At 40.7% G+C, this 230686-nt stretch carries 194 protein-coding genes and 2 tRNA genes (2 of these 196 only partly in view); 88 read left to right on the top strand and 108 right to left on the bottom strand.

Annotated features, from left to right (window positions below):
• Positions 1-1371, bottom strand: partial view of a sodium:solute symporter family protein gene (locus R9C00_20500; GenBank protein WPO34083.1) — the 5' portion only. 420 nt of this gene lie to the left of the window's left edge; only the first 1371 of its 1791 coding nucleotides appear in the window; the start codon lies at positions 1369-1371; the stop codon falls past the left edge of the window.
• A 315-nt stretch (positions 1372-1686) separates the two neighbouring features.
• Between R9C00_20500 and R9C00_20505 the strand changes: the two genes are divergently transcribed.
• Positions 1687-2247, top strand: a complete 561-nt coding sequence (locus tag R9C00_20505; GenBank protein ID WPO34084.1) for a macro domain-containing protein — start codon at positions 1687-1689, stop codon at positions 2245-2247.
• 63 nt (positions 2248-2310) lie between these two features.
• On the opposite strand, the gene R9C00_20510 is transcribed toward R9C00_20505, so the two are convergent.
• From R9C00_20510 to R9C00_20530, 5 genes are all read right to left on the bottom strand, one after another.
• Positions 2311-3408 carry an AI-2E family transporter gene (locus tag R9C00_20510; protein WPO34085.1) on the bottom strand — a complete coding sequence of 366 codons (1098 nt, stop codon included), beginning with the start codon at positions 3406-3408 and terminating at the stop codon, positions 2311-2313.
• Positions 3409-3518: 110 nt separating this feature from the next.
• Positions 3519-3758 (bottom strand): hypothetical protein, encoded by a 240-nt coding sequence (locus R9C00_20515; GenBank protein ID WPO34086.1) that lies wholly within the window; start codon positions 3756-3758, stop codon positions 3519-3521.
• A 204-nt stretch (positions 3759-3962) separates the two neighbouring features.
• Complete coding sequence (locus R9C00_20520; protein WPO34087.1) at positions 3963-4655, bottom strand: ABC transporter ATP-binding protein; 693 nt, start codon at positions 4653-4655, stop codon at positions 3963-3965.
• A 137-nt stretch (positions 4656-4792) separates the two neighbouring features.
• On the bottom strand, positions 4793-5191 hold the full coding sequence (locus tag R9C00_20525) for a hypothetical protein (GenBank protein WPO34088.1): 399 nt from the start codon (positions 5189-5191) through the stop codon (positions 4793-4795).
• A 287-nt stretch (positions 5192-5478) separates the two neighbouring features.
• A complete protein-coding gene (locus R9C00_20530; GenBank protein WPO34089.1) occupies positions 5479-7866 on the bottom strand; it encodes a GAF domain-containing protein in 2388 nt (795 codons plus the stop codon).
• 676 nt (positions 7867-8542) lie between these two features.
• Between R9C00_20530 and R9C00_20535 the strand changes: the two genes are divergently transcribed.
• The 6 genes from R9C00_20535 to R9C00_20560 all read left to right on the top strand — a co-directional run bounded on the left by R9C00_20535 (position 8543) and on the right by R9C00_20560 (position 14672).
• Positions 8543-8977: an Hsp20/alpha crystallin family protein gene (locus R9C00_20535; GenBank protein WPO34090.1), complete on the top strand. Its 435-nt coding sequence runs from the start codon at positions 8543-8545 to the stop codon at positions 8975-8977.
• Between the two features lie 490 nt (positions 8978-9467).
• Positions 9468-10940, top strand: coding sequence for a Do family serine endopeptidase (locus R9C00_20540; GenBank protein WPO34091.1), 1473 nt, complete (start codon positions 9468-9470; stop codon positions 10938-10940).
• 165 nt (positions 10941-11105) lie between these two features.
• Positions 11106-11384 carry a hypothetical protein gene (locus R9C00_20545; protein WPO34092.1) on the top strand — a complete coding sequence of 93 codons (279 nt, stop codon included), beginning with the start codon at positions 11106-11108 and terminating at the stop codon, positions 11382-11384.
• 18 nt (positions 11385-11402) lie between these two features.
• Positions 11403-11591, top strand: coding sequence for a hypothetical protein (locus R9C00_20550; GenBank protein WPO34093.1), 189 nt, complete (start codon positions 11403-11405; stop codon positions 11589-11591).
• Between the two features lie 110 nt (positions 11592-11701).
• Positions 11702-12322, top strand: coding sequence for an NUDIX domain-containing protein (locus R9C00_20555; GenBank protein WPO34094.1), 621 nt, complete (start codon positions 11702-11704; stop codon positions 12320-12322).
• Positions 12297-14672, top strand: a complete 2376-nt coding sequence (locus R9C00_20560; GenBank protein ID WPO34095.1) for a WG repeat-containing protein — start codon at positions 12297-12299, stop codon at positions 14670-14672. Before R9C00_20555 ends, R9C00_20560 begins: the two co-directional genes overlap by 26 nt.
• A gap of 78 nt (positions 14673-14750) precedes the next feature.
• On the opposite strand, the gene R9C00_20565 is transcribed toward R9C00_20560, so the two are convergent.
• Entirely contained in the window at positions 14751-15749 is a 999-nt protein-coding gene (locus R9C00_20565) for a type IX secretion system membrane protein PorP/SprF (protein WPO34096.1), read from the bottom strand.
• 439 nt (positions 15750-16188) lie between these two features.
• Between R9C00_20565 and R9C00_20570 the strand changes: the two genes are divergently transcribed.
• Both R9C00_20570 and R9C00_20575 read left to right on the top strand, forming a co-directional pair.
• Positions 16189-16905 (top strand): porin family protein, encoded by a 717-nt coding sequence (locus tag R9C00_20570; GenBank protein WPO34097.1) that lies wholly within the window; start codon positions 16189-16191, stop codon positions 16903-16905.
• A gap of 119 nt (positions 16906-17024) precedes the next feature.
• Positions 17025-17630, top strand: a complete 606-nt coding sequence (locus R9C00_20575) for a DUF445 family protein (protein WPO34098.1) — start codon at positions 17025-17027, stop codon at positions 17628-17630.
• Here R9C00_20575 and R9C00_20580 read toward each other — a convergent pair.
• Complete coding sequence (locus tag R9C00_20580; protein ID WPO34099.1) at positions 17611-18072, bottom strand: hypothetical protein; 462 nt, start codon at positions 18070-18072, stop codon at positions 17611-17613. The two genes, R9C00_20575 and R9C00_20580, sit on opposite strands and share 20 nt — an antisense overlap.
• 189 nt (positions 18073-18261) lie before the next feature.
• On the bottom strand, positions 18262-19977 hold the full coding sequence (locus R9C00_20585; protein ID WPO34100.1) for a peptide MFS transporter: 1716 nt from the start codon (positions 19975-19977) through the stop codon (positions 18262-18264).
• Positions 19978-20757: 780 nt separating this feature from the next.
• Between R9C00_20585 and R9C00_20590 the strand changes: the two genes are divergently transcribed.
• On the top strand, positions 20758-21129 hold the full coding sequence (locus tag R9C00_20590) for a T9SS type A sorting domain-containing protein (protein ID WPO34101.1): 372 nt from the start codon (positions 20758-20760) through the stop codon (positions 21127-21129).
• Between the two features lie 49 nt (positions 21130-21178).
• Here R9C00_20590 and R9C00_20595 read toward each other — a convergent pair whose 3' ends face one another.
• Together R9C00_20595 and R9C00_20600 are read right to left on the bottom strand one after the other, a co-directional pair.
• Complete coding sequence (locus R9C00_20595; protein ID WPO34102.1) at positions 21179-21607, bottom strand: peptidylprolyl isomerase; 429 nt, start codon at positions 21605-21607, stop codon at positions 21179-21181.
• A 75-nt stretch (positions 21608-21682) separates the two neighbouring features.
• A complete protein-coding gene (locus tag R9C00_20600; GenBank protein WPO34103.1) occupies positions 21683-22060 on the bottom strand; it encodes a diacylglycerol kinase family protein in 378 nt (125 codons plus the stop codon).
• Between the two features lie 457 nt (positions 22061-22517).
• On the opposite strand from R9C00_20600, the gene R9C00_20605 reads away from it, so the two are divergent.
• Entirely contained in the window at positions 22518-23540 is a 1023-nt protein-coding gene (locus R9C00_20605; protein WPO34104.1) for a pirin family protein, read from the top strand.
• Positions 23541-23623: 83 nt separating this feature from the next.
• Here the strand turns inward: R9C00_20605 and katG are convergent, their stop codons facing one another.
• A complete protein-coding gene (gene katG / locus R9C00_20610; protein ID WPO34105.1) occupies positions 23624-25888 on the bottom strand; it encodes a catalase/peroxidase HPI in 2265 nt (754 codons plus the stop codon).
• A gap of 520 nt (positions 25889-26408) precedes the next feature.
• Here katG and R9C00_20615 point away from each other — a divergent pair.
• The 4 genes from R9C00_20615 to R9C00_20630 all read left to right on the top strand — a co-directional run bounded on the left by R9C00_20615 (position 26409) and on the right by R9C00_20630 (position 30524).
• Complete coding sequence (locus tag R9C00_20615; GenBank protein ID WPO34106.1) at positions 26409-27746, top strand: vanadium-dependent haloperoxidase; 1338 nt, start codon at positions 26409-26411, stop codon at positions 27744-27746.
• A gap of 145 nt (positions 27747-27891) precedes the next feature.
• Positions 27892-29220 carry a DUF5103 domain-containing protein gene (locus R9C00_20620; protein WPO34107.1) on the top strand — a complete coding sequence of 443 codons (1329 nt, stop codon included), beginning with the start codon at positions 27892-27894 and terminating at the stop codon, positions 29218-29220.
• Positions 29221-29517: 297 nt separating this feature from the next.
• Positions 29518-29844: a hypothetical protein gene (locus R9C00_20625; GenBank protein WPO34108.1), complete on the top strand. Its 327-nt coding sequence runs from the start codon at positions 29518-29520 to the stop codon at positions 29842-29844.
• On the top strand, positions 29826-30524 hold the full coding sequence (locus tag R9C00_20630; GenBank protein WPO34109.1) for a transposase: 699 nt from the start codon (positions 29826-29828) through the stop codon (positions 30522-30524). The genes R9C00_20625 and R9C00_20630 overlap by 19 nt, the downstream gene beginning before the upstream one ends.
• Positions 30525-30543: 19 nt before the next feature.
• On the opposite strand, the gene R9C00_20635 is transcribed toward R9C00_20630, so the two are convergent.
• The 15 genes from R9C00_20635 to R9C00_20705 all read right to left on the bottom strand — a co-directional run bounded on the left by R9C00_20635 (position 30544) and on the right by R9C00_20705 (position 48449).
• Positions 30544-31182: a hypothetical protein gene (locus tag R9C00_20635; protein WPO34110.1), complete on the bottom strand. Its 639-nt coding sequence runs from the start codon at positions 31180-31182 to the stop codon at positions 30544-30546.
• 139 nt (positions 31183-31321) lie between these two features.
• A complete protein-coding gene (locus R9C00_20640; protein WPO34111.1) occupies positions 31322-32152 on the bottom strand; it encodes an alpha/beta hydrolase family protein in 831 nt (276 codons plus the stop codon).
• Between the two features lie 101 nt (positions 32153-32253).
• The gene (locus R9C00_20645) at positions 32254-32553 is read right to left on the bottom strand and encodes a hypothetical protein (GenBank protein WPO34112.1); all 300 of its coding nucleotides are present in this window, start codon (positions 32551-32553) and stop codon (positions 32254-32256) included.
• Positions 32554-32611: 58 nt separating this feature from the next.
• Positions 32612-33091, bottom strand: a complete 480-nt coding sequence (locus tag R9C00_20650) for a hypothetical protein (protein ID WPO34113.1) — start codon at positions 33089-33091, stop codon at positions 32612-32614.
• Between the two features lie 36 nt (positions 33092-33127).
• Positions 33128-34240, bottom strand: a complete 1113-nt coding sequence (locus tag R9C00_20655) for an adenylate/guanylate cyclase domain-containing protein (protein WPO34114.1) — start codon at positions 34238-34240, stop codon at positions 33128-33130.
• Between the two features lie 221 nt (positions 34241-34461).
• Entirely contained in the window at positions 34462-35175 is a 714-nt protein-coding gene (locus tag R9C00_20660; GenBank protein ID WPO34115.1) for a hypothetical protein, read from the bottom strand.
• Positions 35176-35494: 319 nt separating this feature from the next.
• Entirely contained in the window at positions 35495-38866 is a 3372-nt protein-coding gene (locus R9C00_20665) for a fibronectin type III domain-containing protein (protein ID WPO34116.1), read from the bottom strand.
• A 158-nt stretch (positions 38867-39024) separates the two neighbouring features.
• The gene (locus tag R9C00_20670; protein ID WPO34117.1) at positions 39025-41418 is read right to left on the bottom strand and encodes a T9SS type A sorting domain-containing protein; all 2394 of its coding nucleotides are present in this window, start codon (positions 41416-41418) and stop codon (positions 39025-39027) included.
• Positions 41419-41671: 253 nt separating this feature from the next.
• Entirely contained in the window at positions 41672-43099 is a 1428-nt protein-coding gene (locus tag R9C00_20675) for a M56 family metallopeptidase (protein ID WPO34118.1), read from the bottom strand.
• 7 nt (positions 43100-43106) lie between these two features.
• A complete protein-coding gene (locus R9C00_20680; GenBank protein WPO34119.1) occupies positions 43107-43478 on the bottom strand; it encodes a BlaI/MecI/CopY family transcriptional regulator in 372 nt (123 codons plus the stop codon).
• 235 nt (positions 43479-43713) lie between these two features.
• On the bottom strand, positions 43714-44295 hold the full coding sequence (locus R9C00_20685) for a YdeI/OmpD-associated family protein (GenBank protein ID WPO34120.1): 582 nt from the start codon (positions 44293-44295) through the stop codon (positions 43714-43716).
• Complete coding sequence (locus R9C00_20690; GenBank protein WPO38783.1) at positions 44288-45250, bottom strand: alpha/beta hydrolase; 963 nt, start codon at positions 45248-45250, stop codon at positions 44288-44290. Before R9C00_20690 ends, R9C00_20685 begins: the two co-directional genes overlap by 8 nt.
• Positions 45251-45329: 79 nt before the next feature.
• On the bottom strand, positions 45330-46019 hold the full coding sequence (locus tag R9C00_20695) for a YafY family protein (GenBank protein ID WPO34121.1): 690 nt from the start codon (positions 46017-46019) through the stop codon (positions 45330-45332).
• Between the two features lie 423 nt (positions 46020-46442).
• Positions 46443-48137 carry a sodium:solute symporter family protein gene (locus tag R9C00_20700; protein ID WPO34122.1) on the bottom strand — a complete coding sequence of 565 codons (1695 nt, stop codon included), beginning with the start codon at positions 48135-48137 and terminating at the stop codon, positions 46443-46445.
• Between the two features lie 54 nt (positions 48138-48191).
• Positions 48192-48449 (bottom strand): DUF4212 domain-containing protein, encoded by a 258-nt coding sequence (locus R9C00_20705; protein ID WPO34123.1) that lies wholly within the window; start codon positions 48447-48449, stop codon positions 48192-48194.
• Between the two features lie 134 nt (positions 48450-48583).
• Between R9C00_20705 and R9C00_20710 the strand changes: the two genes are divergently transcribed.
• Positions 48584-49036, top strand: coding sequence for a hypothetical protein (locus R9C00_20710; protein WPO34124.1), 453 nt, complete (start codon positions 48584-48586; stop codon positions 49034-49036).
• A 251-nt stretch (positions 49037-49287) separates the two neighbouring features.
• On the opposite strand, the gene R9C00_20715 is transcribed toward R9C00_20710, so the two are convergent.
• Positions 49288-49497, bottom strand: a complete 210-nt coding sequence (locus R9C00_20715) for a hypothetical protein (GenBank protein ID WPO34125.1) — start codon at positions 49495-49497, stop codon at positions 49288-49290.
• 265 nt (positions 49498-49762) lie between these two features.
• Positions 49763-49936, bottom strand: a complete 174-nt coding sequence (locus R9C00_20720) for a hypothetical protein (protein ID WPO34126.1) — start codon at positions 49934-49936, stop codon at positions 49763-49765.
• A 114-nt stretch (positions 49937-50050) separates the two neighbouring features.
• On the opposite strand from R9C00_20720, the gene R9C00_20725 reads away from it, so the two are divergent.
• The 3 genes from R9C00_20725 to R9C00_20735 all read left to right on the top strand — a co-directional run bounded on the left by R9C00_20725 (position 50051) and on the right by R9C00_20735 (position 52988).
• The gene (locus tag R9C00_20725; GenBank protein WPO34127.1) at positions 50051-50200 is read left to right on the top strand and encodes a hypothetical protein; all 150 of its coding nucleotides are present in this window, start codon (positions 50051-50053) and stop codon (positions 50198-50200) included.
• Between the two features lie 160 nt (positions 50201-50360).
• On the top strand, positions 50361-52067 hold the full coding sequence (locus tag R9C00_20730) for a sodium:solute symporter (GenBank protein WPO34128.1): 1707 nt from the start codon (positions 50361-50363) through the stop codon (positions 52065-52067).
• A 120-nt stretch (positions 52068-52187) separates the two neighbouring features.
• Positions 52188-52988: a hypothetical protein gene (locus tag R9C00_20735; GenBank protein ID WPO34129.1), complete on the top strand. Its 801-nt coding sequence runs from the start codon at positions 52188-52190 to the stop codon at positions 52986-52988.
• A 10-nt stretch (positions 52989-52998) separates the two neighbouring features.
• On the opposite strand, the gene R9C00_20740 is transcribed toward R9C00_20735, so the two are convergent.
• Together R9C00_20740 and R9C00_20745 are read right to left on the bottom strand one after the other, a co-directional pair.
• Positions 52999-53550 (bottom strand): GNAT family N-acetyltransferase, encoded by a 552-nt coding sequence (locus R9C00_20740; protein ID WPO34130.1) that lies wholly within the window; start codon positions 53548-53550, stop codon positions 52999-53001.
• A gap of 139 nt (positions 53551-53689) precedes the next feature.
• Positions 53690-55282, bottom strand: coding sequence for a sulfatase (locus R9C00_20745; GenBank protein WPO34131.1), 1593 nt, complete (start codon positions 55280-55282; stop codon positions 53690-53692).
• 465 nt (positions 55283-55747) lie between these two features.
• Here R9C00_20745 and R9C00_20750 point away from each other — a divergent pair, with 465 nt between their 5' ends.
• The 4 genes from R9C00_20750 to R9C00_20765 all read left to right on the top strand — a co-directional run bounded on the left by R9C00_20750 (position 55748) and on the right by R9C00_20765 (position 59864).
• Complete coding sequence (locus R9C00_20750; protein WPO34132.1) at positions 55748-56560, top strand: DUF1080 domain-containing protein; 813 nt, start codon at positions 55748-55750, stop codon at positions 56558-56560.
• A 78-nt stretch (positions 56561-56638) separates the two neighbouring features.
• Positions 56639-57679: a lactonase family protein gene (locus tag R9C00_20755; protein ID WPO34133.1), complete on the top strand. Its 1041-nt coding sequence runs from the start codon at positions 56639-56641 to the stop codon at positions 57677-57679.
• A 60-nt stretch (positions 57680-57739) separates the two neighbouring features.
• A complete protein-coding gene (locus tag R9C00_20760) occupies positions 57740-58594 on the top strand; it encodes a DUF3667 domain-containing protein (GenBank protein ID WPO34134.1) in 855 nt (284 codons plus the stop codon).
• A gap of 67 nt (positions 58595-58661) precedes the next feature.
• Positions 58662-59864, top strand: coding sequence for an Nramp family divalent metal transporter (locus R9C00_20765; protein WPO34135.1), 1203 nt, complete (start codon positions 58662-58664; stop codon positions 59862-59864).
• A 224-nt stretch (positions 59865-60088) separates the two neighbouring features.
• Here R9C00_20765 and R9C00_20770 read toward each other — a convergent pair whose 3' ends face one another.
• The 5 genes from R9C00_20770 to R9C00_20790 all read right to left on the bottom strand — a co-directional run bounded on the left by R9C00_20770 (position 60089) and on the right by R9C00_20790 (position 66526).
• The gene (locus R9C00_20770) at positions 60089-60274 is read right to left on the bottom strand and encodes a UPF0175 family protein (GenBank protein ID WPO34136.1); all 186 of its coding nucleotides are present in this window, start codon (positions 60272-60274) and stop codon (positions 60089-60091) included.
• A 148-nt stretch (positions 60275-60422) separates the two neighbouring features.
• Positions 60423-62312 carry a CocE/NonD family hydrolase gene (locus R9C00_20775; protein ID WPO34137.1) on the bottom strand — a complete coding sequence of 630 codons (1890 nt, stop codon included), beginning with the start codon at positions 62310-62312 and terminating at the stop codon, positions 60423-60425.
• A gap of 321 nt (positions 62313-62633) precedes the next feature.
• Entirely contained in the window at positions 62634-64358 is a 1725-nt protein-coding gene (locus tag R9C00_20780) for a hypothetical protein (protein ID WPO34138.1), read from the bottom strand.
• Between the two features lie 247 nt (positions 64359-64605).
• The gene (locus R9C00_20785) at positions 64606-65763 is read right to left on the bottom strand and encodes a hypothetical protein (protein WPO34139.1); all 1158 of its coding nucleotides are present in this window, start codon (positions 65761-65763) and stop codon (positions 64606-64608) included.
• A complete protein-coding gene (locus R9C00_20790; protein ID WPO34140.1) occupies positions 65750-66526 on the bottom strand; it encodes an SIR2 family protein in 777 nt (258 codons plus the stop codon). The genes R9C00_20785 and R9C00_20790 overlap by 14 nt, the downstream gene beginning before the upstream one ends.
• A gap of 215 nt (positions 66527-66741) precedes the next feature.
• Here R9C00_20790 and R9C00_20795 point away from each other — a divergent pair, with 215 nt between their 5' ends.
• From R9C00_20795 to R9C00_20835, 9 genes are all read left to right on the top strand, one after another.
• Positions 66742-69300, top strand: coding sequence for a M14 family zinc carboxypeptidase (locus R9C00_20795; GenBank protein WPO34141.1), 2559 nt, complete (start codon positions 66742-66744; stop codon positions 69298-69300).
• Between the two features lie 150 nt (positions 69301-69450).
• Positions 69451-70626 carry an App1 family protein gene (locus R9C00_20800; protein WPO34142.1) on the top strand — a complete coding sequence of 392 codons (1176 nt, stop codon included), beginning with the start codon at positions 69451-69453 and terminating at the stop codon, positions 70624-70626.
• A gap of 278 nt (positions 70627-70904) precedes the next feature.
• Positions 70905-72221, top strand: coding sequence for an ATP-dependent 6-phosphofructokinase (locus tag R9C00_20805; protein ID WPO34143.1), 1317 nt, complete (start codon positions 70905-70907; stop codon positions 72219-72221).
• A gap of 454 nt (positions 72222-72675) precedes the next feature.
• Positions 72676-73443, top strand: a complete 768-nt coding sequence (locus tag R9C00_20810) for an alpha/beta hydrolase (protein WPO34144.1) — start codon at positions 72676-72678, stop codon at positions 73441-73443.
• 67 nt (positions 73444-73510) lie between these two features.
• Positions 73511-74176, top strand: coding sequence for a CBS domain-containing protein (locus tag R9C00_20815; GenBank protein ID WPO34145.1), 666 nt, complete (start codon positions 73511-73513; stop codon positions 74174-74176).
• Between the two features lie 142 nt (positions 74177-74318).
• The gene (locus R9C00_20820; protein WPO34146.1) at positions 74319-75197 is read left to right on the top strand and encodes an NAD kinase; all 879 of its coding nucleotides are present in this window, start codon (positions 74319-74321) and stop codon (positions 75195-75197) included.
• 375 nt (positions 75198-75572) lie between these two features.
• A complete protein-coding gene (locus R9C00_20825; GenBank protein WPO34147.1) occupies positions 75573-76454 on the top strand; it encodes a permease-like cell division protein FtsX in 882 nt (293 codons plus the stop codon).
• Positions 76455-76615: 161 nt separating this feature from the next.
• Positions 76616-76852, top strand: coding sequence for a DUF3098 domain-containing protein (locus R9C00_20830; GenBank protein WPO34148.1), 237 nt, complete (start codon positions 76616-76618; stop codon positions 76850-76852).
• A gap of 59 nt (positions 76853-76911) precedes the next feature.
• Entirely contained in the window at positions 76912-77709 is a 798-nt protein-coding gene (locus tag R9C00_20835) for an undecaprenyl-diphosphate phosphatase (protein ID WPO34149.1), read from the top strand.
• Positions 77710-77767: 58 nt separating this feature from the next.
• Here R9C00_20835 and R9C00_20840 read toward each other — a convergent pair whose 3' ends face one another.
• Positions 77768-78160: a VOC family protein gene (locus tag R9C00_20840; GenBank protein ID WPO34150.1), complete on the bottom strand. Its 393-nt coding sequence runs from the start codon at positions 78158-78160 to the stop codon at positions 77768-77770.
• 119 nt (positions 78161-78279) lie between these two features.
• On the opposite strand from R9C00_20840, the gene R9C00_20845 reads away from it, so the two are divergent.
• A complete protein-coding gene (locus tag R9C00_20845) occupies positions 78280-78630 on the top strand; it encodes an MmcQ/YjbR family DNA-binding protein (protein ID WPO34151.1) in 351 nt (116 codons plus the stop codon).
• A 16-nt stretch (positions 78631-78646) separates the two neighbouring features.
• On the opposite strand, the gene feoB is transcribed toward R9C00_20845, so the two are convergent.
• From feoB to R9C00_20870, 5 genes are all read right to left on the bottom strand, one after another.
• Positions 78647-80755 (bottom strand): ferrous iron transport protein B, encoded by a 2109-nt coding sequence (gene feoB, locus R9C00_20850; protein WPO34152.1) that lies wholly within the window; start codon positions 80753-80755, stop codon positions 78647-78649.
• 18 nt (positions 80756-80773) lie between these two features.
• Entirely contained in the window at positions 80774-80995 is a 222-nt protein-coding gene (locus tag R9C00_20855) for a FeoA family protein (protein ID WPO34153.1), read from the bottom strand.
• Positions 80996-81284: 289 nt separating this feature from the next.
• Positions 81285-82274 (bottom strand): L-glyceraldehyde 3-phosphate reductase, encoded by a 990-nt coding sequence (gene mgrA, locus R9C00_20860; protein WPO34154.1) that lies wholly within the window; start codon positions 82272-82274, stop codon positions 81285-81287.
• Positions 82275-82652: 378 nt separating this feature from the next.
• A tRNA-Asn gene (locus R9C00_20865) sits at positions 82653-82726 on the bottom strand.
• 92 nt (positions 82727-82818) lie between these two features.
• Positions 82819-82892: transfer RNA gene (locus R9C00_20870), tRNA-Asn, on the bottom strand.
• 508 nt (positions 82893-83400) lie between these two features.
• Here R9C00_20870 and dprA point away from each other — a divergent pair.
• The gene (gene dprA / locus R9C00_20875; GenBank protein WPO34155.1) at positions 83401-84501 is read left to right on the top strand and encodes a DNA-processing protein DprA; all 1101 of its coding nucleotides are present in this window, start codon (positions 83401-83403) and stop codon (positions 84499-84501) included.
• A 393-nt stretch (positions 84502-84894) separates the two neighbouring features.
• A complete protein-coding gene (locus R9C00_20880) occupies positions 84895-85272 on the top strand; it encodes a hypothetical protein (protein ID WPO34156.1) in 378 nt (125 codons plus the stop codon).
• A gap of 63 nt (positions 85273-85335) precedes the next feature.
• Here R9C00_20880 and R9C00_20885 read toward each other — a convergent pair whose 3' ends face one another.
• Complete coding sequence (locus R9C00_20885; protein WPO34157.1) at positions 85336-87114, bottom strand: M14 family metallopeptidase; 1779 nt, start codon at positions 87112-87114, stop codon at positions 85336-85338.
• A gap of 256 nt (positions 87115-87370) precedes the next feature.
• Here R9C00_20885 and R9C00_20890 point away from each other — a divergent pair, with 256 nt between their 5' ends.
• The 5 genes from R9C00_20890 (at position 87371) to R9C00_20910 (ending at position 92254) form a co-directional block, all read left to right on the top strand.
• Positions 87371-88156: an FKBP-type peptidyl-prolyl cis-trans isomerase gene (locus R9C00_20890; protein WPO34158.1), complete on the top strand. Its 786-nt coding sequence runs from the start codon at positions 87371-87373 to the stop codon at positions 88154-88156.
• 76 nt (positions 88157-88232) lie between these two features.
• Positions 88233-89363 carry a glycosyltransferase gene (locus tag R9C00_20895; protein ID WPO34159.1) on the top strand — a complete coding sequence of 377 codons (1131 nt, stop codon included), beginning with the start codon at positions 88233-88235 and terminating at the stop codon, positions 89361-89363.
• A 40-nt stretch (positions 89364-89403) separates the two neighbouring features.
• A complete protein-coding gene (locus R9C00_20900) occupies positions 89404-89658 on the top strand; it encodes a transporter (GenBank protein ID WPO34160.1) in 255 nt (84 codons plus the stop codon).
• Positions 89659-89818: 160 nt separating this feature from the next.
• A complete protein-coding gene (locus R9C00_20905; GenBank protein ID WPO34161.1) occupies positions 89819-91048 on the top strand; it encodes an ABC transporter permease in 1230 nt (409 codons plus the stop codon).
• A gap of 96 nt (positions 91049-91144) precedes the next feature.
• Positions 91145-92254: a VWA domain-containing protein gene (locus R9C00_20910; protein ID WPO34162.1), complete on the top strand. Its 1110-nt coding sequence runs from the start codon at positions 91145-91147 to the stop codon at positions 92252-92254.
• A 45-nt stretch (positions 92255-92299) separates the two neighbouring features.
• On the opposite strand, the gene R9C00_20915 is transcribed toward R9C00_20910, so the two are convergent.
• Entirely contained in the window at positions 92300-92764 is a 465-nt protein-coding gene (locus R9C00_20915; protein WPO34163.1) for a DUF3592 domain-containing protein, read from the bottom strand.
• Positions 92765-92997: 233 nt separating this feature from the next.
• On the opposite strand from R9C00_20915, the gene R9C00_20920 reads away from it, so the two are divergent.
• From R9C00_20920 to R9C00_20930, 3 genes are all read left to right on the top strand, one after another.
• Positions 92998-94374, top strand: coding sequence for a (Fe-S)-binding protein (locus R9C00_20920; GenBank protein WPO34164.1), 1377 nt, complete (start codon positions 92998-93000; stop codon positions 94372-94374).
• A 16-nt stretch (positions 94375-94390) separates the two neighbouring features.
• Entirely contained in the window at positions 94391-95191 is an 801-nt protein-coding gene (locus tag R9C00_20925; GenBank protein ID WPO34165.1) for a (Fe-S)-binding protein, read from the top strand.
• 200 nt (positions 95192-95391) lie between these two features.
• Positions 95392-95892: a hypothetical protein gene (locus tag R9C00_20930; GenBank protein ID WPO34166.1), complete on the top strand. Its 501-nt coding sequence runs from the start codon at positions 95392-95394 to the stop codon at positions 95890-95892.
• Positions 95893-96009: 117 nt separating this feature from the next.
• Here the strand turns inward: R9C00_20930 and R9C00_20935 are convergent, their stop codons facing one another.
• The 11 genes from R9C00_20935 to R9C00_20985 form a co-directional block, all read right to left on the bottom strand.
• Positions 96010-98169 (bottom strand): glycoside hydrolase family 9 protein, encoded by a 2160-nt coding sequence (locus R9C00_20935; protein ID WPO34167.1) that lies wholly within the window; start codon positions 98167-98169, stop codon positions 96010-96012.
• A gap of 90 nt (positions 98170-98259) precedes the next feature.
• A complete protein-coding gene (locus R9C00_20940) occupies positions 98260-99429 on the bottom strand; it encodes a glycan-binding surface protein (GenBank protein WPO34168.1) in 1170 nt (389 codons plus the stop codon).
• Between the two features lie 42 nt (positions 99430-99471).
• Positions 99472-101061 (bottom strand): RagB/SusD family nutrient uptake outer membrane protein, encoded by a 1590-nt coding sequence (locus R9C00_20945; GenBank protein ID WPO34169.1) that lies wholly within the window; start codon positions 101059-101061, stop codon positions 99472-99474.
• A gap of 38 nt (positions 101062-101099) precedes the next feature.
• The gene (locus R9C00_20950; GenBank protein WPO34170.1) at positions 101100-104615 is read right to left on the bottom strand and encodes a SusC/RagA family TonB-linked outer membrane protein; all 3516 of its coding nucleotides are present in this window, start codon (positions 104613-104615) and stop codon (positions 101100-101102) included.
• Between the two features lie 119 nt (positions 104616-104734).
• Positions 104735-105793, bottom strand: coding sequence for a FecR family protein (locus tag R9C00_20955; protein WPO34171.1), 1059 nt, complete (start codon positions 105791-105793; stop codon positions 104735-104737).
• Positions 105794-105876: 83 nt separating this feature from the next.
• Positions 105877-106542 carry a sigma-70 family RNA polymerase sigma factor gene (locus tag R9C00_20960; protein ID WPO34172.1) on the bottom strand — a complete coding sequence of 222 codons (666 nt, stop codon included), beginning with the start codon at positions 106540-106542 and terminating at the stop codon, positions 105877-105879.
• Between the two features lie 232 nt (positions 106543-106774).
• On the bottom strand, positions 106775-108178 hold the full coding sequence (gene lpdA, locus R9C00_20965; protein ID WPO34173.1) for a dihydrolipoyl dehydrogenase: 1404 nt from the start codon (positions 108176-108178) through the stop codon (positions 106775-106777).
• A 40-nt stretch (positions 108179-108218) separates the two neighbouring features.
• Entirely contained in the window at positions 108219-109751 is a 1533-nt protein-coding gene (odhB, locus tag R9C00_20970) for a 2-oxoglutarate dehydrogenase complex dihydrolipoyllysine-residue succinyltransferase (protein ID WPO34174.1), read from the bottom strand.
• Positions 109752-109837: 86 nt separating this feature from the next.
• Positions 109838-112585: a 2-oxoglutarate dehydrogenase E1 component gene (locus tag R9C00_20975; GenBank protein WPO34175.1), complete on the bottom strand. Its 2748-nt coding sequence runs from the start codon at positions 112583-112585 to the stop codon at positions 109838-109840.
• A gap of 278 nt (positions 112586-112863) precedes the next feature.
• On the bottom strand, positions 112864-113307 hold the full coding sequence (locus R9C00_20980; protein ID WPO34176.1) for a PAS domain S-box protein: 444 nt from the start codon (positions 113305-113307) through the stop codon (positions 112864-112866).
• A 19-nt stretch (positions 113308-113326) separates the two neighbouring features.
• Positions 113327-113488, bottom strand: coding sequence for a hypothetical protein (locus R9C00_20985; GenBank protein WPO34177.1), 162 nt, complete (start codon positions 113486-113488; stop codon positions 113327-113329).
• Positions 113489-114200: 712 nt separating this feature from the next.
• On the opposite strand from R9C00_20985, the gene R9C00_20990 reads away from it, so the two are divergent.
• On the top strand, positions 114201-115409 hold the full coding sequence (locus R9C00_20990; GenBank protein ID WPO34178.1) for a HAMP domain-containing sensor histidine kinase: 1209 nt from the start codon (positions 114201-114203) through the stop codon (positions 115407-115409).
• Between the two features lie 577 nt (positions 115410-115986).
• Complete coding sequence (locus R9C00_20995; protein WPO34179.1) at positions 115987-116457, top strand: NUDIX domain-containing protein; 471 nt, start codon at positions 115987-115989, stop codon at positions 116455-116457.
• On the opposite strand, the gene R9C00_21000 is transcribed toward R9C00_20995, so the two are convergent.
• From R9C00_21000 to topA, 4 genes are all read right to left on the bottom strand, one after another.
• On the bottom strand, positions 116447-117430 hold the full coding sequence (locus tag R9C00_21000) for a DUF368 domain-containing protein (protein WPO34180.1): 984 nt from the start codon (positions 117428-117430) through the stop codon (positions 116447-116449). The genes R9C00_20995 and R9C00_21000 overlap by 11 nt on opposite strands.
• A gap of 130 nt (positions 117431-117560) precedes the next feature.
• The gene (locus tag R9C00_21005) at positions 117561-117785 is read right to left on the bottom strand and encodes a hypothetical protein (GenBank protein ID WPO34181.1); all 225 of its coding nucleotides are present in this window, start codon (positions 117783-117785) and stop codon (positions 117561-117563) included.
• Positions 117786-117942: 157 nt separating this feature from the next.
• The gene (locus R9C00_21010; protein WPO34182.1) at positions 117943-118335 is read right to left on the bottom strand and encodes a hypothetical protein; all 393 of its coding nucleotides are present in this window, start codon (positions 118333-118335) and stop codon (positions 117943-117945) included.
• Between the two features lie 193 nt (positions 118336-118528).
• The gene (gene topA / locus R9C00_21015; GenBank protein ID WPO34183.1) at positions 118529-120937 is read right to left on the bottom strand and encodes a type I DNA topoisomerase; all 2409 of its coding nucleotides are present in this window, start codon (positions 120935-120937) and stop codon (positions 118529-118531) included.
• Between the two features lie 646 nt (positions 120938-121583).
• On the opposite strand from topA, the gene R9C00_21020 reads away from it, so the two are divergent.
• The gene (locus R9C00_21020) at positions 121584-122876 is read left to right on the top strand and encodes a citrate synthase (GenBank protein ID WPO34184.1); all 1293 of its coding nucleotides are present in this window, start codon (positions 121584-121586) and stop codon (positions 122874-122876) included.
• A gap of 35 nt (positions 122877-122911) precedes the next feature.
• Here the strand turns inward: R9C00_21020 and ppk1 are convergent, their stop codons facing one another.
• The gene (gene ppk1 / locus R9C00_21025; GenBank protein WPO34185.1) at positions 122912-124966 is read right to left on the bottom strand and encodes a polyphosphate kinase 1; all 2055 of its coding nucleotides are present in this window, start codon (positions 124964-124966) and stop codon (positions 122912-122914) included.
• A gap of 551 nt (positions 124967-125517) precedes the next feature.
• Here ppk1 and R9C00_21030 point away from each other — a divergent pair.
• The 3 genes from R9C00_21030 (at position 125518) to R9C00_21040 (ending at position 128331) form a co-directional block, all read left to right on the top strand.
• Positions 125518-126765, top strand: coding sequence for a pyridoxal phosphate-dependent aminotransferase family protein (locus tag R9C00_21030; protein WPO34186.1), 1248 nt, complete (start codon positions 125518-125520; stop codon positions 126763-126765).
• Positions 126766-126944: 179 nt separating this feature from the next.
• Entirely contained in the window at positions 126945-127127 is a 183-nt protein-coding gene (locus tag R9C00_21035) for a histone H1 (GenBank protein ID WPO34187.1), read from the top strand.
• Positions 127128-127377: 250 nt separating this feature from the next.
• Positions 127378-128331, top strand: coding sequence for a DUF4178 domain-containing protein (locus R9C00_21040; GenBank protein ID WPO34188.1), 954 nt, complete (start codon positions 127378-127380; stop codon positions 128329-128331).
• A 340-nt stretch (positions 128332-128671) separates the two neighbouring features.
• On the opposite strand, the gene R9C00_21045 is transcribed toward R9C00_21040, so the two are convergent.
• Positions 128672-132841, bottom strand: a complete 4170-nt coding sequence (locus R9C00_21045) for a T9SS type A sorting domain-containing protein (protein ID WPO34189.1) — start codon at positions 132839-132841, stop codon at positions 128672-128674.
• 351 nt (positions 132842-133192) lie between these two features.
• Here R9C00_21045 and R9C00_21050 point away from each other — a divergent pair, with 351 nt between their 5' ends.
• Entirely contained in the window at positions 133193-133750 is a 558-nt protein-coding gene (locus R9C00_21050; protein ID WPO34190.1) for a hypothetical protein, read from the top strand.
• Between the two features lie 219 nt (positions 133751-133969).
• Here R9C00_21050 and R9C00_21055 read toward each other — a convergent pair whose 3' ends face one another.
• The 6 genes from R9C00_21055 to R9C00_21080 all read right to left on the bottom strand — a co-directional run bounded on the left by R9C00_21055 (position 133970) and on the right by R9C00_21080 (position 146247).
• On the bottom strand, positions 133970-135496 hold the full coding sequence (locus R9C00_21055; protein ID WPO34191.1) for an alpha-L-fucosidase: 1527 nt from the start codon (positions 135494-135496) through the stop codon (positions 133970-133972).
• A gap of 43 nt (positions 135497-135539) precedes the next feature.
• On the bottom strand, positions 135540-137399 hold the full coding sequence (locus R9C00_21060; GenBank protein WPO34192.1) for a sulfatase-like hydrolase/transferase: 1860 nt from the start codon (positions 137397-137399) through the stop codon (positions 135540-135542).
• 54 nt (positions 137400-137453) lie between these two features.
• Positions 137454-139979, bottom strand: a complete 2526-nt coding sequence (locus R9C00_21065; GenBank protein WPO34193.1) for a hypothetical protein — start codon at positions 139977-139979, stop codon at positions 137454-137456.
• A 5-nt stretch (positions 139980-139984) separates the two neighbouring features.
• A complete protein-coding gene (locus R9C00_21070; GenBank protein ID WPO34194.1) occupies positions 139985-141253 on the bottom strand; it encodes a family 43 glycosylhydrolase in 1269 nt (422 codons plus the stop codon).
• A gap of 33 nt (positions 141254-141286) precedes the next feature.
• Complete coding sequence (locus R9C00_21075; GenBank protein WPO34195.1) at positions 141287-143302, bottom strand: right-handed parallel beta-helix repeat-containing protein; 2016 nt, start codon at positions 143300-143302, stop codon at positions 141287-141289.
• Between the two features lie 95 nt (positions 143303-143397).
• Positions 143398-146247 (bottom strand): glycoside hydrolase family 2 TIM barrel-domain containing protein, encoded by a 2850-nt coding sequence (locus R9C00_21080; GenBank protein ID WPO34196.1) that lies wholly within the window; start codon positions 146245-146247, stop codon positions 143398-143400.
• Positions 146248-146415: 168 nt separating this feature from the next.
• Here R9C00_21080 and R9C00_21085 point away from each other — a divergent pair, with 168 nt between their 5' ends.
• The 6 genes from R9C00_21085 (at position 146416) to R9C00_21110 (ending at position 152140) form a co-directional block, all read left to right on the top strand.
• Entirely contained in the window at positions 146416-147570 is a 1155-nt protein-coding gene (locus R9C00_21085) for a helix-turn-helix domain-containing protein (GenBank protein WPO34197.1), read from the top strand.
• Positions 147571-147677: 107 nt separating this feature from the next.
• Complete coding sequence (locus tag R9C00_21090; GenBank protein WPO34198.1) at positions 147678-148286, top strand: hypothetical protein; 609 nt, start codon at positions 147678-147680, stop codon at positions 148284-148286.
• A 299-nt stretch (positions 148287-148585) separates the two neighbouring features.
• Positions 148586-149851, top strand: a complete 1266-nt coding sequence (locus R9C00_21095) for a carboxypeptidase-like regulatory domain-containing protein (protein WPO34199.1) — start codon at positions 148586-148588, stop codon at positions 149849-149851.
• Positions 149852-149908: 57 nt separating this feature from the next.
• On the top strand, positions 149909-150688 hold the full coding sequence (locus tag R9C00_21100) for a HipA family kinase (protein ID WPO34200.1): 780 nt from the start codon (positions 149909-149911) through the stop codon (positions 150686-150688).
• On the top strand, positions 150678-151061 hold the full coding sequence (locus tag R9C00_21105) for a DUF3037 domain-containing protein (GenBank protein ID WPO34201.1): 384 nt from the start codon (positions 150678-150680) through the stop codon (positions 151059-151061). The genes R9C00_21100 and R9C00_21105 overlap by 11 nt, the downstream gene beginning before the upstream one ends.
• 41 nt (positions 151062-151102) lie before the next feature.
• Complete coding sequence (locus R9C00_21110; protein ID WPO34202.1) at positions 151103-152140, top strand: MBL fold metallo-hydrolase; 1038 nt, start codon at positions 151103-151105, stop codon at positions 152138-152140.
• Positions 152141-152219: 79 nt separating this feature from the next.
• Here the strand turns inward: R9C00_21110 and R9C00_21115 are convergent, their stop codons facing one another.
• Together R9C00_21115 and R9C00_21120 are read right to left on the bottom strand one after the other, a co-directional pair.
• Positions 152220-155300 (bottom strand): SMC family ATPase, encoded by a 3081-nt coding sequence (locus R9C00_21115; GenBank protein WPO34203.1) that lies wholly within the window; start codon positions 155298-155300, stop codon positions 152220-152222.
• Between the two features lie 499 nt (positions 155301-155799).
• Positions 155800-156603, bottom strand: a complete 804-nt coding sequence (locus R9C00_21120; protein WPO34204.1) for a hypothetical protein — start codon at positions 156601-156603, stop codon at positions 155800-155802.
• A gap of 480 nt (positions 156604-157083) precedes the next feature.
• Here R9C00_21120 and R9C00_21125 point away from each other — a divergent pair, with 480 nt between their 5' ends.
• The 4 genes from R9C00_21125 to R9C00_21140 all read left to right on the top strand — a co-directional run bounded on the left by R9C00_21125 (position 157084) and on the right by R9C00_21140 (position 160606).
• Complete coding sequence (locus tag R9C00_21125; GenBank protein WPO34205.1) at positions 157084-157575, top strand: hypothetical protein; 492 nt, start codon at positions 157084-157086, stop codon at positions 157573-157575.
• A gap of 294 nt (positions 157576-157869) precedes the next feature.
• Positions 157870-158856 carry a phosphotransferase gene (locus tag R9C00_21130; protein ID WPO34206.1) on the top strand — a complete coding sequence of 329 codons (987 nt, stop codon included), beginning with the start codon at positions 157870-157872 and terminating at the stop codon, positions 158854-158856.
• A 106-nt stretch (positions 158857-158962) separates the two neighbouring features.
• Entirely contained in the window at positions 158963-159931 is a 969-nt protein-coding gene (locus tag R9C00_21135; GenBank protein ID WPO34207.1) for a YARHG domain-containing protein, read from the top strand.
• Positions 159932-159940: 9 nt separating this feature from the next.
• A complete protein-coding gene (locus R9C00_21140; protein ID WPO34208.1) occupies positions 159941-160606 on the top strand; it encodes a DUF2306 domain-containing protein in 666 nt (221 codons plus the stop codon).
• Between the two features lie 63 nt (positions 160607-160669).
• On the opposite strand, the gene R9C00_21145 is transcribed toward R9C00_21140, so the two are convergent.
• From R9C00_21145 to R9C00_21155, 3 genes are all read right to left on the bottom strand, one after another.
• Positions 160670-161629 carry a DUF3445 domain-containing protein gene (locus tag R9C00_21145; GenBank protein WPO34209.1) on the bottom strand — a complete coding sequence of 320 codons (960 nt, stop codon included), beginning with the start codon at positions 161627-161629 and terminating at the stop codon, positions 160670-160672.
• Between the two features lie 70 nt (positions 161630-161699).
• Positions 161700-164087, bottom strand: a complete 2388-nt coding sequence (locus R9C00_21150) for an FtsX-like permease family protein (GenBank protein ID WPO34210.1) — start codon at positions 164085-164087, stop codon at positions 161700-161702.
• A 172-nt stretch (positions 164088-164259) separates the two neighbouring features.
• Positions 164260-165018, bottom strand: coding sequence for a LytTR family DNA-binding domain-containing protein (locus tag R9C00_21155; protein WPO34211.1), 759 nt, complete (start codon positions 165016-165018; stop codon positions 164260-164262).
• A 191-nt stretch (positions 165019-165209) separates the two neighbouring features.
• Here R9C00_21155 and R9C00_21160 point away from each other — a divergent pair, with 191 nt between their 5' ends.
• From R9C00_21160 to R9C00_21175, 4 genes are all read left to right on the top strand, one after another.
• Complete coding sequence (locus R9C00_21160; protein ID WPO34212.1) at positions 165210-165569, top strand: nuclear transport factor 2 family protein; 360 nt, start codon at positions 165210-165212, stop codon at positions 165567-165569.
• A 452-nt stretch (positions 165570-166021) separates the two neighbouring features.
• On the top strand, positions 166022-167893 hold the full coding sequence (locus R9C00_21165; protein WPO34213.1) for a tetratricopeptide repeat-containing sensor histidine kinase: 1872 nt from the start codon (positions 166022-166024) through the stop codon (positions 167891-167893).
• A 303-nt stretch (positions 167894-168196) separates the two neighbouring features.
• Positions 168197-168778, top strand: coding sequence for a zeta toxin family protein (locus R9C00_21170; GenBank protein WPO34214.1), 582 nt, complete (start codon positions 168197-168199; stop codon positions 168776-168778).
• Complete coding sequence (locus tag R9C00_21175) at positions 168768-168935, top strand: hypothetical protein (GenBank protein WPO34215.1); 168 nt, start codon at positions 168768-168770, stop codon at positions 168933-168935. Before R9C00_21170 ends, R9C00_21175 begins: the two co-directional genes overlap by 11 nt.
• Before the next feature lie 213 nt (positions 168936-169148).
• On the opposite strand, the gene R9C00_21180 is transcribed toward R9C00_21175, so the two are convergent.
• Positions 169149-169325, bottom strand: a complete 177-nt coding sequence (locus tag R9C00_21180; GenBank protein WPO34216.1) for a hypothetical protein — start codon at positions 169323-169325, stop codon at positions 169149-169151.
• A 73-nt stretch (positions 169326-169398) separates the two neighbouring features.
• Here R9C00_21180 and R9C00_21185 point away from each other — a divergent pair, with 73 nt between their 5' ends.
• Positions 169399-169680: a hypothetical protein gene (locus R9C00_21185; protein ID WPO34217.1), complete on the top strand. Its 282-nt coding sequence runs from the start codon at positions 169399-169401 to the stop codon at positions 169678-169680.
• Positions 169681-169784: 104 nt separating this feature from the next.
• On the opposite strand, the gene R9C00_21190 is transcribed toward R9C00_21185, so the two are convergent.
• The 8 genes from R9C00_21190 to R9C00_21225 all read right to left on the bottom strand — a co-directional run bounded on the left by R9C00_21190 (position 169785) and on the right by R9C00_21225 (position 177617).
• On the bottom strand, positions 169785-172379 hold the full coding sequence (locus R9C00_21190; GenBank protein ID WPO34218.1) for a glycoside hydrolase family 2 protein: 2595 nt from the start codon (positions 172377-172379) through the stop codon (positions 169785-169787).
• Between the two features lie 442 nt (positions 172380-172821).
• A complete protein-coding gene (locus R9C00_21195) occupies positions 172822-173373 on the bottom strand; it encodes an NADAR family protein (protein WPO34219.1) in 552 nt (183 codons plus the stop codon).
• Positions 173374-173748: 375 nt separating this feature from the next.
• Positions 173749-174417, bottom strand: coding sequence for an NAD-dependent epimerase/dehydratase family protein (locus R9C00_21200; GenBank protein ID WPO34220.1), 669 nt, complete (start codon positions 174415-174417; stop codon positions 173749-173751).
• 7 nt (positions 174418-174424) lie between these two features.
• A complete protein-coding gene (locus R9C00_21205; protein ID WPO34221.1) occupies positions 174425-174751 on the bottom strand; it encodes an EthD domain-containing protein in 327 nt (108 codons plus the stop codon).
• 57 nt (positions 174752-174808) lie between these two features.
• Positions 174809-175714, bottom strand: a complete 906-nt coding sequence (locus R9C00_21210; GenBank protein ID WPO34222.1) for a helix-turn-helix transcriptional regulator — start codon at positions 175712-175714, stop codon at positions 174809-174811.
• Positions 175715-175757: 43 nt separating this feature from the next.
• Positions 175758-176162, bottom strand: a complete 405-nt coding sequence (locus R9C00_21215) for a nuclear transport factor 2 family protein (GenBank protein WPO34223.1) — start codon at positions 176160-176162, stop codon at positions 175758-175760.
• Positions 176163-176202: 40 nt separating this feature from the next.
• Entirely contained in the window at positions 176203-177147 is a 945-nt protein-coding gene (locus R9C00_21220; GenBank protein WPO34224.1) for an SDR family NAD(P)-dependent oxidoreductase, read from the bottom strand.
• Between the two features lie 2 nt (positions 177148-177149).
• Positions 177150-177617: a hypothetical protein gene (locus R9C00_21225; GenBank protein ID WPO34225.1), complete on the bottom strand. Its 468-nt coding sequence runs from the start codon at positions 177615-177617 to the stop codon at positions 177150-177152.
• Positions 177618-178233: 616 nt separating this feature from the next.
• Between R9C00_21225 and R9C00_21230 the strand changes: the two genes are divergently transcribed.
• Positions 178234-178641: a hypothetical protein gene (locus tag R9C00_21230; GenBank protein ID WPO34226.1), complete on the top strand. Its 408-nt coding sequence runs from the start codon at positions 178234-178236 to the stop codon at positions 178639-178641.
• A 69-nt stretch (positions 178642-178710) separates the two neighbouring features.
• Here R9C00_21230 and R9C00_21235 read toward each other — a convergent pair whose 3' ends face one another.
• The 6 genes from R9C00_21235 to R9C00_21260 all read right to left on the bottom strand — a co-directional run bounded on the left by R9C00_21235 (position 178711) and on the right by R9C00_21260 (position 184104).
• Positions 178711-179274: an acetate uptake transporter gene (locus R9C00_21235; GenBank protein WPO34227.1), complete on the bottom strand. Its 564-nt coding sequence runs from the start codon at positions 179272-179274 to the stop codon at positions 178711-178713.
• 132 nt (positions 179275-179406) lie between these two features.
• Positions 179407-180126, bottom strand: a complete 720-nt coding sequence (locus R9C00_21240; GenBank protein ID WPO34228.1) for a 3'-5' exonuclease — start codon at positions 180124-180126, stop codon at positions 179407-179409.
• 400 nt (positions 180127-180526) lie between these two features.
• Entirely contained in the window at positions 180527-181300 is a 774-nt protein-coding gene (locus R9C00_21245; GenBank protein ID WPO34229.1) for a HAMP domain-containing sensor histidine kinase, read from the bottom strand.
• Between the two features lie 35 nt (positions 181301-181335).
• Positions 181336-181668: a thioredoxin family protein gene (locus tag R9C00_21250; GenBank protein ID WPO34230.1), complete on the bottom strand. Its 333-nt coding sequence runs from the start codon at positions 181666-181668 to the stop codon at positions 181336-181338.
• Between the two features lie 141 nt (positions 181669-181809).
• Entirely contained in the window at positions 181810-183324 is a 1515-nt protein-coding gene (locus R9C00_21255; GenBank protein ID WPO34231.1) for a sigma 54-interacting transcriptional regulator, read from the bottom strand.
• Between the two features lie 405 nt (positions 183325-183729).
• Positions 183730-184104, bottom strand: coding sequence for a hypothetical protein (locus R9C00_21260; GenBank protein ID WPO34232.1), 375 nt, complete (start codon positions 184102-184104; stop codon positions 183730-183732).
• 309 nt (positions 184105-184413) lie between these two features.
• On the opposite strand from R9C00_21260, the gene R9C00_21265 reads away from it, so the two are divergent.
• Positions 184414-185394, top strand: coding sequence for an NADPH:quinone oxidoreductase family protein (locus R9C00_21265; protein ID WPO34233.1), 981 nt, complete (start codon positions 184414-184416; stop codon positions 185392-185394).
• A gap of 65 nt (positions 185395-185459) precedes the next feature.
• On the opposite strand, the gene R9C00_21270 is transcribed toward R9C00_21265, so the two are convergent.
• On the bottom strand, positions 185460-186116 hold the full coding sequence (locus R9C00_21270; protein ID WPO34234.1) for a class I SAM-dependent methyltransferase: 657 nt from the start codon (positions 186114-186116) through the stop codon (positions 185460-185462).
• 451 nt (positions 186117-186567) lie between these two features.
• On the bottom strand, positions 186568-187251 hold the full coding sequence (gene aqpZ, locus R9C00_21275; GenBank protein ID WPO34235.1) for an aquaporin Z: 684 nt from the start codon (positions 187249-187251) through the stop codon (positions 186568-186570).
• Between the two features lie 1354 nt (positions 187252-188605).
• Here aqpZ and R9C00_21280 point away from each other — a divergent pair.
• Positions 188606-192061, top strand: coding sequence for a two-component regulator propeller domain-containing protein (locus tag R9C00_21280; GenBank protein ID WPO34236.1), 3456 nt, complete (start codon positions 188606-188608; stop codon positions 192059-192061).
• Positions 192062-192145: 84 nt separating this feature from the next.
• Here R9C00_21280 and R9C00_21285 read toward each other — a convergent pair whose 3' ends face one another.
• Entirely contained in the window at positions 192146-193366 is a 1221-nt protein-coding gene (locus tag R9C00_21285; GenBank protein WPO34237.1) for a family 16 glycosylhydrolase, read from the bottom strand.
• A gap of 213 nt (positions 193367-193579) precedes the next feature.
• Between R9C00_21285 and R9C00_21290 the strand changes: the two genes are divergently transcribed.
• Together R9C00_21290 and R9C00_21295 are read left to right on the top strand one after the other, a co-directional pair.
• Positions 193580-196132 (top strand): glycoside hydrolase family 2 TIM barrel-domain containing protein, encoded by a 2553-nt coding sequence (locus R9C00_21290; protein ID WPO34238.1) that lies wholly within the window; start codon positions 193580-193582, stop codon positions 196130-196132.
• Between the two features lie 72 nt (positions 196133-196204).
• Positions 196205-197056 carry a prolyl oligopeptidase family serine peptidase gene (locus R9C00_21295; protein ID WPO34239.1) on the top strand — a complete coding sequence of 284 codons (852 nt, stop codon included), beginning with the start codon at positions 196205-196207 and terminating at the stop codon, positions 197054-197056.
• Between the two features lie 123 nt (positions 197057-197179).
• Here the strand turns inward: R9C00_21295 and rpoB are convergent, their stop codons facing one another.
• Positions 197180-201049 carry a DNA-directed RNA polymerase subunit beta gene (gene rpoB / locus R9C00_21300; protein ID WPO34240.1) on the bottom strand — a complete coding sequence of 1290 codons (3870 nt, stop codon included), beginning with the start codon at positions 201047-201049 and terminating at the stop codon, positions 197180-197182.
• Positions 201050-201326: 277 nt separating this feature from the next.
• Between rpoB and R9C00_21305 the strand changes: the two genes are divergently transcribed.
• Positions 201327-201998 carry a TIGR04282 family arsenosugar biosynthesis glycosyltransferase gene (locus R9C00_21305; GenBank protein ID WPO34241.1) on the top strand — a complete coding sequence of 224 codons (672 nt, stop codon included), beginning with the start codon at positions 201327-201329 and terminating at the stop codon, positions 201996-201998.
• Here the strand turns inward: R9C00_21305 and R9C00_21310 are convergent.
• Positions 201979-202362: a RidA family protein gene (locus R9C00_21310; GenBank protein ID WPO38784.1), complete on the bottom strand. Its 384-nt coding sequence runs from the start codon at positions 202360-202362 to the stop codon at positions 201979-201981. The two genes, R9C00_21305 and R9C00_21310, sit on opposite strands and share 20 nt — an antisense overlap.
• Positions 202363-202563: 201 nt before the next feature.
• On the opposite strand from R9C00_21310, the gene R9C00_21315 reads away from it, so the two are divergent.
• Complete coding sequence (locus R9C00_21315) at positions 202564-202824, top strand: YtxH domain-containing protein (protein WPO34242.1); 261 nt, start codon at positions 202564-202566, stop codon at positions 202822-202824.
• A 55-nt stretch (positions 202825-202879) separates the two neighbouring features.
• Here R9C00_21315 and R9C00_21320 read toward each other — a convergent pair whose 3' ends face one another.
• Positions 202880-203644, bottom strand: a complete 765-nt coding sequence (locus R9C00_21320) for an MBL fold metallo-hydrolase (protein ID WPO34243.1) — start codon at positions 203642-203644, stop codon at positions 202880-202882.
• 234 nt (positions 203645-203878) lie between these two features.
• Between R9C00_21320 and R9C00_21325 the strand changes: the two genes are divergently transcribed.
• The 4 genes from R9C00_21325 (at position 203879) to R9C00_21340 (ending at position 206118) form a co-directional block, all read left to right on the top strand.
• Positions 203879-204346, top strand: coding sequence for a hypothetical protein (locus R9C00_21325; protein WPO34244.1), 468 nt, complete (start codon positions 203879-203881; stop codon positions 204344-204346).
• Entirely contained in the window at positions 204318-204986 is a 669-nt protein-coding gene (locus tag R9C00_21330; GenBank protein WPO34245.1) for a HEAT repeat domain-containing protein, read from the top strand. The genes R9C00_21325 and R9C00_21330 overlap by 29 nt, the downstream gene beginning before the upstream one ends.
• A gap of 46 nt (positions 204987-205032) precedes the next feature.
• Positions 205033-205461 (top strand): hypothetical protein, encoded by a 429-nt coding sequence (locus tag R9C00_21335; protein WPO34246.1) that lies wholly within the window; start codon positions 205033-205035, stop codon positions 205459-205461.
• Positions 205462-205590: 129 nt separating this feature from the next.
• Positions 205591-206118 (top strand): hypothetical protein, encoded by a 528-nt coding sequence (locus R9C00_21340; GenBank protein ID WPO34247.1) that lies wholly within the window; start codon positions 205591-205593, stop codon positions 206116-206118.
• 1 nt (position 206119) lies between these two features.
• On the opposite strand, the gene R9C00_21345 is transcribed toward R9C00_21340, so the two are convergent.
• Positions 206120-206686: a hypothetical protein gene (locus R9C00_21345; GenBank protein WPO34248.1), complete on the bottom strand. Its 567-nt coding sequence runs from the start codon at positions 206684-206686 to the stop codon at positions 206120-206122.
• Positions 206687-206951: 265 nt separating this feature from the next.
• On the opposite strand from R9C00_21345, the gene gatC reads away from it, so the two are divergent.
• The 3 genes from gatC (at position 206952) to R9C00_21360 (ending at position 208984) form a co-directional block, all read left to right on the top strand.
• Entirely contained in the window at positions 206952-207239 is a 288-nt protein-coding gene (gene gatC, locus R9C00_21350) for an Asp-tRNA(Asn)/Glu-tRNA(Gln) amidotransferase subunit GatC (GenBank protein ID WPO38785.1), read from the top strand.
• A 172-nt stretch (positions 207240-207411) separates the two neighbouring features.
• The gene (der, locus tag R9C00_21355; GenBank protein WPO34249.1) at positions 207412-208716 is read left to right on the top strand and encodes a ribosome biogenesis GTPase Der; all 1305 of its coding nucleotides are present in this window, start codon (positions 207412-207414) and stop codon (positions 208714-208716) included.
• A 70-nt stretch (positions 208717-208786) separates the two neighbouring features.
• Entirely contained in the window at positions 208787-208984 is a 198-nt protein-coding gene (locus R9C00_21360) for a hypothetical protein (protein ID WPO34250.1), read from the top strand.
• A gap of 20 nt (positions 208985-209004) precedes the next feature.
• Here the strand turns inward: R9C00_21360 and R9C00_21365 are convergent, their stop codons facing one another.
• On the bottom strand, positions 209005-209778 hold the full coding sequence (locus R9C00_21365) for an adenosylcobinamide-GDP ribazoletransferase (GenBank protein ID WPO34251.1): 774 nt from the start codon (positions 209776-209778) through the stop codon (positions 209005-209007).
• Between the two features lie 180 nt (positions 209779-209958).
• Here R9C00_21365 and R9C00_21370 point away from each other — a divergent pair, with 180 nt between their 5' ends.
• Positions 209959-210945, top strand: coding sequence for a YpdA family putative bacillithiol disulfide reductase (locus R9C00_21370; protein ID WPO34252.1), 987 nt, complete (start codon positions 209959-209961; stop codon positions 210943-210945).
• Positions 210946-211002: 57 nt separating this feature from the next.
• On the opposite strand, the gene R9C00_21375 is transcribed toward R9C00_21370, so the two are convergent.
• The 5 genes from R9C00_21375 to R9C00_21395 all read right to left on the bottom strand — a co-directional run bounded on the left by R9C00_21375 (position 211003) and on the right by R9C00_21395 (position 215379).
• Entirely contained in the window at positions 211003-213474 is a 2472-nt protein-coding gene (locus R9C00_21375) for a TonB-dependent receptor (GenBank protein ID WPO34253.1), read from the bottom strand.
• A gap of 200 nt (positions 213475-213674) precedes the next feature.
• The gene (locus R9C00_21380) at positions 213675-213929 is read right to left on the bottom strand and encodes a helix-turn-helix domain-containing protein (GenBank protein WPO34254.1); all 255 of its coding nucleotides are present in this window, start codon (positions 213927-213929) and stop codon (positions 213675-213677) included.
• An 8-nt stretch (positions 213930-213937) separates the two neighbouring features.
• Positions 213938-214084, bottom strand: a complete 147-nt coding sequence (locus tag R9C00_21385) for a hypothetical protein (GenBank protein ID WPO34255.1) — start codon at positions 214082-214084, stop codon at positions 213938-213940.
• A 130-nt stretch (positions 214085-214214) separates the two neighbouring features.
• On the bottom strand, positions 214215-215018 hold the full coding sequence (locus R9C00_21390) for an IS4 family transposase (GenBank protein WPO34256.1): 804 nt from the start codon (positions 215016-215018) through the stop codon (positions 214215-214217).
• Complete coding sequence (locus R9C00_21395) at positions 214912-215379, bottom strand: DUF4372 domain-containing protein (GenBank protein ID WPO34257.1); 468 nt, start codon at positions 215377-215379, stop codon at positions 214912-214914. The genes R9C00_21390 and R9C00_21395 overlap by 107 nt, the downstream gene beginning before the upstream one ends.
• Positions 215380-215602: 223 nt before the next feature.
• On the opposite strand from R9C00_21395, the gene R9C00_21400 reads away from it, so the two are divergent.
• The gene (locus R9C00_21400) at positions 215603-216400 is read left to right on the top strand and encodes a transposase (protein WPO34258.1); all 798 of its coding nucleotides are present in this window, start codon (positions 215603-215605) and stop codon (positions 216398-216400) included.
• Here the strand turns inward: R9C00_21400 and R9C00_21405 are convergent.
• A complete protein-coding gene (locus R9C00_21405; protein ID WPO34259.1) occupies positions 216397-216795 on the bottom strand; it encodes an AraC family ligand binding domain-containing protein in 399 nt (132 codons plus the stop codon). The two genes, R9C00_21400 and R9C00_21405, sit on opposite strands and share 4 nt — an antisense overlap.
• 147 nt (positions 216796-216942) lie before the next feature.
• Here R9C00_21405 and R9C00_21410 point away from each other — a divergent pair, with 147 nt between their 5' ends.
• Positions 216943-217371 (top strand): GNAT family N-acetyltransferase, encoded by a 429-nt coding sequence (locus tag R9C00_21410; protein ID WPO34260.1) that lies wholly within the window; start codon positions 216943-216945, stop codon positions 217369-217371.
• Here the strand turns inward: R9C00_21410 and R9C00_21415 are convergent.
• The 4 genes from R9C00_21415 to R9C00_21430 all read right to left on the bottom strand — a co-directional run bounded on the left by R9C00_21415 (position 217360) and on the right by R9C00_21430 (position 219388).
• Positions 217360-217995, bottom strand: coding sequence for a hypothetical protein (locus tag R9C00_21415; GenBank protein ID WPO34261.1), 636 nt, complete (start codon positions 217993-217995; stop codon positions 217360-217362). The two genes, R9C00_21410 and R9C00_21415, sit on opposite strands and share 12 nt — an antisense overlap.
• A 146-nt stretch (positions 217996-218141) precedes the next feature.
• Positions 218142-218612, bottom strand: a complete 471-nt coding sequence (locus tag R9C00_21420; GenBank protein ID WPO34262.1) for a heme-binding protein — start codon at positions 218610-218612, stop codon at positions 218142-218144.
• 41 nt (positions 218613-218653) lie between these two features.
• The gene (locus R9C00_21425; GenBank protein ID WPO34263.1) at positions 218654-219013 is read right to left on the bottom strand and encodes an ArsC/Spx/MgsR family protein; all 360 of its coding nucleotides are present in this window, start codon (positions 219011-219013) and stop codon (positions 218654-218656) included.
• A 36-nt stretch (positions 219014-219049) separates the two neighbouring features.
• Complete coding sequence (locus tag R9C00_21430) at positions 219050-219388, bottom strand: DUF2185 domain-containing protein (GenBank protein WPO34264.1); 339 nt, start codon at positions 219386-219388, stop codon at positions 219050-219052.
• 255 nt (positions 219389-219643) lie between these two features.
• Between R9C00_21430 and R9C00_21435 the strand changes: the two genes are divergently transcribed.
• The 4 genes from R9C00_21435 to R9C00_21450 all read left to right on the top strand — a co-directional run bounded on the left by R9C00_21435 (position 219644) and on the right by R9C00_21450 (position 225150).
• The gene (locus tag R9C00_21435) at positions 219644-220858 is read left to right on the top strand and encodes a PP2C family protein-serine/threonine phosphatase (GenBank protein ID WPO34265.1); all 1215 of its coding nucleotides are present in this window, start codon (positions 219644-219646) and stop codon (positions 220856-220858) included.
• A 309-nt stretch (positions 220859-221167) separates the two neighbouring features.
• A complete protein-coding gene (gene ribH, locus R9C00_21440; protein WPO34266.1) occupies positions 221168-221644 on the top strand; it encodes a 6,7-dimethyl-8-ribityllumazine synthase in 477 nt (158 codons plus the stop codon).
• A gap of 50 nt (positions 221645-221694) precedes the next feature.
• The gene (locus R9C00_21445) at positions 221695-224103 is read left to right on the top strand and encodes an MMPL family transporter (GenBank protein WPO34267.1); all 2409 of its coding nucleotides are present in this window, start codon (positions 221695-221697) and stop codon (positions 224101-224103) included.
• A 96-nt stretch (positions 224104-224199) separates the two neighbouring features.
• Positions 224200-225150 carry a pyridoxal-phosphate dependent enzyme gene (locus R9C00_21450; protein WPO34268.1) on the top strand — a complete coding sequence of 317 codons (951 nt, stop codon included), beginning with the start codon at positions 224200-224202 and terminating at the stop codon, positions 225148-225150.
• Positions 225151-225260: 110 nt separating this feature from the next.
• Here the strand turns inward: R9C00_21450 and R9C00_21455 are convergent, their stop codons facing one another.
• Entirely contained in the window at positions 225261-225725 is a 465-nt protein-coding gene (locus tag R9C00_21455) for a hypothetical protein (protein ID WPO34269.1), read from the bottom strand.
• Positions 225726-225920: 195 nt separating this feature from the next.
• Here R9C00_21455 and R9C00_21460 point away from each other — a divergent pair, with 195 nt between their 5' ends.
• Positions 225921-228110, top strand: coding sequence for a glycoside hydrolase family 3 C-terminal domain-containing protein (locus R9C00_21460; protein ID WPO34270.1), 2190 nt, complete (start codon positions 225921-225923; stop codon positions 228108-228110).
• Between the two features lie 335 nt (positions 228111-228445).
• Positions 228446-228574, top strand: a complete 129-nt coding sequence (locus tag R9C00_21465) for a hypothetical protein (protein WPO34271.1) — start codon at positions 228446-228448, stop codon at positions 228572-228574.
• Between the two features lie 251 nt (positions 228575-228825).
• Here R9C00_21465 and R9C00_21470 read toward each other — a convergent pair whose 3' ends face one another.
• Positions 228826-229659, bottom strand: a complete 834-nt coding sequence (locus R9C00_21470; protein ID WPO34272.1) for a sulfurtransferase — start codon at positions 229657-229659, stop codon at positions 228826-228828.
• 205 nt (positions 229660-229864) lie between these two features.
• Positions 229865-230686: the 3' end of a DUF5060 domain-containing protein gene (locus tag R9C00_21475; GenBank protein WPO34273.1), read on the bottom strand. The gene runs 969 nt beyond the window's last position; only the last 822 of its 1791 coding nucleotides appear in the window; its start codon lies off the right edge, out of view; its stop codon occupies positions 229865-229867.

The raw sequence follows: 230686 nt of genomic DNA on the forward strand, positions 1-230686 counted from the left end.
CAAAGCCATGAAAAAAGAAACAACCATGGCGGTAATTTCACTCATAGCATTCACCCTCCACCAAAACCATCTTAAGATGAACAACAAACCTGTTCCCGCACCTATTTGCAGCAAAATATTAAAGGCTTGTAGTGCATTTTTGAGGAACAAAGCCAAAATACTAGCCACTACCATGAGGAGAACCGTGGAAATTCGACCGACGTTTACCAGCTCCTTGTCGGAAGCTTCTGTGTTTACAAACCGCTTGTAAAAATCGTACACCACATAGGAAGAACCCCAGTTAAGGTGAGTAGAAATGGTGGACATAAAAGCGGCAATGAGCGAAGCCAGCACCAAGCCCAATAGCCCCGAAGGCAAATAGGTAAGCATAGCGGAGTAAGCCAAGTCATCTTTCACTACGGAAGGGTCTACATTGGGGAACGCTTCTCGCAAAGAGGCTATATCTGGAAATACAATGAGGGAAGCCAAGGCGATCAAAATCCATGGCCAAGGGCGCAATGCATAGTGCGCAGCATTGAAAAACAATGTGGCTCCTATTGCATGTTTTTCCGACTTAGCCGAAAGCATTCGCTGGGCTATGTAGCCACCTCCACCCGGTTCAGCTCCCGGATACCATACGCTCCACCACTGCACTGCCAATGGAATAATCAATAAGGTTATAAATGTTTCGGTATCGGAAAAATCAGGTACAAAGCTCAGTTTACCTACTACCGATTCGTGGGAAAGTAAGTTTGAAAGCCCGTTGACTTGAGGCAAATCCAAAATCACATTTGCTGCCCACACTGTACCGGTCATGGCTATTACAAATTGGAAAAAATCGGTTATCAAAACCCCTCTCAAACCACCGAGCGAACTGTAGATTACGGTAACGATAGAAGCAAAAAGCAAGGTCTGCCAAGGTTCTAACCCAAGCATTACCCCACCAATTTTGATGGCAGCTAGCGAAACAGTCGCCATAATCATAATATTAAAAAAAACACCAAGGTAAATCGCCCTAAAACCTCTCAAAAAAGCAGCATTTTTACCACTGTACCGAAGCTCGTAAAATTCCAAATCTGTCAGTACTTCTGATCGCCGCCAAAGCTTTGCATACACAAACACGGTGAGCATTCCCGTGAGCAAAAACGCCCACCAAACCCAGTTGCCCGACACACCATCTTTCCGGACAATGTCAGTTACAAGGTTAGGTGTATCCGCAGAAAAAGTTGTAGCCACCATAGAAACACCTAACAACCACCAAGGCATATTCCTACCCGAAAGAAAGAATTCTTGGGAACTGGATCCTGCTTTGCGGGAAACGACTAAACCAATAAAAAGTGAGATAATGAAAAAGGAAATAATTAAGACCCAATCGATAGTACTTAAAACCATGGAATTTGAATTAAAATGTGCTGTAGTGTAGTTTAAGAAGAAGGCATGTAGGTAAATTCATTTCGCAAACGTTATCATACAATTTCCCAAATTTGAATAAATCCCTTTAATATCAAAACAAATTGAAGGTTTTAAAAACCTTATAGAGCTTTAAGCTATTAATATACAAGGCAAGGCTAGAAAAAAAGCACTTTCTTTGACCCAAGCATTCCTCCTTGGCTACGCTCTGGGAACTGCTTTGTAGTTGAGCGAGCCTGATCGCCACTGATCAGTTTTGTTTTATAAAAACTAAGTGAAATTTAAAATTTAACACCTATGGGTAAAACCAATATCATTCTAGGAGATATAACCCAAGTAAAGGCTGAGGCTCTTGTAAATTCGATCAATACTCAGCTAATAGGCGGTGCTGGTTATGGTACTAATGGTAATATTATTCAGGCGGGAGGGGCTATTGTTCAGAGTGCGATACAGAAGTTGCGCATAAACTTGGGGACGCTAGAGCCAGGCAAAGCGGCAATTACCATAGCAGGAAACCTTCCTGCCAATTACATCATCCACACGGTAGGCCCAGTTTGGAAAGATGGGGAAAACAAGGAGGAAATGGTACTGACCGATTGTTATGAAAACTGCTTGCGCCTTGCAGTGGAGAAAAACATCAAAAAAATAGCCTTCCCAAATATCAGTACAGGCTCTTACAAATTTCCGAAGAGCATTGCGGCCGAAATTTCGGTAGGTACTTGCGAGTGGTTTTTGAGACAAGAAGAAGGAAAAAAAATAGAAGAGATCATCCTCGTATGCCACAATGCTGAAAACTACGAGCTGTGCAATGCTGAGTTGGCAAAGATCAAAGCCAGAAAACAGCGTGTAGTTGGGTAGAATAACTATATCACATAAAATGGGCTTGGGGAGAATTTCATAAGTCCATTTTTTATCCCTGGACTAGTCTTCGGGCACAGGCCGTACCGCTTCTTCCAAAGGTTTATCTTCGGTATTTAACCAAGCCACAAAAAGCTTGAAACCAATGGAGAGCACAATAGCACCTGTAAACAACCCAATGAAACCTGAAAGCAAAAACCCTCCAACAACGCCCAAAAATATAACTATCATGGGCACAGGTGCTCCTTTTCCCAGCAACATAGGTTTCAAAAAATTATCTGACGCTCCGGCCACCAAGAGATACAACGTCCAGAGAGAGGCGGGTATAGGACCATAAATCGAAAATAAATACACAATAACGGGAAGCACGACCACAAGAGCAGGTAGTTGTAAAATAGCCAAAATCAAAACCAGTAAAGCCCAAATCCCGGCGTAAGGAATCCCTGCTAGCAAAAAGCCAAGCCCTATCAAAAACGCTTGGATCACCGCAACTCCTAACACACCTTTCGTTACATTTCTGACTGTTTTTATTGACATATCGGCAAAATCATGCCCTCTTTCCCCAACAAGTTTCCTAAAAAATTTTCTACTAAATTCATCCGTACCCTGCGTTGCCAGAAGAACTCCCGAAATAATTGTTGCCAAAATAAACTGAAAAACACTTCCTCCCATGCTTACCGCACCTTGTAATACGGAAGCGGCAACAGTAGTAACCTGCTCTTGATACTTCAACACTATCGACTCTAAATTTTCAGAGGCTTGTTTCCAACTAGCGTAAAGTTCATCTCCTATCAATGGCCATTCCGCTACACTTTCATTTGGAGGGGGCACAGCCAATGTGCCGTTATCCAAGTTCGTCTTTAACTCATGTACCCCGCTTATTAGCGACTCTAAAAACAACCAGCTTGGCAACATGATAATGGACAGCCCTATAATAATATATACCGTCGCCGCTCTTTTGGGCTTATTTCCCAAGCGCTTATTAAGAAAGTCGTAAAGCGGCGCTGAGGCGATAGCCAAAATCACAGCCCAGACTATTACCCCTGAAAAAGGAAGTAAAATACCTAAGCACCAGGCTATTAACAAAAACAAAAAACCAAGTCTAATAACTACTTCAACCGTATTCTGGGTGAATTGAGTTAATTTTTGATTGTTTTCCATGAAAGGTTTTTGTGGTTCAAATCATCTTCTAAACTTCGCCTTTCAAGATACAAAAAAAGCTTTCTCATAACTACGAGAAAGCTTAAGTATTTTTTTCTAAACAGATAACATCAATGCACCATTCCACATTCTTTGCACATTTTCCTTTTTCCTGGGGGACGTTTCTTTGGCTTTTTCTTATGCCCAAAATACATAGCGTCATTATATTGAGGCTTTTTGGCTAGCCTTGCTTCCTTTCGCATTTGCCTTTTTGTTTTTGGTTTGAACTTCTTGGTAGTATTGGGGTTAAAGTCAACTTTTTTCTGTTTACCTGAAGCCTGAGGTTGTGCATTTCCTCTCGTGGAAGCCATATTTCCCGCTGTTTGGCTCTGAGGCTTCGAACAGCCTATCATTATGAGCGCGAGAAACAATACAGACAAGAAGATTTTTGGTTTTAGCAAGATCGTCATATTCAATGGGTTCAACTGTTTTTCTCCAACTACAAAAGAGTTTTCCTCTTTAACTATTTGTATTTTTAACAGGATTAAGACCAAAACCGTGCCTTTCCCATTTCTTTAGTTTTCCTCTTTTACCACTCCGTCTTTCATCACCAGTACCCTGTCTACCATTTCGTGCTGCTCCACCAGCGGATCGTGCGTGGTGATTACCAAGGTTTTCCCTTCAGCTTTGAGTTTCTGAAAAATGGTTAAAATTTCGACTGACATAGCCGAGTCGAGGTGGGCAGTCGGTTCATCGGCAAAAAACACTTCTGGAGAGGTAACCAATGCCCTGGCAATAGCAACTCGCTGCTGCTCCCCGCCTGAGAGCTTGCCCACATCGAAATGAAGTCGATGGCTCAAATTCACTTCTTCTGCTGCTTTTTCTACTTTTTTGTCAATTTGGCTAAAAGGCAAACCTAGGGGCAAAAGCGGAACAGCAATATTTTTAGCTGTTGTAAAACCATTGATCAGGTTGAATTGCTGAAATACGACGCCTATATGTTTTTTCCTGAATCTTGTAAGAAACTTTTCCGACCAACGGGAAACCTTTTCCCCGTTAAAAAAATACTCGCCTGAAGTAGGCTTTGCCAAGCAACTTAGCAAGGTGAGCAAGGTAGATTTTCCCGAGCCCGAAGGACCTTTCAATATCACACATTCTCCTTTGGCTATTTCCAAATCGACATTCACCACTGGGATAGCCTCGTTGATCTTCCCGAGATTGAAAACTTTACGAAGAGCTTTTGCTTCTATCACTGCTTCTTTTTCCACTTTTTTGGTACAAATATAGCCGATAATATTCCTTCTTGCCCGAAGGAGAAAGTAAAAAAGCCCACAGAGAAGGGCTCAATCTTCTGTGTGGGCAATCTGCAAGTAATCTGGAAATATGAGGCAGGTACGGCTATTTATTAAAACAAGCCCCAGCCATCATCAATATCTTTCTTTTTGTCAAAATCATTTATCCAATCAACAAAAAGCTTCCTAAAGTCTTCTATTTCATCCCTAAATACATCTATGAAATCAGGATCTGCCAATTCTTCTTCTTTGCAGATAGAAGTTTGTGCCAACAGGTCGCAAGCCGCCATTTTAATCACAACTGCATTTTGCATTTTAACAGAATATAAATTAGTGGCTTCTGTTCCAGCTATTTTGGCTCCTAACATGCAGGCATTTTCAAACATTGCATTTCTTACTCCCAGCACATCCTTATCGCGATCCATACGCTCAATGATGGCTTGGGTGATTCGTACAATTTCCATTGCTTTTTTGTAAACTGGCTGCTCTTTTGATCTAGAAGTTTGTTTCATAGGTATTGCTAGTATAATAATGTAATTACTTATCTAACCGTTTGTTTGATATTTATTACGCAAATAAAACTGATCTTTTAATATCATTTTATTTGAAAATGTAAGCCCTAGCTGTACATGTATATCAAAATTCTTTTTTTGTTGACTTTCATGACAGAATGTTACATACTATATTTACCTCTGTTTAGCCAACAATACTTAATCAATATTTATACGGAAAGAAATAACAATATCCCACAGAACAAAATCAACAACTCTTTATTTATTCATATGTACTCTTCCTTTTATTATACTTCCTCCAGCAGCTTATTAATTACCTTAGGTGTATTAATAGCTGTTTCGACATCTTTTTGAACTTTCACTTTAACCCTAAGCGCTTTTAGACCACTAACCCCCTGCAAAGACTCCAGCTCTAAAAACTCAATACCTTCCTCTAGCAACCCTTGTTTCTGCAAAAAGCGGATATAGCGTATAAATTCATTAGCCTCACTGTCGTGCGTATACACAATGGCGATCATATCAGGTTGTGTAAGCCTTTCCTCTGTGTTTTTGATATGAGCCTTGTCTATTCTTTTTTTCACTATTTCGTAGCGAATATTGTAAGCACCATCTACATCAAATTGCTTTTCATCTTCCCTAAACCTGATAGAAATAGGGGCATTATTCACCAAAATAAGGTGGGTAGCAGACAAAGGCAAGGGCAAGTTTGGCTTCAGCTGGTTAGCAAGCTGCGCAATTTCCGCCGTCATTTTAAGCTGCCAAAGCCTTAAGTTTTGCAAATAGACATCATTGTATTTCCTATCTGGGACTATGGTATCACCTATATAGATATTGTACTCTACTCCATCTGTTTTGTATTTTTCAAAATAGTGGGGAAATGCTTTTTGGATATCTACCTGTTGTTCTTCTATATATTGAGAAACAGCATCGTTTATAGCAGTCAGGCTGTCTTCGAAGGCTTTTCTCTTCTTGTACACAAGCCCCAACTTAGGGTCGAGCGCATTGAAATACCTATTATAATTCTCTACAGAAAGTTGACCTGACACTCTAAAATGGTTGAGCAAATCTTCAACTTCATTGCTGATAAACTGGAGAATAGTCAGTTCATCGCCCGAACCCATACCGGTGGAAATGCTTGCAATGCATTCATCTATCCTGAAAATAACCTCGTCTATGAGGTTCAGGTTTTCCTTACCATCTATGGTATTAAGTACGTTGCGAGCCAAGGTAAGCTGCTCGGTAAGGTCTGCCTGAATGGCTTTATTTCTTTCGGTAGAAGAACCCCTCACATCGGTCTGCCCATAAAGCGGATGTACCTCGTCAAATACAATTTTCTCGCCTTCGGTCAACCTCCCGCCGTTCACCCTATCTTTATTTATCTTATTGAGAGCTGCTTGCGCAAACCTCCACTCTACCGCAGGGTGAATAGCCGTATATTCTTCTTTTATAACTGCTTGCACTTTATTATCAAGCTCCTCTAGGCTTCGCTTGGCCGCCAATGAAAAAACGGGTAATATTTCTTTGAGGTAGATCATTGAAGTCGCACTCAACGCCCCAACATGTGGTGAACCTAGTTCCAAACCTCCTAAGCAAACCCCATCGTAGATCAAAGGAGCAACCATTACACTTTTTATCCCTTTTTTGAGCAATAGCTCTTCCACAGGCGAAGGCTTTTCGTATTTGGTAAGGTCTGGTACTACCTGAACCTCATTGTGGCTCATCATGAGGTGGTAAATACAACCATCAAATGCACTTTCATCCACATCACCAGTACAAACCACTCCTTTGATATCTTCCTCACTTACTATACTGTTCCAAATCTGAGGCATCATGGTTACCTGCTCCACTTGGCTACCTGAGTAGGAAACAATCCCAAAGCGGAGGTCCGGCTGGCTATACAGCTCCCTCAGTTTGGTTTCTAGGCGTTGGAAGTGCTCCCTCGAAATGATGGCATCTTTCTTCAATAAGTCGAACTTCAAAGATGAAAGCACCTCATTTTGAGTAACATCTACCAACGAAAGCATCATAAAACCTTGAAATTCTACCAGGCCATGGGGCAAGTACTTATCCCAAATTTCTTTTTCCGTCAAATTCTCCGAAAGCAGCGTCAGCTCTTCTGGACTCAAGGCAGGTTTATCGCCTTTCAACACCACATTCATAAAGCGGCTATCGTAGTTTGCTTTGAAATAGCGGTTTAGCCCAGTGGACTTTTCCTTAAATTGAAATACCTTGCTCCCAAAGAAATCGACCTTTAGTCCATACAAGTTTTCCAAAATGAAAATGTTGGCATAAAGAAATTTATTTTTCTCCATTTTGCCCATATCCTCATGAGCTATGCAAAAACCATTAGTGATGTTCGAAAAGTTTTTCTTCCATGCAGGAGTAGTATAAATAGGTTCCATCCTAAAAGGATGTACGATCGCCGATATATCTTTCTCTAAAGCAACGGGTGAAAACACGGCAGAGAAAACCATATCCAACAATTCTTTATCTAGACTTACTATATCTTTGTCTTCGATCTTCTTCTCAAAAATCCCACTCTTTCCTGCCTCCCGCAGGATGTAGTCTGCTACGATCACCTCGCTCTTATTCCCTTCTTTCTTTTTATTATGCAAGTACTCTTTCAAGCACCTAAAACTCAAGCTCGCTTTATAATCAAAGAATACATTTCCCATATCAATCCTTTTTTGTATTAATTCTGTCAAATTCTTCAGTTTATCGAATTAGTTGTATTATATCAGTTTTGGGCAATTAAATTTCAGTCATCCTTCCTTCTCACCTATCCTTAAAAATAAACAATAATAACTAAACCCCTCAGGAAGGCATTGGGTTGTAATAGTTTTTCAATGTGGAGTTATGATGGTTAGATAAAAAAACAATTCCATTTGTTATTGGAATTGTCTTACGGCTTTATCTTCCAAAGGTTTATTATTGGAATAATTACAAATATTTATTTCCGAAATTATTTTGCTTGTAAGTTTCCATAGTGAAGGTGTTTTGTAAGAACCTCAAAAGCATTATAATAATTCCTTTTTATTTTTTTTCTTTCCCTATTTTCATGAAAAACCCATTTTAAACCCTTATTGATGATTTATCTCCTCGTATGTAGCGATAATTCCTCAAATAAAAGTACTGTTATTTTTGCAGGCGAAAAAACAAAACACGCCATATTGACCGTATTGAATTTTAATTTTTGACATTATGTCATATAAAAACAAGCCTTTTCTGCAATTATTTCAGTTTTTACATTAAAAAACCAATTGGCACGAGTCTTGAAAAAATGATAATCGAACACCGAGAAAATCTCGGCAAGATATTTTAAGATTGTATAACTAAAATTTAAGAAAAGCTATGACACTTGTAAAATGGAATGATCGCAAAAACGAAGTTTATCCAACATTCTCAAACCTATTTGATAGTTTCTTTGGAGACATTGGAAATGTAACCGGTAACGACTGGCACAGAACAGTTCCAGCCGTGAATGTGAAAGAAAACGAAAATGCATATGAACTAGAAGTTGCAGCCCCAGGCTTGAAGCGCGACGACTTTGAAATTAACTTGGACAACGATGTATTGACTATTTCTTCATCTAGCAAGAACGAGACAGAAGAGTCTAACGAGAAATACAACCGCAAGGAATTTAGCTTCACTTCTTTCAAACGTTCATTTACATTGCCTAAGACCGTATCTGGAGAGAACATCTCTGCTAAATATACAGATGGTTTGTTGAAACTTTCCATCCCTAAAAAAGAAGAAGTAAAACCAAGAAGCATCAAAATATCATAATGCAAAAGGGAGGGCCAATCCCTCCCCTTTTTACCTTTTTTCATACAAAAACCAACTACGCTACATGCTAAAAATGTAGAAATTAACCCAAAGAAGAAATCAACCTAAGGCAAAGCTTATGGAGGTATCGTTCGGTGGAAACATTTAATCATAACTCAGCTTAACCTAGTAACAAAAGCACAAGCCACCAAATGATAGTACTTTGTTCTTAGCAAGCATAAATGACAGCGTTTGACATGGATAGGCTAGAGCCTTTCAAGTTTAACAAGTCGAATAACCAATAAAAAGTAGCGCTAGTCACCTCCCTGACTTTGTGCTACTTTTATTGGTTTGAGAAAAGAAGATAATTCTAAAAAAGAGTTAAAAACAGGGTTAAATTCTGTTAAAAGCCGATTTTAGCCTATCCCCAACTTCATATTTGCGTAAGTACATCAGCAAACGATGCTAGTGAAAGCATTCAAATAAGATAAACAAAAACTAAAATATTACCATGAAACAATTTGGGAAAACCGTACTTGCCGCTGTGCTTGGAGGTGCCATCACCTTAGGTACATTTAAGGCATTTGAAGAAGATAAAACAGTAATGATAGAGCGTTCGCCAGACACTGTGGCGAAAACCGTAAAATACGACAGACCCAGCAGTGTAAACGAAATGACGCTCGACTTCACGGGCACGGCCGAAAGGGTGACGCCTGCCGTAGTTCACATCCGTTCGGAGATCACAAGAACGACATCTTCGAGAGGTGGGCAAGAAATCCCACCAATTTTCAGGTATTTCTTCGACGATCAAGTCCCCCAGCAGAGGCAACAGATGCGACCAAGTGAGGCAACTGGCTCAGGTGTGATCATTAGTAAAGATGGTTATATCCTTACCAACAACCATGTGATAGAAAGTGCAAGCAAGATTGAAGTGATGCTGCACGACAAGCGTACAATGCCAGCAACCGTAATCGGCATTGACCCTACCACTGACCTTGCGGTAATAAAAATAGACGACAGCAACTTGCCAACTGTGCCAATGGGCAACTCGGACAATGTACGGGTAGGCGAATGGGTATTGGCCGTAGGCAACCCGTTTAGGTTAGAATCGACAGTTACGGCTGGTATTGTAAGTGCGAAGGGAAGGAACATCAACATATTGAAAGACAGCATGGCGATAGAATCGTTCATCCAGACCGATGCTGCAGTAAACCCTGGAAACAGCGGCGGCGCTTTGGTTAACCTCAACGGCGAGCTCATCGGAATCAATACGGCCATTGCCTCGCCAACAGGCTCGTATTCAGGCTATGCTTTTGCCGTGCCTTCTAATATGGCTAGCAAAGTAGTGGAAGATTTGATCACTTACGGAAACGTACAAAGAGGTTTGTTGGGCGTAAGGATCATGGATGTAAACAGCCAAATAGTTGAAGACCAAAATCTTAAAACCAACTCTGGTGTATTTGTAGCAAGCGTAGGGGAAGGAAGTGGCGCAGACGAGGCGGGACTAGAAGCTGGCGATGTAATCATTGCGATAAATGGAAAAGACATCAAATCTTCTCCAGAACTTCAAGAGACCATTGGTACAAAAAGGCCAGGCGATGAAGTAAGCGTAAAAGTGCTACGAGGCTCAAAAGAGTTTGATTATAAAGTGAAATTGCAAAGCCTGAACGGCAATCAGGAAATAGTAAAAGCTCCCATTAGCCATACGTTGAGAGAACTTGGAGCCGATTTCAAAGAACTGAGCAAAGATGAAAAAGAAAAATATGGTGTAGACCATGGAGTGCAAATAACCAGGCTATTGCCTGGTAAGCTCCGTGCCCAAACCAATATTCAAGAAGGCTTCATCGTAACCAGAATCAATAAAACCGAGATCAAAACCGTGGAAGACCTCGTAAGCGCCTTAGAAAAAGAAAATGGCGGCGTGCTGATGGAAGGGAAATATCCTGGCCAGCGAGGTACCGAGTATTTCGGTTTCGGAATGTAATGAGCGAACAATTTTAATTGTGTTTGAAAATAAATTTGAAAGCCATCCTGACCTGATTTCGGGATGGCTTTTTTGTGCACTCTATTTCTTGTTGTAAAAAACACACAAAAAGAAGTAGTATTTAAAACCCAAACCTACTATGATTGTAAAAAAAAGAGACAAACTATGCAATCTACTGGAGCTCTATTAAAAACTGTTCTGACCGAATCGAGAGCAAAATTATTAGCAATCCCCGAAAAGGAGAGCGAGAAAAAGCCCGCACCAGACAAATGGTCGGCGAAGGAAATTATTGGACATCTAGTGGATTCGGCATCGAACAACCATCAGCGTTTTGTACGCACCAGCTTCCAAGACCACATGGTTTTTGAGGGCTATGCCCAAGACGGTTGGGTAGAACTGCAAGCCTACCAGTCGACCAAGTGGGAAGACTTGATTGAACTCTAGTTCCAGTTCAATTGGCACTTGGCAAATGTGATGGAGGCTATCCCCGAAGAAGCCAAAACCAAACCGTACACCCAACACAACTTAGATAAAACTGCGTGGAAACCTATTCCCCGATCAGAACCTGCCACCCTCATCTATTTCATGGCGGATTATGTGGGGCATTTGCAACATCATTTGGGGCAGGTTTTTGAGATGCAGGATAAATAAAAACTACTGTTTCATTTTCTACCACTCTTATCCCCAACCCTTTTCCCCCATAATTCCCTAGGAAAAGTATGAATCAGTATATTTGGCACTTCATTCACTAATGAGACTCAATGAAAATATTTGCCAACGACATTCCATTTGAAATAAAATCCATTGCCGAAAAAGACCAGCTCAATGGCGCAAAATATATCCTTGCCAATGCCAGCAAAGAACAGGTCATGAAACATTATGAAGCCGTTTGCGAAGGTCGGATCAGCGGCGCAGCAGCTAATCTTGTATTTTTGGTTTCAAACCCCGCAGAGGTAATTGCTTCGGTAAAAACCGAGTTTAAGCTGATAGAAGCAGCGGGAGGTATAGCCAAAAAAGAAGGTAAACTCCTTTTTATCAAACGGCTTGGGAAATGGGACTTACCCAAAGGGAAGCTGGAAAAAGGCGAGCAAAAAGATGAAGCGGCACTGAGAGAAGTAGAAGAAGAATGCGGGGTAAAAGTGAAACTGGAGAGGGAAATTGGCACCACTTGGCATACTTATGTGCACAAGGGAAAGCACGTACTCAAATGTACTTATTGGTACGAAATGGCTTGTACCGACGACAGCCAACTCACCCCGCAACTGGACGAGGCCATTGAAGAAGCCGTTTGGTTTTCTCCTTCGGAAGTAGAAGAAATCGCACTAAAAAACACCTACCGATCTATTCAAGATATTTATGAGCAATACAAAGCGATACGATAAATCAGCCATTTGCCTACTTGTACTTTTAATATCATTGGCAACACCTGCATTTTGCCAAACGGAGCTTGTACCCTTTCAAGACACCGATTCTGAGCTTTTTGGGTACACCAACGGTGAAGGAGGAAAAGTGAAGGTCAAAGCTACTTTTGAAGCTGCAAGCCCTTTCAGCGAAGAAGGCTTTGCCAAGGTAAAAACAGAGGGGAAATTCGCACTTATCAATAAAAAGGGAAAGCTTGTTTCGGAAGCGGCTTTTGACCAACTAGGCTGGAGCGACGACCCTTCCCCACTCCACCCCGTCCGCTTTTACCAAGATTTCTGCGGCTACAAAAGTGGAGAGCTTTGGGGCTTTATGGACAAAAAAGGCAACATCTTGCTCGACCCGACCTTTTCCTCCATCAACTATTTTAAGGACAACCTTGCCATAGCAGGCAAAGAGCAGGAAGGAAAGCTCAAGTTTGGGCTAATAGACACCGAGGGTAAAATCATTCTGCCCATCCAATTTGATGTGGTGGACTTGGATACGAAAAGCGGCTTGGTGAGCGTCAACAATTCCCTCGGCTCACGCATCAACATAGGACTTTATACTTCAGCAGGAAAAGAGCTTGTACCTTGCGAATTTGCCGAGATCGAAACTCTTCCAAGCGGTTTGTATAAGGTTAAAAACCAAGAAGGTTTTTTTGGACTATACTCCAAAGAAAAAGGGAAGCTACAAGATGCTGTCTTTCAAGAAATAGCTGCTTTTGAGGAAGGAAAAGCAGTCGTTAAATACAACTATCGCAACGGGTTGATAGATACAGAAGGAAAAGTCTTACTCGACTTCAAACATAAAAAAATAACAAAAAACGAAGGACATTATACAGCGACCCCTTTTCCTCTTTTCCAACTTAGCAATGCTAGCGGAGAGATAAAAACCGATTTTTATTACGACAGCGTCGCTTGCAAAGGATATGACACCTACCAGTTTTTCATTGAGACAAAATTCGGGTTGACCAACGCAGAAAACAGCATCCGCTTTTTCAACACTTATGACTCTCTTGGCGAGTTTACAAACGGCGCTGCTGTGGTAAGGAAGGAAAACAAGGAAGGTTTGATCGATTCTTTGGGGCAAGAGCTCATTCCCCTCAGCTATAAAGCTATACAATTTGAATCTTCTGGATTGATCCGTTGCATCTCTTTTGCAAACAAACACGACCTTTTTGACTTTGAAGGAAAAAATCTAACGGAAGGAAAGTTTGATGCCATCAGCCCATTTTCCGAAGGGCTTTACTGCATGGACAATTACGGTGCTATGCGCTTTTATGACCAAAACCTACAGCCTGTTTTTAAAGAGGCTTACCAAAATATCTCTCCATTCGTAAACGGCTTTTCTGCGGTAAAAAAAGACGGCTACTATGGCATAATCAATCGAAACGAAGAAACGGTAATCAGCCCTTATATTGACAGCCTCATAGTGATCAATGAGCTATATTTTGTCTTTTATGACAACGAAGAATGGGGCACGATAAGCACAAGGGGCGTCGAGCTAGCCCACCTAAGCACATCAGTGAGCTTTGAGCGCATGAAAGATGGGTGCCTCAAGCTGAAGGAAGGCAAGAAATACGGAATGCTCAACCGCTACGGCTCCCAGATTTTACCCATTGCTTACGATTCTATTTCCAGCATCAGCGAAGACAGGATGGCGCGGATTTACCAAAATGGACGCATGTCTTATATGGACACAGAAGCGCACGACATTCCTACCGGAAATGAGCTCGACAACTTAGAAATAGTAGGAAGCCATGCGGAGAAATATTTCCCCGTAAAAATGTACGGCACCTTCGGATTTGTTGACTACCTTGGTCGTTTGCGGGTAACTGCTCGCTACGATAGCGTCTCGCAGTTCAGCCAAGGTTTTTGCGGAATAAAGCTCGGTGGGAAATGGGGCTATATGAACAAACTCGAAAAGATTGTCATCCAACCAAAATACCAGACCATCAGCCCATTTGACTCGATTGGGCATGCCATGGTCACTAACAGAGAGGGCATGGGCGTGATAGACAGACAGGAAAACTTCGTATTGAACATTGGCTACGATCGAATAGAAAAAAACGAATACGGACGATTCATGGTGTGGCAAAATGACAAACCAGGCATTATCGACATCAGCACAATGGAAAATATCTTGCCGCTCTACGACAGTATTGTCGATTGTGGAAACGGCTTGGTGATAGTAGAGCGAAAAGGAAGATTCGGTTTGAGTAAAATCAATGGAGAAACAATAGTTTATCCCGAGCATGACAAGATCAGTTACAACCCATTGGCAAATACCTATTTCTTGATCAACAAATCCTCAAGTTACCAATACCCTTAGGGTGTGTACATTGAGAATACAAAAAAAGGAGAACAGACCTAGCCTATTCTCCTTTTTTGTATTGGAAAAGAACCCTGTTTAGTTCACTCCATAAAAAGCTGGGCATCTTACCCGAGACTTCCCATTACTCTTTTCTGATTTTGGCTCGAGAATAATAGAAATCTCATGGCTAGGGCCAAAAGACCTCGAACTGAACACCCTCATATCGTAACTATACCCTATCCAAAGAGGGCCTTGCTGAATACCCGCCAAAAAGTTGATCGAATCTTGCTGCCCAAGCCCTTGCACTTCCGAGCTACTGGTAGGCATTCCCCTATACCATGCCCCAAGCATAATAGGCTTATAATAAAAATTCACCCCTGCATCCAACTGATCGAAACTCCCTTGGCTTTGGTAATGCACCGCAGGCGAAAGATATGACCTATCAGGATCAAATTTATCGATAGGGATTTTCAGCCCAGCATGAAGGTTGAACCTCAACGGAAGGCTCATCTCCCCTGCTTCTGTTATTTTTTTAGGTTGGTTTAGATGAAAAAGCGAAAGCCCTGCCCAATATTTTTCACTGTAGATCAAAAAACCCGCAGAAATATCGACCATACCCGTTTGTGCACTGGCAAAGGTTTCTTGAGAATCGCCCCCATTGTCTATCTGGTCGCCAAAGAGCAAGTCGCCGTACCCAACGCTCCTGAGCACATATCCACCAGAAAGACCCGCCCTAAAGAAGGTGTTTTGGTTCAAGCCCACTTCGTAAGCATAAGAAAGATTGATATGGTTAGAAGAAAGCCCTTGCGTGGAGAGCCTATCGTTCATAAACATCACACCTATTCCACTGTTGATGTCCTCCAAGTTCTTATCGAAGGATACCAGATTGGTTTGAAAACCTCCTGGAATAGACATGAGGTGCCTACGGTAAGTGGTCGCCAAGCGATAATTGGACACAGCCCCCGTAAAAGCTGGGTTCATATACAAAGGCGCAGCATAAAACTGAGTAAGGTTGGGGTCTTGCGCTTGGGCATTTTGGCTGGTCATTAACCCAAAACTCAGTAGGGTCAGGATGTATGCTAAAATTATCTTCACTCTTCTCAAAATTCTCTTTGTTGGTTTAGTGGAAGCCGAATGCCCCCAAATATCTTTCAGTCATGGAAATATCGGCAATTACCATGCTAAGAGCATGATTAGACTTTACCTATTTCGCTACAAATACCTACCTCAAGAACCTCACTTCAAAATAATATTTTTTTCTGGGCCGACACTCGGTAGCGATGCTACTGGGACGCCAGTCCGATAAAAAATATTCTTATTTCGTGAGAACCTTGATCTAGTCATTTTCGCTTGAAAACTTAAAGCCCAAACATGCTCTAACAAAAGGCGAATATGGCATGTTTTTTTGGCTTACGGTAATTCCTATTCAAACTTATTTGGAACTTGGTTTTCCCCTCACTTTCTTTGTAGACCAAATGGCAAAGTGTGAGCCAAATTATTCTAGCTTGCCATTTCAAAGAAACTACTCTTTACAATGATTGAGAAAAAATCAACAAAATATATTCTTTTGGGCTTTGCTTTCGCCCTGTTCCTATGCGGAAAACAAGAGGCAAAAGCGCAATTTAGCATTGGGCTAAAAGGAGGTTATAACTTTAGCAGCGTCACTTTTGAACCAGATATTAGCACAGAATTTCGAACTGGTTATACGGGCGGCCTAGTGTTCAGAAACAGCATTAAACCCAATGTGGGACTAATTGCCGAAATAAATTACACGCAAAAGGGCTGGACAGAGCTTTTTCCCCGCACCGATATCCTCGATGCCCGAAGGGCTTATTTTGAGTACGATTACATAGAAGTCCCTTTCATGACCCACATTTATTTTGGTGGAGGCTTCGCCAAAGTAATCCTTAACCTCGGTCCTCATTTTTCTTATTTGCTTTCGCAAAATTCTTATGCAGAACTTGCCCCCGGCGATGAAATCACTTACAACTACACCGAAGAAAACACCATCAAGTTTGAATACGGGATTTCTATAGGTGCTGGACTGCGCTTTAACTTGGGCAAAGCTGGGGATTTGCATGTGGAATTTAGGGCTGCACAAGGGCTGAACAACATCTTAGACAGAGAGCAGCCAGACACGCCAATAGGCTCGCAAAACCTTGCCATGGGCGCACAAGTAACCTATTTTATCAATATCGCTGGATCTGACCCTACCAAAAAAGCAACGAAAGATGCTCCAGAAGGTGACTAGCTTCCCTGTTCAATTGTTTTTATGATAATATGATTTGATATAAATTTGCCTCCGTACCTAAATGGAGGTATTTTTTTGAAACACCTTATATTCAACATACTAATAGAAGATTCTGACAAATGCTTATATATTCCATCCCTTTCATTTCTGCAGCCATAGGCTGGTTTACCAACTTTGTAGCCATCAAAATGCTCTTTCGCCCACGCGAAGAGAAAAACTACGGGCTGTTCAAGCTCCACGGCATTTTCCCAAAAAGAAAAGAAGTACTTGCCGAGCGCTTGGGCAAAGTAGTCGCTAGGGACTTGTTCAATGTGGACATGATCGTGGGCAAGCTCGACAACGAGGCTAATCGGGAGCAAATAAAAACTCATATTGAAAAAGAACTAGAGGAGTACCTAAGGGTAAGGCTAAAAGCTAGCAACCCGATGCTGGGAATGCTCCTAAATGATAAAATGATTGTTCAGATCATGGAGAAACTTTCTGAGATGCTTGATGAATCTGTCCCCAAACTGATGGGGCAACTCACCACAAAGGTGAAGGAAATCGACATTGAAGAAATGGTTTACCAGAAGGTCAGCAACTTTTCCAATGAGAAACTGGAGGCTTTGCTCATGTCGGTAATCAAAAAGGAACTTGCCTTTATAGAATGGGCTGGGGCTGTGCTCGGGTTCATCATTGGCCTAGTCCAAATCGGCATCATCTACCTTAGCGAGGGGAGCTTGTAGCCTTCGCTTTTTCACCAAAAACCCGTTTGTAAATAGGCTTTCTATACACAAACTGTAGCCAGATAAGTGGGGTAAAAAACCAAGTCATGAGCTTTCCATGCGACTGGAAACTAACATCGTCGATTATTTTTGCCCCACCGTTCTCACCTTCCACTATCACGTGCCTATGCTTCCATTTTTTTATAAAAAAAGGAAGCTCACTTCCTTCGTCTACAAAATAAAAACCGTCCCCTTCTCTCCCATTATCTGTGATATCACTGACCCATTTTTGCTTAAAAAGCAGGAAATTCAGTTCTATCGCCACCCTTGCTCCTTTTTCATTTCCCCCAAACTCCAGCAACCTCGCCTTGGGAAAAGGAGGTACTAATTTCTGGAAAAGCGATTCGCCAAAATTTTCCCACACATACTGGGGGGCGCAAGCAACTGAGGTGGTTATTTTCATTGTTTGGTATTGAAAAATGTTGAAACATTTGAGCTACCACCTAACCCCCTACTTCCCCAAATAGTTTATTTGTGGAAATGCTTTTATACCAAGAAATTGTTTTATGTTTCATCTACAGCGGTATAAAAACAAAACCCCGCAGTACCAATGCACCACGGGGTTATTATTTTCAAACTATACCTAGTTCCTTTATTCTACTACTACATCCTCGGCGTTGTGAGTCAAGGCCTTTAATTTCTTGAAGAACACCAACAAGAGCAAGCCAAACGCAATGGAGAAGCCAGCTATGATGGTAAATATCCTCAGTTCATTGTTATTCTGAACCTCTCTTACCAACAGAGTCCCTTCAAAATTGGTATTTTCCGTTATCTCTTCTGCCACCCCTTCTTCTTCTGTAATAGGGTTAAGGCTGAAGATCAACCCTATCTCGTTATTAAAATCTTCCGCAACCGACATCACTTCAGATTTCAAGTGTTTACTATCACCCTCTACGAAAGTAAGCAAAGGCTTGATTGCCGTTCCCGAGCCAGTTGCTATCAGCTCATCCCCTTGCTTCTGCACAACTGCCTCTACCGTGAGGTAACCTAAGTCAATATCTTCGTCTTGGAAGTTAGGGGCTATTTCCATAAGCTCCGAATAAGAAATCTCCACCTTGGTCGGCTCACTCTGGGCAGCTTCACCTAAGGAAGCCGCCAGCTTATTGCCCACGCCTGTAGCGGCAAAGTAAATACCCATCATTAGGGATGCATATTTTACAGGGGCGAGTTTTGTGATGAAAGAAAGTGCCGTAGGCGATACGCACAACTCCCCAATAGTGTGGAACAGATAAGCCAAAAGCAACCAATACATACCCGACTTGTAATCACCAGATGCTTCGGTCTCTAAGGTTGCGGCAGACATGAAAAGAAAGCCAATCCCCATGATGATGGTACCAATACCCATTTTAAGAAGCGTAGAAGTTTCTTTTCCTTTCAAAGCCCTGTTAGCCCAGAAGCCTGCTACCACCATTCCAAATACCATGATGTAAAAAGAGTTGACCGATTGGAAAACTCCCGCTGGGATTGTATAGTTGAAAAGCCCAATAAACCTATCCGTTTTGTACTGGGCGTATATGTTCATAAGCCCACCGGCTTGCTCAAATGCTCCCCAGAAAACCACTACGATAAGGAAAGAAATAAGAAGGACTACTATTCTATCCTTTTCAATTTTGGTAAGCGGCTTATCGTGCACGCCAGACTTATCTTTTACTTTCTCGGCAGGAACAAAATCACCAACCCCAACCAAATACTTCTGACCATATATAAATAACAATTGCCCCAAAAGCATTCCAATGCCAGCTAGCCCGAAACCAGCATGCCAACCATATGCATCGGCTACCACGGCAACTAAAATACCTGACAAAAATGCTCCAACATTAATTCCTATGTAAAAAATAGTAAAACCTTGATCTCTCCTAGGGTCGCCTTGTTTGTACAAGCCCCCCACCATAGTAGAAATATTGGGCTTAAGGCAGCCTACCCCCAACACGATCAACACCAAAGCCGAATAAAAAGCTAGCATTCCAGGGATAGCCATTACGCCGTGGCCCACTACCAGTAGCGCACCACCAAGCATCACCGATTTTTTCTGGCCTAAAAAGTTATCGGCCAGCCAGCCACCAGGGATAGACATAAGGTAAACAAACATGGTATAAAACCCATATAAACTAAGAGCCTCCGCCGTTGTCCAGCCGAGGCCCCCTTCTGCCACTGATGATACTATAAACAACACGAGGATGGCCCTCATGCCATAATAACTGAAACGCTCCCACATTTCAGTGAAAAATAATATGAATAACCCTTTTGGGTGGCCTAGCCATTCTCCATGATCCACTGCTAATGCATTCCCTTTTTCACTCGAACTCATCTTATCGTAGTTTAATTTTGTTGTTGTTTTTTGTAGTTTATGAAATGACTCTATTTGGTTAAATTTAAGTAAATCGCTGCAAATTCATATACCTTCCTCAAAAAATCATATTTCCATAAAAAAGCTTTACTGCCTTTTTTGAGACCAATCAGCATTTTTTCAGTATTTCCTCAACAATCCACCTCTTCTTTTCTAAAAAAAATACTATCGGAAAAGACAGGTTGATGTAAGCATTTTTAGAAAAAACAACTTTTTTGGAAAAGTTTAGTCGGCTAACGAAGTAAGGTTACTCAATAAGTTTTAACTAAGGTTTATCTGTAAATGAGTAAAACTCTCCTTTTGGAAGGTAGAATACTAATTACCAACACTTCACAAACAATACAATATTTTTAGGAAGAAAAATAGCTTTTATTATCCCCTCAGATAACTTTTTCCTATAAAAATTCGTCCTAGACAAATGAAATCTTACCTAAGACAAAAAATTATATCTTTTTTTAATTAAATTGTCTCTGATTGAAATAAAGATTAGAAAACACAGGCTTTCATTGAAATTTTGATAAAATGAATGGGTGTAATGTTTTGGCAAAACTAAGACCAACTATTGGAATTTATAACTGTTATAATTGTAACATCAACCATTAAGAAAACCACCCCTTTCAACCCCTACGGTTTTCGAACAGCTAGCAAAACATCCCACTAACAGTGATAACCTCACTACCGTCATTTGTTTATCTATTCATTTGCATAAAAATAAGTTGAACGCCACTAATCCGATCAAATATGAAGAAAATAGTACTTAGTTTAATTTTTGGAATTTACTTAATAGGTTTAGCCCACTCCCAAGACTTAGTGGACCTGACCGACAAAAACAATGACCGGCTGCTTTCCAACAGAAGCATCGATATTTCCAACTTATACCCCAACCCAGCCAATCAATACGTCGTGTTTGATTACTTGGTGTTGAATGACGACACTAAAGCGACCATAACCTTTAGGAACGTACTTGGCAGTGAGATAAAAAGCTATGAGCTTTCACACATGGAATCGAGCCTGATTGTTTCACTCGACAAGTTTAGCTCTGGTATTTACTTTTATACCCTATCGCTCAACGATAAAAAGCTGGTAACAAAAAAATTCATCGTCAAAAAATAAAGGATCGCCGTTACTGGCGATCCCCGATATTGATTTTACTTCTCTGGAACTACCCTACAATTTCTACAACTTCTATCTCAAAATTCAAGTCTTTCCCAGCCATTGGATGATTAGCATCTAATATTATTTCCGTATCTGTTTTCCCCTTCACTACCACAGGAATCTGCTGACCTTGGTTGTTCAACATTAACTGGTCTCCAATATTTGGATTCATGCCTTCTGGCAAAGAAGTCAATGGAAAACTTACCACATTGTCGTCACTTGCTTCTCCATAAGCTTCTTTAGCAATAATTGCGACCTTTTTCTTCTCCTCAACTGTCATTCCCCTCACAGCCTCATCAAAGCCTTTGATCATAGAACCATCACCTACGGTAAATTCAAGCGGTTGAGAACGTGCAACCGAAGAGTCAAAAACCTCCCCATCGTTAAACGTCCCAACATAATGTACTTTAATCTTGTCTCCTACTTTAACACTCATGATTACTGATTTTTATTAAATAAACAGTACACCGAGAAATTACCCCCAATGTAATTTTGATTTTAACTAGGGCGATTAAGCACCTATGCCTAACCAGCCGATGAGATAAGGGGAAAAAACTAGTATCCCAACTATCCCTGCAAATACGACCGACAAGAACACTGCCGCAGCGGCAATATCTTTCACCCTCCCCGCTTTAGGGTCGAATTCTGGTGAAACGATATCAACTATACCTTCTATAGCAGTATTGAGCGCCTCGGTAATCCAAACCGATAAAATGGCTGCTACTAGCCACATCCATTCAAATTTGCTCACGCCAAAAAAAAAGCCAGCAATTACCACCAAACCGCCTACTGGCAAATGGAAGTAAAAATTATGGTCGGAAAGCAAAAACTTCAGTCCGCTAAAGGCATGACGAAAACTTTTGAGCTCTTTTATGAGATAAGCCAGCATCGATGTACTCCAAATTTAAAGGCAAAACTACAAGGCTTTGACCGCTATCCAAAAACATAGGGGATAATCCTTGAATTGTTTTGAGAATTTAGGGTGAATTATTGCTAATCAACAAAAGACTTCAAACCCAATTCAATCAAGTTGTGATTCAATACTTTTCGGCATTACTTCAAACCTAGAGATGAAACAAGATCTTAAGCAACAAACACACATTCAGTTAAATGCTAACAACTATGAGCTTAATCAACAAAACCCTCGTCATCTTTTTCCTTCTACCCACACTAATTTTTCTCATTTACCTTTTCCCTACTCCTCACATGTTCATGGTTACCTCATTGCTAGGTGGGCTACTCTTCGTTTACCAAACTTTAATGGTATTGAAAGACAAAGGCGCCTAACTAACAAATCCACCATTTCCTTGTTGGGTAATGTATCGGAAATCAAATACCAACAAAAAATGGACTCGGATAAAATCATTCAGATAAAACCAATGAACTTTCCTTGGGAAACCCAAGACCCCTTTCTTTTTTGCGCTCACCATAGGGACGAATACCCTGCGGGAAATGGCAAAATGGGAGTTGATTCAGCCCATTTGCGAGGCAGAAATGTAGGGCAAGATTTCACCATAAAAGATGGATGGCGAATGTACCACGGAAGTACAATTCCAGGCTTCCCTTACCACCCCCACCGAGGGTTTGAAACGGTAACCATCAACAAAGAAGGCTTTGTAGACCACACCGATTCCCTAGGTGCAGCAGGCCGCTTTGGCGCTGGTGATGTACAATGGATGACCGCTGGGAAAGGCGTTCAGCACTCCGAAATGTTCCCCCTCTTAAAAGAAGATGGTGGAAATACCTTAGAAATCTTTCAAATTTGGCTCAACCTGCCCAAGGCTAGCAAGTTTGTAGAGCCTTCGTTCAAAATGCTTTGGAAAGAAGAAGTCCCTGTTTTAAACGTAAAAGATGCCCAAGGAAACACTACGGAAATAAATGTGATAGCTGGGGAGCTAAACGGTACGCAAGCTCCTGCACCCACACCAAACTCTTGGGCAGCAAACCCAGAAAACTATGTGGGGATTTTTACTATAAAAATGAACCCCAATGCGCAATGGACACTTCCAGCCACTGGTTCGGAAGCAAATAGGGCGGTATATTTTTACAAAGGAAATTCTTTGAAAACAGAAGGAAAATCTCTCTCAGAATACCATATGGCTTATCTAAAAGCGGATCAAGACATTCATCTGGAAAATGGTGAAGGTGAAGGTTTTTTACTCGTATTGCAAGGCAAGCCCATCAAAGAACCCGTTGCCCAGTACGGTCCTTTTGTGATGAACACCCAAACTGAAATCCAAGAAGCATTTGCCGACTACCAGAGAACTGAATTTGGTGGCTGGCCTTGGCCCGAGCGAGAGCAAGTTCACGGCAAGGAAAAAGGCAGGTTTGCCAAACATGCTGATGGAAGAGAAGAAATAAAATCGTGAAATATTGGAAAAAACAAGCAACTTCCAAATAATGAGAGCCAGCCCACTCCGGACTGGCTCTTTGAGTTTTTGCTATTTACTATCTATTGGTAGACCAGATCAAACCTATCAAGCTTCATCACTTTGTCCCAAGCTGCGACAAAATCATAGATAAATTTTTCTTTTGCATCGTCGCTGGCATATACTTCTGCCAAAGCCCTCAGTTCCGAATTTGAACCGAAAATGAGATCTGCACGGGTAGCAGTGTATTTCAATTCTCCTGTTTTTCTGTCAAGCCCATTGAACAATTCCTTGGTCTCATCAGCCTTTTTCCACTCTGTGCTCATATCCAACAGGTTGACGAAGAAATCGTTATTCAATTCATCTTTACTGTCAGAGAAAACACCTTTCTTAGAACCATCGTAGTTGGTTCCAAGTGAGCGCATTCCACCTACCAACACCGTCATTTCAGGAGCAGTTAACGTAAGCAATTGTGCTTTGTCAATCAGTAATTCTTCTGTTGAAATGGTGTATTGGGTTTTCAAATAATTGCGGAAACCATCGACCATCGGCTCAAGCAAGCCGAAAGATGCTATATCCGTTTGCTCTTGCGTAGCATCCATACGACCAGGCACGAAGGGTACATCTACTGTATAGCCCGCATTCGCAGCCGCTTTTTCCACCGCAGCAGCACCTGCCAACACAATCAGGTCAGCCATAGATACTTTCTTTGCTCCAGATTTTGCATTAAAATCAGCTTGGATTTTATCATACACAGCCAATACTTTGGCTAATTGCGCTGGGTTGTTCACTTCCCAATCTTTCTGAGGTGCCAATCGGATTCTTGAACCGTTCGCACCGCCTCTCCTATCTGATCCACGATATGTAGAAGCTGATGCCCAAGCTGTAGTCACCATTTCACTTATGGTCAAACCTGAATTTAGGATAGTTGATTTTAAGTTTGCGATGTCTGATTTATTGATCAATTGATGATCCACCGCAGGAATTGGGTCTTGCCAAATAAGGTCTTCTGTTGGTGCTTCCGGTCCCAAATAGGTTGTTTTTGGACCCATATCTCTGTGGGTTAACTTGAACCAAGCGCGGGCAAAAGCATCGTTGAATAATTCAGGATTTTCGTAAAACCTTCTAGATATTTTCTCGAAACTAGGATCCATTCTTAACGACAAATCCGTAGTGAACATCGTTGGTTTGTGTCTTTTTTCAGAATCATAAGCATCTGGAACAGTCATTTTAGGCTCGCCTTTGGCTACCCATTGGTGAGCTCCTGCAGGGCTTTTGGTCAATTCCCACTCGTGCTCAAACAAGCTAAAAAAGAACATGTGGCTCCACCTTGCTGGAGTGGACGTCCAAGTTACTTCCAATCCTGAGGTAATAGCATCAGCTCCTTTTCCAGATTTATAGTCACTCTTCCATCCAAATCCTTGCTCCTCGATATCGGCAGATTCAGGATCATGGTTTACATGTGAAGCATCGCCAGCACCGTGAGCTTTTCCAAGTGTGTGACCACCGGCAATCAATGCTACAGTTTCTTCTTCGTTCATTCCCATTCTACCGAAAGTTGCACGAATATCGTCTGCAGCTAGCAAAGGGTCAGGGTTTCCGTTAGGTCCTTCAGGATTCACGTAAATCAGCCCCATTTGTACAGCAGCTAATGGATTTTCAAGCTCTCTATCGCCAGAGTAGCGTTTTTCATCCCCTAACCATTTCTTCTCAGCTCCCCAGTACACATCCAACTCAGGCTCCCATACATCTTCTCTACCACCTGCAAATCCGAATGTTTTGAACCCCATATCTTCCAAAGCCACATTACCTGTAAGCACCATCAAATCTGCCCAAGAGATCTTTTTGCCATACTTTTGCTTGATCGGCCAAATAAGACGTCTCGCTTTGTCCAAGTTGGCATTATCAGGCCAGCTGTTTAGCGGGGCAAAACGCTGTTGCCCTGCACGAGAACCCCCACGCCCATCTGCCGAACGGTACGTGCCTGCACTGTGCCAAGCCATCCTGATGAACAAACCTCCATAATGACCGAAATCGGCAGGCCACCAATCTTGCGACTCTGTCAACACTTTCCTAATATCACTTTTAAGCGAATCATAATCCAAGCTATTAAACTCCTCGATATAATTGAAACTATCCTTCATTGGGTTTGACAAAAAGGAGTTCTGACGTAGAATACTTACATTTAATTGGTTGGGCCACCAATCTCTGTTGGTAGTCGGCTTCTCTTTTTTAGTAGCTCCCGATTCTCCATCGGCTTCTACCATTTCTTGCGCCTTCTTCTCTTGGCATGCAGGAATAACCGCACTCAAGGTCAATAAGGTTAAAAATGCTATTATCTTTTTCATCCAGTTTTATATTATGGTTATCAAGTAATTTCAATGCGAAAGTACGCTATCAAGCCCTATATTTAACACTTTGTACAATTGCATTTTTTAATACACCTATAACCAAAACTTATAGTTTAAAATATTTTATTTATTAACATAATATACAAGCAACCAGTATATCAAGTAGTTAGTGGCTTATACTACTAGGTTGCCATTTAAGCATGCTTATCTATTATTGAGAAGCTATGTGGAAAAAAGGTGGACAATGGGGGCTACTTGCAGTAAGGAGAAAAAGCGCTGGGTTTCAAAAAAGCTTAATACTCACCCTCAGCTACAACACTAGACTTTCCCCCCATCACATATGATCCTTACACCACAACCTAAAAAAAATATTGAAGCCTATTCTTAGGCTTCATTGCCAAAACCGCATGCTATTTGTGTAGCTTAACAGACTACAGTCCAAAAAGGCACGTTTAAACACCACTTCAATGGGCCCTAATTTTTAACATTAAACTTTTTCACACGAATCCTTAGAATTATGACAAAAAAACTCACCTATTTCCTTGCCTTCCTCCTGACAACAATCTCCCTAAATAGCTGTAAGGATGATGAGGTAGTACCAACAGATGGCACATCAGATTTTTCATCGGAAGTAATATTATCTTGGGTTGAACTTACGCTTCAGCTAACAGAAGAAACCCCAGGTTTTTCCCCACCAGTGGCCGCCCGTGTGTACGGCTATTCGGGCTTAGCTCTTTATGAAAGTGTGAGGCACGGAATGCCAGGCTATAAATCTCTTGAAGGACAAATTACAGACTTCAGTATCGGCACTATCCCAAGCATAGAAAACAATGAAGAATACCATTGGGGAGCGGTCGCCAATGCCACTTTGGGCGTATTCCTAAAAGGTTGCTTCAAATCAACGTCTGCGGCAAACTTGGCGCTAATGGATGACTTGGAAGAAAAATATGTAGCAAAATTCAAAACAGAAGCACCGGAAGAGGTGGTAAACCGCTCAATAGCCTATGGGCAAGCTGTAGGAAATGTAATGATAACTTTTGCCAATAGCGATGGACAAGAAGAATGTTACAAAAACAACTTTCCTGCATCGTATGAAGTCCCTGTAGGAGAAGGCCTTTGGGAACCTACAAGTGCGTCAACGCCAATCCCATTGCAACCCTACTGGGGAAACGTGAGGCCTTTCATGGAAAAAAATGTTGTTGACATGCTCCCTATTGCCCCTCCTGCATTCTCAACTGATCCAACGTCTACGTTTTACCTTGAAGCCAAAGAAGTGTACGAAGTAGTTCATAACCTAACCGAAGAGCAAAAGAAAATTGCTGAATTTTGGAGCGATGACCCAGGAAATACAGCCACACCTCCAGGGCACTCTTATTCTATCATGATGCAAATTCTAAAAGATGAAAACGCCGACCTTGCACGCACAGCTGAAGTATATGCCAAGCTTGGCATGGGTGTTCACGATGCTTTTGTCTCATGTTGGCATGCAAAATACGAGTATAATTTAATAAGGCCTATCACTTATATTCACGAGCATATGGACGATACTTGGGCCATTCCATTGAGTACGCCTCCATTCCCAGAATACACTTCAGGCCACTCAGTCCAGTCAGGGGCCACTGCTCAGATCTTGACAGACCTCTTTGGCGATAACTATGCTTTTGTGGATAGAACCCATGTAAACCGTACCGACATAGATGGTTCGCCTAGGTCTTTTACCTCTTTCTTCCATTTTGCTGACGAAGCTGCCATAAGCAGACTTTATGGAGGTATCCATTACCGCGCTGCCATAGAAGTTGGGGTAGAGCAAGGAGTAGGTATTGGAAAAAATATAGCGACATTAAAGTTTCAATAGACCATACTTTCGCCTAACTGAAGAGCCGCCTAACAGCGGCTCTTTTATTTTTTCTCTATTCCCCCATTCCTAGCTGCCAGGCCACACTTAGCTTTATTTGATTATCTTTAGCAGATTATCATTTGCACTAAGATTTAACTAACCAATGGCTAATTTTTATTTTAGAGTGTTACTTACTGGCTTGCTGGTGATAGGTTCTGCTTCGAGTTCTTTTGCCCAGCTGGAACAATGGCTTTCCCGCCACGATTATGCTGTAGACAAACGGCTTCGCTACGAAAACTATGTGTATGAGAACACCATCAGGACAGTACGCTTGTATCCCTTGGGCATTATGCCAGGAGAGCTTACCGATTCGCCTATGATTCCGCTAAGCCAGCCTTATGGTTTTTTACTGGAATTTGATGAACTGGCCGAAGACGCAGATCAGTACAAAGTCAAATTCGTCCATTGCAACTTTGACTGGAAATCATCTCAACTCCAACCTATTGAGTATTTGCACGAGTACAATGAATTCTATATTATGGATTTGGAATATTCTATGAACTCGAAGGTAGACTATGTTCATTATATGTATCGCTTACCGCGATTCAAGGTATCGGGAAATTACCTAATGATCGTTTACCGAGAGAATGAGGACGATATAATAATCACCCGAAGGTTTGTGATTTATGAAGAAACGGCAACCATAGGTGCCAGGGTAGAAGATGCAATGGGCAGCGAAGAAGGCAGACGTAACCAAGTAGTGAAGTTTGAGATAAATTATGGTGGCATACAGCTAGACAGACCCGAACAAAATGTGTTTGTTGCCTTAAGACAAAACTACCGCTGGGACAATGCCATTATGGACTTGAAGCCTCTTTTTGTGAAGGAATTCCAAGGAGTGTTGGATTATAATTACTTCAACCGAGAAAATGAATTCAGTGCAGGAAACGAGTTCAGGGTAGTCGATTTCCGAGATTTCAGCACGTTTAATATCAAAACAGTCAACCGCTTTACAAAGATGGACCAAGTAATAGTGCTACCCGAAAAACCAAGAACAGGTAGGGTCTACAACCGGATGGACGACCGTGACCTTAACGGCAGGTTCTTGATCCGAAGTTCAAACACCCAAGATGCTCATGTTGAGGGCGACTATGTGGAGGTGATTTTCACTCTTGAAACTCCCGACCAATACAAAGATGGTTATGTGTATATTTTGGGGAGTTTTAATGACTGGCACTTGGAGCTAGAAAACCAAATGCAATATGTGCCAAATGAAAATGCCTACAAGGCAAGTATGCTAATGAAACAAGGCAGGTACGATTATTACTATGTAATCTACAACCCTGAAACTGGCAAAAGAGATGAACTCACCATTGAAAGCAGCCATAGCGATACCAGCAACGAATACGATATCATTGCTTATTACCGGTCAATAGGCTCACGAGGAGATAGGGTAATTGGCTACAAATCTATTAGGAAATCGAGACGATAATCAAGATAAAAATGTAGGTGGGAGAACTACATAAATCATTCTCCCACCTACCTTAGATTTGTGCAGTTGTATTATTCGAAGGATTGTATTTACTTGGGAAAGCAACTAATCATTCTTTTGGCCAAGAAGGGAACAAGCGACTTAATCCCTCCTATGAACAAGATTCATGTGTGTACCAAATGCTTGTCTCCCTCCTGGGCATAGGCCTATATAAGAGTTTGCCACCGTTAAGGTAGTTAGGCTGTGCACCGGGACCTTGGCCTCCAGATTTTGTCCAACATAAAAATACGGATAACCATGGAATTTAAAAACTTTATCGGCATCGACATCAGCAAAGGCACCATCGACCTTGCCCTCTTGACCGGGCACGGCGAGCTGGCCAGCCTCAAATGGGACAACGACGGGAAGGTGCTGTCCAAGGGGCTACGGCTTCTTTTCAAGGAGCATGGGCTCGACAAAGAGACGGCCCTGCTATGTGCGGAGCACACGGGACAGTTCGGCAACAAGCTTGTAGAGACATGCCTTTGCCTGGGGCTCAACCTCTGGATGGAATCGCCCTATGCCATCTCCCGCTCGCAAGGGCTCACAAGGGGAAAGACGACAAGGTGGATGCGGCCAGGATAGCATACTATGCCAAACGGTTTTCTGACAAGGCAAAACCGGTACGACCTACATCAAAGGCTATCAGCAAGTTAAAGCTGCTATGCGCCGAGCGGGACCTTGCCGTCAGGGACCTGTCCAAGTACAAGGGGCAGCTAAAACAAGAAGAGGGGTTCCTCGACAAAGGGTACTTTGTGGGGAAGACAAAAAGGGTAAAAAAGATCATGTCCGCCTACGAGAAAACGATCAAAGAGATCGAGGGGGAGATAGACGTGCTCATAGAAAACGACCCCGACATCAAGGACAACTTTGACAATATCGTCTCCATCGAGGGGGTGGGCAGGCAGACCGCTATCGCAACGATCGTCGCCACGGAGAATTTCCAGAAGTTCGACGACCCCAGAAAGTTCGCCTGCCATATAGGCTGCGCCCCGTTCAGATACCAATCCGGCACGAGCGTCAACTCAAGGAACAAGGTCTCGCACAGGGCAAACAAGAAGCTCAAAAAAATCTTCCACCTGGCCGCTCTCTCCACGCTCAGGACCAACGGGCAATTGAGAGAATATTTTGACCGGAAGCTCGCCGAGGGAAAGCACAAGATGTCCATCATCAACGCGATCCGTTCAAAGCTCGTCCACCGAATCTTTGCCATCGTCAAACAAAACAGGAAATATGAAAAAATTTATACCCATACACTTGTTTAAACCATAAGAGTACATTTTCTTAGCGTTCCTCAGGACTTTCGTACTCAAGAGACATCGCCCATTTGTCCATAGAAAACCCATCTTCCCTCATGGAAAAGCTAATGGTATGCTCTCCCTTTTCTTTGATGTCCAAATAAATCAATTTTTCTACGCCACAGTGAACCTCTTCTGTACGCTGCTTGCTATCCCAAGTCCATTGCTTTTTACCCTCGCACCATTGCATGCGGTTGCCAGACTCTGGCCATTCCCCATCTAGCCCAACATGCACACCGTTATCTTCCGAACCTGTCGAATGCGTCCGTACCCACACATAATATTTGCCCGTAGTCTTGAATTTAACTTTGTAAGAGACGATGGCCATTTGCCCGGCCTCATTAGAAAAGTTTACTCCTGCGGTTAGTTTGTCGTCATGTGTTTTACGGGTATCGGGAAGAATTTCAATATAGGCATCGCCCGAAGCTCCTTCCAATAAATTTTCATCTGCTATTTCGGGAACTGCTCCTTTCTTTACCACATACCATTTCCGCACATCGTCTTTAGTTTGTGAAACGAAGTCTTCTGCTTCTACCTCTACAAAGCCCTTCTTTTCTTTGGCGACCTGTGCAGATGCAAAAAATGATACAAACAACAAAGCGATAATCAATTTCATTTTTTTCATATTTAGTTTTTTTGTAGTATCTATATCCAGATAAAGTTATCCGATCAACCCAGACAAACATTCCCTTCGTCAAGAATGTGAAGAAACGAGGAAAGAATATACTGCAATTTTGGAGATAGAGCATCAAACCAAAGAAGAACTATTCTTTCTCCTGAGAATTAAAAAAATCGTTGAAAAACAAGAGTTGGTATGTGATAGAATTAGCCCAATATTCCATGTTATGCTCGCCTGGTCGCTCTATATAATCATGAGGAATATTCCTATCGACTAGCTTCTGGTGAAGCTGCTTGTTCACTCCATAAAAAAAGTCATCTACCCCGCAGTCTATAATCAGCTTTAGGCTATTCTTTTTCAGCAAATAGACCATATTGATAATGGTATTCTCTTCCCAATTGCTTCTGAATTCGCTGTATTCCCCTATTCGCTTGGCTATGTCCCAATTTCCGGGAAAGGGTCGGATATCTACCCCACCGCTGGTACTTCCCGCAGCCGCCCAAATATCTTGGTGCCTAAATGCCAAGTACAAAGCTCCATGGCCGCCCATGCTCAAGCCCGTAATTGCCCGCCCATTTCGGTTGGTAATCGTCTTATATTCAGCATCTACCTTCTGTACCAGCTCTTTAGCAATGTAGGTTTCATACTGCATTTCCTCATCTATCGGGCTGTCGAAATACCAGCTATTGAACCCACCATCGGGGCATATGATAATAAATCCATATTTGTCGGCATAGTCACCGAGGTCAGGGCGGATCTGCATCCAATCCGTATGGTCGCCAAAAGCCCCGTGCAGCAAGTACAGCACAGGGAGCGCTTCGCCTTTTGGGTCATAGGAATCGGGTAAGAGTACGATGTTTTTGATTGTCCCCATCGCTTTGCTTTCTACCAGAAGTGTATCTACTGCGGAAGCTTTTGCAGCAAAATTGCCTACCAATAGCAGGGTAATTGTAAGAAGGTTGAATTTCATTTTCATGTGTTAAAAAAGTTTAGGCTCAAAAATAAGGCAAGTTGGAATATTCGCAAGGATGGGTGGAGATAAACAAACTAGCTCTTACCTAATTTTTACCCTCCAGATTAATAGGGTAATGCAACTTTAACTAAACCAATATTATTGAACTCAAACCTACATTTTAATTCTTCTTTTATTCTCTGCTTCCATTGATTACCATAAATGGTTGATTTTTTTTCCTCATACGAATCTTTCTCTGGGCAAAAAAGGTTAATGCTTAATCCATTTTCAATTGGTTCATATTGCCATTCTGCATTTATTATTTGCTTACTATCATGGAGTGATTGAAAGTAATAATCTGCGAATTCAAAGAATTCTTCAGAGTCTACATGCTCACCCTTTATAGTTAATTTTACAATGTTCATTTTTCAATTATTGCTAACGGTCTGGCTAAACTATGCTTTAATGCAGTTTAAGGTATTGTTAGCGATGTATTTTATTTTCAAATTCATAAATTTCGTTCTCGTATCTGAGCTTAAAGTCATTTCCATTATCATATTCGGCAGGATTGACATATGATATTACTCCAGTATTTGACTTCAAAAATTTCTTTAGTCGGAGATAATATTCAGATTCTATTTTTAGAGTTCCATTGAAAGTTAAACTGAATACTAATTGATTATCACTTGTAACATTAACTCCAACCATAATTTTATCAGGGTTGTCACCATACTTATTCCAATAAAAGGCTTGTCGAACACTTGGAGTTTCTATGTAACAACTAATCATTTCATCTTCTGATTCAAATTCATAGTCTTCATCATCAGGTTTACCAACGTAATCCAAATTTATTGTCTCATATTCTGGTATAAATTCATTTAGCACCGAATAGATTAGCTCTTTAGACTTTTCCTGAACCAAAACTTGACAAACTATATCTTGTATGTATTCCAATTCATTCATTTTCTAATTCCACCAACGTTTAACGTAAACTGCGTTTTAATTCAGATTACTGACTTGTTTTTGGGAAGTTACGCTAAAAAGTTCTTCTTTCTTATTTCTTCCTTTCAGTTCTATCTCTCCTTTAGAGCTATATTGATAGTTAGAATGGGGTAATAATTCTTTAATTGCACCTGAGATCAGTAAGTCAGATTTTAATTCCTTACAAAGACTTTGGATTCTGGCGGTCGTATTTAAGACATCCCCCGTAAATACGATTTCCTTTTTTAGAGCCCCAATTTCTCCAATAGTGACTTCACCGAAATGAATCCCTGCTTTGAAACCAATTTCAAAGCCAAATTCATGAAATAAAACTTCTTTTTGTTCATTGAGATGATCTCGTATGTCAAAGAAGCATTTGATGCAGTTTGCCTGGTTAATCCCCTTGCTAGCCTTCCATGAAATCACGATTTCATCTCCTATGTACTGGTAGACTTCACCGAATGAATTGATGATGGGGTCTGACATAATATTGTAATAGGTGCCCAGTAATTTGAAGTATTTTATGTGGCCTAGCGCTTCGGCTATGGTAGTCGAAGATTTCATGTCTAGGAACATGAAAATCCGCTTTTCAATTTTGGGTTGATGGTATTTCCCAGAAAAAAAATTTAGAAACAGATGGTGTCCTAAGTTTTCACTTATTGTTGAATAGATCAAACTGACAATTACCCTTACAGACAAATGAAATAGGGTAACAAAGAAAGTTATACTTACTAGGAATCTGCCTAATTGTTGCCAAGTATCAACTGCTAGCAAACTTACACCTGATTCTAAAGATAAAGCTAGAGGATAAAGGATGACGATAATTATAACAAATAAGGTGAGGTAGGTGAAGAATTTGTAAAAAAGCTTGACCCATAGTGATTGATTTGAGAATCTCTTTTCTAAATAAACTACTTCTAAAGTCCCTAACATAAGTCCAACCACGGCATTCGCTATGCTAGCAAAAATGAGCACAGGGACGGTCAAGGCAATAGCAGTATCTGGATTGAGGTTTTGGTTATGTGTTACTCCGAACTCTGTTACATCAACTATCCATCCACTCAATACCCAGATTATCCCGAAGGGAATAATCCTTGAAATGTTTCTTTTCGCTTTTGGAGTTATTTTCACGTTAAGTTGACAATGTTAGATAAATATAAGAAATGATGAATTATGTTCGATAACGCCTTGATAAAAAACGTAGGGAGTGAATAGCATCTTACTTTCCTTGACCTACGAGCCAAGACCGATTTCTAAATTTATATTTTACTTGGCGGAATTTCCAAAATCCGCTGAACTTTCGGATTGCAGATCAGCCCAATGTTTTTTTATCTTTTGTTGTAAGCAATATTTCATTTTTTCACTCTTTTCACAAGATACAGACCGTCCTTACTATCAAAGCAATGGTACAAGTTGGGGGGGAATGATTTTGTGGTATCCAAAACTACTTTTCTGAACCCAATATTTTCTGAAATTCTCAAAGAATCATTATATGTAAGTGATATGTCTCCAAAGCTGTTAAGTTCAGCTCCGTTAAGTTGATTGTAATCAAGAAATTCAATCAACTTCACCAATCGCTCAGCCTCGTTAGATGACAAAGTATCAAAAGGCGTTTTGTCCTGTGTACCCCATTCGGAAAGCTCCTTCAATTTAACCTTTTGTAATCCCCTTTTAGTAAGGTGTTGGAAGTGACCTATTCTTGCCCAGTTAAAGTTGAATTGACCATATGAATCAGAATATTTGTCAATAGAATAACTAACGGAACCATGGTCACGTCTTGTTGGTAACTTCTTCAGAATGTTCTTTATCTCGATTATTGAGTCTCGCACAGCGGAGTTCGAACTTCGGAAGGTTAATTTATTTGCTTGAGGAAGTCGTTCAATTTTTTTTGATGTTTGATACTTGTCCCAAACTACTCTAATGGCAAAGATCAAAGTAAAAGCAACCGGAATAGCCAAAACACCGAACTTCGCCTTTCTACTTGTTCCTGAGAACAACGCAATGCCGATTGGAATTACGTAGAAAAGTAGGACTATAAAGGGTAATATTAGGTATCCAACTCCCATTACTTTTTATTGCTTACAACATCCATATATCAATACAATTCCTTATACCCGCCGTAGTTGGGAGGGAATCAACACTGTTCCTGCTCCATAGCCGCGGCTGTTATTTTTCTCATGAGCTGAATTCTTTTTTTATTTAAAAAAACATCCAACACGATATAAATCTACAAAAAACTTAGTTTAGATGAGCGAAGCTAGTCTTGGATTTTAACATTATAGAAAAACCTCCACGACTACGGCCGTGGAAGTTACTCAAATGAATTTCTATAGAGATAGCTTACCTACAAAGTTTCAAAAATTAGGAGCTTTATCTAGTAACAACTCACTCCTTCACCATTTTTCGCATGAAATACGAATCGCCAATGCTCAGCTCCAAGATATAAAAACCTTGGGGAACTCTTGACAAATCGATGCCTATTTGCGGTTGGGCAGGCACACTTTTTTGCTCTATGACAGTACCTGCACTATTTTTTAAAGAGTAATTTACTTCTTTGCCTAGCTCTTGAGGCACTTCTACATATAAGCTTTCCGAAGCGGGGTTGGGATAGAGGAACACCTTCTCTTCCAGTTTGCTGTCTTCAAGCGAAGTAACCAAAACATTTACCACATTGCTAGGCGCAGACACCGCTAGGCTATTGACCGCCCGTATTCGATAAAAATAGGAACTACCAACTTCTATTTCCCAATCGGTAAACCCTTCGGTATCCGCAGGTTCTGAAACTGTTGTCATATTGTTAAAAAGGTTGTTTGCCGCACGCTCTATAAGGTAATTGGTCTCGTTGTCGGCATTGTCCTCCCATGTGAGAATTGGGTGATACCCATCTCCAAAGCCGATGCTCAGGTTAGTAGGAGCATTAATTACCTCTTCCAGTGTTTTTACTCGGACCACATTACTGAAGTCAGATAAAATACCGTTGTTTTCAGTCCTTACCCGGTAATAATACGTAGTATTGTCGTTGAGCGCCGTATCGGTAAAAGAAGTGGCATTGGCGGGAAGAGAAAATTCTTTGAAACTGGCAAAAAAACTATCGTTTCCTCTTTCTACCACAAAACCTGTCTCTTCATCTGACCTATCGAGCCAGCTTAGGTTTACCGAAGTTTTGGTTACCTCCACCGCTTCCAAGCTATCGGGAGCATCGGGAGGGATGTTGTATACCAAAGTGTTCAGCGTGGTGTTGGTCACTATGGCAGGATTGAAATCGAAGTAGATGTATGCCGTATTCTCAATTTTGGTAAAATCGGGCAACTCGGCCTTGGGCATCGCCTTGTACATCACAAAACCATGGCTGGCAGGTTCGTTCACGTTGCTATCGGGTAGATGGATATCGTCAAAAGCAAACACCGCTTCCCCAAATTTATTGATATGCGTCCTTACGGCGTGGCTGTTGCTCACCACCTCAAAGGTAGAAAGGTCGAGATTATCGTCCAGTTCGTCCCGAATTTCCACATTGAAAGCCGTGTCCGTCCCCGTGTTCTGGAACCTCACCGTGTATTCCAGGTACTCGCTCATCAGCGTATAGTTCTCCTCCTTAACGCCCACAGGGGTAACCAACTTGTCGTTGGGGTCGTAAGCGCACGTCAGCTCTGTTTTTGTACTTTTGGTAGCAGGAACAGTCTCCAGCGGGTGAGAGTAAAACAAGCCGTTCCGAAGTGTATCGCCCATGTGTTCCACACTGGGAGCTCTCAACTTGATTTTAAAAACCTCTTTTCCTAGCGGAGCAAGCGCAGTGTTCCAAAGCAATGTATCTCCATTTATCTCATCGGGTACAGGGTTGGCCGTCTCATAGGTAAAAAGAGAATCTTTCACAAACCCCACTTTTCCATTTTCGAGTAGAAAATCTCTATTGTTTTGAACCGTTACATTGTACTGCACTTCAAAACCGCACCTTACCCTTGGAGAGTTGATGTAAATAGATGCCATAAATGGTTTCTCTACTAAAGCTTTTACACCAATGTGAAAAACCGTATCTTTTTCACCATTAAGAATAAAATTGTGAGCAGGAGTTGTAGCTTCCCAATAGTTCCCTTTCAATAAATCAATAGAATAAACTCCATAGGGAACTTCAAACTCAATATTCCCACTCGAATCACTTATTGCTATTTCATTTTCAGGAAATAGCTTCACATTTATTTTAGGTAAAGCCCTTTCATATTCATCCCAAATTCCATTTTCGTTTTCATCATAAAAAACTATTCCTTTGACACTTGATAATGTATCTTCAGATTCAATAGCTAACGTAATATCAGAAAAAGGACTAAAAGCTTCTCCAAATTCAGCCCTGAGCACATAAAAATAATTGGTGTCTGGAGAAATAGGTACTCCTCCATTATAATCTATAAACGTTGTGTCTGTCCCATCTACCTCTCCTATCTTTTCAAAATCAACTTCATGGTTGGGAAAGTCTGAACAACTCAGATCAAAATTGGGTTCTTGCCCTTTTAATCTCCAAATACTCATTTTATTGGAACCTTTACTCTGATAGGGAGACCAAGATAGATGAAGAGTCTTCTTTTCACCCCCCATAAGTGCAGTAGGAACTGCAGGTGCAGTACCTGGGAATACTCTAAAACTCCATTGTTTAGAATCTTTAGAGAATTGATTCCCCCGAAATGCTCGAACCTTTACGATGAATTCAGTTCCTATTAACTCTTCAGGAGAATCAGTATTAATTTCAAAATCCAATACATTGTGGTATCCTCCTATATCTACTTCTGTCCTTTCAAATATTTTGATTGCACTATTATTAGTAAAGTTACTTTCATAGGTATAATAATCAGCATTGCTAATTTTAATAGCTCCCAACATTTTACTTTGATTAGTGATACAAGTATTTTCTAAAAAACCAACTCTCGGATCACTATAAGTTGGAATTTCATGATGATCATCTATCGATATAAATTGCATATCGAAATTAATACTACTAACGAGTTTGCCATCCTTCCATTCATCAACATAAAACGCAAAATGAAACTCTCCAGGTTCCGATACATCAACAGTGATCTGTCCACTATTTTGATCAATTTTAAATACTTTAGTCAAATCACCATTATGAAAAGAAGAATCATTCGGAAAGAGATAATCAGAGACCTCAATACCTGTCCCCGTTTCATTTATATCTTGTTTGGGTGTGGTTAACCTAAAAGAAATACTATCTTCATCTAGATCATAGATAAAAGGGTTTAGGTATTCTTTTGTTGAATTCCTTGCATAAAACCTAGGTGTAATAGCTGATAAAGGAGCACTATTTAATATGGTAGAACTCTCAACGTAAAAAATAGACTGAACAAAAAAAGCATTATTACCAGACGAGGATATATTTTTTACGCCAGGAGCCCTACTTTGTTCATAAAAACTCACCTTGTACTCTCCTTCAGTAGAAAAAGTATATGTAATAGTATATTTTAAAAACTCTGTTTGCGAATCTACTGGACTGAAACCTAAGGATTCAGGCACTACAATTTCAGCTAACACTTCTTGTGAACCATTCCATATCTCCATTTCACCAAACTGGGGCGGCACTCCATCCACGTCTCTGTATATATAAACATTAAACTCATATGTAAGCCCACTTATATGTTTTCCTGTGAGATATCCTCCACGGATATGCGTGGCATTTGCTTGAAACGTTAATAATAACAGGAAAGAAAGCACAAATAGCTTGAGCTTTGGTTTGAGGGTAAAGTCCTTTTTCATTGTTGCTGGTTTAGAGTCAATTAATGCTATATTCCCTAAAAGTAATGTATGTCTGATTAATTATAAATTATTTTTTTGTTAAAGCTTCTTTTTAAAAATTAAACCCTCCACGCCTAATGGCGAGGAGGTTATATATTAAAAGCCCCTTGTTAAAGAACTCACTCTTTCACCAGCTTCCGCTTAAAATACGAATCGCCAATGCTCAGCTCCAAGATATAAAAACCTTGGGGAACTCTTGACAAATCGATGCCTATTTGCGGTTGGGATAGCAAGGTTTTCTGCTCAATCAACGAACCAGTCGCATTCCTGAGCGAGTAGCTCAGCTTATCTCCAATACCTTGGGAAAACTCCACATACAAGCTTTCCGAAGCGGGATTGGGGTAGAGTATAACACCTTTTTCCAATTGGCTATCGTCAAGCCCGACGTAGATTGGGTCACTATTGCAAACACCAACATGGAAGGGTACTTCCTTATCTAAAATAGGATTGGAGAAGAAAATAGCATTTCCTGAAGTCTCGCCTATAGTGGTTATTCCCTCCGTATTGAAAGTCATACTTATCCGCTTAGTCTGATATGCGGCCAAGTTCACCCCCTCCCAAATCAAACTATCTCCTTTTTGGATATCGGGAGCTAGTGTAGCATCTACAAAAACCAATCGCGGATCTTTGACAAAACCAACCATCCCACTTTCCAAGTTCTCAGTACCATTGTTATAGACAAAAAGGTCATAATCTACTGAAGATTGGCAGGTTTCATTGAAAACAGAACCTGACAATAGAATAGAAATATCTTGGTAAGATGGCACTAAAGCCAAGTTGAAATCAACAGTTTCTTCCTTGTCTAAAACAACCCAATTATCTGAATTAAGCAACTTCCAATCAGGGGTTTGTTCGAGTCCTATTTGATAAAGCCCAAAAGGTACTTCAAATTCAAACTCACCCTTCAAATCACTTGTAGAGTTTTGCCCCGTAGGCAGAAGAGTGACTTCAATACCCTTCAGTAAGCTTTCTCCATCATCTAAAGTATCATTCCTGTTTTCATCGTAAAAAACCGTACCTCTCAACGTAGCAAAATTGTTATCAGCACTTGTAGCAAGAGCTATATCAGAAAATGGGCTATATAGCTCTTCAGCTTCTGAATAAGTTGCCCGAAGGACATAAAAGTAAGGCTGTTCACCGAAAGGCATCCCTCCATTTTGATCTATAAATACCGTGTCTGTTCCAGCTACTACCCCTATTTTCTCAAATTCCATTTCTATTTGTTTACCCCGCTCCAAACAATTTGTACTAAAAATCGAGATATCGCCACTAAATCGCCAAACAGAAACTTCGCTAGCCGAAAAGCTTTGGTAAGAATCCCAAGAAAGAATAACAGAATCTTTTTGAGCCGTAAATTCAGCATCGGGAGTTGCTGACTGAGAGCCCGGACTTAAGTGGAAATTCCATTCTCTGGAAATAGTTTCATAGCCACGATTAGCCGTTATATTAATAGTGTAAATAGAATCGGTTACTTCTTCTGCGGGAAAGCCAGTAAATACCAGCTCAAAAACATTGTGATAATCCTTAATATCAGCTTCTACTTTTTCTGTAAGATGGATATACGAGGAGTTTTCAAAATTGGTAGTTACTTCAAAAGTATCGGCGTTTTTTATTCTAAATGCCTCTACCCTACTTTCATTTATTCCAAAGCAAGTTTCTTCATTGAAAGAGATAAATGGTTTGGCAAACCTATTGCTATTCGAATCATTTGAACTTTCTATACTTACAAACTCAATATCTAAACATACCGAACTTATCTTCACACCATCCCGCCATTCATCAGCATATACTGCATAGTAATATTCACCAGTTTCTGGAACATCGATAGTCAATATACCCGAAACGGAATCTATTTCGAATACCTTACCCTGTTCTCCTTGTTGGAAAGTGTGATGATTTGGGTAAAAATAACTGTTGACATCAATATCTTCCCCAGCATCATCTACACCTTGCTTGGGTACAACCAACCTAAATGACAGGCTATCTCCATCAACATCATAGGGAAACAAATTGAGCTTGGTGCTAGTGAAAGCAAATAGTTCACCCATAGGCACTAAAGAGAACCTAGGGGAAAAATTTTCTTGGTACATAGGGCTTACCTTGAAAACAGATTGGATATAGAATGGAGTTTGCCCAGAGGCCAACATATTCCTCACTCCCAGATTTCTATTTTGCTCATAATAACTCACCTTATATTCTCCTGCCGAAGGGAAGACATGCGCAACCGTATATTTCAACAGTTCGATTTTTCCATTTGCAGTAATCCCTAACGATTCTGGCTCAACCAAAGTAGGCGTGGCAGAAGAGTGCCCAAATTCAAAAAGCCCAGATTGGGCAGGAACCCCATCCATATCTCGATAAAGGTAAACCGTGAACGTGAAGCTAAGCTCGCCGGTTTGTTCTCCGGTCAAGTATCCTCCTCTAATATGGTTAGCATTTACTTCAGCAAGCGTAAACAAAACCATTAGTGCAACAAAAATTAGTGCATTTCTCCGAGTGCTTAGATTTTTCATTATGTTTTTAGGATTTAATCAGTTTATAAAAATGACCTGCTAGTTGGGCTTTCAACTATAAAAACATTGCCCTTTATTTTGCCGATTACTGATTGCACAATCTTGGTGAGTAGTTAACCAAATAGAGGGAGGCTATATAAAAAAGGTTGCAACGCCCTGTTATAAAAACAAAGAAACCTCCACAAACAAAGGTCGCGGAGGCTCATCTACTATAAATATAGTTAGTTGGGACAAAAAAACATTCCTGAATTATCTAGTAAGGATATGGCTTAGTTATCATACTGATTTTTGCCCCTATGGCTTTTTCAAGCTCTTCCAGTTTGAAGCTAGCTATGTGCTTATCTCTTCCTGTAGGTCTAAACACTGCTCCTATTGACATGGTAATGAACGTTTCACCTCCATTCATTTCATCTGCCCTGAAGCTAAATAAAACGGGGTCATCCATAGGGTAAGTTTCTTTCCTAGCTTGCGGAGTACTAGCATCTACAATGGTGATATATTCTTTCCCATTTTCCTTTACTGTTCCCCAATATTCATTATAGTTTTCTTCTATTTCCTCTATAGACAATTCTTTACCTAATGGATTTTCACTCGAAAAGTCGATGCTATATGCTTGGAGATTTCCTTCTTTTAAAGCTTTTGTTATGAGAGAAGGTAATTCCTTGTTTGCAGCATTATTCTTTTCTACTAAGTCATAATTCGCAAAGTTCGAATGGGGACGAGTATACCCAAAGAGTTCAAATTCTTTGAGTTGCATTTGATTGTTCAATTGATTGGAACAAGCTCCCACTATTGCCAAAAAGGCAAATACAGGGAGGGCAAACAACAGCTTACTCTTGGCTAAAAGGCGTGGTTTTGATTTGTGCATCATCATGATTCTCGATTTTAAAATGTTTATACTGAAGAAATTATTTGCGAGAGGAAGAGCGTTGGATTGTAAAATTTCCTCCACTAGTAAATTTGCATAAGCTTCTTTACCGATTCCTGATTTCAGGACGTAGTCATCTGCTAGGTATTCATGCACTTTTCGCAATTCATTTTTGTACGCATAGCAGGCAGGGTGAAACCAGAAAGCAATACTGACAAGTTCAGCAAAAATTATATCGAGCGAATGCCATTGCTTGACATGAGCTTTCTCATGCAATATGATTTGAGCTGCATCCTTAGTTGCCAATTCTTTCTTGTTCAAGAAAATGATATTGAAAAACGAAAAAGTAGGGTAGCTATCAGGCAAGTCAATTTGACAATAACCTTCTTTTCTTTCCAATTTGTGCCTACTTATCAACTTAAAAAGAGAGAAAAGTGACTTTGCAAATAAGAAAAGTGAGATAGCACAGCCAGTGAGGTAAATGTAAAAAACTAATTGTTGCCAAAAGAAAGTTGACTCAACTTCTCCAAGTTCTTGAGACGCAGGATTGAGATTTGTTTTTGGTAAATTTTCTGTGATGAAAACAGTGATTTCATTACCCGAATCAATAGAAAACTGGTTGTTATCAAACTCAATTAACCAGACTAGCGGCAAGGAAATGGAAAGGATTAGCGTGGAAATCAGATAAACTCTATTGACGACGAAGAATGATTCTTTTCTGAGAAAGAAAATATAGAACCCATATAAGATCAATAAGGAAATGCTGACTTGAATAATGTAGCTATATTCCCCGAGTAGTTTCAAGTAGTTCATAACATGTCTATTCTTCTGATTTTTTCTCGTTGATAAGCTTAATGACTTCATCTAGGTCTTGGATATCAACCTTCTCCTTTTTGGCAAAAAAGGATACGAGTTTACCAACCGACCCACTGAAATATTTTTCTAACATAGAAAAAGCAGCAAATTCGCTGTATTCTTCTTTCGATACTTTTGGGAAGTACAAATGAGTATTTCCAAACACCTTATGGTCTACGAACCCTTTTCCTTCAAGCACCCTTATCACAGTCGAAACTGTGGTATAACTCGGCTTTTTATCCCCTTCAAACTTTTCGAGGATATCTCTTACGAATGCTTCTTTCAACTCCCATAAAATCTGCATTACCTTTTCTTCTGCCTGTGTTAATTCTCTCAAACCTTTAAAATTTAGATATCTACTATTTTTATAGTTAATCAACTATTTCCATAGTAACTAAAACTATACCAATCGACTTAATACCCTAAATAAATTGAGGAAAATGTTTTATTGAGCACAAAAAACTCGAAGACCCGAGGTTTGTGGCTCACAAACCTCTTTTTGGAACAACAGGGCTGTGTATCACAGCCCTAGGGGTAAATTGATTTCTCTTGGACAGGTACTTAAAATATTCTCACCTAAAATGTTTGGGCTTCAAGTTTTTACTTGCACTTTCTGCTACTTCTAAAATCCGCTTTTGTCTTGTCTCTGCCCTTTTAGCAGAAATGACCCAGTACAACAACATTTTTTTAATGGACTTACTTAGACTTTCAAAGTATTCCATGACGCCTTTGTGATTTGCCAATTCTTCTTTTAAATCTTCTGGAATTACAAGTGCTTCAACTTCATCTAAAATTGTCCAAGAGCCATTCTGTTTAGCAATTTCTATACTGTCAAAGCCTGCTTTTGCCATTAGGTTATTTTGGATGAGTTTGGCAACTTTCTCTTTGTTTATTTTTGACCACATACTATTAGGCTTTCTTCTGCTGAAATATTGCATATACCTTTCTTCGTCAATGGTCTTTTTAGTGCTATCTATCCACCCAAAGCAGAGTGCTTCATCAACAGCTTCACTCCAACTAAGAGAAGCAACTTTTGTTGATGACTTAAAATAAACAAGCCAAACGGACTGCGCTGACTGATGATTTTTTTCTAACCATTTTCGCCAATCTGTTCGGCTTTTAGGGCAATATGTTTCTATTTCCTTTTTAGGCATTATGTCGTCCTAACCATTTTAAAATAGCTTGATTTGTTTCTTCTGGAAGTTCTTGCTGAATACAATGACCACAATCCAAACTAACCACTTCCACATTAGGAACAAAATCTTTTAGGTTTTCAGATTTCGGAATCATATCTCGTTCACCATATACCATAAGGGTCGGTTGTTGAATGATAGGGTTTACGTCCGCCAATAAATGCCAGTTTCGATCAATGTTTCTGTACCAGTTTATACTTCCTGTGAATCCTGATGACTTGAAGGCGGAAATGAAAACAGACAGTTCGCTGTCGCTCATTAAGGACTCTCCAAGTGTTTTTTCTGCCCTTGCAAGATTAATCATCAACATTCCTGGCTCAGGTGGTGCGGGAGGTACGTTTTTTCGGAACAAATTACGAATGAACTGAGATGTGTTTTCATCCAATATACCGTCTGCTACTCCTGGCTTTTTATTGAAGTGCACAAAATAAAACTCTTCGCCAAATATTTCCTCCATGAACTCAATCCAAGGTTTTTCTCCACGTTCTTGATAAGGCAAAGCCAGATTGATTATTTTGTTTACCCGTTTAGGATGCAATTGAGCCAACCTCCATACCACATTTGCCCCCCAATCATGACCGATAAAAGTAGCGCTTTCGTATTTGTAGTGATCAAGAAGTGCCGCAAGATCTCCAGTCAAGCGCTCAATGTCATAGTCGATTACTTCAGTCGGGCAAGATGAGTTACCATAACCTCTCTGGTTAGGAATGATAACGTGATAGCCAGCTTTGACAAGAGCTGGTACCTGATAACGCCAAGAAAACGCATGTTCAGGAAAACCATGACAGAGTACGATAGGTTTTCCCCGATTTTGTTGACCTGCTTCAAACACTTCTAGCTCTATACCATTGACAGAAATCATAGTAGGCTTTGGAAACTCGGTTGGGTCAAACCCAGTGTTAATTACGTTTTTCATCATTTTTATTGCTTCAAAATTAATATGATGCAAACGTAAATCTGCCTTGTGACAACCCATTGTCAAGGGTCAAAAAGAATTAATGATATTTGTCAAAATACTCTTGTAAAGTCATATTATGAGGCTCAAAATTTTCTGATAAAATTTCCATCTTTTGAATTCTGTCTGGTCTAAAAAACCGAAACCCATTACGCAAACGACACCATGCAACTAAATACCAATTCTCGGAATTCAATATGGCAAATGGCTCTATCAACCTAACTGATACAGCATTCTCTTTATCGATGTATTCTATTTTAACAAGATTGTAATTGGTCAATGCATTTTGCAGATCTGATAAATTGTTACTACTCCTTTCTTGATGTAAGGCTTCGTTATATTGGGTTCTATTAGCCAATAAATTTGCTTTGTCTTTGATACTATATCTTAGAATTGATTTTATTTTATCTATTGCTTCCGAATAATCCTTTACAAATGAGGCATCCTTACTTTTCAGCACTAACTGTTCAGCAAGAATTAAGGCGTTTGCTTGTTTTTCAGTAAACATCACAGGTGGAACTTTATATCCATCCATTAATGTATAGCCTTTCCCTTCTTCGGTCAAAATAGGGACACCTGCACTCTCCAATGCTTTAATATCTCGGTAAATTGTCCTTTTGCTAACTTGAAATTTTTGGGATAATTCAGAAGCAGTAACAATTCTTTTCGTCTGTACTTGAATTAAAATTGCTGTTAATCGAGATAACCTATTCACTTCGGAATATTCCATTTTCTAATGTGCTTACTTTTTTTTCAAATGGCTTACAACATTCATATATCAGCATCCCCAAAACCTGAATGGATATCAACCACTAGTGTTGTAATTTTCTTTAATGGGTCAAATTCTCTTCTCTTGCTTTAAACAGAAAAATACACGATTCAAATGTATGAAAAACTTTATTTGGAGAAATGAGGTTCCATAAATGAGCGTTTACAGCGAAATAGATAAAGTTTAAACATGCCCTGAAGTAGTCGAAACCTTTTCTAATCTCCAACATCTAACTGAACTGACAATGAAACTTAGGGTCAAAAATAGTTTCTCCAAAAAAAGAAGAAAGCTGGCGCGAGCGTCTCGCTCGTGCCGAAACCATAATTTCAAGCATCTGCTTGAATTGACCCTAAGTTACCGTGTCAATTCATCTTGCCTCTAAAATCAAGCTTCAATGCTATGTGCCTCACCAGAATGATCAGGCAAGCGAATGTTCTCCACTAAGTCCCTAATCTCTTGCGGTGGAGCTGGCGTAAACTGCATTACGATCATAGCTACCACGAAGTTTACGATCATCCCTACCGTACCTATTCCCTCGGGTGAAATACCCAAGAACCAGTTTTCTTCTACATTCAGCTCGGGGTTCATAAACTTGAAATAAATGATGTATGCCGAGGTGAACAGCAAGCCGACGACCATTCCAGCAACCGCTCCTTCCCTGTTCATCCGTTTGTTGAAAATCCCCAATATGATGGCGGGAAAAAAGGAGGATGCGGCAAAGCCAAAGGCAAATGCCACGGTGGCGGCTACATAGTCGGGCGGGTTCACACCAAAATGCCCTGCCAAAATTACAGCAAAGCCTGCGGCAACCCGTGCAGCGATCAGCTCTCCTTTTTCCGAAATGTTAGGGGCTAGCTGTTTTTTTATGAGATCGTGAGAAACCGAAGAGCTGATCACGAGCAACAGCCCAGCAGCCGTGCTGAGGGCAGCGGCCAAACCACCAGCAGCCACCAGGGCAATAACCCAGTTGGGCAGGTTGGCTATTTCGGGGTTGGCAAGTACCATAATATCTTTGTCAATGGTCAGCTCGTTTTCCGCAGCATCTCCTACATATTTTATCCTCCCATCTCCATTTTTATCGTCAAACTTTATCAGCCCCGTGGTTTCCCACTTGCTAAACCATTCGGGCATTTTTTCATACTCCCCATTGTTCACCGTATTGATCAGGTTTGTCCTTGCAAAAGCGGAAATAGCTGGAGCGGTGGTATAAAGGATCGCAATAAAAATAAGCGCATAGCCTGCCGAAACACGGGCATCTTTCACTTTGGGCACGGTAAAGAACCGAACGATAACGTGTGGCAAACCAGCGGTACCAACCATAAGGGCAGCGGTGATGCACAACATATCCAACACGCCCTTGCTACCTTCGGTGTAGGCGGCAAAACCGAGTTCTTCGTGCAAGCCATCTAGCTTATCGAGCAAATACGTTCCGTCTTCCAGCGACCCTCCAAAACCCAGTTGGGGGATAGGATTGCCCGTCATCAAGATAGAGATGAAAATGGCTGGCACCATAAAGGCAAAAATCAGGATACAATATTGGGCAACTTGGGTGTAGGTGATGCCTTTCATCCCACCCAAAACAGCATAGAAAAAGACAATGATCATCCCGATAATTACCCCCGCAGTCACATCCACTTCCAAAAAGCGGGAAAATACCACGCCTACGCCACGCATCTGCCCGGCTATGTAGGTAAAAGAAACGAAGAGGGCACAAACCACCGCTACTGTTCGGGCGGTGTTAGAATAATAACGATCGCCCACGAAATCGGGCACGGTAAACTTGCCAAACTTCCGCAAATAAGGTGCAAGCAAAAGTGCAAGCAACACGTAGCCGCCCGTCCAGCCCATGAGGTACACCGAGCCGTCGTAGCCCATGAAGGAGATCAGCCCGGCCATGGAAATGAACGATGCTGCCGACATCCAGTCCGCAGCAGTCGCCATGCCGTTGGCTATGGGGTGAACACCACCACCTGCCACATAAAATTCGCCTGTAGTGCCAGCTCTACTCCATATGGCAATGCCTATATATATCAAAAAAGTTACGCCTACTATGAGGTAGGTCCAAATCTGTACGTCCATTTTATAGAGGGGATTAAAAAGTAAAAAGATGTTTTTTGGTTTGAGGGGAGGTTACTATTCGTCGTAACCGTATTTTTTGTCGAGCTTATTCATGAGCCGGACATAGACAAAAATCAAGATGACAAAGACGTACATTGCCCCTTGTTGGGCAAACCAAAACCCAAGTTTGAACCCTCCTACTTTTATGCCGTTGAGGAAATCGGCAAATAAAATCCCGCATCCATAAGAAACGAAGACCCACACTCCGAGTAGTATGAGCAAATAGCGCAAGTTAGCTTTCCAGTAAGCTTTTGGCTTAGAGTTGTTTTCCATTTTCAGTGATTTACTTTGGTATTTATGTTATGTAAAAAGTTCTTGAAAAATAAGAATAATTTGGGGGGATAATAGAAATTAGGACCGTTTTTCTTCCTTTTACAGTAAACATGCTCTAACCTAAACTCAGCTCGATGCCTTTTTTGTGGAAAAAGACGACATTTTTAATCGCTCTAGTCTTATTACTTATAAGCTTGTTCCTTTTACTGATAGGTTCTGACCTTCTGCTACTTCCCATCTTATCGTACCCTTACCTCCCCATCGGCACTTTGGTGGCTTGGATTGCCGAAATCAGCTTCCCTTTCCTCTTCTTGTGGACGGCAAAAGCATTAAACCTTTCTCTCGAAAAAGGAGGAAAAGCATTTTACACTCTTGTAAAAATGGGTTTACTCAACGGGCTATTGTTCGGAATTATAGGATATCTTTTGATGGGAAACTGGGCTTTCAACGGGGATGCCTCTACTGCGAGTGGGGCACAACGGATGTTGCTATTTTGGATAAACTGTGCACTGCCTGCAGTTCTTCCATTACTTGGGTTACTATGGCTGACATTCAGGAGGCTGGTCTGGTCACTTTTTAAACTTTAACATTTCAAGATGCTCCGCCATCTTACCACAGACAAAAAGAAGTTTTCAAAATCAAAATAACCTTACCAAGAACCAGTAGATGGAGCTGTAGGGTTGGTATTATACTTCTAAAAATGAATTAGGGACAAGGGTTATCATTCAACATTTTAATCCTACCGGGGCTGAAAAGTATGTAGGTAATAAGCTAGTTGGCACAAAGGGGCATTAATATGCCCCGGACCGGATTAAAAATTTCTTTTCTAAGAGATGGACTAGTCGCAGAAAATCGCCTCTACCATGTTGTTGATGCTCACATTCTTGCTTCTTTCTAGCACTTTCACATCTTTCTGGCCTGTGGTGATGTTGGTAAACGTGCATTCATACACACCTTTGTCTTTCAAAATCAAGTCTAGTTTCCAATCTTCGATCATACCATTTTGGATGTAGCTATGGCAAAGCTGTTCAATGTTGATGTTCTTCATATTCGTACACTTTAACGTTGGAAAATATTAAAAAATAGTTTTTTGGCAAAAATCTTACTTAAACCTTTAGAAAGATCTTTCTTGTAAGCTTCTGTTAATTTAACACCGATAAAACCAAAATATATCCGTCCGTTGGGATTTGTTAAGAAAGTACTAGGATTGGATTCTATCTTTATAGATGTAAGATTTTGGGAAAAAGCGCCCAATATATTAGGTAGGTAATGATTGGAGTATGGGATATTGTAACTTTGGGAGTAAATTGGACTTAAATGACTATCCAAGAGCCTACACAGGTGATACTGATAAGAGACACAAGGCAAATTGTTGCCCATTTAATAATTCTCATGGTTTCTTCGTGACTGAAAGCAGGCTCTACTATCGGGCCTCTGTCCCTGGAATCAGAAGAACCATCGGGAAATGATCCATTGAGGTAAGACATAGTTAAATCTATTTTAAAGTTATGTATATGTAATTTTTTGATTTGATACTTAAAATTACCTTGTTTGTGGTATTTATGCCATTTTGCTTAAAGATATTAGCTTAATAAATCAAAATGAAAGACAAACCTTACATAGACGAGCATAAACAAGATGAAGCTCCTCCTTCTTTTGTAAAAAGCTGGAAACAACTCTATACCATAGTAATAGGTGAATTGATCGTGCTGATCATCCTATTTTATTTGTTTACCCAATACTTTGCATAATTCTGACTCAGAAATCAGGAGCACGAAGGGGAAGGTGTACCTGCGTGGGCAACAATGCACCTACCCAATGCCTAAAAAACAAACTTTATTTTCTAACAATCAGCGCCTTTAAACCAAGCAAACAGCTTAGCAAAGCTGATACTTACAAAATTTAATCTATATGGAAATACTCGACTGGATTGTGCTGGTGGGCACTTTGGCTTTCATTGTGGTGTACGGATCGTGGAAATCTCGGGGAAGCAAAGACATCAAGGGATATTTGTTGGGGGGAAAAGAAGCAGGATGGCTCACAGTCGCACTTTCCATTATGGCTACCCAAGCCAGTGCCATCACCTTTTTATCTGCACCAGGACAAGCTTATTCAGATGGAATGCGCTTTGTTCAATTTTATTTTGGCTTACCTATAGCCATGGTGGTGCTCTCCATGACCGTCGTCCCATTTTACCACCGGCTCAATGTATATACCGCCTACGAGTTTCTGGAAAAACGCTTCGATGTGTGGACTCGGACACTTACAGCTTTTCTTTTCCTCATGCAACGAGGACTGGCCGCTGGTTTTACCATCTTCGCCCCGTCGCTCATCCTTTCTTCTCTCTTGGGCTGGGACATCAACCTCACAAATGCCCTCATCGGCATAATGGTAATAGTTTACACATTCACTGGAGGGACTAAAGCAGTAAACCAGACGCAAAAATACCAAATGGTCGTGATCTTATTTGGGATGTTCATAGCGGGGGTGCTGGTTGTTGAAATGCTTCCCGACGAAGTTTCATTTGGAAGTGCGATGAAGATTGCGGGAAAAATGGGCAAGCTCAATGCAGTTGATTTTGACTTTGACCTCAGCAGCAGGTACAATATATGGACTGGGGTGATCGGCGGATTTTTCTTGGCCCTCTCCTACTTTGGTACGGACCAATCGCAAGTACAACGCTACCTTTCGGGCAGTTCGGTGAAGCAAAGTAGGCTGGGCTTGCTCTTCAACGGTATGGCGAAAATCCCGATGCAATTCCTTATCTTGTTCATAGGGGCGATGGTCTATGTGTTTTATATTTTCCATCAACCTCCTGTAGTGTTCAACAAAGTATTGCTGGAAAACACCCAAGAGACGGCTATGCATGACGAGCTGTTAGCCGCAGAAAGTGCCTACATAGATGCCTATGAAGAAAAGAAGAAAAGTGCTTTTTCGTATGTAGATGCATTAGAGGAAGGAGATGATGCAAAGACAGAAGAGGCCATAACACATTTGAGAGCCTCGGATGAAGAGATGAAAAAGGCCAGAGAAGAAGCGAAAACAATCATTGAAACAGCCGACCCTTCTGCCGATACCAACGACATCAACTATATCTTCCTCACTTTTGTGATCGACTACTTGCCCACGGGAATTGTAGGGCTGCTCATAGCCGTAATTCTCTCGGCTTCTATGTCGTCCACCTCAGGAGAATTGAATGCCTTGGCCTCCACCACACTGGTAGATATTTACAAGCGGCTGGGTAAAAAGGAAGCAAGCGATGCGCATTACCTCAAAGTTTCAAAATGGATCACGGTGTTTTGGGGAGGGTACGCCATTCTTTTTGCTATGTACGCAAACCGCCTTGGCAGTTTGATAGAAGCGGTAAACATCTTAGGATCATTAGTGTACGGAACAATTTTAGGAATTTTCCTTACCGCTTTTTATGTAAAAAGAGCAGGTTCGAGGGCTACATTTATAGCAGCAGTGTTGTCCGAAGCAATTATCTTGTTCTGTTACTTCCACCCTGCCATCAACATCCCATATTTGTGGTATAATGTGATTGGAAGTATTTCTGTGATGATCTTTGCCCTCATTATCCAGATGATGAGAGGCGGAAGTGGTCATGAGGCAGTGTAGCTCCACTTGAAAGTTCTTGACAAACCCCTTCTGGTAGTCGACCGGAAGGGGTTTATTTTTATATAGAAATCTAAAAAAGCTTAACAGTATGCATTTTTATTGGTTTTATAGTAAAAAACCATGGACAACAGCAAACCAACCAAAAGATACATTTTACTAAATATTATAGGGTTCATAGCCACTATCGTACTCAACGGACTGGCAAACGCCCTGCCCCTCAATGGGAAAACTACAGGTGAGCTTTCCGATGCCTACCCAAACTTGTTTGTACCTGCGGGTTTTACTTTTTCTATTTGGGGTATAATCTACCTTTTGCTGCTCATTTTCATTGTTTACCAAATAAGCCTTTTGACCAAGAAAAAAGTCGATACAGCTAATTTTATAGGCAAAATAGGTGGTTGGTTTTTCATTTCTTCTTTGGCAAACGCAAGTTGGATAGTTGCCTGGCACTATGAACAGGTTGAAATATCCCTTCTCATCATGCTTGTATTGCTTGTCTCTCTTATTAAAATTTACCGATCGCTCAAAATCGGAGTTAGCAATGTTCCCCAAAAGGAAAAATGGATGGTACATGTCCCTTTCAGCGTTTATCTCGGCTGGATTACCATTGCGACCATCGCCAACACTACCGCTTTACTGGTGGACCTAGGCTGGGACGGTTTTGGAATAGATCAGCAATATTGGGCTAGCATAATGATAGGTGCAGGAATTATCATTGCCCTTTTGATGGTAGTAAGAAGAAAAGACCTCTTTTTCAACGCAGTAGTTTTCTGGGCAATTTATGGCATCTACGCCAAGCGTAGCAATAGCGATATATTACCAGACAGCTCTGTAGAAGCCATCTCGGTTATAGGAATGGTCATTATCGGTATTGCTATCCTTGCTTTGGCTGGTAAAAGACTGATTTTTAGAAAGGTTTAGGTAAAACACACTAATAATCCCGAGGGTCGTCTTCCAAGATACCATAGTGGTAATTATCTACCCATTGCCCGCGTATGGGAAGAATTTTCCTTCTGAGCCCTTCGCGGGTCATCCCTATTTTCTCCAACACCCTCGCCGATTTTGTATTGGCGGTAGCAACCCCTGCATCAATCTTATGCAAGCCAAACTCATCAAAACCAGCTTTTACCATCGCCTTTGAAGCCTCGGTAGCATAACCTTTACCCCAATAAGTGGGCAGCAATTTGTAATAGATTTCACCCATGTGGTATTTGTCTTGGGAAAGCGTAAGCCCAGCCAGACCAAGAAATTCGCCGCTTTCTTTCAGTATGACTTTCCATGTATAAAGCTTTCGGGGAGAGCTGGCTTGGCAAGTGATCCAAGGGGTTATGATCACCCTCGTCTCTTCTAAGTTTTGTGGGATTCCCAGCGTATTAAACTCATCTACCTCGGGGGTAGAATGTAGTCGATGGATTTCATTTAGGTCTTCCCAACTTATCTCTTGTAAGATCAACCTTTCTGTGTGCAAGTTTTTTAGTGCCATATACTAATATGACATTCAAAATGGTAAGAACAAAGGCAAAGAAGAAAATAAGCAGGCAGGAGTTAGATAAAAACAGAAAGCGCATGCAAATCAAGTATTTACATACGCTTTCCAAAGAAAAAAATTCAACTTTTTCGTATCAATCTTCCCAATGCGCTTCCACTATTTTTTGGATTTCAGGATAGTTTGCATCGGTTTCATCCAGCTCTTTGCGTTGGGCTTTCAGCTCTTTTTTTAGTTCGGCAATGATTTCTTTGTAGCGAGGGTCATTGTACCTGTTGTGCACTTCCTCAGGGTCATTTTTCAAATCATAAAACTCCCAAGTATGTGGGGTTTCTTTGCCTACTCCTGCATATTGCTTCCCCCAATAAAACTTGGAAAATTCTTCTTCGGGCAAATAATGCTTTCCATAGTAGAAAATCAACTTATAATCTTTGGTACGGACGCCGAAATGTGCCGGCACATAATGATGGATAATATGCATCCAATAGCGGTAATATGTCGCTTCTCTCCAGCCTTTTTCGTCTCCACCTTCCAAGGTTTTTACAAAGCTTTTTCCCTGCATATATTCGGGCGATTTACCACCAGCAAGCTCGATCATGGTAGGAGCATAATCAGCGTTATTTATTAGCAAATCAGTCACCCTGCCTTTATCAACCACCTTTGGATAATGGACTATAAATGGCATTCGCATAGATTCGTCGTACATCCAGCGTTTGTCAATGTAGTCGTGCTCACCGAGCATCATCCCTTGGTCGCCGGTGTAGATAATTACCGTATTTTCCCAAAGCCCTTCTTCTTTCAAGTAAGCGAACAAGCGCCCTAAGTTATCGTCTACCCCTTTCACGCAGCGGAGGTAATCTTTCAAGTATTTCTGATATGCCAAATGGGTACCAGTTTTCGCATCTAGCGAATCGCCAAAAAACTTCTTCACATAGTTACTGTGATTATTCGCCTGTTGGTTGCGCGGGGAAACGGAAGTACCAATGTAATCCAGCAATTCATCGTTTTTCCCCCTTGTCCCCTCCGAACCAAAATAGGGTTGGTTGTACATACTTGCCGGTTCGGGAATTTCCACATCTTTGAGGTACTCCTCGTACCTTGGCGCGTACTCAAACATATCGTGAGGAGCTTTGTAGTGGTGCATCAAGAAAAATGGTTTGGACTTATCCAGTTTTTTCAAATAATCGATCGACAGATCGGTGATCACATCGGAAGAATGCCCTTCGGTTTTCACCTCATTTTTAGGCCACTCTCCTTTGCCCTTTTCCCTAAAGCTAGGATTGAAATACTTCCCTTGGCTTGGAAGGACTTTATAATAATCGAAATTTACGGGTTCGTTTTTTAAGTGCCATTTCCCAATAATCGCTGTCGAATAACCCAACTTTTTCAGTTCTTGGGGTAAGAATTGCTTTTCAACATCCAGCGCTCCGTCCAAGTCCAGCACCCCGTTGGTTTGGGAATATTGTCCCGTGAGAATGGTTGCCCGGCTTGGTGTACAAATTGAGTTGGTACAAAAAGCGTTTTCGAACCGAATGCCTTCTTCCGCAAGTTTATCGAGGTTGGGCGTGGGGTTCAGCCCTGCCAGCCTGCCGTCATACGCTCCTATTGCCTGAGAGGTATGATCGTCGGACATGATGAAAATAATGTTTGGCTGCTTGCTTTGGCCAAAAGTATTGCCAAGCACGCATTGCAGGGCAATTGCCAATAAGATAATAATGTTCCTTTTCATTTTGTAATTCGTCGTTTTGGGTATTAAATAATGAAGATTTATGAATCTACTTGATAATTCAAGTCATGGAAAATTTTAAGATTGATAGTTAAGAGGTTAGATGCCAGAAATTAGAGGTTAGAAAAAAACAAAAACTCAAAAAGGGTATTTTTTCTAACTTCTAACCTCCAGACTCTAACTTCTCTTAAACACCCGAGGCATCGGACCGTCGAGGTGTCGAACTGCCATTAAGAACTTGCATAAAGTATAAAAGCTTCTTAGAAATCGATATTTTTTGGGTTTTGAGCCTGAATATGTAACTTATGTTTCTTAGCTTAACCTCTGGTAGAAATAGTTAAAAGTAGAGAATATACGTTAGATAAATTTTTTATATATAAATTTATATTTCAAATATAAAAACTATTTGCTATTAAAAAAAGGATAGCATCACCTCCTCCAAACCAAGTTTTAAAATAAAAAATTACGATGAAAAACAACATACTATTAATTTTAGCCGCCTTTATCCTATTAGCATCATGCAATTCAAAACCCAACACCACGGAAGAAGTTGCCGCACCAGAAAAAAGCACCGAGGAAACTTGGCAGATCCTCTTCAACGGCAAAGACCTCGATGGCTGGACGCCTAAATTTTACCACCACGAAGTTGGGGAGAATTACGCCAACACTTTTAGAGTGGTGGATGGCGCAATCCAAGTAAATTACGACGATTATAACGAGTTCAATGACCGCTACGGGCACTTGTTTTATAAAGAGCCATTTTCCTCGTACCACCTAAAGTTTGAATACCGATTTACCGACCAATGGCTGGAAGATGCAGCGAAATACACCTACCGCAATAGCGGGGTGATGTTCCACTCGCAAGACCCCAAAACGATCTTGAAAGAGCAAGACTGGCCCATTTCGGTGGAATACCAAATGCTGGCAGATGCGGGAGATGGCAACCCCCGACCTACTGGGAATATGTGCTCGCCCGGTACGGAAATATTTTTTGAAGGAGAAATGGACGCTCGCCACTGCGTCCAGTCATCCTCCGATACCTACGCTTGGGACGAATGGGTGAAAAGCGACCTTATAGTCTATGGAGATTCACTGGTAATCCACTTGGTGAATGGCGATACGGTTTTACGTTACACCAAGCCGCAAATAGGCGGCGGCGTGGCCAATGGCTTCGATCCGGCTATCAAAATTGATGGCACACCTTTGACTTCAGGCTACATTGGCTTACAAGCAGAAGGGCAAGGAGTGGAATTTAAAAATATCAAAATCAAAAAGCTTTAACTATTAACAAGGCATGTCTTGTTGGTACACCTTGTCAAAATCAACCAATTTAGTTCCACTATTTAAAATACCAAACCAATGAAACTATACGCAGGATCTTATACCGAATTTGTAGGAGATGGACTGGAAGGACACGGAGAAGGAATTTATGTATTTGAGTTTGAAGAAAGTGACGGCTTCCTAAAGTTGCTTTTTAAGGGAAAAAACAGGAACACTTCGTACCTTTCTCTTAACGAAGACAAAAAACTACTTTACACTTTTCAGGAACTGAGCGAAGACAAATCTCCCAAGTTGCTAACCTATTCCATCCAAGACAATAACTTGGAATTACTTCACGAACAAGAAATTGAAGGAGGCTTGCCTTGCCATTTGCAGAAGCTTAAAAACCACGATCTTTTGGCTGTTGCCTGCTACCAAACTGGGAATGTCGTCCTTTTTCCACTTGATGAAAAAGGGATGCCCCAACCAGCAGTTCAAAATATCCGGCACGAAGGAAGTAGCGTGAACAAAGTACGCCAAGAAGCCCCTCATGCCCACATGGCGTACTCCAACCCGCGCGGATTAGTTTATGTTCCAGACTTGGGCATCGACAAAATAATGGTTTACCAAGTTGTTGGGGGGAAACTAAAAAGAGTTGACCAGATTGAAGTTCCAATGGGACGAGGCCCTCGGCACATCGATTTTCACCCTTCCAATAAATATGCTTTTGTTATGAACGAGCTGACAGGCGATGTAAGCTTGCTCAAAAACGATGGGAGAAAATTTAGGTGGGAAAAGAATTTGCTGTCATTGCCCAAAGCTTTGGAAGAAGATGCCGCTTCTTCGGCAATAAAGGTTGACAGATCGGGACAATTCATCTATTGCGGCGACCGAAGCAACCATTGCATTTCCATTTTGAAGTTTGACATAGAAACGGAGTCCTTGACGCTGGCAGGAAACCAAGAAACGTTTGGAAAAACTCCACGTGACTTCACCCTTTCCCCATCGGGAAAATGGCTGATAGCCGCCAACCAAGACTCGGATTCTATCGTAGTATTTGAAGTGGACAAACAAAGTGGATTACTTACCAAAACTCATGAGAACAAAGAAGCAGCATCTGTGGTATGTTTGAAGTTTTGATTCTTGCAATTTCACCTTTCCCAACCCAACTAGCTTTTAGAACTCTACCAACCCTAACCTATGCATTGCAAAAACTGCAAAAAAGAACTCGCTGAAGAAGTAAATTACTGTGACAATTGTGGTGGAAAAGTGATCCGAGAAAGGATTACCTTCAAAAACATGGTTTCCAACCTTTTGGCTACAGCTTTTGGATGGGACAATAAGTATTTCATGACACTGAAAGCACTTGTTTTACAGCCCGAAACCATTCTAAAAGAATTTATAAATGGCACTCGTAACAAGTACGTGAACCCCTTTACTTTTTTTGCCATAGGCATGGCTATCGCTATCCTAACCTTCAACCAGTTTGAAGACCATTACCTCAAAACTATTGGGCAAGTAAACGAAGCCCAGTTTGAGATGATGGACGAAACTGTTCTAAAAAGTGACATTGAAAACGAGGAGAGGGATTCGATAAAAAGTAAAGAACTTTCTGAAAGAGAATTAAAACTTGAAGAAGTCAAAAAAAAGCAAAGGGAGTTTAGCGACAATATTCAAAAAGGGATTTTGAAAAACTTTAATATCATCTCCTTCTTGATGCTACCGCTCTATGCCTTTATTGCCTTCAAAGTATTTGGCAAACCGTATAATTATGGCGAACATTTCATTATATCCGCTTATATACAAGGAGTTACGTTCCTTACAAGTTCAGTCCTTTTTTTAGCATCTCTCCTCATTAATCCTAGTATTTTCTTAGCCAATATTTTTATTGTAATGTTATACTATATCTATTGCTACAAAAGGCTATACCAATATTCTCTAAAACAGGTATTGGCTAAAATTGGGAGGTTTATTATCGTACTCTTGCTTGTATCTATAGTTTTTATGCTCATTTCAATTGCCGTAGGGTTAGTAATCGGAAAGTTCATGATGTAGTTCAACCTATTTTCCTTTTGAGAAACCGCTTATTTGCACTAGTTTTCTAGCTAATGCGAATTCAGCTATGGCAAATAACAAAAAGAACTCATTGAGCGGACCGGGAATGCTAATCACAGCAGCATTCATTGGTCCAGGGACAGTCACCGTATGCACCCTTGCCGGGGTAAAACACGGATTGCAATTACTCTGGGCAGTGCTGCTCTCCATCCTGATGACGATGCTCTTTCAAGAAATGGCAGCCCGTTTGGGGATAGTCACCCGAAAGGATTTGGCTTCCCTCATCAAATCGGAGATTAAGCTTCCTGTCTTAAAAATATTCACCCTAATAGTGGTGATGTCGGCAATAGTAGTTGGAAATGGTGTTTATGAGGCGGGAAATATCAGCGGAGGTGCTTTGGGTTTGGATACGTTCATTCCTAGCAATGGATTCAAAACAACTCCCTTGATCATCGGTTCGTTTGCCTTCCTGCTGCTTTGGTTTGGTAACCATAAAGTACTTGAAATAGGCTTGGCGATTTTGGTCGCTTTTATGAGCATAGCCTTTGTAGTAGCAGCCATTTTGGTGAAGCCCGATATTTCCACATTGGCAGCGGGGCTTTTCCTTCCTCAAATTCCTGAAAAGGGCATGCTGGATGTGCTTGGCTTGGTTGGAACAACCATCGTTCCCTACAACCTGTTTTTACATGCTTCCTTGGCAAAGGATAAATGGAAAAGCGCTGACGAAGTGAAAGATGCTAAAAGAAATACGGTTTCTGCAATAGCTATTGGAGGGGTGATTTCCCTCGCCATTGTTGTTTCGGCTTCCGCCTTGCAAGGGGAAGGAATAAGCAGTGCTACCGATTTGGCAAAAGGCTTAGCCCCTCTTTTTGGTGAGGGTGCGAAATACTTGATCTCTTTGGGGCTTTTTGCCGCAGGAATTACTTCTGCTATTACCGCACCGCTGGCAGCCGCTTATGTGATGGCGGGCGGATTTGGTTGGGAAGCCAAGCTCAGCTCAACTAAGTTTCGCCTCACATGGATTATAATTCTTGCCATAGGCGTGCTCTTTGCCTCCATCGGCTTCAAACCTATAGAAGTGATTCGCTTTGCCCAAGTTGCCAATGGCTTGCTGCTCCCTATCATCGGTTTCTTATTGGTGTGGCTTTGCAGCAAAAGCAGTTTACTGGGTACTTACAAAAACAAAACGTTAACCACAGTGCTAGCGAGCGTCTTTGTTTTATTGATTACGATCTTGGGACTGAAAAGTATTTGGGGGGTTATTGCTTAAAAGCTTCCTGTTTTCCAATCTCGCTCGGCTCCAGCCGAGTGAGGAATATTTATCGGGCGTCCACGCCCAAGGTAGCCAGAGGCTACAACACTAGTTACCACTCGGCGAGAGCCGAGCGGCAGGTGTGGATAGAAGTCGTATTTGAAACAACTTTACGCATTAGACAAATCTGTTTCTAGTTCATCTTCAAGCCCTTCATGAAAATACGACACGTTGTATTTTTTTTAAATATCAAGAAAATCCAACCTGCTTATGTTCAATATTTTTGCAGCATTTCCAGATGGAATTTTCCCAATCTCGTACAGCTTTATCATAGAAAGTTTTTTGATCTCTTCCTCAAATCCTCCTTTTTCCATTTTGAGGGAAAAAGCTAGCGATTCTGGATAATTTACTGCTATGAGTTGATTCATCTTTCTAAAGTCTTTGTTCAAAAATACAGAATACTTTTTTGAGCATCCTTCACAAAAAAGGCAACATAAAACACAATCAAATAGTGTGGGCAATCACAAATAAGCCCGTGCTATGACTGACTTATTCGTAATTGAACCTCCCAAAAACCTACTCAACCACTCTCACACCAATGTAAGAAGAACTTTCACCCGAGGTGTACACTCGGTGCATGGCTTTTTGAAAATCCTTTTCCTCAGCTTGGTAAATATTGACATAGGTCTGCGGGTTTCTATCCACCAAGGGAAACCATGAGCTTTGGACTTGGATCATGATTTTGTGTCCCTTTTTGAACCTGTGGGAAGCATCTTGCATATCAAACTTGACATGTTCGATCTTGTTCGGCACCATCGGCTCTGTTTTCGTGAAACCATTTCGGAATTTTGCCCGCATCACTTCTCCTCTTATCAACAACTGAAAGCCCCCCATTTTCATACCTGGATTTATCGGGCTATCGTTCGGAGCATCATTTGGATAGACATCTATCAACTTTACTATAAAATCAGCATCGGCGCCTGTGGTGGAAACAAATAAGTTGGCAAATACATTTCCAGCAATCACCACATCTTCTTCCAATACCTCCGATTCGTATACCAACACATCGGGTCGCCTTGCGGCAAACCGCTGGTCTTCGTACATAAAATCACTTCCCCTGATAATCCTTGTTTCAGCCGTGTAAGGCACGGGCTTGTTGGGATCGCTGAGGTATTCGTCAAAAGTTGGTTCGGCTTTTTCAGTTGATGTTTCTTCGAAAGAAAGCCTTCCATCAGGATGGAGAAATAACTTTTTCTCAACCGACGTTTTAGGTGGCCACTGCTCGTAATTCCTCCATTTGTTTGCCCCAGTTTCAAAAATATAAGCTTTAGGAAGTTCGGGACTAGGGCCATTTTTCAGGTAATGCTTGAAAAATGGTAGTTCGATTTCTGTTTGGTAAAACTCGCTATGCTTTCCATTGAAGCGGATATTCCCAAGCGATTCTCCCGTTCCACGCGCCCAACCTCCATGAATCCACGGTCCCATCACCAATAGGTTCGGAGATTTTGGGTCGTTGGCTTCGATGCCCTGATAAGCTTTCAGTGGCCCATAAAGGTCTTCTTGGTCGAACCAACCTCCTACTACCATCACGGCAGGCTTGATGTCTTTTAGGTGGGGAACTGGTGTTCGGGCTTGCCAAAATGTATCGTAAACTTCATGCTCCATCAACTGATTCCAAATCCTATTTTCGCCTTTAAATATTTTCTCATCAATGTTTTTGATCGGGCCAATGCCCATGTAAAATTGATAGGAATCAGGCGTGCCATATTCTCGAAAAGGACGGTAGCCAGAAGTAACCGGCTCGGGACGAGGAGAGCCAAAAGAGGATATAAAGGCGAAAGAACCCATCAGAAAAAATGCGCCATTATGGTGGCGATCGTCCCCCATGTACCAGTCGGAAACAGGTGCTTGTGGAGAAGCAGCTTTCAAGGCAGGATGGGCTTCTATTGTGGTCATGGTGGTGTAAAACCCCGGCGAAGAAATACCCCAAGTCCCTACTTTCCCATTGTTACCTTCAATGTTTTTAATCAACCAATCGATGGTGTCGTAAGTGTCTGAACTTTCATCAAATTCCTTCCCTTTTTTATTGGGAATAAAAGGGCGGTATGCCTCAAACTCTCCTTCGGACATGTACCTACCCCGCACATCCTGATACACAATAATGTACCCGTCGCGGGCAAAATGCATGGATGGTCCAATGGTTTTTTTAAAATTTCCCTCTCCATAAGGGCGGCAGCTGTACGGAGTCCGCTGCAACATGATAGGATAGGCATTTTTCTCCGAAATATCCTTTGGGAGATAAATAGAAGTGAAAAGCTTCACCCCGTCCCGCATCGGAATTTGGCGCTCAATCTTGGTGTAATGCTCCCGAATGTAGAGCGAATCTTCATTGATAGTTTCTTGAGCTTCGGCAATGGAAAAACTGCCAAAAGAAAGCGAAGTGAACAACAAAAGTACAAGTCCCATCTTCCAGATAGGAAAAGTACTCGGCAAAGTGCCAAGTTTTAAACGTACGTAGGTCAATAGCGTGAATTTTAGTGAATGTGGTTGTAGCTAGTGAATTTACATATTTTCTGGATAGAAGTAAGATAGAAAAGTCGGTTTTTCATCTTCATGTTTTTCATAGACAGGTCTTCCCTTCTTTTATGTAGGGTTTTGTTTTCCCCAAGCCTTCTTCAGTGAGGTAACCGCAGGTTTCTTTTGAGTTTTACCCAGTAACTTTTAGCCAAAGGCTATAGGGTATAGCAGTCGATAAAACCTTGTGAAGGAAGGTTTAAGTCTAGAAAACTACTTCAACCTCGCCGTTGTTAATTCGATATCGGCAGTTGCCCATATCTCTGACAAGCTTTCTGTTACTTCGGCAACCTTCATCTCGTCATTTAGTTTGGCATAAGCTGCTTTCATTCCATGCAAGGCCCAACCATTTTTGGGCAGCCGTGCCAGATCTTCTTCAAAAGTCCTGATTGCCTCCTCGTACTTTCCTGCCTCCACTTGCACCGAACCAAGGTGATGCCTCACCGAGAAAAACCAATCGGGTGGCTCGTTGTAATTGAGGTTGTCTTCTATTCCCACCGCTTCTTTTAGCAGCACAATACTTTCCTCAAACTGCCCTTCGCTAGCCAAAATCTCTGCTTTCAACACTCGCTGGGCTATTTGCAGCAACACATCTACCGAATTGATATCCCAAATAGTGACTTCTTTCAGCGATTCGTCAGCAGCATATTTCTCTAATGAAACCAATTCTTTTTTAGCATTTTCGAGATCATCCAAACCCAAGTAAGCCATTCCCCGAGCATAATTCCTGACCGCCTCAGGGTATTTCAGCGTGGTATCCGCATTTGTCATTTTCAGCACTTTTTCCCATTCCCCAAACTTCGCATACACGTAATAAGGAATGGTGTAATAATGCTGGATTGTCCCCCAGCCCGGCTCTTTCATCAGTTGGGTGTTTGAATGCGCCGATACTTCATCAGCAGCTTTTAATGCCCATTTGCTGTTGCCTTCCAGCGTAGCCGTTGCCGCCATAAAATGATAGTTGTGAGGATAATACGCCAAAGGATACGCCCCTTGCGCATGGCAAGAAGTGACGTAATTACTATCGACCTTTACTGCCCGAATGTTTGCCAACGTGCCCTTGTGGTAATCGCCCGTGCGGATGTAAATATGGGACGGCATGTGCACCAAGTGCCCTGCCCCAGGCACCAAATCTTCATCAAATACCTGAGCACTTTCCAAGCCTTTTTCAGGCTCAAGCGAAGCTTCCACCAAGTGGATATTGAAATGGTGAGCACCTGCATGTTTGGGGTTTATTACTAATGCTTTTTCCAGCAAAGAACTGATTTCAAGCGTCCATTCTTTCGGGTTTCCCGCCTTGTCCCACAAATCCCACGGGTGCAAATCCATGATAGATTCGGCACAAATGGTAGCGATGTCTGCATCTTCGGGGAAGGCTTCGTGCACCGTTTTCATGGCTTCTGAAAAGGCAACATCCAAGGAGCTCCTGTCTGCCACCACCTCTTTGGAATAGCGCTGCCCCAAGGCATTTATCAAAGCTTGTTCTTTTGCACTTGCGCTTCCTGCCAAAGCCACCGCTTGTTGGATGGCGTCGTAGGCTCTTTGGTAGTTATCAGGTTCCATGCCCGCATTGTAGTTGGGCCCCAGCACAAAAGCATAGCCCCAATACGCCATGGCGCAGGCAGAATCCAGCTTGGTGGCATAGTGAAAAGAGCGGGCAGCCTCCGCATGGTTAAACCCATAGGCGAGTACCAAGCCTTGGTTCACATACTTTTGCGCCAACTCGCTGTTGGTTGTTACAGGGAAGCTCAACACATCCAGCCCATCTATCAGCGGAGCTTTATTATCCGTGGTGTACCAGTCCGCATCAGTGGTGACGGGCACGCATAGCACCTGCCGAAGCTGAGGCGGTTCTTCGGGAGAGTTGGTGTTTTCCTTTTTGGCACAGCTACTGATTAGCAATAGGCAAAGAGGAACAAGGGCAAAATAACGGTTCATGTTTTTCTATTTTTTTAGAGGAAGAAAGCTAGTGGTGAAGTAAACTATAGGTGAGCTTAGGCGGGCAACTTGCATGAAGTTGGTTAGTAGGAGTTGTTGCTAATTGTTAAAGGTAAGATTTATTAGTTGGAAAACAAAGGTTGTGTGAATAGAGAAAAGTAAGACTATAGTATGACTTTATAAAGAAAAAAGAAACCTATAGGTTTACAAAAAGTGCGATCTGCCTATTTTTAAAGTGCAAGCTGATTTACTCTTGCTTATACTTTCCTATAATAGCCTTGAATTCTTCATCCTCCAAAAAGCTTGACCAATCTTCGTCATTAAGTACAAAGTCGGTTTTTATATCTTTGTTTTTAAGACTTAGGTTTAAATAGTGAAAAGCCTCTTTTTTTTCATCTAATAAAGCAAGACCACAAGAAAGGTTGTAGCAGCTACCTCCCAATTCCAAGGATTTTTTGCCTTTTTCAATAGCCTTTTGAATTAAACTTCTCGCACTTTTCCTTTTTGTAATATTGGCTAATTTTAGTAAAAACGTTGCCCAAATTTCAAATAGTTCAGGTAAGTCTGGCTTAATAGCTACTCCTTTTTCAAACTGACCAGATAACACTTGTTGATAATAACTTTCAAGTTCTTCTTCAGTTTTAACTTTAGCTAACTTAGCTAATAATACTGCTAAGTTATGGTATGCCATATAAAACTCAGGACATATTTCTGTAACTCTTTTAAGCTTTTCAAATGCTTGTGAGTAAAGTTTTTCAGCATTATCTGCATTTTTTGAATCAGCATATGTACTTAAATAACTCCCCCAGTTGTAATAAGCCAAGTGATGGTTTTGATTGATACTAATTACCTTTTCAAATTTCTCAAATGCTTGTATATATAGCTTCTCTGACTCATGACCTGTTTTTATTAATGCTATTCTACCTAAAGTATTTCCCCAGTTGTTGAAAGCTAAATCATGATTTTGGTTGAGGGTTGTCGCTTTTTGGTATTTATTGCATGCTTTAAAGTAATAACACTCAGCGTCATCTCCTTTTTTTGAATCCGCATCACTTTTTAAAGCATATCCCCAGTTATAGTATAAGTTTGCTAGGGAGTGTATTAACTTTTTATTATTCAGTCTATTTGTTTCAATTTCTATTTTTTGAATTGTTTTGGGATCAAATTTTTTATAAAGGATAACATTTATAATTTCTTTTTCAAGATAATCAATAGCTGTTTTTGAAGATTCTTCTATAGCTTCATCTACCTGTTTTTCAGATATCTCTAATCGTTTTTTTACACCTACAAAATGCTCTTGGTCATCTATGTCATTGATCCCTTTTAACATTTTCTTTAAAGCAACAAAAGGGTTATGGACGATATTTGGTTGAGGCAGCCCAAGTTCTTGATTAAGTTTCATCATAAAAGTCAGCATCGTAGCCTTTTATTATAGAGGCTTCAATGGCTGTGTTTCCAAGAAAGTCTTTCACATTCTTGGGAGGATCTTCTGAATTGTAGGTTATCCAATACAATTCGTTGTCAAACCTTCCAAGTTTTTTTATATGATCAAAAATAGGATCTTGTCCACTATAGCCAATAAAAACCCAAGGTCTTCCATTTTTTATGCTATCAAAAATTCTTAAGATAGTAGCATTTACTTTTGCCATTTCCGCCTCAGTATTGAGCAACCAAATGCCATGGTGTTGTCCATGCAAGTACACTACTGATTTCTCATGAAATTGTGAAGTAGTCAATATTTGTTCACTTAACACTGCCATGTCATATGTTGGTGGAAAAATATTAAACAGTGCTAAGGCTCGAAGTATTAGATTGTCGAAATTGACAGTGAGGATGTAATCAACATATTCCTTTTCCATCAATTGAGCGAGATAAATATGGGTTACATTGATTTTTGCCTTATCAATATAATTTTTTAAAAGTTCATTTCTACTACTTGCATTTAAGCAAGCCATTAAGGTAGAATACTTCTTATTCTCGTCTTTTATTTTTTTTATGCGAGGGTTTTCTGAGTGTTTTTCTAAAATATCTTTTACTATTTCTCCTGCTAAAGGAATATCACCTGTTTTAGAAGCGCCTGCTCCCAAAAAGAAAATAGGTTGAGGTCTACCATTCTTTTTAGCTTCTTTTAAAAAGTAAGCAAGCTCTTCTATTGATGATTCCTTCATTTGGAGATCTTTGGATTAGTTACTAAAACTCCAAAGTAACCTACAAAACACAATTTCCCAAGAGAATCTTTCGGATTTAAAAAGCCATAACACATAAAACTCCCCCACTATCTGCTTTCAACCCAACATTTATGACAAACGGTTCGTCAATTTGACCTTCAACGCTTAATTTTAGTTATTCGAATCTCAATATTCACATTACAACCACAACTACAATGAAAAAACTATTGACCGTTTTGCTCTTGGCGCTTGCCTTGGGCGCATCGGCGCAAGATTACTTTTATAAAAAGTATGCGCCTTTCAATCCTGAAATCCCCTCGCCTGAAGCGTTTTTGGGCTACCCAATTGGGGAATGGCACACCCGCCACGACCGCATGGTCGCTTACCTAGAAAAGCTCGCCGAACTCTCGGACAGGGCAACCCTCACGGAATATGGCAAAACCCATGAGGGCAGAAGGTTGGTGATCTTGAACATTGGCAAACCCGAAAATATTGCCAACCTCGAACAGCTCCGCACGCAACATTTGGAAGCGATAAAGCCTAGCAGTTCGGCAGATTTGAGCCAATTGCCCGCATTTATCAACTTAGCGTACAATGTGCACGGAAATGAGCCATCGGGCGGAGAAGCCTCTCTGCTCACGGCTTATACGCTGGTCGCTTCTACGAGTCCTCAAGTGCTCGATTATTTGGAAAAAACGGTGGTTTTCCTCGACCCGACCATCAACCCCGACGGGCGGGACAGGCACACGCACTGGGCAAACACGCACAAGGGAAGCCCCGTGGTAGATGACCCGATGGACATCGAACACTTGGAAATTTCCCCCAACGGAAGGACCAACCATTACAACTTCGACCTCAACCGCGACTGGTGGCTGGCTATCAACCCCGAAAGCCGCGGCAAGCTGGCGTGGTACCACAAATGGTACCCAAACGTGGTGACGGACAACCACGAAATGGGCACGAACAGCACATTTTTCTTTGAGCCGATGAAGCCAAATGCTAGTAAAGACCCGATTATGCCCAAGGAAAATTATACGACCCTTAACGAAACATTTGCCAAGTATTTTTCCGCAGGAATGAACGAAATTGGTTCTATGTATTTCACCAAGGAAGCGTTTGATGGAACGTACCCAGGCTACGGCTCGTCTTACCCCGACTTACAAGGCGCATTGGCGATTTTGTTCGAGCAAGCAAGCTCTCGTGGGCATGTGCAGCGGCAAGAAACGGGCAAGAAATTGACCTTCGCCTTCACTATTCGCAACCAATATGTAGCGAGCATGTCTACGGTAAAAGCGACTGCGGAAAACAAGGATTTGCTTCGCAACTACCAACGTAATTTCTTCAAAAGTGCGCTGAGCAATGCTAGAAATAGCAAGGTAAAAGCTTATGTATTTGGTGACGAACACGACCAAGGGCGCACCACTGCTTTTATAGATAAACTACTACTACACAAGGTAAAAGTGTATGAGTTGGGAAAAGATATTTCGGCGGGAGGAATGAACTACAAAGCTGGAAAAACCTATGTAGTTCCCACCGAGCAGGAGCAGTACCGCATGGTGCAGTCGGCGTTTGAAACCTACAGCGAATATGCCGACAGCGTGTATTACGATGCCTCGGCTTGGTCGCTGGCGAATTTTTACAACATGCCTTATTCGACGGTCGGCTCGTTTGAAACTGGCGCAGAAATAACAGAAGTGAAATCACCCGATTTCCCCGCCCCTTCCCAATCGGATTATACCTACATCATGCCTTGGACGGAATACAACGCACCTGCCGCTTTGTACTTCTTGCAGTCGAATGGGGTGGTAGCTACTTCGGCGTTCAAGCCCTTCGAAATTGGGACGAGCGCAGGCACGAGGAAATTTGGCTACGGAACGGTGGTAATTCCCGTGCAAAGGCAATTGATTTCACCCGATTCCCTTTTCAGTTTGGTGAGCCAAGCGGCAGAGAAATGGTCGGTGGAAGTCCTTACCACATCAACGGGCTACAGCGTTTCGGGCATCGATTTGGGCAGCAGGAACTTCCAGTTTTTGGAAAAACCCAAAGCCTTGATGCTAGTTGGCGACGGCGTAAGCGGGTACGAACAGGGTGAAGTTTGGCACATGCTCGACACACGAATGAACATGCCGATTACCAAAACCCCGCTCCGCCATTTCAGCAGGTTGAACCTTTGGAACTACAATGTGATGGTGCTGGTCTCTGGCTCGTATTACCAACTAGATTCGGCGAAAATAGAGCAGATAAAAGCTTGGGTAAAAGCAGGAAATACGCTTATTACCAGCCGAAGTGCCTCAAAGTGGGCGATAGACAAAGGATTGGTGAAAGAGGAGCTCATCAAAGAAAAGAAGGATGAGAAAGAGGAAAAAAGCACAGGAAGAACTGATTATGTGATGGCAAGTGAAGAGTTGGGCAAGAAAAGAGTAGGTGGTATCATTTGCGAGGTAGATTTGGACATTACCCACCCTCTGGGCTTTGGCTACACCCGAAGAAGCCTGCCCGTTTACCGCAACAGCAATGTGTGGCTTGCGCCAAGCAAAAGTGCTTTTGGGACAGTGGCAAAATACACCGCCGATCCGCACATAGACGGCTACATTTTGGAAGAAAACTTGGAGAAATTCCTGAAGCCCTCGGCATCGCTCATCGTCAGCCCAGTGGGCAGCGGCAGGGTAGTTCTCTTTGCTGACAACCCCAACTTCCGAAGCTCTTGGTATGGAACAAACAGGTTGCTCCTCAATGCAATATTCTTGGGTCAACATATTCGTGTGCCTAACTAAAAATAAACCCCAACACGAGTTGAATACTTGTGTTGGGGTCTCCCCCTCTCAAAAATAAACAAATCCTTAAATAGTAAAAGCAAACAATCTGTGCCCCAATTTAGTATTTTTATGGATGGAGATTGTTTTTAGGAATTGAGCTAATTCAAGGTGGGATCAAGACAAAATCAAGGAAATTTTTGGGGTATTTTAAAATATCTTCTATTAAGAAATAGGCTATGGAGGGTACTCCGTCGTGCTATCTATTACCCAATCAAAACCCTCAAATATCTTATCAAAAAAGCAATTGGCTGGGATGGCACGCCTCTGCTGGTTCCTTACCGCAGTTTTGGCAATAAGGATATCGTATTCTTTAGGGGGCGAGTGGTGGAAAACTATGGGATTCCCAGTCCTAAATTTAAAGACAGTCGTTTTCGAAACCTTCTTTCCATGCTGAAGCGCTACAAAAGCCCCGGCTGGCCAGATGTGGAAGTAAAGGTGCTGTTTGAAGGAAAAGTGCTGGAAACCGTGACGGATGAGGAAGGATTTTTTGAAATTTATTATTTCCCAGAACAAGAACAGGATGAAACTACCATCTGGCAAAATGTAACCTATGCACTTTCGGTAGATGGAAAGGTGAATACCATGCAAGGTATGCTAAATGCCGAAGTCCTTTTCCCTAACTCCCAAAGCCAGTTTGGAATCATTTCCGACGTGGACGATACGTTTCTGGAATCACATTCAACGCTAAAACTCAAAAAAGTGCGATTGATGGCACTGAAAAATGCCCTTACACGCAAGCCACTAAAGGGCGTACCTTCTTTTTATAGAGCCCTGAAAAACGGGGTAAATGGAGAAGCAAACAACCCTTTTTTTTATGTTTCGAGTAGCGAATGGAACCTGTATGAAATGCTGCGGGACTTTTGCGAACATTGGAACATCCCTAGAGGTGTTTTCATGCTGAGGGACATGGAATTCAGCATTTTTAAGTTTTGGAGGGCGGGAAGTGGAAGCCACCAGCACAAGTTAAATAAGATAGACCGAGTCCTGACTATGTATCCGGACCTTCCCTTTATTTTGATTGGGGATAGCGGCCAACACGATGCGCTGATCTACGAAGAAGTGGTGATGAAACACCCTCATCAGGTAAAGGCTATTTATATCCGCGACATCGGCAACCCCAAAAGGTCGAGCAATGTCCTCACGGTGATTCAGCGCCTCAAGGAATATGGCGTGGAAATGATACTGGCTCGCTCTATAGATGAAATGGTGGACGATGCCCTCAACAAAAATTTCATCTCGCCAAAGTCAGCGGAAAAGGTTTTGTCAGAAAGTGATAAATTTTAAGCACTAACTTGCTTTTTGAATATCGTCATATCTAACCCTCTCTTCTCTGATAAAAATCATACTCTTCATAAACAACTGATATACAATAACTAACCATAGTTTTTAGCAGCAAGAACTCAGATCTTCTTTTCATTTCCCAAAAAGCTGACTGATGAAATTGCTGTTCATAGGCTGAAAAGCTATTTTTACGTGGGTATTTTCAACAATGCTCTTGTTCAATTATTAAACCATACCTCTATCAGGTGATAAATCTGACCACCAAAAACTAATTTATGCTTATGAAAGCTAAGGATTTTGAAGTAAAAACCCTTGGGGAATGCACTGTAAAGTCGCCGTTGGGTCTTGCCAAGGAAAAAGGTGAGCGCATGTTTGATTTCATTTCAGACGACCTAAAGGTGCTTTATAATGTGACCTACAAAAATTCTGAAAAAGGGCAAAAGCAAGACTTGATAGCCTTTGAAAAAGCGGGACCAAGAGAAAACTTGTTTTTCGACCCATCTAAAACCAAAGCCGCCATTGTGACTTGCGGCGGTTTGTGCCCTGGCATCAATAACGTGATCAGGAGCATCGTAATGGGGCTGTATTATCGCTACAAAGTCACGAATGTAGTGGGTGTTCGATATGGTTATCAAGGATTTATCCCAAAATTCAACATTCCGTTCATAGAGCTCACACCTCAAAATGTAGGTCAAATCCATCAATTTGGGGGATCTGTTTTAGCTTCTTCAAGAGGACAACAGGATGTAGGGGAAATAGTAGATGCCCTCGTTAGGAATAACATCAATATCCTCTTCACCATAGGCGGTGACGGCACGCTCAAAGGCGCGCAAGCCATTAGCGATGAGATAGAAAAGAGAGGCTTGAAAATATCGGTAGTTGGGATACCAAAAACAATAGATAACGACATCAACTTGGTGGAAAAGTCTTTTGGGTTTGAAACTGCCTTTACCATGGCCAACCCAATTATCCGAGATGCCCACAACGAGGCTAAAGGAGCTTATAACGGCATTGCAATTGTAAAACTTATGGGTCGCGACTCAGGCTTCATTGCCGCACATGCCGCCCTCTCTATGCCAGATGTGAATTTTGTACTCGTACCAGAAATCAGGTTTGATCTGTATGGGAAAAATGGTTTTTTGGAATCGCTCCGCAAGCGCTTGGACAAAAGACATCATGCACTTATAGTGGTGGCCGAAGGCGCAGGACAGTACTTTTTTGAAGATGAAAAAGAAAAGCAAACTGATGCTTCGGGCAACGTGAGGTACGATGACATTGGGATTTACCTCAAAAATAAAATCAACGATTACTTTAAAGGAGAGGATGTAACTGTCAAGTACATCGATCCTAGCTATATCATTAGAAGCGCCCCTGCAAATGCGAGTGATAGTGTTTTCTGTAGCAGGTTAGCACTAAATGCAGTACACGGAGCTATGGCTGGCAAAACAGGTTTCGTAGCAAGTAGGTGGAACAATCAGTTCGTTTACTTACCTATTCCCGTAGCAGTGAAAGAGAGAAAAAAAATAGACTTGGCAGGAGAGTTATGGTGGAACGTACTGGAAGCAACTGGCCAGCCACCCGAAATGCGAGATTTATAATATAATCGCAGTGGCAAGCTTAGCATCTGGCTACCTAACTTGAATAAATCATTATATTTTTATAAAAACCGGGTAAACGAACATTTACTCGGTTTACTTTTTTAAGAACAAAAGGAAGGCTAATTTAAAAGAGCGCTAGCCCATAAGTAAAGAGTAGGAAAACAAGTGTTTTACACAGTTTGAGAAAAACATTAAAGCGTACATTCAATTTTGGCCTTTTTACTAGTTAAATTTGCAGCTTTAAAATTACTAGACAACTCAACAATAGTACTATACCTCTTAATTAGGTAAATGAACCTTACAGGACAAGGAGTGTTATTAATAATGAAACACATTTTTGCCTGTGGCAGAACCTACCTTCTCTAGATCGGACTAGCATTTTGTGCTCAATGCCTTTTTGTACAATTTTGATTATTGTGGTATGTTTGTTTAATAGTTTGAAACTAACAGGCTTATGAAGTTTAATATAAAAGAAGAGAACGGATTTAAATTTTTGGATGAAGGTGAGGGAGAAGTACTCATCCTATTACATGGTCTTTTTGGTGCACTCAGCAACTGGGAAACCGTAATCAGCCATTTTTCACAGAAATATAGGGTTGTCATCCCAATGATGCCTATCTATGACATGCCCCTGAAAGAAGCCGGGCTCGAAGGCTTGGTTGAGTTTATCTCAAAATTCTTCGACTACAAAGGGTTCAACGATGTGACATTGATTGGAAATTCTTTAGGAGGTCACGTGGCGTTAATTTACACGCTAAGACATCAGGAAAAAGTGAACCGCCTGCTTTTGACAGGCAGCTCAGGGTTGTTTGAAAACACCATGGGTGGCTCTTATCCAAAAAGAGGTAGTTATGAGTTTGTAAAAACGAAAGTTGCTTATACCTTTTATGATCCTGAAGTTGCAACCAAAGAGCTGGTCGACGAAGTGTTTGAAGTGACCAAAAGCATTCCAAAATGTATGAGGATTGTAGCCATGGCACGCTCGGCCCAGCGTCATAATATGGCCGAGGATATCAAGAATATACATGTTCCAACGTTGTTGATATGGGGATTGAATGACACGATCACCCCACCAATGGTAGCACATGAATTCGACAGGCTTATACCGAACACTGAACTCCATTTTATTGACAAATGTGGCCATGTGCCCATGATGGAACATTCTGAAGTGTTCAACAAATTATTTGAAGAATTCCTTGAGAAAACAAAAGTGCTGATATGAACGAATAGTGTCTGATGTCTCCAGATAGTTGTCTGGAGAGTATACTGCTGCTTAAACTAAAAAAGATATGATAGCAAGCAACTTGATAGATGCATCCATTCCAGTTTTAAAAACTACCGATACTGTTGCCGCATCACTCGACATGATGGCTGAGTTCAAACATAGCCACCTACCTGTAGTGCTGAACGGTAAATATGTAGGAGTGCTTTCGGAGAGATCGCTAGAGTTGCTAGACGAATCGTCTGAAATTGCCGGCTATGCCGCACAAAACCCTGGCATAATGGTAGGGGAAAGCTATCACTTCTTTGAAGTCTTAAAAGCAGCAATTGATTCAAATCAAGACATTGCATCGGTTGTAGATGATGAGGATGAGTTCATTGGAGCTATCAACCTCAAAAATTCAGCCTTAGAATTTGCTCGCAAGTTTTCCGTACACCCTACAGGTGGCGCTTTAATAGTACTTTCGGTACGCGGAATTGATTATTCCCTCACGGAAATAAGCCGCTTGGTAGAGTCAAACGAGGCAAAAATCATTAGCTGCTTTGTAGAGTTAGATGAAGTTGACCAAACTAATTTGTTCGTAACGCTTCAGTTCAATACGTTCGATCTTACCCGCATCATTGCTACTTTTGAGCGGTTTGAATACAATGTAGTAGCAAAATATGCCGATGAACAGACCAAAGATTACGAATCTCATCGGATAGATTTATTGTTAAAATATTTAGAAATCTAAAAAATAGGGAGAATTTCTTCTCCCTATTTTTTTGCCATTTTTTTGATGACAGCCATTATAGGATATCTTTAGGCAAAAATTCTTAGTTTTACTCCTTCATATTGTACACTACTGTACAGAAAAACTTAGCCAACATTCTATCTTGTACAAAATCGCAGTCCATAGCAAAACATTTGAGCAGCCGAAGTCGGAAGTGATAAAAATGGTATTGGATGAATTGAGTAAGCGAGATGTATCTCTGCTTATATCCGAATACCTTCATCATTTCATTACACAAGTAGGTTGGGAAATAGGCGATTATAAAGTCTTCTCTCGTACAAATGACCTTGCTGGAGCAGATTATTTTATAAGCATAGGTGGTGATGGAACATTCCTAGAGTCGGTTACTTATGTGAAAGACACCAACATACCTATAGCTGGCATAAACACTGGCAGATTAGGTTTTTTGGCTACAATTTCAAAGGATAAGGTAAAGGAAGCACTCGATGCTATTTTGAAAGGGTACTATTCTAAAGAGCGGAGGTCGCTCATCAAAGTAGAAGCGGAGGATGATATTTTTGATGGGCTGAATTTTGGTCTTAACGAATTCACGATCTTAAAGCGAGACAGTTCATCCATGATCGTGATTCATACGTACATAGATGGTGTTTACCTTACTTCTTACTGGTCCGATGGGTTGATAATTGCCACGCCAACAGGTTCTACTGGGTACTCTCTCAGCGTAGGTGGTCCAGTGGTCATTCCCACATCAAGTAACTTTATCATTTCCCCTGTAAGCCCTCATAATTTGAGTGTGAGACCGTTGATCGTTTCCGACGATTCTGTTATTTCTTTTGCCATTGAGGCCCGGAGCAAAAACTTCTTGGTCTCCCTTGATTCCCGCTCAAGAAAAGTAGATGTAAACATGCAGCTGGCGGTAAGGAAATGTGACTTTGAAGTAAGTTTGATCAAACTTTTTGAAGACAACTTTTTGGACACGCTCCGCAACAAGCTAAACTGGGGCTTGGATGTAAGGAACTAGCTACTAATACATTGTAAACTGATTTTTTGTGTTTTTTCACAAAGTTTTTGTTGGTTTATAGGCATAATTGATTGTTGCTGACGATCCGCCGCTGCGGCTACCCGTTGCTAGTTTTTTTAAATTAAAAGTAAAATTATTTTTCTTTTTTTTAAAACATAAGATACTATATGCCAATGCCTTATAAAAACAAAAACTACAATCACATTTGTTAAAACTAGTAACTAGAAACCGTTAGCAATATTTAAAGAGTGGAAAAATTAGCATAATAAAAACACTCGGTTATTTAGTTTACAGAGTACTAATCATCTAAATCCATATCTTTGCCCTTCCAATACAATTTGGACAATAAATTTCATTCAATCACTTAAATAGTAGATGGCGGCAAAAGCTAAAAAGAGACTGGGAAGTTACCCATTTGTAAATGTTGTATTTAGTATTACATCAGCACTTTTTATGGTTGGCCTTTTTGGGTTGATGGTACTTTACGGCAACTCCCTCACCTCGAAGCTCCGACAATTGGAAATACAGATTTTTTTGCAAAGAAACATTGACAGTACGCAAGTAGCCGAACTCAAAAACCTGCTAGAAACACAAGAGTTTGTGAAGAAAAAAGATGGGGGGGAGTCGGTAGTGTTTGTGCCCAAAGAGGACGCAGCGCAAAAAATGATTGAAGAAACTGGAAAGGACTTCATGGCCTTTTTGGGTGAAAACCCACTTAGAAATGCTTTTCAGTTACAAATAGATGAAGGATTTAGGAGCAGTGAAGAACTAGCACAGGTGAAGGAAAGACTTGAAGATATGCCCTATGTATTTGAAGTTTCTTTTGCCATAGGCCAGGTAGAAGAAATTTACCAAAACCTGCAAAAAGTGGGAGGGATCATCTTATTCTTCATCATCATTTTACAAATTACAGTGGTGATTCTCATCAACAATGCTATCAAACTGGCTCTTTTTTCACAACGATTTTTGATCAGGAGTATGCAACTGGTAGGAGCTACTTCTTGGTTTATAAAAAAACCATTTTTAAAAACAGCTATTTTTCAAGGTTTAATCAGCGGAATGATGGCATCTGCCCTTCTTTTGGTTATCCTTTTTTTAGGCAACTCCCTTATAGATGGCCTCGATCAAATCCACAACCTATGGGGAATTCTGATTATTTTGAGCCTTTTGATTGTACTAGGTGGCGTAATCAGCTTTTTTAGTTGCCTCAATGCTCTAGGTCGTTACCTCAACATGAAGCTCGACGAATTGTATTAAGAGGGGAAAATTAAGAATCTTTCACATTTACACCCCTTACAAGGACTGCACATGGCTTTATATTGAACTTAATTACTTGTATTATTGCAGCAATATGATTGAATCCAAACATCATAAGAAACTAATAGCTTATTAACCTATTTATTCAAAAAGTACAAAGGATGAAAGAAACAGAAAACAACCTAGCGTTCAACAAAGGAAATTATGTATTAATGCTGATCGGTATGGTCATTTTGGCTCTTGGGTTTATCGTCATGTCATTAGATGGAGAGCTTCATGGCTTTGGCTTTTTAGGCCTTACCCTTGGTCCACTTCTACTCATCGCAGGATTTGTGGTGGAGTTTTACGCTATTCTTTACAAAGGCGCCAACCATCCGGTTGATAAAAACAAAGAATAACTCACCCTATCTTATCACTTATTCACTCTTTTTAAGCACATAAACCTCTCTTTTTAACAATGAGCATTATTGACGCTATAATCCTTGGAGTTATCCAAGGACTGACTGAGTTTTTGCCTGTGAGTAGCAGTGGACACCTCGAACTTGGAAAGGTGATCCTCGGTCAAGAGATAGAAGCTGGGCTTCTTTTTTCCCTTGTGCTCCATGCAGCTACAGCCCTAAGTACCATTGTGGTTTTCAGAAAAGATATTTGGGAAATCATACGGGAGCTATTTAAGTTCGAGTGGAACGAATCAACTCAATTTGTTGCTAAGATTTTGATTTCGGCAGTTCCAGTCGGAGTAGTTGGAATCCTTTTCAAAAATGAAGCAGAGGCACTTTTCGAAGGAAATGTACTACTTGTAGGAGCCATGCTTCTGGTTACAGGCTTCTTACTTTTGATGACGCACTACACCAAAGGAAGAAGCGGAAAACCGGTAGGGTACAAAGAGGCTATAATCATAGGTATAGCACAAGCAATTGCTATTTTACCCGGTATCTCCCGCTCGGGCGCTACCATTGGCACAGGCTTGCTCATTGGCGTAGACAAAGCCAAAGTAGCTCGTTTTTCATTCCTTATGGTGTTGCTCCCTATCATTGGCGCAACTATGCTCGAATTAAAAGATTTCTTTGAAGACGAAGCAGCGCACACCGTAGATATAACAGTTCTGAGCATCGGGTTTATCACTGCTTTCATAATAGGCTTGGCAGCTTGTACGTGGATGATAGGAATTGTAAAAAAAGGAAAGCTTTCTTTCTTCGCCATCTACTGTTTCATCGTAGGTATTATCGCTATAGCTTGGGCTTTGCTAAACTAAGCATTACCCAGAAAAAACATTTTACCCTCTTGGATTTGCTAGCCCAGAGGGTATTTTTTTACCCCTTCGGCTCTATCAAGTCCCACAAGTTCCCGTAGCAATCTTCAAATACAGAAACTATCCCATAAGCCTCCTCGGCTGGTTCTCTTACAAACTTTACCCCTTTTGAAGTATAGGCATGGTAATCCTGCCAAAAATCATCGGTATGCAGAAAAAGGAACACTCTCCCACCCGTTTGGTTTCCTATACTTTTTTCTTGCTTTTCACCGCTAGCCTTTGCCAATAAAATACGGCAACTCCCCTCTCCTTTTGGGCGCACCAGCACCCATCTTTTTCCCTCTCCCAAATCACTATCTTCTACCAATTCAAAACCTAAGGTTTCGGTATAAAACTGAATGGCTTTGTCATAATCATCTACCACAAGGGCAATATTTACAAGGCTCTGGTTCATAACAACAGAAATTATTTTTTATATGGTTCAAAAGTAATTGGCACAACACCATTCGTTTGGCTATATTGAAATTGTTTAAATGCAAAACAAATCCTTTCAAAAGCCAAGTTCATAAAAACATGCACATAGAAGATTTTAGAAACTACTGCCTCTCTCTCAAAAAGGTAACAGAAGACACGCCTTTTGGCCCAAACACATTGGTGTTTAAAGTGATGGGAAAGATGTTTGCCCTTACAGATATTACCGATTTTGAAAGTGTTAACTTGAAATGTGACCCTGAAAAAGCGATTGAACTTCGTGAACAATACGATGCCGTTAAACCTGGGTACCACATGAACAAGAAGCATTGGAACACCATCACTATCAATGGTGATATGAACGACAAAGAACTGCGGGAATGGGTGTTTCACTCCTACAACTTAGTAGTTTCGGGTATGCCAAAAAGGTTACAGAAAGAGCTGGAAGAGTAATTTCAGCTCATTTTCTCTAGCTAAAAAGCTGAAACACGATAAGGCTGGAAAAATAAGCGAGAGCGGTCATATATACCAACTGGATCGTTGGCCATTTCCAGCTTTTAGTTTCCCTTTTTACAATAGCAAGCGTACTCATACACTGCATTGCAAATACATAAAACACCAATAAGGAAAGTGCCGATGCCCGAGTGTAAACTTTGCTGCCATCGGGACGGACTTCGCTTCGCATTTTATCCAAAATAGGTTTTTCCTCTTCGTCTGAGCCTACGCTGTAAATGGTCGCCATAGTACCCACAAACACCTCTCTTGCCGCAAATGAAGTAACAAGGGCAATTCCTACTTTCCAGTCGAAACCTAAGGGGCGAATAGCTGGCTCAATAAACTTCCCAAACACCCCTGCATAAGATGCTTCCAGCTTTTTCGAAGCCAATACGTTTGAGTAATCCTCTTGGCTAACCGTCCCTTCTTCTAGGGCTATCTGAGCTTGGGCTTCTGCTTGTTCCATACTATCGGCAGGACCAAAAGAAGCGGCAAACCAAAGAATAATAGAGATGACAAAAATGATTTTTCCTGCTTCAAACACAAAAACTTTTACTTTCTCAAAAACAGTGAGGAACACGTTTTTCCAATGCGGCATTTTGTAAGCAGGAAGCTCCATAACAAAGAAACTGCTTTCTTCCGTTTTCACAATTTGCTTCATAACCCAAGCAGCAAAAATTGCCGAGCCCGTACCTAAAGCATACAACCCCATCACCACGAGGCCCTGACTATTAAAAATCCATACGGATGAATCTTCCGGAACTACGAAGGCTACCAAAAGGGCATAAACAGGAATACGAGCCGAGCAACTTATCAATGGAGTGACCATTATGGTGATCAACCTCTCCTTGTAATTACTGATGGTCCGGGTAGACATCACAGCTGGAATGGCACAAGCCGCTCCTGAAATGAGGGCAATTATACTTCTTCCATTCAACCCAAAGCGGCGCATAAGCCCATCGGAAAGGAACACTGCCCTCGACATATAGCCAACTTCTTCTAGCAAAGAAATAAGCAAAAACAGGATGGTGATTTGAGGAACAAAAATAATGATCCCTCCCAAACCAGCAATAATTCCATCGACCAACAGCGAGGTGAACATGCTGTCGGGCAACGTATTTTGTACCCACTCGCTTAGCGCAACTGTACCTTCGTCTATCAGGTCCATGGGTACACTAGCCCAAGCAAAAATGGCTTGGAAGACAAGGAACAACAATGCCCCAAAAATAACTGTACCTATTACTTTGTGGGTAAGTAAGGAATCAACCTTGTCGGTAAGAGAATGCTCCTCCTCACCCCTACTTTTCTTGACAGCCTCTGCTACTATCAGCTGGATTTTCTTGAAACGGTTGAGTGTCTCCGTTACCTGCGCCCTTATGCTGTTGAAGCCTGATTTTTTGGAAACCTGCTCTAAAAAACCTATTTCTTCCTCCGAAAAGCATTTTAGAGTTGTTCCATGATGGGCTGCAAGCAATGCTTTATACCGGGTAGTATAAGCAAATTTATCTTGCACCGCAGAGATTGTTTCTCCTGCTATTTCCTCTATATCTATAAAACCCGTGTTGGATTTTTTTACTTCAAGCAATTCTTGTTTTAATTCGCCAACCCCTTCTCCCGTCCTAGCGTTGATCCTCACCACTTTTATTCCCAACTGCTGCTGAATATATTCTCCATCAATAAGCATCCCGTCTTTATTAGCCACATCTAGCATATTGATAGCCAAAATAACGGGCAGCCCTAGGTCTATCACTTGGGTAAGCAAGAGGAAATGGCGTTCTAAATTGGTAGCATCTGCGGTGTAAATAACGGCATCGGGAAGTCGGTCTCCCTCAGCTTGGAAAAGCTGCTGAAGGACTATTTTCTCGTCCTCAGAATTAGGATAAAGGCTATACGCCCCAGGCAAATCAGTAATCTTAGCTTTTGCGCTGTTGGGCAGCGAGCAAGACCCAGATTTCTTATCAACGGTTACGCCAGGGAAGTTCCCTACCTGTTGGTTGAGCCCCGTAAGGCGGTTGAACAAGGATGTTTTTCCAGAATTGGGGTTGCCCACCAACACCACATCCAACTCTTTCGTCAATGGCATTCCCGAATGTGTTTGTTTTTAAGTTAGCAAAATATGAGCAGCCTCGTCTTTTCTGAGCGCAACACTACTGTTGTCCAGCTTTATATACAAAGGAGACCCTAGTGGTGCAGTGCGGATAAGCCTCAGTCTACTTCCCGGCAAAAGGCCCATTTCTATCAGTTTGGCAGCAGTGCCCTCTTCTAAAAAATCTGATACGATGCCAGATTCGCCTATTTTTAAATTTGCAGCGGATCTACTCATAGTTTATTTAGATTAATTTTAAATAAAAGCAAAACTAAACTATCTATGCCATATTATCAATAGATGAACCTATAAAATATCCCATATTTTATTCGTGGCTTGTCTGGCATTCGTTTTTAAGAATTGGAGACCTCTAGAAAAAGTGACCAAACTACTTGAGGTAGTAAATCGGGGTTTGACAAGAAGAAATAGGGGAAGGTACACCTCTCTCTTTTTGTAGTATAAAAATAAGGGAGGTGCAAAAACAATGCCCCTTTACGGTTTAAATATCTTATAAAGAAACCAAGTGTTATCCAGCTAAGATCGATTCAATAGCATCCAGTTCTTCTTGGTCAAACTGCAAGTTTTTCAATGCGGCTACACTATTGTCTAGCTGCTGCACAGAACTAGCTCCTACAAGGACAGACGTAACCCTTGGGTCTTTCAGAATCCAAGCCAGCGCCATTTGTGCCAAAGATTGCCCTCTTTCCAGCGCTATTTCATTCAGTTTTTTCACTTTTCCCAACGCCGGAGCTACTTGCTCAGGCTTCAAAAAACTCCATGACTTACTTGCTCTCGAGCCTTCGGGAATTCCATTCAGGTACTTATTGGTCAAAAGCCCTTGAGCTAGCGGAGAAAAAGGAATGCAACCTATTCCCTCTTGTTCCAAAGTATCGAGTAAGCCATCTTCCACCCACCTTTCGAACATAGAATATTTAGGTTGGTGAATCAAGCAAGGGGTACCAAGTTCTTTCAAAATTTTTGAGGCTTCGGCTGCCAGTGGCGCCGGATAATTCGAGACGCCAACATACAACGCCTTTCCCTGCCTCACAGCATGATCGAGAGCCATCATAGTCTCCTCTAGCGGCGTATCAGGGTCTGGGCGATGGTGATAAAAAATATCAACATACTCCAGCTTCATCCTTTTCAAGCTTTGATCAAGGCTTGCCAACAAGTTTTTGCGACTTCCCCATTCGCCATAAGGTCCTGGCCACATATAATAACCTGCTTTTGTCGAGATGATCATTTCATCACGATAAGGCTTTAAATCCTGCTCCATGATCTTACCAAAATTCTCCTCGGCAGATCCTGCAGGCGGACCATAATTATTGGCAAGGTCGAAATGCGTAATGCCTATATCAAAAGCCCGGCGACACATAGCCCTACCATCCTCAAAGACGTCCACCCCGCCGAAGTTATGCCAAAGCCCCAACGAAACTGCGGGAAGCCTTAAGCCCCACTTCCCACATTTCCTATAACTCATTTGCTCGTAGCGACTGTCTAATGCTTTGTAATCCATTTCTTTACAATAACTTTTTTGATTCTATTTATAGTGATATACCTATTAAAACTATACCTGTTTTCTAGTATAATAACTGGCTCGGACAAGTTAGCTATAACCAATATATTTTTGGTGAAAATCAAGATCAAAAAATACCCTATTCGAATTTCCCAACTAAATACTGTGAAATCAACACACGATCCTCTTTTTCACTTTGAGCAGCTCAGCTAAAGTTAGCTTACCCAAGGTATGAAGAGGAAGGCATAGGATTATTCGGGTAATATTTACTACTTGGGGAAGAAACAATCAGCAAGGCCGGCATGTACAACATGCATAAAAACTGGCAAAAGCGTATAAACAAAAAAAGCAAGCCGATTAATTTCGACTTGCTTTTTGCTCCCCAGCTAGGACTTGAACCTAGGACCCCCTGATTAACAGTCAGGTGCTCTAACCAGCTGAGCTACTGAGGAATAGAGCTATGTGATACAAAATATCAAAGAGCTTTGAAGCTAATTTTAATGTATCTAAAAAAGCAAGCCGATTGATTTCGACTTGCTTTTTGCTCCCCAGCTAGGACTTGAACCTAGGACCCCCTGATTAACAGTCAGGTGCTCTAACCAGCTGAGCTACTGAGGAATGCTTCGTTTGTGGGATGCAAAATTAACAGCACTTTTTATATTTCCCAATACATATCAAAAAAAAATCAATTATTTTTTATTATCACACAAAGTAAAGTGCATAAGTATATAATTTATAAATACTAAAGTCCGCTTTACTATCATGAAAAATGGGAAAAGACTGCTTAACCTATTATTGTTTTTTTGTATTTTTGAACGGTTACGCCTGCAATAGCCTTCATTTTTTAATACGAATGAAGATATATGCTGTTTTGCTTCAACTAGCAATAAAAGTATACCGAAAAATTACTTGTTAAATTTTGTACATATTATGCTATATAGGGAAATATAGTAACTGACCACAAGCCACAGCTGCCCGCTGTGGCTTTTTTTGATTCTTAGGAGAAAGGCGAAAACCTATTTTATACTTCTACTGATTTGGATCATTGTAAAACCATTTCACAATTTTTTGCCAAAATCCAGACTAAGCACAGTGCTTAGCGTTATTTTCGAAATGTTCGGAAAATATGGATTCAACTAAAGTATATCAAGTAGCCTTGGGCTTTTTGCCAGGTGTGGGGAATGTAAATTCGAAACAACTGGTGAGCTACTGCGGGTCAGCGGAAAATGTATTTAAGACACCTAGAAAACGGTTGTTGCAAATCCCAGGTGTTGGTGAGAAGTTAGTGGATACGATCTTAAAGAAAAATGTGTTAAATGCTGCCGAAGAAGAAGTTAAAAGAGCAGAGAGAGCAGGTATAAAGCTACTTTTCTATACTGACAAAAACTATCCAGAACGGATGAAAAGACATATGGACACACCACAATTGCTTTATTTTAAGGGAAACTCTAATCTTAATGCTATGAAAGTGGTAAGCGTAGTTGGAACAAGAAATTCTACCAACTATGGGCGGGAAATAGTAGAGCGGCTAATGGAAGAACTGAAAGCATTTGAAGATATTTTGGTAGTGAGCGGCTTGGCTTATGGGATTGATATCATAGCGCATAGGGAAGCTCTTAAAAACGGACTGGCTACGGTTGGGGTGATGGCCAATGGCATAGATAAATTATACCCCAGCCAACATAAAGCTACAGCTCAGCAAATGCTGGAAAATGGTGGACTTTTGACGGAAAATAAATTCGGGACTGGACCCGATGCCCCACTTTTCCCCAAGCGGAACAGGGTGATAGCCAGTATGAGCGATGCGGTGATAGTAGTAGAGGCTGCGGCAAAAGGTGGAGCACTTATCACGGCGAATATTGCCAACTCGTACGGGGTGGATGTTTTTGCCTACCCCGGAAATGTTGGGAACAGCTTTTCGGAGGGCTGTAATAGCTTGCTCAAAAGAAACCTTGCCAATGTGATAACTGGAGCAGAAGACTTAGTGTATATGCTAAACTGGGACGTAGAAAATACTGCGCCCAAAAAGACTGAAAAAAGTTTAGATGGCTTGAGCGAGGAAGAAATTGCAGTGATGAAACTTTTGCGAGAAAGTGAGATGCAGATAGACTTGCTGAGCTTTCGATCTCAGGTTTCCCTCAATAGGCTGGCTTCGGTGCTACTCAAGCTCGAATTTGATGGTTTTGTAAAATCCTTGCCCGGAAAAAAGTTTAAAGCAGTGAGCTAACAATATACCCTCCAGACTTTATTCTCCTTTTGTTGCAACTTTTTTAGCACAAAAAGACTTTTCTAAATATACATTCTACACAAATTACTTTTTGGATTGTCGAAAAGCTAAAACTGGCTGTCTAATAGGCACCAATCCAAAACTCATCTACATGTGACTTACGTAGGCATTAAAAACTATCCCATTTTGCACAAAACCCTACTTGCAAAAACTACGTCAATGTCCTTTTAATCAACTTTCTATTCAAAATTATATTTTACATCAACCCAATCTGAAAGAATATTCAATCGAATTTGAAAATTAAGTTGACCTATTAACTTTTGATAAGATTATAGATTAATAGCTATATCTCAATAAACCTTACATTTATTTTTCAAAAACCGTTAAATCCCTATGAATAAAGAAAAACTCTACGATGCTTTTGGTGAACTGCTTTACGCTACATTTAAGGTGGAGGGGGCGATCAGAGGTGAGGTTTTAGTAAAGTTAGAAGAATCTCTCGCCCACTATAACTGGGGAGCAGCTGCACTTTGGTCGTTCAACTATGAGCAAGACCATAACCGCTCTATTGAAGATGCTTTTGATAAAGCATATTACACTTTCGAAGAATTTGGTCCTAATGAAGAGTATGCCACTCTTTTCTCTCTACTTGAGAGACTCTCAAACAAAAAGCACTACATAAGCAAAAGAGGCAGAGTGATGATAGAAAAATTCAAACGCCGCTTGAATAAAAAATTCTCTGATCGCTATATACTTACTATGGCAGGTTAGCACACTAAAGCTTCCTTATAAAAACCGCCCTGTTTGGACAAGCCAAGCAGGGCGGTTTTGTATTTATAACAGCCTAAATACTGGATAACGCATATGTTCCTTTTCGTAAAAAGGCGAATGCTGATATATAAAATTGAGTTGCGCTCTTCGGCTGGCTGCAAACTCGCTATCTTCGCTTTTTTTCTTTTCAAACTCCTCTGCCATTTTTTTGTTGGTCTTGAGCAGCTCAAAAGCGATGTCTTCAAACACATAAGATGAATATCCTTCTTTTTGCTGCAAAATGGTATCAAAATAATTCCAGTTAAAAAAGGAATCCACACCTTCTGGTTCTAACGTTTCCACTATGTAGCGGTTGTTGACTTGGTTTACAGGTACTACATAATCCCCCTTGCGGAAAGTGATTGTTTGTTTTTCAGGTCGAAGCTTAACGTTGTAGTGCATAAAATGCCCCTCGTAAGGTCTTGGGTAAGATTTATACTCGTCAATAAAATAGCTTTCCACTTCAATGGCCGAATCACTTTCAAGCTGGTACATTTCTACTTCGTTAAGTTCCAGTTGTCCAATGACATTGTGCCAGCCTTGGGGAATAATGTAAGCCTGTGGAGCTGTAACTTCTACGGCTGTTTTGTATGTATCGAAGTACTTTACCTCCTTGGTAAATGGCTTCGATCTATCATAAAACAGCCTCTTTTGCCCCGGTGCAATCTTGCTTTCTATCATACTTCCCTCATAGCCTTTGAACTGCAGCATGCGAAAAGCTGAAGTATCGTTTTCCCAACTTACAGGAAATACCTTTTGCTTCGCCACCGCTTCTTTTGTTGCAGCCCTAAGTGCAATTACTTCTTTTCTATCTCTTGCCAAAACAGTTGCCAAGCCTTTTAATAACTGATAAGTTGCCTCCACTCGCTGAGGATAAGGTTTCAGCATGTGGGTTTCGCTCATAAAACCTATTGTGTTGAAAAGCGTGACGTAGCCCGAAGAATAGCGAGGCCAGTCGGGAAATTGGGTAAAACCATTGTCAGGGGTACCGCCGTGTACATTTACATAAGGAGTGATGGTAGATGAATTTTCCTCCATGTAATCAAATAAGTAAGGGACTAGCTTTTCTTCCTGATAGTCTTTAAGCACGCCGCCAAGCTTTTCCTTTTGGGTGGAAATAAGAGTCAGCGTGTATTGATAGTCCGCCCCATTGCTCACGTGGGTATCTATCATAAAATCGGGGTCTACATAATGGAACAGTTGGGCAAATGAGCGAGCATTTTTCGTATCATTTTTAATAAAATCCCTGTTGAGATCATAGTTCCTCGCATTTCCCCTGAACCCGTGCTCCTTAGGTCCAATCTGGTTGGCTCGGCTGAAGTTACCCCTGTTCAGCGCCCCTCCTATGTTGTAAAATGGAATGATAGCCAAAACCACATTTCCCATTTCTTCACCCAAAACCTTTCCTTGAGCTACGTCACGCAAGAGCATCATGGAAGCGTCTACCCCATCGGTTTCCCCAGGGTGGATGGCATTATTTATGAGCAAAAAGGCTTTTTTAGCTTTTTTGAGTTCGCCGATATCGAAGCTTTTGTCCTTGGAAAACAAGACTAAATGCAAAGGTTCTCCTGAGTCGGTCTCGCCCATTTCCAGCATTTTTATTTCGGCAAAAGCCTCGTCTAATTTTTTATAATATTCGATTCCTTGTTGGTAGGTTACGGTTTCCAGCCCTTTGCTTTTTTCAAAAACCGTTTCCCAATCAGTTTCACTTGCAGATTGGGGCGATTCGGAAGGTTGGCATTGCACGAGAATAATCATTGCCAAAAGAGGGAAAACCAAGCGGTCTAACCAGTTGAATTTCATAATTAAATTGGAGTTGGGGTTCAATAAATGGTTGTCTGCAGCGAAGATAGAAAGGATAAGGGGAATTGGGAAGTGAGAATTGATAGATGGTTTTATATATATGTAGAAATCAGCTTATTTCTACAGAAAAAAGTTTTACCTCACTCAATCTTCTTTTGCCCTCCTCTTTTTCAATTTATCACTCCTTGTACAAGTCCTACATTATTTCGCTAACTTAGCGACCGTTTTTGTAGAAAATCCAAAACAGGTTTAATAAATGAAACACATGAAAAAAGTTAGTTTTATATTTTTTAGCTTTTTGATGGTAATTGCTAGTTTAGCAAATGCTCAAAAGAAACCATCTAAAAAAGAACTTATCAAACAAGTAGCCCAAATGGAGGCACTCAATACCGCCTTACAAAACTCGCTCGATTCGATAGCTGCGCTCAAAAATGTATATCTCGATGATGAACAGCATAAAATCAGCTATTCATTTGGTGTTTCTTTGGCTTCGGGAATGGGCGAGCAAGGCTTGCTCGATTCGCTAGACGTAGATGTGATGTTCAAAGCTTTTGAAGATGTACAAGCTGGATCCCCTAAGATCACCCCTGCTGATGCCAATGCTGCCTTGGAGCAGTATATGATGAAAGTACAGATGGCAAAAGTAGAAGAGATGAAAGCAGAAGGAACTAAATTTTTAGCTGAAAATGCTAAAAAAGAAGGCGTAACTACCCTCCCTAGCGGTTTGCAATACATAATACTGGAAGAAGGCGATGGACCTATGCCCGCAGCCAGCGACAGAGTTACCACTCATTATGCAGGAAAATTGATCAACGGTAAAGAATTTGACAGCTCTTACAAAAGAGGCGAGCCAGCTACATTCCCTGTTAACGGCGTGATTTCTGGATGGACAGAAGCTTTGCAGCTGATGAAGACTGGTTCAAAATGGCGTTTGTTCATTCCATCGGAATTGGGCTATGGCGAAAGAGGAGCGGGAAGAGATATCCCTCCTTACTCTGTATTGATCTTTGAAGTAGAATTGATTTCTATAGAAGGAAAATAAACAGATAATATTTCCCTAAAAGCCCACTGGGATATATTCTAGTGGGCTTTTTTGTTATCCAATTTCATCCAAACCTATGGTTCAAACAATCGAATGGCTGGGTTATTTTATCATCCTTATCCATACAGGGTACTGGTTACTGGTCAGCTCGTTTATCTATTTTTGGTACAAAATCCCATCTTTTCAGAATACAGGAGAAGGGAATCCTATCTATTTTTCCGTGGTTATCCCCGTTAGGGACGAGGCAAAAAACATCCTAAAATTACTAGCCGACCTCCAAGTCCAAACTCACCTCAGTTTTGAGGTGATCATCATCGACGACCGATCAGAAGACGATACATTCTCCCTAGTCTCAAGTTTTATTTCCAAAGCACATTTCCCACTCCGCATAGAAACCAACCAGCTCCGCTTCCCTTCTCCTAAAAAATCTGCAATTGTTCAGGGAATTGAATTAGCCAAGGGCCAATTTATTGTTACAACCGATGGGGACTGCCGAGTTCAGGAAAGTTGGCTTGCCCACCTCAGTGAGTTTATCCAACAAAAACAGGCAAAACTTGTGAGTGGAGGGGTGGTTTTTGAAAGCAACCATCTCTTTGGAAAAATGCAAACAGTGGAAATGATGAGCCTGATAGGAGCTGGAGCAGCTAGCCTTGCGGCAGGAAGCCCAAGCATGTGCAACGGGGCAAACTTGGCTTTTGAAAAAAAGACTTTTTTCGAAGTGGGCGGCTATGCTGGCAACGAACACCTTGCCAGTGGGGACGATGAATTTTTGCTCCATAAAATCCACAAAAAACACCCCTACAACGTATTTTTCTTGAAAGACAAAGCTTCTGCCGTGAGTACCGCTCCCCTCAAAAGCCTTCAGGATTTTTTCCATCAACGCAAACGCTGGGCGGGAAAATGGTCACATTACACATCCCTTGCCCCAAAACTCCTCGCCATTTTTATTTTTACTTACCACTTTAGTTTCATCTTTCTTTTGGCAGCTCCCTTTTTTGGACTTTTATCATGGAATTTTAGCCTTTCGCTTATAGCGATAAAATTGGTGTTGGAATTTATTTACCTTGGCAGCCTATTACTTTTTTATGGCAAACAAAAACTCTCTCACTTGATATTCCCCTTGGGCATGATCTATTCCTTCTATGCCGTAATTGTCGGGATAAGTAGTAATTTTGGTGGTTATACTTGGAAAAAAAGGCGTTTTTAGCCTATTTCAACTAAATTTTGAAAAACAAAAGGCAATAGAAATGTCTGATATTGAATTTGATGTACTGGACGAACTTTATTTCGTCACTCCTTTTGAGAAACTGCTGGAAGAATTGACTGTAAAAGATGAAGAATTGAAAACATGCCTACTGGGTTTGTTGGAAAAAAAGTGGGTAAAATGTTTTAAATCAATGGATGAAGAAGCTCCAGAACATAAGCTAGATTTTGATAATAAATATAAAACCTATGCCTATTTGGCCACCAAAGAGGGCCTCCTCGCACATAACAGGCTGTGATCCTATTTTTTATAAGAATAAAACAACATTGCAGGCGTTTACTAGGAGCAAAAGCAATTAGTACTTTTTTAATTGCTCGAACAACTTCCAAAACAGGTACTTTCTGGAAGTTAAAGTAACAAGAAAGCAGTTCCGATCATCTATACTTTATATAGAATTAATGCCTGAAAACACTACATCGCACAAACCTTCTTACTACGTAAAAAAACGGCTATTTGGCAACAAACCCGCTATGTTGGGGTTGATTGTAATTATTTTAGCCCATTTGGTAGCAGGGTTGGGATATTTGATCATGCCCGATCAAACTCCTAATGCCAATGACGGCGCAGTGCAAGTTCAAAAAAAACCTCCTGTTTTTAGGGTCAAAGTACTGAAAATCAGAAAAAACCTAGAAACCGAACATACCAGCTTTTTCAAGAAAATATACAATGGGGAAGAAAGTGCTTACACAATTGTCCCTGTAAACGAAATGCCTGATGTGGTAGGAGACAGTGTATTTTTTTCCCCCTATGGAAGAGAAAAAAAGCGAGTAGGGTTTGCGCTTATCAACTGCGTGAAACCTCTCTATGTAGGTCAGTCCGACAAAATGGTGAACAGCTACGAGATAGATGGGGAAAATATAATTTACCTCGACCTCAATAATGAGCGTCAAACTATTTCCAAAAGAAAGCTTGAAAGAGAATTTTGGGACAAAAACATAGAAGACCGAGTATTCCTTTTGGGTACAGACAAAGCGGGTAGAGATATTTTGAGCCGCCTCCTTTTCGGTACACGAATTTCCCTTTCCATCGGTTTTGTTGCCGTGCTGATCTCCCTTCTTATAGGGGTGACTTTTGGCGCAGTAGCGGGTTATTTCGGAGGCAAAGTCGATGCCTTTGTCATGTGGATTATGACCGTGATTTGGTCCATCCCGACCATCATGCTCGTGATCGCCATCAGCCTTGCCTTACAAAACAAGGGGATTTGGGTAGCATTTGTGGCGGTGGGCCTTACCATGTGGGTAGAAATTGCCCGAGTGGTTAGGGGGCAGATCATGGGCATTAAGCAGAAGCTTTATATAGAGGCAGCAAGTGCTTTCGGCTATTCCAATAAGCGAATTATTTTCAAACATATCATGCCCAATATTTTGGGAGCACTCATTGTAATTTCCACCTCAAACTTTGCCTCAGCAATTCTGATTGAAGCTGGGCTGAGCTTTTTGGGATTGGGCGTGCAGCCTCCTATGCCCTCATGGGGAATGATGATAAACGAAGGCTTCAGGGCTATTGGTACACGAGGAAGCTGGCATTTGGTACTCCTTCCAAGTTTGTGCATCTGCTTTATGGTGCTAGCTTTTAACCTTCTTGGCAATGGGCTAAGAGATGCGTACGATCCTAAAGAATTGAAGTAAACCATCCTCCTCCCTTAAAACATATTTTTTCGAACCAACCTACTACTCTTTTGGTTTATCCCTAAACTAGATTTACTAAAAGCATAAACCCGAGCTATGGTAGGCTTCCGATTTACAGACTACGTACCCGAACAAGACCCCGAAAAAAGTCAGTTTGAAAACCTTCTGAATATTTTCATGCAGTTGCTCACCATGACTTCTGGCGATGTAGCTGAGGCTTTGAGCTGGCTCACAAATTTGGACAAACGCTACCAAATGACCGATGGGAAATACGGAATTGGCGACTTTATAGACGACCTCAAAAAGAAAGGATATATAGAAGAAAATGAGCAGCAAAAAGGCTCATTTAAGATGACGGGGAAAAGTGAGCAGAGCATCCGAAAAAGTGCTTTGGAAGAGATATTTGGTAAGCTTAAAAAGTCTAAAAAAGGAGACCATAATACGGCTGCTTCGGGACACAACGGAGATGAAATAAGTGCCGACCGCCGCAATTACCAATTTGGTGATACCTTGGAGCAAATCTCCATGACGGATTCTATCCGAAATGCACAGATCAACCACGGGCTGGGGAGCTTCACCCTCACCGAAAATGACCTGGAAGTAGTAGACAAAGAATACAAAGCACAAACTTCTACAGTGCTAATGATCGATATTTCCCACTCCATGATCCTCTACGGCGAAGACCGAATTACACCGGCCAAGAAAGTGGCCATGGCTTTAGCAGAGCTGATCACCACCAAATACAAAAAAGATACGCTCGACATCATCGTTTTTGGCAACGACTCTTGGCAAATCCAGATCAAAGATCTCCCCTACCTCGAAGTTGGACCGTACCACACCAATACGGTGGCAGGGCTGGAGCTAGCAATGGACTTGCTCCGTAGGAGAAAAAATAAGAACAAGCAGATCTTCATGATTACCGATGGGAAACCAACTTGTATAAAGGAAGGGATTCGGTACTATAAAAACAGCTTTGGATTGGACAGCAAAATTTTGAACAAAACCCTTACTCTAGCTGCGCAATGCCGCAGGCTAAAAATCCCGATCACCACGTTCATGATCGCTTCCGATCCCTATTTGCAGCAGTTTGTGAAGGAATTCACGAAAGTGAATAATGGAAATGCTTATTACAGTAGCCTCAAAGGTTTGGGCGATCTTGTTTTTGAAGATTACCGTAGGAATAGAAGGAAAAATATGAGGGGGTAAGAAACCTTACAAGGTAGTAAGTTTAAACTTACTACCTTTTTTAATCTACATCAAATTAGCCAGAATACTTCCTAAAAGCAGTAAAAGCGGTATAGGTCCAAAAATAGCTCCCATAATGAGCTGGTAATATTTTGAGTTTCCAACTTTATAAAAACCATCTACCATAATATCAGTAGGGTCGTCCTTATTCACCCATACATCTACCCACTCTTTGTTTTGATCAAACACTTTTCTCGACCGATAAGAATAAACAGTTCCATCAGCAGCAGGATATTCGATGGTAAAAAAATAACCTCCAAAAGTCTCCGCTGTATATTTCACACCTGCTTGCCCCATGTATTCTTCGCTACCGTATTTCACTGGAGTTTTATGTACCACAGTTCCCATCGTTCTAAAAGCATTATCCTTAAAATTCAGCTCATCGAGAATATCCTTTAAAGCCCAGTAAAAAAATAATGTCCCGGGCGTTAAAGCCAAGCCAATAAAGAAAGTAACTATTACCGATTCCATACTTTACTAACGATGGTTAGAAAGAATAATATAGTATATTGTATCAACAAATAAATTGATTCAAATAGGATTTAAGTGTTGCTCAAAAAAGAAGCAAGCAAAGCTTTTTGAAGTTTGGGAGAACGAATAAAATTTAGCATATTTGAAAAATTACTCTGCATGCATAACATTTTTATTCAAAACTGACTTATTACTATACGCTTTACCAATAACACATAAACCGATAGGTGAAAATGGAAAACACATTTCAAATTATACAACAAGTAGCTTTTGCAGCGGTGTTTCTCACTGCAAACTACATTATGATCAAGCGGTTCTTGTTCATACGTAGAAATATCCTGCTCGGAAAGCCCGAAGACCGCAGTGGTAATTTTGTCCAACGGTTCAAAACCATGGTAATGATGGCTTTGGGGCAAAAGCAGATGTTCGACAGGCCTCTTGCTGGCATTATGCACTTCACCATCTATGCAGGGTTTCTCCTTATAAATGTAGAAGTACTGGAAATCGTATTGGACGGGCTTTTGGGTACTCACCGTCTTTTTGCCCCCCTATTTGGTAGTTTTTACACCTTTCTTATCAGCTTTTTCGAAATCCTTGCCTTTGGCGTAGTCGTTTCTTGTGTCATCTTTTTTTCCAGAAGAAACTTACTAAAATTGCCGAGGTTCACCAAGCCCGAAATGAAAGGCTGGCCTACGCTAGACGCCAACCTCATCTTGGTTTGGGAAATTGTTCTGATGTGTGCCCTTTTCAATATGAATGGTACCGACCTCGTACTCCAAACAAGAGCTGGAGAAAGTGCTTACGTAGCCGAACATTACCACCAAACTGGGCAATTTGCCATTAGCGGAACATTTGTCGGTTTCTTCGAAAACTTTAGCACGCCTACGCTCATCGCACTCGAACGCATAGCTTGGTGGATCCATATCGTAGGTATCCTGATCTTCGCCATTTATATTACTTACTCTAAGCATTTACACATTTTCTTGGCTTTCCCCAACACGTTCTTTTCCAACCTCACGCCTCATGGCAAGATGGAAAATATGCCTTCCGTAACCAATGAGGTAAATATTATGCTAGGAATAGGCGGTGCAGGGGAGGAAGAAGTATCACAAGACGACTCGGAAGTACCAACCTTTGGGGCAAAAGATGTCACTGATTTGACATGGAAAAACCTGTTGGATGCATATAGCTGCACCGAATGTGGACGCTGTACCTCGGTATGCCCTGCCAACCAAACTGGAAAATTGCTTTCTCCCCGTAAAATAATGATGGATACCCGCAATAGGCTGGAAGAAGTTGGGAAAGGAATAGATAAAAATGGGAAAGAATTCAGCGATGACAAATCACTCTACGGAGATTATACCACCAAAGAAGAGTTGATGGCCTGCACTACCTGCAATGCCTGCGTAGAAGCCTGTCCTATCAACATCAACCCGTTAGAAATAATTTTGCAGCAACGCCGCTATATCGCTATGGAAGAATCGAGCACGCCGGCATCGTGGAATGCCATGTTCACCAACATAGAAAACAACTTTGCCCCTTGGGCTTTCCCTGCTTCCGAGCGGTTCAAATGGGCGGAAGAAATACAACAAAACGAAGACAAACAATAGCTTTAACCAAAAAAATATGAACACTGAAAATATCACAAAAGTAACTACTATGGCAGAAATGGCTGCCAAGGGAGAGTCACCAGAGGTTTTGTTTTGGGTAGGGTGCGCCGGTTCTTTCGATGACCGCTACAAAAGAGTAACCGCTGCTTTTATTAAAATATTAAACTCTGCAGGAGTAAAATTTGCCGTATTGGGGCAAGAGGAGTCTTGCACGGGCGATCCTGCTCGCCGGGCTGGAAATGAATTTTTATTCCAAATGCAAGCTGTTTCTAATATCCAAGTATTAAATGGATACGAAATAAAAAAGATAGTAACTGCCTGCCCGCACTGCTTCAATACATTAAAAAATGAATACCCTGAACTTGGTGGAAACTACGAAGTTGTACATCATAGCACATTTTTGCAGCACTTGATAGACGAGGGACGTATTAAGGTTAAAGGAGAGAGTGAATTTAAAGGAAAATCCATTACGTACCACGACTCTTGTTATTTGGGCAGGGCAAACGATATTTATGAAGCTCCCAGAAAAGTATTGGAAGAACTAGATGCCGACTTGGTAGAGATGAAAAGTTGCAAGACCAAAGGGTTGTGCTGTGGGGCTGGCGGTGCTCAAATGTTCAAAGATGCTGAAAAAGGAAGCAAAGAAGTAAATATTGAACGCACTGAGCAGGCACTTGGAACGGGTGCAAAAGTAATTGCATCGGCATGTCCGTTTTGCATGACTATGCTCTCTGACGGAGTAAAAAACAAGGAAAAGGAAAAAGAGGTAAAAGTATTGGATTTGGCGGAACTTGTGGCTTTATCAAATGGTTTGTAAACCAAAGTTAGAGCTTTATGAACTAGATTCTCTCCCATTTCAATCATTTTCGCTATTTTTGATAAGTATAATTGACCAAATATGTACTTTTTCCTAAAGGAAAATTGCAAAAAACTATTTCGATAATGCTCTAGATGATTGAAAAATTGATCTTTTGCTTTCTTTAACCCATGGGAATTCATTCCCTTAAACATACAGCTATGTTTACACAGTTTAATCATCTTCCCCCTCATTCCAAAATATGGGTTTATCAGGCAGATCGAGTTCTTTCAAAGGACGAAGTAAGCCAGATAGAAGACGTTTTAATAAGATTTGTAGGCTCGTGGCAAGCCCATGGAGCTGACCTTGTTAGTTCTTTCAAGGTATTGTACAATAGGTTTATTGTAATAGGTGTAGATACTGAGGTCAACTTAGCAACAGGTTGTTCTATCGACAAATCCGTTGCCCAAATAAAAGAGCTAGGCAGTGCCCTTGCCATTAATTTCTTTGACAGGACCCAAATTGCCTTTTTAGAAGAGGGCTCTCAAGTATTTACTTCTAGTCTCTCTACTATCAAGTCCGACATAGAAAGCGGCAAAGTAAAAGCTAGCACCCTTACGTTCAACAGCTTGGTTGAAACCAAAGAAAAATTTGATGCCGAATGGCTAGTAACCGCCGCAGATAGCTGGCTTAAAAGGTACTTCAACACTGCTGCTGTTTAATACGAAACGAGGACCAAAGCATTATAAAACCCCACCAAGCCAGAGGCAGGTGGGGTTTTGGTTTTCTTCATGTTGTGTAAAGAGTCGATTGAAATAGCGCCTTATCGTAGTAAATTGCTACTTCAATATCACCCTATGGGTTTGTATATAATTAGGATAAGTTAGTTTAAGTATGTAAAAACCAGGGACTAGCCCCGAAAGGCGTACCTCTAGCCTTTGACCTTCTATCTTGACTTCTTCACCTTTCAATTCAATTATTTTTCCATCTGGAGCTATTGCATCAACTTTTGGTAAATAAAAAGAGCGAGTATCCAAATAAACTAAGTCGCTACTCGGTACAGGATAGGACAATATTCCTCCCATATCCTCTTCTGCCAAACCTGTCACTATCGGATCTGGTATATCTATTTCAACGACACCTGGGCTGGCAAACTTTGATAACAGCATAATGTAAGCAGCTTGGTAATAAATAGCGGGCTCTGTCAGTTCCCATGAGTTTTCTGGCCAAGAAGTATTCCAGTCTTTATACATTTTTTGTACAGGCTGCCCCAATGGAGGGGTCAGATCGTCTCCTGTATAAGATGCATCTGGCTTATAATGCATGTTCACCCCACCGGTCACATAGGCAGGAGGAGGACCATAGGTAGATGTTTTTGCGTTATCGAAAGGAGTGTTGTCACCAAACCAAAGGTGGTACATCTCATTGGCCGAATGCACTGCTCCATATGCATCCATATTACTCATGAATACCAAACCCAGTGCATTTACCCCATGTATATAGTGCATGAAATCTTCGGCAACATCTTTATAAGCCGCACTATCCGAATTGGGGATTCCAAATTGGTACGCATCATAAAATGATTCTCCAGCCCTCGATTTAATACTATTGCTTCCCCAATTATAATCGCTGTCTTTCAAATAAGCCCTGTATGGATCTTTTTTAGAAATGACGGCATTATAAAACTCCTCACCATTCATCGATTTCCTAAAACTCTCCCTAACAGTTTCACAGATTTGAGTATCGGTATTAGGACTGTTACAATAATCCAATAGCGTACGCCCATAATCGTATTCATATGCAAACCAATAATTCCACTGTAGGCAATGAAGCTTTTGATAGTTTGCCTTAATATGCTCTTCGTATTTGCTTTTCCCTGTAGCCAAATACAAATGAACGGCAGCGGTAATCAAATAAGCATCCTGATCATATTCGCTCTTTTCAGGATTGGCGCTACCAAAGCCATTATTATCCCAGCTCGAATAAGCAGGGTTCGCCTCTATCCACTCCCAAGCCAGCTCAGACTTCCGAAGAAGCTCATCTGAATAATTTTTAAGTTCTGGAAAATCGCTAAATACCAACGCTGCATGTGCAAACACGCTTGACAAACACCTTGAAGCAGAACCTATAGCTGGAGCATAATACCTCTCATTTTTATCTGCACTGGCGGGGCTTTCCCCCTGATGTTCAGTTACAGCTACTTTCGCCAGTACTTGCCCATCGCCCAACATCATTTTTTGGAGGAAATCCAATTCAAATTTGATTTCATCTATAAGGTCAGGAATTCCATTTCCACTTTCTGGGATATTGTAATTGTCCTGAAACACCTGTGGATTATTTTGGTAAGCCCAAAGCAACTGGTGCACTACGCTATAAGTAAAAGAGGTGTACTTATTATAATCTCCGGCATCGTGCCAGCCCCCCGAGAGGTCAATTGGGTCGCCATTACCAAACCTACTTCTGCACAAGTTATCTTGCCCATCGTGAATATGGCAAGCCCCGTCAGCCCAACTGCTTCCTGCAAACTGCGCTTCTTTGGACACTCCGCACCGTTGGTAGTAAAACACCCTCACGGCATGCTTCAACACATGGTTATAGACATGCTCAGAAATAGTGAACACATCGGAAGTCACATGATGCTCTTTATCCAAAATGTAATAGTCACCTGGAGTAGTAAAGTCTGAAAAATTGAACCACCAAGCCATATCACCCGATTGCTTATGTACTACCCCATTTCCCCAACTTGCTACACTACCAGTGTAAACCTCTGACTTATCATCGAGCTTAATAATGGTAAGCTCACTAGCAGGCACATAATTAGACGGAGCATTAAACCCTTCTTTGGCACTAGATATCACTGCTACTTTCTGGGAAGATGGCCTGTAGCCAAACTGGTCTATTTTTATGGAAAACTCTTGTGCCCACGCAACACTAATATGTTGGAAAAAGACAAAAAACAACCCTAGGCATAGGAAATATAGTTTATAATTTCTTTTCATTTTGGCAATAAGAGGCGCTAAGAAAACTCCCGGGCAAAAGAGAACGGGAGTAAAACTCACATCAATTGAAACTATCTAATTACGATTGGTTTATTTAATTTTAACGACCCTGATATTATCAAAATTCAGGTCAAAGCCTACTAAAGGCTCGGGTGCATCCGGAGTTCTGAGCAAGAACAACAAGAAATCCATGCCTTTGAGGTCTCCGTACTTACTAATAGCTGATCCATCTCCACTTTTAAACTGGTTAAGAGGAATAACAGCCGTTTGCCAATTGGAAGAAACAAAATCTTCATTGTTACCATCCCCTAACTTAGTGTAAGGTTCAAACCAATAGTCAGGTCCCCAGCCAAACTGTACTTGCACATGACCACCATTAAAGTTTCCTACCGAGAAGTACTCAAACTTAAGTGCATACATATCCGCAGGGTCATTGTCTGGATAATCTGGCATGACAATACCTCCATGTGGAGTAACGGTTTGGTCTACCCACCAGTTGTCAGCAGGAACTTCGGTAGAGCTTTGTATTTTGATATAATTTCCATCAACTGGCACTGGGCTAGTAGGGTTTGAACTACCATCTATCACTTCGGTTTCCTTGCCCCAATCCTCAAATTTGTTCATTGCATCATAGTCGCAAATCATGCCTGTCTTGTCAAAGAGTTTCATAGACGATTCCGTTGAACCTGCTGAAGCATTTACGGTGAGCGCTCCTTCAGTCACTCCGTCAGGAACAACAACCCTGATCAATTCTGGTGTATATTCCAATATATCCCCTTCTGCTCCGCCAGGAAACACAACCGATTGGACATTGTAAAACACAGAACCGGCTATTTCCATCACTTCACCCACTGCCGGATATTCGTTGCTAACACTCTTTATTACTGGTGCAGGCACGATCACTTTAAAATCAAATTCTGCTGATCCTCCTTTAGTCTTTACTGTTATTTTATCCGTAATTTCTTCTGGGAAATCTCCAGGAATAGAAAGAACAATATTGTTATCGGTAATCATTGTCGGATTAAAATAGGCTTGTACACTATTGAACCAAACCTCTTCCGTGCTGGCAAGCCCCGCCCCTTGAATGGCAATAGTCTCCCCGAAGTTACCTTCGGTAATAGTCACATCTTCTGCCGTTGGCCTTACATTGTTCACCATAGGTATCGGGTAGGTATCCTCTTCAGAGCAACTCTGGAAGGTAAGCATGCCCAAAAAGAGGAGGGCAATGCTTGTGTAAGATTTGAAACTTATATTATTCATTGTAAGCTAATTTAAAGTTGAAATAAGAAGGTTTAAGGGAGACTACAAAAACTCATACGATTCAGGATCATCCAAGAACCTAGGGTTCTTACTCACTTCAGCCTCTGGTATTGGAAGCATAAAGTCACCATCATCTACACTCACTTTCAAAGAGTTTACTTGTGTTTCACCATCATCGTCCCAAGATAAAGTACCTCGCTCTTGATTGCTCACTATATCAATTGCCTTCTGCGGATTCCAGTAATGAAGTCTTATCAAATCATACCAGTGATCAGCTTCATAAGCAAACTCAACCCTTCTTTCATGATAGATATCGTCCAAAGTCAAAGATGCCTTCTCTTCTAACTTAGCCCTTCTTCTTAGCGCATTTACAGCCTCTAGTGCTGATGCATCGGTTGTGCTTGCATTATTGCCTAAAGTCGCCTCTGCATAGATCAAGTACACATCTGCAAGCCTCTGTACATAGGTATTGATAGCAGTTGACATAAAGCAAACTTGACCGCTGTTATCCTCAGGAGTACCAACCACATATTTTTTCACTGCAGAGTGGCAAGCACTTGCTCCCATCTCACCACCTGGCTCTTGAGAGAACAAGAAGCCTCCATTTTCGGCATTGAGGTTCGGATAGAAATCACCATCTTGCATAATGGTATAGTATTTTCTCACATCACCTCTTTCGTATTGATTTTGCAAATCGATAGAAGGACCAATGTAGCCGCCCCAACCATCTCCTACACCTGTTATCGTATTGTCTTTTGCCCAATAAGCTTGGTTGGTGTTCTGCGTTCCCCAATCTAGACAAGAAACCCATTGGAAAGCGAAAAGTGACTCACTATTGTTTTCAAATTCTGTTTTGAACAAATCTCCATAGTCGTCCATTAACAATAGGCCACTTTCCATCACATTTTTTGCATGAAGTTTCGCCTTTTGCAAATCCTCATCGTGACGACTACCACTTTGACCAAGTCCTGATTTTGCTAAATATACTTTTGCGAGCATGCCTTCCGCCGACCATTTGTGAACCCTGCCAGCAGACCTAGAAGACTCAGGCAGCGTATTCATGGCATACTCTAAGTCCATGATTATGAACCTATACACATCTTCTTCAAAGTTTCTTGGTAATTTAAAATCAGAAACAGCTTCCTCGTTATTTTCAATAATAGTTACAGGCCCCCATAGCCTTACCAAATAGAAGTAAGCTACCGCTCTCATAAACCTCGCTTCAGCTATTGCATGCGCTTTCACTTCTTCAGAAACATCTGCACTTGACTTATCTGGAATGTTATTTATAACTGAGTTACTATGTGCCACCACCCTATACAGAGAGTTCCACATCTCATTTAACCTTGCACTGTTTGCTTTAACAGCAAAAAGGAATATTTCACCCATATCGCCATCGTTGGACCAGTGATTACCACCCATGCCATCTCCAAATGCCCACCATGCTTTGTCGTTGGCATCGAACCATGGCCAACCGTACAAAGGAGCTGTAGCGGCTAGCACTTGCTCATCAGTTTGGTAAAAGTTATCAACCGCAAGCTGGTCTTCTGGTGGCCTATCCAGAAATTCATCTGTGTTACACTGAAACAATAAAAGAGGCAGTATCAATAAATATATATATTTTCTTTTCATGTTTGATATCGTTTGAGTTTTAACCATCATTTCTTTCCTTAGAATCCTAAAGTGACACCACCTGTGTACATTCTAGGCATAGGATACCTACCATTATCAACACCTGTCAGCATTGGGTTTTGGTTGTATGCACCAATTTCAGGATCGTATCCAGAATAGTTGGTGAAGGTATAGATGTTTTGAAGGTTCACATATACCCTGAGTGACCTAGCCTTGATTTTAGAGGCTAGGTCACTCGGCAAGTTATACCCTAGCATGATGTTTTTGATTCTTAGGTAAGAACCGTCTTCCACGTATCTTGAAGAAACTCTTCTGTTATCGTTCGGGTCAGTATTGATAGCTCTTGGCATATCCGTTCCTGAGTTGGATACGTACCACGCATTCACATCGTCAGGGTCTGCGTTAGGGTCATCAGAAACCAATACAGCTCTATTGGCAACGGTTTTTAGGTAGTTGGAGAGAATATTTGTCATACCTTCAGTATTCCTTCTGGTAAAGTTATAGATATCATTTCCATAAGTACCTTGTAAATATACCGTTAGGTCAAAGTTCTTATAATTCACTTTGTTCGTCCATCCAAATGAAACATCCGGATAAGGATTGCCTATGACAGTTCTGTCATAAGTAGCATCTATCTGGCCATCAGGCTCGCCATCTGGTCCGCTAATATCTCTGTACTTGATATCACCAACCCACACACCATTTATCCTTTCCACTTTATCATTTTGAACAGCATGGTTATTGATATCTTCAGCATTTTGGTAGATGCCTTCTACTTCGTAGCCGTAAAACTGACCAACAGGTTGACCAACTCCCGTACGAGTTACATGGTGGAACCATTGTACATTTTGGTCATAGAATAAAGATTCATCTCCAAAAGAAACCACTTCATTTTGGTTGTGAGAAACAATCAGGTCAGAGCTCCATGAAAAATTCGCATTACTGATAGGTACAGTATTCAGGGTAAGTTCAATACCTCTGTTTCTTAGCTCTCCCAAGTTTACCACAGGGGCTTCAATACCCATCCAGCTACCTCCACCAAGAAAGTTAGGAATAGGAGATCTGATCAACATTCCATCCGTGTATTTGTCATACACATCTACTGTAATACCAATCCTATCCTCCAAAAGACCTATATCAATACCTGCATTTAGCATTTTTAATCCTTCCCATCTTACTGCATCATTTGGAATATTATTGAGCAAGAAGCCACTTCCAATTCCTGAGATAACTGTTTTAAGAGAAGAGCCATATTGGTAGCCACCAATATTTTGGTTCCCTACTTCACCATACCCAAGCCTCAACTTCAAGTTACTTACAAATTCAACATTTGACATAAAAGCCTCATTGTTGATTTTCCAAGCCAATGCAACTGAAGGGAAAGTACCCCATTTATTAGCTGGTCCAAAGTTGGATGAGCCATCATAACGCAACGTAGCAGTTAGCAAATAGCGATCATCATAACTATAGAATGCCCTACCAAAATAAGAAAATAAAGCATGGCTGCCTTTTGAACCGGCATTTGTAGCAGAAGACGCATCACCCGCATTTAACTCTTGGATATCGTTAGAAACAAAGCCATTCCTCTGACCCATCAACGACTCCCAACTTGCCTCTTGCGACTCCTGTCCAACCATAGCTGTTATATTGTGGACACTATTAAAGGTTTTGTTAAAGGTTAAATAATTTTTCCAAATCCAGAAATAATTGTGGGCAAAGCTTCTTCTTGACTGATTCTTATCGTTTACTACATTTCCATACTCATAAGTTGGATTAAATCCGTAGTTGTTTGTATTTCCAATGTTGGTGCCCAGTTCAGTTCTGAAATTGAGATAATCAGTGAATTTTACTTGAGCATATACATTTGCCAACAAGTTGAACCGCTTCACCTGCATATCCCTGTCCAATGCCATCGCAACCGGGTTGGTAATACCACCATCCGATAATGTAGGACCACCCCAGCTTCCATCAGCATTTCTCAATGGTATATCTGGAGCTTGAGTCAATGTAGCTGCAATCACACCATCTTCAGAATCGTTCAACGTAATCCGCTCTTGCGTCATAGACATTGAAAGTGTATTACCTATCTTCAACCAAGGTTTTGCCTCAGTATCTAGGTTTACCCTCATTGAGTACCTTTTAAACCAAGATCCTACTACTGTACCTTCTTGGTCAAAATAACCGCCAGTAATGGCATAAGTTGTTTTATCAGAACCTCCTGAAACAGAAAGTTGATGGTTTTGGATAGCGGCAGATTGGAATACTTCCTGTTGCCAACTTGTTCCTTCGCCCAACAGACTAGGATCTAAAAACTCATCCCTTTGGTTGGTAAAACCTAAAGCTACCATTTCGTTATTATAGCGAGCATATTCTTGTAAACCCATCACATCCAACAACTTACTTGGTTCTTGAATACCATAATAACCATCATATTCAAATTTAGCTTCGCCTGTTTTTCCTTTTTTAGTAGTAATGAGTACTACCCCATTAGCAGCCCTAGAACCATAAATAGCCGTTGCAGAAGCATCTTTCAATACTTCTATAGATACAATATCTGCTGGATTTATAGCAGACATAGCACTTACGGCTGTTTGACCATTTCCACCACCAGCCCAGTCAAAACCTTGGGCTATATTACCCGCTTCGCCATTCAAAGGAATACCATCAATCACGTAAAGTGGCTCTGCGGTTGAAGTAACCGAACCAACTCCCCTTACCCTTACAGAAACACCACCACCTGGCTGACCAGAGTTTTGGAATACTTGTACACCTGCTGCGCGCCCCTGCAAGCCCGCTTCAAATGAGTTTACAATAGTAGTTTTCAAATCTTCTTCAGAAACAGAAGACAAAGCACCCGTAAGGTCACTTTTCCTTTGTGTACCGTAGCCAATTACCACAACCTCTTCTAGCTGCTCTAGGTCTGGTTCCAATACAATATTGATGGTCGATTGGGTGCCAACCACCACTTCTTGCGGTATAAACCCTATATAACTAAATACCAAAGTAGCATCGGTAGGTATACTCAAAGTGAAGTTGCCATCTATATCCGTTGTGGTACCTATAGACGTCCCTTTGATCAGAATACTCACGCCGGGAAGGGGTTCAGTATCTTCACCAGAAGTAACCTTACCAGATACAGTAGTTTGCTCAAATACATTTACATCTGCTGTAGGAGTAGTCTTTTCAACAGATTCAATTTTGCTCACATATATACTGTTGTTAATCCGCTTGAATTTTAAGCCTGTATTTTTGGAAATATCTACCAACACTTCATAAAGATTAGTGTTATTGAGCAACTTAACCGATTGCCTAACTTTAACTTCCTTGTTATTATAAGCAAACCGGAAGTTAGTTTCTTTCTCAATGATCTTAAACGCATTTAACAAAGACACTTCAGTTTGACCTCTGTAATCGAGTTCTATACTGGTAAGCTTCTCCGATTGGGCGTTCCCATTATTGGCTACTAGCAGCCCTGCAAATAACATTTGGATATAAAATCCAAATAAAACATACTTTGACATACGCAAAATTTGTCGTATAACTTTCATTTTCATAAATTACAGTGTTTGTGAGTTAAAACTATTTACTATTCAACCTGTCAAGATCCCCATCTTACAGTTATTGATTCACGGACAAGTACAATACTGACTGGTTGCCGCCAGTCAGTATTTTTTCATTTACTTAAGAAGACTTTTTTACCTTCTATTTTATATTCAAACCCCTTTGACATAAAACTCAGCCCCTGTAGCACATTTTCCAGAGACTGATTATCAAAGCTTCCTGTATAAATACCATTTTGATCTACCTTTGTACTTACTTCAAAATCTACATCGTACCAGCGCTCCAAATCTTTCAAAATCTTATCTAGGTCAACATTATCATACCTAAGTACTCCCTCTACCCAACCTAGCTCTTCCCCCACATCCACATTTCTATTAATCAGCTCCTCTTTTTTATCCTTATCATAAAGCAAGGATTGGTTAGGCAACAAGAAGGACTCTTTAAGCAAGATATCCTTGTTATAAGAAGTATTTTTTACAGATATCTTCCCTGTGACTACCGTAACTTTCTCAATATTTTCTTCTGGATACGAACGAATATTAAAAGAGGTCCCTAATACTTTTGTGACCAACCCATCACTATTGATAATGAAAGGTATTAAACTATCCTTGGTTACTTTAAAGAATGCTTCACCGGTCAGAATCACATTTCTGGCATCCACCCCAAAATCCGAAGGTATTTTGATCGAGCTTTCAGCATTTAACTTAACAACAGTTCCATCAATCAATGTGATTGTCAACTTTTGCCCTCTCGCTGTTTTTTTTGTCACGTAACTGATAGCCCCTTCCTCACGTGAAGACAAAGCATTATTTAGCTCTCCTTCCAGAGAATAATATCCAATAGACAAAGCAATTATAAAAATGATAGAAGCTGCCACTTTAGCAAAAAATGCTTTTGAGACAGAAAAAGAGTAAAACGGTCTGGAAGAACTTTTGACCCTATGAACATTTTCCAATACTTCTATAAACTCCTCATTGGATGGTAAATATTCATTTTTGGGTTTTATGGAAGTGACAATATCTTTTGCCTTTTGCACCTCCTCCCATTTTTCAGGATGCTTTTCTAACCAATTTCTCCAGAAAAACTCACTTTCAGCATCTGGGTTCTGCACCCACTGCACAAAAAAGTCATCTGATATAAAATTTGATATGTTATAATTATTATACTTCATACATAATATATTACCCTTTCATCTTTAGAAAGGCGGTGCGTTAAAGAACAGGCACAAAAAATTTCAACTTTTTTATAAACCTTCTAAAACGACACCGATAAACCAGCAATTAATGTAAGCAAATAGATATTGGGGACATATTTCCTCAGTGATTCGAGCGACCGGTAAATTAGCTTTCGAGCATACTCTACACTGGAAAATCCCATCAGTTCCGATACTTGCCCGTAAGAAAACCCCTCATAATAATAATAGATAATAGCCTCCTTTTGACGTTTTGAAAGCTTTGCTACACTTTTCGTAAGCTCTTCTTTTAGCTTGGCCTGCTCTTGGTTTTGGATAAGAAAAGATTCGTGGGAAAGGGTGATCTCAAAATCTGCCGTAGAGGGAAGCTCGTCTACGTACACCACAGATTTTTTCTTTGTCAATTCTCTGAATAAATTTCTTCGGAGGGACTTGTAGAGGTAAAACTTGATATTATCAGTTTTACCAAGCTTTTTCCTTTTTGTCTTTAAGTAGATAAATAGCTCTTGAACTACATCCTTTATCAGCTCGCGGTCTTGGCAAAAATGATGACCGTAGTTAAATAAAAGCGAAAAAAAATGGACATAAATATGGTTAAAGGCTTCACCATCACCTTGTAAGAAACGATTCCATATGTCTGAATCAGACATAGCGGTATAAACGCTAAAGCTTCGGTTTGGTCCCGAATCACTTTGCGGTTTGATTGGTTGTAGGCTTTTCATTTTCATCTATTTCATATTTAATGTAGCGTGAAAGGGCAATACATCGATATGAAATTGAGAATTATCTCTATTCAAAAATAGGATTAAATTTATGAAATCCGAATAAATTGACAAAAGTTTGGAACCTTCAAGGCAAAAACAATGAATATTAGGAGTGATTTTGAATGCAAAAACCCACTGACCAAAAATCAGTGGGTTTTTATATAAATAAATGTAATCGATTATTCTCTAAATTTCTTTACACGTGTATAGCGCGATTTTCGGTAGCAGCTAAGCAAGCTTCTTTCATCGCTTCGGTGTAAGTAGGGTGTGCATGGGACATTCTTGAGATATCCTCAGCAGATGCTCTGTATTCCATCGCTACGACTCCTTCAGCTATCAAATCGGCAACCCTTGGCCCTATCATGTGAACTCCTAATATTTCATCTGTTTCGGCATCGGCCAATACTTTTACCAAGCCGTCTATATCCATACTGGCCCTTGCCCTGCCTAGTGCCCTCATGGGGAAAGAACCCGCTTTGTATTTTTTTCCTTGTTCTTTGAGCTGCTCTTCGGTAAAACCAACGCCTGCCACTTCTGGCCATGTGTACACCACACCAGGAATAAGGTTGTAGTTGATATGAGGCTTTTGCCCTGCCAATGTTTCTGCAACAAAAACGCCTTCTTCTTCCGCTTTGTGGGCAAGCATAGCGCCTTTCACCACATCGCCTATGGCATAGATGCCCGGAACATTCGTTTGCAAATGCCCATCTACGTCTATCCTTCCTCTTTCATCTACTTTCACACCTGCATTTTCCAAGCCCAAACCTTCAGTATAAGGCTTTCTTCCAATAGAAACTAGGCAATAATCTGGCTCAAAAGTAATTTCTTCACCTTTCTTGTTTTCCGCTTTTATGACCACTTTGTCGCCAACTGTTTTTGCAGAAACTACTTTGGTCTGAAGATTAAAATCGAATTTCAATCCTTTTTTCAGCACACGCTGAAGTTCTTTGCTAAGCGTACCGTCCATACCTGGAATAATTTTATCCAAGTACTCGATCACGGTGATTTTAGTACCCATTCGGGCGTACACTGAACCAAGCTCCATCCCAATCACTCCACCTCCTATCACTACCATGTGCTTAGGAATCTCCTTCATTTTCAAGGCTTCAGTAGAGGTAATCACTCTCTTTTTATCGTACTCCACTCCAGGAATAATCAATGGCTTAGAGCCCGTAGCGATAATGGTTTTATCGGTACTGATCTCCTCGCTGCTGCCATCTTCCTTGGTGATCTTAATTTTGTTTTTATCTACAAATGAGCCTAAGCCATTGAAAACATCAATCTTGTTTTTCTTCATCAAGAATTCGATGCCGTCGCAGGTTTGCTTCACCACTTGGTCTTTTCTCCCGATCATTTGGGCAAGGTTTACCTTTGGTTCTTTCACTTCTATACCATGCTTGGCAAAAGTGTGCGTAGCATTGTGGAAATGTTCCGAAGAATCTAAAAGTGCCTTTGAAGGGATACAACCTACATTGAGGCAAGTACCGCCCAACGTGCTATATTTTTCAATAATCGCTGTTTTGAAACCAAGCTGTGCCGCTCTGATAGCAGCTACATAACCTCCAGGTCCCGAACCGATTACAGTTACATCGTAACTCATGTTGTTTCTATTGATTTATGTAAAGTGAAGAGTGATTAGATTAAACGCTTAATAAAAGTCTGATAGGATCTTCGAGCAATTGTTTTACCCTCACCAAGAAACTTACCGACTCACGTCCATCAATTATTCGGTGGTCGTAAGAAAGGGCTACGTACATCATTGGACGGATCTGAACCTCACCGTTGATGGCCACAGGGCGCTCAACAATATTGTGCATACCCAAAATAGCTGACTGAGGGGCATTAATAATTGGGGTAGACATCATAGAACCAAATACCCCACCGTTGGTGATGGTAAATGTTCCCCCTGTCATTTCAGGGATGGTCAGCTTATTGTCCCTCGCACGGGTAGCCAATCGGATGATTTCGGCTTCTATCTCGTTGAAGTTCATTTGCTCTGCATTTCTTATAACAGGAACAACCAACCCTTTAGGAGCTGAAACAGCTATGGAAACATCGCAGAAATCGTGGTAGACCAGTTCATCTCCATCAATTTTCCCATTCACGGCAGGCCATTCTTGCAAGGCCACACAAACCGCTTTGGTGAAGAAAGACATAAAGCCAAGCCCAACGCTGTGCTTCTCTTTGAACATTTCCTTGTATTTCTTACGGATATCCATGATCGGCTTCATATCTACTTCGTTGAAAGTAGTTAGCATAGCCGTTTCATTCTTCACCGAAACAAGTCGCTTGGAAATAGTTTTCCTCAAACTAGTCATCTTTTGCCTTCTCTCATTCCTATCACCTACTGGCTCAGTTGGAGCAGATATTTCTTCCTTAGCAGGAGCAGACGTTTTAACAGCAGGTGCTGAAGCTTTTTTCTCCGCTTTTAACGCATCTTCTTTGGTCACCCTTCCGTCTACACCCGTTCCTATTACTTCGCTAGCCGCTATTCCTTTTTCAGCCAATATTTTAGCTGCAGCTGGTGAAGCATGACCAGAAGCATAGGTATCGCTTCCACCGGCTTCTACATGTCCATTTGAAGAGGCTTCGGCTGGTGCTGCGGCAGCTGCTTCAGCAGGCTTACCACCTTCCATTACTTCTACTTTGCAAATAAGACCGCCAATTTCTACAGTTTCTCCTTCCGAAGCTATGATACTCACCGTTCCGTTGTGCTCGGCAGAAAGTTCAAAAGTAGCTTTATCAGACTCCAATTCGCAAAGCACGTCATCAATTTCTACATAGTCTCCATTCTCTACATTCCACGTTGACACAGTTACCTCGGTAATTGACTCACCTACCGCTGGCACTACCATTTCTACTACTTTACCCGTTTTTGAGGGAGCAGCAGCTTCCTCTTCTGGAGCTTCTTCGGCCGCTGGAGTACTTGCCTGCCCTTCAACTGGAACTATCTCACAAATCACACCTCCTATTGGAATAGTGTCGCCTTCTTGGGCAATGATTTTAAGTGTTCCAGATTTTTCTGCATTTAGTTCAAATGTGGCTTTATCAGACTCTAACTCACAAAGGATTTCATCTATTTCTACAAAATCTCCATCTTGTTTATTCCACTGAGAGATGGTCACTTCTGTGATAGATTCTCCAACAGCAGGAACATTTATTTCGAAGCTCATGACTTTTATATAATAAGGATTTGATTAGTAATTTAAACAGATTTAAAAAACACGGCATATTTAAGCTATGCCGTGCCTACGTATTTTTATTTTGCGAATGCCGCATTTACTATCCTAGCCTGCTCAGCTTGATGGATTTTAGCAAACCCAGTTGCAGGAGAAGCGCTCGGTCTTCTCGATATCAACTCTAGGTCTCTACGCTTGTAATATGTTCTCAATAAATACGTCCAGTATCCCATGTTCACCGGCTCTTCTTGTACCCAAATCAGCTTGCGCATGTTTTTGAATTTGGCAAGCAGTCTTTCTAATTGAATTTCTGGGAAAGGATGCATTTGCTCTATCCTGATAATTGCTACTTCCTTCGCCTTGTCGACCTGTTGGCGTTCTAGCAAATCGTAATAGATTTTACCAGTACAAAGCAATACTTTTTCTACCTTATTATAAGGCTTAGCGTATTCGTCTTCGTAGATTTCTCTGAAGCGACCTTCGGTAAATTCTTCTATAGGGGAAATTGCATTTGGATGGCGCAACATAGATTTTGGCGACATTACCACACATGGCTTTCTAAAGCCCCATGTCATTTGCCTTCTCATGAGGTGGAAAATATTGGCAGGAGTAGTAGGATAAGCTACTACCATATTATTCTCGGCTGCTAATTGCAAGAACCTTTCTGGTCGAGCATTTGAGTGCTCAGGACCTTGACCTTCGTACCCGTGAGGGAGTAACATCACTAATCCGTTCATTCTGTTCCATTTCGTTTCCGAACTGGTAATAAACTGGTCTATCATGATCTGTGCTCCGTTGGCAAAATCACCAAACTGTGCTTCCCAAATCACCAAAGAGCTTGGGTTTGCCATAGCATAACCAAACTCAAAACCGAGAACCGCATACTCTGAAAGAAGCGAATTATAAATCATGAAGGGAGACTGATTGCCCTCATCAATGTGACAAAGTTGGCACAATGTTTCGTTAGACTCTGCATCGTTGAGTATAGCATGCCTGTGAGAAAAAGTTCCTCTTTGAACATCCTGACCCGTCATTCTTACAGGTACATTTTCTATCAAAAGCGAACCATAAGCTAACAACTCAGCTGCCGCCCAATTCAATTCCTTGCTTTTGAAGAACTGCTGTTGCCTTTCTTTAATCAACTTCTCTATTTGGCGCAATGGATTGAAACCTTCTGGCAATGAAGTCAGTGCTGTAGCTACTTTTTTGATAGTTTCCATAGAAATAGAAGTATCTGGAGAAGTATCAAAATCTTCGTTGCGGCTGTGCCTCAATTGCTGCCATTGCTTCTCAAACGCCTGCACTTTGTAAGGCAATGGATTCTGACGAACTTCATTTAACCTATCGGCTAAAAGCTTGCGGAACGCTTTATCCATTTTTTTGGCAAGGTTCCCTTCCACATCTCCCCTATCAGATAGTTTTTTCTGATAAACCTCTCTTGGGTTCGGATGCCTTGATATTATGTTATAAAGTTTGGGTTGCGTAAACTTCGGCTCATCACTCTCATTATGACCATGCCTTCTGTAGCATACCAAATCTATAAAAATATCTCTGTTAAATTTCTGCCTAAATTCCACAGCCGTTTTCACCACAAAAGCCACTGCTTCAGGGTCATCGCCATTTACATGGAGCTGAGGAGATTCCGTTAGCCTTGAAATATCAGTGCTGTACACACTAGAGCGGGCGTCGGTAAAATCCGTAGTAAAACCAACTTGGTTGTTGATCACGATATGAATAGTTCCCCCTACATGGTACCCTTTCAAATCGGACATCTGCACTGCTTCATAAACAACACCCTGCGCAGCTACGGCAGCATCACCATGAATCAGAATTGGAAGGATCTTTTTGGGCTGGTGGTTGTAAATATTATCAACTTTCGCCCTTACATAACCCATCACCACAGGTCCTACAGCCTCTAAGTGTGAAGGGTTGGGCACCAAGTTGATATTGACCAACTTCCCATTTATAGTGGGTACTTGAGACGAATACCCTAAATGGTACTTTACATCGCCATCGCCCATCGTTTCTTCTGGCAAAGCAGATCCTTCAAACTCATTGAAGATTTCACCGTAGGTTTTACCCACAATGTTCGCCAAAATATTTAACCTACCACGGTGAGCCATTCCTATCACCACTTCTTCAACGCCCAAATCAGAACCTTGGTTGATGATCATATCCAGTGCAGGAATAGTAGTTTCCCCACCTTCAAGGGAGAATCTTTTCTGACCAATATATTTGGTGTGAAGGAAGTTTTCAAAAACAACGGCTTCGTTCAACTTTTCGAGAATTCGCTGCTTTTCTTTAAGCGTAGGCTCAAATTTCAAAAACTCTTTTTCCACCTTGGCTTTGAACCACTCAAAACGCTCTGGGTTTCTGATACCCATAAAATCAAAGCCGATATTGCCTATATAAATCTCTCTAAGCCTAGCTATGAGGTTTCTTAAGGTAGATGGCTCCATCCCGATCTCGGTACTCGACTCGAACACGGTGTCCAAATCTTTCTCGGTCAAGCCAAACTCTTCTAAGGAGAGCCTTGCTTGCCTATCGAGGCGTTTTCTAACTGGGTTGGTGGTCGATTCCAAATGCCCCCTTAGGCGGTAAGCATGGATCAGGCGCCTCACTCCTATTTCTTTATAAAGCTTTTCTTTGCTAATGGCGCCAGGTACTAGGCTACCACCATCTTCTCCATATTTTTGTAGCGAAAAATCAAAGCCCTCAAAAAACGATTGCCAAGATTTATCTACCGACTCAGGGTCATTTTTGTAGGAATTATAAAGCTCATCTATATAAGCTCCATGTGCATTTGCGATGTATGAATATTTATCCATTATTAAGGTGATGTGAATTCTTATGAATTTTCAAAACTAATATTATTGTGATGATATACAAAATACGAAACCGCATAGGCAAATATTGGGTTTTGTCAAAAACAAGCTCATTTCCTTATGACGAAACCCGATTATAGGCTTACTTGTTAGGAAAACATTAATTTTAAGACCTTTGGGAGGTTATTTATAACTTTGAACCACGAATATATTGGTTGTGTAAGACAAAAAAAGGTCTTCAACTTATACAGGAAGACCTTGATTTTTTTTCAAAAAACTTTTTATAGCTGCTCTACAGACTCATTTTGAATGAAAGCTGTAAAATAACTCTCCCCTCCTACCTTGCCCTTGGCTACAGAAAGACGCATTGGCAATCCGTCAGCAACCTTTACCATCACCTCTGTCCGAGTTGTGCATTCACTTTCCGTCCCATCAATTTTCACACAAGGCACCAGCTCTTTGTTTTTTTCTATAAAATCAATATCCAATAATTCTGAAATATGGCTTCCGCAAACCTTGCCTGCCTCTTTCATAAACACCTTTTCAGCCGATTTGTTAAAGAAACTAATGATTCCTCCTTGGTCAAAGACAATTACACCTTCAGCATATCCTTGTAGTATCAACTCGTTTTTCTTTTTCTCAAAGGCTAACTCATTCAATTGTTGCCTAATTTTTTCCTCAGGTTTCTTCAGCTCCTCAGTTAGCTCAAGCGTCTGGTTGAGCAATTGGCGAGACTCCGTGACATCATGTTGGTGTACTTGACTTCCCTTGGTGAATTACAGCATCACCAAGGGAAGTCAAGTCTTTATGGTTTTCCCGCAATACTTCAACAAACTCTGCTAAGCCCACAGAAGTCCAATTTCTTATTCTATCCTCTTCTGCAACCTCTTTCAGCTTTAGGCGCATAGCTGACAAGGCTCTTACCTAGCTATCTTGCGCACTCACTGGTTCATAATCGTGATCGAAATTTCCTTCGCCCACACTCTTTGCAAAATCAGCTGCTTTCCGCAAATCACCTAGTGTTATATTGATAGAACTAGCCAGTTGGTCTACAACGTTTCTAGCTGAATAATTGCCTTCTACATCAAGCTCACCTTGGCAAGGCTGTTCGTTGCATCTTTTACTTTTTGTAATGCATTTCGAGTAATTCGCTTACTTACCCCCTACAGTAATCATAACCAGCAATATGCTTAACAATTAGATAACTCATAAAAACAATATCTTATACTTATTTGACTATCAAACAAATACTCTCATACTTACGATGTTTCAAGTCTTACTTTCAAGCTATCCAAAACCTTCCATCAAAGCAAATGGATAAAAGATGTATGTCTTACAATCGCATAGCCCACGCCTTCAAGTAAGGAAATCGACTTTCTTAACTTTTTTCTCCTGAACTAAAGGATATATTTCAAACAACAATATCTGCCCAATCGTATACCAAAAATTCTTTTTTAAGCAATGAAACATGAAATATGCCTTGTTTAAAACTGAAAATAGTTAACATTTCCTTCAGGGTTAAATTTTTAAAAAATAATGACAGATAATTGCCTTACTACTCACGTTTTATAAAAAAAATCCGTTGTCAGATAGATATCATACATCGACAAATTAATTCATGACTAAAGCTTTACAGGCAAATATTATTACTGAAAACAATAAATCATTTAGCTTCCAAGTATCTCTCTTGGAAGAAGACATACTGTTTATTAGTGAAAAAGGAAGCAGTGAAGAGGCTCATTATCAATCTCTTCACTTAGAAGTGAGTGCGATTTTAGAGGCTAATAAACAAAAGCCATTGGGGCTAATTCTAGACTTAAAAGAGCTAACCGGAATAAGTAAAGATGCTAAAGGCTATCACTTCACAAAGCTCAAGGAATATTGCAGTAATGGGCAATTGTTACATGTGTCAGTTATAGCACCCGAAATAGCAAAAATGATTACAAAAGCTCCAGCTGCTTTTTTGCTAGAAAACAACATGGTTTCCTACCACGAAAACGATACCCAGGCCATTCAAGCACTACTAAAAAAACAGAACAGCTATAAAAACTCCTCAGAGCCTTTCAAGCAGTGCTTGCAAGAAAACACACAAGATATCCTTCAGAAATTTACAGAAAGGAATGAAGAGCTTAGGCAGAAAAATGAAGAGCTAGATTATTTTGTATATAGTGTGTCCCACGATCTTAGAGCACCTGTTGCTACTATCCAAGGTCTTGTACAAGTATTGAAAATAGAGGAAGACAACCCAAGTTTGGTGAGCTATCTCGAAATGGTAAATATCCAAATTGCTCGTATAGAAAAGTATATCCGTGAGATAAACGAATATGCTTGGAACTCCAAGTTAGGGATTGAAGTAGAAGAGGTTAACTTCGAAAATATAATCAACGAGACAAAAACTAGCTTACAGTACTTAGAAGGGGCGGATAGTGTAGAATGGGAAGTAGAAGTTCAACAAGAATGCTTTTTCTACTCAGACAAACAACGAATTCACCTCATACTCATGCACCTATGTGCCAATTCTATTAAATATAGAAAGCTTGAAAGTGCAGACAACAAGCTCAAAATTTGTATCAATTCTGATGCTAAATCAGCTACCATCTCGGTAATAGACAATGGAATAGGCATAGAGAAAAAGTACATGGATAATATTTTTGATATGTTCTTCACCACTAGCGACCGAACCAAAGGAAATGGTCTTGGCCTGTACACCACGCTCCAAACTGTAAAAAAACTAGAAGGGAAGATAGATGTATTGACCCAACCTGAGGAAGGAAGTACTTTCACCATTTCCATACCAGGGCATTCCAGCCCAGATCAGCTTAAATAGCCTAATTTCGCGATATTTCACTTACTTTACAAAATATATAACACCATCTGCAATAACTTTGTTATATATTAGATACTCATTTTCAATACACTCAAGAATCTAATTAATAAGAAATTTCAGATCAGTATTATTGATTGACGAAGACACCACTAACAGTTTCATAATAAACAAGTTATAATCGAACACTAACCTTTCCGACGACTTGACAATTTATACAAGCGCAAAAGATGCACTAGAATTTCTAAGTGAAACGCTGTTTCGAAAGGCAAAATGCCAGATTTGATTTTCCTTGATATCCGAATGGCTGTAATGAGCAGGTGAGCCTTTTTAGATGCTTATCAAAAAATCAAAAAGAATATAAAGCAAGATATCCCCATCTTGATCATGTCTAGCTCCAATAACCCTGAAGACCTCAAAAAGCAGATACGTACCCCGAGACTACTACGTAAGCCCATTACGATGGCAAAGTTCAAGGAGATAAAACGAAAATTTTCAAAATAGCTTGAAGCCCATAAAAAAAGCTCTTTTTTTATGGGCAAATAATGAACAAACCTCTTAACAGATTACTTTTGATGACATGGATGAAGTTTTTGGTGGCAAACTAAGGGTCAGGGTTTGTGGAATTTGTATTAAAGGGGATAAAGTGTTACTGATAAAGCACAACATGCCCGACAACAAATACCTCTGGGCACCTCCTGGCGGTGGGGTAAATTATGGGGAAACACTTGAAATCGCCTTAAAGAGAGAGTTTGTGGAAGAAACGGGGTTAGAAGTTGAAGTGAAGCGCTTCTTGTTTGTAAATGAGTTGCTCGTCAAACCGCTCCATGGAATCGAACTTTTTTTTGAAGTGAAGATTACTGGCGGAGAACTTGCCATGGGGACAGACCCTGAAATGAAAGGAGGCAAACAGGTGATAGATGCACTGGAATATTTGAACTTCGAACAACTCAAACATGAACCCATTTCACACCTTCACAACCTATTTGCCTCCTGCAATTCTATTGAAGAGCTTCTTCAGCTTAGCGGACTAAAAAGCTTTATTCGCTAACCTCTTCGTTGTTCCCAAATTTGGTCGAAACATATTCTATACCCCACACACTCACAAAACCCAAAACAGCCAAGCCTATAGCATAAAGAAAAAAGGCTTCTTGACCTGTTATTTCAGGAAAAGCAAGTGGACTCACATTATTTTGAACCAATGGCTTTTCAACCCCATGCCTATCTATATAAGTCTCCACAGTTTCTTTCCAAGGCCATACTTTATTGAGCGAACCGAACAAAAAGCCTATCAGGGCTGCCACAATGATATCGTGATATTTTTTGAACAACCATGTGAGCAAGTGGGAAAAGGAGATAATTCCTGTAACGCAGCCTATCATAAAAGCCAAAATCACTTTCAAATTCACCAAAATCTCAGTCATATTGGTGGCCACCAAAGCATCTATGAGCTTTTGGAGAGATCCAAAAATATATTCATAAGCACCTAGCAAAATCAAAATAAAGCTACCAGAAATACCGGGTAAGATCATGGCGCAAATAGCAATAGCCCCACAAAAGAAGACATATAGCACACCTTCATTTCCTGCAAAAGCTGATAAGGTAGTTATCCAAAAAGCAACGCCAGTTCCAATAATAAGGGCCAGAATAACTCCTACCGACCAAGCTTTTATTTGCTTAGCTACTAACAAAGCTGAAGCAATGATAAGCCCAAAAAAGAATGACCAAAGTAAAATGGGTTGATTGGCAAGTAAATACAGTACTACCCTTGAAAAAGTAACCAATGCAGTACCTATACCTGCAAAAAGGACAAGCAAGAAACTTCCGTTTATTTTCTCCCAAAAACCTTTAAAATCAAATTTGAGAAGAAGTTTTAAAGCCTTAAGATCAACTGACTTGATAGAGAAGAGAAGCTCTTCATAGATGCCTGTGATAAATGCGATGGTTCCACCAGAAACCCCTGGCACTACATCCGCCGCACCCATAGCCAAGCCTTTCAAAAAAAGTAAAATTCTTGATTTCATTCTTTCGTTTCAGTTTTAGAGTATGTTAAAATCTTCTTTTGCGCATATAAAAAAAGCACTTGGCGAAAGTATCATTTTTCGCCAAGTGCTTTTTTATAAATTCGTTAATAATTCTTGATCAAATGCTAAACTACGCTTTTTCTGAGATCAACTCTTCAACAATATTGTCTTTTCTCTTTTCGCACTGCGAAGCATCCTTACCACAATAGCTACACGGACCGCCATCTTTGTTCAAAAAAGGGCTTTGCGAAGCACATGTACCTTTGAACTCCCCATTTTTTATAAATAATAGCCTTACAGACATGAAAATAAAAAACACCGCAAAAAATCCTATTGCTAATAATACAGTTGTCATTTCAAAATTTGTTTTTGATTAACTTGGATGAGACCAAGAGAATATTTTTCCACAAAATTAATGTATTTTAATGACAACCACTTGCCCCATGGATTAGTTCAACAAAAAAGCCGCTAGAAAACACCTAGCGGCAACAAAGCTGGATGAAACTGGTTGACTATCGGGGCGTAGACATAACGTTACCATAACTTTGCAATACCCCTTCCACGTACTTCTCAAAATCACTACTCACTTGAACGTGCCTGTTCTTCATGGACATGTTAGAACCTCCTGTAACCAGTAGCCAAGAAAGGTTGTTTTTCAACTTCTCATCCCAACCGCATTCTTTCACCATCACTTTGGTATGGTGATGGTCGTGATAACAAATCACTGATACAGAACTTGGTGCGGTAGGAAAAGTAACACTTAACAGGTTTTTCTTTCTTGCCTTAAAAGCGACCATACCGACGGCTTCTAAGTCTTCTAACTCCCATTCGTGTACCAAAAACCATTTTTTGATTTGAGAAGAAAGCTTTTCTAAATCGATTATAAGTTCTTTTTCATATGTCATAGCTGTAAGTTTTGAGGTGAGACATCTGATGACTATGAGCAAGTTTGCTAGGTTAGGAAGTGCATGGATAACCCTTAATTCTGGTATTATTAATTTATACGTAACAGAGAGGAAAAAGATGGTTCTACGCATATTTCAATAAAAAAGGCTGCCAGAAATGACAGCCTTTTTCTAAATCTTAGCCCTAAGGGAATTACTTTTTCTTTGGAGCAGCCTTCTTAGCAGGAGCTTTTTTTGCTGTTGTTTTTTTAGCCGCTGGCTTTTTCGCTACAGCTTTTTTAGCAGGTGCTTTTGCCCCTTTCTTGGTCTTCTTTTCTGGAGCGGTTTCTATGATCTCTACACACTCTTCGTATGTCAAATCCTCTGCTACCTTATCTTTAGGGATTTTATAGTTCTTCTTTTTGAAAGAGATGTACGGTCCCCATCTGCCATTGAGCAACTGAAGCTCTGGCTCTTGGTCAAATGACTTTATGAACTTCTCGGCATCTGCTTTTCTCTTCGCCAGTATCAGCTCAATAGCTTCCGCCTCTGTTACAGAAAGCGGGTCGTATTCTTTGCCGAGGGAAACGAACTTGCCATCGTGGCGGATATAAGGGCCAAACCTTCCAATAGCTGCTACAACTTTCTTATCCTCAAACATCCCAACATCTCTGGGCAATTTGAAAAGCTCTAACGCCTCCTCTATGGTTATTTTATCAAGGTACTGCCCCTTTTGCAACGATGCATACTGAGGTTTTTCCTCATCCTCAGCATTACCAATTTGCACATAAGGTCCATACTTGCCCAACTTGGCAAACATCTCAAGCCCACTTACAGGATGGACACCCAGCTTACGAGTAGTGCCTACCTCGGCTCTCGACACGTTCTGCTCGGCGTCTTCTACCGTTTTGTGGAAATCTCCATAGAATGAATCGATCATTTCATTCCAAATGATCTTGCCATGTGCTATATCATCAAACTGCTCTTCTACCTTAGCGGTGAAAGAATAATCTACGATGTTTGGAAAATACTTGGTCAGAAAATCATTCACAACAAACCCGGTATCGGTTGGAAATAATTTATTCTTTTCGGCACCTGTTATTTCTGTAAGAATATTTTCAGAAATATCAGTTCCTTCAAGCGTCAACTCAGCATATTTCCGCTCTTTTCCATCCCTAGGTTCTTTAACTACATAATTCCTCTTTTGAATAGTGGCAATAGTAGGAGCGTACGTTGACGGCCTGCCTATCCCCCTTTCTTCCAAAGCCTTCACCAAACTTGCTTCGGTAAATCTTGCAGGAGGTCGGCTAAAGCGCTCGGTTGCTTTCATCAAGTCCAAATCCAGTGCCTGGCCTATGTTCAATGGAGGTAGCATTTCTTTTTGCTCCTCATCTTTCTCATCATCGGTCGACTCTATGTATACCTTAAGGAAACCTTCAAATTTGATCACCTCGCCAGTAGCTGTCAATTTTTCGGGAACAGTAGAGACCCCTATAGTTGCTGTGGTTTTTTCCAGCTTCGCATCCGCCATTTGTGAGGCAATTGCACGTTTCCATATTAACTCATACAACCTCTTATCGTTGCGGTCGCCTGTTGGGATTTCCCGCATCCCAAAGTTGGTTGGCCTGATAGCCTCGTGAGCTTCTTGTGCCGACTGCGACTTGGTTTTGAACTTTCTTTGCTGGGCATATTCTGAGCCAAAAGCAGAAGATATTTCCGAAGCGGCGGCGGCCAATGCCTCTTCCGAAAGGTTCACAGAATCCGTCCTCATATAAGAAATGTAACCACCTTCATATAGTTTTTGGGCCACGGCCATGGTCTGAACCACCGAGAAGCTCAACTTTCGGCTGGCCTCTTGCTGAAGGGTAGAAGTGGTAAAAGGAGGTGCCGGAGATTTTTTCCCAGGCTTCTTCTCTAGGTTTTCAATGGCATAATCCGCCCCTAAGCATTTCTCTAAAAAAGCTTGGGCTTCGTCTTTCGTAACAAACCTTTTTCCAAGCTCCGCTTTCAACTGCTTCCCTCCGTCTAAGTTGAAAAAAGCTACAACTTTGAAGCTAGACTTCACTTCAAATGCATCTATGTCTCTTTCTCTTTCTACTACTATCCGAACCGCTACCGACTGTACTCTACCGGCAGAAAGCCCCGCTCTTATTTTCTTCCAAAGCACAGGGGAAAGGTCAAACCCTACCAATCGGTCGAGCACCCTACGCGCCTGCTGGGCATTCACCAAGTTCCCATCAATATCTCTTGGCGACTTAATCGCATTTTGGATAGCCGACTTGGTGATTTCCCTAAAAACAATCCGTTTAGTCCTATCTTTATCTAAATTGAGAGCTTCTTTCAAATGCCATGAAATAGCTTCTCCTTCGCGGTCGTCGTCAGTCGCTAGCCAGATTGTCTCGGCGTCTTTCGATATTTTCTTCAGCTCATCTATCACTTGCTTCTTATCGCTCGAAACTACATATTTTGGCGAAAACCCATTTTCTATGTCAATGGCATTATTGCCCTTTTGCAAATCTCGCACGTGTCCATAACTGGATTTTACCGTGTAATCTTTTCCCAAATATTTCTCAATAGTCTTGGCTTTCGCAGGTGACTCTACAATGACTAGATTCTTTGTCATATCTTTTCTAATGTGTATGGTTCGAGCGACAGCAGTTTGTCGCCAGTGTTGTTAAATTAAACTTCCTATCCCCTCTTTTTCCATCCCAATTTCCAGCTAAAAAACATGTATAAAACAATAAGATCACTAACTCTATACCTAAGGAAAGTTTGTTGTTAAACTTAAGCAGAAGCTGGAACTGTATGTTGATTATAAACATTTTTTGAAAGGATTGTTGCCAAACCCCTCAATTCTTTTCCAAAAAAACGATGAAACAATTGCTTGGAAAAGCCGCATTATAAGCGAATTTTTCTTTTTAATAGTCAAAACTTGACCTCGGCAAATTTGCAAAAAAAAAATTATCTGCCTAGCTTTCTATAGAAAAATGAATTTTTAGAAGAAATGTACGCCAATACTCCTATATTGAGATGATACATTTTGATTTTTAATAATTTCGCATTTTTAATAACTAAAAATCATGATGGTGGATGAAGATAAATTATATTAATTTATACCTTTTCCATTTTTAATCTGACCAACAGAAACATTCAAACGTTCACGGTAGTTATCGTTGTGAGATTTGTAATAAATGAATGATTTTTTGGTGTTTTTTATATAATTTCGCCATTCCTATAGATTAATTGAAAACAATATAATAGCATATTAGATGACTAAGAAAGTAGCAGAATTACACTTCGACGGGAAAACCTTTGAGCTCCCAGTTATAGAAGACGGAACCGAAAACGAACTAGCTCTCGACATTTCAAAACTCAGAGCTCAGTCTGGCCTTATTACACTTGACGTTGGTTTTAAAAATACAGGCTCTACAAAGAGTGCAGTTACCTACTTAGATGGTGACAAAGGTATTTTAAGACACAGAGGTTATACCATTAAAGACCTTACAGATAACTGTGAATTTTTGGAAGTTGCCTACATGCTAATCTACGGCGACCTTCCTGACCAAGAAACATATGACAAATTCAAAGCGAGGATAGCGAAGCATTCTGATATGCACGAAGATGTCAGAAAGATTTTGGATGGCTTCCCTTCTTCTGCTCACCCAATGGGTGTTCTTTCATCTCTTGTAACTGCTCTTACTGCTTTTTATCCTCAGTCATTAGACCCTATCAACTCACCACAAGGTGTTGATACAACTATTGTAAGATTATTGGCTAAGCTTCCTACTATTGCTGCTTGGTCGTACAAAAACGAGCTTGGTCGTCCGCTCAACTACCCTAAAAACAAGTACAACTACGTGGAAAACTTCTTGCAAATGATGTTTGCAAACAGGCAAGAAGAGTATGAACTAAACCCAGTAGTAGTTGATGCGCTCAACAAATTGTTGATCCTGCATGCAGATCACGAACAAAACTGTTCTGCAGCTACAGTAAGAGTGGTAGGTTCTTCACTTGCCAGTTTGTACGCTTCTGTTTCTGCGGGTATCAACGCACTTTGGGGCAAGCTCCATGGCGGAGCCAACCAAGGGGTGATCGAGATGCTAGAGGCTATCCAAGCTGACGGCGGCGATGTAGATAAATACATTGCAAAAGCAAAAGACAAAAACGATCCATTCCGCTTGATGGGCTTTGGCCACAGGGTATACAAAAACTTTGACCCACGTGCCAGAATCATCAAATCATCTTGCGATGATGTATTGGCAAGTTTGGGCGTAGAAGATCCATTACTTGATATTGCCAAAGGATTGGAAGAAAAAGCCTTGGCTGATGAGTACTTCATAGAAAGAAAATTATTCCCTAACGTAGATTTCTACTCTGGCATTATTTACAGGGCTATTGGTATCCCTACCGAAATGTTTACGGTAATGTTCGCTATGGGCAGGTTGCCAGGTTGGATAGCTCAGTGGAAAGAAATGCGTGAAGAAGGTCAGCCTATCGGAAGACCTCGCCAAATCTACACTGGTGAAAACGAAAGACCTGTGAAGCCTATCGCTGAGCGTTAGGAAACAAGGTTTCTAAATAAGTTTGGAAAGCCCTTCTATAACTGGAAGGGCTTTTCTTTTAGCCAATGATACACATCTTCTTGGCAGCGGACTTTTTCACCTTTCACTTCCAAAGGAACATTATTTAACCCTTCGTCTAGTGCCACTGCCGATACATTGTCTTCAAGCTGAAACTCTACAATTTTGAGCACATCGGCTTTCACCCGCTTGTTGAGCACAGGGAATACTACCTCAATTCTGTTGTTCAGGTTGCGCCCCATCCAGTCCGCCGAACCCAAATACACTTCCGTATCGCCCCCATTATGGAACACAAATATCCGAGCATGTTCCAAATAGCGGTCTACAATCCTCCTGATGGTGATATTCTCGCTCATGCCTTCAACTCCGGGCACTAGGCAGCAAATCCCCCTAATAATCAACTCTACCTTCACCCCTGCTCGGCTAGCTTCATAAAGCTTATCCACCATCACCAAATCCTCCAAGTTATTGACTTTCAAAACCATACTTGCCGACTTTCCCTCCTTAGCTTGTGCTATTTCCCTATCCATCATTTCTAAAAACCGCTCTTTCATATTGAGCTGAGCCACCAACAAATGCTTGACCTCTGGCTTGTTCTCCTGAGTTTCTATAAACCCAAAAACCTTCTCTAGCTCTTTATTTAAAGACTTTTCCGAAGTAAAAAGCCCATGGTCGGCATAAATTTTTGCCGTACTTTCATTGAAATTACCCGTTCCTAAAAAAGCATACCTCTTTTTTAAACCTTCTTTTCTCCTTACTACCAAAGCAACCTTTGCATGAACTTTGAGTCCAGGAATACTATAGATTATTTTTACCCCTGCTTTTTCCATCTCCGCTGCCCACTTCAAGTTATTCTCCTCATCAAACCGAGCTTTAACTTCCACAAAACAGGTCACATTTTTACCATTCATGGCCGCACTTATGAGCGCATTGGCTATAAAAGAATTGGCTGCGACACGGTAAACAGTCACAAAAATATCGGTAACATAAGCATCTATGGCAGCCTCGTTGAAAAACCTCAGAACATAATCGTAGGACTGGTAGGGAAAATGGAGCATGTAATCTCGCTTGTCCATTGCCTCAAAAAATGAATCAGACTTATCGAGCAAGGGATGGGAAAGCGATGGCATGGAAGGATACTCCAAATCGGGAGCTTTGGGGTTGGGTAAGGAAAAGAGGTCATAAAAGTTATGGTACCTGCCTCCCGGCACCATGTCTTCCCTATCCAAGCCGAGGATATTCTGCAAAAATTCTTGGAATTTCACAGGCATATTCAAATCGTACAAAAACCTGCTCGGCGCCCCAATATTTCTTTTGTCGAGCTGCCTTTTTATCTTCTCAACCAAGTCCCCGTCGTACTCATCTTCAATATACAAATCTGCATCCCTATTCATTTTTAGGCTGTAGCAACCCACTATTTCATAACCTGGAAATACTATTTCCAAATTGGCTTTGATCACATCGTCCAAGAATGTATAATAATAGATGCCATCTACTACGGGCAAAGCAGCGAAGCGGGGCAAATTATCGGAAGGAATGTTCAGAACGGCATACCTATTAAGCTCTTCAGCATCTTTTCGCTTAAGCTCTACAGCCAAATACAACTTCCTGTTTTGGAGAAAAGGGCGAGATTCTTCGGTAAGAAGCACGGGCCTCAAATACGCCAACACTCTTGACTTAAACAATCGGGTGATCGTTTCCTTGTGCAGCATGAGCTTGGGTTGCTCATTATAAAGGACAATACCTTCCCGCTCAAGTGTAGGTAATATTCCCTCGTAAAAAGCCTTTCCATATTCTTGCTGTTGCCTGATTATCTCCGCATGGATCAAAGCAAAGGCTTTCGCAGGTTCAAAACCTATGTTTTTATTGATTTTCTTTTTACCTATTTTCATTAAGCTACGGATGGCCGCAACTCTTACCCTAAAAAACTCGTCTAGATTGGAAGAAAAAATAGCCAAAAACTTTACCCTCTCAACTATTGGCACTTCTGGGTTTTTAGCCTCCTGCAATATCCTATAGTTAAAGGACAGCCAACTCAAATCTCTATTAAAATACTTTTGTTCAGTCTCCATATCAAATGCCTACATTTATAGATAAAGGTTACAAGAAGCCGTTTGGAAATATACCTTTATGATTTTTTACTTCTTTTGATACATAATTCCATTAAACTCTCCGCAGATAACGATGCTGCTATCCATGTCGGTTTGCCTCATTCCGCATCCAAAATTAGCTATAACAATTTTCAAATATAATTCTCAAACAACATCTAAGGGCATGTTCTATTTTATTGCCCATATTAACCAAACAAGCACATAAAAGCTGGGTGAATATAAACTGGAAAAATGGAAGTTTATGTAAACCAAACATCGCCTTTAGATGAACAAAGTCGGAAAACTACTTAGTTTAACCTAACTAACATGGTTTTGAATAAGGGGCAAATCGTGCTAACTTTGAATGCTTTCAAGGAAAATTTGCACTATTTAGCAATATATACCTTGTTGCATGTACACATGATAATTTTATCATAAAACTAAGGCTTTGGTTTCGCCAGTTAGAGAAGTATTTTGAAAGAAACTTAGCCAATACATTAAATTATTTGCTTAACAAATAAATTTTAAGTCAAGTGGATCTATTTGAGAAGTTATTATTAGACAGAGGCCCAATCGGGCAACATTCGCAGTTTGCCCATGGCTACTACGCATTTCCAAAGTTAGAAGGTGAGCTTGCTCCTCACATGATGTTCAGGGGCTCAAAAGTACTCAACTGGAGTTTGAACAATTACTTAGGCTTGGGCAACCATCCTGAAGTAAGAAAAGCCGATGCAGATGCAGCTGCTGATTGGGGTCTTGCCTACCCAATGGGTGCCCGCATGATGTCAGGAAATTCTACTCTAATCGAGGAATTTGAAGCACAGCTTTCAGAGTTCGTTCATAAAGAAGACACCATGGTTCTTAACTTCGGTTACCAAGGAATCATGTCGGTTATCGACGCACTTCTTGATAGGAAAGATGTAGTAGTATATGATGGTGACTGCCACGCATGTATCATCGACGGCCTTAGGATGCACTTGGGCAAAAGGTTTGTGTACCCACACAACGATATTGAGAGCTGTGAAAAACAACTCAAAAGAGCATCTAAAATAGTAGAAGAAACTGGCGGAGCTATCTTGGTGATTACCGAGGGAGTATTCGGCATGTTGGGTGAGATGGGCAAGCTCAAGGAAATCGTTGAGCTTAAAAAGAAATTCCAATTTAGATTACTAGTCGACGACGCTCACGGCTTCGGTACTATGGGCGAAACTGGTGCGGGTACTGGCGAAGAGCAAGGCGTGCAAGACGAAATAGACATCTATTTCTCTACATTCGCTAAGTCAATGGCTAGCATCGGTGCTTTTGTATCGAGTAACGAGCAAGTGATCGAGTTTTTGAAATACAACTCTCGCTCTCAAATATTTGCCAAAACACTTCCAATGCCGCTAGTAGTTGGCAACATGAAGCGTTTGGAAATGCTTAGGACTAGGCCTGAATTCAAAAACAAGCTTTGGGAAATTGTAAATGCCTTGCAAAGTGGATTGAGGGAAAGAGGTTTTAACCTCGGACGTACCATGTCTCCAGTAACTCCAGTAATCTTGAGTGGTGGCACCAACGAAGCAGCCAATATGATTATGGACTTGCGCGAGAACTTCAAAATCTTCTGCTCGGTAGTAATCTACCCTGTAGTACCTAAAGATGTGATCATGCTTCGCCTTATTCCTACGGCGGCACACTCTATGGAAGATGTTGAAGAGACTATTAAGGCTTTCGAAGCTATTTCTAACAAGCTGAAGTCTGGTGTTTATGCCAATAGTGATATTCCAGCAGTAGCGCCTTAAGGGGTGCTTACTGCTCTTTCTTGCTTGATTTAGACATATTTTTTCTTTCGAAAGTCCAAATCAGCATTTTTTTATCGGTTTTTGGGCAAAAAAAGGCATTTTAGTTTTATTTATTCCGAACTATTTATCTAACTTTCGCCCTGAATTAATTAATAAAAACAACATTTAAGCGGATTATTATGGAAAAATACGAGCAATTAAAGCAGTTAGTGCTTTCTTTGGAAGAGGACTTCTCTAAGTTCTATAACAAACAAAATCAAGCTGCAGGAACACGTGTGAGAAAAGGAATGCAGGACATTAAGACCTTTGCTCAAGACATTCGTGTTGAAGTTCAGGACATAAAGAACAAACAAGAAGGCTAAACACTGCAAAATTATTTAATGAAGGGTATCCTTACGGATACCCTTTTTTATTGCCCATCCGCCAGCCATTAATACTCCTATTTCCCCACTGACACTGTTATTTTTTACCTCTGACTGTTTTGGCGAACTTCTTGCCGCAAAAGTGAGTATATTTGATAGAGAAAGCTACAATTCAAATTGGTAGTAGTTTTGTTGAGCGTGCAGCTTTTATTGAACCGCTACTTTATAAACTCTGTCAATCATCAATTTCATGAATTCATTACAAGTCAGATATACGATAAGAAAGAACTTCCCGATAGCCGTACAAGACGATATCTCCAAGTTACCTGCCGAGGGGCAAGAAGAATTCTTGTACCGCTACAGCAGAGAGATGAGGTCTGTAGGGCTATCGTATATGTTCCATTTCATAGTGGGCACTTCCTATCTTTACCAAGGTAAATGGGTAAAACAGCTCCTTTTTTGGCTAACCGGTCTCGGCTTTGGAATCGGGTGGGTCATCAACCTATTTCGGATGCCCAGCATGATAAAAAAAGTAAACCATAAAATAGCCAAGCGAATCGTTTCTGAGCTGTATAAACGCTATCGGATTTACCCAGAAGATTCTTTGGACTTCTTAAAGAAAAGAAAGCTTGCTGCACAAGGGCAAAGTGAGATGAAGTCTAAGGCGAAACCTAGAAACATCAAACCTACTTATGACCCTACTGACCTTACGGTTGGCAACCTCCAAACAGGCTTCTTGCTAGACTATGACCTAAAAACTTGGGAAGTAGTTAACGAAAACCAATTTGACTGGTACAATGGACAGTCGGAGAGCGAGTATAAAATCACAGCAGATACAAGGCAGAAATTCTTGAATGTTCGAATTGAAAATGGGCAAGAAGTAGTGATCGATTTTAAGATAATCAGCATCTACGCCATCAACAACCGCCTTGAAGCTGAAATCACACTACGCAACAAGCCTGCAAATATTCTCACATTCAATGAGATGCCTTTCTATAGAGAAGGAATGACCAAAGAGGGTATCTTTTTCAATATCACCACAAAAGATCATGGAAAAAAAATAGATGTTTGGGAATATTTTAATGAGGCTCGCACCGAGGTTCTTAGAATAGAGCGACATGGCAAAGATTTCAGGACTTTCTATGGCAATGTGGTTTCCACCCTTCAGTTTAGTGATATTCTTCCCAAAAAGGTAATGAGCTAATTCTGCACGATACCTTTTTCACACCTTCAAAGAGTAATGCCCATAATGGGTGAATTTATACAGCCACCCAGCCTATCGACATTGACGAAAGAAGAACACATTGGCTCGGCAAGCCCATTACCATTGGTAATGATGTTTGGATTGTGTTCTGTTTCCCGGTGTTACCATCGGCGATGGCTGCATAATTGGTGTAGGTGCTTGGTAACCAAAAGCATCCTTCCCAACACAATAGCTGTAGGATCGTCCTATAAAGGAATTATGAGTTTGTATAAAAAAAAGAGCCCCGAAACCAACAAAGCTCCGGGGCTTACTTTTCACCATATCAATAAGGGAAATCTCCTTATTGTTTGATCATCATTTTTAGATTAGTATGAGCACCTGTTTTGAGTTGAAGCACATAAACGCCACTTGGCAAAGTACTCACATCAAGGCTCACAGAATGATCTGAGATTTTTTGCTTCAAAACCTCTCTACCCGAAAGTGTAACGATCCTCAACTCTTCATTTCCATTTAGTGTAGGAATGTCGAGGTTAAGCATATTAGCCACTGGGTTCGGGTAGATCACGAATTCATCGATTTCTTCTAACTGGATAAACCCTCCACTAGCATTCCTTACATTGGCTCCTATTTTGCCCACACCTGCATTTGCTATTACTGTTGCAGGTACACTGGACGCACCGGTAAGTGCCGAAGAGTAAGAATATGGAACGCTCAAGGAACAACTGTTTGGTTCGCTAGTATCATCACGTGATAAGTCCCAAGTTACATTGTCAAATATGTTCCCGCTCTCTTGCGTCCCTCCTAATTCATCGCTATACGCAGAAACAATTGGATTTTGAGAATCTTTGAAATAATTGTTCTCTACTTTTAGGCAAGCTCCCATTCTAGAGTTGATACCTGTCGATACCACGCCGCTGTAATAATTGCTGAATATGTGGCCAACACCATGTCTGAACAATGGCATTCTAGAGTTAACATTATCAAAGTAGTTGTGGTGTATGGTAATTTTACGATCATAGTCATCTCCATCGCCATTTCCAACCAACATCATTTTCCAACTATCGTGCAAATAGTTATAAGAATAAGTGATGTATTCTGAATCTTTTTTGGCATCCAAAAGACCATCGTAATAGTCTTTGCCCACATTTTGATACTCAGCATACAACTCACAGTGGTCGATCCACACATGGTCGGCAGGCCCTTCTATCGAAATAGCATCTTTGTCCCCAACTAAAACGTTACCAACAGCAACATTCTGAATAATAACATTTCCTGCTTTGTAAATTTTGATTCCAATGCCATCAAACACACCTGAAGTTCCCACGCCAATGATGGATACATCTCTCACGTCTTTTACTTCTATCTTATTCTCAGCCGTTGTAGAATTTCCAGGGGTGATTGTTCCAGTTACATAGATGGTCAAAGGTACAGTAATATCACCGTCTCTTTTTTGGTGAATGTAGGTAGTGATACAGTCTCCAGTGCTACAGTTGTAAGAAACGCCACCTTGACCGCCAGTAGTACCACCAGCCATTGAGGCATAACCAATTGGTCCATTTCCTATTGGAGGCACAACAACTCCAGTTGGAGTAGCGTTTGCTGCATTTGAGTTAATAGTAGCACCATTGCCATTGTCCGAGGCTTTCACCCAATAGTAATAAGTAGTACCATTGCTTACAGAGTTGTCAGTATAAGAAGTACCAGCAACTCCTTGTGCAATTCTCACCCTACCGCTTGGATCACTATCTGTATCTCTATAGATTTGTTGACCGGTAACCGTACCATTGCTCACTACCCAGCTAAGGTTAACCGTACCATCAGACGCTGATGCGCTCAATGCTATTGCGGTTGAAGAAACTGAGGTAAAATTGGCTGTAATATTTTTGTCTGCATCCATTACAACCGTTGCTGGATTACCAGTATACCCTCCACTCCAGCTATCAAATTGCCATCCGCTTGCAGGAGTCGCCGTCATGATCACAGAAGTGCCAGCTGCAAATATCCCACTGCTTGGACTTACCGATCCAGAACCGTTAATGGTAGTACTTAGACTATAATTGACACCAGCGTCATCAAACTGACAAACCTCGATTTTATCTACATTAGGTAACCCCGAACCTCCAGTAGCTGTAAACCTGATGGTGTTAGACCCTGAGTTCAAAGAAACGGTAAAGTCTGCAGTCAACCAAGTAGACCAGGCACCAGTGTTAGGCAAACTCAAATTCGAAAGTTGGGTAGATCCATTTACCGAAATATCTGCAGGGCGGTCAGTAGAACCGTTTGCATAAAAAATGCTTACATCATGATCGCCAGCAGAAGGCACATCAACTGTGATTTCAACGTATTTCCCAGCTGCATTAGCCGTATTCACAAAGCCACTTCCAGTATAACCAGCATGGTTAGAGTCTACTGTAGCATCGTCCCAAGTTCCACTTTCTGCCTGATAAACAACATTTTCACATGTATTAGTAGGAATAGCCGAGAAAGTAGCGGCAATAGATTTATTGCCATTGACGGTAACCGAAAGAGGATTAGAAGTTCCACTAGCATTACCCGACCAACCAACAAATTGATATCCGCTATTAGGAATTGCGGTTAACGAAATTACTGATCCTTCGTCAAAAGTTCCACCACCAGAAACTGAGCCGTTACCATTTGAAGAGGCAGAAACCGTGTATTGAGTAGTTCCTCCTCCTGCATATGCCAAGCTCATATAATAGAGGTTGGCTACATCGCTTTTACTCAAGGTGTGACTACCAGCACCCAGTGTAGTGGTAAGAACACCAGAAGATACAGTATAATCGTTTCCATCTATTTTAAAATCACCATTGAATCCATCGTTGAACACCAAGGTCAACGTAGCTTCTTGGGCAGCGCTGAAAGAGATGGAAGTACTCGATTCTATTTTCAAACATTGTGTCAGCGTAAGTCCATTATAGACTACTGTTCCTTTTGAAGTAGAAAGGTTTCCCGAAATGCTGTAAAATGAGCTGCTCGTACCCGATGCTGTAAAGTTGTGAACGTAATCTCCACTTGGTGGGGGTGCCACAACGCCGTCTTCCGTAAATACTGCAACAATCGATTTGTCAGCATCCATTGTAACTGTTGCTGGGTTTCCGGTATATCCGCCACTCCAGTTGCTGAACGTCCAACCATTCGCAGGGGTCGCGGTTACTGTTACAGTACTTCCAGCAGTAAAACTACCTCCGTCTGGACTCACCGAACCTTGCCCTCGTACCGAAGTAGTCAAGGTATATGTTCCTGGAGGCGGAGGTGTCCCACCCGACTCAACTGCACCCAAGTCTGGGCTATTGCCATTGTACGAGATTCCTGTACTGCTCACGCCAGCATCGATCAAAGAGCTACCAGAAGAAAGCGTCAAAAAACCATTGGAAGTTGGGTTGTTATTAGGCCCTGAATTAAGTGTCACAAAATCGGAGCTACTTGCTGTGTATGGCCAGTTGTCATCATTATCAAAAGCATTTGGCGCTGAGGCATTTCCCCTAATACGGTCATTAGAACTAGAATTGAAAGACAAGTTGTTCTTGAAAATATGAGAAGCCCCATCTCTTGTGTGGAAATTATATTGCGTATTACTATATGAAGTACAGTTTGTGAATTCTATACTACCCACATTGCCGTTGTCGGCAAAGCCGTGTTTCCCATTGTTGAAAGCGACACATCTTCTCAAGATATGATTGATATTATGAGCAGAAGATCCTAGTTTGTACCCATTTTTATCGCCATTCCCTGAGGTAGCACCAGAGGTCAGTGTTCCATTGCTGTGGGCAATACAGCCTTCAAAATACACCACTCCGATAGGTCCAGTATCGCTTTTAGTATATAAATCCCAACCATCGTCAATGTTGTGGTGGGAAATACAATTGATAAACTTATTACCAACACCACATGTAAGCTTAGCGGCAAAGCCATCTGCATCTTCGCTGTCAGGGTCTGCATTGTCATAAGCTTCGCAGCCTGTTATCAGGTTGTTAGAAGGCCACTCACTAATCGCATCATAATTAGTATTGTACCTACTCAACTGCAAACCGGTGTCGCGGTTGCCTCTGAACACACAATTCTCAATAGTATTATTGTCTCCTGAGAGTAACATTCCATTGTCTCCTGCACCCTGGATAGTAACTCCTTTCCAATGCCAATAGGCAGCATCTTGTACAACACCTCTGTTGGACGAACTAAGCGATTGACCAGAGAAATCGAGCACAGGTGTTTCACTGTTATAGGCAAAAACACGAATCGGGCTAGACGATGAACCACTGTTTGACTCTGCAATCAAAATGGTTGAGGAATAAGAATAAGTCCCACCTCTTAGGTAAATGTAATCTCCTGGTGAAACGACAGAAATTGCCTTATTAAGTGTGGCAAATGGACTTTGTAATGTGCCGGAGTTAGAATCATTTCCACTGGGGGAAATGTAGTAATTCGCCCCAAGCAAAGCATGGACAAGCATCACGTATACCAACGTGATGAACGTAGTTTTTCTTTTCATTTTCATTGTGATTTTTACTTAGTTAATAATGGGGATTGTTTTTTTAGGCCTAAACTCAAATATCCCGTTTTCAATAATAGAGAATCGTTTAGTTTTATTTGGGGGGCAAACTGTTCATTTTAAGGGGGTAAACAATTTAAAATACAAACACACTTTGTTATATATATTATTTTAATATCTTATAGCAACGTGGAACATTTATAAAAAGTAATCCCCACTTATAAATGCTGCACTTTAATACACATAGCTCGTTCAATCTTTTAAAACAAGACTATGCGTATTCTTGACAATACTATATAGTAATTTACTTTTTATAATCGAATCAATATTTTTTTAATCAATAAAACAGCTATGAATAAACTCACACAACTAATCCTCCTATTAGCATGTATACACTTTTGTCATGCGGGATATTCACAAGAAAGCCAAGGATCAGCATACCCTTATAGTTCGGAGGGTGGGGTTACCTCCTTAGGATTTGGAATTGGGTTGCCTTATGGTGCATTTGGCATCCGCTTGGGTACAAACATTACCAATGGATTGAACGTATTTGGAGGAGCTGGCTACCAAATGGCGGGGCTTGGGTACAACGTAGGGTTGAGGAAAGAATTTAAAAGTAGGACTCACACGCAATTCTTCCTTTCGGGCATGTATGGAACTAATGGAGTAATCACCGTTGAAGGGCTTGATGAATATGATAAACTATACAGAGGTGCCACAGTAGGGCTTGGGATCAAACTGAATTCAAAATCGTCTGATCAGACCTATTGGGATTTAGGGCTTTTACTACCTTTCAGACCTTCACAATTTTATGATGATTATGATAAAGTAAAAAACGATCCTAGAATTGAAGGAGTTACCAACCCTTGGCCCATCTTAATTACTGCAGGGTATAATTTTAATTTCTGATAAATTGAAGATTTCTCGTCCTAAAATCAGCTTAATTAAACTATATCACAATTTGATTTTCCCAAACCAATAACGGCTATAATTTAGGCTAAAGCCGAATAGGTTTGCTGTCATCCAACGGGCTAAAGCCCGCCGCTAGTGATAAAAAAATTAATAGGTCACGCTAAAAAAACGTGACCTATTAAAACTTGATTTTAGGACGAAAGACCTTGCCCTTTGCTACTCCAATTCAAACTTAAAAACGGTCGCATATTCATTCAAGTCTTTTTCAGGCATGGTCAGGGAGAAGTCTCCAGAAGTCAGCTCCCACTCAACTTCTACCTCCGAGCCCAACATACTTATGTTCTTAATAGGTGACGGAGGAATGTTACGATGATACCCTCCAATAGCCCGCAAAGAAATGCGCTTGCCCGCTTCCGGTTTCCCTAAAAAGAAAACATACATAGCTTTTTTATCCTTCGCAACGGTAAATCGCACATCATCGGCAGTATACTGAACAGTAGCCGATTGCCCTCCATGATGACCATCGCCAGCACTTGCTGTTCCATAGCCAAAGATGGTATGTGTTCGTGTCCCGTACACAGCCTCTCCATGGACTTTCAACCAATCACCGATCTCTTTCAAAACATCTCGCTGCTCCTGATTAATAACCCCGTCAGCCCGTGGCGATACATTTAACAATACGATGCCGTTTTTACTCCATACATCGATCATGTTTCGGATGACCACATCGGCTGTTTTGTAAGGGTGACCTTCCACATACATCCAACGGCTTTTGCCCAGTGTAATATCAGTCAGCCAAGGCATGGGATGTACGTCCCTCCTACCGCCTTGTTCAAAATCAAGCACACTGCATTCCAGCGGCATGTCGTCTTGCTTATGGGCAACCACTACCTCTTTGTTGTTCTTCAATCCATTGTTAAAATGATGGGCAGCCATTGTCATACGCTTATCTTCGGGGATCAGGTTTAGCCACGAATCGTACCACAAGATGTCGGGATCGTATTTGTCAATCACCTCGTTTACCTGATCTAGCCAGTATTGGTCAAATTCCTCAATGGTTTCAAAGTTGCCAAAGAGCTTGCGCAGCTTGGGGTCAGTTGTAGCTGTTGGCAAATCAGGATGATACACATAATGGCTGTTGTACCCGATCTTCCATTGCGTTGAATCTTTGGCATTTCGCTGGCCATTACGGGCATGGTGGAACGTAGCAATGGTTTTCATTCCACGCTTCTCAATAGATTTGAAGATATCTCCCAAAATATCTCGTTTGGGTCCCATATCTCCTGCATTCCAAGGATTAACCTCACTATCCCACATGGCAAACCCGTCGTGATGCTGCGCAACAGGCCCTGCAAATTTCGCCCCTGCCATTTGGAACAGCTCCGCCCAATCTTCTGGATCGAATTGTTCCGCTTTGAACATAGGAATGAAATCTTCATACCCAAACTCGTAGATGCTTCCGTAGTTTTCTTCGTGGAATTTACGCACCTTGCCACCGTCTTTGTACATGTTATGTGGATACCACGCACTTCCGAAAGCTGGAACGCTGTAAGGTCCCCAGTGAAAATAGATACCAAGTTTGGCATCGGCAAACCATTCGGGCGCCGCATCGTGCTTATTCAAAGACTCCCACGTTGGCTGATATTCAGTAGCTTCCTGAGAAATTGATTCTTGTTTTTGGCTAGTGTTAGTACACCCATTTAAGATGAATAGTACCAACACTACTTTTAATAGTTTTTTCATTTTCTTCTAATTCAAAAAATAATAATTCAATAGCTAGAGCTAACTATTTCCCATTCAAAAAGTCTACCCTACTTTTAATCCAGTATTCTTGATTTTTATGACCTCCTGCTGTTGCTACCAGCTTTTGTTCATCCAACTCAAACTGCAAACTGGCATCCATTGTCTTGAACAAAGCTGCTGAATTCAGGATCAACAATATTTCTAAAGAGTTTTGATTATTGCCCAATAAAGCTTGGAATGAAGCCACAGGATCTTTTTCACCTACCAAAGCCAAGAATTCGGCTGCGCGAAGTTTCACGAGAACTTCTTCATCTTCACTTTGTAGTTTTTTTGCCAAAGGAATAAATTCTGCTGCTTCATCGCCAAAAGTGCTACATGTTATCAACCCCCAGTAGCGTACCCAAGGGTCTTTCGATTTTAGAGCTTTCTTAATTCCTGACTTAGCCTTTTTATAAGGTTTCAGTTGCAAATCGGCAATTTGGATGAGTTCATCAATCTCAGCTTTGTGTTCCAATCCAAAACCTACAGGATTTTTACCTGCTACATTAGCTAGGTATGCCTCGGGGTAAAAGCTCAAATCATGAAGTGATGATAGCTTATCAACTAATTTCCCCCTCATTTCCTCAAGCAAATCAGCGTAGGCAGGATCAGCAGCCAAGTTTACCGTTTCGTGCGGATCGGCTTCCAAATCGTACAAAGCCTCGGGCGAGCGTTTTTCGAAAAATGCCGATTGAACTTCATTGAGTTTCTTTGCCTCATATAATTCTTTCCATTCCTTATACCCAGCTTGTTTGTACCTGTAACTATTGTACAAGCCATCAATATTAAAAGGCTGGTAACTTCGCATATATTTATAGCGACCCTTTCGGTAGCTCCTGACCAAATCATACTTTTCATCAAAACGATCGGCATGGCCGAAGGTCTCCTCTCGTTTGTTGAGCGCATCTAGTGTAATCCCTTCACCCAAAAAAGGCTCTCCATCCATTTGTTCGGGCACTTCGATGCCTGCAAGATGCAGCACCGTTGGGGCAAAATCTACAAAGCTCACAAACCCATCTACTCGCGAGCCGGCTTTTGAAGGAAAAAGGTGCTTCCATTTTTCTGGAATGTAAACAATGAGCGGTACTTGCAACCCACTTTCATAAATATAGCCTTTGGAGCGAGGCAAGGTTCCTCCATGATCTCCATAATAAAATATGATGGTATTATCCATCAGGCTGTCCTCTTCCAACTGCTGAATTAGCGCTCCTATGCGCCTATCATCATCTCTGTGCTTATCGTAATAGTGCGCATACGATTTACGGAAAACTGCCGTATTTGGGTGATATGGATACAGTTCTACATCTTTCGGTTTAGTTATGAGCGTATTTTCGTCACGCTCATCCAGAGGCTTATGCATTCGGCTCTCGTGCGTATCGTGCAAGCTCCAAACTTGAAAAAATGGCTGCCCTGGTTTTCTGTTTCGATAAGATGCTTTTTTAGAACTTTCATCCCATATCTTTTCTGTTTTGAAATTGTAATCTTCCTTGTAGCAATTGGCAGTATAATACCCCGCATCGCGGAAATATTCTGGGTAACTTTTAAGCCCTTCGGGAAAAGGAACTTCAAAAGCATTCCGGTGAAACTGGCTGCCGGCACGCATGGCATAACAACCGCTTAATAGTGTACTTCTAGCAACAGAACAAACTGCTCCATTTGAAAAAGCATGATTGAATACGATACCTTGGTCTGCCAATTTTTCCACATTAGGCATGGGCACCCCATTTTCGGCATCGTACAAGCGAAGCCACCATGCGGAGTTATCTTCGGTAGTAATCCAAACAATATTCGGTCGGTCGTCTGCCCATAATACATTGGTTGAAAAGAGCAGAATCAGAATTAATTGTGAAATTTTTCGTGTCATTGTTATTCTATTTAACTTTTACTAACTAGCGAAATTTGTATCCCAAATGTAAGTTTAATTCTGATCGAATTCTTTGACAGTAGGCAAAACTTCATCGGCTTGTTTTACCCCTCTTGTTCCGTTTAATCCTTCAAAATACCTGAGGTAATTATGAGAACCGTATTTTGTTTTTTTGTCAATCGCTTCTTGCCCAATTTCTCTCAACCTTGGCAGGTCAACTTTTTCGTCGCCAACCAATAGCAAGTATTTGTTCATTGAAACAACCTTACCTGTTTTATCAGTCATTTCAATTTCCACAAAAAATTGGTCTCCTAATTTGCCGGGGACTTTACAGGTAACCGTAGCAAACTCCTCAGAGCTATCAGGTTTTATATTCCCTAGTTCAACTTTTTCTCTTTTTACTTCATGTTTGTCTTTATCATAAAAAACAACCTCTGCTTTGCACGACTTAAACTCTTTGAAAAAATCATTCACCACCCATAATTCACCCTTGAATTCTTCACCGGGCAACCAACGTCTTCTATCGTGCTGTAAGCTCACCAACAATGGCTGATAAGCCATTTTCACATAATCGTACGATATTTTTGTTTGTTGATAATAATCCACAATTCCCCATTTCATATCAGGAGCAAATGTGATGTAATGGCAAATACAAATAGCACTGGACTTTGGTTTTCTTCTTCTGAAATACTCTAATCCATATTGAAAAATAATCCCTTGAGCAACCTGCGTGGCATCTACAAACTCCTGCATGCTTCCAGTTGCTTGGGTATTCAGCGCATCAAAATTCAACGTGCGAAACACATCAAAATCGGTCCAGTGGTGGCCCCAACTTGGTCCCGGAGGCCATAGCTCATTTTCAGGAATAAACTTTTTAATGCTTTCCACATTGGGGCAAGAGGAAATAGCAAGTTCGGGCACAGCGGCGAAGTCTTTCTTTTGGAAAAATTGCTCCATATTGCTTCGACCTTCTCCGTAAAACAAGCCATTGGCGTGCGTGCTTTCTTTGGGCTTGAAGCCTAATTCAATTCCCACATGGTCGCTCAATGGCGAAACGGGAATATAATGCAGGTCTGTATAAGGTTTGACCACCTCGCCCAACTCCTTCATCAGGTTCAAATTATGCTCAGGGTCAGAAGCCGTCATCAGGATCTCTTCCCCCCCTTCAATAATCACCATGCACGGGTGATTTCGCAAGTCTTTTACTACTGAAATGGCTTCGGAGAATATCGCGTCTTTGAATTCTTCTGACTTGGGCAAAGATAAACTTGCAATAGGGAGTATATCTTGCCAAACCGTGATACCTTCTCTGTTACAAAGTTCGTAGAAGTAGGGAATTTCTGTGGGATGCCAGCCGAAGATTCGGAGGTTGTTCATGTTCCCTTCCTTCGCCAAGCGAATAAACTCTTCGTATTTTTCATTGCTAGCACGACCGAAGAAAATATCGGGAGGGCCTCCCCACGTTCCAGAGCGGATAAAATGACGCCTTCCATTTATCATCACCGTCCACGGGTTTTCCACTTCGTCTTTTGTGTAACCCGGATTCATTTCCATTTTCAGCTCCCTGATACCAAAAAGCTTATCATGGGCATCTAATAGGTTATCCTTGCTTTTCACAGCAACATTTGCTGTGTATAGGTTCTGGTCTCCTAAATCCCAAGGATACCACAATTTTGCATCCTCAATTTTAAGCGGGATGGTAAACTCATTTTTACCTGGAGCCAAGCTTTTCCTTACGCTTGCTTTATAAGATTTAGATTTAAAATTTTCGCCTTGCACATCTATTTCGATGTCCACAGTTTTATCGGTTGTACCATCATTTTCAATCTCCACTTGGATGCTTAAATCCGCAGAAGATTTTTTCAGGTCGATTTCAGACGTAATGTAGATATCGTTCACCTTTGCCGCTTCATAAGCTTCTAGGCGCACTGGCTTCCAAATTCCTGTTGGCACCAAATCTACCCAATAATCGCCATGCCAAGCTGGCTTTCTTCCCGCTACTTGGCTATATCTCCGTGGAGCAGGATGTAAGCGAATGGCAAGTGTATTTCGTCCTCTGCGTTTGTACTCAAAACTAACAAGGTCGGTAATGTCGAATGAAAACGAAGTGAACATTCCTTCGTGCGAGCCAAGCATTTTTCCATTTACAAACACATCGCAGGCATAGTCCACACCGTCCAATACCAACTCGATTTTTTTACCTTTCATTTCTTCAGGAACATTGAAGATATTCAGGTACCACCACTCGTATTCGTTCACCCATTTGGCTTTCACGCTGTTTCTACCAAAATGAGGATCTTCTATACGCCCGACCCTCCATAAGTCTGTAAACACATCGCCAGGAACATGCGCAGGAGCCCAGTTCAGTGCATCGCCCATATGGTCATAGCTGATTTCGGGGAATTTCTCTTCCATTCCCCTACCCGGCAAAGTCCCCTGCACTTTCCAATGAAAACCGCTCAAATCATGGGTTAGGCGCTTAGGCACATTGGCTGCTGATAGGTTTTGAGCAAAAGCAGGTATATAAAAAAATGGCAGCAATAAGGTAAAAAGAATCGCTTTAACAAAAATGCTTTTCATACTCTCTATTCTTTTAACTTGTTATTTTCCCTTTGGATTCTTTTCAGCTGTTTTGAGCTTAAACGATGGGTATAATGAAACTCAGGACTGTAATTCATGTGATGGTCTTTCATCCCCTGATCGTCAACATCTAGGCTCAAATCGCAGTCGAAACGAAGCAAGATGGTATGGTTGTTTTTCCAGTCGCCTCCTGCGTTAATAATGTGGGAAATACCCCATGTAATCCCTCTTCCATCTTTGGTATCGGTAAAAGCATCGGGAACAAAAGGGCCTGCGGCAACGGGCAATAGTTCTGTAATAGAAGCAATTTCGAAATTCACCCAGTCTTTGGCATACTGAATTGTGTTATGCTCTTGCCCATCCCGCTGAACGATGGCAGCCACACCCTCTTTAAAAGGAAACAGGGTAGTTTCATGCCCTGAATTGATAACCGGATTTAATGGATGCTTTTCAAATGGCCCTAGCGGGTCTTCGGCAATAGCCAAGCCTTGCATGCGGATTTTTGAAGGTTTCAGCTCAGGACGTTTATCGAAGTCACCTTTGTAGTACAAATAGATTTTTCCATCATGCACCAACGGATAGGGATCGTGAATAGAATATTGATCCCAAGAGCCTTCTGGGCCATTAGGAATTACAATTTTGTTTGAATGCGTCCAAGGGCCATCGGGAGAATCGGCATAGGCGACGGATACTGGGCAAAAGTCACCACGCAAACCGCTAGCTTCCATAAACGCCTGAAAATACAGGTAATATTTCCCCTTCCATTTCAGAATATCGGTGGTGGTAACCGAGCGCCATCCCGGTTGCGGTTTCTCCGGACGGTGAACTGCAATGCCTTGTTCTTCCCACGTAAATCCATCTTCGGAAGTAGCGTACCAAATGTCCGACAAATCCCAATCACTAGATGGAATAGTATCGTTGGCTTCTTTTGCCCTTGCCATTCCTACAGACTTCACGGGTGTTTTTCGTCCAGTGTACCAAACATAATATTTCCCGTTTTCAAAAATCACTTTGGAAGGATCGCGACGGGTAATAGTCCCATCTCCACCATTGTAATCAAAACCCTTCAGCTCGGTGTATTTAAATTGCGTGTACAGCTCATTTTGTTCGGGACGAATAGAGGAATATGCATCGTAATTTCGCTCAACTGCTGCACTTAACGGGCGGTTTGGCTTTTCCGAGGGTATAAAGAAGGGAAATTCTTCATTACCCGTGGTTTGCTGTTTTTGCTGGCATGAGGCAAGGCAAACACCCAACAACAAACAATAAGTCATCCATTTCATATTTTTTTGTTTTATTGTAGTTAATTATTCCTTGGAAGCTTCTTCTATAAAAGAGCTTTTCATATTTAGGTAGTCAGTACCAGGCGTCCAAGCAAAGCCTTTGGGAGTCCAATCCACACCTGGCACCCAATATTCTCCCCCATATTCATATGCTCCGAGGTCAGGCTTATCGCCTTTGTAACCGCTGGTTATGCCCTTGACGATTCGCCCTTTATCTATCAAAGGAGAACCTTCAATTGGCATGAAAATCTGCTGGATTTCCGTATGAAAAGGGATTTCGGCAAACTGTTCGTTATACTCAAATTCATTGTCGGCCTCAGGGCCAAGGAATTCTTTTTCGTCTACCCTGTATTTTTTGCCATCGCCCGAATGCCACCATGGGCGAATACCAGAAAAGTTATTGTATAAAATATTATCTCTTACATTGGTTTGTTTGCCGTCTCTTTTGGGCACCCAGCTATCAATGACTGACTGCTCAGGGACCTTTCCGACATTCCAAAAAGTATTGTTGTAAATTTCATTTTTGAGCGCATTCCAGTTAAAATGCAAACCACCCCATTCTACATCCCAAACCACGTTGTGATGTACTATATATCCCGCAGCATTATTGTCGAGGTAAATTCCTGTTGCTTTTTTCCCAGCATGTTCAGCTCCATAGGCATCATGAAACCAGTTGTGGTGCAATTCTATATTTCGAGGGATACTTCTTCCTGTCACGTAAAACAGACCGCCATCAGCTCCTGAAATCAAACATTTTTGAACATGGTTATAGGCAAATTCGCTGTCATCTCCGGTCACCTTTACACCATCTCGGGCAGAGCCGTAAAAAGAGTTTTTGATGATTTTATTGCGAGCTCCACTGCTGTTAAGCAAATGTGCATGCAACCCGATGGTATTGAAATATTGAACAATGCAATTTTCAACCAAGTTGTCTTCCGCTTGGTGACTCAGAAAAATTCCGTTGAGCGTACCGTTTTCTAATACGCATTTTTCAATAACGTTGTAGTCTCCATCCAGAACTTGGATAGCAGCATCTGGCAATGCTGCACCTTTTAGGTTAGTGATCAATCTTTCAGTCCCATGCTTTACCATGCAATTGGCAACTTTGTTGTGATCGCCTTTAATGGTCAGCATCCCACCAAAAAAATTCAAGCCCTCAAGGTGAATGTAATTAGTAGTAATTTTTGCCGTATTGCCGCGGGTAGCTACTTCCACAAGGTCGTCTTTTGGCAGGTTGCCATCTGGAGCATAAAAATAAAGTTCTTTGCTACTTGAATCATAATACCATTCTCGTGGTGCATCTAATGCTTCCAGTTTGTTCATTAGATAAAAAATGCCCCTATGCCCGTTTTCAAACCGACCTGGGTGGTGGGTTGTACCAAAAGGCCATTTTTTTGGTAAAGTTTCAAAGTAAATTCTATCCAAATCGCTTTCATAATCGGTAATGGTGCGTTCCCAACTACAACCGCTATGAGACCCTAGGTAATGAATGATTCCACCCGTCCAGTCAATATCAGGAATTTCATTGTTACTGATATACGACATTGACCATGTTCCCTTTTCCTTGCTGATATATTTGGCATCCAACGAATATTCGTTGTTGTCGGAATCGTTTGGCCAGCGGGCAATCTGCATTTTCTGACTATTGTAATACACATTATTGCCATCGCCCAAGGATAAGTCTAACCCCGAAACCTTATAAATATTTCCAGTGTGCTTTTCCCATCCATCTAGCTTCTCCGTAGCAGATATAACAACAATATCATCCTCGTAGCGGGTGAATGTAATAGGTTTGCCAGCACTTCCTGAATTCTTAGGGTTGATTGTTTCCCGATACGTTCCTTCATGGATATAACAGATATCGCCAGCAGCCATTATTTCCGCCGCTTGGCTTATAGTTTTAAAAGGATTGGCAAGCGAGCCATCTCCCTCAGCGGTATTGTCACCATCTACATGGTATTCACTTGGAGATTGAGATGCGTTCTTCGAACAAGCGCTTAATAATACGATGAGTAGTAGTAGTTGGGTAATTTGCTTCATGATAATTTTTTATTGATTTTGTTTTTACTCAACTAATGTAATCAGCCATACCGAATAGCCCTTTACACTAGTCGAATAAAAAATAACACAGGCGTTTAAAACTCAAAAGTCAAATCAATGATAATAGGCTCATCGTCGTTGCACAAATAGATTTCAGAGTTTCCTTGTGGCCCCATTGTATCACCTGTTTGGAACTTGGTCCCTATGGCAGGGATGTTTTTCACAAAAGAAATATCTCCAATTGGAAATTCAGGAGAAACCCTTTTATTAGGATCTTTACTTGGGTTTTCAGGAGTAAGCATACGCAAAAAGGTATGGTTTGATCGACAATACACGGTAAACCCGTTGTTGTTCTTGCCTTTCACCTTCGCCCAATACAAACTTGAAAAAAAGCCTTTAAACTCGGGGTACACAAATCCAGATTCACCGGTAATCGTATTATTGTAATCGTTCTCCCATACCTGAAACTTCGTCCCTTTCATTCGGTTACGCCACACTCGGTAAGGGCCATCACCTAGCCATTTCATCCCGCTAACTTCTGACTCAGGGAATGAAAAAGTAATTCCCTTTACGCCTTTCAGTAGTTTTTTCCCCTTTATCTCCACCCATAGGTCAAGTTTGCCATTCGAATGAATAGTCCATTTTATAATATCTGAACTGTATTCTTTATGGGAAGCCCAACCAGGCGATTTATCCGATTCTTCAAACACTACTTTAATCTCTACCTTTTCTTTTGATGGAGTTACTGTTAGCTCTTCTATTTTGTCTTTATGATCAAAAATGATGGGCCCATTGTTGAATGGAATCAATTGGCTTCCCTTTTTTACTTCTTGCAACAACCCTGTTTTTTCGGAAAACTGAAAATCAATCCCGTTTGCCTTCACTTTTATCACTCCGTCTTTTGTCTCCGAAACCAGCTCGTCCCCTCCCGAATAGTCAACCTTTGGTTTGCTCAGCTGCTTCGGCATTTTTACAGGATAAGTCCATGTGAAAATTTCCATTCCATGAGGGTCAACTGCTGTCAGGTGCAATGCATCGGCAGACTGCCAATTTTGGGGCAACCCAATGTTGAAACTTCCTTTCATACTAGGGGCAAGCGATGGAAGCTCCACCGTGTTTTCCGAAATGACAGAAGGTGCTAGTGAACCGTCTGGTCCATCAAATTGCACCCACTTGGCTGTCATTGTACATGCAGAAAGGTTGGTAAAATGATAGCGGTTTTCTACCCTAAATATTCCATTAAAACCTTCGCGGACAAACCTATCTTCTATATAGATTGGCGACCATACTTCTTTGATGGTAAAGTAACTCGCCTCTTTCTCTCCGTAAGGACCTACAATTCCGTCTGCGGCATGGTTACCGTCCGTGTCCAACGCACCATTTTTATCGGTACGCACTACGGCTTCATCGGCAAAGTCCCAGAGAAAACCACCTGCTGCCAAAGGCATATTCCAAATTTGCTTCCAATAATCGTCTAATCCAGCACCATGCCCGCCGTCGTACAAGCCATGCAAGAACTCGGTGGGGAAATAAATCTTGTCCTTCGCATAAGTATCGTAAGCGAAAATCTGGTAACGAGGATAATGCATCGTATTGGTTTTCCTGAAAATATTCCAAGGATGGATCACCTCACGTTGCTGAATATCCCATTTGGCATAATCATCGTCTAGCTCCGTATTCCAACCAGTTTCGTTTCCATTTGCCCAAAGCAATATGGAAGGATGATTCACGTCCCGCGCTACTGTCTCTTTCACAATTTTTCGCCCTACTTTGGTGTCCAAATGTGGGCTATGCCAAGTACATACTTCGTCTATCACAAATAAGCCCAAAGAATCGCAAACATCCAAGAAATGAACATCTGGCGGATAATGAGACATCCGCACGGCATTCATGTTCATGTCCTTCATCATTTTCGCATGTTCAATACTTAGTTCTTTCGAAGTGGTTCGCCCAGAGCTTGGGTAAAAAGAATGGCGATTTACCCCTTTGAATTTGATGCGCTGGCCATTTACATAAATACCATCTCCTTCCCTTACCTCCACCGTTCTGAAGCCAATGCGCTGAGTGGTTTTATGCAGCACTTTTCCTTTCTTATCCAACAACTCAAAAGCCAATTGGTACAAATTGGGTTGCTCAGGATTCCATGTTTTGATGTCAGTAGCCTTGCTTGAGAGAGACCATTTTCCTTCTTGTTTGTCAAGATTGGCCAGGCTAAGCGACTGAATTAATTTCCCATCCAAATTTTGCAAAGAAAGCCTTAGGTTTTGAGCGGAAGGAGCATTTACAAAAACATCCGCTTTGATATCTCCCGAAGCCTTGGCGTCAACAGCTACTCTTTCGATGTGTTCTTTGGGAGAAGCCTGCAAATAAACAGGTCGGTAGATACCTCCAAAAATCCAGAAATCAGCTTTCCGCTCCGCATGGTTGATCGACTCGTTTGATGAAGCCTTGTTTACTTTCACCTCTATCAAGTTTTCCTTTCCATATTTCAGCAGCTTAGAAATGTCGTATTTGAATTCATAAAAGGCACCTTGATGAACCTCTCCCGCCAACTTTCCATTTATTTTCACTTCCGCATCGGTCATCACTCCTTCAAACACAATCTTCACATTTCTCGATTTCCATTCAGCAGGAACATTGAAGGTATGCTTATACAGCCCATGCTCGTTCAAGCGACCTTCAAAATCATCGTGCCCGTAATCGTACTGCCCAAACCCTTGCAATTCCCAACACGAAGGCACGCCGATTTTGGTCCATTTGCCGCTTTCGTTACCCGCCGAGCAGAAAAAGTCCCATTCCACCATGTCGTCCTTGCTAGTACCCGACAGGTATTTTATGTTAGTTAATTGAGTTTCCCCAACGGTTGGTTGGGCATAAAGAGTTGTCATTGAAATTAGTTGGAAAATCATCCAACTGAGCAAAAGTTGAGTTTTGATATTTTTCATTATAAGGAGGTGTTTATTTCAAAATGATTGGGAAAGTCCGAAATCCTTCTTAAAGGAAGCATCTCCATTGTAATTTCACTAACTTTAACGCCGCTTTAACGGTAGCTATAACGGTTCTTAATAGCCCTAAAATCACCAAAAACCCAATTTTCAATTGACTCCAACTAAATGCTCTCTAAGGAAAAAAAACTGGAAATAACGAAGAAAACCACAGAAAGCAGCACTTTCAAAAATGCCCCCACCAGCATCGCTCTTTTGCAATACTTGGTAAATGCCAATATTGACGAGCATTTTCTGAAAGAAGGCATCATTGATATGGAGTTTTTTGGAGGTAGCCCCAGTTCCGATAAAAGCAACCCAAGGGTAAGGGTGAATATCTATAACCTTCGCAAAAAGCTTAAAAGCTATTATGAAAAAGAGGGGGCAAATGAGGCATGGCAGATAAAAATAGACAAAGGGCAGTATAGCGTTCGGTTTGAAAAGCAAGGCCTTCGGCAAGCCAAATTTCTTCCCAAGTACCCAACTTACAAACACTTGCTGCCTTATGTGCTTTTGCTTGTGATTGCTGGCGCATGGGTTATTTCCACCCTCCCCAAAAGCAAACCTTTGATTTGGAAAGGCTTCTTCGATAACCAACATACAACCAACCTCTACATTGGCGATGCCTTTGGATATGGGGGAAAAACCATATCGGGGTTGGGTGGCTGGACACGCAACTTCCAGATCAACAGCTTAGATGAATATTATGCGCTACTGGAAGAAAAGCCAGAACTTAAGGAACAAACAAGCCCGTTAGATTTCAATTATTCCACCCGAATGGCCGAAAATGCAACTCATTCCCTCGCTCGTTTTTTTACCCGATGGGAGCACGACTTTGAAATCAAGTATGCTACTAAAACATCCTTTTCAGACATAAAAAAAGGAAATACCATTTATGTAGGTAGGTTTCTCAACCAAAAGGATTTTGTGTACCTGTTCAATGAAGCCAATTCTTACTTTAGTATTGAAGATAAAAAAATAGCGTTCAAAGGGCACAAAACGATAAGCGATACCACGATTGTCATCAGCCAAACTGGAACCGATTTGGACTATACCATCGTATCTAGAATTCCCGGACCAAATGACACCGAGCAGTTTTTCTTTTTCTCCAATCATGATATTGGCGTGATGGCAACGGTAGAATACTTCACCAACCCCGATTCCCTAAAAGCTTTCACCCAAAAACACCTACAAAACAGCCCTTATTTTACAGCAATATACAAGGTCAAAGGCAAAGAGCGGATCAACCTCAAACTAGAACCTTTGGTGGTAGCGCCGATGTAGAATTTGCTAATTATTTTTACTATTTTAGTTGTTATGATGAACCGATGGTCTCGCTGCGAGCGAGGCCATCGATAGGTTACATCATGTTCCATTAAATGAATAAACTCATGGACAAAAGAACCACACTGTTAATCCCAGGCAACTACTATCATATTTATAACAGAGGAATTAATAGGCAGCATGTATTCTTTGAGGAAAGGAACTATTCATATTTTTTAGGAAAATATACCAAATTTGTCCATGGGTTTGCCAAGACTTTCGCCTATTGTTTACTAAAAAACCACTACCACCTACTCGTACAAATAAGAGAAGAAAAAGAGCTACTAAAACTCATTCATAAAAACCAAGAAAAGCCTTTGTCTTGGCATACCAGTAATGCCTTCTCTAGTTTCTTGCAAGGATATGTACAAGGGATAAATAAAACTCATGGAAGATCTGGGGCACTCTTTGAAGAACCATTTAAAAGGATGGAAGTACTGGATGAAGTATATTTTACCCAATTAGTCGTCTATATCCATACAAATCCTCAGAAACATCAACTCATCTCTGACTTTAGAAATTATCCACATTCTTCTTACCATGCACACCTTACGGAAAAGAAAACAAAACTTTGCAGAGAGGACGTTTTGAGTTGGTTTGGAGGCGAAGAAGCATACATACAAGCACATGCTACTAACAATACTTCTGCATCCTCAGAAAAATGGATGTTGGAATAGCTAAAAGCGACAAAATCGATGGCCTCGCTCCGAGCGAGACCATCGCTATCCCCCGCTCAATTGATCAACCTCAAACTAGAACCTTTGGTGGTTGCGCCGATGTAGGGAAAATGGAATTATAAAACATACCTGTCTTTTTAAAATATCTCTTGTAACAAAATTCCCACAACTCTTTCAATAATTTGACGTAAACCTTCAAAAGCTCTACCACTTTGCATTAGAGCAAAAAGAGAGTATGTTATTTACTGTCTAACAATCAATTTTTCTCTACGCAATTTTGATCATTAAAAACTGATTCTATGAAACAGAAATTCTTATTGCTGTATTTTTTGACATGTTCTACTTGTGTTATTGCCCAAAGTCAAGATAAAAAAATCATTGGAAAAATATTTTCACAACAGACCTCTGAACCTATATCGCTCGTCACCATACAGATTAGCTCTGAAAAAACAGGAGTGGTTTCCGATAACCAAGGAAATTTTGAAATTATCATCCCCGCAAATCTTTTAAATGATACGCTTTTAATCTCCCATGTTGGGTATATGAATCGTAAAATAAAAATTGAAACCCTCCCAAATAACTTCGAAATTTTCTTAGAAGAGGATACAATTAAACTTAATGATGTAAATGTCGAGGATTATAGAAAACCTGAACCTTTCGCTACCATGAAAGGCATTAGAAAAGCTAAAAAATACAATAAGCCCTTGTTCTATAAAATTTCACTAGACAGTGCTATTCGTAAAGCTGAGCTAGAGCAAAAGCACGTACTTTTATATTTTACAACAGAATGGTGCGGCCCTTGCAACTTTTTACAAGTAAAGGTTTTTCCCGATAGTGTGGTAAGGGAAATACTTGTAGAAAAGTATATCCCGCTAAAGTATGACGGCGATGCTCTGACAAGTGAAAAGATTAAAAAAGAATTTCAAATTGTAGGATACCCAACATTCATAGTAATTGACGATCAAAAACAAATAAGAAAAAAGAAGTTCGGTGGCGTTAAAAACAAAGATGAATTTTTAACATTTCTACAAGAAGATCTTTCTGAAACTCCAGTTGAAATAAGCGAAGAAGAAATACATGCTAAGGCTTTTAAGAAAAAAGCATATCCTCCTTTTAAACCTAATTTGGGTGTTGACTTCGGTGCTAATATAAATGAGAAAGGAGGAGGGGTTTCTTCAAGCTTTTTTGTTTCGATGGAAAAGAAACGCTACTTAATTCGCCCGAAAATCAATTATTCTGTAACCCATTTTGGAGACACTAAAGCTAAGTTTTTAAATATTCCTGTTGATTTAGGATTCTCTTTTTATAAGGGAATGCTATTTTCTTTACCAGGAGGTTTTAATTCCATAATATCACCTTATTACGGCCTTATTCTCAATGATATTAATAGCGATTCGAAAAATGATTATGGATTGAGGTATGGAGTTGAATGCTACGTAGGAGGGGATTCTAAAATAGGAATGGCACTGTTTTATAACCATGGGATGAAAGATATTGTATTTGCAGACCAGATATACCAAAATAGAAACTTAACTCTAAGTGTATTTTTTATGCTCTCTCGCTAACTTTTCGGCATCATTCCACGCTAGAATTAGCTGAGAATTTTCACTACCTTAGCCGCTATGAGCAAAATCGAGATCAGGACGGTAAATGTAGTCCAATACATCACCCCACTGCGGGAAGGTGGCTCGCTCCCGGCCATTGTAAAAGCAGACGATGATTTTATGTATGTGCTGAAATTTAGGGGAGCTGGGCAAGGGAAAAAAGCCTTGATTGCCGAGCTAATAGGTGGAGAGCTTGCCCGAGCAATTGGTTTGAAAGTTCCAGAGCTGGTGTTTATGCACCTCGACGATTCTTTTAGCAAAACCGAGCCTGACGAAGAAATCCAAGACCTCTTAAAATTTAGCGTGGGGCTCAACTTGGGCTTGCACTACCTCTCAGGTGCCATCACCTACGATCCGTTGGTTTCCATTGCCGATCCAGTGTCTGCTTCAAAAGTAGTGCTACTCGACAGCATGATCACCAACATTGACCGGACGGCTAAAAACACCAACCTGCTAAATTGGAAAAATGAACTGTGGCTCATTGACCATGGGGCAAGCTTGTATTTCCACCACAACTGGGCGAGTTGGGAAAGCCACCTTCCCCGCACCTTTCCCAGTATAAAAGATCATGTGTTGCTCGAAAGAGCCGACCATTTGGAAAAAACGGCAAAAGAAATTCAGGCTTTGCTAACTCAAGCTAAAATAGAGGAAATTATCTCGATCATACCTGAAGAATGGCTAGATGACAAATCGAACACCATCACTCCCGACGAAATGAGAGCTGCTTATGTCCAATTTTTGAGCTCCAAACTAGCCAATATAGAACTACTAGCCAAAGAAGCGGAAGATGCAAGATAAAGTCACATACGAATATGCCGTCATCAGGGTAGTGCCCAAAGTAGAGCGTGAGGAATTTCTGAACGTTGGCGTTATCCTTTTTTCCAAACGCAAAAAGTACTTGGGAATCAGATACCACATAGATGAAAAACGGTTAAAAGCCTTTTCAGCAGACCTTGACCCTGATATGCTGAAAAACTACCTAGAAGCATGGGAAAAAGTATGCCAGGGGGGGAAAGAAGGAGGTTGCATTGGGCAACTGGACTTGCCCTCTAGGTTTCGTTGGTTGGTTGCTTCCAGAAGCACCATTATCCAAAGCTCCAAAACACACCCCGGCTTATGCCACAACCCCGAACAGGTACTGGAAAACCTTTTCCAATCGAAGGTGTTGTAAAACGGTATAAATCCTTTACTTTTTAACTGGCAAAATCAGCAATGAAACAATTCGGAGGAAAAATAAACCAAGAGCTAAAAGAATCATATGCCAACTCCCCCAACTGGAAAAACGGGAAGTTTGAAAACTTGGAAGAGACCAATATGGATATCAATTTCCAAACCCTCCCTAAGCTCCTCTACAAGCAATTTTTCCAAACAGAAGGCAGAGCTCCTAAAGAGAAATTAACCGTTGCCGGTTTCAATAAGGAAGAGTTCTTAAGCGAGTCGGAAGAGGCAAAGTTCATCTGGTATGGGCATTCCGTTGTGTTGATGAGGGTCAGCGGAAAAACGCTGCTTATCGACCCTATGCTAGGAGGAGATGCCGCACCTATTGCCCCATTTCCCAGCAAACGCTTTTCGGAAAATACGCTGGACATCATCGAAGATTTCCCCGAAATAGACCTAGTCCTCCTAACGCACGACCATTACGACCACCTCGATTATGCCAGTATCTTAAAACTAAAAGGGAAAACCAAACAGTATTTTGTGGCGATGGGGGTAAAAAGACACCTGGTAAAATGGGGGATTTCCCCCGATACCATCACCGAATTTGACTGGTGGGATAACGATACTTTGGACGATATTTCTATCACTTTCACCCCAACAAGGCATTTCTCTGGAAGGGGCCTGACCGATAGGGCAAAATCGCTCTGGGGTGGGTGGGCATTCAAAACAGAGAAAGAAAACATCTATTTCAGTGGGGACAGCGGATATGGGGAGCATTTCAAAGAGGTAGGCGAAAAACTAGGTCCTTTTGATTTCGGGTTTATGGAATGCGGGCAGTACAATGAAAACTGGCACCAAATACACATGTACCCCGAAGAAAGCATCCAAGCCGCTCTTGAAGCAAAAGTAAAAAAAGCACTGCCTGTTCACTGGGCTGGTTTTACCTTGGCCCAGCACTCTTGGAAAGAACCCGTAGAGCGTTTTGTAGTAGAAGCCCAAAAGCAAAAATTAGAAATAAGCACACCTCAGCTTGGGAGTTTATTTTCTCGTTCAGATAAGCAAAATTTAGAATGGTGGAAGGAGATTGGGTAATGCAAACTCCCTTTTCAGACGCCATAAATGGGCGTCTCTACATTTTCTAACCTCTAGCTTCCAACCTCTAATTTCTAATTCATTCCCAACTATACCCAATCAAACTACCGCGTTCTTTGTCGTGGGTGATGTTTAGGGAAACTTGGATTTCCTGCTGGAGTTCTTCTACATGAGAGATGATTCCCACAATGCGATTTTCCCGCTGGAGGCTGCGCAGCGTTTCAAACACCACGGCAAGGGATTTTCTGTCCAGCGTTCCGAAGCCCTCATCTAAGAAGAAGAAGCTCTGCCCCGACTCATTGAGCGACTTTACATTTTCCGCCAAGGCAAGGGCTAGGCATAGAGAAGCTTGGAAGGTTTGCCCGCCCGAAAGCGTTTTGAGCAAGCGGGTTTTGCCCCCGTTCAACTGGTCCCGCACTATAAACTCATAGTTCTCGTTCAGGTCGAGGCTCAGGTTATTTTGCGTAAGCTTCAAAAAGCGAACATTTGCCGCCTTCACCAAGTTTTGAAGGTAAATAGAAGATATATATTTCACAAAGCCTTTTCCTTTGAACAAGCCACTCAGCGTACTCAAATTCTCTTGGCGGACTTCCAGCTCTTTCAACTCTTTGTTCAAGCTTTTCTGCTCTTCCAAGCCCTTTTCTATTCGCCCTATTTCCGTTTCCAGCACCCCTATTTTACGGCTACTTTCCTGCTGAGCCCGTTCCGCTTCCCTCAACAATTGCTCATTTTGAACATGGGTCTCTTCCTTATAAACTCGCTCGCCAATCTTCTGGACCACGGCAGCCACTTGGCTTTGCACTTCCCGTAACTCTTCCCTAAATGCCGCAATTTTCCTCCGTTCCGATTCCACATCTAGCTGAAGGGAAAGCGTATTTTTTACATCGAGCAAGTTGGTAAAACTAGTCTGCCCGTACTTTTCTTCAATATCGGCATTGATCGTACTTTTCCGCTCGTTGAGCTGGCTATGGTTTTCCCGCTCAGCGGCAAGCCTCGAATCCAGTGCCGTCAGCTTTTGCTCCAATACCCTGTGGGCTTCGTCCAGTTCCTTGTAAACCCTTTCGGTTTCTTCATACCTGCGCTTCCCTTTCTCTATACTATGCTGAAGTTCCTCTTCGGGCTTATCTATGTATTTGATAAAATCGGGGAAATGCATTTTTTGCCTATACGCCTCCGATTCCGATTCCAACCTCGCTTTCTCCAAAGCCTTCTCCTGATGCTCCTTCTCCACCTTTTCCATGTCCACCCGCTTCTTCTCCAATTCCTCGTTCAATCCCTCCAGCTCAGCTTGAAGCTGCTTCATCTTTGCCTTCGCAGCCTCTTGGGCTTTCAGTTTTTCAGAGATTTCCGTTCTTTCTTTCCCCTCAAAACCAACCCATACAAATGCTTTCTTGTGGGAATTTCTTTCTTCTACTTTCCTTCCCAGCAACTCCTCCTGGTGAGCTTTCAAATTTTCCTCGCTATCGAACCGACTTTTAGCGGCAACTACTTTTTCCTCCAACTTCCCCAATTGCTTTTGCCTTTCTCCGAGTTGCTTAAGTTGCTCTTCCAGTTTTGCCAACTCCTCTTTCACATGTGCGGCTTCCAAGGGCGAAGGATGGTTTGCAGACCCACAAAGCGGGCAAGGTTCACCTTCCACCAAGTTTTCACTGTGGTGGGCAAACTCATTTTGCACTCGTAGCTCGTGGATGTTTGGCTCAAGCTCTGCCTTCTTTTCTTCCAAGTCAGCCAGTGCTGTGGAGAGTAATTCTTGCCCCTCGGCAAGGCTTTTATCTTTTGCTATTTCAACGCTTTCTTTTTCAAATTCGGTGAAAACAGTTGCCTGAATCAGCTCCTGCTTACTTACAATCTCCTGAAGCTTGCCTTCCAGCTCTTTTTTCGCTTTTTCTATGGTTTCCTTTTTTTCAAACCAATGGTCTACATCTTTGAGCAAAGAAACATCTATCTCCTTTTCCCTCAGCTCCTTCAAAGCTTCTTGCACCCTTTTTTGCTCCAGCTTCGCCTGCTCCAAAGCAGCCTTCAATTGCTCCGATTGCTGCCCCAGATCCGTAGCTTTTGCAGTTACTTTTTCCAGTGCTATTTTCTTTCCCTTCAGCTGCAAAAGCGTTTCCAAATCTTGGCATTGTTGCGCTATCTTCTCCCGCTCTTCGTAAGCTTTGGTAGCAGCTTCCAGTTCTGCTTTTTTCGATTGAAACTCCGCAGCCACGCCCGATTTTTCGCTGGCGAGGGACATCAGCTGGGTATCTTTTTTATTGATATCCTGCTCGCAATGGCGCAGGCTATCTACCAAACTTTTGAAATGCAGCACTGCTTCTTGGTAGCGGTTGAGCTCGTTTTCCAAGTTCTCAAACTTAGGCTCTTGGGCAAGCATTGTAACTTCCCTTTGCTGGAAAGAAGCCTTTTCGGCAAAGAGTTTTTTTAGTTCTTCTTGAGAAGAAAAATCGGCTTGCAGTAGTCTCACCTTCTCCTCTAGCCCTTTCTTTTCCTCCAAAAGCGTTTGAAAAGAAGCCTTTCTTTCATCGAGCAATGCCTTGTTCAGCTCCTTGAACTGCTCCAAACGGGTGCTAACAACGGTAATTTGCTCCTTGTTTGCCACCCAAAGGGTTTTTACCTTATCGGAAAGGTCGAACCTATCGAGGTGGAAAAGCTCTTGCATCATATCCGCACGGCTCTTTGCCCCAAGCTCTATAAACTCCCGGAATTTCCCTTGCGGAATAATCACCGTCTGGCGGAAATTCTCCGCACTCATCCCGATGATCTCCTCGGGCGTAGCAGTTTCAAGCGGCAACCATTCCCCATCCACCTTCTTCGAAATAATCCTCCTGCCCCGCTTCACGTCCTCAAAGCGCTTGCTGTTCCTCCGAGCCTCGTACACAAACTTATATTCCTCCTGCCCGCTCTTGCCCGAAAGGCATTCTAGCTCCAGCGCAAACTTATCCGACTGAAGGTTTAGCATGTTATACAACCTATTTTCGTTCTGCGCCAAGCGGTCGCTCTTGCCATAGAGGGCAAACATCATCGCCTCCAAAATGGCGGACTTCCCGCTGCCCACCTCGCCAAAAATGCCAAACAGGTGGTTAGAGGTCAGTTTCGTAAAATCAATGGTCTGCTTCTCTCGGTAAGAATACAAGCCTTCAATACTCAGTTTCAAAGGGATCATCAGGTGCTATCATTTGGGGCAATGCCCGTTCCAACGCTCGTAAACCTTAAATATAGTAAGCCGCAACGAGTATCTGGGGATTTTTTGCTTTGGTTGCTGGTTTCTGGGTGCTTGTTACTGGTTATTTAGGGTTTAGCCCATCTTGACTAGAGCTAGCAAAGCTTCCCCCAATCCGTCATTCTCGCGCAAGTGGGAATCTCCTGCCTACTCGCCAAAAATACCTGCTCCTTTGCAAAATAGGAAGAACAAAAAATGTAACAAATCTTTCAACTCCCGCCTTCAGCTCAAACTAGAAGGAGTTGATAATGTTTTTTGTAACGCCACTATATGTAGCGTCTGTTTTTGGTAAATCTAATGTTTCGTCTACTAAATAGCCAAAACTTCGTTTTGGTCTATTCCTTGTTTTGTTTGCAATAGGCCAAAACGAAGTTTTGGCGGGGCTTCCATACGCCACTAATGATTACTCTGGCACAATCAAAGGATGCTATCATATAGCGTGTTAGCTGTATTTTCTATTTGGAAAATGACGTTCGATTGCCTCTGTTAATTCATTCTTCCACCTCTCAGAGTCAAATTCAGATCTGCTAAGGTTTGAAAAGTATGAATAGTTCTGAAGCATTAAAAGATAGTTCACAAAGTCCCCCTTTAGTTTATATTGTGTCGCAATTTCATAAAATTCTACGGCATCAACTTTTAGATTTAAGAGCTCTGAAGTATTTGAAGACGAGCTAATGATATTGAATATTGGATCGTCGTATGTTATCCCGTTTGTACGACTCTGAACTATGAAATCTACTGCTTGCTTATTTGGTAGCCCAAACGTCCAATTGCTGCAAATTGTCCTAATGGCATAATTAATTTTATGCTCGATATTTTCCTCTTCAGTTAATTTGAATAGCCAAAACCAGCTATCGGAAAATTCAGGAAATAAATCTGATGCCAACTTGAACAGTCTAACAGCTTCGTTTTTATCCTTTCTTGACTTGACCTTTCCCCGTTGAAAACAACTCAAAAAGTATTGTTCGTCTTTTAGACTTGGATAACTAGTTAGTTCAGAAGATTCGTTGTCGTAATTATTTAGAAATTCATTAAGGTTGGTTTGAACAGGCTCAAGAGTAAATTCTTCATGATTCATCCAAACAACGATTGGTTCTTGATCTTCTCTACCAATCTGCCAGTAAAGTCCATAGTAATTTCCCGCTCCATCATTACCCATTTCAAACAAAGTAGTTCCAGAAGGTGGGAAGAATGATATCTCCCCATTGATTGGAGTCACTTGGTTAATTTCTGATGGATAATTCATTATTAGTCAGGTTAAATAATTTTACATCTAACATTCGTATATCACCACAGTTCCTGATACCCGCCGTATTTAGGTCAGTATCAACCACAGTTCCTGCTCCACAGCGGCTGTTATTTTTCTTATGGACTGAGCTTCTTTTTCTTGATAAAAAGAGACTCAACACGGTATAAATGTACAAAAAACTTCGCTTGGATAGGTGGAATTATTGGTTTTATATATCTGCCTCCAACTGGGGCGAGCATCCGCTCGACTCAAACAAAGGCGGCAGATAAAAACAAAAAGTCTCCTAGATACCAGCTCTTTTGCACAGTAGGCAGGAGATGCCGCATCTGTGTGTGGGGCGACGAAATAACCTGAACAGCCTACATTTTTTCCATACCATTTCACCAAAACCTCGCTGATGGCATGCTTAAAGTAAAGAAAGTATATTTACACATCATTAATTCAAAAACTAGTCTTTTTGAAAGCATCGAATAACTTATGAAGCCATATGTAATAATAGTTTTAATGATCTGTTCAAGCTGTCAACTATTAAAAGCCCAACCTGAAAATTTCTCCATTGAGGATACCGCCTTTTTTAAACAAAAGGGATGGATTAATTTTGTTACGAATAAAAGTGAATTGACAGGAAGCTTTAATTCAGAGTTTTTCGAAAAAGGGAATCAATTGGAGCTGACTGATTCAAATACATTTCGCTATTTTTCTATAAAACAAAGAGTTTGGGATGGATATAAAAGTAAGCTTCTCCAAGAGGGATCGCAGTACTTTATTGACGGTGAGCTGATATTAGAATCAAGCAAAGACATTTTTAAAATATACCTTCCCATAAAATATCGAAACTCCATTTTTTTAGTCCCTCCTAAAAATATTGGTTCTTTTTTAAAACGTGTATATGACGCACAGAAAACTGATGACTTTGAAGAATCACTTCTCAGCTACGAGAAATTAAGAGCTGCTTTTTTGCATAAATAAAACTACACCACATCCTTCCCAACCCGTCTTTCCCACGAAAGTGGAAATTCCCCACCCATATACCAAAAAAGCCAGCTCTTTTGCACAGTATGCAGGAGATGCCGCATCTGTGTGCGGCATGACTCCTACTTCCTTACCGACTCTTCTATTTCGCCTTCCAAAAGCCTCGAAGAACCTGTCCTGTCTTTAGCAGGAGGCGATATAATTATAGCTCGAACAAGCAAAGAAAAAAAACGCCGAAGGTATGGATAGAAACCTTCAACTATTCTCACCAAGGTTTAGTAACCTTGCAACATGAACTACGCTCCAGCTTATAGCTCCATTATTTCACCAGAATATTTGGCAGAATTTGTCATCGAACACTATGGGTTTGATAACCAGACTACTTGCCGCATGTTGAAAACGGGTGTAAACCACACCTACCTGATCACTACTTCGAATAGGAAATTTGTGCTTCGGGTGTATTTCCTCCACTGGCGGACCGAAAAGGAGATCATCTCAGAGTTGGACTTGCTTGGTTACCTTAAGGAAAACAACATTTCCGTCTCCTACCCTATCCGAGATAAAAATACAGCCTTAATTCAGCGAATCAAGGCTGTTGAAGGGGAGCGATTCGCTGTTTTATTCTCCTATGCCGAAGGGGAGTCCATCAGAAACCCACCAGAAGAGCTATGTTATACCCTTGGAAAAACCATAGCAAAAATGCACCAACTGACCGTTAATAAACGGATCAACAGAATAAAGTATGACGCAGATAGCCTTACCAATTGGGCATACGAACTATCAAAAACGTTCTTTTCAGAATCTTCCGATGAAATGCAGTACTTTGAAAGAGCCAATTCCATCATTGCTTCTCAGCTGAGTGGTGCAGATGCGAGTAAATTAAGATATGGTGCAATCCACCTTGACCTGTGGCACGATAATATGAAGGTCAAAAACGAATTGGAAATCACCCTATTCGATTTTGATAATTGTGGAAATGGCTGGCTATTTTTGGACATCGCCTACAGCCTGATGCTCATTTTCAGAAATGAGCCGAACAAAGAACTCTTCAACAAGAAAAGAGATCAGTTTTACAAAGGCTATGAATCCATAACGTCCATTTCCAGCGAAGAGAAACGGTTGATTCCCTATGGAGGGCTAGCCATTTGGCTGCATTACACAGGCATCCACGTCCAGCGCTTCACCGATTTTTCTAACCAGTTCCTAAGCCACGAATTCTTAAAGTTTTGGATTCATACTGTAAACCAATGGATGGAATTTAACAGGGTGAAGGTATAATTCATATTAAAGTCAAAAGCTGTTTGTTAAAACCTTTACCTCTTCATTCAAAAAAAGTATTTTTAATCAAATTCTCCTTTTGTAACCTAATCATCAACATGGTAACATGAAAAAGACACTACTAATCATACTTTTAGCTACTCTTGTTTTAAGCTGCGAATCGAACATTAAAAATAAAGACGCAGAAGTAGTAGTTGAAGAAGGCACGGAAATCCCTAAAAAGGCAGATAGCATTCCAAAAACTGATCAAGTAATTATCTCTTCGGAAGTTGATGATCAAACCTCGTTACTAGGATCTTGGGTAGGTTATTTCGAAAAAGATACAAAAAGCAACGGTGACAAGACTATATATGTTGATGAAGGCTACGTATGGAATCGGGAAAATAAAATCAATATCTCTATCGATGAAATCAAGGATAGCACTGTGGTAGGCCACAGTGTTGTAGCTGGAAATGACAGACCATTTGAGGGGTCAGTAAAAAAGCTTGACAATGATGTTTTCTCCTTTAATGTGAAAGAACCTGGCGATGATAAGTACGATGGAGAATTTACATTTACTATTTCAAATGGTCAGCTAACTGGCAAATGGACAGCCTATAAAAATATAGACATCAAGCATAGGAAATACACCTTGGAAAAGAAAGAGTTTAGCTATAACCCCGACATCATGCTTGAATATTCAAAAGCATATGTAGATTGGAATAAGTATATTGAAAAAAAAGAGTCTTTTGAAATCGATGAAAATGAAATAGAAGAATGGATGACTCGAGAATTCGCATCTGCTACCAACCTTATTTATGAAATTAATGCCTCCAATAAGTTGCTGGCAAAAGAAGAGGTAGAAAACCTTAAAAAAGGTGATCTTACCATTATTAGAAATACCATTTATGCCAGACATGGATATTCTTTTAAGAATAGACCAATGAGGGTTTTCTTCGATGCACAACCTTGGTATATACCCATTCATACCGATATTAAGAGTGATTTTACTGATATTGAAAAGCAAAATATCCAATTACTTTTACGCTACGAGAAGAATGCTTCTGAATACTATGACCGCTTTGGCAGAGGTTAATTTTTCAACATGAATCAGGTATTTACATATACATTCAAGACTATTTATTATGCATCGTTAGTGTACTTCACCTACCTAATGATGCTTATTACACTTCAATATATTCCCCTCAAAATTGATGTTGCTTTCTTGAATGTAAAAGAAAAAGTGTCATCATATACTCACTACCAATGGGCATTTTTCAGCCATGTCTACACTAGTATTTTTGTCTTGATTTTTGGAATTCCGCAGTTCTCAAAAACAGTTAGAAACTCGTTTCCAATTGCCCACAAACTCTTTGGTAAAGCTTATATACTTCTTGTGCTTTTCATTGCCAGTCCATCGGGGCTTATAATGGCTTACTATGCAAATGGTGGTATTTTTTCTAGGGCATCATTCATTATCCAAGCTGTTTTATGGTTTGCCTTTACTTACAAAGCGTTTACATGTATTCGGAAAAATGATTGGGAAAACCATCAGAAATTCATGCTGAGAAGCTACGCACTTACTCTTTCAGCTATAAGTTTGAGGTTGATAAAATGGATAATGGTTTCCACGCTCGAACTTCCCCCAATGGATACTTATAAAATAGTAGCTTGGTTAGGTTGGATGATAAATCTAATTTTAGTGGAAGTGTATTTGATGAGCAGAAAAACTACTTTCAACAAAAAAAGCTCTAGGGTAAACACATCCTAAGCCAAGGCATGCCTTGGCTCTACCTTTTTCTAACCTCTAATCTCCAACCTCTAGCTTCTACCCCTACCCCATCAATTCATCTAGCCAAGCAATGATCTCCTCTCGTTTATCGTCCAGGCCTTTATAGACCAATGTCTCGGCTGACATGGAAAGCAGGGCAGATTTGAGGGCTTGCAGCGTTGGCTCATCCATTTTGGAGACATCGGCAAAATAGCTTCGGATGGTAAAAATAAAGGCGTTGTGTTCGGGGATTCCTACCAAGCATTGTCTTTCTGTTCGGGTAAAAAGCATGGGAAAATCAGGATCGAACTTTCTTCCATACCACAGTTCTTGGCTGTAGCCCGGCGCAGGATCTGGGTGGTGATTAAGCTTTATATCGGTGCTCACGCCCCAGCCAAAGCGGATGTAAGGTCCTTTTTTCACCACGCTGTCCAACATACCCATATAATGCCTCCTTATTTTTTCCATCCCAGGGATTACCTCGTGCACAAAATCAAAGTTTTGCCCAATCTTTTCTTCGGCACTCCAATGGTTGGGGGCACAGAGGTGCACAGCGGCAAGCCAATCATCGTCATCGGCAAGTTGCCAAACGGCTATGTCTTCTTGCACTTGGCAGTTGAGCGCATCGAATAGGTCGATGTAAGGACTCTCTCCTATCAACTCACCTTCTTCGCTGTATTGGATCATTTCCCCCGTATGCAGGCATTGCAAAATAGCTCTGTCCCCATGTTCGGTATTGATGAAAAGTTCGGGATGTTCCTTGGAAAGTTGTTTTATGAGGTAAAAATTGACTGCCTTTTCGAGCTCAGGGTTATACCGTGCTTTTTGGTAATACTTATGGATATTTTCTGCTCGGCAAGCCTCCTTGTTCTTTCGGAAGTACTCAAACTCATTGTCGAGCTGAAAAACCAATTTATCGAGTTCTTCGGCTTTTTCAATTGGTTTTAGCCCAGGGGCTACAGTATATTTTCCTTTCAAAAAAGGGAGGTAATACACTGGTGATTGGTTGATAGATATTTTCATAAAATAGGGTTGCAAACGTACACAAAGGTACGTTTGCAACCCTAAAAATTAGAAAATTTTAGTAGGAAAACTATTCGCTTCTCAAAGAATCTACCGGGTTGGCAAATATCAAGCGTAGGGTGTGGTAGCCCGCCGTGAGGAACGCAACCGCAAAAGTCAGGAAAATACCGATGGCAAACGCATCCCATTTGATGTCGACCCGGTACACATAAAACTCTGTGAACAAAGCATCCATAATGAAATAGGCTGCCGGGGTGGAAACTACAAACCCAAGCAAGAGCAACCAGAGATATTCCATAGTGAATATTTTCATGATATTTGCCTTGCTCGCCCCCAACACTTTTCGCACGCCGACTTCCTTCTGCTTGCGGTTAGCCACAAACGAAACCAAGCCGAACAAACCGATAGCTCCTATCAGGATAGCCAAGCCGGCAAAAAGCTGGAACAACACAAAAATCTCTTGCTCCGTTTCATACAATTCGGCTATATTATCGTCCAAGAAATCATACTCCAATACAAACTCTGGCAATACTTTTTCCCACTCATCTTCCAAATGGCTCAAGGCACTTTTAAACGATTCGCCCTCTAGCTTTATAGCTGCCATGTAATACGCATTACGTCTTGAGGCTAACATTACGGTCAGATCAACCTCATCATGAAGAGCTTGGGTATGGAAATCTTCAATTACCCCTTTCACGTTGGCGGTCATTCCCCAAAGCCGCAATTCATTTCCCAAAATATCGTAAGGGTCTTCAAAGCCAAGCTTTTTTGCCAACGTTTCATTCACCAAAAATCTTTCCACCGAATCGGTAAAAACTAATCCCTCACCAGCCAAAAGCTTTATGCCATATGTGTCCAGAAAATCAGGATCAACCAGTTTTACTTGCGCCTCGTTCTCGTAAAGAGAGTCTGCTGTTTTTAGATGAAAATTACTATTCCAAGTACTTCCCGAAATTGCCCCAGAGTTGGAAAAGGTAACATATTTGATATCTGGATGCTGCATAAGTCCATTTTTGAGCACCTGTAATTTTTCATCGTCTTGCGCAAATGTCCCAAACTCCACCACAGCTTCTTTTTCTATTCCCAAGTTGGCTTCTTGCAAGTAATTGAGCTGGCGCATGAGCAAAATCGTACATACGATCAGGATTTGGGAAATGGCAAATTGGGCAATTACCAACCCTTTCCTCACATTGAGTTTTTTTCCAAACTTGTTATCTATATTGTTTTTGATTGCCCTCACAGGATCAAGTACAGAAAGCATAAAGGAAGGATACAATCCGGCAAAAAGAGTCACTCCTACCATGATACTTGCACAGAAGACCCAAACATTTGGGTTGGAAAAATCGGGGGAAATCCCTTCTCCTAAAACTGGTGCAAGCAAACGAGCGGCTTCTCCCGATAACAACAAAGCCAAGCCTAACGCCATAATGGTGATGAGAAATGTTTCAGTCATAAAATACAACATCACATGCCTTTTGCTACTACCCAATGTTTTCCTTATGCCCACTTCTCTCGCTCGGGTGAAAATTAGGCTAGCATTCAAGTTAATGAAGTTGATACATGCGGTGATGATCAACATAATGCCGATGGCAATGAGCAATACCAACACTTGTATAGGTGTTTGGGCACCATATGCACCCCAGTCGGAACTAAAGTGGATATCTTGTAAATTTTGAACCTCGTACTTTAGAAACTGGGCTTGGTCGCCACGATATTTTTTGACAAAATCAACCAAGCGCTCGTTAATCTTTGCAGGTGTTTCTCCTTTAGGGATGCGGAAATAAACTTCATGGCTCGAAGAAGTACTTCCCCATTCATCGTTATCTCTATCGTCCCAAACAGTGCTGTTCGATGCTACCAAATGAAAAGGTATCACCGTATTGTAAGGAGGATCTTTCACAATTCCGCCCACAGTAAGGAGGTATTCATTGTCGAGGGTCAATTGCTTGCCCATGGCATCTGTAGTTCCAAAATACTTGACAGCCAACTTCTCAGAAATAACCATCTTTCCGGGCTCGTTCAAGACCATTGGCGAACCCGATACCCATTGGTATTTGAACAAATCGAAAAAGCCTGGCTCGGCAAATGTCAGCATGGATTCCTGTTCCTGAAATTTTTTCCTTTCCCCATCCTCTTCTACTATCACCACACCTAAGAGCTGATCATCGACAAAAACTACAGGACCTAGCTCGGGAAAATCAGTCCGTAAGGCTTCGGGCAGCGGGCGAGGAACACCTCGGTTGGTCTCGGTAGTTCCGTACTCGGTATCAGTGCTTACTATCCTGTAAATTTCTTCGGGGTGCGAATGATAGGTATCAAACGAATACTCAAAGGAAATTTTGAGATAGATAATGAAGGCACTCAAAATCCCCAGAAACAACCCAATCAGATTAATGGATGTATGAAGGCGGTTTCTGGAAAAGTTACGGAAACTTGTGACAATGTAATTCTTAAGCATAAAGAGGTAGGCTTTGGGTTAATAATAAAAGCGTAATCCCAAGATTAATACCAGTTTTTATAATTTTGATTATCAATAACTTACAAATATTTTCTTTTCGCCACCCAACCTTATTTTGCCCGCTCACGAACACTTTTGTGCGCTACAAGACAGAAAAGTCTTATCCTAAATTTCAAGAAAACTCCTGTACATAAGAAGCTGAAACTGGTAGAGGGTCTTCCACATTTTTTAAGTGGAGCAGCACTCTCTGGTTTTTCTTTTCCACATGGGAAATATTGGCTTTATTCACCAAATATGAGCGATGACAGCGGGCAAATTGGCTCACGATCAACTGCTTTTCTATGTTTGAAAGCTTTTCTCTCAACAAAACACTTTTGGGTTCGTTATTTTTCAGATAAAAAATCTTCACATAATTATCCTCCGCCTTGGCATACAAAAAGTCTTCTGCTTCCATTTGGATGGACTGTTTTCCATTGGAAGAAGTGAATACTAGAGGAAGCTCTTGTTGAGTTTCTTTTTCCTTAAAAGCATTTTTTTCAAAAAAATAGGCTGCTGACAGGGGAATTATGATGATTCCGAAGTACTCGGCAAACATCCTGAAATAGGTTTCTGGTAAGAGATCAAACCAGTTCCAAAAATAATTGTACAGTAAAAAAGTAGCGGTTGCCCCGCACCATATTTCCCAGCTTCTCCACAGAAGAAGTTTAAGTTTTAAAAAACGGTGGTATATATATTCATTTCCTGCAAAAAGGAGCGAAGTAGTTAGCCCAAAAGCCAAAGCCCTCAACCCTAGAGAATGCCCCGAAGCGGAAATGCCAGTGGGAATATTATATGCTTGATACACAAAGAGAGAAAAACCTAAAAATAGACCTGAAAGCACTGATAGAAACAGGCTACTTATGACTACTCTATTTTCTTCTCTTATCTGCATTTGGCGCAAAACTGTTAGTTCGGTACTCTCTTTCTTGAAAAATAATACTATTCTATTGGCACTTAGGTCTTCTCAGAAGCCTAAAATGGTAGTTTTCAAAAATAATTAAAAAATTTTGATGACTCGAGGAACAATCATTTACATTATATGTTTATACATCTATATCATTAACAACTAAATTACATAATACAATGGCATCAATAAAAGAGAATGTAGAGCAGCTCAACAAAATGATTTTAGGAGGAGATATCCTAGGCGCTTTTGAGAAATTTTATGCTGAAGATGTGGTAATGCAAGATAACGATACTCCTTTGAGAGTAGGTAAGAAAGTTTGCAGGGAATATGAAGAGGCATTTGTAAACAACTTAACCGAGTTCCGCAGCGGTGAAGTAAAAAATACGCTAATAAGTGAAGAAGCTGGTGTTGCCACTGTTGAGTGGGCATTCGATTATAGCCATAAAGAGTGGGGTGACATGAACTATACTCAAGTAGCAGTGCAGACTTGGAAAGACGGGCAAATTGTAAACGAGAAGTTTATTTACAAAAGCTAAATAAAGCTTGGATAGTAGTATAACATGCGCTAAGCCATTAACTGTAAAGACTTATTAACAACCTTATAGAAACCGTTTCTGGATAATCCGGAAGCGGTTTCTGTGTGTTCAGACCGATACTACTAGTTTATATTTTCTGATTTCCCAAATATACAATGTTAATTAATCGCTGATAATGAGTACTTAAGTACTTTCAAAAAATAGTTGGCAATTGAAAATATCCCTTATTTTTGTACTTCTAAAAAAAGAATTAAACACATCACGCTTCACTCGTATTCATCAAAATCCCTGAAATTAGGGGTATTTTTTTTGACAATATTTATGCAACTTGGCGGTTCAGCCTAAAAGGGCACTTACGATCAAAACAATCTAGATTTGCGAGCATAACAAGTACGTAGCCAAACAACTTACTACCATTCAAATACACATTAATTTCGAGCAGCTACTAACGCATGAAAAACTCACCACTTTCTTTACTTATAAAACTAGGTAAATATTCTAGTAGCATTTTTTTGCTATTTAGTTTCTTATGTGTACAAGCTCAGAATGAACTTTCTGAACAAGCAGATAGCTGTTTTGCTAATGCGGACTATGCCCAAGCCCTTGAAAAATATACAGAATGGCTTCGCAATAACGATGTCATGTATGACAGCACTTACCTAGAAAACCTTCGCAAGCTGGCCCGTACTGAAGAACTTTTATTTCAATATGAAAATGCTTTGAGACATTTTGCCAAAGTGGAAGACTTGGCAAAAGTTCTTGAAAACAAATCGCTCTCTTATAAAGCTAGCACTAATATTGCAGACTTATTCAGAAGATTAGGACAATATGATAAGGCAAAAAAGCAGCTTCACGACCTCTATTTCACCCCAAAGGATTCTGTAATTTATTCAAGAGACCTGAGTAGAAAGTACCATCGCCTTGCGGCCATATCCCAAGAACTTGGTCAAATAGATTCTGCAATGATTTACTCTTACAAATCTCTTGAAATAAGTAAAAAACAAAACATATCTGGCTACATACCAATATCCTACAATGAGCTAGGTTATTCTTTTGAGCATCTTCAAAAACACGATAGTGCGCTATATTACTACCAAGCAGCAATCCAACTATGGGAAGATGCTGGCAAAATACGCTATTATACCAATGGCTACTTCAACCTTTCAAGATTATATAATAAGCTTGGTCAACCAAATAAAAGCATTGCTATACTTACTAATACATTACAACAACTTTCGACCAAGGACTGGCCAAATGTGAAAAATGGAATTTACTCTAATCTGGTAGAAAGCTTTAAACAAAAAGGCGACAAAGAAAAAGAAGATCATTTTAAAATAAAAGCACTGGAGGAAAAGGTAAAAAACATGTCATATGAGAGTGATCAACAATTCATACGCATGCAAACAGAATATGATGTAGCAAAAAAAGAACAAGCACATTTCATGGCATTGCTCGATCTGCAATACCAAAAAAAGAGAACCAATTACCTAATTATAGGAACGATAATGCTTGCGTTGCTCATTGCGCTCACTATTTTGTACCTCATCCATACCAAGCAAAAAAACAAGCAGCTCGATAACCAAAATCTAAAATTAGAGCACTTGGTCAATACAAACAATACGCTTTTTTCCATCATTAGCCATGACCTCCGCAGCCCTCTCAATTCCCTAACTGGGCTTATGGAACTCTTGATGAACCACATGGGAAGTATGACCCCAGAGGAACTAAAACTGTTTGTGGAAAAAATCAACCGACAGACTAAAAATGTGAACCTATTGCTCGACAATCTTCTTTCTTGGGCTCTGACTACAAATAACCAGCTCACCGTTCATAAGCAGAAGGTAGATATAAGTAAATTGGCAAAGCGAAATGTGGAGTTATTTTCCGAAGCCTCGGCAAATAAATACATCACCGTTGAAGCATATACGCTGAATGAATGCTTCATTTTTGCTGATGAAAAAAGTGTAGATACCGTGATCAGAAATGTGCTGAACAATGCTATCAAATTCACCCCAACAGGCGGAAAAGTAGAGATCTTTTCTCATTCAAACCTACATGAAATCACGTTGACTATTAGGGACAACGGACTTGGAATAGATAAGGAAAGAGTAAGTAAGCTTTTCAGTAAGCAGATTAATAAAAGTATGAAAGGCACTTCTGGTGAAAAAGGCAGTGGTTTGGGGCTGATGCTTTGTAAAGAGTTGTTAGAAAAAAATGGTGGACAGATTGAAGTAGAAAGTGAAGTAGGCAAGGGTACTTCATTTCATATAACCCTCCCTCTTTATAAGGAAAAAGAGACAAAACGCGTTTCTGAAGCTATTTAAGATTTCCAACTCATTTGTTTTGCTCAATTGCAAAATGAAGCAAAACAAATGATTGACCTGACAGGTAGAGCTCCCTCCTATTTTTTCCTTGGTAAACGATGAAAGCCTCAAGAACATCAAAAATGAGTTGGCAAAAGCAATCCCAAGCACATGGGCATCTGAGCTGAAGGGAAGGCAGAATTAGGTTGAAGAGAAAATTGAATTGATCTTATTTTTTCACTTTGTCCTAGCTGACTAAAATGTTTAATGCTTAAAGTGATGCTATCCCAAAGAAAAGTTTAGATTTGTTTAAAAAGGCTTTTTGTGAAAAAACTTTACATCATATCGGGCTGTAATGGTGCAGGAAAAACTACTGCTTCTTACACAATTCTTCCAGAAGTATTAGACTGTGAAGAATTTGTAAATGCAGATGAAATTGCAAGAGGGCTTTCTCCTTTTAACCCTGAAAAATCTGCTGTACACGCAGGAAGGTTAATGTTGACCAAAATCCAACATTTAATAGAAACGGGTCAAGACTTCGCCTTTGAAACTACCCTTGCAACTAAAAGCTATAAGAACCTTGTCAACAAGGCAAAAGAAAATGGTTATAAGGTAATTCTTTTATTTTTCTGGTTAAGAACGCCAGAGCTTGCCGTAAAAAGAGTGGAAATTCGTGTAAAAGAAGGTGGACACCATATTCCTGGAAATGTGATTAGAAGAAGATATGAAAACGGGTTAAAAAATTTCTTCAATATCTACGAACCAAAAGTTGACGAATGGATGTTGATTGATAATTCGGGCGAACCTTATGAGATAATTGCCAAAAAAGGGCTTAAAACTAGCAAGGTATCAAATACAGAAAAGTGGAATTACCTCTTAAAAAAATATAAAATTGATGGAAAATAGCGATAAGATAATTGAAGGATTAGAAAAAGCATACCTGAAACTCATAGAGTTCAAGAAATATAAAAAAAGCCCCATAGTAATTTCTAGGGGAGAAAAAATAGTTGAAGTATCTGCCGAGAGTATCTCCAAAAATAATATTGGGCAGTATAAAAAGTAGAAAAGAGGTTAGACCAGTGAGAAAAGAAGATGGTGGGGAAAGGTCGCTAGGCTTTTCCTACAAGATATTGGGCAGGTCTGGCTTGCCCCAATCTTCTCGAGTGTAAAAATCACCCGTTTTGGTTTCCCCAATGTTGCCAATCTTATCCATCTCGGTGACCAGACCCATCCAGTTGGCAATGCACTGCCCCAGCCAAAAGCCGTAGAGTTTATCTTAATATTCAGCCCTCGAAATCACCAAATCGGTTTTCGCAGAAGAATAAGTTTTGTATTCCAAATCAGGATTGGCAGCGGCTTTTTTAACTTCTACTGTTGCAGTTTCTTCCTTTTCTTTTTTCTCACAAGAAATTAAAAAGAAGGGTACGATAAGGGTGATGAGTAGTTTTTTCATTTTCGTGTTTTGTTTGGGCACATTAAAATTGTAAGTTATTTTAGCCCCCATAAAATATAAATTTTCTCGAAAAATGAATCTCAAAACAATTAGGGCTCTTATAGTAAGTGTGGTGATTTTAATGATTACGATACTTGTAGCTTCCCTTGCCGAATTTCTGGAATTAAGAAAAGAGGATGCTATCTTTTTTGCTTTTGCTATGATTATTTCTACTGGGGCCAATGTAGCCGGTCTTGTTTTTAGCTTCGCTGAAATGAAGAAAAATAAAAAATGGGCTATAACAGGCTTAATAAGTAATCTAAGTCTTATTATCTTATTTTTTATTACTGCTTTTTACGCTCAGTTTACAAGATAAAAGGAATAAAAAGCAAGATTCCTTTACCAGCGTATAATGACCGAATAATTTGATAGAGACGCCCGACTCGGGCGTCTCTACAAGTAGTTTTTTACAGATTAAACCTAATAACTATCCACCAAAGTCATCACTTTCAAGTCTTCTTTGAAAGCTGCCAAATCACTTGCCGCAGATTTTGGGATACTTAGGGTGACTTCACTGCCGGGGAGCAAATCGAAATAGTTGTCGGAAAAGTTGGCGGTGGAGCTGGTGTAGAGGTACACGTCCTTGGCAAGCTTCTTGGTTTTTACCGTCACCTCAAACTGGTCGACTGCTTCTTTCACTTCATAGCTCAAATCCGGGTTAGGCAAAGCCAAATCTTTGGGTGGCGCAAAGAAATGGATGTTTTGGTTCAGCACTTTATCGCCTTGTACCAACTCGCCAACTACAAACACTGTCTTTTTATTCTTACCTTTCAGCAGCTTATTTTGCATCAATTCAATATAAACTTCGCTAGTGTTTTCCTTCACGGTGATGGCTTTTCCTACTTCTTCCAACTTGTTTCCTTCAAAGTCCATCAATGTTAATTTCAATTCCGCTTCTACAGGTTCTAGCAAATCGGAAATCACAAAAGCTTTCAAGCTATCATCGGTGTATTCGTAAGAAACCAGCAGGTCTTCAAAAGCTTTTTTAGTGCGATAGTGCAAGGCTTTCCACTTGCCATAATAATCGATGCTCGACCAAGATGCCACCGGCCAGCAATCGTTGATCTGCCAGTACAACGAACCCATGCAATGCTTCCTATTTCGGCGATGGGCTTCCATACCAAAACCTATTCCCTTGGCTTGCAATAGGTGGCTCACGTACAAGAAGGATTCAAAATTTTTGGGTTGTTTGTAATGCCTCACCAAGTATTCTTCAATGGTCACATTGCCAATGGTAGAGCGCTGATGCGATTCCATCACTTCCGAATATACATCGTGGTCTTCGGGAGCGGTATATTTTTGCACGGTAGAGAAATCGGGAAAGGATTGGAAACCAAACTCAGACATAAAGCGAGGCATCACGGTTTCATAGTTTTTGAAAGGTTCTTTGCCCCACCAAACGCCCCAGTAGTGCATGTCTCCAGCCGTTCTTGTTGCAGATTCTGGAACGCCCATCGAAGTACTTGGAGAGGAAGCCCAATACCTTCGGTCCCCATCGAATTCTGCTACAGCTTCAGGAAGAACCTTGTGAAAAATATCTTGGTACGATTTCCAAATCTTATCCGCCACTTCTTGGGACTGCTCTTCAATCATCTGATTTTTCCAGCCCCAGCCTTCCCAAGCAGCCAAAATCTCGTTGTTCCCACACCAAAGGGCAATAGATGGATGATTTCGGAGGCGTTTTACATTGTCTATAGCTTCTTGCTTCACATTTTCTAGAAATGCTTCATCGCCGGGGAACATGGCGCAGGCAAACATAAAATCTTGCCAAACGAGCAGCCCTTTTTCATCGCATTTCTCGTAAAAAACATCGTTTTCGTAAACTCCACCGCCCCAAACCCGGACCATATTCATGTTGGCATCTACGGCAGACTGCAAGGTTTGCTCGTAGCGCTCATCCGTCACACGGGTGAGAAACAGGTCGAGGGGAATGTAGTTTACCCCTTTCATAAATACCGGATGCCCGTTCACTTCAAAATAGAACGAAGTCCCTATTTCATCAGGCTCGGTCACCAACTTTACCGTTCTGAGTCCAATACGCTTTTTGCCCGAATCGGCTACGTTTTTATTAGTCAACTTCACTTCTACATCGTACAAGTATTGCTCGCCCATTCCGTTGGGCCACCACCTTTTGGGGTCAAGAATTTCAAAAGGGATACTAAGCTTATTTGCACCAGTCACTAGCTTTACTGCCTCAGTCTTTATACTTTTCCCATTCACCATTATCTCTACAGAAGCATCTTCAGAAGCAGATAGCGATGAAACCTCCACATGTGCGAGCATCGATGCTTTTTCACCCAGTTCCTTTTGCTGGATAAAAATATCTTCTATTTCAAAACCGTTCCAAGCCTTCAAGTTGATCGGTCGCCAAACGCCAGAGGTCACAAAGCGAGGCCCCCAGTCCCAACCGAAATGGTAGCCAGCTTTTCGGGTGTACACGCTCACGTACTTCCCATCTGGAACGTTCCCGATCTCTGCCAAATCGTTGTTGGAAACTGGGATTTTGTAATCGTACCCATCGTACTTTTCCAAGCCGATGGTGATAGGTGATTCAAAAAGGATGCGCAAGGTATTTTCGCCTTCTTTGAGCAAGGGCTTACAATCGGCGGTGTACTCCCTAAACATGTTGTCGGTTTTGATAAGCAGCGAATCGTTCAGATATACGCTTGCATAGGTATCTAGCCCCAAAAACTCCAAGGCAACCTTATCTTTGGAAAGTACCTCGGCAGATACACTAAAGCTAGTTTGGTACTCCCAATCCTCCTTGTCTATCCATTGCAAGTCGTGCTCATTGAGCCGGTAATAAGGATCTTCAATCTCATTGTTGTTTAGCAAATCGGTGTGTACCGTACCAGGCACTGTCGCAGACGACCAAGTGTCGTTGCCTACATTTCTAAACTGCCAATTCTGATTGAGTTCCATAGTAAAAGGAGTTGAGGGAGAGCTGCCCGACTGGCAACCCCAATTAAAAAGTGCGCTTATTGCCAAAATAAGCAAGTTCAAGTTCTTCTTCATGTTGAATTTCATTAATCGTTAAAAACACACAAGCTTACCTTGACCTGGGAATCAGAAAACTTATGTTGGTTAGTAATGGTGATTTTAAAAAAAATATACCCTGTTAAAAGTATAGGATTTTGTAAAAAAAAACGCTCCTGCAATTTATAGTGAAAAAGGGGGGAATTCAAGGGAGTTGATAACCTGATGATGAGATAATTTGATAGCTTGTGTCGCCATAACCTGCTATTCGTAGAGTTTTCCTCTCCACGAATAAAAAAAATAGTCAATCTCCCGATTGACACATTGAAAGGCAGTAGGGCTAGATTCTGCCCACAAGGGTTTCGCAAATCAGGAGATTTGCCAGAGAAATATTTCTGAGCTAACTCTCAGAAGAACGGGGCTGATGTTACGGGCTTTTACCCGAAATATTATCTGCAAGTTGTTTGCAGCATCCTTCTTTTTATTCGTTTCTTAATTTATCTCTTACTTCCATCAATGCATATCCCAATAAATTCAAACCTCTCCAATTAATTGGATTTTCTATACCTTTATCTCCGTTCTTCATGCCTATTCCCCAAATTTTATCGTATGGACTTGCTTCCACTAAAACTTTATCTCCCGTTCCATCTAAGTATTTCCACAATTCTTTATTTTGTTTGAATTTCAGATAGTTTCCGTTTTTCACTATTCTTTCTCTATTTTCTATCCAATTCTTTCCCTCAAAATTTTTGACTTTTCTTCCAAGGCTCTTTGCTTCTTTCGGTGAATTACAATTCAATATTTTTTCAAGAATTGTTTTATCTCTAAACAGCTTGGCTTTTTCAGCCATCATCCAATGCTCGGCTGTTAAATATTTTATTCCATCGTATTCAAATTCTCTTTCGTACCATTGGCTTAAACATGACATCCCTATCTGACCGTCTTTTCTCGGTTGATGTCCCCAAAAAAATAAATATTCAACTCCTCCATCATTACTATATTTTTCCTTCATCCAATCTTTGTCATATTTCATGGTCTTATTTTTTATGGTTGCTATTTCAATGTGAATCTAAGGGGCGTCCCCGACTTGATATTCGTAGAGTTTTTCCTCTCCACAAATATAAAAAATAGTCAATATCCCGATTGACACATTGAAAGGCAGTAGGGCTAGATTCTGCCCACAAGGGTTTCCCAAATCGGGAGATTTTCCAGAGAAGTACTTCTGAGAAGACGCTACGCTAACTCTCAGAAGTATAGGGTGAATGCCAACGGTCTCGTGTATGAGCAGTAGTGGGCTTTATACAACTACTTTACGAAATACAATATACTTTAATAAAATGAAAAAAAACGGTTCAAGCTGGAACTCAAACCGCTATATTGCTTATACACATTATTGTGTGCTATGCTTTTATCCTTTTATTTTGGCAATCTTATTTATATCAGCACCTTCTAGATGCTTTAAGGATTGCGGGTTATTGTATAAATTAATCATTGCGCGTCCAATTCTAGAAGTGGTGGTTACTGACTTCATTCTTTTTAATAAAGGAAAAATTGGTTTAGTGATAACATAGAAAAAATTGTACAGTTTAGTTTTAGATTTTACACCACGTTCAGGTAAAATAGCTCCTGGTCTAAACACATAAGCATCCTTAAAACCTTTGTTTAAAATAAAATTTTCGGTTTTGCCTTTTACTCTTGCCCACATTGAGTTACCTTGCTCAGAACTGTCTGTTCCTGCACCTGAAACATATGTAAAAAGTATATTAGGATTTACATTATAAATTGCATTAGCTAGTGCTTCAGAAATTGTATAAGTGAGTTTATAATACCTTTCTTCAGATATACCAGCTGATGATACACCCATACAATGAAAACAAGCATCATAGTATTTAAAGACTGCTTTAATGTTGCTAAAATTTGTAAAATCCTTGTGTAAAATCTCTTTTATCTTGGGATGAGAAATGTCAATTGAGTTCCTGTTGATTAATAAAATTTTTTCAATTGTTGAATCATCGATGCATTCCAACAACACACCCTTACCAACCATACCAGTTGAACCTGTTAATATAACTTTCATAACTTAGTTATTCGTTTTTATGTTCGGAAACTTCAACCATAACTACCCGAATAGAGCCAGGTTTAAAAAGGTTCATTTCGTCTTCATTAATCTTTGCCTGAATTTCCGTGTTATTAATATCTTCTCGAAATTGATTGAATGCCTCTGGATCTGACCAAATAGATTCTGTTACTACATCATATTCTAATTCTCCTGAAAAGCCTTGAGGGTAAATTATCTGGTTACCCAGAAGAAAATTTCTTCTTATGGTGCATTTTTTTAAAATAGGAAGAAGTTCAACACATAAAGGTGTATGTTGATTTGTATAGTAGTTTGCAAAATCTTCGTGCGACATTCCGTCTTTTCGCTTTGCGAAGGTTAAATATTTCACCATTGATTTTTTATTTTAGAATTAATTTAATTGTCTGTATTTATTTGGTGACATACCAACTTTCTTTTTAAAAAGGGTTCCGAATGACTGTGGATACTCAAAACCTAAATCGTAAGCAATACCACTTACGGATGCATTTGATGACAATAATAGATTTTTAGCTTTTTCAATAAGGTGAGAATGGATATGCTCTTGCGTATTCTTTCCTGTCTCTTTTTTCAGTAAATCACTCAAATAGTTTGGCGAAAGATTCACTTGGTCTGCACAAAATTTTACAGTTGGAATCCCTTGTTGTATGGAATTGTCCGTATTAAAAAAATTCACCAATAATTCTTCTATTTTTTCTACAACATCTTGTTGGTGTGTACTACGGGTATAAAATTGACGGTCGTAAAATCTATTGCAATAGTTGAGTAATAATTCCAAATTAGATACAATTACGGTTTGACTATGCTTGTCTATATTTTGCTGACATTCGTCTTCTATTGCATCTATGCATCGTGAGATTTTTTCCTTTTCCTTTTCCGATAGATGTAACGCTTCATTGGACTTATAAGAAAAGAAACCATATGATTTTATGTTTTTGCCTAAATCAGATTTTTGAATTAAATCTGAATGAAAGTATAATGCCCAACCGTTTTCATTTAATGTTTCAGGTTGTTTTTTTGCTTCGAATACTTGTCCAGGAGAACTAAAGACCAACGTTCCTTCTTCAAAATCGTAGTATTGTCTGCCATACTGAAGTTCACAATTCTCGAATTTTAAAGAAATCATATAAAAATCCCAAATGTATTTTTGATTGAACAGCTCTTTAGAGAGTTTCACATCTTTCATATTAACCAATGAAATTGCCGGATGCATAGGCTTGTTCAATCCTAAAAGGTGATGCATCTGACTAATTGATTTTATTTCTCTAAATTCTTTCATCTTGTTAATATAATGATTTACATATCAGATTTCTTTGAATAAATTACCCGAAAAACACATCATTTGCGTGCATGGTATCCATATATTCTTTCCATGTACAAACCTTTCCGTCTTTAATTTCCATTAGAATATGAAAATGGTTGTTGTACGTTTTACCACTAATATGCTTTCCAAGAGATTCAGCTTCAATGGCAACCCGACTACCTTCTACTGTCATGCCTTTTGCAGTAAGGCTTAGTCCTTGAGGAAAACCTTCTCTTGTTCTTTTACCAGCTACAATTACAAAATCTTTGGTATGTGTGCCTGAAATTGGCATACTACCAGCTACCCAGACAACAGCATCTTCTGCAAAAACTTCATTTACATATTCCCAATTATCATTACTAATTGCTTCTATTACTTTCTGTGCTAACACTCTATTAGCTTCAGTGCTTTTTAAATTCTCCATTTTAATTAGATTTTTTATTAAAAAATTGTTCAATTTAATTTTACAACCATTGGTTCAATGCCTTTACTGTAATTTGTTCAAGCTTTTCTCTTTTTGATTCTATTTGAGCTTCGCTATGAGGTGGCGTAATTTGGTCTTCTGCTACATATACTCCTGTAACGTCTTTATATTCAGATGATATGGCTAGTCTTACGATTCTGTCTGCACCAACTTCGGTTGGTGATGCCATAATATTCATCATAAATTGCATTAGTTTCGCTCCTCCTTTCAGGTGTCGCAATAAGTTCGATTTGATGTATCCAGGATAAAGGTAATTTACCGAGACACCGCTGTTTTTAAGTCTTTCAGCTAAATCAATGGAAAACATATTCAATGATAGTTTGGATGCGGAATAATTATCATCGGTATCAAAATCAGATTGTTTTTCAATTTCATCGAAGTTTATTTTTTCCAAAAAATCGGTGTTCGTAGTAATATTCACTATGCGAGCGGATGCTGATTCCTTCAGCCTTTCTAATAGCAGATTGGTTAAAAGGTATGGCGCTAAATAATTGATAGCCCAATTCAATTCAAAACCATCTTTACTAACTGCTTTATCGGTAGAATTAATCCCTGCACAATTTACCAGAACATCTATGTTGTCGTATTTCTTTAAAATACGATTGGCACAATCTTTTACACTGCTCATAGATACCAAATCACAATCTTCAAAATCTATTCTATTTTGCCTTTTAGGCAACTTCAATTCTTCGATTTGTTTCTGGACTTTTTGGGGATTTCGTGCTAACAAAACAATATTTGCATTCATTTTATAAAGCATTTCAACGGCTACCCTTCCTATGCCGTCTGTTCCACCTGTGAGGACAATGGTTTTCCCGGACAAATTTTTATCTGACTCAGGAATTGCATATTTAGGATTGGCTTTTTTTCGTTGAGGAAGAAACAGTTTGAGTAAAATACGTGTCTTTGCATTTACTAATTTCATAGTTAGGTATTTATATTGTGATAAGAATTGTACCCCTTCTCCCATACAGGAAGTTGTGATTTCATTCTTGATTTTAGAAACCATTTAAAAAACCAACCTGTACCGAAATATTTTGGCTCAAAGCTTCCTTTGTATTTCCATATCATTCCGCCATTATTGGATTCGTAGAAAAATTCGCCTCTGTATTTATTTACAGGCATACCCCCTTCGTGTACAGCATAACTGAAATAATTTGGTGGGTCGAAACCAACAATATTTTCGGTAAGATTTATATCTCCAATCAAAATTTTTCTTACAGCTCCCAAGCCTTGTGGGTGGTCTGTTCCTTCTGTAACGACAACAACTTCTCCCGCCATAATTTCGGATTGAGAATACCATTTGTAGTCAACGAAAAACTCCCAGAATTTTTGAAGTTCTATATTTGGATAGAAGTGTGAAAGTTCGAAAGAAACTAATTTTGAATTTGCCATTTCAATTGTTTGTGATTTTATACCACAAAATTGCAGGCTTTTTATTGAAAGGAATTAAGCATATTACTGATTGTTTAAATCAATTTACTGTTTTTGTTTTTACAGCTTTGCACACAACATTTGTATATCACAACAATTCCTGATACCCGCCGTATTTGGGTGGGTATCAACCACTGTAGCTGTTCCACAGCGGCTGTTATTTTTCTTATGTCTTGAATTCCCCTTTCTTGTTTTGAGGAGAAAAAAACACGGTATAAATGTATGAAAAACTTTGTTGAGAGAGACGAAGCTGGTCTTGAATTTTAATGCCAATAAGTTCTCCGTAGAGCCACATCCTGCCCACAGAGGTTTTGCAAATCAGGAGATTTTCCAGAGAAATACTTCTGAGAAAACGCTACGCTAACCCTCAGAAGAACAGGTAGGAAAATGAATTCTGCATTCCTAAAGGAATCAGTAAATTTAATTTCTAAAAACGTGCACATTGCATTAACTTCGATGCTAACTGTAAAAAAACAACCAGCATGAATAGTAATTTAAAATATATAGGATACTACCAAATAGCAGGGGTGCTGCTGGAATTGGGATAGTGATTTGGGCGCTTCTGGACACAGCCGCCATGGCAGGCACGTCAGTATTATTCTTTTTATTAGCAGTTGCTCTCTACGTATTCTCCATAGTTTGTGGGCGAAAACTAATAAAAGGTGAAGTAGAAAACGGAGTAAAACTTTCCATAGTCAACCAGTTATTACAGGTTTTAAACATAAATGCTTTTGGAATAATCTATAGTTTTTTCGCTGGAATTCAAGCTACTATAGGAGTCGATTTTACTAGTGACCTTTCCTTCAAATTTGGATTTCAACTGGCTGGATTCATGTTCTCTTATGACCCTAATCAGACTGATTATATTGTAATGATCAACGTCGTCCCAATTGTCATTATCTATTTGTTAGAGAAATCTAGAGGGGATGAAGAAAATGAAATAACCGAAGAACTTCTGGATGTGGAAGAAGAGAATGAATACTAGTTCTAACATATGTTTTGGATGAAAAACCTTGACCAGTTGCAAAATTTTTCATCCAAAAACATGAAATGCTTACTTCAACAAGGGTTTCCCTACCGAAAGGATCGGTCTGCCAGCCACATCGTTGATAACGATAGCCGCCATCATGTACCAAGCTGCCAAGGCACAAACAATAAGCTCGTAGCCGGCAATTACGTTGAAAACCGGGTCGGCAAAATGTCCGATATCTAGCAAAATAAATCCGATGAGGAGGGTAGTGAAAGTGAATGCCATAGCCGTATGGATAAACAAAGATCCTATCCACAAAATGACTGTAAAAAGCGTCCAGGCCACCAAGAAATAGCCAACGTCGGTATGCGATGACTTATAAATACCATAGTGGTTGAGCATCCAGATAATAGCTAAACCTATCCAGAATGCACCGTAGGCTGTAAATGCCGTAAAGCCGAAGTTGTTGCCCATTTTTTGCTCCATGAAGCCCGCTATGAGTTGCGCTCCGCCTCCAAAGGCAACTGCCATGGCAAGTACGGGTCCTATCCCTATCAAACCAATGTTATGAAATTGCAATAAAAGTGTTGTTAGTCCAAAGCCAGAAAGGCCTACCACCGCCGGATTTCCTAATTTTTTGTCGCTCATTTTTTTACATTAAAAAGTTGGTATTAAAGCGGCAAAACTATACCCCAGCCCGAGGAATAAATCAGGGTTTCATTAGCTAGAAACAAGACTTATGTCATGTTTTGGGGAAAAGATCAGGAACTATTTGGTACTCTATACCCGCACAATCCGCTCTTCGGGCAGGTCTGGTAAGGACTTCATTTTGAGGAACACTCTTGCCGTAACCACTACATCGTTTTGGCAATACGTCGCTATTCTTTCCAGGTCATCGTCTTCGTAATACACCTTGGCTACTTGGCTACCGTCAATATCATTTTTGCTGGAGGGCAATCCAAAAAGCGTGGCAAGCAAGTCGAGGGAAACATAGTGGCGCAGCTCGCCAAACTTCCACATTTCCATGGTATCGTAATGAGGAACTTCCCACGGTTTTTTGCCAAGCAAATTGAGCACTGGCGGCAAGGGGATACCATTGATAAGCATCCTTCGGCACAAATAAGGGTAATCGAATTCCTTTCCGTTATGGGCTACGAGCAAGAGCTTTTTTTGATCAAACTTCTCTGCAATCAGCTCTTTAAACTGCACCAAAACATCCTTCTCAACATCTCCGGAGATCGCCTTCACCCTAAACTGCACCGTACCGTCTTTGTCTTTGCTAAAGTAGCCCAAGCCTATGGTAATGATCTTTCCAAACTCTGCCATTATCCCCGCCTTGCTCTGATAAACATCTTCTGGAGGGTGTTCTTTGTCGAATCTTGGAGCTTTTCGTATCCATTCCTTCTGAAGGCGTTCGTCTAGTTCTCCCAGTGTTTTGGTGAGCTGAACGGTTTCTATATCTATAAAAAGTAGGTTTTTTACAGGATTGATCTCTTTCAATATCTTAGGGAATAGGTGGAAAAATAACTTAAACAAGCTCGCTAAACTGAATGGTCCAATTTAGGAAAATAGTTTAGGAAACCAACAGCTTTCGCACAAATTACTAGCCTAATAAGGTGATTGTACATCTTCCAATTTTTAGTAGCCAGAACAAAACAAAACTACCCAATCCAAGAGGAATGGGTAGTCCAATGTGTAACTCATAGCTATACTAGTAAAGTCTGCCTGTCGCTTTAAGCCCCTCCTCTAACCTATTAGCCTTAAATCCCTAATAAATAAGACTAATTATGAAGCAAGCTTTGCGCAATTTTTTCTGTCAGATTAGTTTACAAAACAATTCAACAATTAAACCTATACTAAAACTTAAAATCTTAAATAATATATCTATATAATGTAAGCTCTAAACTAAGTTCGAAACTTGAACTTCAACACATGTTCCTTTATTCTTCTTTGATGTTATGGTTATTTTTCCATCAAGTGAACTAAGCGTCTCTTTCACAATATAAAGCCCGAGACCAGAACCTGTATTATAATCTGTAGCCCTGTAAAACATATCAAAAACTTTATCTTGATGTTCTGGCTCTATCCCTATTCCATTGTCACAAATAATGATTTTAACTCTTTTTTTAGTGACAATAACCTCAACTTCTATTTTCTTTTTACCACTATCAACTCGCTGAAATTTAATTGCGTTTGAAAGTAAGTTGTTAAGCATTACCCAGAGCCTTACTCTGTCTGAAATCACTACTGGGTGACTATTTTTTATATCTATTGTTTTCTCCACTTCATGAGCTCCGTCAAGGTAACTCAAGTGATCGAATGTCTCTTCGATTAGGGAGTGTAAGTCAATTTTTGATTTGGTTACTTCTAACCGTGCTATTTTTAGTAATTCTGAGATGTTTTGAAGAAAAAAATCTTGCTTTTCAAGACTCTTTCTCATCATCTGTGTATAGAGTTTCACATTTTTTACATCTTCTTCCCTATCTATCAGATTTACTAAGCCCATCATTGTAGTAATTGGAGCTCTTAGATCATGAGAAGTACTATAAGTAAACAACTCTAATGCTTTGTTTAAAGACTTTATCTCCCTTATCAACTCATTCTCTCTGTCCTTTGCACTACTAAACATCGCCCAGAAAGAAGGTTGACTTTTAACACTTTCGTGTAGTATCATTTTAAGTTAATTTGGTACTGTTATTAATGATAGTGTTAATCAATGTTAGTCGTGTTAATCATTTTTCCGATTACCTCTTTGTATTCTTGTTTTGTAAAAATACCTGCCAAGTTCAAATGAACATCCTGACCGTGTAATATAGAAATAGTTGGTGTTTGAATGATGTCAAACTTATTAGCTAATTCTGGTTGTTGTTCTATATCTATTTTCACATACATGAACTGATACTGGAAATGTCTCATTAAATCAAAGAACATATAATCAACTAAATGACAAATTCCACAAGATGTTTTTGTGAATGACGCTACAACTAAGGTTCTTGCTTCAAGGAGAGTCTTTAGTTCAGTTTGTGTGTAATAGTCATACATTTTTTTGTTTGTCTTTGCTATACAAGATTACAAAGCAAATGCCAAAACAATTCAAATATCTGACATACAGTCACTTAATTAATAGTTGTATGGTATTTCACATGTTAAAAGGAGGGGATAAAGTTGCGATATATCGCAACTTTATGAAATCTCATCATACTTTTTATTGAGCTTTATACCCAACTTCTGCATGCGGGAGCGCAAGGTAGAAGGATTTATTTTTAGCATAGCTGCAGCACCATCTTCACCACTGATAATTCCTCCAGCTGCTTTGAGAGCCTGAAGGATATGACGCCTTTCATTTTCTTCAAGTGAAACGACAGTTTTAGCATCCGCTTTCTTCTTTGTGTTGAAATCAAGCCAGTCACCTATTTCCAAAATATTGTTTTGACTTACAACAACTGCCCTTTCAATAATATTCTCCAATTCCCGAACATTTCCTGGCCAGGAATACCTTACCAGTTTTTCCATGGTTTTTTTAGGAATCCTATCAATTTTCTTTCCGACCTTCACTGCATATTTTTCAACAAAGTGGGTTGCTAGCAATGGAATATCTTCAGATCTATCACGAAGCGCAGGCAAATTGACTGGAAATACATTAAGCCTATAATATAAATCTTCCCTGAAATTATTCTTTTCAACTTCAACTTTCAGGTCCCGGTTGGTAGCAGCCAATAAGCGTACATCTACTTTTATCGTTTTAGTACCACCCACTCGCTCAAACTCTCCTTCTTGAAGGACTCGCAGTAACTTTACTTGCACATCTAAAGGCATTTCCCCCAGCTCATCAAGGAAGATAGTACCGCCATTAGCTAGTTCAAACCTTCCTATCTTACGGTTATTCGCCCCAGTAAAAGCACCTTTTTCGTGTCCAAAAAGTTCACTTTCTATCAACTGAGGGGGTAAGGCTGCGCAATTCACCTTCACTATCGGGTGTGATTTCCTGTTACTAATATGGTGCACCGCCCTAGCTATGAGCTCCTTTCCCGTCCCCGTTTCTCCTAATATCAACACGGTAGTATCAGTATCAGAGACGCTTTCTACATCTTTTAGGACTTGCTTTAGCTTATAGCTTTGCGTAACTATTTCCTTAAAGTTCTTATCAAGCTCAATCTCCTCTCTCAAATACACATTCTCTTCTTGGAGTTTATTTTTGAGTATCTCTACCTCTTCAAGAGCTTTTGTAAGCTCCCTATTAGAGTTTTCCAGCTCTGAATTTACTTTTTTGAGGTTCGTAAGAAGGGTTTTATTTTCTAGTTTGAGGCTATAATGACCAAGGGCGAGTGAAATAGTTTGTTGAAGATCATTTTTCTCCCAAGGCTTGTTCACATATTTATACACATTTACCTTATTGATAGCTTGGGTCACTACCTCTAAGTCGCTATACCCTGAAATCAATATTTTAACAATATCAGGATATTTTTCACTCACCATTTCCAAAAGCTGGATACCTGTGATTTGAGGCATCCGTTGGTCGGTGAGCAAGAGTTGGATAGGGGCAGAAGTTTTTGCCTCTTGCTCAATAATCCCCATTGCCTCACGTGCCGAAGAAGCCGTCAGAATATCGTATTCACGAAAAAATACTAAACTAAAACTGTCTAAGTTCTCCAGCTCATCATCTACATAGAGGATTTTGCCCCCTTTTACAGCGCCCATATTATACGTATTTAGCTATGATCGTAATAAGTTTAAGTTGTAAGGTATTAGGTAAAAAGTATTTACACCAGTGTCATTTGGCGGAAACCGCGTAAGTTCAGTTCCGAGATATTAGGGTATCTCTTCTCCAAACTTTGCAAAATACCAGTACTTGTTTTGTTATTGCTATTCGATTGATAGTACTAAGTTAGTACTTAGCTGGTTCTACAACCAAGTTAATGTTATTTTTCGCATAAAACCAGTTATGCTCATTACTATTTTAGTTTCTATTTTACACTTATCAAAGTGATTCTGCCTTATTTTTTGTTCTCAAAATGTTTGATATCATTTTATGACTACTGATACCTGTATTACTACACACCGCTTAAACTAATTTTACTAAAGTAGTTCAAAATACTTTTTGCTTCACTCTCTCAAAGTAAACCAACTTTGTTTTTGCAAAAAAGATATGTTGACTTTTCTTTTTGAGCAATGCATTTGTCGAATCAAATATATTTCCAATGTCTCATGGGTTTTCTGCTTTTCCCCAGCAACCTTTAGCATTTCAATGTAAGGGTCTTCTATATTGAGCTTACTTATAAAATAAATGGATAAAATACTTTCTACATCCAACACCAATGTGGACACTCTTACTTTAAAAAAGTTTTTCACTTCCATAGCCAAATCCAGCAAATTTACAGCACTGGCAGAATCTAGGTCTAATGTAAAATCAGTCAGGTGTAGAGAGGCATCGAATGGATCTACCTTAAGGCTTTCAAAAGTCAGGACGTATCTTCCCAAAGATCCTTTTCGTATAGACTCGGTCAAATAACTACTAATAAGATTGATTGTCAGGTTTTAAGAAGAAAAAAGCTATAACGAGAAGATCAAGACAGAAGCCCTGATAATAAATGTCTTTTTCTTTGCCTAATTGAGTTGGAGCCTGCATCTAAGTTTCTTTAAAAAATACCGTTGTAGCATATCTAAAAATAGTGCACCTAGTCTAGATCCCAAAAGAAAAAGCTTTTGTTTGGCGAATAACCGATGTTTATCTTTGCCCCAACATTTTTTAAGACAGACAATTTTTTATTAAAGCTGAAAAATATAGATATGAAAGCAATGGTTTGTAGGGCGTTCGGAACGCCACAAAGTTTGAAACTGGAAGACGTACCATCTCCAAAACCTGGTGTAGGTCAAATCCTTATTTCGGTCAAATCTGCAGGGGTCAATTTCCCCGACTCGCTTATTATTGCAGGTAGGTATCAATTCCAGCCCGAAATGCCTTTTTCACCAGGAGGAGAGGTTTCAGGTGTAGTAAAAGAGCTTGGCGAAGGAGTAAACCACCTAAAGCTTGGTGACGAAGTAATAGCTACTACAGGCTGGGGAGGTTATGCCGAAGAGGTCACCGCACCCGCTTACAACGTTATTCCCAAGCCCAAAACCCTTGATTACGACACTGCAGCAGGTTTTATTTGGACCTATGGCACTGCCTATCATGCCCTCAAAGACCGTGGCGAACTGCAAGCTGGGCAGGTTGTGCTCGTGCTTGGTGCAGCTGGTGGAGTTGGTCTTGCTGCTGTTGAACTTGCCAAAGCCATGGGGGCAACAGTGATAGCTGCAGCATCTACGGAAGAGAAGCTCGCAATTTGCAAAGCCAAAGGGGCTGACGAAACAATCAATTATGTAGAAGAGGATTTGAAGGCTAGAATTAAAGAACTGACCAATAAAAAAGGGGTAGATATCGTGCTCGATCCCGTGGGTGGGGACATGACCGATCCTGCCCTCCGAGGGATAGCTTGGGGAGGAAAATACTTGGTGGTAGGATTTGCAGCTGGCTCTATTCCAAAGCTACCTCTCAACTTAGTTCTTCTGAAAGCTTGCTCCGTAACGGGTGTTTTTTGGGGTTCTTTCTGGAGAAAATACCCAGAAAAGAACTACCAAAACATGTTAGAATTAGGCGAAATGGCTAGCAAAGGCTTGGTAAAACCTCATATCTCAAAGGTCTATCCATTAGAAAAAGCTGCCGACGCCATCCTTAGCATTACCAATCGCCAAGTGAAAGGAAAGGCAGTGGTAAAAGTGAGTGAGTAAAATAAATAACAGGCATAGTTGAAACCCGACTATGCCTGTTATTATGTATTGGTAAACCCTATTTCTCAATTAATTTTATAGGCTACTATAGACTTGGTCATCCCTAAGTATTTTTCCAAGTAAAGATTTGAGTCGGGAAATAAATCCTTCATTTTGGTAATAGTCAACAGTTTGAACTCTTCCACTATTTTGTGTGCCCGTTCCTTATTATTACTTTTTTGGATTGTGCCCAAATTGAAATTACTCACTAACTCTACTTGGTACCTTTTGGGTAAATATTGAAAGAAAGGAAATACGAAATGTGGTTCGATAGGAAACCAATAATTTGGTGTCTGTACAAAATAGTTCTTGCCCACTCGCTGTACTTCTTGTGCCATTTTCACTTGGTTTTCCCAAGTAAACAAATGCTCAATCACCGAATTAGAAAATACTAAGTCGAAGAAACCGTCATCAAATTGCTGCAGGTCGGTAGCATCACCGTTCACATAGGTAAAGTGAGGGTATTTCATTTCCTGATGCTGCAAATTCAATATATAGATTTGAAAGTTTTTGTGGTGGGTAAAATTCATGTTTTCCCAGAAACCTTGTGTTCCTCCTACATCCAAAATTTTTGCGGGACGGGGAAGAGGCTCTATTTCTTTTAGGAAGAAGTCAAAACGTTTTTTGCGGGCTCTAAGAGCCAGAGAATTTGGGTTCTGATAATCTACGATAGATTTCAACATATGCTAGGCTTTTGGTTGGACTCATGTAATTGCTAGTAATTCTCTAAATATAACAGACTAAACCAGATTTACAAAATATTGCACACGATGGTTTTTATTTATTTATCTACATTACCCTTTATTGCATAACAATACTCTTAAAAAATAAATAAACATTGTTATGTAAAGGTAATCAAGAAAAATATAAGAATAGTACATTAATAAAAGCAGTATTGTTACAATTCATTACTTCCAAAAAATTACACAACACACAGCTAAAGCAATTATATATCTCGACTTTTGTCAAAAGGCCGTTATTATATTGTAGTTCTTTATAAAAAGGGGAAATATTCTCAATTAGCAAAGCCTTACCTTCCATTAAGCCAAGCTTATCAAGGCTCTGTTCCAGCATAAAATAAGCCCCATAACTATTTGGTTATGGGGCTTCAAAACCCTAAATTGAAGAATTGACCTATTCCTCAGGAGAGACAAATTTGTAAACGATACCTGCTAACGTAGCACCTATGATAGGGGCTATCCAAAAAAGCCATAGTTGACCAATAGCCCAGCCTCCTACAAAAATGGCTTGACTGGTACTTCTGGCAGGGTTTACCGAAGTATTGGTAACGGGAATACTGATCAGGTGGATAAGTACCAAACCTAAACCGATAGCCAACCCAGCAAAACCTTTCGGTGCTTTGGAGTGAGTTGAGCCCAAAATAATAATCAAAAACATAAAAGTCATGACTACTTCCGTTACGAGGGCAGCAGTCATGCCATAGCCCCCTGGAGAGTGTTCGCCATAGCCATTAGCAGCAAAACCACCTAGTTCGAATCCAGGCTTACCACTGGCAATAAGATAGAGGATACCTGCACCAGCCAGTCCACCTAGAACTTGTGCTACTATGTAGGGAAGCAAATCTTTGCCCTCAAACCTTCCTCCTACAAACAGCCCGACCGATACGGCAGGGTTCAAATGGCAACCTGAAACATGACCTATTGAATATGCCATGGTCACCACCGTAAGACCAAAAGCGAATGAAACACCAACAAAACCAATGCCCAGCTCGGGAAAGGCAGCGGCCAACACGGCACTTCCGCATCCGCCCAACACCAACCACATAGTTCCAATAAATTCAGCGACTAATTTCTTCATTTTTCCTTGTTTTGGTTAAATAATGGAAATAAAAAATATGTCATTTTGAGTGACCACAGCACTCATTGTAGGCTAAAAAGCCCCTTAATTGCTGGTTGAAGAAAATAGTGGTCAGTTGAAAGTTTGTTATGAATATACGTAATTCTGCTCAATCTCAAATAGGTAGTCAGTTTTTTTATAGTAAACTTAATACACTGCTCTATTTCCAAAAAAGAGTATTAAGAGAGGGATATCAAAAATTAAAACAACAAAAAAAGGTTCGCCATAATATGGCGAACCTTTCCAAATACCTCTCTAAAACTTATCTAACTCTAAACATGAAAATCTCTTTTTCTCTTTGCTTCTGCTTTTTTTACACTTCAAAGATGCAGAGTTTCTTATTGGTAGAGAACCGAAAAACCGTGAACCGGAATTCTTACTTTTGAATGGGAATTTTTAGCCGTCAACAAAACTTTATAGATTAGGAAAGAAGTTTAGTGTGTAGAGTTAAAACTAGAGTGAGTCATTAAAAAGAGGCACAATGCTAGAGATAAGAAAAAGTTGTGAAAGTTGTGGCAAAGCACTTCCACTCGACAGCAATGATATGTAGTTTCGAATGCACTTTTTGTAGGGAATGTGCAACTGAAGTCCTCCAAAATGTTTGCTCTAACTGCGGTGGCGGCTTTGAAAACAGGCCTATCAGACCCAAAGCCTTACTAGCAAAACACCCTCTCCCCAGGCAGACGAAGTCCTCAAAACTGTGGATTCGGAGAACCAGAAAGCCCCCAGCTCCTCTTACCAAATTTCTACTTACCCACTTATAGGTTATCCAAACGAGTGATAAAGCAAACTGGGTATTTCGATTAAAAGACCCCTACCCAAAGGGCGAGGATCTTTTAATAAGCCTGTAGAAATAGGAAGCCAAAGTTCTCCCCTGCACAAATACTTAATGTAAGCTTCCGAACCCATCATCTATCTACCTCTGTATTCTGGAGAAGAAATAATTGGAATTTTAGTTATCAAAAGCTTCAAGGAAAAAGCCTATCCAAAAGTACAAGTTTCCTTAATTTCTGGCGCAAGCTTCTAGCTCTTTAGCGGTGGAATAGTAGATCAAAATAATATAGAAAGGAGATGTTCTTGGTACAAAAAAGCTAATTGAAACGTTAGAAAAAAACGTGACAAGTCCGTTGGCATGCCTGCAAAAAGCGCTGAAAAGCGCATTAAACAGGCATCAAGACAAAGAAGACTAACAAGACGATATCATATTCATTGGCTTAGCATTTTAACTTTTGCAAACAATACCGAGGCCAACCAGTATAACAGCTACTTATTAATGAGATATAAGTGCCCTTTATGCTCAAAACCATCTATTAAAATGAGAAAAACTTTACTCCTATTTTTCCTTCTTATCGCCTTAGGGGCATCTGCCCAAAATATTAAATTTAGACATATCACCACTGACGACGGGCTTTCCAATAGTTGGGTATTATCAATTTTGAGAGATAATCAAGGATATCTTTGGATAGGTACTATGGAAGGATTGAACCTATACGACGGATATTCTATCAAAGTCTTCAAAAATGACGGCATAAACGGATTGCACAATAATTCTATCCTCTGCCTTTTAGAGGATAACAACGGCGGCATCTGGATGGGAACCTACCATGGCTTCTATAAATTTGATAGGGATACAGAAACTTTTACAGCCTTTCATACCGATGAAAATGACCCCAAAAGCATTAGTAGCGACAGAGTGTTCTCAATTGCCGAAGAAAGTGACAGTACGCTTTGGATAGCCACTGAAAATGGACTCAACAGGTTCAATATTAACTCACTTGCTTTTGAAAGCTATGTTCACGATGAAAACAATCCTAACAGTCTTATTAAGAACAACATAAAAAAACTCAAAACAGACTCGAAAGGAAACTTATGGATAGGGTCAGAAATAGGAATCAGCCTACTGAAAAAAGGTTCTGCCAAATTTGAGAACTATTCACATGACCCCAATAACAGTAATTCGATTATTGGGAATACTATAAAAGATTTTGCCGAGGACAAAGATGGAAATATTTGGATAGGCACTACCGATGGACTCTGCAAATATGATCCTGTAACTGATACTTTTTCCTCTTTGCTAGCCGACCCTTCAAGACCGAGCCAAGCACTGAACAACAATAATATAATCAGTTTGGCAAGTGACCAAGACAATTTATATATAGGCACTTCTTCTGGCTACCATTATATGGATCTGAAAACAGGCACATTTCACTATTTCAGCACAAGTATCACAAATGAACACAGCCTTCTGAGCCCTTCTATTCATACCTTATTTTATGACCAAATAAACCAAATGGTTTGGTTGGGTACGTACAACGGGGGAATAAATTACTACAGTAAAATTGACAAAAGTATCACCCACCACAAGGCTAGCCCAACTGGATTGAACAATGGTAAGATTCATTCCATATTGGAAACTGAAGCTGGAAAAATATTACTTGGAACCGATGGAGGAGGCATAAATACCTTTGACCCAAAAACTGAAACTTTCAAATATTACTCATCTGCCAACAAGCCCGGCCTACTTAAGGAAAATGCAGTCATGATTCTTTTTGAGGACAAGCAAAATAGAATTTGGATCCATACTTATATGCAAGGCATTAATGTAATATCTCCTGACTGGAATACTTCAATCTTGTATTCTCACGACCCTTCCAACCCCAATTCCCTACCTAGTAATGAAGTAGTACAGATCCAAGAAGATAACAAAAATATTATTTCGGTTTTGAGTGGGGAAAAAATAGTGGTGTTTGATCCTAAAAAAAATCATTTTATTGGGTTTGAGGAAGCTTATGGAATAAAGTTGCCCGAAAATATCCATTTCTTCCACATTAATAAAAACAACAAGGCATGGGTTATCTATGCCGTAGAAGAAGGGAGAAGCTATAACTTCTTAAGCGCAGACTTAAACTCAAAAGAGGTCACAGTTTATGACGAACAAATAAAACCCTATCTAGCGCAGATGGGGCAGATTATTGATGTTGTGAAAGAAGGTAAGGATGGAGATGTATGGGTAAGTACCTATGAGTCGGGGCTTTGCTATATCAACAAGGAAAAGGGTATCAACATTTCCTATTTCACTGACAATGGTTTGCCAAGTAATAATATCATGGCCATGGAAGAGGATGATGAAGGAAACTTATGGGTCAGTACGGATAACGGGCTGGTGAAATTTATAGATGGGATCAATTCCCCTACGGAACCAAATTTCCGCACCTACTCGGTAGACGATGGGATACAGAGCAAAGAATTCAAGAAAAGAGTCAGCCATAGAGGTAGGAACGGGAAGCTGTATTTTGGAGGAAACAATGGGTTCAATATCCTTGATCCTAGCAAAATACAGGATAATTTATTCTTACCTCCCATTGTTTTTACCGACCTGAAAATTTTCAACACACCAGTTGGGCTGAACCAAGAAAACTCACCTCTTACTAAAAGTATAAGCCGAACAAAAGAGATTACCTTCACGCACGACCAGTCCGTTTTTACCTTAGAATTTGCTGCACTAAACCTCGACCTTCCTGAAAAAAACCAATATGCTTATAAGTTAGATGGATTAGAAAAAGACTGGAATTATGTAGGCAACCAACGTTCTGCTACATATACCAACCTAGATCCAGGAGAGTATGAGTTTATAGTAAAAGCATCTAACAATGATGCTATATGGAACGAGCTACCTGCCATTCTAAAAATAACGATCCTACCCCCTTGGTGGGAAACATGGTGGTTCAGAACCATTGCAGCAATACTTTTCTTGGGAAGTGGTATATTGTTTTTCATAGTAAGAACCAAACATCTGAAACAAAGGCAAGTAGAGCTTGAAAAACAAGTAAGTGTTCGTACCCAAGAGCTTAAAGGAGCAAATGATAACCTCCAAAAACAACAAGAGGAAATAAAGGCACAAAACGAAGAGCTTCACCAAATGGCAGAAGAGCTTCAGGTACAGCGGGATTATTTGGAGGATACCAACATTATAGTTGGCAAAAAGAATGAAGCGCTTGCAGATATGAATAAAGCCTTGACCGATAGCATCACCTATGCCCGCAGAATTCAAGAAGCCATCCTCCCATCTGCCGAGGAAATGAAAGAAGACCTAAAAGACTTTTTCCTCATTTTCAAACCTAAAGATATTGTTTCGGGCGATTTTTATTGGTATAGCAAACAGGGAGATAGTGTTTTCTTGGCTGTGGTTGATTGCACTGGACATGGCGTACCTGGCGCATACATGAGCATGCTGGGCAACTCCTTCCTCAATAGGATAGTGAATGAAATGAAGGAAACAGAACCTTCCCGAATTTTAGCCTGCATGGATCAGTTTGTAGTAGATGCGCTTAAACAGAAAGAAGGACAAAACCGGGATGGAATGGACTTAGGCGTTTGCCGAATAGAGAAACTCTCCAATGGAAATACTAAAGTGACTTATGCTGGTGCAAAAACACCCCTACTCTATTGTAAAAAAGAAGCTGAATCTATCTGTAGAGAGCAAGGCGACCGCAGTAGCATTGGCGGGATCAAAATCAGTGGAAAAAGCTTCTCTGATTTAGAAATAGAGCTAGAACCAGGAGATTGCTTTTACTTAACTACAGATGGCTTTATTGACCAGAATGATCCTAACAGAAGAAGGTTTGGCACTAAAAGGTTCATGAATGCAATTTTCAATCAGTTTGGCAAGCCAATGGAACTACAGCAAATTAGCTTGGAAACACTATTGCAAGCCCATCAGGAAGAAGAACAACAACGGGATGATATTACGGTAATCGGAGTTCAGATCTAGCATATTTAAAAAAAATAAAGAAGCCATCACAGCAAATTTGTTGTGATGGCTTCTATTTGTAATACTCTTAAGCGCTCATTTTTTTTATCTTGAAACATCATACCTTACTTCATCAAGCACTTTTCCACCTTTTCCTAATAGCTGAGCCTCTACCTTATAATGCTTGCCCTCTTCTGGAGTAAAGCTAAGTGGAAGGGAGAGCGTTGCTTTTCCAAAACCATGGTAAGCATCTACAGTTAATTCCTGCTTGGTCACCATTTTCTTATTCCCTTCAATTATCTTAAATACGATCTTCGTGTTTTCATTATTGGAATAGGTATAAACCAGTTCCAAAGTTTTCGTATCAAAAATATTCTCTGAAATATCCGATACGGTGATGAAGTCTTTATAAATAGCTACATCTGAAATTGGGTGATCGAATTTTTCATTTATTGGAACAAGTTTATAGCCACGTACCCAGTCATAATAAGCGGTGTTGATCTCATCATTTTCCAAATCTTCATTGCTCGGAGCCGGTTGCCAGTTATAGGTCTCCGTCACCATGTTTACGTGCATAGGACGGTCGAATGGCTTATCGGAAATCTCTTTGGTAACTTTCACCATTTCAAAAAACTCATTATCGGCATAAAACTCCACCTCTTCCGGACTTTTCCACCAAGCTCCATAGGTATGGTATTCGTCTGACACCTCAGAATTCAGGAAAGTCCCAGCTCCTTTCGAGAAAAAGGTTTCTTTCTTTTCTCCGCATTTTATATACCTGTAATGCGTATTGCTATTCATTCCGTTGCGAAATTTTTGATGAACAGTTCCGCCACCAATGCACTCTTGAATATCTAACTCTTGGCTATACTTATCATTTGCACAATCTCCTTTTTCTGTAAAAAGCACTTTATCGTTCGACATCCAAAATGTGGTAGACATCGCAATTTTTGAAGCTTTGGCGCGGCATTCATAATAGCCAAAATGCGCCTCGGAAGATTTAGAAACAATTCCACCTCCATACATAGTGTATTTCCCTTTGGGTTTATCTAGCACTCCACTTTTGATTTCCAAATTGCCATTTTTCATTGATAATGCTTTAGGTTCGAAGCGGGCTGGCGCACGCCCTTCCCAACCTGGATAATGGTCGAACCATTTGTTCTGATCCAGTTTTGTTCCATTAAATTCATCTGAAAAAGCAGCTTGCAACACCCACCTAAAACCAACTGGCGGTTCTGGAGGATCGGCATGTAAAAGAGTGCTGAGTGAGATCAATACTACGGTAAGTAATGCTTTCTTGAGTTGTGAAGTCGGATACATTTTCATTTACGTTTTGATTAATAAAAAACATGCGGAAGCATTCCTGCCTCTGCTCAAGTAAATGTAATTCCGATTGAGCAAAAGGAAAACACAACCGATTGCGCAAATAGATTCTCCTCCCCAACCAATACAAAGCTCGATTTAAAACGTTTAACTAACTTTTCTTGAGCTTACTTACTATAGTTGTAGTGGAAAACACTTTTTCACATACTTTATACAATGGATTTGAAAAGACTATTTTTTATTTCATTCGCATGTTTAGCGCTCACTTGCTGTAAGACAGAGCAAGATAACACCCCTCGAATTACCGAAGATTTTAATTTCGATTGGAAATTCCACTTGGGCGATGTAGAAAGCTCCCAATCTGCCGATTTCCCAGACAACGAATGGACTGATGTACGCCTACCTCACGACTGGAGCATTGAAGTGGGATACCAACAAGAAAATACTGCTGCCAGTACTGGGTTTGTACCCGGAGGCATTGGTTGGTACCGAAAGAAATTCAAGCTATTCCCATCCGACGAAGGTAAAATAGTGAGCGTGATGTTTGATGGAGTGTACAACAACTCCAGCGTATGGATCAACGGTCATTTGCTGGGCACTCGACCTTATGGCTACAGCACATTTAGCTATGACCTCACCGATCATTTGGTATTTGATGGCACTGATAACGTGATAGCGGTAAAGGTTGACAGAACTACGTACGTGGACTCACGTTGGTACAGCGGATCGGGGATTTACCGAAAGGTGCAACTTATAAAAACTGCTCCCCTCCATGTTGCGCAATGGGGCGTGCAAATCACCACCCCTTCCGTTTCAGAGCAACTTGCCGAGGTAAATATCAAAACAAAACTCCAAAATGATGGGGCAGAAGATTTAGAAGAAATCGTATTGAATTATACCATTTCAGGTCCTAATGGGATGGTGGTTGCGCAAGCCCAACAAGCGGTAGCAAGTAGTGATTTAAAGGATAACAACACCAAGGTACAAATAGCTAAACCAAAGCTTTGGTCGATAGACACCCCTAGTCTTTACACACTCCATGTGAAGGTATTGCAAAAAGGGAATTTGGTGGATGAAACAAGTGAACGCTTTGGTATTCGTACTTTTAACTTCGATGCGGATAAAGGTTTTTCCTTGAATGGGGAATGGATGAAGATCAAAGGCGTGAATTTACACCACGATGCAGGCGCAGTTGGCGCTGCCGTTCCCAAAGGTATTTGGGTGTATAGAATAGAGAAATTAAAATCGATAGGTGTCAATGCAGTGCGTTTATCTCATAACCCACATGCCGTTGAGCTTATGGAAGTTTGCGACGAAATGGGCATGCTCGTAATGGCCGAAGCTTTTGATGAGTGGAGCAATCCTAAAGGAAAAAGCTTGGTTTATGTGGGCGATAATGCAGCACCAAAAGAAGCAGCCAGAGCCTATCCAGAAGTATTTAACAAATGGGCTGAAAAGGATTTGAAGGACTTGATATTGAGAGATTTTAACCACCCTTCTGTCATTATGTGGAGTATTGGAAATGAAATAGAATGGACATTTCCCTACTATGCAAAAACGTATACTGACGTAAATGGCAAAAGAGAGTACTATGCTTATTCACCCAATTACGACTCTCTTACAATTAAAACTGCATTTGATAAAAATACAGGAGGAGTCGATTCCTTAGCTTTAACTTCCAAACGCTTAGCCGATTGGGTAAAGGAAATGGATACAAGCCGCCCTGTAACTGCAGGAAGCGTTCACCCTTCTATTGCGCTAGCAAGTGGTTATGCACAAACTTTGGATGTTTTAGGTTTTAATTACCGTGCCATCGAATACGATGCTGCTCACGAGGCATATCCTGACCTAAAAATACTGGGTTCGGAAAACTGGGGGGCATATTCGGAATGGAAAAACTGTTTAGAGCGCGACTTTGTAGCAGGGATTTTTGCTTGGACAGGGTTCGCCTACCTTGGTGAAGCTGGTCCTTGGCCTCGCAAAGGGTTAGAAATTTCTTTCTTCGACTATGCCGGCTTCAAAACCCCAAGAGGACATTTCTTCGAATGCCTTTGGATAGATACACCGAAAGTATATACTGTAACCACTCCTACAGAGGAGTCAGAATATTCTTACACAAAAGACGATGATTGGAAGTTTGACATAAACTACTACAAACCTCCTTATTGGGCTCAATTGCGCCATTGGGAATGGTACAAGGTTTACCCCAAATGGAAATATACCGATAATGAACCTATTGTCGTACAAACCTACACCAATTGTGAAGAAGCAGAACTCTTCTTAAATGGCAGTTCGTTGGGCAAACAAAAACGTTCTGACTTCGGAGAGGATAACATCATCAAATGGTTAGTCCCCTACAGCGCAGGCGAATTGAAAGTAGTGGGGTACAATGGCGGTGAAAAAGCTACCGAATACTCTTTGAATACCAATGGAAAAGTTGCCAAAATTATTTTAAACACTAGCAAATCTACATTGAATGCAGATGGATATGAAGTAGCGGTGGTAACAGCCGAACTACTTGATGAAAATGGTATTTTGGTAACCGATGCAGATCAAGAAATAGCATTTGATATTACAGGTGAAATAAACAACATTGGTGTAGACAATGGCTGGGAGCGTTATGTCGGTTCTCATAAATCAACTACAATCAAGACCCACCAAGGAAAAGCAATTGTGATACTTCAAGCTACTAAAAAGCAAGGAACAGTAAGTATTAGCGCAACAAGTGAAGGCGCTTCGTCTGAAGCCTTATCTATTCTTGTGAAGTAAGATTGAAATTCCCTATCTTCATACAGAAGCAGTTTGGCTCGATATAAAGAGTTCAAATGCTTCTGCTTTTCTATGAAAAACCTATCTCCAATGCGCTATTATTCTCTAGTACTCGCTTTATTTCTATTTGCCACATTAAGCTGCCAATCTCAAACAGAAGAAATGCAAGAGTCTGAATGGAAAGGCTTCAAGCGCCTTGACTTTTCTCTAGATAAACGAGATGTACGATTGATCATTCCACCCAAACCTCTCAATGAAAAGCCTTGGGTTTGGCGAGCCCGTTTCCCTGATTATCACTCCGAATTAGATAGTCTCTTGGTTTCAGAAGGTTTCCATATTGCCTATATCAATACCGACAACCAGTTTGGAAGCCCAAAAGCAGGAGAGGTTTGGAATACTTTTTATGAGTATATGACCACTACTTATCAACTCCAAAAAAAGGTAGTACTTTCCTGCCATAGCAGAGGTGGTCTTTTCGTCTACAATTGGGCAAAGAAAAACCCTGAAAAAATAGCCTGCATTTATGCCGATGCACCTGTTTGTGATTTTAAAAGCTGGCCTGCAGGCTTTGGCAATAGTAAAGGTAGTAGAAACGATTGGCGGACCTTAAAAGCTGAATATGGATTTGGGTCGGATGAAGAAACTAAAGCTTTTGCCGATAACCCAATAGATAATCTTGAAGCTTTGGCAGCAGCAAAAGTGCCCATTTTGCATACTGTGGGCTTGCAAGACAAAGTTGTCCCTCCTGAAGAGAACAGTTTTTTATTGGTCAATAAATACATCCGTCTGGGTGGTTCGGCAATGGTAAGCCCTTGCACAGAAGGCGAGCAGAAATCGGAAGGTCACCATTACCCTATCGAGAATCCTAGGTTGATTGCTGATTTCATAAAATATCATGCAATAAAATATACTCATGCCCCCTGAATTCATCCTGATTTTAGCTTTATAAACGAACCAGTACAAAAAACCTTCATCCGAATGCAAAAGGCAACAAAAAAGCCCTGAATTTCTTCAGGGCTTTCGATATAAACTTCTCTTTTAAGAGACTTAGTTGCTCATTGTAATCTCTAGTGCTAAACCTCTAAGTTCGTGAACCAATACATTGAACGATTCAGGAATATTTGGTTTAGGTAAGTTCTCACCTTTCACAATAGCCTCGTAAGCTTTTGCCCTACCTACTACGTCATCCGACTTGATAGTCAAAATCTCTTGCAGTACGTTGGCAGCACCAAATGCTTCGAGTGCCCACACTTCCATCTCTCCAAAACGCTGACCACCAAATTGTGCTTTACCACCAAGAGGTTGTTGCGTAATAAGCGAGTATGGTCCGATTGAACGGGCGTGCATCTTATCATCTACCAAGTGACCTAGTTTCAGCATGTAAATCACACCTACGGTTACTGGCTGGTCAAATCTGTTTCCAGAAAGACCATCGGTAAGATACGCTCTACCAAATGCTGGCAAACCTGCTTCTTCAAGCTCTTTGCTCACCTCTTCTTCAGTAGCTCCGTCAAAGATTGGAGTAGCATATTTTTTACCCATTTTCAAACCAGCCCATCCAAGAATAGTCTCATAGATCTGACCGATGTTCATCCTTGAAGGTACACCAAGTGGGTTCAATACAATATCTACTGGGGTTCCATCATCAAGAAATGGCATATCCTCATCCCTTACTATTCTGGCTACAACCCCTTTGTTACCATGACGACCCGCCATTTTATCACCTACTCTCAACTTACGTTTCTTAGCGATGTAAACTTTGGCCAATCTTACGATACCTGCAGGAAGTTCGTCTCCAACTTCTAGAGTAAACCTATCACGTTTGAAGAAACCAGTAATTTCATTACGTTTCTTGATATAGTTTTTCACCATATCAGAAATCAAATTATTTACCCTTTCATCTTCTGTCCAGTTGTCAAGCAACACATCAGCGATGAGGTTAGACTCAGCATCTACTGCAAAGTTACTTTCATCTCTGTATGGGTTCTCCTCTGGGAAGAGGTTCGCTCTAATATTAGCTTCGTTGAACTTCACACCTTTACTGATGATCTCTTCACCAAACTTATGCCTTACCCCTAAAGAAGTATGACCTTCTAGCAAGGTTACCAGTTTTCTGACCATCTTCTCTTTCACAGCGGTCAAATCTCTGCTAAATTTCGCTTTTAGGTTTTCAACCTCTTTCTTAGAGCGAGCTCTTAAATCTTTATCTTTCTTAGGTCTTGAGAAAAGCTTGGTGTCAATTACCACACCTCTTAGTGACGGAGAAGCTTTCATTGAAGCATCTTTCACATCACCAGCTTTATCACCAAAGATTGCACGAAGAAGTTTTTCCTCAGGAGTAGGATCACTTTCTCCTTTAGGAGTAATCTTACCAATTAGGATATCTCCTTCTTTCACCTCAGCACCTACACGGATAATACCGTTTTCGTCAAGGTTTCTTACAGCTTCCTCACTTACGTTAGGAATTTCAGAAGTAAGCTCCTCTTCTCCACGTTTAGTATCTCTAACTTCTAGTTCAAATTCATCAATATGAATTGAAGTAAAGATATCGTCTCTAACTACTTTCTCTGAGATTACAATAGCATCCTCAAAGTTGTACCCTTGCCACGGCATAAATGCAACCATCATGTTGCGACCAAGTGCAAGCTCACCTTTTTCAGTAGCGTAGCCATCACAAAGAACTTGTCCTTTCTTCACTTTGTCACCTCTAACTACTAGTGGCTTCAAGTTAACACAAGTATCTTGGTTGGTTCTTCTAAATTTAGTAAGTGGATGAGCCACTACTTCGTCATCGAAGCTAGCCAATTGCTGATCATCAGAAAGGTCGTATTTGATCTTGATAACTGTAGAGTCAACAAAATCAACTACACCATCTTCTTTTGCTCTTAGTACAGATCTAGAATCGGTAGCAACTCTACCTTCTAAGCCAGTACCTACTATAGGAGCCTGAGCTCTCAACAATGGAACTGCTTGACGCTGCATGTTCGATCCCATCAAGGCACGGTTAGCATCATCATGTTCCAAGAAAGGAATCATAGATGCCGCAACCGATACAATTTGATTAGGAGCAACATCCATATAAGAAACATCCTCAGGACCTTTCAATGGGAAGTCGCCTTCAAACCTGGTTTTTACAATGCTGTTCTCAAAATCACCTTTATCACTCAAAGGAGCATTTGCCTGAGCAATAAAGTGATCATCTTCCTCCTCAGCACTCAAATATTCTACCTGCTCCGTCATATCTACTTTACCATTACCTACCTTTCTATAAGGAGTTTCGATAAAGCCCATTGAGTTTACTTTCGCATAAACACAAAGAGAAGAGATAAGACAAATGTTTGGTCCTTCAGGAGTCTCAATCGTACACAAACGACCGTAGTGAGTGTAGTGAACATCACGCACCTCAAAACCAGCCCTTTCCCTAGAAAGCCCACCAGGACCTAGTGCAGAAACCCTACGCTTGTGAGTTACCTCGGCAAGCGGGTTGGTCTGATCCATGAACTGAGAAAGTTGGTTAGTACCGAAGAATGAGTTGATCACAGAAGAAAGTGTCCTAGCGTTGATCAAATCAACAGGTTTGAAATCTTCGTTATCTCTCACATTCATTCTCTCTTTGATAGTCCTTGCCATCCTTGCAAGACCAACACCAAATTGAGAATAAAGCTGCTCACCTACCGTTCTTACACGCCTGTTACTCAAGTGGTCAATATCATCGACTACCGCTTTTGAGTTGATAAGCGTGATGAGGTATTTAACGATGCTGATAATATCAACCTTGGTAAGTACTTTAGTTGAAATATCAGTATCAGAATTAAGTTTCTTATTGATTCTGTAGCGACCAACTTCACCCAAATCGTACCTCTTATCACTAAAGAAAAGGTTTTGGATGATATCACGAGCAGTTTGCTCATCAGGCGCTTCAGTGTTCCTAAGTTGCCTATAGATTTGCTCAACTGCCTCTTTTTCAGAGTTTGAGTTATCTTTTTGAAGCGTGTTGTAGATAATGGTGTAATCGGCGATGTTGATATCAGCCCTGTGAAGGATGATAGAAGAAACACCAGAATCCAATATCATGTCGATATCTTCTTCTGTAACTACCGAATCCCTTTCCATCAATACCTCGTTACGGTCGATAGAAACAACTTCGCCAGTATCTTCATCTACAAAGTCTTCAGTCCATGTCTTCAAAACCCTTGCAGCCAACCTACGGTCAACTACTTTTTTAAGGTTCTTCTTGTTGGCCTCTACTTCCTCAGAAAGACCGAAAAGATCAAGAATATCTTTGTCAGAACCCCAACCAATTGCCCTAAGCAATGTAGTTACAGGGAACTTTTTCTTACGGTCTATGTAAGCGTACATGACGTTGTTCACATCAGTAGCAAATTCAATCCAAGAACCTTTAAAAGGAATTACCCTAGCAGAATAAAGCTTTGTACCGTTAGTGTGCTTGCTTTGCGCAAAGAACACCCCTGGAGAACGGTGAAGCTGTGAAACGATAACCCTTTCGGCACCGTTGATCACGAACGAACCTTTCTCAGTCATGTATGGGATATTCCCCAAGAACACTTCTTGCTCTATAGTCTCAAAATCGTCGTTGTCCTCATCGTTGCAAGAAAGCCTCAACTTAGCTTTCAATGGAACAGAGTAGGTCAGACCACGATCTATCGACTCATCCACCGAATATTTAGGCGGATCGACAGTGTAATCGATGAATTCCAACACAAAATTCTCCCTCGAATCCGAAATAGGAAAGTTCTCTGCAAATACTTGGTAGAGTCCTTCTTTCATTCGCTTCTCAGGCGGTGTATCTAATTGGAAAAAATCCGTGAAAGATCTGAATTGCAGATCCAAAAAATCAGGATAGTCCAACACTTTTTTAATTGATGCAAAAGATTTCCTTCCGTCTGTAGTCACCAAGGTTTTATTATTTTTTGGTTTTAAGAAAATACGCTGTTACTCAATTCCGTACGACATACCGTGCCCTAGGACACGTGTTTTCGATAGGGAATTAACGTGCGAAATTAAACCTATTCCCACTAAAACACAAAGGAATATCTATATTTATTAAATAAAGGTTATTTCACACAAGAGCAATACAACAATTTTACATTGTTAAAAACACAACTAATACGCCGGTTCAAAAATTCGAAACAGTTTAGAACAGGTAGTGTTATGTTTATAGCAGATATAAAAAATGGCTTACAAACCCTCCTCCATGACACCAAGTACAAATGAGCAACTAATTATTTTTGTAAAAAACCCTCAAATGGGACATGTAAAAACCCGATTAGCTCTCGAAACTTCCCCCCCTATCGCACTTACATTATATAAGAGGTTATTAGCCTACACCCAAGAAGCTACTAAAGGACTGCCCTTCAAAAAATCAGTTTGGTACGACCAAAAAATAGACTACGAAGACCTTTGGTCAAACCAGTCATTTGAAAAGGCTGTACAACGTGGCGATGGGCTAGGCTCTCGAATGGCTGGTGCATTTTTATCTGCATTTACAGGAGGAGCAAAAAAGGTGGCGATCATCGGCAGTGATTGCCCGTACATAACCGAGGAAATTATAAAAGAGGCTTTTCATAGCCTAGACACTCACGACGCCGTAATTGGTCCAGCCTTGGATGGCGGGTATTATCTCATAGGCCTGAAAAAACCTTTTGAACAAGCGTTTCTGAACAAACCATGGAGTACGCCAAGCGTTTTGCAGCTCACAATTTCCGATTTCCAAGAAGCTGGGCTCTCCTATCATTTGCTAGAAGAGCTAAGCGACCTGGATACTTACGATGACCTGCAAAATTGTGATTGGCTATATAAGGAGTTTAAAGAAATAGTAAGCCGAGCTAACCCTCCACAGCTATGAGGGAAATTTCTACCTGCACATTTTTAGGCAAACAGCTTACCTCCACGGTTTCTCTAGCGGGGTATTTTCCGTCAAAATAAGATCCATATATTTCGTTTACAACAGCAAAGTTTGCCATATCGGCAAGGAAGATACTGCATTTCACTACGTTCTTAAAACCTAGCCCTGCTTCCTCTAAAATCAAGCCTAGATTTTTCATCACTTGGTGAGCTTCAGTTTCCACATCTTTGTTCATAAGTTTGCCAGTACTGCCATCTATGCAAATCTGGCCCGACACATACAAAGTACCATTCGCCATCACGGCCTGATTATAAGGGCCAATAGGCTGGCCTGCTTTAGGGGTATTTATTATGTTAGCCATCAGAATGTTGTTTTGATTTTTAAAATTGAGTTTGAATTGGGGAAATTAGAGAAAATCCTTGAAAACTTTACAGATATCATCCAAACCGTTCTTAAAATATTCCGTATATTGAACCATGCTCAAGAAAGCCCGTAACATTTATAAACAAGGGGATTGAAGCGTATTAATTGAATTTTAATTGTAAAACTATAAACCAAATGTATTATGGACAATGGTAATAATATTGGGACTTTTTTTGTGGGCGTCCTACTTGGCGCAACAGTAGGAGCTGCTACCGCACTTCTTATGGCACCCGACAAAGGAAAAAGAACCAGAAAGAAAATCAACAGAAAACTAAGAGACTTGAATGACGACCTCCAAGAGCTTGTAGACAAAGGAAAAGATTCTTTTGACCACATCACCGAGGATGTGGAAAGCAACCTCAATACCATTGCCAAACGGGGCAAAAGACTGGTTCAAAAGTAATTTGAAAAAGGGGATGGCTTACACCATCCCCCTTTTTGTTTGCCCACTGCCCTGTTTATATTTTCAACTTCAGCCCATCATAGGCAAGGTTGATATGCTCTGGCAATGATTTGCACATCTCTTCATGAAAGCCCATCCGGTAGCTTATATGCGTAAAAAAGGCTTTTTCAGGCTGTATTTGCTCCACTATTGCCAATGCCTCATCGAGAGTGAGGTGTGAAATATGGGACTGAGGCTGCAACGCATTCAGCACTAATACTTTTGTCCCTTTTATCTTCTCCATCTCCTTTTCGCTTATCGTTTTCGCATCAGTGATGTAGGTAAAATCTTTGATTCGGAAACCTAGTACTGGCAGCTTGTAGTGCATCACCTCAATAGGCGTCACTTTGGTCTCTCCCACATAAAACTCCTCCTCGGCTGAAATCTCCTTGATATTTACCGAAGCAATCCCTGGATATTTATTTTCCGCAAACATGTAGGAATACTCCATTTTCAGGTGCTTTATCACCTCTTGGTTGGCAAAAACGGGAATATCATTTTTCTGCCTGAAATAAAACGGGCGGATATCGTCCAGCCCTGCCACATGATCTTTATGATGATGCGTAAACAAAACTGCATCTAATTTTTTTACATGCTCACGAAGCATTTGTTGGCGAAAATCCGGACCAGTGTCCACTACAATATTCTGTCCGTCCACTTCTATCATGATAGAAGAGCGCAGCCTTTTGTCCCTAAAATCTATCGATAAGCAAACTGGTTCTTCACAGCCAATAAACGGTACGCCTTGGGAGGTACCTGTCCCCAAAAAAGTCACCTTCAAAATATGAATAAGTTAAGTCTCCAACAATCAAAGCCCTTCAACCTCGCAGGTTTTCAGAACTTCTCGAAATTAGGTAAAAATCTCCAAATACAAACAGCCTGTGCGGCAGGAAGGTTTCTGGAAAGAGGAAATGGTGTCAATCCAAGAGTAAATTGTTTTTTACCTATGGGAGACAAGCCATCAAGTATCAAACTATTGGGCTATAATTGCTAATAAGACTTATATTGAACCTTAATGAATATAATCACAGAAGAGATTGAGCACGAATTGATAAAAGCAATGGATACTTTTGTGCTTACTGCTAGAATGCTTATCCAAAAACTTATAATAGAAACTTCTCAACCTGAGATTGAAAGGGTCAAAAGAGGAGAATATCACTTAATTGAAGATGCGGAATTATTGAATGGGAAAGACACATTAAATGACAGTTGGGATTTTTTTATTCATGGAGAGCATTGCCTTTTTGAAAATAGAGTAACAGGACAAAAAATTGAAGTCTCACTTGGAGATCACGAATTTATAGAAAATTTAGACCCGTATTTTTTCTATGATTTTCTAAGAACAACAGAGAGCCTACATCACTTAACCCAATATTTTGAGGATTCATTTAGTAGTGTACTCGATTTTTTTAATAGCCTTGTAAATAAAGGATGTATGGTACGTATCTATAAAAATGAGTATAGGAAAAATGACAAAAGATGAGTTCATAAATATTATTAGAGAAGGTTCGGTGGATAAAAAACATCAAGTAATTCAAGATGCTGACCCCACCTTTTTTGACGATACCTTGTTCAATATTCTTGTTTCACAACTTGAGAATGCAGATTATCGGGTACGATTCTCCGCTCTTTATTACCTTATTGATAAATTTTCAAAAGAGCTATCTGAGCCCACAGATGAACTTGCAAACCTTATGGTGAAATTGTTAAAAGATAAAGCCATTGTTATTGATAGAGCAGCATGGGCGCTAAGTATTATGGGAGAAATCGGTCTGAACAAACTGTTTAAAAATGCACACACAAAAGATTCAAAACTAAGAAGAAATGTAATTTGGGCAATTGGAAGAAATACTAACCTTAATTTGAAAAAGGAAAAAGCTATTCAAATATTAATGGAGGGCATTCAAGATAAAAATGAGGAGATTAGATTTACCTCCATGTGTTCTTTAATAGATATAAGTCCCTTAAGAAATGATGACTACTACATGATCAAAGGTTATGATTTTACTGAAGTTTACAAGAAGATGAAAGCAACCGCCAAATACTTCATGGAATCAGACAATGAATCGCATAGGGATTTTGGTAAAAGGTATTTTATTTGGATTGAAGAAGAAAAAAAATAGACCTATGCCTTTCTTTAAGAACATTTTCAGCTCCAAAAAGTCAAAAATGATTGATAAAAATAATAGGAATATAAAACTGAGTGACTCTTTCAGCTTAAAACCCTTTTCAATACTTGAAGCAGTAGAAAACCAGCACCTTAGTAAACAACAAGAAATTCGGGATATGGGGAATGGTTGGGTATGGCTTGATGTAAAAAATGTGAAGGTAAGAGGCAACTGTTTTATCTTCTCTTTATGCTTTCTGAATAAAGAGTTAGTTGAGCTATCATTCATAATTCAAGATAACCCATTCGAATTAAATCCTTCGTGGAATTCTTGGAATAAACAAGCCGAACAAAATAAACTGAAACACCATCAAAAATGGCTAAAAAAAGAGCTGGGCAATGAAAGAGATTTTCATTGGGGAAAAACATGGGTAAATTATGACTCTAAAGGAGGCTTTAGTTCAATTGGAATACGGTATAGTAAAAACTAAAATAGCCACCATATAAATCTAAATTCTCTCTAAAAAAACTCCTTGCCCCAACACCAAAAATCCAATACCTTTGGAACAAGGCTACACGCCCCTCTCAAGTCTTATTTTTTTGAAAGATCAAAAACACAAATGAACATTAAGGAAGCACTGCTGGAAGAACACTCGAAAGAGCAAATGCTACTAATAGCCAAGTACATTGGCGAAAACGAAGAACGTTTGGCTGAACTAATGGAGGTATTCTTAAAAGGTGAACCAAAAGTACAGCAGCGGTCAGCCTGGGCGCTTTATACTACCTTCGAGAAATATAACCTCAAAAAACTGATCTTGCCCTATTTGGCAGAAATGATCAACCTGCTGGACAAACCTGTACACGATGCAGTGGTGAGAAATACGGTGCACATCATGGAAGTGGTAGATATTCCCACGGAGCTGCACGGCGAAGCAGTTGACCAATGTTTCAAACTACTGATGGACAACAACAGCCCCATTGCCATCAAGGCCTTTTCTATGACGGTGATCTACAATGTCTCCCAGCATTTCCCCGAGCTCAAAAATGAACTGAAACTGGTGATAGAAGACCTACTCCCCTACGCCTCGCCCGGACTTCGCAACCGTGGCGGGAAAATCCTCAAAAAGCTTTGCAAGGAAATAGAATAAATCACATAGCGAGCCTTCGAGTGATGGCTTGGTCCACCTTTTCATAAAAAACGGTAGGCTTAAGGGTACGCCAGTTATCTATCTCCAGATTTCCACCAAAGTTGATGTACCAGTCTATATTGTACTTCTTCCATTCGTCCACCACAAATTCTCTAAAATTGACCGCAGCAATCCACCCCTCCTCTACGTCTTCAAACCATTCTTCGTAATAGCAGTCGTCCGAACCGTGGAAGTTCATTACATTTTCTCCTATAAGGATGAATTTGTTGATCCCTTTTTTTACCATCGGATCTATTATGTTCCGCTTCAAAAACATCACATCGTTGTGAAGGGTATCGTTCCATTCTCCCAACATTTCTATCACCACATAGCCTTGCTCATAGTGAGCAAAAAGGATCTTCAAATAGAGTGTTTCCGAGCCGATAAAATCCCAAAACGGATGGATGTAATAGCCATAAATTGCCTCAGAATACCTGTCTTGGTACTCCTTCCCAAAAAACGGGGATTTCTCATCCAGATGCGAAACATAGTACTTATTCCACCTTATGTAAGGCTCTATTTCGTGCATAATATCGTAAGGCTATATTAAATAATCCTGCCTAAAGTGTTTGTTAGCAATTTCTCTCCATACAAATATAGTAAAAGGAAAATTGGGCTTCAATGCCTTTCCATAGTTTAACCTAAAGTTTAAAAATCCAATAATCTCATTTAAAAAGCCACAGCAAAAAACAATCTTTTTACAGCACAAACACGATGTTGATCAAATAAACTGCAGCAATGCACATCTTTTCCATTACAAGCTATAACTTTGCACTTTGAAATACATCAAACTGATGAAAGTAGATAATAGCACACTTGAGAAAATAGCGCATCTTTCCCGCCTTTATCTTGATGAAAAAGAGGAAGGCAAGATGTTGGAAAGCCTCAACGAGATTGTGGAATGGATGGACAAGCTCCGTGAAGTAGATACCGAAAACGTAGAGCCACAAACTCACATGACCCGTGAGGTGAATATACTACGCGAGGACAAGGTGATTGAACACTTACCAAGGGAACAAGGTTTGGTAAATGCGCCTAAGCACGATGGAGAATATTTTAGAGTACCAAAAGTGAAGGAATAAGCCTTTCGCTTAAGTACGACAGGACAGCAAACTACACCAACAGATGTTCAATTGGGCATTTGTCTTGGTGTTTTTCTTTTATAAAACCAATAAATTTTGCGTAGGTAGCGCAAAATTCAACAAGAATGCTAAACAGCGGATACGTACCGCTTCACCAATAAAAATACAGATTATGGCAAATATAGTGGCAATAGTAGGAAGGCCTAACGTAGGCAAATCAACCCTTTTCAATAGGTTGGTAGAAGAAAGAGATGCCATCATTGATAACCAAAGTGGCGTTACCCGTGACCGCCATTACGGTCAAGCGGAATGGGTTGGAAAACCCTTCACCGTAATAGATACGGGTGGATATGTGACAGGTAGCGAAGATATATTTGAAGCAGCTATCCGCGAGCAAGTGGAGATTGCCATCCGTGAAGCAAAAGTGATCCTTTTTGTGGTCGATTGCCAAACAGGGCTTACCGGACTTGACAAAGATTTTTCCAGGGTATTGCGCCATACGGACAAACCCGTCTACGTAGTAGCCAATAAAGCTGACAATACCGAAGCTATGTACATGGCCAGCGAATTCTATGAACTTGGCTACGATAAAATATACCCTGTCTCGGCTATGAGCGGCTCTGGAAGCGGTGAGTTGCTCGACGACATGAGCCAACACATAGACCCTCCTGAAGACGACGAAGCTCCCGAAATTCCACGGATTTCTGTAGTTGGCCGCCCTAATGTGGGCAAATCGTCTTTTGTGAACTTATTACTCAACCAAGAGCGTAGCATCGTAACCAATATTGCTGGTACTACACGCGACTCGGTGGATGGGCATTACAATGCTTTCGGTAAAGAATTCATCCTTACTGATACGGCCGGAATCAGGAGAAAGGCAAAAGTTTCGGAGAATATTGAATTTTATTCGGTACTCCGCGCCATCAAAGCCATCGAAAACTCCGATGTATGTATCGTGATGATAGATGCCACCCGTGGCTTAGAAGCACAAGACCTGAACATCATTTTCCAAGCACAAAAGCACAAAAAGGGCATCATCATTATGATGAACAAATGGGATTTGATAGAAAAAGAAAACAACACTGCTAAAGAAGTAGAAGCCGAGATAAAAGGGAAATTGGCTCCGAACGACTATATCCCTATCATTTTCACTTCGGTACTTACCAAACAGCGGGTTTTCAAGGCAATTGAAAAGGCGATAGATGTGTATGAAAATAGGACGAAGAAAATCGCTACATCTAAGCTAAACGAGGCTATGCTTGCCGAAATAGAGCGTACACCCCCTCCTTCTGTAAAGGGTAAGTATATCAAAATCAAGTACGTAACTCAACTACCTACCTATACCCCTACATTTGCCTTTTTCTGCAACCATCCAAAATATGTGAAAGAGTCATACGTTCGCTTCTTAGAAAACAGACTACGCAAACACTTTAACTTCGAAGGAGTACCTATCAACGTTTTTCTAAGAAAAAAGTAATTATTTCTTTAAATAGTTAAATAAAAGGATTAACTTGAGGTTGCTTCTCAATTATATAAATAATGTTATCATGAAAAAAATACTAACATTATCGGTGATTGGATGCATGTTCGCATTCGTCACCATAAGGACTGTAGAGAGTAAGAATGATAAAAGTGATGTTGAGCAAAGCTCATTGAACTTACTAAAAAGAGGTGCAGTGTCTTCCGCCCCAGATACCATCAGCGCCAACATTGAAAAAGGGCAAGCCATCCAAGAAAAAGACTAACTCACCAAACAAAAAGAAGGCTACTTCACGACCGTTATCGCCAAACAAAACAAATAACAAACTACTTCCGAAACTTGTTGTGTAGCTCCTAGGCAATCGCCAGTGTAGCCGCCAATCCATTTCGTGAAATACCAACCTAAGTAGCCTTTCATCAGCAACAGTGGTACCAGTACCAAAGCAAACAAAACGTCGCCAAAGAGCAACAGTGGACTCAAGCCAAAAATCAATGCAATTAGGAGGTTTTTCCAACTGAGTTTTTTGGCGATGGGCTTTGCTTTGCTCAATTCATCTTCCCGTACATAGCTATGAGTAAAGATGAAAGAAGCTGCTAATAAACGACTTATCGGATGAGCTAGCAATAAAACCAACACCAATTTTCCTGGAGAAACATCGCCTATTTCGACTAGGACAGTATACTTAAGCAAAAGCAGGAGTGTCGTCCCAATCATACCGTATGCACCTATCCTACTATCTTTCATAATGGTAAGTATCCGCTCTTTTTCCCAACCTCCCCCAAAACCATCACACACATCGGCAAAGCCATCTTCGTGGAAAGCACCCGTGACCAAAACTGAGACAATCATGGAAAGCAAAATGCTCACGCTGAGGGGCAAGACAAGCTGGAAAGCGTAAAAAACTCCTGCCGAAACCCCTCCTACTATCCATCCAATGAGTGGAAAATACCGAGTAGCCGCATTGAGCAAACTAGGATCGTTCCCTGCCCAAGAAGACGGCACGGGAATGCGGGTGTAAAACATGAGGGAAGTAAAAAAAATATGAAATTCTTTCTTCATAGTATGCTGTGCTGAACGTAGTTTCAAGCAGCAATGTTAATCTATTTCACTTGGAGGGAAAAATGATTGTTGTCAGTTTAGCAGTAAGAAACATCCCTTAATTTGACGTCTGTTTTAGTTAAAGCAATGTGAATTGTATATTTGAAAGAAATCAGCAAAACCTATATCAACCAGAAAAACATGAGTTCAGAGAAAGAAAAAATAGATGTATTGATAGTAGGAGGCGGACCTATCGGGATTGCCTGTGGAATAGCCGCCAAAAAAGTGGGCTTGAGCCATTTGATTTTAGAGAAAGGCTGCTTGGTAAACTCCATTTATAACTACCCCGCCAACATGACTTTTTTCTCTACTTCCGAGCGCTTGGAAATAGGAAAAGTCCCTTTCATTTCCCACCGAGACAAACCTACCCGCAGCGAGGCTTTGGAATATTTCCGCAGGGTGCAAAACAGCTGGGAGTTGAACATCCACTTCTACGAACAAGTAACAGGAATTGAAAAAACTAGCGGTGGCTTTTTCCAAGTAAGTTCTTCAAAAAACAAAACGTACATAGCCAATAAGGTAATTATAGCCACGGGTTTTTACGATTTGCCCAACAAGATGAACGTACCAGGGGAAGACCTACCAAAGGTACACCACTATTACGATGAACCGCATCCGTTTATAGGACAAAAGGTGTTGGTGGTAGGTGCGGCAAACTCGGCCATTGATGCTGCTTTGGAAACTTGGCGCAAGGGCGCAGAGGTATCGCTACTGGTGAGGGGTTCGGAAATTAGCTCACGGGTGAAATACTGGATAAAACCCGATATAGACAACCGAATAGCAGAAGGTTCTATCCCTGCCTATTTCGAATCCGAATTGGTGGAAATTCGGGAACATGAAGTGGATTTAAAAACTCCTGAAGGAATGGTGACGTTGGAAAATGATTTTGTGATAGCGATGACGGGCTACCGGCCAGATTTCAGCTTTTTGGAAAAAGCAGGCATCCGCCTTGGCGACGATGAGTACCAAACCCCAGTGCACAACCCTGAAACCTATGAAACCAATGTAGAAGGGCTATTTCTTGCCGGTGTGGTATGCGGTGGGTTAAAAACCAGTACTTGGTTTATTGAAAATTCGAGGGAACACGCCGATATTATTATTGGGCAAATAGCTGAAGAGGTAAAATAACAACAATCCCCAAGGAGGTTAAAATGCCTTGGGGATTGTCAATTCAAACTTTTTTTCCTAAAACTCACTAGCACCAAACTCACTTTTGATGAACTTTGCCTTGTTCTTCGTCTTATTGATGGTATAAGTCAAGTTCAGCATCAGCACATCCACTTCGTACACATAATTAGTAGTGGTGTAGAATTGGTTATCTACGCTGGTGGTAATTCGCTGTTCGTTGGACTTGAGCAAGCCCATGTCCATATTGAGCCATTGGAAAGTGGCGGTGAGCCTATCGTCCAAGAAGGTTTTCCGCAGCGTAAGGTTAGGCGATAAGAATTTTGAGTCTTCACCTTGAGCAGTTACCCTGTCTGAAATATAGTTTACACTAAACTGCATATCGAACGTTTCGCTAAAATCGATTCCCGTGTTGGCATTGATGTTATATACCCAGCTAGAGGTGCTGATAGGGCGATTATCAAACTCCCCTTCAATGCTAAGGTTGTAGTAATTTGCGCCGAAATATACATTCCACCATTCGGTTGGCTTTATCTCTGTACCAAACTCTACCCCGTAAGATTTTCCAGTACCTACGTTGGAATAAATTCGGTTCAAAATTGTATCGTTATACACCGTATTCACACGGTTCACCAAGTTCTGCACATTTCGGAAATAACCCGTTACAAAAACAGAATTATCTTCCCCAAAACCTTTTACAAGCCCCAACTCAACCAAGTCGATAAACTCTGGCAAAAGCGTCGGATCACCTTGTTCTAAGGTTTCCGAGTGCTCTCTTTCGGGGAATGGATTCATTTTGAAAGTGGTGGTTCGTTGCACCCTTCTGCTGTAGCCAGCTTTCAGGTCAAGTTCATCGTTTACATTATAAAGCAAGTTTGCCGAGGGGTAAAATTGCACAAAATCATAGTTGTAAGTGGTATCAATTGTTCCAGCCCTGTCTTGCAAATCGAACACCCTGTCCATTACTTCCATTCTCAAACCAATATCGTAGCTCACTTTCCCTTTTTCGCCCGAAAGGATGGCATATGCCGAATGGATATCCCTTTTCAAATCTACTTGGCTAGAAAACTCTGGAATCAATTCATATTCGCCAGTTTCCAAATTTTTCCGCTGATAAACAAAGTCACCCGTATGGTCGAGCGAGCGGTATTGGTAGCCCAAATCGAACGTACCTATGGCATACTCTTTCGTGGTATAATCCAGCTGCAAACGCATTCCGTTCAGCGGATTATCATTGGTGTTGTACTCATCTTGCATCACTTCATCGGTATCGAGCCAGCCAAGGTTGAGGTTGGTAGTAGGGCCACCGAGCATGGTATATTCATACAAAAAGGAAGCTTTCAGTTTCGATTTGTTTTCAAACGTATGACCATAATCAAAACTTCCCAACACAAAATCACCTCTTCTTATCCTCAAGTTCTCGTTGTAATACTGGTAGGTATACAGCCTTTCGCCTGAAGAAATTAATTCCGCATGGTTGTCATAATATAAGATATCGGCCCTACGGTCTTTGGAGCGTTTTCCAGCGTAAAAACCAAGGTCAAACGTGTTGTTTTCATTTGGTGTATAGCCTACTGAAAACCTACCTGAGTAATTTACCTCATCGAAACTGCGCTCACCGTCGGAAGGAAAGCGAGTCATCGTATCGCCTTTTATAGTGTACACATCGCCTTCTCTCCTACCCGAAATATCGTTGCGCAAATAGGCTAATCCTGCTGAAATATCCCACTTATCTTTGCGATAGTTCAAGGTAATATCTCCGCCATAACGTTTAGCAGATTCGGAATTATCGTAATCCTCCACACTGGGCAAGCCTAGCTTTCCACTCACTTGTACAAAAAGCCCATCGGTAGCCCCTTTTTTGGTGATGATGTTGATGATACCAGCTTTCCCCTCAGGGTCATATTTTGCCGAAGGAGCAGTAATGATTTCCACATTTTGCACCGCATTGGCAGGTAACTGGTTCAAAATAACCGAAGGCTCCGTTTGCACAGGTTTTCCATTGATAAGAACAACAAAACCGGTTGACCCACGCACACTGATATCGCCATTGGCATTTACCGAAACCGAAGGCATATTTCGGATCACATCGGTAGCTGTTCCGCCCGTAGCCGATTGGAACTTCTCCGCTTCGTACACTTGGCGGTCAATTTTGTGGACAGCGGTCATTCGCTCACCGGTCACCTCTATTTCATCCAACATCTTTTGGTTGGCCGAAAGGCTTACTGCACCCAAGTCGAGGTCTTTATTCCTTTCAACTATTACATCACCAACAACCTTGGTATCATAGCCAAGGAATGAAGCTTTTATATAATAGTTTCCTGGCTTTACTTTCTTGATTTCAAACGCTCCGTCCAGATCGGTAACCGCACCGCCTATTAGTGCACTATCGGCAGCAGTGTAAATTGCCACTGAAGCGTATTCAATCGGCTGGTTTTCGGAGGTATTTATTAGCTTGCCCCTTACGTCGGATTGGGCATAAATAGTTAAGCTTACTAAAAAGCTTACAATTAGAATTAGTATTTTCTTCATCGGAGGTTAATAAGTTGGGTATTGTGAATATTTACTATTGTATTAAAAACAAATTATAATTAGCACTAAACAAAGCGAATAGCCTTTTTTATTGAATCGGCAAAATTAACTCTTTTTGCGCTGACGGCGTAAGGAAGCAAAATTAAAAAGCGAAATAGCAAAAGTATGGTCTATTTGAAAAAGGAATGGAATGGTCTAAGTTAAGAAGCTAACCGGAAGGAGTTTGGTGTAACACCTGTATTTCGTTTGAAATACTTGGTAAAGTGGGAATTGTCTTTGAAATTTAGAGAGTAAGCGATTTCGGTAACAGACATGCCTGTATAAAGCAAAAGTCTTTTTGCCTCGGAAATGATAAAACTCGAAAGTATATCAGTGGCAGATTTATTACTTTCTTTCCGGCAAATGGTATTTAAGTTTTGGGGTGTGGTATGGAGTAGCTCCGCATAATGTGCCACATTATTGGTCAATCCATTTCCTTGAGCCAGTAGCTCCTTAAATTGCCCGATAGGTTTAATTTTTCACTTTCCCCTAATCCATCATGTTTTTTTGCTTGGAGTAATTTTGCTAGCAAAGCCTTGAGCAACCCCTCTATCACCGCCTTATTCTCCATTCCGTGGGCTTGGTATTCATCATTTAGGAATGCGAATCAAGGGTAGAAATATTTCCTGATATAAAGAAAAGCCATAAAGGGTTTATTTTAGGGTGTGAAACACTAGTGTCCCATTAAAATTGGGACGTTATCAATAATTAAACAAATTTGGCTCATTCAGCCTAAAACGTTCTTTGTCATTTTGAAATTTAGTTCTCTGGAAGAGGTCTCGAAGATGAGTTTTATCGGTCAATGATATACTCAATATCTGTAAGACCTCATATGTGCTTCTGTCAAGTTTCATGTCTTTCTGGACAATTGCCACCAAACAGTAGGTGCATATAGCAACATAGATCTGTATACGGACCGCATTTTCAGTAGTACCCCAGAATTTTTTGATTTTCAGATGTTGCTTTAACCATTTGAAGAACAACTCGACTTGCCAGCGATTTTTATAAAGCTGGGCAACTTGCAAAGCAGAAATGTGCATTGCATTGGTCAAGAATAGAAGCTGGCGCTTTTGTTCTTCATCCCAATATCTGACGAGCCGAAGATGTCCTGGATAATATTGTTTTGGATAAAAACCAGTCAATTCAATTGTAACATCAGAAAGTACGTTCTTGGGCAACCTCCGTTTCCATTTGATTGTCTTGCATTGGAGGTTCTTTTTTGCCCTGACAACGAAGAAAGCCCCTATCTGATGAATCTTATACAACATCTTGAAGTGGTTATATGCACGGTCAAATATGTAATAAGATCCTGGTTCATAAGGAATCTCTTTCATCGCCGTAGAATCGTGTACAGAAGCTTCTGTAATATGAAAGAATGCGGGGATCTGCGTCTCTACATCATATAAATGTATGCACTTTGATTCCGCCTTTTTTCTTACGGAACTTCGCCCACCAGAATACAGAAAGGCACAAGTCAATCGTAGTAGAGTCAAAAGCGTAGACATTGCCGTCAAGCTTGAAGATGTCAGAAACCCGTTTCTGACGGGCTTCATCAACCAGATAGTAAGCATACTCTTCAAAGATGCGATGGTCCCTGTCCTGGTTGGCCCTAGACAAGGATGACCTAGAAACATTCTTGCCCAAACCCAAATGATAAGATTTGGAATGATGGGCATCAAGTGCGACAATCAGATCTCTCAGGCTTTCACGATTGGATAATTGCCCAAACATCAGGGCAAGCAGCTGGTTCCAACAAGTGAAATGCTTCACGTATTTGTTTCCGTCATACTTACGAACGATGTAGTTAAACTTATTCCTATCCAGAAACGATGCTAACTGAGCGAAAACGTATTTATCCTTATGCATTTGCTATTCTCTTTAGGAATGAATGGCGAAAATGCAAATTGAAATCCGTTTAATCGAAAAACACCTACAACTAACTAAATTTCAAATATTTAAAAGAGTCTTATTGGATTTTAATGGGACAGCAATGGGTGTGAAACTTAAAATAATCAACCTTTATAGCTTTCTGGATGACTGCTATAATAACATATTGTGCCATCATTGCCAAAGATTCAGCAACAATACAGTGGTAAAGTTTACTGATGTTGAACTATTGACGTGTTATTTCTTTGCTCTGCTGGAAGAAGAGAAAACCCAGGTTTCTAAAATATATGGATACATCACTAAATATTGGAAAAGCTGGTTTCCTGACCTCCCTAGCTACCAAGCATTTAATAACCGTTTAAACCGATTGTCCGACGTTTTGCCATTGTTGATAGAGGTATTGCTCTGCTATAATGCTGATTTACATATAAATGACGGGAATGACTATTCTATAGATTCGTTTCCCATTATACTCTGTAAAGGAAATCGGTATGGAAAAGTAGCCAGAAATATCTCTACAAAAACGTATTCCAAGACCAAAGGGGTTTACTATTATGGCGTCAAGATGCACTGCTTGGTCCAAAACCGCCCCAACTCCTTGCCCATACCGAAATGGGTAGGTGTCACTGCCGCTACGGCACATGATATCACCGTTTTTAAAGAGCTGCTCCCATCAATGACAGCGGTAAATGTATTTGGGGACAAGGCATACCTCAGCAAGGAAGTGGCAGGGTTATGTGAGGAAAGAAATATCCGGCTTTTATGTCCTCCAAAGAGAAAAAAGGGCGAAACGGAATGGGAAAGGCGATATAATGAGGCCTTTATATCATTTTGGGGCAAAGCTGTATCAAGAACTAGGCAGGCTGTAGAAGTCTTCTTTAGTTGGTTGATTGAAAAAGTCGACATTCAAAATGCATCAAAAGTAAGGCCAGAAAAAGGGCTGATGGTTCACGCTTTTGGAAAATTTGCTTCAGCCCTTTTTATTTTAATGGGATTTTAACCCTTGATTCGCATTAGGAGTTGAAAAATCTGCTCGACTATACCGTCTTGCTTTGGGTAAATACATGGAAACGCGCTGATTTTCGAAACCAATTGCAAAATTTCCTTATCCAAGCACGAATCGATAAATGCCTTTTTAATAATGAGGACAAAACCTTCTGGCTCAGAAAGTATATTCCAAAAATGAACTTGTTCTTTTCGAACTACAAAACAAATGGGAGGCGCTATATCAAACTCCTGCATATCTATTGTATGCACGCCTTTCCCACCAGTCAGATATACAATCTCAAAATAGCTATTATGTTTATGAGGGTTCGTTTTCCTAATATTCTTCCTGAATGGAGAAATTTTAATACCCTCCTTCGGTGCTGTTTTATCTTTTATTTCAAAGCTCATTTTTAAAACTTAACTTATTTCCACCTTTCAAAATGGAACTATTTATTTGTGACAATCAACTTACAAAGTAACTAGTTTCAAGTCCTCCAAACCTTGCCTCCAGAAACTATTTTTACTTATTTTGATGAGTAACTGAACTACAACAGAATGATAGAGCCAAAAAAAGAGGGTAAAATTAAAGAAATAACAGCAGAACAAACATGGCCATTAAGGCAAGAAGTGATGTGGCCAAACAAACCCTTGGACTATGTGAAAGTTGAAGGAGATGACTCTGCCAAGCACTTTGGCTTATTTGTAGAAAACGAGTTGGTTTCGGTGGTTTCTTTGTTTGAGAAAGGGGAAAAATTGCAGTTTAGAAAGTTTGCAACCAAGGTGACTTTTCAGGGAAAAGGCTACGGAAGCCAATTGCTTCACTACTTGATAGAGCAAGCCAAAGGCAAAAGCGAGGCTGTACTGTTTTGCAATGCAAGAAAAGAAAAAACCGCCTTCTATGAAAAATTCGGTTTGGCATGCACCAGTCAAACTTTCCAAAAAGGCGGAATCGATTATGTGATTATGGAACGATCAATCGGGTAGGTAATCCGCTTCAAAAGCCTTTATGCTCAACGGGACAAAACGTGTATCGCGAATACAAATGAGCCCGTAGGCTGTTTTTCCATCTTTTATTTCCCTTCTCGACAAATCCCTCACATAAAGCTCTCGCCTAAACTTGCCGTTTTGTGCCCTAGTTCGGGTTACACGATAGACTGTAATCCCTCCTCCAACCACCGCACCAAGAGGAAATAGATCGTTGCCATTGTCTGTAGGTATCCAGATTAAGGACAATAGCAAGTACCACAAGTGCTTCCTACTTTTCTGCCTTAGCTTTTTATAGGCTACATCTTTGTCTATAAAAGTAACCTTTCTCGAACCTGCATAAATGTTAATATCTTGGTAAAAATTGATTGGAACGCCCGAGTTATTAGTCACTTTTATTGCCACTACCCTTGTCCCAGTCTTCTTTTCACGGGAAGCATATTCATGATTTCCCGCTTCTTGTAGTATGTTGTATTCATATTCCATGGTAACTCCTCTGTCCTCGGCTTTTCCCAAATACTTGGTATTTTCGATATAAAGAGGTGTGTAGATTTCAGGTGCGCAGCTCCAAAGACTCGATGCAGTTAGAAAAGCAAAGCAGATTTTAAGTAGAAGTTGTTTCATTATGTGTTTCAAGAGTTCGTTCTAACCTAAGACAATTAAAAACAGTCTCTCCCTTAGGAGCTATTTGAAATATATCTTCAAAACATGCTCCCAAACAGCTCCTAAATGCACGAACAATACAGAGGGTTATCCAAAAACCCTGGTTTTTAATCTTTAGTCAATTCTTCGAATAGTGCTACGGCCAGGTCGGCTATATCCCCATCTTGCGCAGCAGTTGCTCCGCTCACCCCAATAGCTCCCACTACTGTATCGCCCACTTTCAGAGGGACGCCTCCTTCAAAGGGTAACATATGAGGCATGCCTATCAATTGAAGCGTTCCATCAGCTATCCGTTTTTGGTACGATTCGGTAGAAGCTTCGTAATAGGCCGCACAAACCGCCTTTTTGATAGCGATGTCCAAACCTGATAGTTTTGCTCCATCCATTCGTACAAAGTACACTAACTGACCACCATCATCAACTATAGCTATGTTCATTTTGTAACCTGCCGCCTCTGATTTTTCCTCGGCCAGGGTCCCCATTTTCTTAGCAGCATCTAAAGACAGAAAAGGTTTTTGCTGGGCAATAGCCACTTGGGCAACTATGAAGGTAAGAAGTAAAAAAATAAGCTTTTTCATGTTAAGAAAATTGTTTTTTGTTTCAGTAAAATGGTTTCTTGCTAATTGGCAGCCCCCAGTTTCTTACCTAGGGCTTCTAGGTTTTTCTTCCCATTGCCAATGAAAATTTCCCCGTCTATTACCACAGTTGGTCTTTTGAGCAGGGTATATTCTTGCAAGATCAATTCTTTGATTTCCGTTTCGCTCAAGTTTTTATCTTTCAAGCCCATGAGCCTATATTTTTGAGAGCCTTTGTTGAACAAGGCTTCGTAAGAACCTGCAAGTTGGTAAAGCTCGTCGAGCTGCTCTTCGCTGATGATCTGCTTTTTCACATCTTGCATTTCAAAGCCTTCGTCCAGCCCATAAGCAGCAATTATTTTTTTACACGTTTGGCAAGTGGAGAGATAATATACTTTTTTCATAATAGGTTTTGGTTAAAAAATAATTTAGGGCTGTAACTAAGAACCCAAAGCTTTGAATTCATCGGTGTTGGGCACGCGCTCCATTTCAGCACCTTGTGGCAAATTGAGGTAAGGAATAATGGATTGATCGTAGTTGGCGATAGCGTTTACATCGTAAACACCCGAGTTACCAGTTTCTTCCATGTATTCGTCCGTCTCGTCACCAGCCATGAAGCGCCAACCGCTATCATATTCGAAATCGGGTTCTTCACGGTACATAAATCCGATTTTTGCTCCATCTACGGTAATTCGACTGGTGGCATAACAACCGCCCATCGGCTTTATCAATTCTTTTATATCGTCTTTTTTTAATAAGAGTTTCTTCTCGCTCAGCATGCTGCAAAAGGTTTGTTTTATGGAAGGCAAATATAGACAAAAAGGAAGCTATACTAAAGCGAGCCAAGAGAATCAAAACTTCTGAAAAAATTAAAAGCCGCATTTCCCCTTCCCCACACATACTTTTAAGGGCTTGGTTGCAAAAAAGTGCAAAATATTAAGTAGGATTGCAGATAAATGGAATAGGCTGTTTCATTCTTTTTGGAAGGAAATAAAAGTCATCATTTTTTTTATTCACAAACTATCATAACTCTTATGCCGCTACCAGTTGAAACAAGGCTGGAAATAAAAGAACTTGAACTCAAGTCGTTGTTAGAAACTATCAGGGCTATCAACTCAAATGCCCCCGAAAAAGACTTGTACAAGATTTTTAAGTTCATCATCAGATCAAACAGAAACATTGCAAAACTTGCCATGTATGTGTATGATGAGGTGTGGGAGTGCAAAACACATTTTGGTACAGAAACGAATTTCCCCGGCATTCCTCTGGACTCGGCGATATTAGATATAACAGAGGCAGCAAACCTGCCGTCACCCATCCCCCATTTTGAAGAGTTTGAAAAAATAATCCCTGTAAAACACAAGGATACGGTGTTGGCCTACGTATTCATTAGCAGTTCGGAAGAAGTGGAGGACGAAGATGTGCTAGATCTCGATTTTATAGAGGCACTTAGCAACATCATAATTGTGGCGATAGAAAACAAAAAGCTGGCAAGGAAAGAGCTGAAGCAAAAGCAATACAGAAGGCAGCTAGAAATCGCCAAAGACGTACAAACTTTGCTATTCCCCAAAGTACTCCCTTACGATGAAAAACTCAAAATAGAAGCAAGTTACCTGCCTCACCATACCATAGGCGGCGACTACTACGACTACATAAAAATTGACGAGGACAGTTTCTTAATCTGCATTGCCGACGTATCGGGCAAAGGCGTTCCGGCGGCCATCCTTATGTCCAACTTCCAAGCTTCGCTCAGAATTTTGTCTACCCAAGGCCTGCCCATGGAAACTGTGGTGGAAAAACTCAACCACCTCATTATCCAAAACTCAGATGGCGAAAACTTCATAACAGCCTTCTTCGCTCTTTATAATTACAAAACCAATGAGCTTACCTTCATAAATGCTGGGCACAATCCTCCGTTTATGTATGTAAATGGTAAAATGTCACGCCTCGAAACGGGAACTACTATTTTGGGTGGGTTCAATGAGCTTCCTTTCCTCGAAAAAGAAAGTAGAATAATAAAAGAAGACTTCTTCATTTTCTGCTTCACCGATGGCTTCACCGAAACCTACAATGAGGCCGATGAAGAATTTGGCGATGCCCCACTTGAAATTTTTTTGGCAAAAAGCATTGATACCGATCAAAAAGAGCTTCATGTGGAACTTATAAACGAGCTCAACACCTACAAGGGAGAAAATGCTTACGCCGACGACATCACCCTGCTTTCTTGTAAAGTATCTCCAAAAGCTTAGCCTCGCTCTGGTAAAACACCCGCTTGCCATGTACTTCTCGACCATTAAATACGCATCCCCTTTATCAGTCTTAAAAAAGAATTGCTAACTTTGGCTGCCTGTGAAATATTACCGAATTCGCAATCAAAACAACTGATTTTTAGCTCTGTTTATAAGGAAACTTGTAAACATTAAGATGTAAAATTGAATAGTGGTTATTAATGGTGTGAAGGGGCGTAAAATTTTACAATTTTTACTTTTTCTAAACAGAATATTCAACGCTTATTCGGCAGTTTCCCTAAACAAATTGCCTCATTTTATCAAATACACATGGCAACTTCCCTTAAAAATCTAAATATCTATTCAGGGCTTGAAAACATTGATTTTTCGAAAGTTAAAGTTGGAATAGCAATTTCGGAATACAACGAGGATATCACTGGTTCGCTTTACAAAGCAGCTGTTGAAACATTGACAAACGAAGGTGTAAAAGAAGAAAATATTATTACCAAGTATGTGCCTGGAGCATATGAGCTCACCTTAGGAGCACAGCACATGGCCATGGACAATAGCATTGATGCTGTGATCTGCATTGGCTGCGTAATCCAAGGAGAAACTAAGCACTTCGATTTTATCTGTAGCGCCATCGCCCACGGCATCACAGACGTATCCCTCAAGTACAACAAACCCGTAGCGTTTGGCGTTCTCACGCCTAACGACCAACAACAGGCACTCGACCGTGCCGGAGGAAAACATGGAAACAAGGGCGTAGAAGCTGCAGTTGCGGTGCTCAAAATGCTAAGTTTCTAACGAAAATAGATTAGAGTAATAAAGAGGGAAAACCAAAAACCCGAGAAATTATGTGGACAAAGCTTGCAAGCTTTATTCTTAAAAATAGGTTAGTGCTTATCATCGCCTTGGGCGTAATCACTGCTTTTATGGGCTTCCTTGCCAAAGATGCCCGTCTATCTTATGAGTTGATGAAAATAGTACCGGATGATGATCCGGAGATGATCTATTTCAAAAACTTCACCGAGACTTTTGGGAAAGATGACAACATGTTTGCTATCGGTATCCAAGATAGTTCTATCTACAACCTCGAAAAATTCAATGCGCTGTATGAATTTTCCGAAACCATCAAAAACCATGAAGGTATAGTAGAAGTGGTGTCTTTACCCAAATTACTCTACATTTCTAAAAATAAAGCTGAAAAACGATTTGAGTTCAAAAAACTTTTCCCTACTGCGCCCAAAAGCCAAGAAGAGCTAGACAGCTTACTCAGTATCGCCAACAAGATCAAGTTTTACGAAGGCAGGCTCATCAACCCTGAAAATGGAACTACGGTCATCCTGATCTCGATGGACGATAGCTACCTCAATTCCAAAAAACGGGTTGGGCTGGTCAATGAAATAATAGAGGAAGGAACCGCATTTAGCGAAAAAACGGAGATCAAACTACATTATGCAGGTTTGCCTTATGTAAGGACTGCCGTTCAAGCTACTGTAAAGCATGAGCTGAACATGTTTTTGATCATCTCTCTTGGTGTGACAGCATTAATCCTTTTCCTATTTTTCCAATCGTTCTCACCCGTAATTTTCTCCCTTATAGTAATTGGGATGGTCGTGATCTGGACGCTGGGGACGCTGGTTATTTTCGATTATGAAATTACCATGCTCACAGGGTTGCTACCTTCTATTTTGGTGGTAATCGGTATTCCGAATTGTATTTACCTGCTCAACAAATACCATCAAGAATATATCTTGCATGGCAACAAAATAAAGGCGCTAGCAAGAATCATCAAAAAAATTGGGGTAGTAACCCTTATTACCAATACTACCACTGCAGTCGGTTTCTTTGTACTTACCTTTACAGGAATAGACGTTTTGGAGCAGTTTGGCATCATTGCCACGGTAAACATTTTCAACACATTCATCATCAGCATTATTTTCATCCCTGCTGTGTTCTCTTACCGCCCTGCCCCCAAAAGTCGCCACATCCGCCATCTCGAATTCAAATTTGTAGGTTCAATCCTTAAAACTTTTGACACCATCATCACCAAACACCGGGTAACGGTTTATGGCTTTGTAACTGTATTGGTAGTAGTTGCAATTGTAGGAATGGTTAGAATGCGAGCAGTAACATATATGGTAGATGACCTCCCTCCCAACCATCCTATCCGCTTAGACCTTAGCTTTTTTGAAGAGAACTTCAACGGGATAATGCCGCTGGAAATATTGGTGGATACGAAGAAAAGGCAAGGGGTAAGGAAGCGTTCGAACCTCCTGAAAATTGATGAGCTTGAGCAAAAACTTGCCGAAATCCCTGAAATAACGCCTTCGGTTTCAGTAATTACCCTTTACAAAGCCGCAAACCAAGCATATTTCAACAACAACCCTATCGATTACGAATTCCCAAGCAAACGGAACGAGCCGTTCATTTATAGGTACATGAAAAATCAACAAGATGCGGATAATGATCTGATGACGTCTTTGGTTGATACTAGCGGTCGTTACATTCGCCTTTCTATGAAAGTCGCTGACCTTGGCTCTATCAAAATGGATACACTGGTAAATCAAGTGCTGATCCCTAAAATAGACTCAATAATGGGCGATTCTGAGCTGGAAGCCAAGATAACAGGAACTACCCTCCTGTTTATCAAAGGAAATAACTACTTGATAAAGAACTTGAGGGGCAGTATGTTGCTCGCATTTGTGCTAATTGCCGCCATTATGGGATCGCTTTTCAAAAGTGTGCGGATGATTATTATTTCACTCATTCCCAACATGATTCCGCTGATGATTACCGCAGCGCTCATGGGCTACTTTGGCATACCGCTCAAGCCAAGTACCGTGCTGGTATTTAGCATCGCCTTCGGTATTTCGGTAGATGACTCCATCCACTTTTTGGCAAAGTATAGGCAAGAGCTAATTGCCCATAAATTTGATGTTCCCAAAGCTGTTTCTATCAGTTTGAAAGAAACAGGTACAAGTATGATTTATACTTCTATTGTTCTGTTCTGCGGTTTTGTCATTTTTGTTGCTTCTGACTTTGGCGGTACTATTTCCCTTGGTTTGCTTACTTCTACCACCTTGCTTATCGCCATGCTCACCAACCTCATTTTGCTACCGAGCTTACTTTTGACCTTCGATATGACGAGCGAGAAAATGAAGTTCAACAAAGCCTTTCAAAAATACGATTTCATGGAAGAAGACGAAGACGAGGAAATTGACATCTCTCTTATAGAAGTAAAAAAGAACGCAGGAGAATAAAGAATCAACGCTTTTAAATTCTATTTTTGCCACACAAGGTCTCGAATCATCGAGACCTTGTCTGATAAAGAGCTTTTTAACCCATTTTCCTGCAAAATGCAAAATCAACCTACACTAGCTGACATCAGGGCTACCCATGATAGAATACGCCCTTACATCCACCAAACTCCCGTTCTGACCTCTTCGTCAATAAACCAAATAGCGGGAATGGAGCTATATTTTAAATGCGAAAACCTGCAAAAAGTGGGCGCTTTCAAAATCAGGGGCGGTATCAATGCAGTATCGTTGCTGATGGAAAATGAGAAACCAAAAGCAGTTGCCACGCACTCGTCGGGCAACCATGCGCAAGCGGTGGCACTTGCCGCCCAACTGTTCGGAACTAAAGCCTACATCGTAATGCCTACTTCAGCTCCTGAGGTGAAGAAAAAAGCAGTAGAAGGCTATGGAGCAACAGTGATTCCTTGTGAGCCTACTCTCCAAGCCCGTGAAGACACACTCGCAAAGGTTGTAGAAGAAACAGGGGCAATCTTCATCCCCCCATTCAACGATTACAACATAATTACTGGGCAAGCAACTGCCGCAGTAGAACTATTAGAAGAAATCAGTGGTTTAGAGGCCATTATTGCCCCTGTAGGCGGCGGCGGGCTCATGGCAGGAACTGCACTTGCTACGCACTACCTTTCCCCCACAACCACTGTTCTTGCAGGCGAGCCCTTGGGTGCAGACGATGCCTATCATTCTTTAAAAAAAGGGGAAATAACTCCTAGAGCTGAAAAGCCAAACACCATAGCCGATGGCCTGCTCACCACCGTAGGCGAATTGAATTTCCCCATCATCAAAGAGCTGGTAAGTGAGATAATCACCGTGACCGATGAGGAGATTATAGCTGCAATGAAGCTCATTTGGGAACGGATGAAACAAGTGGTAGAACCATCGGGCGCTGTGCCTTTTGCAGCTATGCTCAAAGAAAAAGAAAAGTGGCAGGGCAAAAAAGTTGGAGTAATTTTCACTGGTGGAAATGTGGACTTGGGCAAGTTGCCTTTTTGAACGTAAAGATTCCGATGCACAACAGTGAAACCCTAAGGGGTTGGCCTATCGAAGAAACCCCTTATTGAGCTTTCTTTTTCATTAGCACATCAAATAATCAGTACATTTTTTCACCCCGAAACAGTTTTCATCGCCTTTATTTTCTCTGCCAATACATTTATTTCATCTTTGGTGAGGTTCACCCCAAAGGAAAGCACCATTTCATAGGGCTTTGCCGAACTTTTCAATTGCAAATAAGGCACTCCCCAATTTTGCCCCTGCTTCACTTTGTAAATCTCGTCCCAACTGTGTTCCACCTTGGGATATGGATATAAAATACTCGTTTTTTCAAACACTACTTCTACCCCACCTTCCCAAATCATCACTTCGCAAGGAAGGGAAATAAGCGGGTTTGCCATATTCAACAGGAAAATGTGGACCAATAGAATTGCTACTATCACCAGGGCTACCCATTCGGATGGGATATCCAATACCGTGAGTGTGATGAGGATAAGACCTGTCACCCAGATCACAAACAACAATACCACCAATATTTGGCGGCTAGATTCGGAGTAAAACGCTTTGTATTTTTTCATAAAACTTGCCAATTAAAAATGACCATTTCTTTTTTGATCTTGACTTATAATGAAAAGAAAAGAGCCTACTCTTACAATCTAATCAATCTTGCTGTTTTTGACAATTTTCAAGGCTTTTACATGACATTTAGCAACTTATACTTTCACAATCTTTTTGTATTTTAGCTACATACTTTTTTTACCTCACAACAAAATATGAAGATTTTGAAAAAGAACTTATTAGCACTTATTTGCCTGTTTAGTCTGACGCAAGCCTTTGCCCAACAAAAGGCATATTTGAACACCGACCTTTCTTTTGACGAACGAGCAAAAGAATTGGTAAACCAAATGACCCTCGAAGAAAAAATTGCCCAACTGAACTACGACGCTCCCGAAATCAAAAAACTAGGAGTACCTGCCTACAACTGGTGGAACGAGAGTTTACACGGCATTGCCCGCAACGGCAGAGCTACCGTATTCCCCCAAGCTATTGGTCTTGCCGCAACTTGGGATCCTGCCCTTATCCAACGCATCACCACGGCCATTTCGGACGAAGGAAGAGCCAAATACAATGCATCCCAAGCCATTGGCAATACTGGAATTTATGCAGGTCTCACTTTTTGGTCGCCCAACGTGAATATCTACCGCGACCCTAGGTGGGGACGTGGGCAAGAAACCTACGGTGAAGATCCTTTTTTGAGCAGCCGAATTGGCGTAGCCTATGTAAAAGGCCTACAAGGCGACCACCCTACCTACTTGAAAGCAGCAGCTTGCGCCAAGCACTATGTGGTACACAGTGGCCCTGAAGGCGACCGACACGTTTTTAATGCTGTTCCTCCCAAAAAAGACTTTAAAGAAACTTACCTACCTGCATTCAAAGCACTTGTGCAGGAAGCAGATGTAGAAATTGTAATGTGCGCCTACAACCGTACTTTCGGTGAAGTGTGCTGCGGAAGCAGCTACCTCATGCAAGATATTTTGCGCAAAGAATGGGGATTCAACGGTCATGTAACTTCCGACTGCTGGGCTTTGGTAGATTTCCACGAGTACCATAAAGTAACCACTTCGCCAGAAGAATCTGCTGCCATGGCATTCAAAAATGGCATAAACGTAAACTGTGGAAGTGTTTCCCCTTACCTCAAAGGAGCAGTAGAGCAAGGGCTTATTACCGAAGCAGAAATAGATGCCGCACTTATTCCGCTCATGAGGACCCGTTTCCGCCTAGGAATGTTCGACCCTCTGGAAATGAACCCTTACAATGGAATAGGCCCTGAAGTGATCAACTGCCAAAAGCACCAAGACTTAGCAAGAGAAGCCGCTGAAAAATCTGTAGTTCTTCTCAAAAACAATGGAGTCCTCCCTCTCAAGAAAGACATCAAAAGGCTGTATGTACTGGGACCAAATGCGGCAAGTAGCGAAGTGATGCTAGGCAACTACTTTGGCGTATCTGGAAATATAACTACACTTTTGGAAGGAATAACAGCAAAGGTTCACCCAGGCACAAAAATCAACTACAAATATGCATTCTTGCTTGACAGGGAAAATATCAACCCAATAGACTGGTCAACAGGTGAAGCACAAAATGAGGCGGAGGCTATCATTGTTTCTATGGGCCTAGCAGGCTTGCTAGAAGGAGAAGAAGGAGAAGCAATTGCCTCGCCAACTAAAAGTGATCGCTTCGATATCAGGCTTCCTCAAAACCAAATCGCTTACCTCAAAAAGCTTCGTGCTGCTGGTGACAAGCCCATTATTGTAGTTCTTAATGGAGGAAGCCCTGTTGCTATTCCTGAGCTAGACGAGCTTTGCGATGCCATTATCTATGCTTGGTATCCTGGTGAGCAAGGTGGAAATGGCATTGCCAATGTCCTCTTTGGAGATGTAGCTCCTTCTGGAAAACTACCACTTACTTTCCCCAAATCGGTAGACCAATTGCCTCCTTACGAAGACTACGCAATGAAAGGGCGTACCTACCGCTACATGACCGAAGAGCCTCAATATCCATTTGGCTTCGGACTTTCTTACACTAAGTTTACTTACAGCGATGCAAAAGTTTCAGCTGAGAAAATAAAAGCGGGAGAACCAGTAACCATAACTGCCAAAGTAACTAACGCAGGGAAAGTAAAAGGCGAAGAAGTAGTGCAGCTTTACGTTACGGATGTTGAGGCATCTTCCGAAGTCCCCTTGTACTCGCTCAAAGGCTTTGAAAGAATCTCTTTATGGCCAGGCGAATCGAAAGAAGTAACCTTCACCGTATCGCCAGAAGATATGCAAATGGTAACCCCCGAAGGAGAGTTGAAACTCGAAAAGGGAGAGTTCAAACTGACCATTGCTGGTTCGTCTCCTGGCAAAAGAGCGGAGGAATTGGGTGCTCCCAAACCAGTAGCCGCTAGCTTTACTGTCAAATAAACCCAGCTTTGATGTAATTTATTGAATGAAAGGGCTTTTAGTTATTCGTACTAAAAGCCCTGCTTTTTTTGAAAAGAAAACTTTTAGCATTTAGTAATTTAAACATAAAAACTTCGTTTACTTTGGAAATGCTACCTTTAGGTAATACACCTATATAGGATATGCAAAAGGCGTATTGAACCTAGGTTTAAAGTGAATATAGGAAGTTTTAGAAAGGAGTTTATTAAAACTTGATAACACAAAATATTTCAATTTCTTCTAAAAATACCTCAATATTACATGAGTGATTAAAATACTGATTGAGTAATATAAATTAAAATCAAAACAAACGAACAATGGCAAACGGCAGAAGAATTAGCATAAGCATTGATAATGCAGAAAAAGCAGAGACTTTAAAAGCAATTATCTGTAACACAGAAAAAGTAAACCTTGCTGGCAAAAGCGGCAGAGGAAGAAGGAAATAATCTGAACTCACGATATAAAAAAAGGGCTTTGAAGCCCTTTTTTTACACCTAAACTTTAATAAAATTTTCGAATTATCAAACCAGCCTATCACCTAATAACCCTTAGTCAAAACTTAATCTAACAGTTTGAGTAAATTAGGGTTGAGGATTCTTAATTACTTAAACAAGATCAAGCAATGACTCCTTCACCTAATCAGGCAACGACTATACAATTTTTCTTCTATTTCTACTTATTTCCCTTTTCCCAAGCCCTAAGCCACATCTACAGGAGCGCCTTCTAACAAACCCCATTCCGACCAAGATCCGTCATAGAGCGCCATTTTGTTTTCCATTACTTGTGCACAGGCAAGCATAATTACGCTGGCAGTGATACCCGACCCACAGCTAAACACCAAAGGCTTGTTCCCCAAATCCAGTTCGCCAATTACTTTTTCCAGCTCTTCTTTGGGCAGGAGTTTCCCATCTTTCAGCACCTTTTTGAAAGGCAGGTTCACCGACTTGGGAATATGCCCGCTTTTCATGCCTGCGCGTGGCTCAGGCACAGTGCCATCAAAGCGACCTTTGCCCCGTGCATCTACTACAAGCTCTTCTCCGCTGTCGATATTTTTCAAGATCCCCTTTGCATCCCGCACCATCTCTGGGCTGAAAGTAGCAATAAAATCACCTTCTTCAAACGTACCTTCTTCGGTGAAAGGTTCGGTTGTCAAGCCGTTCTTTATCCACTCGGGCAAGCCGCCGTCCAGCACTGCTACATTTTTGTGTCCCATGATATTGAACATCCACCAAACCCTTGGGCTGGTATAGATACCGAGGTTGTCATAGGCTACAATTTTGCTGCTTTTGCTGATACCCAACTTGCGGCAAGCTACGGCAAATTCTTCGGGCGATTGAAGCATATTAGGAACACTGGTAGATTTATCGCTGAACGAATTTTTCAGATCAAAAAAGCGTGCGCCTTTTATCTGAAGCCCAGGATATTCCGTCACTAAGCCCGATTTACTGCCGTCTTGAGTAGCATCGAGTATAATCAAATCTGGATCGTCGATATTCGCCGATAACCATTCTATTGAAACTATTGAATCCAAAGTATTTCCCTCCTTATTTTGTGAGTTGTTGTTTTTTTAAACTATAAAGTTGTCTAAAGTAAAGGATTTCGTAGCCGACGAAAGGTTTTACTTTAGACAACTTCTGTAGCTCACAAGCTAAAAAACTACTGTTTAAATAGCAAAAAGGAAGGAATATTTAGCTTACCACAATCCAATATAAACTTTCTTGGACTGCATCTATTTGTTATTTCTTAATTAAAGCCACCCAATCAATCTCCTCTTTCCCAGGAGCTTTGATGATTACTTTTGATCCACCTTCCAGCCTTTTAGCTTTCTTCTCAAACTCGCCTGTACGAGGGTTAAACCACTGAATTTTGAAACCGCCCGAAGCCGAAGAAAGATCAACCACACACTCGCTACCTTTTTTGAGGAAGACAATATAAGTATCATCTGCCTTGGCAAAGCAATAATCGTCTTTGTTGGAAAGGAGGCTATCACTCGGCATCATTTCCCAATAAGGAATTTTATTTTGTGTAAAAAAATCAAGTGCAACCTTACACTGATCCCAAAACAAATCTCTCGATCTCCAGTCTTCACAAGTCAAATCCGAATGGTCGTGCTTGTATCCAAAGTACCATTCAAGCCCCCAAGCGCCGGCCATCATAGCACCCCAAAGGGCATTTTGGCGGGCTAGGTTATGTTCAGGATCATCGCTATCGGGTACTAAAGAGTGCTGCGCATCACCGGGCTCATCCACGGCTACCGCCCAAGGCTTACCCGCTTTGGCAGACTTCTCCCTCCACCTTATAACTGCTCCATGCACTTGCCTAAAATCGGCTTTAGAAGTTTGGACAGAAGGTCCTGTGTATTTCGATTCTGACCCTAACAAATCGTCAAAAGGGTTTCCGTTATGAATAACTACGTGGTGGTGGTAAGGATCTTTGTCGAAGAAATACTGCGCCATGGCTAATCGCTGCTGCGTAAACTGAGGCGGGGTTTTGTGGTTTTTTACCCAATCTCCGCTTTCTTCGCACACATTCCAGTTAAGCGCCAAGTGATGACCAAA

It is taken from the genome of Flammeovirgaceae bacterium SG7u.111 (assembly GCA_034044135.1).
Classification (GTDB): domain Bacteria; phylum Bacteroidota; class Bacteroidia; order Cytophagales; family Flammeovirgaceae.

What these genes read in the sequence shown, in the direction of transcription:
- R9C00_20505 (WPO34084.1), top strand. Translation starts at nt 1,687, where the DNA reads ATGGGTAAAACCAATATCATTCTAGGAGATATAACCCAAGTAAAGGCT.
- R9C00_20510 (WPO34085.1), bottom strand. Translation starts at nt 3,408, where the DNA reads ATGGAAAACAATCAAAAATTAACTCAATTCACCCAGAATACGGTTGAA.
- R9C00_20515 (WPO34086.1), bottom strand. Translation starts at nt 3,758, where the DNA reads ATGGCTTCCACGAGAGGAAATGCACAACCTCAGGCTTCAGGTAAACAG.
- R9C00_20525 (WPO34088.1), bottom strand. Translation starts at nt 5,191, where the DNA reads ATGAAACAAACTTCTAGATCAAAAGAGCAGCCAGTTTACAAAAAAGCA.
- R9C00_20530 (WPO34089.1), bottom strand. Translation starts at nt 7,866, where the DNA reads ATGGGAAATGTATTCTTTGATTATAAAGCGAGCTTGAGTTTTAGGTGC.
- R9C00_20535 (WPO34090.1), top strand. Translation starts at nt 8,543, where the DNA reads ATGACACTTGTAAAATGGAATGATCGCAAAAACGAAGTTTATCCAACA.
- R9C00_20540 (WPO34091.1), top strand. Translation starts at nt 9,468, where the DNA reads ATGAAACAATTTGGGAAAACCGTACTTGCCGCTGTGCTTGGAGGTGCC.
- R9C00_20545 (WPO34092.1), top strand. Translation starts at nt 11,106, where the DNA reads ATGCAATCTACTGGAGCTCTATTAAAAACTGTTCTGACCGAATCGAGA.
- R9C00_20555 (WPO34094.1), top strand. Translation starts at nt 11,702, where the DNA reads ATGAAAATATTTGCCAACGACATTCCATTTGAAATAAAATCCATTGCC.
- R9C00_20560 (WPO34095.1), top strand. Translation starts at nt 12,297, where the DNA reads ATGAGCAATACAAAGCGATACGATAAATCAGCCATTTGCCTACTTGTA.
- R9C00_20570 (WPO34097.1), top strand. Translation starts at nt 16,189, where the DNA reads ATGATTGAGAAAAAATCAACAAAATATATTCTTTTGGGCTTTGCTTTC.
- R9C00_20575 (WPO34098.1), top strand. Translation starts at nt 17,025, where the DNA reads ATGCTTATATATTCCATCCCTTTCATTTCTGCAGCCATAGGCTGGTTT.
- R9C00_20580 (WPO34099.1), bottom strand. Translation starts at nt 18,072, where the DNA reads ATGAAAATAACCACCTCAGTTGCTTGCGCCCCCCAGTATGTGTGGGAA.
- R9C00_20585 (WPO34100.1), bottom strand. Translation starts at nt 19,977, where the DNA reads ATGAGTTCGAGTGAAAAAGGGAATGCATTAGCAGTGGATCATGGAGAA.
- R9C00_20590 (WPO34101.1), top strand. Translation starts at nt 20,758, where the DNA reads ATGAAGAAAATAGTACTTAGTTTAATTTTTGGAATTTACTTAATAGGT.
- R9C00_20595 (WPO34102.1), bottom strand. Translation starts at nt 21,607, where the DNA reads ATGAGTGTTAAAGTAGGAGACAAGATTAAAGTACATTATGTTGGGACG.
- R9C00_20600 (WPO34103.1), bottom strand. Translation starts at nt 22,060, where the DNA reads ATGCTGGCTTATCTCATAAAAGAGCTCAAAAGTTTTCGTCATGCCTTT.
- R9C00_20605 (WPO34104.1), top strand. Translation starts at nt 22,518, where the DNA reads ATGGACTCGGATAAAATCATTCAGATAAAACCAATGAACTTTCCTTGG.
- katG (WPO34105.1), bottom strand. Translation starts at nt 25,888, where the DNA reads ATGAAAAAGATAATAGCATTTTTAACCTTATTGACCTTGAGTGCGGTT.
- R9C00_20615 (WPO34106.1), top strand. Translation starts at nt 26,409, where the DNA reads ATGACAAAAAAACTCACCTATTTCCTTGCCTTCCTCCTGACAACAATC.
- R9C00_20620 (WPO34107.1), top strand. Translation starts at nt 27,892, where the DNA reads ATGGCTAATTTTTATTTTAGAGTGTTACTTACTGGCTTGCTGGTGATA.
- R9C00_20625 (WPO34108.1), top strand. Translation starts at nt 29,518, where the DNA reads ATGGAATTTAAAAACTTTATCGGCATCGACATCAGCAAAGGCACCATC.
- R9C00_20635 (WPO34110.1), bottom strand. Translation starts at nt 31,182, where the DNA reads ATGAAAAAAATGAAATTGATTATCGCTTTGTTGTTTGTATCATTTTTT.
- R9C00_20640 (WPO34111.1), bottom strand. Translation starts at nt 32,152, where the DNA reads ATGAAAATGAAATTCAACCTTCTTACAATTACCCTGCTATTGGTAGGC.
- R9C00_20645 (WPO34112.1), bottom strand. Translation starts at nt 32,553, where the DNA reads ATGAACATTGTAAAATTAACTATAAAGGGTGAGCATGTAGACTCTGAA.
- R9C00_20650 (WPO34113.1), bottom strand. Translation starts at nt 33,091, where the DNA reads ATGAATGAATTGGAATACATACAAGATATAGTTTGTCAAGTTTTGGTT.
- R9C00_20660 (WPO34115.1), bottom strand. Translation starts at nt 35,175, where the DNA reads ATGGGAGTTGGATACCTAATATTACCCTTTATAGTCCTACTTTTCTAC.
- R9C00_20665 (WPO34116.1), bottom strand. Translation starts at nt 38,866, where the DNA reads ATGAAAAAGGACTTTACCCTCAAACCAAAGCTCAAGCTATTTGTGCTT.
- R9C00_20670 (WPO34117.1), bottom strand. Translation starts at nt 41,418, where the DNA reads ATGAAAAATCTAAGCACTCGGAGAAATGCACTAATTTTTGTTGCACTA.
- R9C00_20675 (WPO34118.1), bottom strand. Translation starts at nt 43,099, where the DNA reads ATGAACTACTTGAAACTACTCGGGGAATATAGCTACATTATTCAAGTC.
- R9C00_20685 (WPO34120.1), bottom strand. Translation starts at nt 44,295, where the DNA reads ATGCCTAAAAAGGAAATAGAAACATATTGCCCTAAAAGCCGAACAGAT.
- R9C00_20690 (WPO38783.1), bottom strand. Translation starts at nt 45,250, where the DNA reads ATGAAAAACGTAATTAACACTGGGTTTGACCCAACCGAGTTTCCAAAG.
- R9C00_20695 (WPO34121.1), bottom strand. Translation starts at nt 46,019, where the DNA reads ATGGAATATTCCGAAGTGAATAGGTTATCTCGATTAACAGCAATTTTA.
- R9C00_20700 (WPO34122.1), bottom strand. Translation starts at nt 48,137, where the DNA reads ATGGACGTACAGATTTGGACCTACCTCATAGTAGGCGTAACTTTTTTG.
- R9C00_20705 (WPO34123.1), bottom strand. Translation starts at nt 48,449, where the DNA reads ATGGAAAACAACTCTAAGCCAAAAGCTTACTGGAAAGCTAACTTGCGC.
- R9C00_20710 (WPO34124.1), top strand. Translation starts at nt 48,584, where the DNA reads ATGCCTTTTTTGTGGAAAAAGACGACATTTTTAATCGCTCTAGTCTTA.
- R9C00_20715 (WPO34125.1), bottom strand. Translation starts at nt 49,497, where the DNA reads ATGAAGAACATCAACATTGAACAGCTTTGCCATAGCTACATCCAAAAT.
- R9C00_20720 (WPO34126.1), bottom strand. Translation starts at nt 49,936, where the DNA reads ATGTCTTACCTCAATGGATCATTTCCCGATGGTTCTTCTGATTCCAGG.
- R9C00_20725 (WPO34127.1), top strand. Translation starts at nt 50,051, where the DNA reads ATGAAAGACAAACCTTACATAGACGAGCATAAACAAGATGAAGCTCCT.
- R9C00_20730 (WPO34128.1), top strand. Translation starts at nt 50,361, where the DNA reads ATGGAAATACTCGACTGGATTGTGCTGGTGGGCACTTTGGCTTTCATT.
- R9C00_20735 (WPO34129.1), top strand. Translation starts at nt 52,188, where the DNA reads ATGGACAACAGCAAACCAACCAAAAGATACATTTTACTAAATATTATA.
- R9C00_20740 (WPO34130.1), bottom strand. Translation starts at nt 53,550, where the DNA reads ATGGCACTAAAAAACTTGCACACAGAAAGGTTGATCTTACAAGAGATA.
- R9C00_20745 (WPO34131.1), bottom strand. Translation starts at nt 55,282, where the DNA reads ATGAAAAGGAACATTATTATCTTATTGGCAATTGCCCTGCAATGCGTG.
- R9C00_20750 (WPO34132.1), top strand. Translation starts at nt 55,748, where the DNA reads ATGAAAAACAACATACTATTAATTTTAGCCGCCTTTATCCTATTAGCA.
- R9C00_20755 (WPO34133.1), top strand. Translation starts at nt 56,639, where the DNA reads ATGAAACTATACGCAGGATCTTATACCGAATTTGTAGGAGATGGACTG.
- R9C00_20760 (WPO34134.1), top strand. Translation starts at nt 57,740, where the DNA reads ATGCATTGCAAAAACTGCAAAAAAGAACTCGCTGAAGAAGTAAATTAC.
- R9C00_20765 (WPO34135.1), top strand. Translation starts at nt 58,662, where the DNA reads ATGGCAAATAACAAAAAGAACTCATTGAGCGGACCGGGAATGCTAATC.
- R9C00_20770 (WPO34136.1), bottom strand. Translation starts at nt 60,274, where the DNA reads ATGAATCAACTCATAGCAGTAAATTATCCAGAATCGCTAGCTTTTTCC.
- R9C00_20775 (WPO34137.1), bottom strand. Translation starts at nt 62,312, where the DNA reads ATGGGACTTGTACTTTTGTTGTTCACTTCGCTTTCTTTTGGCAGTTTT.
- R9C00_20780 (WPO34138.1), bottom strand. Translation starts at nt 64,358, where the DNA reads ATGAACCGTTATTTTGCCCTTGTTCCTCTTTGCCTATTGCTAATCAGT.
- R9C00_20785 (WPO34139.1), bottom strand. Translation starts at nt 65,763, where the DNA reads ATGATGAAACTTAATCAAGAACTTGGGCTGCCTCAACCAAATATCGTC.
- R9C00_20790 (WPO34140.1), bottom strand. Translation starts at nt 66,526, where the DNA reads ATGAAGGAATCATCAATAGAAGAGCTTGCTTACTTTTTAAAAGAAGCT.
- R9C00_20795 (WPO34141.1), top strand. Translation starts at nt 66,742, where the DNA reads ATGAAAAAACTATTGACCGTTTTGCTCTTGGCGCTTGCCTTGGGCGCA.
- R9C00_20805 (WPO34143.1), top strand. Translation starts at nt 70,905, where the DNA reads ATGAAAGCTAAGGATTTTGAAGTAAAAACCCTTGGGGAATGCACTGTA.
- R9C00_20810 (WPO34144.1), top strand. Translation starts at nt 72,676, where the DNA reads ATGAAGTTTAATATAAAAGAAGAGAACGGATTTAAATTTTTGGATGAA.
- R9C00_20815 (WPO34145.1), top strand. Translation starts at nt 73,511, where the DNA reads ATGATAGCAAGCAACTTGATAGATGCATCCATTCCAGTTTTAAAAACT.
- R9C00_20825 (WPO34147.1), top strand. Translation starts at nt 75,573, where the DNA reads ATGGCGGCAAAAGCTAAAAAGAGACTGGGAAGTTACCCATTTGTAAAT.
- R9C00_20830 (WPO34148.1), top strand. Translation starts at nt 76,616, where the DNA reads ATGAAAGAAACAGAAAACAACCTAGCGTTCAACAAAGGAAATTATGTA.
- R9C00_20835 (WPO34149.1), top strand. Translation starts at nt 76,912, where the DNA reads ATGAGCATTATTGACGCTATAATCCTTGGAGTTATCCAAGGACTGACT.
- R9C00_20840 (WPO34150.1), bottom strand. Translation starts at nt 78,160, where the DNA reads ATGAACCAGAGCCTTGTAAATATTGCCCTTGTGGTAGATGATTATGAC.
- R9C00_20845 (WPO34151.1), top strand. Translation starts at nt 78,280, where the DNA reads ATGCACATAGAAGATTTTAGAAACTACTGCCTCTCTCTCAAAAAGGTA.
- feoB (WPO34152.1), bottom strand. Translation starts at nt 80,755, where the DNA reads ATGCCATTGACGAAAGAGTTGGATGTGGTGTTGGTGGGCAACCCCAAT.
- R9C00_20855 (WPO34153.1), bottom strand. Translation starts at nt 80,995, where the DNA reads ATGAGTAGATCCGCTGCAAATTTAAAAATAGGCGAATCTGGCATCGTA.
- mgrA (WPO34154.1), bottom strand. Translation starts at nt 82,274, where the DNA reads ATGGATTACAAAGCATTAGACAGTCGCTACGAGCAAATGAGTTATAGG.
- dprA (WPO34155.1), top strand. Translation starts at nt 83,401, where the DNA reads ATGGATTCAACTAAAGTATATCAAGTAGCCTTGGGCTTTTTGCCAGGT.
- R9C00_20880 (WPO34156.1), top strand. Translation starts at nt 84,895, where the DNA reads ATGAATAAAGAAAAACTCTACGATGCTTTTGGTGAACTGCTTTACGCT.
- R9C00_20885 (WPO34157.1), bottom strand. Translation starts at nt 87,114, where the DNA reads ATGAAATTCAACTGGTTAGACCGCTTGGTTTTCCCTCTTTTGGCAATG.
- R9C00_20890 (WPO34158.1), top strand. Translation starts at nt 87,371, where the DNA reads ATGAAACACATGAAAAAAGTTAGTTTTATATTTTTTAGCTTTTTGATG.
- R9C00_20895 (WPO34159.1), top strand. Translation starts at nt 88,233, where the DNA reads ATGGTTCAAACAATCGAATGGCTGGGTTATTTTATCATCCTTATCCAT.
- R9C00_20900 (WPO34160.1), top strand. Translation starts at nt 89,404, where the DNA reads ATGTCTGATATTGAATTTGATGTACTGGACGAACTTTATTTCGTCACT.
- R9C00_20905 (WPO34161.1), top strand. Translation starts at nt 89,819, where the DNA reads ATGCCTGAAAACACTACATCGCACAAACCTTCTTACTACGTAAAAAAA.
- R9C00_20910 (WPO34162.1), top strand. Translation starts at nt 91,145, where the DNA reads ATGGTAGGCTTCCGATTTACAGACTACGTACCCGAACAAGACCCCGAA.
- R9C00_20915 (WPO34163.1), bottom strand. Translation starts at nt 92,764, where the DNA reads ATGGAATCGGTAATAGTTACTTTCTTTATTGGCTTGGCTTTAACGCCC.
- R9C00_20920 (WPO34164.1), top strand. Translation starts at nt 92,998, where the DNA reads ATGGAAAACACATTTCAAATTATACAACAAGTAGCTTTTGCAGCGGTG.
- R9C00_20925 (WPO34165.1), top strand. Translation starts at nt 94,391, where the DNA reads ATGAACACTGAAAATATCACAAAAGTAACTACTATGGCAGAAATGGCT.
- R9C00_20930 (WPO34166.1), top strand. Translation starts at nt 95,392, where the DNA reads ATGTTTACACAGTTTAATCATCTTCCCCCTCATTCCAAAATATGGGTT.
- R9C00_20935 (WPO34167.1), bottom strand. Translation starts at nt 98,169, where the DNA reads ATGAAAAGAAATTATAAACTATATTTCCTATGCCTAGGGTTGTTTTTT.
- R9C00_20940 (WPO34168.1), bottom strand. Translation starts at nt 99,429, where the DNA reads ATGAATAATATAAGTTTCAAATCTTACACAAGCATTGCCCTCCTCTTT.
- R9C00_20945 (WPO34169.1), bottom strand. Translation starts at nt 101,061, where the DNA reads ATGAAAAGAAAATATATATATTTATTGATACTGCCTCTTTTATTGTTT.
- R9C00_20950 (WPO34170.1), bottom strand. Translation starts at nt 104,615, where the DNA reads ATGAAAATGAAAGTTATACGACAAATTTTGCGTATGTCAAAGTATGTT.
- R9C00_20955 (WPO34171.1), bottom strand. Translation starts at nt 105,793, where the DNA reads ATGAAGTATAATAATTATAACATATCAAATTTTATATCAGATGACTTT.
- R9C00_20960 (WPO34172.1), bottom strand. Translation starts at nt 106,542, where the DNA reads ATGAAAATGAAAAGCCTACAACCAATCAAACCGCAAAGTGATTCGGGA.
- lpdA (WPO34173.1), bottom strand. Translation starts at nt 108,178, where the DNA reads ATGAGTTACGATGTAACTGTAATCGGTTCGGGACCTGGAGGTTATGTA.
- odhB (WPO34174.1), bottom strand. Translation starts at nt 109,751, where the DNA reads ATGAGCTTCGAAATAAATGTTCCTGCTGTTGGAGAATCTATCACAGAA.
- R9C00_20975 (WPO34175.1), bottom strand. Translation starts at nt 112,585, where the DNA reads ATGGATAAATATTCATACATCGCAAATGCACATGGAGCTTATATAGAT.
- R9C00_20985 (WPO34177.1), bottom strand. Translation starts at nt 113,488, where the DNA reads ATGCGCCTAAAGCTGAAAGAGGTTGCAGAAGAGGATAGAATAAGAAAT.
- R9C00_20990 (WPO34178.1), top strand. Translation starts at nt 114,201, where the DNA reads ATGACTAAAGCTTTACAGGCAAATATTATTACTGAAAACAATAAATCA.
- R9C00_20995 (WPO34179.1), top strand. Translation starts at nt 115,987, where the DNA reads ATGGATGAAGTTTTTGGTGGCAAACTAAGGGTCAGGGTTTGTGGAATT.
- R9C00_21000 (WPO34180.1), bottom strand. Translation starts at nt 117,430, where the DNA reads ATGAAATCAAGAATTTTACTTTTTTTGAAAGGCTTGGCTATGGGTGCG.
- R9C00_21005 (WPO34181.1), bottom strand. Translation starts at nt 117,785, where the DNA reads ATGACAACTGTATTATTAGCAATAGGATTTTTTGCGGTGTTTTTTATT.
- R9C00_21010 (WPO34182.1), bottom strand. Translation starts at nt 118,335, where the DNA reads ATGACATATGAAAAAGAACTTATAATCGATTTAGAAAAGCTTTCTTCT.
- topA (WPO34183.1), bottom strand. Translation starts at nt 120,937, where the DNA reads ATGACAAAGAATCTAGTCATTGTAGAGTCACCTGCGAAAGCCAAGACT.
- R9C00_21020 (WPO34184.1), top strand. Translation starts at nt 121,584, where the DNA reads ATGACTAAGAAAGTAGCAGAATTACACTTCGACGGGAAAACCTTTGAG.
- ppk1 (WPO34185.1), bottom strand. Translation starts at nt 124,966, where the DNA reads ATGGAGACTGAACAAAAGTATTTTAATAGAGATTTGAGTTGGCTGTCC.
- R9C00_21035 (WPO34187.1), top strand. Translation starts at nt 126,945, where the DNA reads ATGGAAAAATACGAGCAATTAAAGCAGTTAGTGCTTTCTTTGGAAGAG.
- R9C00_21040 (WPO34188.1), top strand. Translation starts at nt 127,378, where the DNA reads ATGAATTCATTACAAGTCAGATATACGATAAGAAAGAACTTCCCGATA.
- R9C00_21045 (WPO34189.1), bottom strand. Translation starts at nt 132,841, where the DNA reads ATGAAAAGAAAAACTACGTTCATCACGTTGGTATACGTGATGCTTGTC.
- R9C00_21050 (WPO34190.1), top strand. Translation starts at nt 133,193, where the DNA reads ATGAATAAACTCACACAACTAATCCTCCTATTAGCATGTATACACTTT.
- R9C00_21055 (WPO34191.1), bottom strand. Translation starts at nt 135,496, where the DNA reads ATGAAAAAACTATTAAAAGTAGTGTTGGTACTATTCATCTTAAATGGG.
- R9C00_21060 (WPO34192.1), bottom strand. Translation starts at nt 137,399, where the DNA reads ATGACACGAAAAATTTCACAATTAATTCTGATTCTGCTCTTTTCAACC.
- R9C00_21065 (WPO34193.1), bottom strand. Translation starts at nt 139,979, where the DNA reads ATGAAAAGCATTTTTGTTAAAGCGATTCTTTTTACCTTATTGCTGCCA.
- R9C00_21070 (WPO34194.1), bottom strand. Translation starts at nt 141,253, where the DNA reads ATGACTTATTGTTTGTTGTTGGGTGTTTGCCTTGCCTCATGCCAGCAA.
- R9C00_21075 (WPO34195.1), bottom strand. Translation starts at nt 143,302, where the DNA reads ATGAAGCAAATTACCCAACTACTACTACTCATCGTATTATTAAGCGCT.
- R9C00_21080 (WPO34196.1), bottom strand. Translation starts at nt 146,247, where the DNA reads ATGAAAAATATCAAAACTCAACTTTTGCTCAGTTGGATGATTTTCCAA.
- R9C00_21085 (WPO34197.1), top strand. Translation starts at nt 146,416, where the DNA reads ATGCTCTCTAAGGAAAAAAAACTGGAAATAACGAAGAAAACCACAGAA.
- R9C00_21090 (WPO34198.1), top strand. Translation starts at nt 147,678, where the DNA reads ATGGACAAAAGAACCACACTGTTAATCCCAGGCAACTACTATCATATT.
- R9C00_21095 (WPO34199.1), top strand. Translation starts at nt 148,586, where the DNA reads ATGAAACAGAAATTCTTATTGCTGTATTTTTTGACATGTTCTACTTGT.
- R9C00_21100 (WPO34200.1), top strand. Translation starts at nt 149,909, where the DNA reads ATGAGCAAAATCGAGATCAGGACGGTAAATGTAGTCCAATACATCACC.
- R9C00_21105 (WPO34201.1), top strand. Translation starts at nt 150,678, where the DNA reads ATGCAAGATAAAGTCACATACGAATATGCCGTCATCAGGGTAGTGCCC.
- R9C00_21110 (WPO34202.1), top strand. Translation starts at nt 151,103, where the DNA reads ATGAAACAATTCGGAGGAAAAATAAACCAAGAGCTAAAAGAATCATAT.
- R9C00_21115 (WPO34203.1), bottom strand. Translation starts at nt 155,300, where the DNA reads ATGATCCCTTTGAAACTGAGTATTGAAGGCTTGTATTCTTACCGAGAG.
- R9C00_21120 (WPO34204.1), bottom strand. Translation starts at nt 156,603, where the DNA reads ATGAATTATCCATCAGAAATTAACCAAGTGACTCCAATCAATGGGGAG.
- R9C00_21125 (WPO34205.1), top strand. Translation starts at nt 157,084, where the DNA reads ATGAAGCCATATGTAATAATAGTTTTAATGATCTGTTCAAGCTGTCAA.
- R9C00_21130 (WPO34206.1), top strand. Translation starts at nt 157,870, where the DNA reads ATGAACTACGCTCCAGCTTATAGCTCCATTATTTCACCAGAATATTTG.
- R9C00_21135 (WPO34207.1), top strand. Translation starts at nt 158,963, where the DNA reads ATGAAAAAGACACTACTAATCATACTTTTAGCTACTCTTGTTTTAAGC.
- R9C00_21140 (WPO34208.1), top strand. Translation starts at nt 159,941, where the DNA reads ATGAATCAGGTATTTACATATACATTCAAGACTATTTATTATGCATCG.
- R9C00_21145 (WPO34209.1), bottom strand. Translation starts at nt 161,629, where the DNA reads ATGAAAATATCTATCAACCAATCACCAGTGTATTACCTCCCTTTTTTG.
- R9C00_21150 (WPO34210.1), bottom strand. Translation starts at nt 164,087, where the DNA reads ATGCTTAAGAATTACATTGTCACAAGTTTCCGTAACTTTTCCAGAAAC.
- R9C00_21155 (WPO34211.1), bottom strand. Translation starts at nt 165,018, where the DNA reads ATGCAGATAAGAGAAGAAAATAGAGTAGTCATAAGTAGCCTGTTTCTA.
- R9C00_21160 (WPO34212.1), top strand. Translation starts at nt 165,210, where the DNA reads ATGGCATCAATAAAAGAGAATGTAGAGCAGCTCAACAAAATGATTTTA.
- R9C00_21165 (WPO34213.1), top strand. Translation starts at nt 166,022, where the DNA reads ATGAAAAACTCACCACTTTCTTTACTTATAAAACTAGGTAAATATTCT.
- R9C00_21175 (WPO34215.1), top strand. Translation starts at nt 168,768, where the DNA reads ATGGAAAATAGCGATAAGATAATTGAAGGATTAGAAAAAGCATACCTG.
- R9C00_21180 (WPO34216.1), bottom strand. Translation starts at nt 169,325, where the DNA reads ATGAAAAAACTACTCATCACCCTTATCGTACCCTTCTTTTTAATTTCT.
- R9C00_21185 (WPO34217.1), top strand. Translation starts at nt 169,399, where the DNA reads ATGAATCTCAAAACAATTAGGGCTCTTATAGTAAGTGTGGTGATTTTA.
- R9C00_21190 (WPO34218.1), bottom strand. Translation starts at nt 172,379, where the DNA reads ATGAAGAAGAACTTGAACTTGCTTATTTTGGCAATAAGCGCACTTTTT.
- R9C00_21195 (WPO34219.1), bottom strand. Translation starts at nt 173,373, where the DNA reads ATGAAATATGACAAAGATTGGATGAAGGAAAAATATAGTAATGATGGA.
- R9C00_21200 (WPO34220.1), bottom strand. Translation starts at nt 174,417, where the DNA reads ATGAAAGTTATATTAACAGGTTCAACTGGTATGGTTGGTAAGGGTGTG.
- R9C00_21205 (WPO34221.1), bottom strand. Translation starts at nt 174,751, where the DNA reads ATGTCGCACGAAGATTTTGCAAACTACTATACAAATCAACATACACCT.
- R9C00_21210 (WPO34222.1), bottom strand. Translation starts at nt 175,714, where the DNA reads ATGAAAGAATTTAGAGAAATAAAATCAATTAGTCAGATGCATCACCTT.
- R9C00_21215 (WPO34223.1), bottom strand. Translation starts at nt 176,162, where the DNA reads ATGGAGAATTTAAAAAGCACTGAAGCTAATAGAGTGTTAGCACAGAAA.
- R9C00_21220 (WPO34224.1), bottom strand. Translation starts at nt 177,147, where the DNA reads ATGAAATTAGTAAATGCAAAGACACGTATTTTACTCAAACTGTTTCTT.
- R9C00_21225 (WPO34225.1), bottom strand. Translation starts at nt 177,617, where the DNA reads ATGGCAAATTCAAAATTAGTTTCTTTCGAACTTTCACACTTCTATCCA.
- R9C00_21230 (WPO34226.1), top strand. Translation starts at nt 178,234, where the DNA reads ATGGCAGGCACGTCAGTATTATTCTTTTTATTAGCAGTTGCTCTCTAC.
- R9C00_21235 (WPO34227.1), bottom strand. Translation starts at nt 179,274, where the DNA reads ATGAGCGACAAAAAATTAGGAAATCCGGCGGTGGTAGGCCTTTCTGGC.
- R9C00_21245 (WPO34229.1), bottom strand. Translation starts at nt 181,300, where the DNA reads ATGATACTACACGAAAGTGTTAAAAGTCAACCTTCTTTCTGGGCGATG.
- R9C00_21250 (WPO34230.1), bottom strand. Translation starts at nt 181,668, where the DNA reads ATGTATGACTATTACACACAAACTGAACTAAAGACTCTCCTTGAAGCA.
- R9C00_21255 (WPO34231.1), bottom strand. Translation starts at nt 183,324, where the DNA reads ATGGGCGCTGTAAAAGGGGGCAAAATCCTCTATGTAGATGATGAGCTG.
- R9C00_21265 (WPO34233.1), top strand. Translation starts at nt 184,414, where the DNA reads ATGAAAGCAATGGTTTGTAGGGCGTTCGGAACGCCACAAAGTTTGAAA.
- R9C00_21270 (WPO34234.1), bottom strand. Translation starts at nt 186,116, where the DNA reads ATGTTGAAATCTATCGTAGATTATCAGAACCCAAATTCTCTGGCTCTT.
- aqpZ (WPO34235.1), bottom strand. Translation starts at nt 187,251, where the DNA reads ATGAAGAAATTAGTCGCTGAATTTATTGGAACTATGTGGTTGGTGTTG.
- R9C00_21280 (WPO34236.1), top strand. Translation starts at nt 188,606, where the DNA reads ATGAGAAAAACTTTACTCCTATTTTTCCTTCTTATCGCCTTAGGGGCA.
- R9C00_21285 (WPO34237.1), bottom strand. Translation starts at nt 193,366, where the DNA reads ATGAAAATGTATCCGACTTCACAACTCAAGAAAGCATTACTTACCGTA.
- R9C00_21290 (WPO34238.1), top strand. Translation starts at nt 193,580, where the DNA reads ATGGATTTGAAAAGACTATTTTTTATTTCATTCGCATGTTTAGCGCTC.
- R9C00_21295 (WPO34239.1), top strand. Translation starts at nt 196,205, where the DNA reads ATGAAAAACCTATCTCCAATGCGCTATTATTCTCTAGTACTCGCTTTA.
- R9C00_21305 (WPO34241.1), top strand. Translation starts at nt 201,327, where the DNA reads ATGGCTTACAAACCCTCCTCCATGACACCAAGTACAAATGAGCAACTA.
- R9C00_21315 (WPO34242.1), top strand. Translation starts at nt 202,564, where the DNA reads ATGGACAATGGTAATAATATTGGGACTTTTTTTGTGGGCGTCCTACTT.
- R9C00_21325 (WPO34244.1), top strand. Translation starts at nt 203,879, where the DNA reads ATGAATATAATCACAGAAGAGATTGAGCACGAATTGATAAAAGCAATG.
- R9C00_21330 (WPO34245.1), top strand. Translation starts at nt 204,318, where the DNA reads ATGAGTATAGGAAAAATGACAAAAGATGAGTTCATAAATATTATTAGA.
- R9C00_21335 (WPO34246.1), top strand. Translation starts at nt 205,033, where the DNA reads ATGATTGATAAAAATAATAGGAATATAAAACTGAGTGACTCTTTCAGC.
- R9C00_21340 (WPO34247.1), top strand. Translation starts at nt 205,591, where the DNA reads ATGAACATTAAGGAAGCACTGCTGGAAGAACACTCGAAAGAGCAAATG.
- R9C00_21345 (WPO34248.1), bottom strand. Translation starts at nt 206,686, where the DNA reads ATGCACGAAATAGAGCCTTACATAAGGTGGAATAAGTACTATGTTTCG.
- gatC (WPO38785.1), top strand. Translation starts at nt 206,952, where the DNA reads ATGAAAGTAGATAATAGCACACTTGAGAAAATAGCGCATCTTTCCCGC.
- der (WPO34249.1), top strand. Translation starts at nt 207,412, where the DNA reads ATGGCAAATATAGTGGCAATAGTAGGAAGGCCTAACGTAGGCAAATCA.
- R9C00_21360 (WPO34250.1), top strand. Translation starts at nt 208,787, where the DNA reads ATGAAAAAAATACTAACATTATCGGTGATTGGATGCATGTTCGCATTC.
- R9C00_21365 (WPO34251.1), bottom strand. Translation starts at nt 209,778, where the DNA reads ATGAAGAAAGAATTTCATATTTTTTTTACTTCCCTCATGTTTTACACC.
- R9C00_21370 (WPO34252.1), top strand. Translation starts at nt 209,959, where the DNA reads ATGAGTTCAGAGAAAGAAAAAATAGATGTATTGATAGTAGGAGGCGGA.
- R9C00_21375 (WPO34253.1), bottom strand. Translation starts at nt 213,474, where the DNA reads ATGAAGAAAATACTAATTCTAATTGTAAGCTTTTTAGTAAGCTTAACT.
- R9C00_21385 (WPO34255.1), bottom strand. Translation starts at nt 214,084, where the DNA reads ATGGAGAATAAGGCGGTGATAGAGGGGTTGCTCAAGGCTTTGCTAGCA.
- R9C00_21390 (WPO34256.1), bottom strand. Translation starts at nt 215,018, where the DNA reads ATGTCTACGCTTTTGACTCTACTACGATTGACTTGTGCCTTTCTGTAT.
- R9C00_21395 (WPO34257.1), bottom strand. Translation starts at nt 215,379, where the DNA reads ATGCATAAGGATAAATACGTTTTCGCTCAGTTAGCATCGTTTCTGGAT.
- R9C00_21405 (WPO34259.1), bottom strand. Translation starts at nt 216,795, where the DNA reads ATGAGCTTTGAAATAAAAGATAAAACAGCACCGAAGGAGGGTATTAAA.
- R9C00_21410 (WPO34260.1), top strand. Translation starts at nt 216,943, where the DNA reads ATGATAGAGCCAAAAAAAGAGGGTAAAATTAAAGAAATAACAGCAGAA.
- R9C00_21415 (WPO34261.1), bottom strand. Translation starts at nt 217,995, where the DNA reads ATGAAACAACTTCTACTTAAAATCTGCTTTGCTTTTCTAACTGCATCG.
- R9C00_21420 (WPO34262.1), bottom strand. Translation starts at nt 218,612, where the DNA reads ATGAAAAAGCTTATTTTTTTACTTCTTACCTTCATAGTTGCCCAAGTG.
- R9C00_21425 (WPO34263.1), bottom strand. Translation starts at nt 219,013, where the DNA reads ATGAAAAAAGTATATTATCTCTCCACTTGCCAAACGTGTAAAAAAATA.
- R9C00_21430 (WPO34264.1), bottom strand. Translation starts at nt 219,388, where the DNA reads ATGCTGAGCGAGAAGAAACTCTTATTAAAAAAAGACGATATAAAAGAA.
- R9C00_21435 (WPO34265.1), top strand. Translation starts at nt 219,644, where the DNA reads ATGCCGCTACCAGTTGAAACAAGGCTGGAAATAAAAGAACTTGAACTC.
- ribH (WPO34266.1), top strand. Translation starts at nt 221,168, where the DNA reads ATGGCAACTTCCCTTAAAAATCTAAATATCTATTCAGGGCTTGAAAAC.
- R9C00_21445 (WPO34267.1), top strand. Translation starts at nt 221,695, where the DNA reads ATGTGGACAAAGCTTGCAAGCTTTATTCTTAAAAATAGGTTAGTGCTT.
- R9C00_21450 (WPO34268.1), top strand. Translation starts at nt 224,200, where the DNA reads ATGCAAAATCAACCTACACTAGCTGACATCAGGGCTACCCATGATAGA.
- R9C00_21455 (WPO34269.1), bottom strand. Translation starts at nt 225,725, where the DNA reads ATGAAAAAATACAAAGCGTTTTACTCCGAATCTAGCCGCCAAATATTG.
- R9C00_21460 (WPO34270.1), top strand. Translation starts at nt 225,921, where the DNA reads ATGAAGATTTTGAAAAAGAACTTATTAGCACTTATTTGCCTGTTTAGT.
- R9C00_21465 (WPO34271.1), top strand. Translation starts at nt 228,446, where the DNA reads ATGGCAAACGGCAGAAGAATTAGCATAAGCATTGATAATGCAGAAAAA.